202 protein-coding genes, 2 pseudogenes and 2 riboswitches (2 of these 206 cut by a window edge) are annotated in these 226,542 nt (G+C 71.6%); of the genes and pseudogenes, 94 read left to right on the top strand and 110 right to left on the bottom strand.

Annotated features, from left to right (window positions below):
* Both ACNNMR_RS11115 and ACNNMR_RS11110 read left to right on the top strand, forming a co-directional pair.
* On the top strand, positions 1-477 hold the 3' end of the coding sequence (locus ACNNMR_RS11115) for a lipopolysaccharide biosynthesis protein (RefSeq protein ID WP_419994395.1). Its footprint begins 1,275 nt before the window's first position; only the last 477 of its 1,752 coding nucleotides appear in the window; its start codon lies off the left edge, out of view; its stop codon occupies positions 475-477.
* A gap of 341 nt (positions 478-818) precedes the next feature.
* On the top strand, positions 819-2,174 hold the full coding sequence (locus ACNNMR_RS11110) for a hypothetical protein (protein ID WP_419994394.1): 1,356 nt from the start codon (positions 819-821) through the stop codon (positions 2,172-2,174).
* Here ACNNMR_RS11110 and ACNNMR_RS11105 read toward each other — a convergent pair.
* Positions 2,134-3,681, bottom strand: coding sequence for a hypothetical protein (locus tag ACNNMR_RS11105; RefSeq protein ID WP_419994393.1), 1,548 nt, complete (start codon positions 3,679-3,681; stop codon positions 2,134-2,136). The two genes, ACNNMR_RS11110 and ACNNMR_RS11105, sit on opposite strands and share 41 nt — an antisense overlap.
* A gap of 231 nt (positions 3,682-3,912) precedes the next feature.
* On the opposite strand from ACNNMR_RS11105, the gene ACNNMR_RS11100 reads away from it, so the two are divergent.
* From ACNNMR_RS11100 to ACNNMR_RS11090, 3 genes are all read left to right on the top strand, one after another.
* Positions 3,913-5,499, top strand: a complete 1,587-nt coding sequence (locus ACNNMR_RS11100; protein ID WP_419994392.1) for a zinc ribbon domain-containing protein — start codon at positions 3,913-3,915, stop codon at positions 5,497-5,499.
* A gap of 69 nt (positions 5,500-5,568) precedes the next feature.
* Positions 5,569-6,761, top strand: a protein-coding gene (locus ACNNMR_RS11095; RefSeq protein WP_419993208.1) for an IS3 family transposase whose coding sequence is annotated in 2 segments (ribosomal slippage) — positions 5,569-5,833 and positions 5,833-6,761 — 1,194 coding nt in all. Because the reading frame shifts where the segments join, the coding sequence is not laid out codon by codon here.
* A 510-nt stretch (positions 6,762-7,271) separates the two neighbouring features.
* Positions 7,272-8,429: a glycosyltransferase gene (locus tag ACNNMR_RS11090; protein WP_419994391.1), complete on the top strand. Its 1,158-nt coding sequence runs from the start codon at positions 7,272-7,274 to the stop codon at positions 8,427-8,429.
* Here ACNNMR_RS11090 and ACNNMR_RS11085 read toward each other — a convergent pair.
* From ACNNMR_RS11085 to gmd, 4 genes are read right to left on the bottom strand one after another with little or no spacing between them, the layout of a single operon-like run.
* Positions 8,417-9,253, bottom strand: coding sequence for a glycosyltransferase family 2 protein (locus ACNNMR_RS11085; protein ID WP_419994390.1), 837 nt, complete (start codon positions 9,251-9,253; stop codon positions 8,417-8,419). The genes ACNNMR_RS11090 and ACNNMR_RS11085 overlap by 13 nt on opposite strands.
* Positions 9,254-9,260: 7 nt before the next feature.
* Positions 9,261-9,683, bottom strand: a complete 423-nt coding sequence (locus ACNNMR_RS11080) for a hypothetical protein (RefSeq protein WP_419994389.1) — start codon at positions 9,681-9,683, stop codon at positions 9,261-9,263.
* Positions 9,683-11,779, bottom strand: coding sequence for a DUF7594 domain-containing protein (locus ACNNMR_RS11075; protein WP_419994388.1), 2,097 nt, complete (start codon positions 11,777-11,779; stop codon positions 9,683-9,685). The genes ACNNMR_RS11080 and ACNNMR_RS11075 overlap by 1 nt, the downstream gene beginning before the upstream one ends.
* Before the next feature lie 39 nt (positions 11,780-11,818).
* A complete protein-coding gene (gmd, locus tag ACNNMR_RS11070) occupies positions 11,819-12,832 on the bottom strand; it encodes a GDP-mannose 4,6-dehydratase (RefSeq protein WP_419994387.1) in 1,014 nt (337 codons plus the stop codon).
* Between the two features lie 51 nt (positions 12,833-12,883).
* On the opposite strand from gmd, the gene ACNNMR_RS11065 reads away from it, so the two are divergent.
* On the top strand, positions 12,884-13,825 hold the full coding sequence (locus ACNNMR_RS11065) for a GDP-L-fucose synthase family protein (RefSeq protein ID WP_420000327.1): 942 nt from the start codon (positions 12,884-12,886) through the stop codon (positions 13,823-13,825).
* Positions 13,826-13,884: 59 nt separating this feature from the next.
* Here the strand turns inward: ACNNMR_RS11065 and ACNNMR_RS11060 are convergent, their stop codons facing one another.
* The 5 genes from ACNNMR_RS11060 to ACNNMR_RS11040 all read right to left on the bottom strand — a co-directional run bounded on the left by ACNNMR_RS11060 (position 13,885) and on the right by ACNNMR_RS11040 (position 20,290).
* On the bottom strand, positions 13,885-15,366 hold the full coding sequence (locus ACNNMR_RS11060; RefSeq protein WP_419994386.1) for a sugar transferase: 1,482 nt from the start codon (positions 15,364-15,366) through the stop codon (positions 13,885-13,887).
* Positions 15,367-15,594: 228 nt separating this feature from the next.
* The gene (locus tag ACNNMR_RS11055; protein ID WP_419994385.1) at positions 15,595-16,617 is read right to left on the bottom strand and encodes a LacI family DNA-binding transcriptional regulator; all 1,023 of its coding nucleotides are present in this window, start codon (positions 16,615-16,617) and stop codon (positions 15,595-15,597) included.
* Positions 16,618-16,622: 5 nt separating this feature from the next.
* Positions 16,623-17,438, bottom strand: coding sequence for an ATP-binding cassette domain-containing protein (locus ACNNMR_RS11050; protein WP_419994384.1), 816 nt, complete (start codon positions 17,436-17,438; stop codon positions 16,623-16,625).
* Positions 17,438-18,502 carry an ABC transporter permease gene (locus ACNNMR_RS11045; protein ID WP_419994383.1) on the bottom strand — a complete coding sequence of 355 codons (1,065 nt, stop codon included), beginning with the start codon at positions 18,500-18,502 and terminating at the stop codon, positions 17,438-17,440. Before ACNNMR_RS11045 ends, ACNNMR_RS11050 begins: the two co-directional genes overlap by 1 nt.
* Before the next feature lie 768 nt (positions 18,503-19,270).
* The gene (locus tag ACNNMR_RS11040) at positions 19,271-20,290 is read right to left on the bottom strand and encodes a substrate-binding domain-containing protein (RefSeq protein WP_419994382.1); all 1,020 of its coding nucleotides are present in this window, start codon (positions 20,288-20,290) and stop codon (positions 19,271-19,273) included.
* Positions 20,291-20,434: 144 nt separating this feature from the next.
* Here ACNNMR_RS11040 and ACNNMR_RS11035 point away from each other — a divergent pair, with 144 nt between their 5' ends.
* Entirely contained in the window at positions 20,435-22,489 is a 2,055-nt protein-coding gene (locus ACNNMR_RS11035) for a glycoside hydrolase family 32 protein (RefSeq protein ID WP_419994381.1), read from the top strand.
* A 17-nt stretch (positions 22,490-22,506) separates the two neighbouring features.
* Positions 22,507-23,463 (top strand): carbohydrate kinase family protein, encoded by a 957-nt coding sequence (locus ACNNMR_RS11030; RefSeq protein WP_419994380.1) that lies wholly within the window; start codon positions 22,507-22,509, stop codon positions 23,461-23,463.
* A 28-nt stretch (positions 23,464-23,491) separates the two neighbouring features.
* Here the strand turns inward: ACNNMR_RS11030 and ACNNMR_RS11025 are convergent, their stop codons facing one another.
* From ACNNMR_RS11025 to ACNNMR_RS10995, 7 genes are all read right to left on the bottom strand, one after another.
* A complete protein-coding gene (locus ACNNMR_RS11025) occupies positions 23,492-23,857 on the bottom strand; it encodes a hypothetical protein (protein WP_419994379.1) in 366 nt (121 codons plus the stop codon).
* A 147-nt stretch (positions 23,858-24,004) separates the two neighbouring features.
* Positions 24,005-24,466: a helix-turn-helix domain-containing protein gene (locus ACNNMR_RS11020; protein ID WP_419994378.1), complete on the bottom strand. Its 462-nt coding sequence runs from the start codon at positions 24,464-24,466 to the stop codon at positions 24,005-24,007.
* A 109-nt stretch (positions 24,467-24,575) separates the two neighbouring features.
* On the bottom strand, positions 24,576-25,268 hold the full coding sequence (locus ACNNMR_RS11015) for a hypothetical protein (protein ID WP_419994377.1): 693 nt from the start codon (positions 25,266-25,268) through the stop codon (positions 24,576-24,578).
* A gap of 84 nt (positions 25,269-25,352) precedes the next feature.
* Positions 25,353-26,201: an inositol monophosphatase family protein gene (locus tag ACNNMR_RS11010; protein WP_419994376.1), complete on the bottom strand. Its 849-nt coding sequence runs from the start codon at positions 26,199-26,201 to the stop codon at positions 25,353-25,355.
* Positions 26,202-26,232: 31 nt separating this feature from the next.
* A complete protein-coding gene (locus ACNNMR_RS11005) occupies positions 26,233-27,144 on the bottom strand; it encodes a carbohydrate ABC transporter permease (RefSeq protein WP_419994375.1) in 912 nt (303 codons plus the stop codon).
* 1 nt (position 27,145) lies between these two features.
* Positions 27,146-28,078, bottom strand: a complete 933-nt coding sequence (locus tag ACNNMR_RS11000; protein ID WP_419994374.1) for a carbohydrate ABC transporter permease — start codon at positions 28,076-28,078, stop codon at positions 27,146-27,148.
* A gap of 27 nt (positions 28,079-28,105) precedes the next feature.
* Positions 28,106-29,449: an extracellular solute-binding protein gene (locus ACNNMR_RS10995; protein ID WP_419994373.1), complete on the bottom strand. Its 1,344-nt coding sequence runs from the start codon at positions 29,447-29,449 to the stop codon at positions 28,106-28,108.
* Between the two features lie 222 nt (positions 29,450-29,671).
* Between ACNNMR_RS10995 and ACNNMR_RS10990 the strand changes: the two genes are divergently transcribed.
* The gene (locus tag ACNNMR_RS10990) at positions 29,672-30,691 is read left to right on the top strand and encodes a LacI family DNA-binding transcriptional regulator (protein ID WP_419994372.1); all 1,020 of its coding nucleotides are present in this window, start codon (positions 29,672-29,674) and stop codon (positions 30,689-30,691) included.
* Between the two features lie 433 nt (positions 30,692-31,124).
* Here ACNNMR_RS10990 and ACNNMR_RS10985 read toward each other — a convergent pair whose 3' ends face one another.
* Entirely contained in the window at positions 31,125-32,111 is a 987-nt protein-coding gene (locus tag ACNNMR_RS10985; protein ID WP_419994371.1) for an aldo/keto reductase, read from the bottom strand.
* 165 nt (positions 32,112-32,276) lie between these two features.
* Between ACNNMR_RS10985 and ACNNMR_RS10980 the strand changes: the two genes are divergently transcribed.
* Positions 32,277-33,731, top strand: a complete 1,455-nt coding sequence (locus tag ACNNMR_RS10980) for an MFS transporter (RefSeq protein ID WP_419994370.1) — start codon at positions 32,277-32,279, stop codon at positions 33,729-33,731.
* Here the strand turns inward: ACNNMR_RS10980 and map are convergent.
* Complete coding sequence (map, locus tag ACNNMR_RS10975; protein WP_419994369.1) at positions 33,718-34,575, bottom strand: type I methionyl aminopeptidase; 858 nt, start codon at positions 34,573-34,575, stop codon at positions 33,718-33,720. The genes ACNNMR_RS10980 and map overlap by 14 nt on opposite strands.
* A 66-nt stretch (positions 34,576-34,641) precedes the next feature.
* Between map and ACNNMR_RS10970 the strand changes: the two genes are divergently transcribed.
* Complete coding sequence (locus ACNNMR_RS10970) at positions 34,642-34,878, top strand: hypothetical protein (protein ID WP_419994368.1); 237 nt, start codon at positions 34,642-34,644, stop codon at positions 34,876-34,878.
* A 105-nt stretch (positions 34,879-34,983) separates the two neighbouring features.
* Here the strand turns inward: ACNNMR_RS10970 and ACNNMR_RS10965 are convergent, their stop codons facing one another.
* The gene (locus ACNNMR_RS10965) at positions 34,984-35,613 is read right to left on the bottom strand and encodes a hypothetical protein (protein WP_419994367.1); all 630 of its coding nucleotides are present in this window, start codon (positions 35,611-35,613) and stop codon (positions 34,984-34,986) included.
* A 126-nt stretch (positions 35,614-35,739) separates the two neighbouring features.
* Here ACNNMR_RS10965 and npdG point away from each other — a divergent pair, with 126 nt between their 5' ends.
* Both npdG and ACNNMR_RS10955 read left to right on the top strand, forming a co-directional pair.
* Positions 35,740-36,444: an NADPH-dependent F420 reductase gene (gene npdG, locus ACNNMR_RS10960; RefSeq protein ID WP_419994366.1), complete on the top strand. Its 705-nt coding sequence runs from the start codon at positions 35,740-35,742 to the stop codon at positions 36,442-36,444.
* Positions 36,445-36,513: 69 nt separating this feature from the next.
* Complete coding sequence (locus tag ACNNMR_RS10955) at positions 36,514-36,750, top strand: hypothetical protein (RefSeq protein WP_419994365.1); 237 nt, start codon at positions 36,514-36,516, stop codon at positions 36,748-36,750.
* A gap of 9 nt (positions 36,751-36,759) precedes the next feature.
* On the opposite strand, the gene ACNNMR_RS10950 is transcribed toward ACNNMR_RS10955, so the two are convergent.
* Positions 36,760-37,560, bottom strand: coding sequence for a site-2 protease family protein (locus ACNNMR_RS10950; RefSeq protein WP_419994364.1), 801 nt, complete (start codon positions 37,558-37,560; stop codon positions 36,760-36,762).
* A 976-nt stretch (positions 37,561-38,536) separates the two neighbouring features.
* Between ACNNMR_RS10950 and ACNNMR_RS10945 the strand changes: the two genes are divergently transcribed.
* Complete coding sequence (locus ACNNMR_RS10945) at positions 38,537-42,199, top strand: AfsR/SARP family transcriptional regulator (protein ID WP_419994363.1); 3,663 nt, start codon at positions 38,537-38,539, stop codon at positions 42,197-42,199.
* Positions 42,200-42,211: 12 nt separating this feature from the next.
* Here ACNNMR_RS10945 and ACNNMR_RS10940 read toward each other — a convergent pair whose 3' ends face one another.
* The 8 genes from ACNNMR_RS10940 to panB form a co-directional block, all read right to left on the bottom strand.
* Positions 42,212-42,613 (bottom strand): hypothetical protein, encoded by a 402-nt coding sequence (locus ACNNMR_RS10940; RefSeq protein WP_419994362.1) that lies wholly within the window; start codon positions 42,611-42,613, stop codon positions 42,212-42,214.
* 207 nt (positions 42,614-42,820) lie between these two features.
* Positions 42,821-43,675 carry an ABC transporter permease gene (locus tag ACNNMR_RS10935; RefSeq protein ID WP_419994361.1) on the bottom strand — a complete coding sequence of 285 codons (855 nt, stop codon included), beginning with the start codon at positions 43,673-43,675 and terminating at the stop codon, positions 42,821-42,823.
* Positions 43,672-44,712, bottom strand: a complete 1,041-nt coding sequence (locus tag ACNNMR_RS10930; protein WP_419994360.1) for an ATP-binding cassette domain-containing protein — start codon at positions 44,710-44,712, stop codon at positions 43,672-43,674. Before ACNNMR_RS10930 ends, ACNNMR_RS10935 begins: the two co-directional genes overlap by 4 nt.
* Before the next feature lie 79 nt (positions 44,713-44,791).
* Positions 44,792-46,006: an MFS transporter gene (locus ACNNMR_RS10925; protein ID WP_419994359.1), complete on the bottom strand. Its 1,215-nt coding sequence runs from the start codon at positions 46,004-46,006 to the stop codon at positions 44,792-44,794.
* An 80-nt stretch (positions 46,007-46,086) separates the two neighbouring features.
* Positions 46,087-47,121 (bottom strand): endonuclease/exonuclease/phosphatase family protein, encoded by a 1,035-nt coding sequence (locus tag ACNNMR_RS10920; RefSeq protein ID WP_419994358.1) that lies wholly within the window; start codon positions 47,119-47,121, stop codon positions 46,087-46,089.
* Positions 47,122-47,255: 134 nt separating this feature from the next.
* Entirely contained in the window at positions 47,256-47,894 is a 639-nt protein-coding gene (locus tag ACNNMR_RS10915; RefSeq protein ID WP_419994357.1) for a TetR/AcrR family transcriptional regulator, read from the bottom strand.
* A 37-nt stretch (positions 47,895-47,931) separates the two neighbouring features.
* Complete coding sequence (locus ACNNMR_RS10910; protein WP_419994356.1) at positions 47,932-49,533, bottom strand: MFS transporter; 1,602 nt, start codon at positions 49,531-49,533, stop codon at positions 47,932-47,934.
* Between the two features lie 163 nt (positions 49,534-49,696).
* Positions 49,697-50,593 carry a 3-methyl-2-oxobutanoate hydroxymethyltransferase gene (gene panB, locus ACNNMR_RS10905; protein ID WP_419994355.1) on the bottom strand — a complete coding sequence of 299 codons (897 nt, stop codon included), beginning with the start codon at positions 50,591-50,593 and terminating at the stop codon, positions 49,697-49,699.
* Positions 50,594-50,738: 145 nt separating this feature from the next.
* On the opposite strand from panB, the gene ACNNMR_RS10900 reads away from it, so the two are divergent.
* Together ACNNMR_RS10900 and ACNNMR_RS10895 are read left to right on the top strand one after the other, a co-directional pair.
* Positions 50,739-51,005, top strand: a complete 267-nt coding sequence (locus tag ACNNMR_RS10900) for a type II toxin-antitoxin system Phd/YefM family antitoxin (RefSeq protein WP_419994354.1) — start codon at positions 50,739-50,741, stop codon at positions 51,003-51,005.
* Positions 51,005-51,427 (top strand): type II toxin-antitoxin system VapC family toxin, encoded by a 423-nt coding sequence (locus ACNNMR_RS10895; RefSeq protein WP_419994353.1) that lies wholly within the window; start codon positions 51,005-51,007, stop codon positions 51,425-51,427. Before ACNNMR_RS10900 ends, ACNNMR_RS10895 begins: the two co-directional genes overlap by 1 nt.
* A gap of 11 nt (positions 51,428-51,438) precedes the next feature.
* Here the strand turns inward: ACNNMR_RS10895 and ACNNMR_RS10890 are convergent, their stop codons facing one another.
* A complete protein-coding gene (locus ACNNMR_RS10890; protein ID WP_419994352.1) occupies positions 51,439-53,190 on the bottom strand; it encodes an NAD+ synthase in 1,752 nt (583 codons plus the stop codon).
* 162 nt (positions 53,191-53,352) lie between these two features.
* Here ACNNMR_RS10890 and ACNNMR_RS10885 point away from each other — a divergent pair, with 162 nt between their 5' ends.
* Positions 53,353-54,477: an alkaline phosphatase PhoX gene (locus tag ACNNMR_RS10885; RefSeq protein ID WP_419994351.1), complete on the top strand. Its 1,125-nt coding sequence runs from the start codon at positions 53,353-53,355 to the stop codon at positions 54,475-54,477.
* A gap of 18 nt (positions 54,478-54,495) precedes the next feature.
* Here ACNNMR_RS10885 and ACNNMR_RS10880 read toward each other — a convergent pair whose 3' ends face one another.
* The gene (locus ACNNMR_RS10880; RefSeq protein ID WP_419994350.1) at positions 54,496-56,511 is read right to left on the bottom strand and encodes a hypothetical protein; all 2,016 of its coding nucleotides are present in this window, start codon (positions 56,509-56,511) and stop codon (positions 54,496-54,498) included.
* Between the two features lie 4 nt (positions 56,512-56,515).
* Positions 56,516-59,605 carry an alpha-N-acetylglucosaminidase gene (locus ACNNMR_RS10875; RefSeq protein ID WP_419994349.1) on the bottom strand — a complete coding sequence of 1,030 codons (3,090 nt, stop codon included), beginning with the start codon at positions 59,603-59,605 and terminating at the stop codon, positions 56,516-56,518.
* 197 nt (positions 59,606-59,802) lie between these two features.
* Between ACNNMR_RS10875 and ACNNMR_RS10870 the strand changes: the two genes are divergently transcribed.
* Positions 59,803-60,210, top strand: coding sequence for an HIT family protein (locus ACNNMR_RS10870; RefSeq protein ID WP_419994348.1), 408 nt, complete (start codon positions 59,803-59,805; stop codon positions 60,208-60,210).
* Positions 60,211-60,212: 2 nt separating this feature from the next.
* Here the strand turns inward: ACNNMR_RS10870 and ACNNMR_RS10865 are convergent, their stop codons facing one another.
* Entirely contained in the window at positions 60,213-61,091 is an 879-nt protein-coding gene (locus ACNNMR_RS10865; protein ID WP_419994347.1) for an RNA polymerase sigma-70 factor, read from the bottom strand.
* A 118-nt stretch (positions 61,092-61,209) separates the two neighbouring features.
* On the opposite strand from ACNNMR_RS10865, the gene ACNNMR_RS10860 reads away from it, so the two are divergent.
* Both ACNNMR_RS10860 and ACNNMR_RS10855 read left to right on the top strand, forming a co-directional pair.
* Entirely contained in the window at positions 61,210-62,556 is a 1,347-nt protein-coding gene (locus ACNNMR_RS10860; RefSeq protein ID WP_419994346.1) for an FAD-binding oxidoreductase, read from the top strand.
* 145 nt (positions 62,557-62,701) lie between these two features.
* Positions 62,702-64,063: a glutamine synthetase family protein gene (locus ACNNMR_RS10855; RefSeq protein WP_419994345.1), complete on the top strand. Its 1,362-nt coding sequence runs from the start codon at positions 62,702-62,704 to the stop codon at positions 64,061-64,063.
* A 6-nt stretch (positions 64,064-64,069) separates the two neighbouring features.
* Here ACNNMR_RS10855 and ACNNMR_RS10850 read toward each other — a convergent pair whose 3' ends face one another.
* Complete coding sequence (locus ACNNMR_RS10850) at positions 64,070-65,512, bottom strand: hypothetical protein (RefSeq protein ID WP_419994344.1); 1,443 nt, start codon at positions 65,510-65,512, stop codon at positions 64,070-64,072.
* A 101-nt stretch (positions 65,513-65,613) separates the two neighbouring features.
* Here ACNNMR_RS10850 and ACNNMR_RS10845 point away from each other — a divergent pair, with 101 nt between their 5' ends.
* Together ACNNMR_RS10845 and ACNNMR_RS10840 are read left to right on the top strand one after the other, a co-directional pair.
* Positions 65,614-68,880, top strand: a complete 3,267-nt coding sequence (locus ACNNMR_RS10845; protein ID WP_419994343.1) for a bifunctional [glutamine synthetase] adenylyltransferase/[glutamine synthetase]-adenylyl-L-tyrosine phosphorylase — start codon at positions 65,614-65,616, stop codon at positions 68,878-68,880.
* Between the two features lie 213 nt (positions 68,881-69,093).
* Positions 69,094-69,807 (top strand): hypothetical protein, encoded by a 714-nt coding sequence (locus ACNNMR_RS10840; protein ID WP_419994342.1) that lies wholly within the window; start codon positions 69,094-69,096, stop codon positions 69,805-69,807.
* Between the two features lie 20 nt (positions 69,808-69,827).
* Here the strand turns inward: ACNNMR_RS10840 and ACNNMR_RS10835 are convergent, their stop codons facing one another.
* Positions 69,828-70,718, bottom strand: coding sequence for a phosphatase PAP2 family protein (locus ACNNMR_RS10835; protein WP_419994341.1), 891 nt, complete (start codon positions 70,716-70,718; stop codon positions 69,828-69,830).
* Between the two features lie 103 nt (positions 70,719-70,821).
* Positions 70,822-72,387 (bottom strand): glycoside hydrolase family 13 protein, encoded by a 1,566-nt coding sequence (locus ACNNMR_RS10830; RefSeq protein ID WP_419994340.1) that lies wholly within the window; start codon positions 72,385-72,387, stop codon positions 70,822-70,824.
* Between the two features lie 131 nt (positions 72,388-72,518).
* Here ACNNMR_RS10830 and ACNNMR_RS10825 point away from each other — a divergent pair, with 131 nt between their 5' ends.
* Positions 72,519-73,280 (top strand): ZIP family metal transporter, encoded by a 762-nt coding sequence (locus ACNNMR_RS10825; protein WP_419994339.1) that lies wholly within the window; start codon positions 72,519-72,521, stop codon positions 73,278-73,280.
* A gap of 23 nt (positions 73,281-73,303) precedes the next feature.
* The gene (locus tag ACNNMR_RS10820; protein WP_419994338.1) at positions 73,304-73,900 is read left to right on the top strand and encodes a class I SAM-dependent methyltransferase; all 597 of its coding nucleotides are present in this window, start codon (positions 73,304-73,306) and stop codon (positions 73,898-73,900) included.
* 21 nt (positions 73,901-73,921) lie between these two features.
* Here ACNNMR_RS10820 and ACNNMR_RS10815 read toward each other — a convergent pair whose 3' ends face one another.
* The 5 genes and pseudogenes from ACNNMR_RS10815 to ACNNMR_RS10795 all read right to left on the bottom strand — a co-directional run bounded on the left by ACNNMR_RS10815 (position 73,922) and on the right by ACNNMR_RS10795 (position 78,652).
* A complete protein-coding gene (locus ACNNMR_RS10815; protein WP_419994337.1) occupies positions 73,922-75,946 on the bottom strand; it encodes a hypothetical protein in 2,025 nt (674 codons plus the stop codon).
* A 179-nt stretch (positions 75,947-76,125) separates the two neighbouring features.
* Positions 76,126-76,776, bottom strand: coding sequence for a LuxR C-terminal-related transcriptional regulator (locus ACNNMR_RS10810; protein ID WP_419994336.1), 651 nt, complete (start codon positions 76,774-76,776; stop codon positions 76,126-76,128).
* Positions 76,728-78,017 carry a sensor histidine kinase gene (locus ACNNMR_RS10805; RefSeq protein WP_420000326.1) on the bottom strand — a complete coding sequence of 430 codons (1,290 nt, stop codon included), beginning with the start codon at positions 78,015-78,017 and terminating at the stop codon, positions 76,728-76,730. The genes ACNNMR_RS10810 and ACNNMR_RS10805 overlap by 49 nt, the downstream gene beginning before the upstream one ends.
* Positions 78,018-78,130: 113 nt before the next feature.
* Positions 78,131-78,409 (bottom strand): annotated as a pseudogene (locus tag ACNNMR_RS10800) (winged helix-turn-helix domain-containing protein); the annotation flags it as partial.
* Between the two features lie 117 nt (positions 78,410-78,526).
* Positions 78,527-78,652, bottom strand: coding sequence for a hypothetical protein (locus tag ACNNMR_RS10795; RefSeq protein WP_419994335.1), 126 nt, complete (start codon positions 78,650-78,652; stop codon positions 78,527-78,529).
* 152 nt (positions 78,653-78,804) lie between these two features.
* Between ACNNMR_RS10795 and ACNNMR_RS10790 the strand changes: the two genes are divergently transcribed.
* Positions 78,805-82,587 carry a GH92 family glycosyl hydrolase gene (locus ACNNMR_RS10790; protein WP_419994334.1) on the top strand — a complete coding sequence of 1,261 codons (3,783 nt, stop codon included), beginning with the start codon at positions 78,805-78,807 and terminating at the stop codon, positions 82,585-82,587.
* A 1-nt stretch (position 82,588) separates the two neighbouring features.
* Here the strand turns inward: ACNNMR_RS10790 and ACNNMR_RS10785 are convergent, their stop codons facing one another.
* From ACNNMR_RS10785 to ACNNMR_RS10770, 4 genes and pseudogenes are all read right to left on the bottom strand, one after another.
* Positions 82,589-84,694, bottom strand: coding sequence for a hypothetical protein (locus ACNNMR_RS10785; protein ID WP_419994333.1), 2,106 nt, complete (start codon positions 84,692-84,694; stop codon positions 82,589-82,591).
* A gap of 130 nt (positions 84,695-84,824) precedes the next feature.
* Positions 84,825-85,844, bottom strand: coding sequence for a glutamine synthetase (gene glnII / locus ACNNMR_RS10780; RefSeq protein ID WP_419994332.1), 1,020 nt, complete (start codon positions 85,842-85,844; stop codon positions 84,825-84,827).
* Between the two features lie 103 nt (positions 85,845-85,947).
* On the bottom strand, positions 85,948-87,099 hold the full coding sequence (locus ACNNMR_RS10775; protein ID WP_419994331.1) for an ARPP-2 domain-containing protein: 1,152 nt from the start codon (positions 87,097-87,099) through the stop codon (positions 85,948-85,950).
* Positions 87,092-88,514 (bottom strand): annotated as a pseudogene (locus ACNNMR_RS10770) (hypothetical protein). The gene ACNNMR_RS10775 and the pseudogene ACNNMR_RS10770 overlap by 8 nt, the downstream one beginning before the upstream one ends.
* Before the next feature lie 251 nt (positions 88,515-88,765).
* Here ACNNMR_RS10770 and ACNNMR_RS10765 point away from each other — a divergent pair.
* Positions 88,766-89,476: a CPBP family intramembrane glutamic endopeptidase gene (locus tag ACNNMR_RS10765; protein WP_419994330.1), complete on the top strand. Its 711-nt coding sequence runs from the start codon at positions 88,766-88,768 to the stop codon at positions 89,474-89,476.
* On the opposite strand, the gene ACNNMR_RS10760 is transcribed toward ACNNMR_RS10765, so the two are convergent.
* A complete protein-coding gene (locus tag ACNNMR_RS10760) occupies positions 89,442-89,822 on the bottom strand; it encodes an MmcQ/YjbR family DNA-binding protein (RefSeq protein ID WP_419994329.1) in 381 nt (126 codons plus the stop codon). The genes ACNNMR_RS10765 and ACNNMR_RS10760 overlap by 35 nt on opposite strands.
* Before the next feature lie 87 nt (positions 89,823-89,909).
* Here ACNNMR_RS10760 and ACNNMR_RS10755 point away from each other — a divergent pair, with 87 nt between their 5' ends.
* Genes ACNNMR_RS10755 through ACNNMR_RS10745 form a run of 3 tightly spaced genes read left to right on the top strand, consistent with a single transcriptional unit; the run spans position 89,910 to position 92,099 of the window.
* The gene (locus ACNNMR_RS10755) at positions 89,910-90,566 is read left to right on the top strand and encodes a YciI family protein (RefSeq protein WP_419994328.1); all 657 of its coding nucleotides are present in this window, start codon (positions 89,910-89,912) and stop codon (positions 90,564-90,566) included.
* A 13-nt stretch (positions 90,567-90,579) separates the two neighbouring features.
* Entirely contained in the window at positions 90,580-90,855 is a 276-nt protein-coding gene (locus ACNNMR_RS10750) for a YciI family protein (RefSeq protein ID WP_419994327.1), read from the top strand.
* On the top strand, positions 90,852-92,099 hold the full coding sequence (locus ACNNMR_RS10745; protein ID WP_419994326.1) for an RNA polymerase sigma factor: 1,248 nt from the start codon (positions 90,852-90,854) through the stop codon (positions 92,097-92,099). The genes ACNNMR_RS10750 and ACNNMR_RS10745 overlap by 4 nt, the downstream gene beginning before the upstream one ends.
* Before the next feature lie 6 nt (positions 92,100-92,105).
* Here the strand turns inward: ACNNMR_RS10745 and ACNNMR_RS10740 are convergent, their stop codons facing one another.
* The 4 genes from ACNNMR_RS10740 to ACNNMR_RS10725 form a co-directional block, all read right to left on the bottom strand.
* The gene (locus ACNNMR_RS10740; protein WP_419994325.1) at positions 92,106-94,361 is read right to left on the bottom strand and encodes a hypothetical protein; all 2,256 of its coding nucleotides are present in this window, start codon (positions 94,359-94,361) and stop codon (positions 92,106-92,108) included.
* Positions 94,362-94,496: 135 nt separating this feature from the next.
* Positions 94,497-95,327, bottom strand: coding sequence for a class I SAM-dependent methyltransferase (locus ACNNMR_RS10735; protein ID WP_419994324.1), 831 nt, complete (start codon positions 95,325-95,327; stop codon positions 94,497-94,499).
* A 95-nt stretch (positions 95,328-95,422) separates the two neighbouring features.
* The gene (locus tag ACNNMR_RS10730) at positions 95,423-95,743 is read right to left on the bottom strand and encodes a hypothetical protein (RefSeq protein WP_419994323.1); all 321 of its coding nucleotides are present in this window, start codon (positions 95,741-95,743) and stop codon (positions 95,423-95,425) included.
* Between the two features lie 67 nt (positions 95,744-95,810).
* On the bottom strand, positions 95,811-97,259 hold the full coding sequence (locus ACNNMR_RS10725) for an MFS transporter (protein WP_419994322.1): 1,449 nt from the start codon (positions 97,257-97,259) through the stop codon (positions 95,811-95,813).
* Positions 97,260-97,338: 79 nt separating this feature from the next.
* On the opposite strand from ACNNMR_RS10725, the gene ACNNMR_RS10720 reads away from it, so the two are divergent.
* Together ACNNMR_RS10720 and ACNNMR_RS10715 are read left to right on the top strand one after the other, a co-directional pair.
* Positions 97,339-97,878: a CGNR zinc finger domain-containing protein gene (locus ACNNMR_RS10720; protein ID WP_419994321.1), complete on the top strand. Its 540-nt coding sequence runs from the start codon at positions 97,339-97,341 to the stop codon at positions 97,876-97,878.
* A 74-nt stretch (positions 97,879-97,952) separates the two neighbouring features.
* A complete protein-coding gene (locus ACNNMR_RS10715; protein WP_419994320.1) occupies positions 97,953-99,512 on the top strand; it encodes an MFS transporter in 1,560 nt (519 codons plus the stop codon).
* A 6-nt stretch (positions 99,513-99,518) separates the two neighbouring features.
* On the opposite strand, the gene ACNNMR_RS10710 is transcribed toward ACNNMR_RS10715, so the two are convergent.
* On the bottom strand, positions 99,519-99,941 hold the full coding sequence (locus ACNNMR_RS10710) for a hypothetical protein (protein WP_419994319.1): 423 nt from the start codon (positions 99,939-99,941) through the stop codon (positions 99,519-99,521).
* Between the two features lie 94 nt (positions 99,942-100,035).
* Here ACNNMR_RS10710 and ACNNMR_RS10705 point away from each other — a divergent pair, with 94 nt between their 5' ends.
* Together ACNNMR_RS10705 and ACNNMR_RS10700 are read left to right on the top strand one after the other, a co-directional pair.
* Complete coding sequence (locus tag ACNNMR_RS10705; RefSeq protein WP_420000325.1) at positions 100,036-100,863, top strand: YndJ family protein; 828 nt, start codon at positions 100,036-100,038, stop codon at positions 100,861-100,863.
* Positions 100,860-101,381, top strand: coding sequence for a DUF1990 family protein (locus ACNNMR_RS10700; protein ID WP_419994318.1), 522 nt, complete (start codon positions 100,860-100,862; stop codon positions 101,379-101,381). Before ACNNMR_RS10705 ends, ACNNMR_RS10700 begins: the two co-directional genes overlap by 4 nt.
* Here the strand turns inward: ACNNMR_RS10700 and ACNNMR_RS10695 are convergent.
* Positions 101,327-102,550, bottom strand: a complete 1,224-nt coding sequence (locus ACNNMR_RS10695) for an MFS transporter (RefSeq protein WP_419994317.1) — start codon at positions 102,548-102,550, stop codon at positions 101,327-101,329. The genes ACNNMR_RS10700 and ACNNMR_RS10695 overlap by 55 nt on opposite strands.
* 56 nt (positions 102,551-102,606) lie before the next feature.
* Between ACNNMR_RS10695 and ACNNMR_RS10690 the strand changes: the two genes are divergently transcribed.
* The gene (locus ACNNMR_RS10690; protein ID WP_419994316.1) at positions 102,607-103,377 is read left to right on the top strand and encodes an AraC family transcriptional regulator; all 771 of its coding nucleotides are present in this window, start codon (positions 102,607-102,609) and stop codon (positions 103,375-103,377) included.
* Here ACNNMR_RS10690 and ACNNMR_RS10685 read toward each other — a convergent pair.
* Positions 103,352-103,792 (bottom strand): nuclear transport factor 2 family protein, encoded by a 441-nt coding sequence (locus ACNNMR_RS10685; protein ID WP_419994315.1) that lies wholly within the window; start codon positions 103,790-103,792, stop codon positions 103,352-103,354. The genes ACNNMR_RS10690 and ACNNMR_RS10685 overlap by 26 nt on opposite strands.
* 115 nt (positions 103,793-103,907) lie before the next feature.
* Here ACNNMR_RS10685 and ACNNMR_RS10680 point away from each other — a divergent pair, with 115 nt between their 5' ends.
* From ACNNMR_RS10680 to ACNNMR_RS10660, 5 genes are all read left to right on the top strand, one after another.
* Entirely contained in the window at positions 103,908-104,723 is an 816-nt protein-coding gene (locus tag ACNNMR_RS10680) for a HalD/BesD family halogenase (protein WP_419994314.1), read from the top strand.
* 8 nt (positions 104,724-104,731) lie between these two features.
* Entirely contained in the window at positions 104,732-105,526 is a 795-nt protein-coding gene (locus ACNNMR_RS10675) for a class I SAM-dependent methyltransferase (RefSeq protein ID WP_419994313.1), read from the top strand.
* A gap of 6 nt (positions 105,527-105,532) precedes the next feature.
* Positions 105,533-107,257 (top strand): choline/carnitine O-acyltransferase, encoded by a 1,725-nt coding sequence (locus ACNNMR_RS10670; protein WP_419994312.1) that lies wholly within the window; start codon positions 105,533-105,535, stop codon positions 107,255-107,257.
* 476 nt (positions 107,258-107,733) lie between these two features.
* Entirely contained in the window at positions 107,734-108,690 is a 957-nt protein-coding gene (locus ACNNMR_RS10665; protein WP_419994311.1) for an ABC transporter ATP-binding protein, read from the top strand.
* Entirely contained in the window at positions 108,687-109,475 is a 789-nt protein-coding gene (locus ACNNMR_RS10660) for an ABC transporter permease (RefSeq protein WP_419994310.1), read from the top strand. Before ACNNMR_RS10665 ends, ACNNMR_RS10660 begins: the two co-directional genes overlap by 4 nt.
* Here the strand turns inward: ACNNMR_RS10660 and ACNNMR_RS10655 are convergent.
* Genes ACNNMR_RS10655 through ACNNMR_RS10645 form a run of 3 tightly spaced genes read right to left on the bottom strand, consistent with a single transcriptional unit; the run spans position 109,456 to position 116,409 of the window.
* On the bottom strand, positions 109,456-112,605 hold the full coding sequence (locus ACNNMR_RS10655) for an ATP-binding protein (RefSeq protein WP_419994309.1): 3,150 nt from the start codon (positions 112,603-112,605) through the stop codon (positions 109,456-109,458). The genes ACNNMR_RS10660 and ACNNMR_RS10655 overlap by 20 nt on opposite strands.
* A 27-nt stretch (positions 112,606-112,632) precedes the next feature.
* Positions 112,633-114,222, bottom strand: a complete 1,590-nt coding sequence (locus tag ACNNMR_RS10650; protein ID WP_419994308.1) for an amino acid ABC transporter substrate-binding protein — start codon at positions 114,220-114,222, stop codon at positions 112,633-112,635.
* Positions 114,223-114,252: 30 nt separating this feature from the next.
* Positions 114,253-116,409, bottom strand: a complete 2,157-nt coding sequence (locus ACNNMR_RS10645; RefSeq protein WP_419994307.1) for a hypothetical protein — start codon at positions 116,407-116,409, stop codon at positions 114,253-114,255.
* Positions 116,410-116,552: 143 nt separating this feature from the next.
* On the opposite strand from ACNNMR_RS10645, the gene ACNNMR_RS10640 reads away from it, so the two are divergent.
* Complete coding sequence (locus ACNNMR_RS10640) at positions 116,553-117,071, top strand: hypothetical protein (RefSeq protein WP_419994306.1); 519 nt, start codon at positions 116,553-116,555, stop codon at positions 117,069-117,071.
* 4 nt (positions 117,072-117,075) lie between these two features.
* Here the strand turns inward: ACNNMR_RS10640 and ACNNMR_RS10635 are convergent, their stop codons facing one another.
* On the bottom strand, positions 117,076-117,273 hold the full coding sequence (locus ACNNMR_RS10635) for a hypothetical protein (RefSeq protein ID WP_419994305.1): 198 nt from the start codon (positions 117,271-117,273) through the stop codon (positions 117,076-117,078).
* 61 nt (positions 117,274-117,334) lie between these two features.
* Here ACNNMR_RS10635 and ACNNMR_RS10630 point away from each other — a divergent pair, with 61 nt between their 5' ends.
* The 3 genes from ACNNMR_RS10630 to ACNNMR_RS10620 are packed head-to-tail and all read left to right on the top strand — an operon-like array spanning position 117,335 to position 118,601.
* Positions 117,335-117,889, top strand: a complete 555-nt coding sequence (locus tag ACNNMR_RS10630; RefSeq protein ID WP_419994304.1) for a TetR/AcrR family transcriptional regulator — start codon at positions 117,335-117,337, stop codon at positions 117,887-117,889.
* Positions 117,886-118,281: a DMT family transporter gene (locus ACNNMR_RS10625; protein WP_419994303.1), complete on the top strand. Its 396-nt coding sequence runs from the start codon at positions 117,886-117,888 to the stop codon at positions 118,279-118,281. Before ACNNMR_RS10630 ends, ACNNMR_RS10625 begins: the two co-directional genes overlap by 4 nt.
* Positions 118,278-118,601, top strand: coding sequence for a DMT family transporter (locus tag ACNNMR_RS10620; RefSeq protein ID WP_419994302.1), 324 nt, complete (start codon positions 118,278-118,280; stop codon positions 118,599-118,601). The genes ACNNMR_RS10625 and ACNNMR_RS10620 overlap by 4 nt, the downstream gene beginning before the upstream one ends.
* Positions 118,602-118,676: 75 nt before the next feature.
* Here ACNNMR_RS10620 and ACNNMR_RS10615 read toward each other — a convergent pair whose 3' ends face one another.
* The 3 genes from ACNNMR_RS10615 to glnA form a co-directional block, all read right to left on the bottom strand.
* Positions 118,677-119,912: a S8 family serine peptidase gene (locus ACNNMR_RS10615; RefSeq protein WP_419994301.1), complete on the bottom strand. Its 1,236-nt coding sequence runs from the start codon at positions 119,910-119,912 to the stop codon at positions 118,677-118,679.
* Positions 119,909-120,610, bottom strand: a complete 702-nt coding sequence (locus tag ACNNMR_RS10610) for a hypothetical protein (RefSeq protein WP_419994300.1) — start codon at positions 120,608-120,610, stop codon at positions 119,909-119,911. Before ACNNMR_RS10610 ends, ACNNMR_RS10615 begins: the two co-directional genes overlap by 4 nt.
* Before the next feature lie 441 nt (positions 120,611-121,051).
* A complete protein-coding gene (gene glnA / locus ACNNMR_RS10605) occupies positions 121,052-122,467 on the bottom strand; it encodes a type I glutamate--ammonia ligase (protein ID WP_419994299.1) in 1,416 nt (471 codons plus the stop codon).
* 206 nt (positions 122,468-122,673) lie between these two features.
* Here glnA and ACNNMR_RS10600 point away from each other — a divergent pair, with 206 nt between their 5' ends.
* Complete coding sequence (locus ACNNMR_RS10600) at positions 122,674-123,141, top strand: RDD family protein (RefSeq protein ID WP_419994298.1); 468 nt, start codon at positions 122,674-122,676, stop codon at positions 123,139-123,141.
* A gap of 28 nt (positions 123,142-123,169) precedes the next feature.
* On the opposite strand, the gene ACNNMR_RS10595 is transcribed toward ACNNMR_RS10600, so the two are convergent.
* Entirely contained in the window at positions 123,170-124,657 is a 1,488-nt protein-coding gene (locus tag ACNNMR_RS10595; RefSeq protein WP_419994297.1) for a regulator, read from the bottom strand.
* Positions 124,658-124,857: 200 nt separating this feature from the next.
* Here ACNNMR_RS10595 and lipB point away from each other — a divergent pair, with 200 nt between their 5' ends.
* From lipB to ACNNMR_RS10575, 4 genes are all read left to right on the top strand, one after another.
* Complete coding sequence (lipB, locus tag ACNNMR_RS10590) at positions 124,858-125,640, top strand: lipoyl(octanoyl) transferase LipB (RefSeq protein WP_419994296.1); 783 nt, start codon at positions 124,858-124,860, stop codon at positions 125,638-125,640.
* Between the two features lie 64 nt (positions 125,641-125,704).
* Complete coding sequence (gene lipA, locus ACNNMR_RS10585; protein ID WP_419994295.1) at positions 125,705-126,643, top strand: lipoyl synthase; 939 nt, start codon at positions 125,705-125,707, stop codon at positions 126,641-126,643.
* Positions 126,644-126,755: 112 nt separating this feature from the next.
* Positions 126,756-126,923, top strand: coding sequence for a hypothetical protein (locus ACNNMR_RS10580; RefSeq protein ID WP_419994294.1), 168 nt, complete (start codon positions 126,756-126,758; stop codon positions 126,921-126,923).
* Positions 126,924-126,934: 11 nt separating this feature from the next.
* A complete protein-coding gene (locus ACNNMR_RS10575) occupies positions 126,935-127,630 on the top strand; it encodes a DUF4191 domain-containing protein (protein ID WP_419994293.1) in 696 nt (231 codons plus the stop codon).
* Positions 127,631-127,693: 63 nt separating this feature from the next.
* On the opposite strand, the gene ACNNMR_RS10570 is transcribed toward ACNNMR_RS10575, so the two are convergent.
* Entirely contained in the window at positions 127,694-129,007 is a 1,314-nt protein-coding gene (locus ACNNMR_RS10570) for an NAD(P)/FAD-dependent oxidoreductase (protein ID WP_419994292.1), read from the bottom strand.
* A gap of 199 nt (positions 129,008-129,206) precedes the next feature.
* A complete protein-coding gene (locus ACNNMR_RS10565; protein ID WP_419994291.1) occupies positions 129,207-130,100 on the bottom strand; it encodes a TIGR01777 family oxidoreductase in 894 nt (297 codons plus the stop codon).
* Between the two features lie 47 nt (positions 130,101-130,147).
* Here ACNNMR_RS10565 and ACNNMR_RS10560 point away from each other — a divergent pair, with 47 nt between their 5' ends.
* Positions 130,148-130,642 carry an N-acetyltransferase family protein gene (locus ACNNMR_RS10560; protein WP_419994290.1) on the top strand — a complete coding sequence of 165 codons (495 nt, stop codon included), beginning with the start codon at positions 130,148-130,150 and terminating at the stop codon, positions 130,640-130,642.
* Here the strand turns inward: ACNNMR_RS10560 and ACNNMR_RS10555 are convergent, their stop codons facing one another.
* On the bottom strand, positions 130,643-131,167 hold the full coding sequence (locus tag ACNNMR_RS10555; RefSeq protein WP_420000324.1) for a DUF4240 domain-containing protein: 525 nt from the start codon (positions 131,165-131,167) through the stop codon (positions 130,643-130,645).
* Positions 131,168-131,227: 60 nt separating this feature from the next.
* Between ACNNMR_RS10555 and ACNNMR_RS10550 the strand changes: the two genes are divergently transcribed.
* Positions 131,228-132,217: an SDR family oxidoreductase gene (locus ACNNMR_RS10550; protein ID WP_419994289.1), complete on the top strand. Its 990-nt coding sequence runs from the start codon at positions 131,228-131,230 to the stop codon at positions 132,215-132,217.
* On the opposite strand, the gene ACNNMR_RS10545 is transcribed toward ACNNMR_RS10550, so the two are convergent.
* Positions 132,199-133,176, bottom strand: a complete 978-nt coding sequence (locus ACNNMR_RS10545; protein ID WP_419994288.1) for a helix-turn-helix transcriptional regulator — start codon at positions 133,174-133,176, stop codon at positions 132,199-132,201. The genes ACNNMR_RS10550 and ACNNMR_RS10545 overlap by 19 nt on opposite strands.
* A gap of 138 nt (positions 133,177-133,314) precedes the next feature.
* On the opposite strand from ACNNMR_RS10545, the gene ACNNMR_RS10540 reads away from it, so the two are divergent.
* From ACNNMR_RS10540 to ACNNMR_RS10525, 4 genes are all read left to right on the top strand, one after another.
* Entirely contained in the window at positions 133,315-134,874 is a 1,560-nt protein-coding gene (locus ACNNMR_RS10540; protein ID WP_419994287.1) for a sodium-dependent transporter, read from the top strand.
* Positions 134,874-134,981 carry a methionine/alanine import family NSS transporter small subunit gene (locus ACNNMR_RS10535; protein WP_419994286.1) on the top strand — a complete coding sequence of 36 codons (108 nt, stop codon included), beginning with the start codon at positions 134,874-134,876 and terminating at the stop codon, positions 134,979-134,981. The genes ACNNMR_RS10540 and ACNNMR_RS10535 overlap by 1 nt, the downstream gene beginning before the upstream one ends.
* Positions 134,982-135,200: 219 nt before the next feature.
* Positions 135,201-136,499, top strand: coding sequence for a transcriptional regulator (locus ACNNMR_RS10530; protein WP_419994285.1), 1,299 nt, complete (start codon positions 135,201-135,203; stop codon positions 136,497-136,499).
* A gap of 53 nt (positions 136,500-136,552) precedes the next feature.
* Entirely contained in the window at positions 136,553-137,152 is a 600-nt protein-coding gene (locus tag ACNNMR_RS10525) for an NUDIX domain-containing protein (RefSeq protein ID WP_419994284.1), read from the top strand.
* On the opposite strand, the gene ACNNMR_RS10520 is transcribed toward ACNNMR_RS10525, so the two are convergent.
* Complete coding sequence (locus ACNNMR_RS10520) at positions 137,070-137,312, bottom strand: hypothetical protein (RefSeq protein ID WP_419994283.1); 243 nt, start codon at positions 137,310-137,312, stop codon at positions 137,070-137,072. The two genes, ACNNMR_RS10525 and ACNNMR_RS10520, sit on opposite strands and share 83 nt — an antisense overlap.
* Before the next feature lie 145 nt (positions 137,313-137,457).
* Here ACNNMR_RS10520 and ACNNMR_RS10515 point away from each other — a divergent pair, with 145 nt between their 5' ends.
* Positions 137,458-137,931, top strand: a complete 474-nt coding sequence (locus ACNNMR_RS10515; protein ID WP_419994282.1) for a helix-turn-helix domain-containing protein — start codon at positions 137,458-137,460, stop codon at positions 137,929-137,931.
* A gap of 273 nt (positions 137,932-138,204) precedes the next feature.
* On the opposite strand, the gene aceE is transcribed toward ACNNMR_RS10515, so the two are convergent.
* On the bottom strand, positions 138,205-140,883 hold the full coding sequence (gene aceE, locus ACNNMR_RS10510) for a pyruvate dehydrogenase (acetyl-transferring), homodimeric type (RefSeq protein WP_419994281.1): 2,679 nt from the start codon (positions 140,881-140,883) through the stop codon (positions 138,205-138,207).
* 190 nt (positions 140,884-141,073) lie between these two features.
* On the opposite strand from aceE, the gene ACNNMR_RS10505 reads away from it, so the two are divergent.
* Positions 141,074-141,574 (top strand): lamin tail domain-containing protein, encoded by a 501-nt coding sequence (locus tag ACNNMR_RS10505; protein ID WP_419994280.1) that lies wholly within the window; start codon positions 141,074-141,076, stop codon positions 141,572-141,574.
* A gap of 9 nt (positions 141,575-141,583) precedes the next feature.
* On the opposite strand, the gene ACNNMR_RS10500 is transcribed toward ACNNMR_RS10505, so the two are convergent.
* From ACNNMR_RS10500 to ACNNMR_RS10490, 3 genes are all read right to left on the bottom strand, one after another.
* Positions 141,584-142,216 (bottom strand): GntR family transcriptional regulator, encoded by a 633-nt coding sequence (locus tag ACNNMR_RS10500; protein WP_419994279.1) that lies wholly within the window; start codon positions 142,214-142,216, stop codon positions 141,584-141,586.
* A gap of 83 nt (positions 142,217-142,299) precedes the next feature.
* Positions 142,300-143,601 carry a copper amine oxidase gene (locus tag ACNNMR_RS10495; RefSeq protein ID WP_419994278.1) on the bottom strand — a complete coding sequence of 434 codons (1,302 nt, stop codon included), beginning with the start codon at positions 143,599-143,601 and terminating at the stop codon, positions 142,300-142,302.
* Complete coding sequence (locus ACNNMR_RS10490) at positions 143,594-144,409, bottom strand: hypothetical protein (RefSeq protein ID WP_419994277.1); 816 nt, start codon at positions 144,407-144,409, stop codon at positions 143,594-143,596. Before ACNNMR_RS10490 ends, ACNNMR_RS10495 begins: the two co-directional genes overlap by 8 nt.
* Before the next feature lie 135 nt (positions 144,410-144,544).
* Here ACNNMR_RS10490 and ACNNMR_RS10485 point away from each other — a divergent pair, with 135 nt between their 5' ends.
* Positions 144,545-148,273 carry a helix-turn-helix domain-containing protein gene (locus ACNNMR_RS10485; RefSeq protein WP_419994276.1) on the top strand — a complete coding sequence of 1,243 codons (3,729 nt, stop codon included), beginning with the start codon at positions 144,545-144,547 and terminating at the stop codon, positions 148,271-148,273.
* A gap of 65 nt (positions 148,274-148,338) precedes the next feature.
* On the opposite strand, the gene ACNNMR_RS10480 is transcribed toward ACNNMR_RS10485, so the two are convergent.
* The 8 genes from ACNNMR_RS10480 to ACNNMR_RS10445 all read right to left on the bottom strand — a co-directional run bounded on the left by ACNNMR_RS10480 (position 148,339) and on the right by ACNNMR_RS10445 (position 159,103).
* Complete coding sequence (locus tag ACNNMR_RS10480; RefSeq protein WP_419994275.1) at positions 148,339-149,637, bottom strand: copper amine oxidase; 1,299 nt, start codon at positions 149,635-149,637, stop codon at positions 148,339-148,341.
* Entirely contained in the window at positions 149,630-150,433 is an 804-nt protein-coding gene (locus tag ACNNMR_RS10475; RefSeq protein WP_419994274.1) for a hypothetical protein, read from the bottom strand. The genes ACNNMR_RS10480 and ACNNMR_RS10475 overlap by 8 nt, the downstream gene beginning before the upstream one ends.
* Before the next feature lie 169 nt (positions 150,434-150,602).
* On the bottom strand, positions 150,603-152,357 hold the full coding sequence (gene sucB / locus ACNNMR_RS10470; RefSeq protein ID WP_419994273.1) for a 2-oxoglutarate dehydrogenase, E2 component, dihydrolipoamide succinyltransferase: 1,755 nt from the start codon (positions 152,355-152,357) through the stop codon (positions 150,603-150,605).
* 49 nt (positions 152,358-152,406) lie between these two features.
* Entirely contained in the window at positions 152,407-153,795 is a 1,389-nt protein-coding gene (lpdA, locus tag ACNNMR_RS10465; protein WP_419994272.1) for a dihydrolipoyl dehydrogenase, read from the bottom strand.
* Between the two features lie 174 nt (positions 153,796-153,969).
* On the bottom strand, positions 153,970-155,523 hold the full coding sequence (locus ACNNMR_RS10460) for a leucyl aminopeptidase (protein WP_419994271.1): 1,554 nt from the start codon (positions 155,521-155,523) through the stop codon (positions 153,970-153,972).
* Between the two features lie 458 nt (positions 155,524-155,981).
* The gene (locus tag ACNNMR_RS10455) at positions 155,982-156,764 is read right to left on the bottom strand and encodes an adenosylcobinamide-GDP ribazoletransferase (protein ID WP_419994270.1); all 783 of its coding nucleotides are present in this window, start codon (positions 156,762-156,764) and stop codon (positions 155,982-155,984) included.
* A complete protein-coding gene (locus tag ACNNMR_RS10450) occupies positions 156,765-157,862 on the bottom strand; it encodes a nicotinate-nucleotide--dimethylbenzimidazole phosphoribosyltransferase (protein ID WP_419994269.1) in 1,098 nt (365 codons plus the stop codon). It abuts the gene before it with no gap.
* Between the two features lie 56 nt (positions 157,863-157,918).
* Positions 157,919-159,103, bottom strand: a complete 1,185-nt coding sequence (locus tag ACNNMR_RS10445; protein WP_419994268.1) for a bifunctional adenosylcobinamide kinase/adenosylcobinamide-phosphate guanylyltransferase — start codon at positions 159,101-159,103, stop codon at positions 157,919-157,921.
* 46 nt (positions 159,104-159,149) lie between these two features.
* On the opposite strand from ACNNMR_RS10445, the gene ACNNMR_RS10440 reads away from it, so the two are divergent.
* Positions 159,150-159,374 (top strand): hypothetical protein, encoded by a 225-nt coding sequence (locus ACNNMR_RS10440; RefSeq protein WP_420000323.1) that lies wholly within the window; start codon positions 159,150-159,152, stop codon positions 159,372-159,374.
* A gap of 82 nt (positions 159,375-159,456) precedes the next feature.
* On the opposite strand, the gene ACNNMR_RS10435 is transcribed toward ACNNMR_RS10440, so the two are convergent.
* Positions 159,457-160,050, bottom strand: a complete 594-nt coding sequence (locus ACNNMR_RS10435) for a DUF3043 domain-containing protein (RefSeq protein ID WP_419994267.1) — start codon at positions 160,048-160,050, stop codon at positions 159,457-159,459.
* A gap of 286 nt (positions 160,051-160,336) precedes the next feature.
* On the opposite strand from ACNNMR_RS10435, the gene ACNNMR_RS10430 reads away from it, so the two are divergent.
* From ACNNMR_RS10430 to ACNNMR_RS10415, 4 genes are all read left to right on the top strand, one after another.
* A complete protein-coding gene (locus ACNNMR_RS10430) occupies positions 160,337-161,134 on the top strand; it encodes a PspA/IM30 family protein (RefSeq protein WP_420000322.1) in 798 nt (265 codons plus the stop codon).
* Between the two features lie 45 nt (positions 161,135-161,179).
* A complete protein-coding gene (pspAA, locus tag ACNNMR_RS10425; protein WP_419994266.1) occupies positions 161,180-161,464 on the top strand; it encodes a PspA-associated protein PspAA in 285 nt (94 codons plus the stop codon).
* A 107-nt stretch (positions 161,465-161,571) separates the two neighbouring features.
* The gene (locus ACNNMR_RS10420) at positions 161,572-162,870 is read left to right on the top strand and encodes a sensor histidine kinase (RefSeq protein WP_419994265.1); all 1,299 of its coding nucleotides are present in this window, start codon (positions 161,572-161,574) and stop codon (positions 162,868-162,870) included.
* Positions 162,867-163,541, top strand: coding sequence for a response regulator (locus ACNNMR_RS10415; RefSeq protein WP_419994264.1), 675 nt, complete (start codon positions 162,867-162,869; stop codon positions 163,539-163,541). Before ACNNMR_RS10420 ends, ACNNMR_RS10415 begins: the two co-directional genes overlap by 4 nt.
* A gap of 92 nt (positions 163,542-163,633) precedes the next feature.
* On the opposite strand, the gene ACNNMR_RS10410 is transcribed toward ACNNMR_RS10415, so the two are convergent.
* Together ACNNMR_RS10410 and nadA are read right to left on the bottom strand one after the other, a co-directional pair.
* Complete coding sequence (locus ACNNMR_RS10410; RefSeq protein WP_419994263.1) at positions 163,634-164,482, bottom strand: GNAT family N-acetyltransferase; 849 nt, start codon at positions 164,480-164,482, stop codon at positions 163,634-163,636.
* A 21-nt stretch (positions 164,483-164,503) separates the two neighbouring features.
* Positions 164,504-165,676, bottom strand: a complete 1,173-nt coding sequence (nadA, locus tag ACNNMR_RS10405) for a quinolinate synthase NadA (protein ID WP_419994262.1) — start codon at positions 165,674-165,676, stop codon at positions 164,504-164,506.
* A 265-nt stretch (positions 165,677-165,941) separates the two neighbouring features.
* On the opposite strand from nadA, the gene ACNNMR_RS10400 reads away from it, so the two are divergent.
* Positions 165,942-166,295 (top strand): HesB/IscA family protein, encoded by a 354-nt coding sequence (locus tag ACNNMR_RS10400; RefSeq protein WP_419994261.1) that lies wholly within the window; start codon positions 165,942-165,944, stop codon positions 166,293-166,295.
* Positions 166,296-166,404: 109 nt separating this feature from the next.
* Here the strand turns inward: ACNNMR_RS10400 and ACNNMR_RS10395 are convergent, their stop codons facing one another.
* Entirely contained in the window at positions 166,405-168,018 is a 1,614-nt protein-coding gene (locus ACNNMR_RS10395) for a hypothetical protein (protein ID WP_419994260.1), read from the bottom strand.
* Between the two features lie 76 nt (positions 168,019-168,094).
* Positions 168,095-168,292 (bottom strand): hypothetical protein, encoded by a 198-nt coding sequence (locus tag ACNNMR_RS10390; RefSeq protein ID WP_419994259.1) that lies wholly within the window; start codon positions 168,290-168,292, stop codon positions 168,095-168,097.
* A 163-nt stretch (positions 168,293-168,455) separates the two neighbouring features.
* Here ACNNMR_RS10390 and ACNNMR_RS10385 point away from each other — a divergent pair, with 163 nt between their 5' ends.
* The gene (locus ACNNMR_RS10385) at positions 168,456-169,433 is read left to right on the top strand and encodes a carbohydrate kinase family protein (RefSeq protein ID WP_419994258.1); all 978 of its coding nucleotides are present in this window, start codon (positions 168,456-168,458) and stop codon (positions 169,431-169,433) included.
* A gap of 9 nt (positions 169,434-169,442) precedes the next feature.
* Here the strand turns inward: ACNNMR_RS10385 and ACNNMR_RS10380 are convergent, their stop codons facing one another.
* The gene (locus tag ACNNMR_RS10380; RefSeq protein WP_419994257.1) at positions 169,443-170,846 is read right to left on the bottom strand and encodes a cysteine desulfurase/sulfurtransferase TusA family protein; all 1,404 of its coding nucleotides are present in this window, start codon (positions 170,844-170,846) and stop codon (positions 169,443-169,445) included.
* A 503-nt stretch (positions 170,847-171,349) separates the two neighbouring features.
* On the opposite strand from ACNNMR_RS10380, the gene coxB reads away from it, so the two are divergent.
* The 4 genes from coxB to ACNNMR_RS10360 all read left to right on the top strand — a co-directional run bounded on the left by coxB (position 171,350) and on the right by ACNNMR_RS10360 (position 175,813).
* On the top strand, positions 171,350-172,306 hold the full coding sequence (coxB, locus tag ACNNMR_RS10375; protein WP_419994256.1) for a cytochrome c oxidase subunit II: 957 nt from the start codon (positions 171,350-171,352) through the stop codon (positions 172,304-172,306).
* Positions 172,303-174,042 carry a cytochrome c oxidase subunit I gene (ctaD, locus tag ACNNMR_RS10370; protein ID WP_419994255.1) on the top strand — a complete coding sequence of 580 codons (1,740 nt, stop codon included), beginning with the start codon at positions 172,303-172,305 and terminating at the stop codon, positions 174,040-174,042. Before coxB ends, ctaD begins: the two co-directional genes overlap by 4 nt.
* On the top strand, positions 174,039-174,437 hold the full coding sequence (locus ACNNMR_RS10365) for a cytochrome c oxidase subunit 4 (RefSeq protein WP_419994254.1): 399 nt from the start codon (positions 174,039-174,041) through the stop codon (positions 174,435-174,437). The genes ctaD and ACNNMR_RS10365 overlap by 4 nt, the downstream gene beginning before the upstream one ends.
* 104 nt (positions 174,438-174,541) lie before the next feature.
* Positions 174,542-175,813 carry an Ig-like domain-containing protein gene (locus ACNNMR_RS10360; protein WP_419994253.1) on the top strand — a complete coding sequence of 424 codons (1,272 nt, stop codon included), beginning with the start codon at positions 174,542-174,544 and terminating at the stop codon, positions 175,811-175,813.
* Between the two features lie 35 nt (positions 175,814-175,848).
* Here ACNNMR_RS10360 and ACNNMR_RS10355 read toward each other — a convergent pair whose 3' ends face one another.
* Positions 175,849-176,253 (bottom strand): hypothetical protein, encoded by a 405-nt coding sequence (locus ACNNMR_RS10355; protein ID WP_419994252.1) that lies wholly within the window; start codon positions 176,251-176,253, stop codon positions 175,849-175,851.
* 280 nt (positions 176,254-176,533) lie between these two features.
* Between ACNNMR_RS10355 and ACNNMR_RS10350 the strand changes: the two genes are divergently transcribed.
* From ACNNMR_RS10350 to ACNNMR_RS10325, 6 genes are all read left to right on the top strand, one after another.
* Complete coding sequence (locus ACNNMR_RS10350; RefSeq protein WP_165239738.1) at positions 176,534-177,154, top strand: cytochrome c oxidase subunit 3; 621 nt, start codon at positions 176,534-176,536, stop codon at positions 177,152-177,154.
* Between the two features lie 70 nt (positions 177,155-177,224).
* Positions 177,225-178,037: a c-type cytochrome gene (locus ACNNMR_RS10345; RefSeq protein WP_419994251.1), complete on the top strand. Its 813-nt coding sequence runs from the start codon at positions 177,225-177,227 to the stop codon at positions 178,035-178,037.
* A 35-nt stretch (positions 178,038-178,072) separates the two neighbouring features.
* Complete coding sequence (locus ACNNMR_RS10340) at positions 178,073-179,119, top strand: Rieske 2Fe-2S domain-containing protein (RefSeq protein WP_419994250.1); 1,047 nt, start codon at positions 178,073-178,075, stop codon at positions 179,117-179,119.
* Positions 179,119-180,759 (top strand): cytochrome b, encoded by a 1,641-nt coding sequence (locus ACNNMR_RS10335; RefSeq protein ID WP_419994249.1) that lies wholly within the window; start codon positions 179,119-179,121, stop codon positions 180,757-180,759. Before ACNNMR_RS10340 ends, ACNNMR_RS10335 begins: the two co-directional genes overlap by 1 nt.
* Before the next feature lie 654 nt (positions 180,760-181,413).
* Positions 181,414-182,466: an anthranilate phosphoribosyltransferase gene (gene trpD / locus ACNNMR_RS10330; protein WP_419994248.1), complete on the top strand. Its 1,053-nt coding sequence runs from the start codon at positions 181,414-181,416 to the stop codon at positions 182,464-182,466.
* 77 nt (positions 182,467-182,543) lie between these two features.
* Positions 182,544-182,661, top strand: a riboswitch (SAM riboswitch).
* 45 nt (positions 182,662-182,706) lie between these two features.
* Positions 182,707-184,062 carry an aminotransferase class V-fold PLP-dependent enzyme gene (locus tag ACNNMR_RS10325; protein WP_419994247.1) on the top strand — a complete coding sequence of 452 codons (1,356 nt, stop codon included), beginning with the start codon at positions 182,707-182,709 and terminating at the stop codon, positions 184,060-184,062.
* Positions 184,063-184,173: 111 nt separating this feature from the next.
* Here ACNNMR_RS10325 and ACNNMR_RS10320 read toward each other — a convergent pair whose 3' ends face one another.
* The 6 genes from ACNNMR_RS10320 to ACNNMR_RS10295 form a co-directional block, all read right to left on the bottom strand.
* Positions 184,174-185,334 (bottom strand): glycerate kinase, encoded by a 1,161-nt coding sequence (locus tag ACNNMR_RS10320; protein WP_419994246.1) that lies wholly within the window; start codon positions 185,332-185,334, stop codon positions 184,174-184,176.
* 10 nt (positions 185,335-185,344) lie between these two features.
* Positions 185,345-186,766, bottom strand: a complete 1,422-nt coding sequence (locus ACNNMR_RS10315; protein ID WP_419994245.1) for an SLC13 family permease — start codon at positions 186,764-186,766, stop codon at positions 185,345-185,347.
* A gap of 65 nt (positions 186,767-186,831) precedes the next feature.
* Complete coding sequence (locus ACNNMR_RS10310; RefSeq protein WP_419994244.1) at positions 186,832-187,500, bottom strand: response regulator transcription factor; 669 nt, start codon at positions 187,498-187,500, stop codon at positions 186,832-186,834.
* Positions 187,497-188,918 carry a sensor histidine kinase gene (locus ACNNMR_RS10305; protein ID WP_419994243.1) on the bottom strand — a complete coding sequence of 474 codons (1,422 nt, stop codon included), beginning with the start codon at positions 188,916-188,918 and terminating at the stop codon, positions 187,497-187,499. The genes ACNNMR_RS10310 and ACNNMR_RS10305 overlap by 4 nt, the downstream gene beginning before the upstream one ends.
* Before the next feature lie 19 nt (positions 188,919-188,937).
* Entirely contained in the window at positions 188,938-189,246 is a 309-nt protein-coding gene (locus ACNNMR_RS10300; protein WP_419994242.1) for a small secreted hydrophilic protein, read from the bottom strand.
* A gap of 58 nt (positions 189,247-189,304) precedes the next feature.
* On the bottom strand, positions 189,305-189,586 hold the full coding sequence (locus ACNNMR_RS10295; protein ID WP_419994241.1) for an Lrp/AsnC family transcriptional regulator: 282 nt from the start codon (positions 189,584-189,586) through the stop codon (positions 189,305-189,307).
* Positions 189,587-189,708: 122 nt separating this feature from the next.
* On the opposite strand from ACNNMR_RS10295, the gene ACNNMR_RS10290 reads away from it, so the two are divergent.
* The 5 genes from ACNNMR_RS10290 to ACNNMR_RS10270 all read left to right on the top strand — a co-directional run bounded on the left by ACNNMR_RS10290 (position 189,709) and on the right by ACNNMR_RS10270 (position 195,103).
* On the top strand, positions 189,709-189,975 hold the full coding sequence (locus ACNNMR_RS10290) for a hypothetical protein (RefSeq protein ID WP_419994240.1): 267 nt from the start codon (positions 189,709-189,711) through the stop codon (positions 189,973-189,975).
* Positions 189,976-190,023: 48 nt separating this feature from the next.
* Positions 190,024-191,364: an NYN domain-containing protein gene (locus ACNNMR_RS10285; protein WP_419994239.1), complete on the top strand. Its 1,341-nt coding sequence runs from the start codon at positions 190,024-190,026 to the stop codon at positions 191,362-191,364.
* A 248-nt stretch (positions 191,365-191,612) separates the two neighbouring features.
* On the top strand, positions 191,613-192,638 hold the full coding sequence (locus ACNNMR_RS10280; RefSeq protein WP_419994238.1) for an NlpC/P60 family protein: 1,026 nt from the start codon (positions 191,613-191,615) through the stop codon (positions 192,636-192,638).
* 184 nt (positions 192,639-192,822) lie between these two features.
* Entirely contained in the window at positions 192,823-193,851 is a 1,029-nt protein-coding gene (locus ACNNMR_RS10275; protein ID WP_419994237.1) for an NlpC/P60 family protein, read from the top strand.
* A gap of 40 nt (positions 193,852-193,891) precedes the next feature.
* A complete protein-coding gene (locus tag ACNNMR_RS10270) occupies positions 193,892-195,103 on the top strand; it encodes a hypothetical protein (protein ID WP_419994236.1) in 1,212 nt (403 codons plus the stop codon).
* Here the strand turns inward: ACNNMR_RS10270 and ACNNMR_RS10265 are convergent.
* Complete coding sequence (locus ACNNMR_RS10265) at positions 195,028-196,308, bottom strand: glycosyltransferase 87 family protein (RefSeq protein WP_419994235.1); 1,281 nt, start codon at positions 196,306-196,308, stop codon at positions 195,028-195,030. The genes ACNNMR_RS10270 and ACNNMR_RS10265 overlap by 76 nt on opposite strands.
* Positions 196,309-196,365: 57 nt before the next feature.
* Here ACNNMR_RS10265 and ACNNMR_RS10260 point away from each other — a divergent pair, with 57 nt between their 5' ends.
* A complete protein-coding gene (locus ACNNMR_RS10260; protein ID WP_419994234.1) occupies positions 196,366-197,508 on the top strand; it encodes a glycosyltransferase family 4 protein in 1,143 nt (380 codons plus the stop codon).
* 24 nt (positions 197,509-197,532) lie between these two features.
* On the opposite strand, the gene ACNNMR_RS10255 is transcribed toward ACNNMR_RS10260, so the two are convergent.
* The 4 genes from ACNNMR_RS10255 to ACNNMR_RS10240 all read right to left on the bottom strand — a co-directional run bounded on the left by ACNNMR_RS10255 (position 197,533) and on the right by ACNNMR_RS10240 (position 201,513).
* Positions 197,533-198,561, bottom strand: a complete 1,029-nt coding sequence (locus ACNNMR_RS10255) for a 6-phosphofructokinase (protein ID WP_419994233.1) — start codon at positions 198,559-198,561, stop codon at positions 197,533-197,535.
* 136 nt (positions 198,562-198,697) lie between these two features.
* Positions 198,698-199,342: a response regulator gene (locus tag ACNNMR_RS10250; RefSeq protein WP_420000321.1), complete on the bottom strand. Its 645-nt coding sequence runs from the start codon at positions 199,340-199,342 to the stop codon at positions 198,698-198,700.
* Positions 199,343-199,513: 171 nt separating this feature from the next.
* The gene (macS, locus tag ACNNMR_RS10245) at positions 199,514-200,752 is read right to left on the bottom strand and encodes a MacS family sensor histidine kinase (RefSeq protein ID WP_419994232.1); all 1,239 of its coding nucleotides are present in this window, start codon (positions 200,750-200,752) and stop codon (positions 199,514-199,516) included.
* Between the two features lie 23 nt (positions 200,753-200,775).
* A complete protein-coding gene (locus tag ACNNMR_RS10240; RefSeq protein WP_420000320.1) occupies positions 200,776-201,513 on the bottom strand; it encodes a lysophospholipid acyltransferase family protein in 738 nt (245 codons plus the stop codon).
* Between the two features lie 133 nt (positions 201,514-201,646).
* On the opposite strand from ACNNMR_RS10240, the gene ACNNMR_RS10235 reads away from it, so the two are divergent.
* From ACNNMR_RS10235 to ACNNMR_RS10220, 4 genes are all read left to right on the top strand, one after another.
* The gene (locus ACNNMR_RS10235) at positions 201,647-202,417 is read left to right on the top strand and encodes an alpha/beta hydrolase (protein WP_419994231.1); all 771 of its coding nucleotides are present in this window, start codon (positions 201,647-201,649) and stop codon (positions 202,415-202,417) included.
* Positions 202,414-203,004, top strand: a complete 591-nt coding sequence (locus ACNNMR_RS10230) for a hypothetical protein (protein ID WP_419994230.1) — start codon at positions 202,414-202,416, stop codon at positions 203,002-203,004. Before ACNNMR_RS10235 ends, ACNNMR_RS10230 begins: the two co-directional genes overlap by 4 nt.
* 101 nt (positions 203,005-203,105) lie before the next feature.
* On the top strand, positions 203,106-203,720 hold the full coding sequence (locus tag ACNNMR_RS10225) for an RNA polymerase sigma factor (protein ID WP_419994229.1): 615 nt from the start codon (positions 203,106-203,108) through the stop codon (positions 203,718-203,720).
* The gene (locus ACNNMR_RS10220) at positions 203,713-204,663 is read left to right on the top strand and encodes a CU044_5270 family protein (protein ID WP_419994228.1); all 951 of its coding nucleotides are present in this window, start codon (positions 203,713-203,715) and stop codon (positions 204,661-204,663) included. Before ACNNMR_RS10225 ends, ACNNMR_RS10220 begins: the two co-directional genes overlap by 8 nt.
* Before the next feature lie 18 nt (positions 204,664-204,681).
* Here the strand turns inward: ACNNMR_RS10220 and ACNNMR_RS10215 are convergent, their stop codons facing one another.
* The 6 genes from ACNNMR_RS10215 to ACNNMR_RS10190 form a co-directional block, all read right to left on the bottom strand.
* The gene (locus ACNNMR_RS10215; RefSeq protein WP_420000319.1) at positions 204,682-205,425 is read right to left on the bottom strand and encodes an endonuclease/exonuclease/phosphatase family protein; all 744 of its coding nucleotides are present in this window, start codon (positions 205,423-205,425) and stop codon (positions 204,682-204,684) included.
* Positions 205,426-205,445: 20 nt separating this feature from the next.
* Positions 205,446-206,390 carry an ROK family glucokinase gene (locus ACNNMR_RS10210; protein WP_419994227.1) on the bottom strand — a complete coding sequence of 315 codons (945 nt, stop codon included), beginning with the start codon at positions 206,388-206,390 and terminating at the stop codon, positions 205,446-205,448.
* 91 nt (positions 206,391-206,481) lie between these two features.
* Positions 206,482-206,946 carry a DUF5304 family protein gene (locus ACNNMR_RS10205; protein WP_419994226.1) on the bottom strand — a complete coding sequence of 155 codons (465 nt, stop codon included), beginning with the start codon at positions 206,944-206,946 and terminating at the stop codon, positions 206,482-206,484.
* A 125-nt stretch (positions 206,947-207,071) separates the two neighbouring features.
* Positions 207,072-208,385, bottom strand: a complete 1,314-nt coding sequence (locus ACNNMR_RS10200; RefSeq protein WP_419994225.1) for an ArsA family ATPase — start codon at positions 208,383-208,385, stop codon at positions 207,072-207,074.
* 55 nt (positions 208,386-208,440) lie between these two features.
* The gene (locus tag ACNNMR_RS10195; protein ID WP_419994224.1) at positions 208,441-208,887 is read right to left on the bottom strand and encodes an SRPBCC family protein; all 447 of its coding nucleotides are present in this window, start codon (positions 208,885-208,887) and stop codon (positions 208,441-208,443) included.
* 78 nt (positions 208,888-208,965) lie between these two features.
* Positions 208,966-209,727, bottom strand: coding sequence for a metallophosphoesterase family protein (locus ACNNMR_RS10190; protein ID WP_419994223.1), 762 nt, complete (start codon positions 209,725-209,727; stop codon positions 208,966-208,968).
* 78 nt (positions 209,728-209,805) lie between these two features.
* On the opposite strand from ACNNMR_RS10190, the gene ACNNMR_RS10185 reads away from it, so the two are divergent.
* Positions 209,806-211,614 carry an AMP-dependent synthetase/ligase gene (locus tag ACNNMR_RS10185; RefSeq protein ID WP_419994222.1) on the top strand — a complete coding sequence of 603 codons (1,809 nt, stop codon included), beginning with the start codon at positions 209,806-209,808 and terminating at the stop codon, positions 211,612-211,614.
* A gap of 176 nt (positions 211,615-211,790) precedes the next feature.
* On the opposite strand, the gene ACNNMR_RS10180 is transcribed toward ACNNMR_RS10185, so the two are convergent.
* Positions 211,791-213,683, bottom strand: a complete 1,893-nt coding sequence (locus ACNNMR_RS10180; protein WP_419994221.1) for an anthranilate synthase family protein — start codon at positions 213,681-213,683, stop codon at positions 211,791-211,793.
* Between the two features lie 257 nt (positions 213,684-213,940).
* Here ACNNMR_RS10180 and ACNNMR_RS10175 point away from each other — a divergent pair, with 257 nt between their 5' ends.
* Both ACNNMR_RS10175 and ACNNMR_RS10170 read left to right on the top strand, forming a co-directional pair.
* The gene (locus ACNNMR_RS10175; protein ID WP_419994220.1) at positions 213,941-215,290 is read left to right on the top strand and encodes a class II 3-deoxy-7-phosphoheptulonate synthase; all 1,350 of its coding nucleotides are present in this window, start codon (positions 213,941-213,943) and stop codon (positions 215,288-215,290) included.
* Positions 215,291-215,378: 88 nt separating this feature from the next.
* Entirely contained in the window at positions 215,379-215,618 is a 240-nt protein-coding gene (locus tag ACNNMR_RS10170) for a (2Fe-2S)-binding protein (protein WP_419994219.1), read from the top strand.
* Here ACNNMR_RS10170 and bfr read toward each other — a convergent pair.
* Positions 215,615-216,094, bottom strand: a complete 480-nt coding sequence (bfr, locus tag ACNNMR_RS10165; RefSeq protein WP_419994218.1) for a bacterioferritin — start codon at positions 216,092-216,094, stop codon at positions 215,615-215,617. The genes ACNNMR_RS10170 and bfr overlap by 4 nt on opposite strands.
* A 166-nt stretch (positions 216,095-216,260) precedes the next feature.
* Between bfr and ACNNMR_RS10160 the strand changes: the two genes are divergently transcribed.
* Entirely contained in the window at positions 216,261-216,887 is a 627-nt protein-coding gene (locus ACNNMR_RS10160; protein WP_419994217.1) for a sulfite oxidase-like oxidoreductase, read from the top strand.
* A gap of 18 nt (positions 216,888-216,905) precedes the next feature.
* On the opposite strand, the gene ACNNMR_RS10155 is transcribed toward ACNNMR_RS10160, so the two are convergent.
* The 6 genes from ACNNMR_RS10155 to thiO form a co-directional block, all read right to left on the bottom strand.
* The gene (locus ACNNMR_RS10155) at positions 216,906-217,772 is read right to left on the bottom strand and encodes a deoxyribonuclease IV (protein WP_419994216.1); all 867 of its coding nucleotides are present in this window, start codon (positions 217,770-217,772) and stop codon (positions 216,906-216,908) included.
* Positions 217,769-219,694, bottom strand: coding sequence for a Stk1 family PASTA domain-containing Ser/Thr kinase (gene pknB, locus ACNNMR_RS10150; protein ID WP_419994215.1), 1,926 nt, complete (start codon positions 219,692-219,694; stop codon positions 217,769-217,771). The genes ACNNMR_RS10155 and pknB overlap by 4 nt, the downstream gene beginning before the upstream one ends.
* An 88-nt stretch (positions 219,695-219,782) precedes the next feature.
* The gene (locus ACNNMR_RS10145) at positions 219,783-220,073 is read right to left on the bottom strand and encodes a hypothetical protein (protein WP_419994214.1); all 291 of its coding nucleotides are present in this window, start codon (positions 220,071-220,073) and stop codon (positions 219,783-219,785) included.
* Positions 220,074-220,131: 58 nt separating this feature from the next.
* Positions 220,132-220,938, bottom strand: coding sequence for a thiazole synthase (locus ACNNMR_RS10140; protein ID WP_419994213.1), 807 nt, complete (start codon positions 220,936-220,938; stop codon positions 220,132-220,134).
* A gap of 10 nt (positions 220,939-220,948) precedes the next feature.
* Complete coding sequence (thiS, locus tag ACNNMR_RS10135) at positions 220,949-221,155, bottom strand: sulfur carrier protein ThiS (RefSeq protein ID WP_419994212.1); 207 nt, start codon at positions 221,153-221,155, stop codon at positions 220,949-220,951.
* Positions 221,152-222,315: a glycine oxidase ThiO gene (gene thiO / locus ACNNMR_RS10130; protein WP_419994211.1), complete on the bottom strand. Its 1,164-nt coding sequence runs from the start codon at positions 222,313-222,315 to the stop codon at positions 221,152-221,154. Before thiO ends, thiS begins: the two co-directional genes overlap by 4 nt.
* Positions 222,307-222,418, bottom strand: a riboswitch (TPP riboswitch). Its footprint overlaps the gene before it by 9 nt.
* A 199-nt stretch (positions 222,419-222,617) precedes the next feature.
* Between thiO and ACNNMR_RS10125 the strand changes: the two genes are divergently transcribed.
* The 6 genes from ACNNMR_RS10125 to metF form a co-directional block, all read left to right on the top strand.
* Positions 222,618-222,809 (top strand): hypothetical protein, encoded by a 192-nt coding sequence (locus ACNNMR_RS10125; RefSeq protein ID WP_419994210.1) that lies wholly within the window; start codon positions 222,618-222,620, stop codon positions 222,807-222,809.
* 139 nt (positions 222,810-222,948) lie between these two features.
* Entirely contained in the window at positions 222,949-223,716 is a 768-nt protein-coding gene (locus tag ACNNMR_RS10120) for a helix-turn-helix domain-containing protein (protein WP_419994209.1), read from the top strand.
* Positions 223,717-223,754: 38 nt separating this feature from the next.
* Positions 223,755-224,981 carry an NAD(P)/FAD-dependent oxidoreductase gene (locus ACNNMR_RS10115; RefSeq protein ID WP_419994208.1) on the top strand — a complete coding sequence of 409 codons (1,227 nt, stop codon included), beginning with the start codon at positions 223,755-223,757 and terminating at the stop codon, positions 224,979-224,981.
* 93 nt (positions 224,982-225,074) lie between these two features.
* Positions 225,075-225,440 (top strand): Rv2175c family DNA-binding protein, encoded by a 366-nt coding sequence (locus ACNNMR_RS10110; RefSeq protein WP_419994207.1) that lies wholly within the window; start codon positions 225,075-225,077, stop codon positions 225,438-225,440.
* Between the two features lie 75 nt (positions 225,441-225,515).
* Positions 225,516-226,133 (top strand): thiamine phosphate synthase, encoded by a 618-nt coding sequence (thiE, locus tag ACNNMR_RS10105; protein WP_419994206.1) that lies wholly within the window; start codon positions 225,516-225,518, stop codon positions 226,131-226,133.
* A 59-nt stretch (positions 226,134-226,192) separates the two neighbouring features.
* Positions 226,193-226,542: the 5' portion of a methylenetetrahydrofolate reductase [NAD(P)H] gene (gene metF, locus ACNNMR_RS10100; protein ID WP_419994205.1), read on the top strand. The gene runs 568 nt beyond the window's last position; only the first 350 of its 918 coding nucleotides appear in the window; the start codon lies at positions 226,193-226,195; the stop codon falls past the right edge of the window.

Genomic DNA, 226,542 nt, shown 5'->3' with positions numbered 1-226,542 from the left:
CGCGCACTGACATCCGCCTCCGCCACCCGCCTGATATCCGAGGCGGACGCCCCGGGCTCGGTCGTGGTGGCCTTGGCCCCGGCGGTCCTGTCGTACGCGGACGCGATCGCGCTCGCGGACCGCGTGGACGGCGTCCTCGTGGTCTGCGACCCCCGCGAGGTCCACCGCGAAGACCTGGTCCGCGTCCGCGAGCTGATCAGCGGCGCGGGCGGCGCGGTGCTGGGGGCGGTGCTGCACTCCTTCGGCGACGGCGCGGAGGAGAAGGGCCGCAAGGGCCGCAGGCGTAAGCAGAGCGACCTGCCCCCGGAGCCTGGCGGCGGGACGGTTGGCGCTGACCCCGGCCCACCCGGTCCGCCCGAGGCCCGCAGCACGCGCTCGCCCGACGGCTCCCCCGCCGCAAGCGGCTTCGGCCCTCTGCCGGACGAGCCCGGCTACGGCCGCGCATCGGGCAACGGCGTGCGCTCCACCTCGCGGTGAGCGAGTCGCCTGCGGCGGGCGGAGACGCGGAAGGCCGGGGCGCCCCCGGCGTGCCCGGCGACCCCGGGGTGCCCGGCGCCCGCGGCTCCTGCGGTCCCGCCGGGCCCTATGACCAGGGTCCCACCGGATCCACGGGACCCACCGGTCCCGCCGGATCCGCCGGCTCTACGGGCTCCACCGGATCCACCGGGTCCACCGGGTCCACCGGATCCACCGGATCCACCGGGTCCACCGGGCACATCGGGTCCACCGGGCACATCGGGCCCACCGAGCACATCGGGCCCACCGGCCCAGGAGACGCCCGAAGCCCCAATCGGGGTGGTGCCGGGCGGCAGCCCGGATTGCGGGCCCGTTGGGCGGTGATGGCGTCCGTCGCCGATCAGGGGGTGGCTGCGGTCACCAACATTGCCGTGCTCGTGATGGCTGCGCGGCTGTCCAGCGTGCGGGACTTTGCGGTGTTCTCCGTTGTGTACGTGGTGTTCACGCTGCTGCTGGGCGTCGAGACCAGCTACGTGGGGCAGGCGCTCGTGCTGCGGCGCGGGGACGAGCGGGCCGCCGCCTGCCGGGGGGCGGTGGCGTTCACCGGCGCGGCGGCGGTCGGGCTGGGGGGCGGGGCGGCCGCGGTGCTGGCCCTCGTACCCGGGGAGGTCGCGGCGGGGCTGGCCGCGCTCGGCCTCGTGCTGCCCGTGGTGCTGGTGCAGGACGTGCTGCGCTACTGCTTCTCGACGCTGCAGCTCCCGCACTTCGCCCTCGCCGGCGACGCGCTGCGCCTGGCGGCGGTGCTCCCCGCACTGGCCACCCAGCCGGAGGGCAGCAGCGCCGCCCGCCTGATCGCGGTGTGGGGCCTGTCCGCGCTGCCCGCGCTCGCGCTCGCCGGAGTGCTGCTCGCCACGAGCCTGCGCCGGTACGGCCGCCGCGGCACCGGCGGCGGGGCGGCCCCGGCAACCACCACCGCCACCCCGGCAACCACCACCGCCACCCCTGCCACCGCCGGCGGCCTCGGCTGGCGTTCGTACCTCCGCCGCGACCACCTCGGCCGCCGCTTCGTCGTCGAATTCGCGGTCGGGAACGGATCCAGCCAGCTAGCCGTCATCGGACTCGGCCTCTTCGCCAGCCAGTTGGCCGTCGGAGCGCTGCGCGGTGCCACCACACTCTTCGGGCCGATGAACGTGCTCTACAACTCCGCCACCGGCTTCGGCCCGCCGCTGCTCGGCCGGGTGGAAGGAGTACGGGGCAAGGTGCGCGCCACCGCCCTGCTCGCCGGCCTGCTCGCCGGCATCGCCGCCGCCTGGGCCACCACCCTCGCGCTGCTGCCCGACCGCATCGGGCGGGAGATCCTCGGCGACACCTGGGCCACCGCCGCCGCGCTGCTGCCCGCGACCGGCACCCAGTACGCCGCCATCGCCCTCGGCACCAGCGCGCTGCTCACCCTGCGGGTGCTGCGGCCGAAGGCGACGCTGCCGATCCAGGTCGTGTTCTCGCTGGTGGCCGTCGCCGCCATGCTTGCCGGTTACGCACTCGGCGGGGTGAAGGGCGCCGCCTGGGGCCTCGCCGCCGGCTCGGCGATGAAGGCGACTGCGCTGTGGCTGCGCATCGCCGCCGTACGACGGGAGGAGTCAGCGGGCGCGGCCGCCCGCCAGGGCAACGCCCCCACCGTCACCGAAGCAGCTTCCGCTCGTCCGACCGGAACGTCGTGACCAGCATCAAGCACACCACCGCGATCGCCATCCGCCCCGTGGCCTGCAGCAGCGGCCCCCGCAGCAGGATGAACGAGTAACCCGCCACCGCCGGCACCACCGTGGCCAGCACCGACCCCGGATCCCGCGACACATGCCCAGCCGCCGCAAAGCGCCGGTCCGTGCGCGCCGCCGCGTACCCCACCGCCATCAGCCCGGCCCCCATGCCCACAGGGCCGAAGTCCAGCCACAGCTCCGCCCACAGCGGCGAAGACAGGTTGACGTTCGACATCCCCATCCACTGCCCGACCTTCACCCCGGAGTCCAGCTGCTTGCCCGGCCAGGCGGATCGCGGGACGAAGAAGAGCGCCGACGACGCGAACTGCCGCCCCAGCGTGTGCCCGCGCCCCTGCCCCTGGCCCGCCTCCACGTACGAGATGGTGTTGGCGAACATCACCGTCTGGTCGTAGTCCTTCAGCACCAGCGGCTCCAGCACCGACGACGATTCGGCCTGCGCCGCCCGCCCCTCCGCGTCGTACCGGAACTTGTCGGCGAACGGGAACAGCAGCACCGCAGCCGCCACCCCACCCGCCAGCGCAGCCCGATAGACGGCCGGACTCCGCGGGAACACCGTGAACAGCAGCGCGAAGACCACCGTCAGAAACCAGTACCGCGGATTCGACACGGGGTTGTTCACCACCATGTTGACCAGCACAAGACCGGCCCACGGCAGCACCACCCGCGGATCGCGCCGCGTCGCCCGCGACAGCACCATCCACCGGGTCAGCATCAGCAGCGCGAGCAGCGCCGGCACCGTACCGAAGCCGCGCAGGAAGGCCGAGCCGACCTGCGAGGTGCCCGCGCCGCCCCCGGTCAGCTCGTCGCTGATCGCCTGCCGGCTGTCGAAGAAGGGCCCGGGCCCGCCGAAGGACGCCACCAGCGCCGCGCTGCCGATGTAAGCGATCACCACCAGTACGTACAGCCGCGGCCGGCTCACCAGCGCCGTCCTGCGCCGCCGCCACCCCCGCACCACGGGCCGGTGCCGCGCCAGCAGCGCCCCCACGTCAAAGGCGACAAACCCCACCAGCACCAGCGCCACCGCAAGCGTGAAGTCGCCCCGCGCCCCCACCAGCGGCGTCGGCGTCTGCCCCAGCACAATCTGCGCCAGCGGCGCGACGCCCATCGCCACGTACCCGAACAGCCAGAACGTCCCCTGAATCAGCCGCCGCCGCGCCGTCAGCACCATCGCCGCCAGCCGGGCGCCCGCGTAACACGTCACCGCCAGCTGCAGCCAGAACGTCACATCCCGCACCCCGGGCTGCGCCAGCCCCGCCACCGCGGCGGGCAGCAGCCCGACCAGCCCCACGACGAGCGGTACGGACAGCGCCCGCGACAGCAGCGCCCGCGGCGCGGCATACGGCGGCAGCTCCAGCGGCGGCAGCGGCGCCGGTTTCGGGCGCGCGGCAGCAGCCGCCAGCGGCGCTCTGCGCATCTGGACGGTCTGCTCGGTCCAGTGCTCCCCCGGCATTCCCGGCACTCCCCACCCCCGGTCAAACCCTGCACCCCACAAGACACTTCGGGTGGGCCCGAGGTTGTACGCCTCTGAGCGGCGTTGGTTTCTTCACGAATCCCGAGTGGTGCGCAGTTCGTCTGGGCGGTGTTTGGTTCCGTACGGCCGGCCGTAGGTCGAGTGAGTGTCCTTTTCCTGTGGTGATCGTTGTTCTGATGACCGCACTGGGGGTGAGAGGGGGAGGCAGGAGTGGGCCGGAAGCTGCAGCTTGCCGCGGGCCAAACTTCGCGCACCGCGTGCGTTCGCGGAATGTTGCGCACGGGCGTCGATGAGAGCACCGGTGAACTTCTGTCCGCTGCCGAGCTATCGGAGCGGGTGGGCTGGTGCGTGGACCTGGTTTCGGGCATGGCCGGCGCGCTGACCGTCGAGCATGGGAATGCTGTCGCTGCGGACGTGCTGGCGTCCGGTGTGGACGCAGACGGCAGGAAGCTGCCGCCGAACGCCTGGATGGCGATGCGCCGCCTGGGCTGGAGCGTCCGGCCGCCCACGGGACTCAAGGTCAACGATCGCATTGTGCGGATGGCGCAGGAGCAGGCCGGCCGGACGTTACGGTCGGTGAAGTGGCGTGCGGATGTGGTGGCTGGTGTCCTGGCCACGTGGCCGGAGGATCCGGCCCGACGCACGGCTGGTGAGTGGGATGCGGTACGCGACACGCTGCCCGGCGGGCGCTATCTGCCGTCCAGCGTGATCAAGTCCCGCACACGTCAGGTGATCGCCTTCGCCCGCAAGCACGGGCGCCTGCCGGCCGATGTGTTCGAGCTTGAGGGTGTGCCCCGGGTCGCACGGATGCTGCTGTCGGCCTGCTACAGCCAGCAGGCCACCATCGAGCGCGCGGATGATCTCGCCGGACGGGGCCGGGCGTTGCTGCGTCTGCAGTTGCCCATACGGCCTGACCCACGCTCCTACGGGGACTGGACCTGGGTGGCCTGCTCGATCAAGTTGCCGCCGACGATCCCGGCGTCAGCGGTGCTGCACCTGCCCACCCTGTGGATCCACGCCGGCCGCGTCCGGGCCGAGCTCGCCTACTCCCACGCCGTCCCGAAGGCTGTCCGCGCTGGGCACCGAGTCGCTCTCGGCGTGGACTGGGGCCTGAACACCCTGCTCAGCGCCGGCGCAGTACGCCTCCATGACGACGGGAAGATCACTGCACTCGGGTCCGGTGCGCAGTTCCGCGCCGCTGGCGTTCTCGCCAAACAGCATCGTCTGCGACGGCTGTCCGAGCACTTGCACGCCAAGGCCGACCACTACCAGCGACTCATAGGCGCAAAGGAGAGGCATCCGCTAGCTGCCAAGCGCGTCATTCTGGCTGAGGAGATCCGGCATGTCTCCGCACGCCGCTCACACCTCAACACCGCACTCGCCCAGGCCGCGGCTCGCTGGTCGGTGGACCAGGCCATCGCCGCCGGGGCGAGCGTCATCTATGTCGAAGACCTGCGGTCGATGGAAGCCAAGGGAATGGGCCGCTCCATGAACACCCGCCTCTCCCAGCAGGTACGCGGGCGCATCGTGGAACAGCTGCGGCACCTGGCCGCCGAGGTCGGAATCGCTGTCGTCACCGTCCCGGCCCGTAACACCTCCAAGCATTGCCCCCGCTGCCTCACCCCTCTCAGGCACCGCAAAGCGCCCAATCAGCCCACCGTGCCAGGATGGAAGTGGGCCATCTGCCCCGACCCGGCATGCCAGTGGCAGGGCGATCGTGACCAGGGCGCATGGCGACGGATCGCCGCACGTGGCCTCACCAACCAGACCACAACCTTCACGGACCGTGCCGCCTGAGCTGCACCCCGTTTCGTAGCGTCCCTGAAGCCAGGTCTATGATCTTGGCGTAAGGAGACACACGAGCAAGTGCCAGCACCACGGAAGTACCCCGACGAGCTCCGCGAGCGTGCCGTCCGCGAGGTCCGCACCAGCGGACGCCCGGTCGCCCATGTCGCCAAAGACCTCGGCATCCACAAGGAAGCCCTGCGGCAGTGGGTCCGCCAGGCCGAGGCGGACAGCGGCGACCGCGATGACCGGCTTACCAGCGCCGAACGCGACGAGCTGAAACAACTCCGCAAGGACAACGCCGAGTTGAAGCGGGCCAATGAGATCCTGAAGGCCGCTTCGGTGTTTTTTGCCCAGGAGATCGACCGTCCCCGGACGAGGCCGAGCAGGTGATCGACCACCTGAAGGAACGCGGCCTCGGGGTCGATCCCGTCTGCCGGGTGCTGGACCTGTCGGTCTCGACCTATTTCGCCCGCAAGCGGCGCCCGAAATCGGCCCGCCGGCTGCGCGACGAACAGCTCATGCCCATGATCGAGGAGATCCACGCCGAGTCCGGCGGCACCTATGGGGCCCGCCGGATCACCCGCGCGCTGCGGCGCAAGGGCGTCGAAGCTGCCCGCTGCACCGTCGAGCGGCTGATGCGCGAGCTGGGCCTGGAAGGCGTCATCCGCGGCCAGCGGCGCCGCACCACGATCCCCGAGCCGACCGCGCCGCGGCCGCCGGACCTGGTCGACCGCGACTTCACCGCGGACCGGCCGGATCAGCTGTGGGTGGCGGACATGACCTACGTGCGGACCTGGTCCGGCTGGGCGTATGTCGCGTTCGTCCTCGACGTGTACTCGCGGATGATCGTCGGCTGGCAGATCGCCGGTCACATGCGGACCGAACTGCCGCTGGACGCCTTGGAAATGGCGCTGTGGCGCCGGAGGATCAAGACGGGTTCCGGTCTCATACATCACAGCGACCGCGGGTCGCAATACGTATCAATTCGATACACAGACCGGCTCACCGACATCGGCGCCTCGGCATCCGTCGGGTCCGTCGCGGACAGTTACGACAACGCCATGGCGGAGGCGCTGAACGGCACCTTCAAGGCCGAGCTGATCGAGATGCAGGGCCCCTGGCACGACGTCCACCAGGTCGAGCGGGCGATCTTTCGCTGGGTGACGTGGTACAACGAGGAACGGCTCCACTCCGCCCTCGACTACGTGCCACCCGCCGAGTACGAGGACGCCTTCTGGCGAAGTCAGGAAGCCACCCAGCAGTCCGCCTGACCAATCAAGTCCGGACGCTATGAAACTCGGGGCAGCTCACGCCGGCACCATGGCCATCCGCACAGTCGTGGACAGACTTGAAACCCGCGCGGTCGTCACGCCGGGTTCCCGCAACACCAGCCGGGACGAAGGGTCCAAGACTGGCCCCACCCGGCCTCGAACCACACGTCCGACGCCCAGGCGACGCCGGACACCCTCCCCCACCGGTCCCGAGGACAAGGCGGGCAAGCGTCCGGAGGGGCACGCTCCAACGGGCCGGACCCGGCTGCCTCGAGCAGCCCACCGGAACCAGGACGTGACGACGATCAGCACCCCTGCCGACCGGCACCAGCCGCGAGGAGCAGCACTGGGCGCGGGATTTCATCTCCATGCCCACGCCACCCCTCCACGGTGGGTAGAACCCATGCCAGGCGCTATGTCTGATATAGGATCGCTTAGCTGATTCGAGACGCTCGGGTTTGCGAAAGTACGGGCGCCGGGGGGCGTCCGTGGGGGAGGGGAAGCTCAATCGTGCGAGTCTTGCATGCCGTCACGCTGCACACGCCGGACAACGCCTTCGGCGGGCCGACGCAGGTGGCGGTCAATCTGTCCAAGGGCCTCAGGTCACGCGGCGTCGATGCCCGCATAGCCACGCTCGGCGATGGCTATGAAGGGCCGCTGCCCGGCGACATCGAGGGCGTGCCGGCCTGGCTGCACCAGGCGCGGCATGTGCTGCCGCGCTTCGAGGTCAGCGGGATTACGTCACCGGCGCTGCTCGCTCGCGCGCGGCGGCTGGTCAAGGGCGCCGACGTGGTGCACGTACACCTGATGCGAGATCTGATCACGCTGCCGTTCGCGCTGTTCGCGCAGCAGGCCGGGGTGCCCGTCGTGCTGCAGACGCACGGCATGATCGACCCGACCGAGAAGCGGGTCGCGCGGCTCGTCGACCTGCTCGGCCTCAAGCGGGCGCTGCGCCGGGCCGACGGCGTGCTCTACCTCACGGAGGTGGAGCGGGACGACATTCAGGCCGTCGTCCCCGATCACCCGCTCACCACCGCACACCGCCTCGTCAACGGCGTACCGCCGCAGGACCGCCGCCCGCAGCGCACCCAGGGCCCGCCGACCGTGGTCTTCATGGCCCGGGTCCAGGAGCGCAAACGCCCCGAGGAGTTCATCCGCGCCATCCCCATGGTGCGCAAGGAGCACCCGGACGCCCGCTTCGTCCTGGCAGGACCCGACACGGGTGCCCTCGCCGCGCCGATGATGGACCTCGCCCGTGAGCTCGGCGTCGGGGACGCGGTGAGCTATGTCGGGTCGATACCCAGGGACGCGGTCACCGACTTCCTCCGCACCGCCGACGTATACGTCCTCCCGGCCACCTACGAGCCCTTCCCGGTCTCCGTACTCGAATCGATGTCGGTCGGCGTCCCCGTCGTCGTCACCCGCTTCTGCGGCCAGGCCCCGGACATCGCCGAGTACGGCGCCGGCGTGGTCACGGACAGCGACCCCGACCGGTCCGTGGACAACACCGCGCTGGTCGCGGACGGAATCCTCGAGCTGCTGGAGCCGGCCGCCAACGAGCGGGCCTCGCAGGCGGCTTGGCAGCTGGTGCAGGACCGGTTCACGATCGACGCGGTGGTGCAGGACCTGATCGGGGTCTATGAGCGGGTGTCCGGTCAGCCGGCCTGAGGACCCTCCCGCCGCTTCAGCCCGATCTGCCACCGGTAGAACGACATGGCCAGCGCGTAATCAAGCCCGGCCCGCCCATCCAGAAAGCCCCGTTTGAGCACGTAGGCGTACGCGAACGACACCAGCGGTTTGAACGGGGCCTGGTGGAACAGCTGCCCCTGCCGGGTCTTCGCCTGCCGGATCTCCTCCCGCACCTCCGGGTGGTGCTCCAGCCACGCCTCCCAGTCCGAGTACCGGTTGTGCCGCTCGAACCATGTCCGTACCGGATCCAGATCCTCATGCTCGATCGGCTCCGAAAGCCGCACCACCCGCCCGTCCGCGACCGGCTGGTAATGCCCCTCCTGCTCCCCCATCCCGGGCGCGTCGAGATCGCCCAGCTCCGGGAAACGGCACCGCCCGCGGTGCATCAGCGCCCGCTTCACGATGGTGTAGCCGTGCTTGAGCCGCCGCCCCGCGAACCAGTACCCGAGCGGAATGTCGAAGGCCGCCACCGCGACCTCCCGCCCCGGCTGCCCGAAGATCCGGTGCAGCTCGGCGAGCAGCCCGGCGCTCGGCGTCTCGTCCCCGTCGAGGAAGAGCAGCCACGGAATGTCCGTACGGACATGGTCCAGGCACCACTGCTTCTTCTTCGGATATTTGCCGTCCCATTCATACGGGACGACCTCCGCCCCCTCGGCGGCGGCGAGCTTCCGGGTGTCGTCGGTGCTGTCCGTATCGACCACGACGACGGCTTCGACGTGGTCGATGACGGACCGCACCGTCGTCACGATGTTCGCGGCCTCGTTCTTGGTCGGGATCGCGACGACGATGGGCAGTTTCCTCATGGCTTCCTCAAAGCAGTTTCTTGTACGTGGGGCAGAGCGTGCGGATCGCGTCCTTGGCGTTGGCGATCTCGCCGGAGCCGATGGCGCTGCGGGCCGCCTTCTCGTCCACCTCGGCGACCTCGCCGATCCGGGCGCAGGCGTCCTGCCCGGCCTGGAGGATCGCGGCCGGGTCCACGCCCTTGGGCACCTTGTTCACCAGATACGCCTTCTCCTTCTTGGAGAAGGAGCCGGTGGCGGGCTTCAGCTGCGACTCGGGCACCTTCTTCGCCGAGCCGCCGCCGGACGGGGACGGCTCGGGCCCGGGCTTCGCCGCGGCCGCGGCCCGCCCGTCGGACGCGCCGCCCTTGCCCCCGTCACCGCCCGACCCGCCCGAACACCCGGCGACCAGCAGCACCCCGAGCAGCGCCGCGGCCGCGAAGCGCGCGCGCATCACGGCTTCCCGAAGGTCAGCGTCAGCTTCGGATCATTCGACGTCTCCCGCGCCCACACCCGCAGCGCATCCGAGCCGGCCGACGTCAGCGCCAGGTCGTAATCACCGCCGAGCCCGCCCGAAAGCGCAGCCGTGGACAGGTCCGCCGAGTAGTCGGTGTTCAGCCCGGTCGCCCCGCTGAGCGTCCCGAGCGTCCCCGACCCGAGCCCCGGCCGATTGGCGTACGTCACCGCCGCCTCCGTCCAGCTCCCGCTCACCGGCACCACGCTGATGTCATCCGGCGACCCGGCCGTCGAATCCGACGTCGTACGGACCGTGAGCTTCGCGTCCTTGAGCACCATCCCGCTCGGCGCATCCGGCAGCGCGAACCGCAGATAGCTCAGATACGGCGCGCTGCCGCGCACGAAAAGCTGCTGGTGGGTGCCGTAATTGTCACCCGTAGCCGAGCCGTTGACGTATGCGTCCGCACTCGCCGTCCGCTCGACCGTCGTCTCCGTCGGCGTCCCCGGCGTGGTCACCGTCACCGGATCCGACTTCGCGGAGTTGCCCGCCGGATCGCTCGCCGCGATCTGGTACGTGTACGTCGTCCCCGGCTTCGCTCCGGCATCCGTGTACGAGCCCTGCGGCCGCGCCGCATCCCAGAACTTCGACTCCAGCGTCGGCTTGTCCGCCAGCGCCGTCCCGTTCCGGTAGATCGTGTACGTCAGCTTGCTGTCGTCGCGGTCCCAGCCGGCCCGCCACTTCAGCTGCACGCCGCCCGAGACATTCGTCGCGGTCACCGAGTCGGGACCGGCCACCGGGGCGCGGGTGTCGGGCGTGTTTGCGAAGCGCACGAGCCCCTGCTGCAGCTTGTTGCCGTTGGACGCGATCCGGGTGAACTCGCCGCCGACCCACATGTAGTCCTTGCCGCCCTTCGACGACACGGCCATCGCCCGCGGCCCGATCTGCTCGGTGCCGGAGGGCCCGTCGTCGGTGTCGGGGAACCAGGACAGCAGCGGCCGGTCGGTATTGATCGACTCGCCGAGCAGGTGCTGCCGCTCGTTGAGCTCGCTGAACTGCCCCTCGGAGGCGCAGTTGTGCGCGTGCGAGGAGGAGTAGAGCACTTCCTTGTACGCGATGACGGCCTGCGTCGCGCCCAGGCAGGTGTCCCGCCAGCGCTCGGAGAAGTCGCCGAGGTTCATGGCGAGGCGGCCGTCGAAGACGCCGCCTCCGGTGCCCTCGTTGCCGGTGTAGATGCCGGTGGAGTCGACGTGCAGGTCCTTCACCGTCGACGTCCGGCGCATTTCGCCGGGCCGGTTCTGGTTGTTGTCCACCGGCTTGTACGCCTTGACGGTGGCGCCGGTGTCGGCCCGTACCACCGCGAGGGACTGCGCCGCGCCGCCGTTCAGCACGGAGAAGTCGCCGCCGAGCACCACGTGCTGCCCGTCCGGGGTCTCCTCGATGGCCCGGCCCGCGCGGTCCGTACCCGCATTGGCGCGCCAGGACTGCAGGGCGCCGGTCGAGGCGTCGAGCGCGGCGAACTTGTTGCGGGTCTGCCCGGCGACCGTGTTGAAGTCGCCCGCCAGGTAGAGCCGGCCGCTCGCCACGCTCAGGCCGTGCACCCGGGCGCTGACGGAGCCGGCGTTGAAGCCGGTCTTCACCGAGCAACTGGCGATGTCGATGGCCGCGACCCGGCTGCGCGAGACGCCGTTGACCGCGGCGAAGTCGCCGCCCGCGTACAGGGTGGCGCCGTCCGGCGAGACCGCCAGGGCCCGTACGGTCGCCGTGCCTGAGCCGATGGTGAAGTCGAGCTTGCAGCCGGTGGGCTCGCCCGTCGCCGCGTCGAGGGCGACGAAGTTGAGCGCCTTCTGCTCGTTTGATCCGGCGGGCGACCCCGGCGGCCGTACCGCGGAGAAGGTGCCGCCGGCGAAGACCGTGCCGCCGGATTCGGCGAGCGTCCACACCACGCCGTTGGTCTGCCAGGTCGGCAGGTCGTCGGCGGTCATCGCGACGGGCGGCGTGACCGCGGTGGCGCCGGGTGCGGTGAGGGCGCCGAGAGCGGCCGCCGTCATGGCGAAGGCGGCGGCCAAGGCCGCCGGCCTCTTGCGTCTGAACATGCTGGAGGGTCCCCCCTGGCTAGATGGTGCCTGCTTGCGCTATCGATCGATCCGCACGGTCGCCCCGGCCAGCTCCGCGTCGAGCGCGGCAACATCCGCGTCGACCATGATCTGGGCCAGTTCCTGCCATCCGACCAGCGGCTTGAAGCCCAGCAGCGACTCGGCCTTGGACGCGTCCCCGATGAGCGCGTCGACCTCGCTGGGCCGCTCGTACTTCGGGTCGAAGCGGACATGCTCCGACCAGTCCAGGCCGGCGTGCGTGAACGCCTCCTGGACGAAGTCCCGGACGGTGGCGGCGCGGCCGGTGGCCACCACATAGTCGTCCGGGCCGTCGCACTGCAGCATCCGCCACATCGCCTCGACGTACTCGGGGGCGTAGCCCCAGTCGCGTACGGCGTCGAGGTTGCCGAGGTAGAGGCGGTCCTGCAGCCCGGCCTTGATCCGCGCCACGGCCCGGGTGATCTTCCGGGTCACGAAGGTCTCGCCGCGGCGCGGCGACTCGTGGTTGAAGAGGATCCCGTTGACCGCGTAGAGCCCGTACGCCTCCCGGTAGTTGACCGTCGCCCAGTAGGCGAAGACCTTGGCGCAGCCGTACGGGCTGCGCGGGTGGAAGGGCGTCTTCTCGTTCTGCGGCGGCGGGGCGGCGCCGAACATCTCCGAGGACGAGGCCTGGTAGATGCGGGTGTCGACGCCGCTGGCCCGGATCGCCTCCAGCAGCCGCACCGAGCCGAGGCCGGTGACGTCGCCCGTGTAGAGGGGCGCGTCGAAGGAGACCCTGACGTGCGACTGGGCGCCGAGGTTGTAGACCTCGTCGGGCTGGATGTCGCGCAGCAGATTCACCAGCGCGACGCCGTCGCTGAGGTCGGCGTGGTGCAGGATCAGGTGGCGGCCCGGCTCCTGCGGCTCCTCGTAGATGTGGTCGATGCGGGCGCTGTTGAACGAGGACGAGCGGCGGACGAGGCCGTGCACGGTGTACCCCTTGTCGAGTAGCAGCTCGGCCAGATACGACCCGTCCTGTCCGGTCACGCCGGTGATCAGCGCGGTCTTGCTCACGGAGCTTTCCCCCCAAAAATATGGTTATGAACTAGATTTGCTGCCATGACGATGCGAACCAACGACTTGCTGCCGCCGCCCGCCTCCGTCTTCGTCGCCGGCCACCGCGGTCTGGTCGGCTCCGCGGTGACGCGCAGGCTGACGGCGGACGGCTATGACGTGCTGACCCGCACGCGCGCGGAGCTGGACCTGCGGGACGCGGCGGCCACGGCGGCGTACTTGGCGGAGGTCCGCCCGGACGCGCTGGTCCTGGCGGCGGCGAAGGTCGGCGGCATCATGGCGAACAGCACCTATCCGGTGCAGTTCCTCGAGGACAACCTGCGCATCCAGCTCAGCGTCATCGCCGGCGCGCATGCGGCAGGGGTGCGGCGGCTGCTCTTCCTCGGCTCGTCGTGCATCTATCCCAAGCTCGCCGAGCAGCCGATCCGCGAGGACTCGCTGCTCACCGGCCCGCTGGAGCCGACCAATGAGCCGTACGCGCTGGCGAAGATCGCCGGGATCGCGCAGGTGCAGTCCTATCGCCGCCAGTACGGGGCGTCCTACATCTCCGCGATGCCGACGAATCTTTACGGCCCCGGCGACAACTTCGACCTGGAGACCTCGCACGTCCTCCCGGCCCTGATCCGCCGCTTCCACGAGGCGCAGGAGGCCGGGGCCGCGGAGGTCACCCTGTGGGGCAGCGGCACCCCGCGGCGCGAGTTCCTGCACGTGGACGACCTGGCCTCGGCCTGCGCGGTGCTGCTGCGCGGCTATGACGGGGACGAGCCGGTGAACGTCGGCTGCGGGGCGGATCTGACGATCCGTGAGCTGGCGGAGACGATCGCGGAGGTCGTCGGGTACGGCGGCGAGATCGCGTGGGACATGTCCAGGCCGGACGGCACCCCGCGCAAGCTCCTGGACGTATCGCGGATGACGTCGCTCGGCTGGCAGCCCGAGATCACGCTCCGCGAGGGAATCGCCGCGGTCTATGAGGAGTGGCGCCAGAAGGGCTGACTCGAGGCCGTGGGCGCCCGTCCCGCGGGGCGGGACGGGCGGGCGCGACTGCGCGGAGCTCAATACGCCCCCCTGCCGTCCACGACAGCCCGCAGTGTCCGGGCCATCACGTCCACGTCGGCGGTCAGCGACCAGTTCTCCACGTACTGCAAGTCCAGCGCCAGCGTCTCGTCCCACGACAGGTCGGACCGGCCGCTCACCTGCCACAGCCCCGTCATCCCCGGCTTCACCGCGAGCCGCCGCACCTCGACCTCGTCGTAGCGCGCGGCCTCCTCAGGCAGCGGCGGGCGCGGGCCGACCAGCGACATCTCGCCGCGCAGCACATTGATCAGCTGCGGTAGTTCGTCGACCGAGGTGCGCCGCAGCAGCCGGCCGAGTCGCGTCACCCGGGGATCCTTGCGGATCTTGAACAGCGGCCCCTCGTGCTCGTTCACCGCCGCCAGCTCGGCCCGCAGGGCCTCCGCGTCGGCGACCATCGTGCGGAACTTCCACATCGTGAACGGCGTACGATCCCGCCCCAGCCGCTGCTGCCGGTGAAAGACCGGCCCGGGCGAGGTGGCCCGTATCGCCACCGCCAGCACTGCGAAGAGCGGCGCGAGCAGCGCAAGGCCCACGGCCGCGCCGGTCCTGTCCAGCGCGGACTTCAGGGCGACTTGGGCGCCCCGGCGCAGCGGCGGCGCGATGTGCAGCACCGCGAGCCCGCCCGCGACCGACAGCCGGATGCGCCGCGGCGCCACCTCGGCTATCCCCGGCAGCACGGCCATCGGCAGCCCCGACTCGTGAAGTGCCCAGGCCAGACTGCGCATCCGGGCCCCGGACAGCAGCGGCCCCGGCACCACGAGCACCAGCTCGGCGGCATGCTCCCCGGCCGCGCCCAGCACCGCGTCGGCATCCCACCGCGGCGCACCGGGCGGCACGGCGCCGAGCCGAGCCGCCTCCGGCGCCCCGCTCCCATTGGCGGCATCCCCGACCGGAACCACACCGACGACCACATACGCATGATCGGTACGCGACGCCAGCTGCCCGACCACGGCATCCGCCGCCCCCGGCTCCCCGACGACCAGCACCCGGCGCACCGCGAAGGCCGCCCGCCGGGAGGCATTGAGATGCAGATGCACCGCCACCCGATACCCCGCCGTCACCACCAGCGCGGGCAGCAGCGCCAGCAGCGCCGCGATCGGATCGGACTGCTCGCCGATGGCCGTACGGGCAAGCGCCAGCAGCCCCAGCAGAATCAGCCAGTCCTGCAGCGTGGCCAGCACCCACCGCGACTCACCGATCAGCCGCGAGTCGAACCGCCGCTGCGCCGCCTGCACGCCGAGCCACAGCACCGTGGCCAGTAAGGCGGCGGCAATCGGCCGCGGCCGGTCGATCACCTCGAACACCACCGCCACCGGCACGGCCACCCCGGCCACCGCGGCAGCCACCGCCCCCGGCAGATACCACCGCGGCTTGTCCCCGGCCGGACGCCCGGCACGGGGTCTACGTCTTCGTGGACTTGGATCTATGACATCGGTATCGGAAGCTCCGATACGTCGCATGGTCCCCCCAGGCACATCACGACTGCACGAGGCGCAGCCTGTCTCCCCAGTCAGTGCTGCACCGATATGCCCGGAACCATAAGCCAAGTCATGGAATTCCGCTCGTGTTTGCACATAGGAGACCCCCCGTTGTTGTCCTGTTCACAGGCATTTGACTGAGAGCGCGGTCATGCCCAGTAGATGTGACACACAAGGGTTGCGGAGGGATGTACGGAACGCCTGATTCCTCTAAACGGGCGCCAGTTCACCCGAGCCGCGCTCGATGAGCGACACCGGCAGCGTCGTCGTACGCGCCCCGGAACGATCCCCGTCGAGCCGCGCGAGCGCCACCTCGGCCGCCGCGCGACCGATCGCGGCCGGGTCCTGGGCGACGACGGTGAGCCCCGGCCGCAGCGCACCGGCCAGCGGCAGATCGTCGAAGCCGACGAGCGCGATGTCCCGGCGGCCGGCGTCGGCGAGCGCGTCGATGGCGCCCTGGGAGGCGAAGTTGTTCGCGGCGAAGAGCGCGGTCGGCGGATCCGGCAGCGCGAGCAGCCGACGCACCGCGGTATGCGCGGCGGTGGGGTCGTGGGCGTCGGCGACGAGGGCACGATCGTACGGAAGACCGGCCGCCACGAGCGCGTCACGATAGCCGCGCAGCCGCTGCTTACGGGTGTAGAGCCCGGCCGGCCGGTCGCCGATGAAGGCGATCCGCCGATGCCCGTACGCGATGAGGTGCCCGGTCCCGCGCTGAGCCCCCTCGGCATTGGCGCTGACGACGCAATCCGCGGCGAGCCCGGAGGCGGGCCGGTCGAGGAAGATCAGCGGCAGCCCGTCGGCCCGCTCCCGCCGCAGATAGCGGTGATCGCCACCGGTGGCCGGGACGACCATGAGCCCGGAGACGCGCCGGGCGAGAAAGGTGGAGACGAGCGCGTGCTCCTGCTCGACGGTCTCCCCGGAGGACCCGAGCAGGAGGGTGAGCCCGCGGGTGCGCACCGCCTCCTCGATGCCACCCGCGACCGTCCCGAAGAACGGGTTACCGATCTCCGGGACGACCAGACCGATCGTCGAGTCGCGGTTGCCGACCCGCATATTGCGCGCCATGAGATTCGGCTGGAAGCCGAGCTCGGCGACGGCCTTGAGGACCTTCTCGCGCGTCTCGGCGGACGACGGCCCGTCCTCGTTGAGCACCCGCGACACGGTCTTGGCGCTCACGCCGACCCGCGCGGCCACGTCGGCGAGCGTGGGGCGGCGGCGGGCGTCATTGGCCATGACACTCATTCTGGCACCGGATCGGCCTCCCGCGCCCCCGTCATGATCGACACCACATCGGACATCTCGTAGTCCCGTGGATCGAGCTGCGCCACGCGCCGCCCGAGCCGCTGGACATGGATACGGTCCGCGATCTCGAAGACATGCGGCATGTTGTGGCTGATCAGGACGACGGGGAGCCCACGGTCCCGGACCCGGCGGATGAGATCGAGGACCTGAGCGGACTCCTTCACGCCGAGCGCGGCGGTCGGCTCGTCCATGACCACGACATGCCGCGCCCAGGCGACGGCGCGAGCAACCGCGACGCCCTGCCGCTGCCCACCGGAGAGCGTCTCGACGGCTTGCGTGAGCGAGCGGAGCCCGATCTTGAGATCAGCCATGTGCGCGGCGGACTCCGTACGCATCCGCTTCTTGTCGAGCATCCGGAACACGGACCCGAGCGGCCCCCGCCGCCGCACCTCACGCCCGAGGAACATATTGCTGGCGATGTCGAGGGAGGCGGCGACGGCGAGGTCTTGATAGACCGTCTCGATGCCGCGACGACGGGCGTCGAGCGGCCCGTGGAAGCGGACGGGCTCGCCGTCGAGGTGGATGCTCCCCTCATCCGGCTGGAGAGCGCCGGTGAGCGCCTTGATCAGGCTGGACTTGCCGGCGCCGTTGTCGCCGATGACGGCGAGCACTTCGCCGGCGTAGAGGTCGAAGTCGGCACCGTCGAGGGCGGTGACGTGGCCGTAGCGCTTGATGAGCCCGCGGGCTTGGAGGACGGGGCTGGGGGTGTCGGTCTTCGGGGTGGTCGTTTCAGTGGTCGCTTTGGTGTTCATCAGCGCTGCCTCCGGCGGGAGATCTGGTCAACGGTGACGGCGATGATCACGAGCACCCCGGTGATCAGCGTCTGATAGATGGAGCCGACCCCCATCAGCTGCAGCCCATTGCGGAAGACACCGACGATCAGCGCCCCGAGCAGGGTGCCGAGCACGAGCCCGCGCCCACCGAAGAGGCTGGTGCCACCGAGCACGACGGCGGTGATCGAGTCGAGGTTGTCCGTCTGCCCCGCCTTGGGGTCGCCGACGCCGGTACGGGAGACGAGCAGCAGGGCCGCGATGCCGTAGATGAGCCCGGCGACGGTGAAGACGGCCAGCCGGAGGCGGGTGGTGCGAATGCCGGTGAGGCGGGCGACCTCGGGGCTGTTGCCGAGCGCGTAGACGTGCTTGCCCCAGGCGGTCTGCCCAAGGACGTACGCGAAGAAGAGGAAGAGCGCGATGGTGAGCACGGACCCGTAGGAGATGTCGGTCCGCCCCATCGGGAACGTCTCGCCGAGCCAGGTGAGGGCGGTGGGGAGGTCGGTGACGGTCTGCTCGTCGCTGTAGATGTGCGTGAGGGCGAAGGCGATGTTGAGCATCCCCAGCGTCACGATGAACGGCGGCAACTTGATGAAGGTCACCAACGCACCATTGGCAAAGCCGAAGAGCGTACAGACCCCGATGCCGGCGGCAATGGCAAGGAGCGGCGGCATCGACCCATCGGCGGCGAGCTTGGCCATGACGATGCCCCCGAAGGCCATGATCGCGCCGCAGGAGAGATCGATCCCGGCGGTGAGGATGATCAGCGTCTGCCCGAGGGCAAGGGTGCCGACGACCATCACCTGCTGGATGACGAGGGCGAGATTGCCCCCGGAGAGAAAACGATCGCTTTGGAAGGTGAAGAAGAGACCGGCGATGAGCAGCGCGACGGCGGGTCCGGCGGTGGGGGTGGCGGCGAAACGCTTTAGGGCGGCGATGGTGCCTGTGGGGTCGGTGAGGGGGGTGGGGGTTGATGGGCGGTCGCTGGCTTTGGGGGGTGTGGGGTTGGGTGGTGAGGGGTTGGGTGGGGGTGCGGTGGTGCTCATTGGCTGTGCTCCTTGGGTGGTGAAGATGATCTTGGCCGGTGGCCGGTGGCCGGTGGCCGGTGGCCGGTGGTCGGTGGGCTGGTGGCGGGCGAGTTGGCATCGGATGGTGACGGTCGCGTCGCCGTGTTCCGTTCGGGCTCGGTGCGTGAAACGGAAGGCTGGCTGCGGAAGGGAGACGGCGGGCCGGGGAGGGCGGCGGGAGGCTTGGTCTGCCGGGTGTGGGTTTGGCTTCCGGGGGGGAGGGGCGCGTATCACTGGCGGGGGCATGCGTGGCCTGGCTGCGCGCCCTTTTTCATAGGGGTGTGTCGGGGGAGGGCCGGTACCTAGGTCGGTATTCAGGGCGGGGTCGTGTCGCCCTGGCGGCGACTCGTCCCGACCTCGCGATGACTCAGCCGCGCCAGCCGACCGCCCGGCGCCCGACACACCCCTATGAAAAAGGGCGCGTGCCGAGCCTTCATGCGCCCCCAGCCGCGCGCCTGCGCCTGCGCCCACGGCCTGCCGGCACCCGCCACCAGGCACTCGACCCCTGGCACCCGGCAGGCCAAGCCGCCCGCTTACCTCCCCGGCCCGCCGTCCCCCTTCCCCAGCCAGCCTCCCGTTTCCCGCGCCGGGACCAAGGGGCGACGGCGAGGCGGCCGTCACCATCCGATGCCAGGCCATCCGTCCCCAGTCGACCGATGCCAGCCCATCCACCGCACGAAAGGACCCCTCTGGCGTCCTGCCGCCTTGGCCTCCTGGCGCCCCCTCGCCGCAGCGGTTAGCCAGTCGTCACCCCCAGCAGTTAGCCAGCCCGTACTTCGTGTCCTTGGCAGCGCTGCCCCCAGCAGGCTTATCCGTCACGAGATGGACACCCGTGTCGTGATAGCCGCTGACCTTCGCATCGTCCTCCGCATGATCAACCACAGCCTTCACCCCATCCGCCGCCATCTTCAGCGGATACTGCTGCGAAGTAGCCGCGATCTTCCCGGCCTTGACGCTCTTGACCCCCGTACACCCACCGTCCACCGACACGATCAGCGTGTCGCGCGCCCTGCCCTTCGCCTTCAGCGCGGTGTACGCGCCCAGCGCCGCCGGCTCATTGATCGTGTAGACGACATTGATGTCGGGCGCCTTCTGCAGGCAGTTCTCCATCGCGGCCTGCCCCTTGGACTGATCGCCCTGGGTGTCCTGTGAGCACACGACAGACTTGTCGCCCGCCTTGATCCCGTACCCCTTCAAGAAGCCGTCGTGCCGCAGCTTCCCGACCGCGACCCCCGGCGCGAGATCAAGCGTCGCGATCTTCACTCGCTTCCCCTTCATCCGGGCCTTCGCGTACTCCCCGATCAGCTCACCCGCCTTGAAGTTGTCCGTCGCGAACAGCGCATCCGTGCCCGACCGCGGCTCGGTAGGACTGTCCAAAGCGATGACCAGCACGCCCTTCGCACGCGCCGCCTTGATCGCAGGCACGATGGCCTTGGAGTCGTTGGGCGTGATGAGGATGCCATCTACACCGGCCGCGACCATGTTCTCGATGGCGGTGACCTGGCCTTCGTTGTCGCCGTCGAACTTCCCGGCGGCAGTGGACAGTTCCGCGCCATTGGCCTTCGCGGCCTGCTTGGCGCCCTGCGCCATCTTCACGAAGAACGGATTCGTGTCGGTCTTCGTGATCAGGCCGACCTGGACCTTGCCGCCGTCGCCGGCGCCGTCCCCACCACCCCCCGATCCCTGGGCGCCCTCGCCGCAGGCGACGAGCCCGGTGGCGAGGAGGGCAGCGGCGGAGGCGACGGCTGCGGTTCTGAGTGTCTTCATCGGTGGCTGCTCCCGTACGGGCAGAGACGATGTCATCGTTGACACATGTCAACGTTGACAGCTGATGGCCAGGATGATGGACTCCGCGGCAGCGCAACGTCAATGCCCCTTGCCGGTAACGGATCCGCAACGGAGGTACACCCCGTGAGCCGCTGGCGAAACCCCGTCCTGATATCCGCGGCGGCGCTGCTCTGCGCCGCCCTGACCGCACCGCAGACCATCGCCGCATCCCCCGACGCCCCTCGAAAGGTCCGCGCCGACGCCCCCACCAACCCCGGCTTCGAGACAGGCGACTTGACCGGCTGGACCGTCGTCTCCGGCGACGCCTTCGCCCCCGGCGCCGTAACCGACCGCGCCGAGGACGACCTGGGCCGCCCCTTCAACGCCCAAGGCACCCACCACCTTTGGGGTTACGCCGCACACGGCGACGACGCCCAGGGCGAGCTCCGCTCGTCGTCCTTCACCGCACCCACGCAGCTCAGCTTCCTGATCGCGGGCGGCTGGGACCCGGAGCGCCTGTACGTGGCGCTGGTCCGCGACTCGGACGGCCGCGAGCTGCTGAAACAGACCGGCCTCGACGACGAGGGCTACGTCCGCATCCTCTGGGACACCCGCAAGTGGCGCGGCCAGGCAGTCCACCTGAAGGTGGTCGACCGCAAGACCGGCGGCTGGGCGCACATCAACCTGGACGACGTCCGTACGAAGGCAGCCGACACCGCCGACAACGGCCTGCACTTCAACGCCCTGGGCCAAGCCCGCCAGCCGGCCCCCGGCACCGGCACGACACCCGACCGCTACGCCGCCGACCCCCTCCGCCCTCAGTTCCACTACACCCCGTACCAGGGCTGGATCAACGATCCCAATGGCGTGGTCCAATGGCGCGGCCGCCACCAGCTCTTCAGCCAGCACTACCCGGACGCCCCCAAGTGGGGCCCGATGCACTGGGCCCACGCGGACAGCGCGGACGCGGTGCGCTGGCGCGAGCGCCCGATCGCCCTTTACCCGCCGAAGGACGCCGCCCCCGGCGACAACTCCGGCATCTTCAGCGGCAGCGCGGTCGACGACAACGGCACCCTCACGGTCGCGTACACCCGCTTCACGGACACCGCCGCACACCCGGGCGCGACCCCGGAGACGGTGGAGATGGCGACGAGCACGGACGGCGTCAACTTCACGCCCGTAGCGCAAAATCCGGTGATCGCGAAGCCACCGGAGGGTTCGGGAGCGGGCTTCCGCGACCCGAAGCTCTTCAAGGACCCGACCGACGGCAAGTGGAAGATGGTCGTCGGCTCGGGGTCGGACGGAAAGGGGAAGGCGCAGCTCTACGCGTCCACCGACCTGCGGAAATGGGACCACGTAGGGGTGCTGGCAGAGGGCGACGGCACCGACGGCGCGATGTGGGAGTGCCCGGACCTCTTCCAGGTCGACGGCAAGTGGGTGCTGCTCTACTCGGTCAATGAGGGCGGCAAGTCGGTGCAGCGGTACGCGGTCGGCTCGTACGACGGAACCCGCTTCACCCCGGAGAAGCGCGGCATCCTGGACGGCGGCGGTGACGTCTACGCCGCGCAGACCTACGCCGACGACACCGGCCGCCGGCTGGCGATCGGCTGGCTGAGCGACTGGAATTCCAAGGAGCCGACGCGGGTGAACGGCTGGGCAGGCGCCCAGTCGGTGACCCGGGAGCTCTTCGTGACGGACGACGGCCGCCTCGGCCAGCGCCCGGTGAAGGAGCTGGCCGGCCTGGCGAACGGCACCCCGGTCACGGCATCGGACAAGGACGTGACGGGGGAGTGGCGGCTGGGCACGGGGCGGACGGCCCGCTTGCAGACCGCCATAGACGTACGCGCCACGACCGCCCCCACAACGACAATCCGCCTCCACACCTCCTCGGCGGAGGCGACCGAGCTGCGCTACGAAAAGTCCACCGGCACCCTCACGCTGGACACGACCCGCGCGGGATACGGCACCCGGGACACGTTCACCACGCACGCGGAGCCGGACGCGGACGGCGTGCTGTCCCTCGACATCCTCATCGACCGCTCGTCGGTGGAGGTCTTCGCGGGGGACGGGGCGGCGCTCACCGCGCGGGTGTATCCGCGCTACCGGGAGTCGGAGGGCGTGGAGTTCGCGGCGGGCGGCGCGGGTTCCGTACGGATCAAGAAGGCGACGCTGACCCCGCTCGGCTCGAGCTGGTCGTAGAAAGGCATGCGCAGGACATGAAAGACCCGATAGCCGTGCTCGGCGAATGCGTCGCCGACGCCTTCGTAACCCCCGGCGACCCGACGGATTCCGCACCCGGGTCCGGGCTCGGCCTGGACGTCCTGCCGGGCGGCGGCCCCGCGAACACCGCGGTGGCCCTCGCCCGGCTGGGCACTCCCGCCCGCTTCCTCGGCCGCCTCTCCGGCGACGTCTTCGGCACCCTCTTCCGCGACCGCCTGACCGCTGCGGGCGTCGATCTGACCTCGTCGGTACGGGCACAAGAGCCCAGCACCCTCGCGATCGCGGCCCTGGACGGCGCGGGCCGCGCGGACTACTCCTTCCACGCCGAGGGCGCGGCGGACTGGCAGTGGACGGCAGCGGAACTGAGGGCGGCGATGGCCGCCCCGCTGTCCTGCCTGCACACCGGCTCGCTGGCCCTGGTCCGGGCCCCGGGCGCGACGCCGCTGGAGAACGCACTGTCCCAGGCCGCCCCCCGGGCAACAATCTCCCTGGACCCGAACGTCCGCCCCCTCCTGGTCGACCCAGCCATCTACCGGGCCCGCCTACCCCGATGGTGCGCACTGACCGACATCCTCCGCCTGTCGGACGACGACTTGGCACACGTACTGCCGGGCGCAGGCCCGGCAGAGGCCGCCGACCGCTTCCACGCCTGGGGCGCTCCCCTGGTGGTGATCACCCTGGGCGCCTCGGGCGCCTTCGCGTCGCTCGCGGGCACCCGCCTGCACGTCCCGGCTCCCACCACGCAGGTAGTGGACACAGTCGGCGCAGGCGACGCCTTCATGGCGGGCTTCCTGCACGTCCTCCACACGACAGACGCCCTAGGTAGCCGCCTCCACACCCTCACCACCCAACAGCTGGAACCAGCCCTCCACTTCGCCGTCAGGGTCGCGGCGGCGGTCTGCGGCGTACGGGGAGCCGACCTACCGGCGGAGTCCCCGCTACATGCCGCGTAGCGCAGCCCGCCCTCCCAGCCCGACTCGCTCACCAGCAGTGGCGTCGTGCCTCCTCGGCGAAGCCGCGCGCGCCGGTGCGCTCCAGGACGGCGAGCAAGCCGCTCACCGTCCGCGGCTCCCGTTTGTATCGGTCCGCCTGGGAGCGCAGTGAGCCGACTACGGCGCCGGGCGCCAGGTCCAGGAGGTCGAGGAGAAAGGTGTCCGGGTGCTGGACGGCGAGGTCGTGGGGCGCGGCGGAGGCGGCGGGAAAATCTCGCAGGTTGAAGGTGACCAGCGCGTCCGCTTGCCCGCGAACCGCGGCCGCCAGCACATGCTTGTCCTTCTGGTCGCAGGTCATCGCGCCGGTCAGCGACCAGGAGACGCTGGACGGGCCGGCCTGCGATGCCGGCGGCAATGAGATTCCGTTCCAGCTCGCGCAGAATGCCGGCCGACCATAACGGGCGGAAGAGCGGCAGTTCAGCGAGGCTGAGCAAGGTGTCGCGGAGTGTGCTCGGGTACAGGACGCAGGTGTCGAGCAGGGCGCGTGGAACTGCCATCGCGGCTACCGGGTCGGCGGGGGCGGGGCGTTGTCCGTGGCGTCGTACATCCCTGCATCCTCGGAGACGCGCACCATCTCATCGAGGGCTACTCGCCGCTCGTGGCGCCGCTGCTCCTGATAGGTCAGGACGTCGCGGAGCAGTATCCGGCGATGCCGTCCCGGCCGGTGGTACGGGAGTTCGCCGCGCTCAAGGAGCTTGACCAGCGTGGGACGGCTGATGCTCAGCAGATCCGCCGCCTCCTGCGTGGTCAGCGCCTGATGATGCGGGGCGACGGTCACAGCCTGCCCCTGCGCCATCGCGGCCACGACGGTGCGCAACACCTCGAAGAGCTCGTGCGGGATCGCCAGCCGCTCCCCGGTCGGGGCCACCAGCTCGGCGTCGCTGACGCGTGTCATGAGTTGCATGAGGTCGTCAAGCGGCTCGTCCGGTGGCAAGACCGTGCGCTCCGCGAGTTTCGCACCCATCGTGGATCTCCTTAGACTGCCTGCCCTCAGCATAACGCAAAACGAAAGAATCGAAACAAGCGCAGTCCAGAGGGGGTAACGTCAGGCGGCACGGCGCTCTCGCGCTCGCTCATGGCTTCAGCACCCGCAGCCACTCGCCGTCGTTCGGGCGGTAGCCGTATGCGGCGTGGAGGGCGTGGATTACTGGGCCGATGTGGTGGGCGCCGTAGACGATGGCGACCTCGAGGGGGTCCATTTCGTGTGCGTCGTAGATGCGGTGCAGGGCGGTGATCAGGCGGGTGTCGCGGTCGTCGAGGATCAGGGGGTCCAGGAGGAGCGGTTCGGTGTGGTACGAGGTGTCGTCGTTCACGTCGTGGCCGGTGAAGTCTTCTATGAGGCGGGTGTGGCCGCGGAGCACCAGCCATAGGTAGATGAGCGGCAGTACGGGGAAGAGGGCCGCGAAGGCCAGGCGCATCCAGCGCGGGCGCGGTGGGCGGTCCGCCGGGAGGTCGTCCAGGTCCGGCCACACCACCTTTGCCTGCTCCGGCAGCCGTAAGTTCTGGTAGACGAAGTCCTCCCTGCGCCATTGCCTGATGCGGCGGTACGCGCGTGTCCACCACCCCGGTGCCCGCTCCTCGCCCCATCCCTCCATGACGACGATGTCGCAGGCCGCGAGCTGCCGGCTCACCTCGTCGTAGAACGCCTGCTCCCCGAGATGCACCATCGGAAAGACCCGGAATGCCAGCGGCACACTGCCCCGCCGCAGCACCCACACCGCCGAACGCACGCCCATCGGCGTGGTCTCGATCAACTGCACGGCCACCACCCCCACCCGCCGCCCACCCCAGCGCCCGGTGGATGGTGGACGCGTGGGGGGCGGGAATGGTTCTCGGGCGGGGGAGGGGTGCTAGCCGCGGATCAGTGACAGCAGCTGCGCGTGGGTCTCCGCGTCCGCGGCGGCGAGCAGTCCACGTCCGCGTCCGCCTCCGTCCTCGCTCTCGCCCTCGTCCTCGTCCCCGCCGAGCGGCTGCCCGTCGATCCCCGTAACCGTGCACCCCGCCGCCCGGCACAGCGCAATGCCCGCCGCGAAGTGCAGGTTCTCCGACAGGTCGCCGCCATCAGTGACGTACGCGGCGCGCCGGCCCGCCGCCACCCACGCGAGTGCCAGCGTCGAGGAGACGACTCGCGGGCGGAAGCGCTCGATGAAGGCGGGGTCGCCCAGCAGGTCGACGGCCCTGAAGCCGGGGGCGCTTGGGAAGGGCGGGTCGAGGTTGACGTCCACCAGGGTGGTGGATGCCGTCGGTGCCAGCGGGGTGTCCGAGCCGTCGGCCACTCGCGACCAGGCCGCCCGTTCGCCGTCCGTAGCGAAGACCTCGCCGCTGAACGGGTCCGCCACCGCGGCCGCCCCGCCCGGTAGCGCCACGTTCACGGCCACCACCATGGTCCCGGCGGCGTAGTTGAGCGTCCCGCACAGCGGATCCACCAGCCACCGCCGCGCGGAGCCACCGGGCCCGGCTCCGGACGATCCCTGCTCCCCGCCCTCCTCACCCAGCACCGAATCCCCGGGCCGCGCCGCCCGCAGCACCTCGAGAATCGCCTTCTCGGCCGCCAGATCGGCCTCCGTGGCGAAGTCCCCGCCCCCCTTGTCGATACGGGAAAGCCGCCGCCCGTACAGCGAGCGGACCACGTCCGCCCCCGCACGCGCGGCGGCTATCGCGACATCGGCATCCGGAGCATCAGCGAGTGAGTTGATCACACCGGCAGCGTACGCAACCAGGACACCGCCCCTACTTCAGCCCCGTACCAGCAATCCCCTCCACAATCCGGCGCTGGAAGAGCGAGAAGACCACCAGCAGCGGGATCGCGCCCAGCACGGCCGAAGCCATGATCTGCGGGATTGGCGCGCCGAAGGAGTCCTGGACGGAGCTGAGGCCGACCGGCAGCGTCATCATCTCCGCGTCGGTCAGCACCAGCAGCGGCCACAGGAAGTTGTTCCAGGTGTGCACGAAGACGAAGATCGTCACCGCCCCGACCGCCGGCCGCGAGACGGGCATCACGATCTGCCAGTACGTGCGCAGCCACCCGGCGCCGTCCGCCCGCGCCGCCTCGATGAGCTCCCGCGGGATGCCGTCGAAGAAGGACTTGAAGACGAACAGCGCGACCACGTGCGGCACCTGCGGCAGGACCACGCCCCAGTACGTGTTGAGCAGCCCCGCCTTCTCCAGCACCAGGAACTGCGGGATCATCAGCACCTGCGTCGGGATCATGATCCCGGCGAGCAGCACCGCCGTCACGCCGCGGCGGTAGCGGAACCGGACCTGGGAGAGCCCGAAGGCGGCCAGCGACGCGAAGATCACCGTGATCACGGTGGTCAGGGTCGTGGTGATGAAGCTGTTCGCGTACCAGTAGGGGATGTTGCCGGAGTCGAGCAGCGAGTCGTACGCGTCGAACGTGGGGTTCGAGGTGAACCATCCGGACGGGTCGGAGAGCACCTCGTCGATCGGGCGTACGGAGATCGCGAGCGAGTAGGCCAGGGGTATCAGCCACAGCAGCGCGAAGGCGACGAGCACGCCGATCGCGACCCGGTTGAACAGCCGCTCGGAGTCCACCTGGCGGCCCGTGGCCGTACCCGCCTTCTTGCCGGTCGCGGGAGCGGTGACGGGGGTGGCGCCGGTGGCGCCGTCCGTAAGCGAGGTCATCTCAACGCTCCTTCTCGGTGCGGCGGACAAGCGCGAACCAGACCAGGGAGACCAGCAGGATCACGATGAAGAGCAGCAGGGAGACCACCGAGGCATAGCCGGTGCGGCCGTCGGTGAAGCCGGTGTCGTAGATGTACTCCAGCGACGGCCGGGTGGAGAGGTCGGGGCCGCCGCCCGTCATCATGTAGATCTGGTCGAAGACCTTCAGCGAGGCGACGATCTGCAACACCACGACCAGCGTGGTGGTCCGCGCCAGCATCGGCACGATGATGTGCCGGATGCGCTGCCACGGCCCGGCCCCGTCGATGCCGGCGGCCTCGTGCACATCCCGGGGGATCTCCTGCAGCGCGGCGGAGTAGAGCACGAAGTTGAAGCCGATGGTCCACCACACGGTGACGCCGGCCAGGGACCACATCGCCCAGCTGGGATCGCCCAGCCAGGACGGCGGGGTCTCCACCCCGAACCACTTCACCACGGTCTGCGCGAAGCCCGTCTGGTCCGCGAGGATGCCCCACAGGAAGATCAGCGAGATGGAGGCGGAGGGGATCACGTACGGCGCGAAGAAGCAGAAGCGGACGAACCAGCGGCCGCGCACGAACCGGTCCGCGAGGATCGCCAGCATCAGCGCAAGCAGCACCAGCGGGACGGTGGTCAGCAGGGTGAACCACAGGGTGTGTCCCAGGGTGCGCCAGAACTCGCTGTCGCTGAGCACATCTCCGTAGTTGGTGAGGCCCACCCACTCGCCCATGCCGCTCTTCAGCAGGCTGCCGTTGAAGAAGCCGGCGATGAAGGTGTAGATCAGGGGCCCGACCAGGAAGAGCAGATAGAAGATCGCGAACGGAGCGATGAGGCCGGGCCCGGCCCAGCGGCTCCTGAGGGCTGCGCGATCGGAGGTGCGGGGGAAGGTGCTGTTCGTCCCCAGAGTGGTCGCCACGGCAAGTGCCTTTCGTCCTAGGGCCGGTCAGATCGGGGACTCGACGGAAGCGAGCTTCTCCAGGGAGCTGCGCATCTGTTCGGCGCTCGCCTTCGGTGACTTCCGGCCGTAGAGCGCGCCCTGCACGGCCTCGCCGACGCGGTTCTGCAGATTGCTGCCCGCGCCGCCGTACCAGGCGACCGGGTCGTAGACCGCGCCGTCGGACGCCTCGACGTAGTGCGACTGCGGCGTGAGCTTCTTGTACGCGGCCGAGCGCTGCGTCGGCAGCCAGGCCGGGACGTGGCCGCCCTCGGCCCAGCTCGCGGAGCTCTGCAGCAGCGAGCCGCAGAACTGCAGGCTGAGGTCGAGCCGTTGGGCGTCGTCGCTCTGCGCCTTCGGCAGCACCAGCGCGTGCGAGTCGGCGAAGCAGGCGTACGGGGCGTCGTCGAAGATCCGCGGGATCGGCTGCATGTCGAACTTCACCTTCGAGTCCTGCACGGAGATGACCTGCCACACGCCGTCGAGAAGGAAGCCCGCGCGGCCCGTGGTGAGCATGGTGATCGCGCCGGCGCCGTCCGCGCCCCTCGGGACCAGCTTCTCCTTGCCCAGCCGCTGGATGTACGCCAGGGCCTCCTCCGCGGCGTCCTGCTGGACCTGCACCTTGGCGCCGTTGTCGGCGACCAGCGGGGTGCCGCCGAGCTGGCGGTAGAAGGAGTAGAAGAAGCGGAACTGCGTGGACGGGTCCTTTGTGGACGCGATGGCGGCGCCGAAGCCCTTCGTCACCTCCTTCATCGCCTTGAGCGCGTCAATGAACTTGTCGGGCCCGTCGAGGTCGGTGAGCTTCCCGCCGTCCATCAGCCCGGCCTTCTTCGCCAGGTCGGTGCGGAAGTAGAGGACGAACGGATGCGTGTCGAGGGGGATGGCCTGCAACTTGCCGCCGTAGTGCGCCTTCTTCCACGGCTTCACGTCGAACCTGTCCGGCGTCATGCCGTGCTTGGCCAGATCCGCCAGGTCCAGCTCACTCAGCAGCCCAGCCTCCGCAAGCACCGGCACCTTCGAAAGATGCGCGATAGCGACCTGCGGCGGCCTGCCGCCGACGCCTGACAGCGACAGCTTCGTGTAGTACGGGTTGCCCCACAGGAAGGTCGTCGCCTTGACGGCATTGCGCGGATGCGCCTTCTTGTACGCGTCCACCAGCGCGACCATGCGGGCGCCGTCGCCGCCGGTGAAGGGGTTCCAGAAGTTCAGCCGCCGGGCCTCCGGCGCGCCGCCGGAGAACCCCTGCGCAATCGTGTTGCCGCAGCCGCTCAGCGCCCCCGCCGAGGCGGCGGCAGCCGCTAGTGCGGCGCCGCCGCGCAGCAGGCTGCGCCGAGGGAGTGCGTGGTCCGTCATGAGTGGATGTCCCTTCCACCGTTACAACGTTGTAATCGACGCGAGCAGGGCAGTTGCTCAAAGAGCTGGTCGACGATTTTGCAACGTTTACCGATGCGGACCCCCGGCGTCAACACCTTGTGCCGGAACATCTTTACGCCGCCCGTATGATCCACCGGACACAGGTGTACGGACCTGGGCGTACGCTGACGGCAACGGGTAAGGGAAGTAGGTGCGGAAGCCTTGGCCGGTGCCCGCCTGAAGGACGTCGCCGAAGCGGCCGGCGTATCGATCAAGACGGTGTCCAATGTCGTACGGGACTCCGCGCGTGTGGCAGAGCCGACGCGGGCGCGGGTGCTGCGCGCGATCGACGAGCTCGGCTATACGCCGAATGCCTCTGCCCGCCATCTGCGTACGGGGCGCAGCGGCATCATCGCGCTTGCGGTGCCTGAGCTGGTCGCTCCGTACTTTGCTGAGCTGGCTACTGCTGTCATCGCTGAGGCGAAGGAGCGGGGCTGTACGGTCCTGATCGAGGACACGGGCGGGGATGCCGAGGAGGAACTCCGCGTCGCCTGCGGGCTGTCGGATCCGCTTATCGATGGGGTGCTGCTGTCGCCGCTGCGGCTTGACCAGTCCCAGCTGGCTGGGCGGGATCATCGGGTGCCGCTGGTGTTGCTTGGTGAGCGGGATTATGAGGTGGCTGCGGACCACGTGCTCATTGACAATGTCGCCGCTGCTCGCGAGGCCACCGCTCACTTGCTGTCGCTCGGCCGGCGCCGGGTTGCCGCGATCGGGCGGGAGGAGGCGCCGCATCCTACGTCGGTGCAGCGTCTCGACGGGTACGTGCAGGCGCTGAGGGAGGCTGGGGTCGCGTACGACGAGCGGCTTGCGCCGCCTGTCGCTACGTATACGCGGGCGGGTGGTGCTGAGGTGATGCGGGCGCTGCTTGACCTGCCGGAGCCGCCGGATGCGGTCTTCTGCTTTACGGATCTGCTCGCGTCGGGGGCGCTGCGGGCTGTGCATGAGCGGGGGCTGGCGATTCCGCGGGATCTGGCGGTCGTCGGCTTCGATGACATCGAGGAGGCGCAGTTCGCGGTGCCGTCGCTGACGACTATCGCGCCCGACAAGCGGCAGCTGGCCCGGCTCGCGGTGGAGGCGTTGCTGGCGCGGATCGAGGGGCGGGTGCCGGGTGGGGCGGAGGCGCCGCACGCGACGATTCGGGCGGAGTACGAGTTGGTGGTGCGGGAGTCCACGCGGGTGTGAGGCATCCTGTGGCTTCGCCACGGAGTCCTCAAGCGCCGGACGGGCTTGGTTGGTGGGTGGGCCGGGCCGAGTTCCACGACACCACCGAAAAAACGTGGTGGTCCACCGCCGTCCGGTGCTGGGTTTTTTCGGCGGCGTCGTTCCACTCGGCCCTCCTCCCGGAGGGAGGGATCCAGCCGGGTAGTGGGCTGGTGGTCCTCCGACACACCCCCATCGAAAAGGGAGCTCGCCTGCCCCGCATGCGCCCCCACCCCCAAGCCGCCGCCCGGCAGCCCACCCCGCCCCGCCGCCCCCGCTCTTCCGCAGCCAGCCAACTCACCGGCACCGAACCCCACCAGGAGACGGCGACGAGACCGTCACCATCCGATGTCAACCCACCCGCCACCAGCCCGAGCCCCAGCCCGCCCCCGCCGGAGGGTGCGAGCCCCCGCGATCACCCCGCCAGCAACTTCCCCACCTGCGCGAACTCCTCCCCCGACAGGGGTCCGTACGCCATCGCCCCCGCGTTCTCCTCCGCCTGCGGGACCGTCCGGAAGCCCGGGATCGGGATCGTGTGCGGGCTCCGCGCCCAGATCCACCCCAAGGCACCCTGGGCCAGCGTGCGGCCGCCCGACGTCAGCACCTCCCGTACGGACTCGATCCGACCGGCCCACTCGGGAGTGACCCGCCCATCCGCATCGAAGTACTTCAGCCACGCCGGCGGCGTGCTGCGGATGTCACCCGTCCCCGCTTGCTGCCCGGCCCGGTATTTTCCGCCGAGCAGGCCCATCGCGAGCGGCGTGCGATTGATGCCGGCGAGGTTCTCGCGGGCGCACAGTGCCAGCATTTCCGGGGCGTCCTCGAGTACGTTCAGCTGGTGCTGTACTGCGGCGCAGTTCGGGCCCTCGGCGAAGAGTGCCGCCCGGGACGGGTCGTCGGTGGACCAGGCGTACGCGCGGATCAGGCCCTCGCGTACGAAGTCCTCGCAGGCCTCGCGCAGGATCGCCGCGGCCTCGGGGTCGGTGTCGCCGGGGTGCAGCTGGTAGAGGTCGATGTGGTCGGTGTCCAGGCGGCGCAGTGATTGCGTCAGGGCCCGGCGGGCGTAGGCGGCGCTGGTGTCGGGGCGGCCGAGCATCACCTGGCGCTCGGCGTCGAAGGTGTTCCCCCACTTGGTGGCGATCACCGCCTCATCGCGGTGGCCCGCGAGCGCCCGGGCGAGGATCTCCTCGCTGTGCCCCGTGCCGTACACATCCGCCGTGTCGAAGAAGGTCACCCCGAGGTCGAGGGCGCGGCGGACGGCGCGTACCGACTCCTCGTCGTCCACCGCCCCCCAGCCGAGTGGCCGCCCCTCCGTGTCCGTCCATTCGCCGCCGATCGCCCAGCAGCCGAAGCCGAGGGCGCTCACCTCAATCCCGCTGCGTCCGATCGTCCTTTTCTCCATGGGGACGAAGGTGCCCCTTGGAGTGCACTACAAGGCAAGCCCCGCGGACAGGACCTTTGCCCCGGCAGGTCGGGACCAATGCAGGGATCCGGGCATTCCACCCACACGAAAAGATTCACAAGGTAACAACGTCGTGATTCATCAGCCGCAAGGGGAGAGCACAGCATGGCTCCGACAGCAGAACTGGAGCGGGCGCCCGAGCGCGAGCGCTCCGCGCCCAGTCCGCAGCGCGTCGCCGCCACCGGCGAGCGCCGCGTCACCGTCACCGACGAGGGCACGGTCAAGCGCGCCGTACGGGCCACCATGCTCGGCAACGCCATGGAGTGGTTCGACTTCGGCGTCTACGCCTACCTCGCCGTCACCATCGGCAAGGTCTTCTTCCCGGCCGCCAGCGGCACCGCCCAGGTGCTGTCGTCGCTCGCCGCCTTTGCCGCGGCCTTCCTGGTCCGCCCGCTGGGCGGCATGGTCTTCGGCCCGCTGGGTGACCGGATCGGCCGCAAGAAGGTCCTCGCCCTCACGATGATCATGATGTCGGGGGCGACCCTGGCCATCGGCCTGCTGCCGACCCACGCCGCCATCGGCCTGTGGGCGCCCGTGCTGCTGGTGCTCTTCCGCATGGTGCAGGGCTTCTCCGCGGGCGGTGAGTACGGCGGCGCGGCCACCTTTATCGCCGAGTACGCGCCCGACAAGCGCCGCGGCTTCTTCGGCAGCTTCCTGGAGCTCGGCACCCTGATCGGCTACACCGCCGCGGCCGCGCTGGTCACCGGCCTGGAGATGGGCCTGAGCGACGACGCGATGGTCTCCTGGGGCTGGCGGATCCCGTTCCTGATCGCGGGCCCGATCGGCCTGGTCGGTCTCTATCTGCGGCTGAGGCTGGAGGAGACTCCCGCTTACCAGGAGCTGGCGGAGGGCGGTGGCGGCCACGACGAGCGCCCGAAGCTCACCATCCGGCAGGTGCTGGCGGGGCAGTGGCGCGCGATGGCGCTGTGCATGGCGCTGGTCGCGGCCTTCAACGTCACCGACTACGTCCTGCTGTCGTACATGCCGACCTACCTCACCGACACCCTCGGGTTCGACCCGACCACGGGCCTGCTGTCGATCGTGCTGGTGATGATCGTGCTGATGCTGCTGATCAACCGGGTCGGCGCCCTGTCCGACCGCTTCGGGCGGCGTCCGGTCCTCATGGCCGGCTCGCTCGCCTTCCTGGTGCTGTCCGTCCCGGCGCTGCTGCTGATCAAGCTCGGCAGCTGGCCGGCGGTCTTCGCCGGCCTGCTGATCCTGGGGCTGGCCCTGCTCGGTTACGTATCGACGATGTCGCCGACGCTCCCGGCCCTCTTCCCGACCGACCGCCGGTACTGCTCGCTGTCGATCTCCTTCAACGTGTCCGTATCGCTCTTCGGCGGCACCACGCCGCTGGTCGTCGCCGCGCTGGTCTCCAGCACCGGAAACGACCTGATGCCGGCGTTCTACATGATGCTCTTCGCCGCCGTCGGCCTGGTGGCCGCGCACCGCATGGAGGAGACCGCGGGCAAGCCGCTCAAGGGCTCCCCGCCCTCGGTCGCCACGGAGGAGGAAGCGGCGGCCCTGCGCGCCGCGCCCCGTATCCCTACGGCAAGGTGAGGATCTCGGTGCCCGTCTCGGTGACGACCAGGGTGTGCTCGAACTGAGCCGTCCGCTTGCGGTCCTTGGTCACGACGGTCCAGCCGTCGTCCCACATGTCGTACTCATGGGTGCCGAGCGTCAGCATCGGCTCGATCGTGAAGGTCATCCCCGGCTGGATCACGGTGGTGTGATGCGGGCTGTCGTAGTGCGGAATGATCAGGCCGCTGTGGAACGACGAGTTGATGCCGTGCCCGGTGAAGTCCCGCACCACGCCGTAGCCGAAGCGCTTGGCGTACGACTCGATGACCCGGCCGATGATGTTGACCTGGCGGCCGGGGCGGACGGCCTTGATGGCGCGGGTGAGGGACTCGCGGGTGCGCTCGACCAGCAGCTTTGACTGCTCGTCGACATCGCCGCACAGGTACGTGGCGTTGTTGTCGCCGTGTACGCCGTCGATGTACGCGGTGACGTCGAGGTTCACGATGTCGCCGTCGTTCAGGACGGTGGAGTCCGGGATGCCGTGGCAGATGACCTCGTTGACCGAGGTGCACAGCGACTTCGGGAAGCCGCGGTAGCCCAGCGTCGAGGGGTAGGCGCCGTGGTCGCACATGTACTCGTGCGCGACCCGGTCCAGCTCGTCGGTGGTGACGCCCGGCGCGATGTGCTTCGCCGCCTCCGCCATCGCCCGCGCGGCGATGCCGCCGGCGATGCGCATGCGCTCGATGGTCTCCGCGTCCTGGACCTCCGGCCCGGTGTACGGGGCGGGCGCCTTCTTGCCCACGTACTCGGGGCGGGTGATGGCGGCGGGGACGGGGCGGGCGGGGGACAGCGTCCCGGGGACGAGCAGCGACTGGCCAGACATGACAGCGAGTGTAATCGCGCCTCATCGGGCACGATGGGCGGGAAGCGACCAGGCGAGGAGCGCGCGATGGCCCTGTTCGGAAAGAAGAAGTCGGAGTCGGCCGCGGGGCAGCCGGGCGAGTGGTACTACTGCATCCGCCACGGAAAGGTGGAGGAAGGCCCCGAGTGCAAGGCCACGGACCGCCTGGGCCCGTACCCGTCGGCGGCGGAGGCCGCCAGGGCCCTGGAGACGGCCCACGACCGCAATGAGGTGTGGGACAAGGACCCGGACTGGTCGGACGACGAGGGTGAGCAGAGCCGGTAAGTCACTGTCGGGGGCAGGCGTCCCGCATGGCGGGACGGGTGGGCCCGGACGTTTCCGGCACCCGGCGACGCGACAGGCACCGCGCAGGACCGGTCCGTCACCACGTCACCACCTGGGTGGCGGAGGCGCCGAAAGTTGTTCCGCCAGCCGTGACAAGCGGTCCGTAAAGCGGCGCCGGCCCGCCGCAGGCGCCGCCGGCAGCGTCGATTCGCCCGCCGCCGCGCTCACCAGATGCTGCACCGTCTCCAGATCCACCCCACCGGGCGCATCCGCGCCCAGCGCATCGTGCGCCAGCGACCGCAGATCGCGCAGCCCCAGCTCGCAGTCGTCCATCGCCAGCACCGTAGCCCCCGCCCGCCGCGCATCCCCGATCCGCTCCAGCAGCCCACCCTCGGGCTCATCCGCGGCGACCACCAGCAGCGTCGTCCCACGCCCAGCCGCCTCGAGCCGATTCAGCCCCACCGCCAGGTGCGGCCGCGCCCCGGCCGGCGTCCGGTGTCGTACGAGCGTGGGCGACAGCTCCGGCTGCCCGGACCACGCCGCCTCGTCATCGAGATGCGCGGCCAGGTGCCACGGCTCGTATGCGGGCGTGCCCACCAGCAGCAGCCCACCCCCCGCCGCCGCAGTTCCGCCGGTCACGGCGGCCCGCAGCGTCCCCGCGAAGCGGCGCGCGGCGGGCAACCACTCGGTCCCGGCAAGGACTTCGCGCAGCAGCGCGACCCGTACGGCGTCCATGGGGCGGCATCCTGCCCCACCGGCACCAGCCCCCGCAGCCGTACCGCCGCACGTTCCCTCGCACGCGTGAGCTGACTCACCGTCGGCCAACGGTTCGGTTCGAGGCCGGCCTGGCAGGATCGGCGTATGACATCTGCAGATCCAGCCGCGAAGCCCGCCCCCAAGGACCCGTGGGAGCTGCCCGACGTCTCCGGTCTTACGGTCGGCGTCCTCGGCGGCACCGGAGACCAGGGCCGCGGGCTCGCGTACCGGCTCGCGCGGGCCGGGCAGCGCGTGATCATCGGCTCCCGCAGCACGGAGCGCGCCGAGACCGCGGCCGCCGAGCTCGGCCACGGCGTCGAGGGCGCGGAGAACGAGGAGTGCGCCCGGCGCAGCGACATCGTCATCGTCGCCGTCCCCTGGGACGGGCACGCCAAGACCCTCGAGGCGCTGCGCGACGTCCTCGCCGGCAAGCTCGTCGTCGACTGCGTCAACCCGCTCGGCTTCGACAAGAAGGGCGCGTACGCCCTGAAGCCCGAGGAAGGCAGCGCCGCCGAGCAGGCCGCCGCCCTGCTCCCCGAGTCGCGGGTCACCGCCGCCTTCCACCACCTGTCGGCCGTGCTGCTGCAGGACCCGGAGGTCGAGGAGATCGAGACCGACGTGATGTGCCTGGGCGAGGTGCGCGCGGACGTCGAGCAGGTGCAGGCGCTGGCACAGCGCATCCCCGGGATGCGCGGCGTCTTCGCGGGCCGGCTGCGCAACGCCCATCAGGTGGAGTCGCTGGTCGCGAACCTGATCTCGGTGAACCGCCGCTACAAGGCGCACGCGGGCGTGCGGCTGACCGACATCTGAGCCGTATCCGGGGTGGGGGAGAATGGGAGTCCCTGAACCCCCCTCCACCCCGGACAAGGAGCAGAACAGATGCCCGCATCCGCACCCCAGATCCTCCCGGCCGCCAAGGTCCGGCAGCTGGCGATTTTCGCTGTCGTCGTGTGCGTGCTGGCGGTGGCCGCGGCCGTGGTGTCCTTCGTGCAGGGCTACTGGCTGGGCGTGCTGTGGCTGCTGCTCGCGGGCGTCGTCTCGAACATGGCCTGGTACTACATCCGCCGCACCCGCGCCGCCCAGCGCCTGGAGCAGGCGCAGCGGCGGGCGGGCTGAGGGACCGCGTTACGGACCCACCTGCGGTGTCCCATCCCAGAAGCGGAACCAGTCCAGGCCGAGCGAGGTCCAGATCTCGTCCACCCCGAGCCCGCGCATGATCCCGTCGATGGCGTCGAAGAAGACGCGGTTCAGCTCCGGGATCCACAGCAGCGCGAAGACGGCGAGCAGTCCGAACCCCGCGTACTGATCCAGCTTCTGCCGGGTGGCAGGGGCGAGCCACGGCTCGATGACTCCGTAGCCGTCCAGCCCCGGCACCGGCAGGAAGTTCAAAATGGCCGCCGTGACCTGCAGCATCGCCAGGAACGCGAGCGCGGCGCGGAAGGCCGGCGGGGCGTCGTCCATCTTCCCCAGCCAGAACGGCGCGGTGAGCACGACGGCGAGCAGCGCGTTGGTCAGCGGCCCCATCGCCGAGATCAGGCTGTGCCGCCAGCGCCCGCGGATCCGCCCGCGCTCGATGAAGACGGCGCCGCCGGGGAGCCCGATGCCGCCCGCGATGACGAAGAGCAGCGGGAGCAGGATCGACAGCACGGCGTGGGTGTACTTGAAGGGGTTGAGGGTGAGATAGCCCTTCGCGCCGATCGAGATGTCGCCGCTGTGCAGCGCGCTGCGGGCATGCGCGTACTCATGCAGGCACAGGGAGACCACCCACCCCGCGACGACGAAGAGGAAGACCATCAGGCCCGCGGGCCCCTGGTCCTCGTAGAGCGCCCAGCCGGCGGCCACCGCGGCGGCGAGGATCGCCAGAAAGACGGGGCTGATGCGGCGGTCCTTGCGGCGCAATGCGCTGGCGCTGGCTTGGGTCGTCATCGGCTTCACGTCTCCTGCCACGGTCGGCGGGCGGGGCGGTCCCGACGGTATCGCCGGGGCGGCTCCCTGCGGGGAGAACGACACTGGCGGGGTGGGAGGTTCCGGGGCCGGGGTGACGGCGGCTCGGGGCGGCGGGGCAGCGGGCAGCGGGGCACGGGGCGGCGGGGGGTGGTAGCGGGTGGGTTGGTATCGGATGGTGACGGTCGCGTCGCCGGGCTGCGGTGGGGTTCGGTGCCGGAAACGGATGGCTGGCTGCGGAGGGGTGGGGGAGGCGGGGCGGGTTGGGTTGCCGGGTGGCGGCTTGGTGGTGGGGTGCAGGCAGGTCAGGGGCGTGTTGCATTTGTGGGGGCGCGTACGGGGGATGCGTGCGCCCTTTCATGTGGGGGTGTGTCGGGGGGCGCGGTACCAAGGCGGCGGCGGATGGGCGGACGGACCCCATCCGCCTTCCGGTAGGCCTCGCCTTCGGTAGGCCCTCGCCTTCGGTAGGCCCTCGCCCTACCGCCCGGTCGCCCCTCCCCCCGACACATCCCCATCGAAAAGGGCGCGCGCCTGCCCTGCATGCGCCCCACCAAGGCTCACGCGCCCTACCCCCAAGCCGCCGCCCGGCAGCCCACCCCGAGCCCCCGCCCCAGCCCTTCCGCAGCCAGCCGTCCGTTTCCGGCACCGAGCATCCCCGCAAGACGGCGACGCGACCGTCACCATCCGATACCAACCCACCCGCCACCAGCCCGAGTCCGTGCCCCGCCGCCCCGTGCCCGTGCCCGAGTCCATGCCCGTGTCCGTGCCCCACCCGCCCCCGAGCCCGAGTCCGTGCCCTCACCCGCACCGCACCCGCACCGCACCGCACCGCACCGCACCCGCAACAGCCCTATCACCCCGCCAGCAGCCTCCCCACCTCCGCAAACTCCTCCCCCGACAGCCCTCCGTACGGGACCGGCGGCCGCGCCGCCCATCGCGGTCGGCGACAATAGGCGCCATGCGCTATCGCATCCTCGGCCCCACCCAGGCCCTCACCCCCGACGGCGGAGTCGTCGCGCTTGGTGGGGCGCGGTTGCGGGCGTTGTTGGCGGCGTTGGCGCTGGAGGTTGGGCGGGTGCGTTCGGCTGAGGTGCTGATTGGTGAGGTGTGGGCGGTTGACGAGCCGCCCGCGGATGCGGCGGGTGCGCTGCAGGCCCTGGTCGGGCGGCTGCGGCGGGCGCTCGGCCACGACGCGGTCGACTCCCTGGAGGGCGGCTACCGGCTCGCCGCCGACCGCGACGACGTCGACCTCTACCGCTTCGCCCGGCTCGCCGACGAGGGCAGCCGCGCCCTCGCCGACGGCGACCCGGACAAGGCTGCGACCCTCTGCGACGACGCCCTGTCGCTGTGGCGCGGCCCCGCCCTCGCCGATCTCCCCGATCGCGCCGCCCCGGCCACCCGCTGGGAGGCCCGCCGCCTGGACACCCGCCGCGACCGCGCGGCAGCGGCCCTCGCCCTAGGCGAGGCGGAGACGGTCCTGCCGGACCTCCGCGCCCTGACCGCGGCCCACCCCCTCGACGAACCCCTGCACGCCCTCCACCTGCGCGCCCTCCGCGACGCAGGCCGCACGGCCGAGGCCCTGGCGGCGTACGAACAGCTCCGCACAACCCTGGCCGACACCCTGGGCGCGGACCCGGGCCCGGAGCTGCGGGCCCTGCACGCCGAACTCCTCGGTGGTGGCGGCCACTCGGCCCGTCCAGGAGGTGAACAGGTAAGCCCCGGCGGCGTGTCCCCGACCGGCTCGCGTCAGCCCCGGCCAGGCGCGGGCGCACGCGACCGGGCGCCCGGACCCGGCCGGGGCACCGGCGGAGGCCACACCGGCGGACCTGGCCACACCGCCGGACCCGGCCACACCGACGGACCCGGCCGGCCCGGCGGGCGGGAGGCTGACCCCGGCCGGGGCTCCGGCCCCGCCCCGTACGACACGAGCGGCGACCGCGCGGCCGACGCGGCCGCGTCCGCGTCCGCCCCGGCCCCGCACGACCAGACCTCGCCCCCCGCCCCGCCGCCAGGCAACCTCCGCGCCCGCCTCACCAGCTTCGTCGGCCGCGAGGCCGACATCGACTCGCTCGGCGAAGGGCTCGCCGTGCACCGCCTCGTCACGCTCACCGGCCCCGGCGGCGCGGGCAAGACGCGCCTCGCGCAGGAGGCCGCCGAAGCCGCGCAGCGGGCCCATGCCGACGAGCGGTGGGTGGACGGCGTGTGGCTTGTCGAGTTGGCGCCGATCGGGTCCGATGCCGAGGCCGGGGCCATTGCCGACGCCGTGCTCGGGGCGCTCGGCGCCCGCGAGACCGTGCTGCGCACCGCCGCCGACGCGCTCCGCACCACCGACCCGATGCGACGCCTCGCGGAGCATTGCGCGAGACGCCGCATCCTCCTCGTCCTCGACAACTGCGAACACGTCATCGGCGCCGCCGCCGAGGTCGCCGAGCAGGTGCTGATCAGCTGCGCGGGCGTTACGGTCCTGGCCACCAGCCGCGAGCCGCTTGCCGTCCCCGGCGAGGTGGTACGGCCCGTGGACCCGCTCCCGGACGCCGCCGCGCTGCGCCTGCTGGCCGAGCGCGGCGCCGCGGCCAGGCCCGGGTTCGTACCGCAGGACGACCCGGCCGCCTGCGCGGAGATCTGCCACCGCCTCGACGGCCTGCCGCTCGCCATCGAGCTGGCGGCGGCCCGCCTGCGCATGCTGACGCCGCGTCAGCTCGCGGACCGGCTGGACGACCGCTTCCGCCTGCTCACCAGCGGCAGCCGCACACTGCTCCCGCGCCAGCAGACCCTGCGCGCGGTGGTCGACTGGTCCTGGGACCTTCTGGACGAGCGCGAACGCGCCGTACTCTCCCGGCTGTCGGTCTTCCACGGCGGCTGCGATCTCGCTGCCGCGGAGGCGGTGTGCGCGGGGCCCGAGGCCTCCGTGGACGCCCCCGCCGTTGACCGCCACGACATCCTCGGTCTCCTCGGCTCCCTCGTCGACAAGTCCCTGGTCATCGCCGCCCCCACCGCCTCCGGCGAGATGCGCTACCGGCTGCTGGAGACCGTCCGCGAGTACGCGGGCGAGCGGCTGGCCGCGGTCCCGGCCGAAGCCGACGCCGCACCTGACGCCACCGCCGCCCGCCACCTCACCTACTACCGCGAACTCGCCCGCACCGCCGACCCTCAACTCCGCGGCAGCGCGCAGCGTGAGTGGCTCGACCGGCTGCAGCTGGAGCACGACAACCTCCGCGCCGCGCTGCGCCGCGCCATCGTCACCGGCGACGAGCAGGAGGCGCTGAGCCTCGTCCACTCCCTGATGTGGTTCTGGACCCTGCTCGACTTGCGCACCGAGGCCCGCACCTGGGCGCTCGCCGCCGCAGACCTCGGCCCGAACCCCTTCGTGCCCACCCCGGACGTCGCCCCGCCCGTGGACGTGGCGTGCGTCGAGGTGCCGCCGCCGTACTCGGACGAGCTGCTCCAGGAGGCCCGCCGCGGCGTCCGGCTGATCGCGCTCAGCCAGGCGGAGGGCGACATGGAGGCCCTGAACGCCCCCGACACCCAGGCCGAACTCCGCGGCGTCGTGGCCGCGTACCACCCCGACCTGCCGCAGACCTGCCGGCTGCCGGGCTTCATGTGGTTCTACGCCGGCATCCTCACCGGCGCGTTCCAGAGCATGCTGGAGATCTTCGATACGGCCGTCCGCACCTGCCGCGTGCTCGACCGCGACTGGGAACTGGCCTTCGCGCTGCAGCTGCGCGCCAAGGTCCTCAACGACCAGCCGGGCGGCCTCGATCAGTCCGCCGCGGACGCCGCCGAGAGCCTGGAGATCTTCGAGCGGCTCGGCGACGGCTGGGGCATGGCCGAGTCCCTGGCCACCCGCGGCGAGGCCCGCGAGCGGTATGGCGAACACGAGGCCGCGGCCCGCGACTACGAGCAGGCCATCGCGTACACCGAAGCCCTCGGCGCGCACGCGCAGATCCCCATGCTCGCCGCGCGCCTCGGCGGCGCGCTGATCGAGACCGGCCGGGTGGAGGACGGCGAGCGGCTGCTGCGGCAGGCGGTCACGGACGCCGAGCGCAGCGCGACGGAGGCCCGGCACTACACCCGCATGCAGCTCGCCGTCCATTGCGCCCGCATCGGCCGTACGGACGAGGCGCGGGAGCACTTCCGCCGGCTGGAGGACGGCTTCGCCACCCGCGGTCCGGAGCTGTTCACCGCGATAGTGCAGGGGTTCCTCGGCTGGGTCGACGTGGTCGACGGCCGGTGCGCCGAGGCGCTGCCGCGCATCCGCCGCGCGGTGACGGGGACGCTCGACGACCCGATGGCGCAGCTGGTCGCGCCGAACACCACGGTGACGCAGTTCGTCGTCGCCGCGTGGGCCCTCGCGGGCCTCGACCGCGCGGCGGACGGCGCCCGGCTCCTCGGCGCCTTCGACGCCCTGAGCCAGGATCCGTCGCGGATGCTCGGCGTGGAGCGCGAGAACCGCGCGCGGGCGGAGGCGGCCGTACGGGCCGGCTTCGCGGCGGGCGAGGCGGGTGAGGCGGACGACGCGGGCGAGGTGGACGACGCGGGTGAGGCGGGTGACGCGGCTTTCCGGCGGGCGTACGAGGAGGGGCGCGAGCTCACCGCGGCGCAGGCGACCGAGCTGATCTGACCTCCGTACCCCTTACTCCCGCACCGTCCGCCGCGCCCGCCGCAGGATGAACGCCGCCCCGCCCAGCGACATCGCCGCCAGCGAGGCGGCCGCCAGGGCCGGGGTGTCGTCCGAGTCGCCCTGCGGCGGCGGGGTGAAGGTGCCGAAGTCCGGGACCGTGACGTTGCCCGGGGCCTGGCCCGGGTTCTTGCCGTCGTGGGGAGCCGCGGGGCCGCTCCCGCTCGTGGGGTCCTCGGGCACGTAGCTCTCGTCGTAGGAGCCGTCGCCGGAGCCGAAGTCCTCCTCCGGCGCCGGGGGTTCGACCTGTGCGGGGCGGTCGGCGGGCACGGCGGCGGCGGTGGGGCTGACGCAGCCCCAGATCAGCAGGGGGGCGGCGAGGCCGGCGACGAGGGGCAGCCGGCGCATGCGGTCCATCGTGGGGCGCTCCTTGTTGGGCACGGAATGGCGTAGTCATACATTCCGACCGGAACGCCCTCGGGTGGCCGCGCCACCAACAGCGGCACCCATATGCAGTTAATAAGATCACCGCATTGGCCCTGTGAACGCCGGAAGGCGGCCACTCCCGGTAGCGCGGGAGGGGCCGCCTTCGACCGTTCGACGCGAACGTCTGCGAGGTTCCGCTCAGGTCTTGTCGCGGAACTTCCGGATCGCCAGCGGCGCGGTCACCGCGGTGATGGCGAACGTCCAGATCAGCGTCCACATCACCGACGTCCCCAGCGAGTGCTGGACAAGCCGGTCCGGCATATCGCCCTGGGTGAGCAGGCGGGCGGCGTCGGCGAGGTTGGACAGCGGGTTGTACTTCGTGAAGTTCTCCAGCCAGCCCGGCATGGAGCTGGTCGGCGCGAAGATGGAGCTTCCGAACTGCAGCGGCATCAGCACGATCATCGCCATTCCCTGCACCGCCTGCGGCGAGCCGAGCGACAGGCCGAGCAGAATGAAGATCCACATCAGGGCGGCGCCGAAGAGCAGGGCCAGGCCGATGGCGGCCAGCAGCTCCGGCACGGAGGTCTTCACCTCGAAGCCGAGGATGAAGCCCATGGTGAGCAGGATCGCGACGGCCACCATCATGCGGCCGATCTCCACCACGATCTTGCCGATCAGTACGGAGGACCGGGAGATGGGCATGGACCGGAAGCGGTCCATCACGCCCTTCTTGAAGTCCTCGTTCACGCCGGTGCCGACGGCCATGGCGATGTTCATGCCCATCATGGCCATGAGGCCCGGGATCAGGTAGTTCACGTAATCCTGCTGATTGCCCTTGCCGAACATCGCGCCGCCGAAGACGAACGTGAACAGCAGGGTGAAGATGATCGGCATCAGCAGGACGTCGAACATCGACTCCGGGTCCTTCTTGATCTGCAGAAGGTTCCGGCGGGCGAGGGCGCCGATGTGGCGCAGGTTGGCGCGCGGGGTGAGGCGGGCTTCCGCGGCACCGGCGGCGGTGGTCGCGGCGGGGTTCAGAGTCGCCGTGGTCATGCGGCCACCTCCTCGAGCTTCTTGTCGTCGGCCTGCTCCGGTACGGAGTCGGCCGTCTTCTGGCCGGTGATCTGCAGGAACACCTCGTCCAGGCTGGGCAGCTTGGTGTCGATGGAAGCGATCGCGAAGCCGTGGCCGGCGAGTGTGGCGACCACGCCGGTCAGCTGCTCGTCGGAGAGGATCGGCACGGACACCAGGCCGTCCTCCTCCTCGGCATGGGCGCCGGCGACGCCGTCGAGCCCGGCCACGGCGATCGCGCCGGCCATCGGGCGCAGGTCGGCGGCGTCGACCGGGCGGATCTGCAGGGTGCGGCCGCCGACCTTCGCCTTGAGCTCCTCGACCTTGCCGCCCGCGACGACCCGGCCGCGGTCGATGACGGTGAGCTCGCCGGCGAGCTGCTCGGCCTCCTCCATGTACTGGGTGGTGAGCAGCACCGTGACCCGCTCCTCGCGGACCATGCGCTGGACCTCGTCCCAGACCTCGTTACGGGTCCTGGGGTCGAGGCCGGTCGTCGGCTCGTCCAGGTAGAGCACCGCAGGGTGGCCGATCATGGACGCGGCCAGGTCCAGGCGGCGGCGCATGCCGCCGGAGTACTCCATGGCGGCCTTCTTGGCGGCCTCGGTGAGGGAGAAGCGCTCCAGCAGCTCGTCCGCGCGGCGGCGGGCGTCCTTGCGGGAGAGGTCGAGCAGCCGCCCGATCATGTACAGGTTCTCGAAGCCGGAGAGCTTCTCGTCGACCGAGGCGTACTGGCCGGTGAGGCCGATGGTGCGGCGGATCGCCCGCGGCTGCTTCACCACGTCGTACCCGGCGACGAAGGCCGTGCCGGCGTCGGGGGTGAGCAGCGTGGACAGGCACCGGACGAGCGTGGTCTTGCCGGCGCCGTTCGGGCCGAGGACGCCGAGGACGGTGCCTTCCTTCACGTCGAGGTCGACGCCGTCCAGCGCCTTGGTGTCGCCGAAGTGTTTGACGAGGCCACGCACTTCGACGGCATTCCCGCTTATGGCGGGCTTGTCGGATGAATGATTCGTTCGCGTCATGACAGCAAAGGTGCCAGCCCTCACCGACAGCTCACCGACAAGCCGCCTACACCGGCCAACATGTGACCGACATCGCAGGTCAGGGGGTGTGCGCGTGCTCCTGGGCGGACCGCTCGCCGGCGGCCACCACCCGCGATTCGGCGTGGTCGGGGCGGGCCCGGTCCAGCAGGCCCGAGGCCACCGCGATCACCAGGCCACCGCAGGCGAGCACCGCCGCCACGGTCGCCGGTGAGGTCCAGCCCCAGCCCGCCGAGACGGCCGCGCCCGCGGCCCAGGCGCCGAAGGCGTTGGAGATGTTGAAGGCACCCTGGGAGGAGGCGGCGGCCAGGGTCGGGGCGGCGCCCGCCTTCTCCATGACCAGGACCTGGAGCGGGGTGCAGGCCATGAAGCCCGCCATGCCGATGAGCACCACCGACACCAGCGCGGTCGCCTTGTGCTCGGCGGTGAAGTGGAAGAGCCCCAGCATGGCGGTGAGCCCGGCCAGTGCCCCGTACAGCGTCGGCCGCAGCGCCCGGTCGGTGAGTGGGCCGCCGACCAGCGCGCCCAGGGTCATGCCGACGCCGAAGAGCGCCAGGACGAAGGTCATCGCCGAGTCCGAGAAGCCGGTGACCTTGGTCATCATCGAGGAGAGGTACGTGTACACGGCGAAGATGCTCGCGATGCCGACGATCGTCGTGGCCATCGCCAGCAGCACCTGTGGGCGGCGCAGCGCGCGCACTTCCTGGCGGAGGCTGGGGCGGCTGTCCTCGGTGAGCCGCGGGATCAGCCGGGCCAGGGCGGCCATCGCGATCAGGCCGATCGCGGTGACGACCAGGAAGGTGGCCCGCCAGCCGAGGTGCTGCCCCAGCAGCGTGCCCAGCGGCACGCCGACGATCGTGGCCGTGGTCAGGCCAAGGAACATCGACGCCACCGCCCGCGCCCGCCGGTCGGCGGTGACGAGGCGGGTGGCGACCACCGCGCCGAGGCCGAAGAAGGCGCCGTGCGGCAGCCCGGCGAAGAAGCGGCCGGCCAGCAGCGTGCCGTAGCCGGGGGCCAGGGCGGAGGCGAGGTTGCCGAGCACGAACAGGCCCATCAGGGCCAGCAGCATCCGCTTCCGCGGCACCCGGGTGCCCAGGGCGGTGAGCAGGGGTGCGCCGACGACGACGCCGATGGCGTACGCGGACACGAGGTGGCCGGCGGTGGGTACGGAGGTGCCGAGGTCGTCGGCGACATTGGGCAGCAGGCCCATCATCACGAACTCGGTGGTACCGATACCGAAGGCGGATATCGCCAGGGCGAGCAGCGCCAGGGGCATGGGGCAGGAACCTTTTCGGACGTTAGCTGTTCTAAGTTCCTAGGCGGAACAATGAGGCCTGACGTGCGTATTCCCGATGATCACCAGGAGATTCCGGCCGCTACGGGCCGGTGGTCGCTGTCGGTCGCGGACAGCACCGACGAGCTCGTCGGCTCCACGCCCTTGACCAGGATCTGATCGATCCGCGCCATGGGGAAAGATGCCGGCCAGCTGAAGCCGAAGCCGTCCCCGGCCGCGCCCTGCGTCGAGCGCATCTGCGAGGTGATGTCGGCGAGCGCGCGGTCGTTCATGGTGCCGTTCAGGTCGCCGAGCAGCACCACCTTCTCGACCGGCTCGCGGGCGATCGCGTTGCCGAGCGCATGGGCGCTGGCGTCGCGCTGGCCCGCCGTAAAGCCCGCGTTGAATTTCACCCGCACGGACGGCAGGTGCGCCACGTAGACGGCGAGCGGCCCCTGGTCGGTGGCGACCGTGGTGCGCAGCGCCCGGGTCCAGCCCATCTTGATGTCGACGGGCTGGGTGCCCGACAGCGGCAGCTTGCTCCACAGCCCGACGGTGCCCTGCACCACGTGGTATGGGTACGCCTTCGCCAGCCCCTTCTCGTACGCGCCCCGGTCCTCCTGGGTGAGCTCCTGCAGGGCCAGCACGTCCGCGCCGGAGCCGGCCAGGTCGGCGGCGGTGCCCGCCGGGTCCGGGTTCTCGGCGTTGACGTTGTGGCTGGCGACGGTGAGGTCGCTGCCCGGGTGGGACTTGTCGCTCAGCTGGCCGCCGAAGAGGTTCAGCCAGACCATCACCGGCAGCAGCAGCGCCACCACGGCCGAGACCGAGCGCCGCCACAGCGCCCCCGCCAGGATCACCGGGATGAAGATCCCGAACCACGGCAGGAACGTCTCCACCAGGCTGCCCAGGTTCCCGATCCGGTTCGGGATCTTCGCGTGCAGCAGCATGATCAGGCCGAGCAGCAGCGCCAGCGCCGCCAGCACCAGGCCGCGCTTCCACGGGCCCGGGCGGGAGACGATGTGGATCACTCGGCTCACGCCCGCGCGCCAGGTCCCGGAGCCCGGGCCCCGGCGGCTCGCGCCGTCCTGTCCGGTTTCCGCCGTGTCCACCTGCGCCATCCGACGTCCTCGCTCACCGTTCGGTCGTGCCCGTACGAAGAGTCCAGACGACCGGCGCCCGTGTGGGGGTTCCGAGTCGGAGTATTCCGTTCCGGGTTGTTACTGAACGCCCACGGTAGCGAAACTCGGACAATTCACCGCGCGCGGGGTCGTACGCCGTCGAGCACGGCGTCGACGATCTGTGCCGGGAGGTCGTCGTCGAGGGGCGCCCATTCGTGCAGCACGGCCCGGCTGAGCATCGGCCCGGCGAACAGCTCCATCAGCAGCTCGACGTCCAGGTCGGCACGGAGCTCCCCGGCCGCCACACCCCGCTCGATCACCTGCCGCAGCAGCGCCCGGCGCGGCCCGATCACCGTCTCGTGGTACTTCTTCGCCAGCTGCGGATGCTGCTGCGCCTGCGTCATCGCCATCCGCAGCGCGGCGGAGGCGCGCTTGGTCAGCGCCCGCTGCCTGATGCTCTCCAGGCACGCGACCAGGACGTCCCTGACGGTCTCGCCCTCCGGCTCCTGCAGCGGCGGCTCCAGCGAGGCGAGCACGTCCACCAGCAGCTCGTCCCGCCCCGCCCACCGCCGGTAGATGGTGGCCTTGCCGACCCCCGCCGTCCGCGCGATCCGCTCCATGGTCAGGTCGCCGATGGCGGCGCCCTCCTCCAGCAGGTGCAGCACGCCCTCGATGATGGCCCGCTCGGCGGCCTCGCTGCGCGGCCGGCCGCGGCGGCGGGGTGCCTTGGGGTGCCGCTCGTGCCAGGCGTCGTGCCGGTCCTGGAGGGTCACGTGGGGGCCTTTCTGGTGTGGTGCCGCCGCGGTGCTATTACGAGCGTGCGGGGGCATTCTCCCGTTCTGCGGTGTCTCCTTCGCCGCCTGGTGACGTGGGTGGCTTTCCGGGCAGCCAGATGGCTGTGACGATGGCGGCGAGGAGCACGACGGCGCCACCTGCGACGGAGGTGATGTGCATAGCGTGGACGAACGCGTCGTTCGCCGGGCCCACGATGGCCTTGCCGGACGCGCCGAGCCGCTCGGCGGCGCCCCGGGTGGCCTCGATGGACTCGCCCGCGGTGTGCTGCACGCCCGGGGGCAGTTGCGTACGGGCGAGGTCGTCGCGGACGCCGTCGCGATAGACGGTCGACATCAGCGAGCCGAGGACGGCGACCCCGAGGGCGCCGCCGACCTGGCGGAAGGTGTTGTTCACGGCCGAGCCGGAGCCGGCCTTCTCGCGCGGCAGGGACTGCATGATGACGACGGTGACGGGCGGCATGACGTGCGCCATCGCCGTACCCATGAAGAAGAACAGCACCTCCAGCACCCAGATCGGGGTGTCGGCGTCCAGCATCAGGAAGCCGGCGAAGCTCGCGGCGATCACCACCAGGCTGGCGGTGCACACCGCCTTCGCGCCGAAGCGGTCCACCATCAGCCGGGCGCGCGGCGCGAAGATCATCTGGGCGACGGCGAGCGGGAGCATCAGCAGGCCGGATTCCAGGGCGCTGTAGCCGCGCAGGCTCTGGGTGTAGAAGACCATGAAGAACGTCACGCCCATCAGCCCGAAGAAGACCAGGCCGATGGTGCCGACGGCGGCGGAGAAGCGCGGGTTCTTGAAGTAGCCCATGTTCAGGGCGGGATGGTCGCTGCGGCGCTCGTACGCCACGAAGAGCGCGAGCAGCGCCGCGCCGCCGAGCATGGTCGCCCACACCTCGGTCGCGGCGAAGTCGGCGAGCTGGCCGCCCTTGATCACGCCGTACACGAGCAGCACGAGGCCGGCGATGGAGAGCACGACGCCGACCGGGTCCAGGCGGCCGGGGGCCGGGTCCCTGGAGTCGGGGACCAGGATCACCATGGCGACGAGCGCGGCGGCGATGATCGGCACATTGATCAGGAAGACCGAGCCCCACCAGAAGTGCTCCAGCAGCAGCCCGCCGGTGATCGGCCCGATCGCGATGGCGAGGCCGACGGCGCCCGCCCAGATGCCGATGGCCTTCGGCTGCTCATCGCGCTCGAAGACATTCATGATGATCGCGAGGGTGGCGGGCATGACGAAGGCACCGCCGAGGCCCATCACCGCGCGCCAGGTGATGAGTTCGCCGGAGGATGCGGAGTAGGCGCAGGCGAGGGAGGCGAGCCCGAAGACCAGCATGCCGCTGAGGAGGGACTTCTTGCGTCCGTAGCGGTCGCCGAGGAGTCCGGCGGTGAAGAGCAGCCCCGCGAAGACGAGCGTGTACGAGTTGATCGCCCACTCGAGCTCGGACTGGGAGGCGCCCAGGCCGGTGGGGGCGGGCGTGGCGATGGTCTTCATCGCGACATTGAGGATCGAGTTGTCGAGGACGACGACCAGGAGGCTGAAGATCAGGACGGTGAGGATCGCCCATCGGCGGCGATGGATCTCTTCCGGTATGCGGGGGAGGGCGTCAGCAGGGGCCATGCCTTCACGCTAGCGCGGATTTCGATACGGTCCCGTTCCGTATCGTAAAACCTCGGCAAAGGGTCGCGACGGGCCCGGAAGCGACGGAGCGCCTCACCCGGGAACTGGGTGAGGCGCTGCGCGAGTGGGTCTGACCGGCGCTGACCGGCTCTGCTTCCGGCGGTCAGTGGAAGCTGTGCTCCTCCGCCGGGTACGCGCCGCCGACCACGTCGCCCGCGAAGGCCTTCGCCGCGTCGCCGAGGGTCTGGCGCAGATTCGCGTACTGCTTCAGGAACTTCGGGGACCGGCCGCCCCAGTCCGTCATCCCCGCCATGTCCGTCCACACCAGCACCTGCGCGTCGCAGTCAGGACCGGCGCCGATCCCGACCGTCGGGATGTGCAGCGAGCGCGTGACCTCCGCCGCGAGCTCCGCCGGGACCAGCTCCAGCACCACTGCGAAGGCGCCCGCGTCCTGGACGGCCTTTGCGTCGCGGAGGAGCTGCTGGGCCGCCTCCTCGCCGCGGCCCTGCACGATGTGGCCGCCGAAGGCCTGCACCGACTGCGGGGTGTAGCCGACGTGGGCCATCACCGGGATCCCGGACTGCACCAGCAGCTCGACCTGATGCGCCGAGCGCTCGCCGCCCTCCAGTTTCACCGCGCCTACGCCGGCGTCCTTCACCAGCCGCGTCGCGTTGCGCAGCGCCTGGACCGGGCCCTCCTGGTACGAGCCGAAGGGCAGGTCGCCGACGATCAGCGCGCGCTTGGTGCCGCGGACGACGGCGGCGGACAGCATGGTGATCTCGTCCATCGTGACGGGGACGGTGGACTCGTAGCCGAGGTGGACATTGCCCATCGAATCGCCGACGAGCATCACTGGGATGCCCGCCTCGTCGAAGACCGACGCGGTCATCGAGTCGTACGCGGTCAGCATGGGCCACTTCTCGCCGCGCTCCTTCGCGCGGGCGATGTCCCTGACGGTGATCCGCCGGGACTGGGTGCCGCCGTACAGCGCCTTGCTGCCGTCGGCGGCGGGCTTGATGCCAGGGCTCTCCTGCGCGGGGGCAGGCGAAACGTGCGTCATCGCAACGCTCCTCAAATCAGTCGTCTCGAGGCGCCCTCACGGCGTCCCCGGATCTGCCTCCATGCTGACACGCACACTCCCGCGGGGGGAAGGACGGGACCTGAGTAGACTTATGTCTAGTCTGTCTAGACTGGAGGTGTCGGCGATGCGTTGGCAGGTGCAGGAAGCGAAGCAGAAGTTCAGCGAGGTGCTTCGGCATGCCAGTGCCGATGGCCCGCAGTTTGTGACCCGGCACGGCGAGGAGGTGGCCGTGGTGCTCGACATAAGGGATTACCGGCGGCTGCACGGCCAGGAGATCGACTTCAAGGAATTCCTGCTCACCGGGCCGGACTCCGATGAGCTTGCCGAAGAACTCGACGGCATCGCGGCGGCGCGGGAGCTGCCGCGGGCCGTGGAGTTCGGGGAGGCGTAGTGGCGTTCCTCCTCGATACGAACGTCTTCGCCGAGCTGCGCAAGCGACATCCCGACCACCGGGTGGTCGCCTGGGTCCGGTCCACTCCCAGCGGGGCGCTCTTTACCAGCACGCTAGTGGTCGGCGAGATCCGCAAGGGCATCGAGAAGGTGCGCCGCCGTGACGAGCAGCAAGCGGCCCGGCTCGAATCCTGGCTGGAGGACCTGCGGCGCGGCTATGCCGACAGGCTGCTGCCCGTCACGGCGGATGTGGCGGAGCGATGGGGGCGGTTCAACTCACCGGATCCGGACCCGGTGCCGGTCGTCGACGGCCTCCTCGCAGCCACGGCCGAGGTCCACGGCCTCACCCTGGTCACCCGTAACGTCAAAGACGTCGGGCGCACCGGGGTGGCCTGCCTCGATCCCTCCGCGTTCGAAGGCTGACCCTTTCGGCGTCAGCCGCCCTCGCGCCACCGGTTCGTGATCGGCAGCCGGCGGTCCTTGCCGAAGCCCTTCGGGGAGATCTTGGTGCCCGGCGGGTACTGGCGGCGCTTGTACTCCGCCGTGTCGACCATCCGCAGGACCCGGTTGACCAGGTCCTCGTCATAGCCGGCCGCCAGGATCTCCTCCCGCCCCTGGTCGCGGTCGACGTACAGCTCCAGCACCCGGTCGAGCACGTCGTAGTCCGGCAGCGAGTCCGTGTCCACCTGATCCGGGCGCAGCTCCGCGCTCGGCGGCTTGGTAATCGAGTTCGGGGGGATCGGCGGCGTCTCGCCGCGCTCCGCCGCCACCGCGTTGCGCCACTTCGCCAGGCGGAAGACCGCCGTCTTGTAGACGTCCTTGATCGGGCCGTACGCGCCGACCGAGTCGCCGTAAAGCGTTGAGTAGCCGACCGCGAGCTCGCTCTTGTTGCCCGGGGCCATCACGATCTGGCCCTCCTGGTTCGACACCGCCATCAGCATCGTGCCGCGCAGCCGCGACTGCAGGTTCTCCTCGGCGAGGCCGGTGAGGTTCAGCGAGCCCATGTACGCGTCGAACATCGGGGCGATCGGGACCGTACGCAGGTGCAGCCCCGTCCGCTGCGCCAGGTCGGCCGCGTCATCGCGCGAGTGCTGCGACGAATACCCCGACGGCATCGAGATGCCGTAGACATTCTCCGCGCCGATCGCGTCGCAGCTGATCGCGGCCACCAGCGCCGAGTCGATGCCGCCGGACAGGCCGATCAGGACCGACTTGAAGCCGTTCTTACGGACGTACGCGCGCACGCCCGTGACCAGCGCCGACCACATCTCCTCCTCGTCGGAGACGTGCGGCTCCACCACCCCGGGATACGCCACCTCGTACGGCGCCACCGGCTCCGCCGACAGCGTCACGTGATCGATCCGCAGCCCGTCGTCCGCGATCCCGGACGGCGCCGCGGCCGCGGCCGCCGGCAGGTCCAGGTCGAGCAGCACGCACTCCTCGGTGAACTGGCCCAGGCGGGCGACCGTAGCCCCGTCCGCGCCCACCACGATCGAGTCGCCGTCGAAGACCAGCTCGTCCTGGCCGCCGGTCATCGCCAGATACGCGGTCGCGCAGCCCGCCTCCTGGGCGCGCTTGCGGACCAGGTCGAGGCGGGTGTCGTCCTTGTTCAGCTCGTACGGGGAGGCGTTGATGGACAGCAGCAGGCCCGCGCCCGCCGTGCGCGCCGCCGGGACCCGGCCGCCGTCCTGCCAGAGGTCCTCGCAGATGGCGAGGGCGACGTCGACGCCGTGCACCCGCACCACCGGCATCGTGTCGCCGGGCACGAAGTAGCGGAACTCGTCGAACACGCCGTAGTTCGGGAGGTGGTGCTTGGCGAAGGTCAGGGCCACCTGGCCGCGGTGCAGCACGGCGGCGGCGTTCTGCGGGGAGCCGGCCGGCTGGCCGAAGCGGTGCCGCTCGGAGCTGCGGTCGAGGTAGCCGAGCACCACCGCCAGCTCGCCGAGGCCCTCGTCGGCGAGGCGCCGCGCCAGCGCGGTCAGCGCGGCGCGGCTGGCCTCGACGAAGGAGGAGCGCAGGGCGAGGTCCTCCACCGGATAGCCGGTGAGCATCATCTCGGGGAAGGCGGCGAGGTGCGCGCCGGACTCGGCGGCGTGCCGCGCCCAGCGGACGACGGCCTCGGAGTTCCCGGCGATGTCGCCGACGGACGAGTCGATCTGATTCAGCGCGAGGCGAAGTTGAGGCACGCCTCCGAGTGTAATCGTCTGACTGACGCAATGCCCCGCGGGCGGGGCGTGGCGCCGGTCACTAACCCTTCCTGCGGAATTTGTGTCGCGTCACGATTCCCGTGCCCTCTTGTCAGGAGCATGGTTGCGGCGACCACGCCCCCACCGACCAGGGAGACCCTGATGGAACGCCGATCCTTCCTTTGCGCCGTCGCCTTCGCCGGGACGCTGTGGCAGGGCGCCGCGACCGCGGGCAGCGCCTCCGCCGCCGCCGCGGGGGACGGCCCGTACGGCCCGCTCCAGACCCCGGACGTCAACGGCGTCGCGCTCCCCGCGGGCTTCACCGCCCGCATCGTGGCCCGCTCCATGCACTCCGTCGGCGGCATCATCTGGCACGGCGCCCCGGACGGCGGTGCCTGCTTCGCCGACGGCGACGGCTGGATCTACGTCTCCAACTCCGAGCTCCCGCTGATCGGTGGCGTCTCCGCCCTCCGCTTCGGCGCCGACGGCGCCATCACCGGCGCCCGCCGCATCCTCAGCGGCACCAACCTCAACTGCGCGGGCGGCGCCACTCCGTGGAACACCTGGCTGTCCTGCGAGGAGATCTTCCGCGGCCGCGTCTTCGAGACCGACCCGTACGGGAAGAAGAGCGCCGTCGCGCGCAAGGCGATGGGCCGCTTCAAGCATGAGGCGGCGGCCTGCGATCCGGACCGTAAGGCCGTCTATCTGACGGAGGATGAGGAGGACGGGTGCTTCTATCGCTTTACGCCGACCACGTGGGGTGATCTCGCTGCCGGTCGCCTCGACGTGTTGTGCGACGCGGGCGGGGGTGCGGTGGAGTGGCGCAAGGTGCCCAATCCTGATGCGCCGTTCACGCAGACCCGCGATCAGGTCGATGAAGCCCGGCACTTCGACGGTGGCGAGGGCTGCTACTACGCGGGCGGGGTCTGCTACTTCACCGCCAAGGGCGAGAACAGCGTCTGGGCGTACAACATCGCGGCCAACACCCTCGGCAAGGTCTACGGCGGGGGCGGGACCCTCGGCACCGTCGACAACATCACCGGGCGCGCGGGCGGCGATCTGTATGTCGCCGAGGACGGGGGCAATGAAGAGATCAACATCATCACCCCCGACGGCGTCGTGGCGCCCGTCATGCGCCTCGACGGGCACGGCGACTCCGAGATCACCGGACCCGCCTTCTCGCCGGACGGACGCCGCCTCTACTTCTCCTCGCAGCGCGGCACGAGCGGGGACAAGACCGGCAAGGACGGGGTTACGTACGAGGTCACCGGCCCCTTCAGACGCTGAAGGCGCTGCAGACGCCGATCACCCCGTGGGGGCGGCCGTGCACGGGCCGCCCCCACACACGTCCACGATCCGCCCCGTCGCCAGGAACTCCGCGATCTGCGCCCGCGCCGCCACCGAGTTGCGCGGGTGGCTGTGCGGGTCGGCGCCCTCCGTGGGCGGGGTGTTCGTCAGCGGCTGGTACGGCGCCCCGCTGTCCCAGATCACCATCCCCGACGCGCCGCGCGCCGACGGCTCCCGCAGCGGCCTGATTCCCCAGTACGGCACCTTGTCCGGGTTCCGCCCCGCCGCCACCGCCGGCGTGTGGATGCGGGCGCCGATCGTACGGGCCTGCACCTCCGCCGCGGTCGGCGAGACCTGGTGGTCGCCGAAGGCGACGTGCATCAGCACCTGGTGGCGCGGGGTGCCGGGGAGCGGGTCGCGGGTCATGTGCGCCGCGTAGCCGTTGGCCTCGCCGCGGTCCCAGAGCATCTGCATCAGCGCGAAGCCGAGCTGCTGGTCGAGTTTGTCGGGGTAGGACTTGTCGAGCAGTTCCTGAAACGGGGTGAAGTCCACGCTGCGGTTCAGCAGCGTCGAGTAGTTCATCGCGGGCACGCCCAGCACCGACTTCGTAGTGTCCTGCGACACCGCCGTGAAGATCCCGCCCATGATGCCGCCCTGGCTGTTGCCGTAATAGCCCAGCTCGGCGTCGTCGGCGAGCACGCCCCGGAAGGCGTCGGTCGTCCGCAGCCCGTCCTCATGGGTGAGCAGCCGCCCCAGCCACAGCGTGTTCAGCACGCCCTGCTGCAGCCGGTCCGCGGTGGCGGCGAAGCCGCCCAGGTCGCCCAGTTGGCCGGCGACGGTGAGGATGTCCTCGTCGGCCATGCCGATCCACTTCGTCGCGCAGAAGACGGTGTTGTGCTCGGCGGCGAGCTTCTTCAGGTGCCCGGAGCCGACCTCGGACTCGCGGCCGAGCAGCCCGTGTCCGTAGAGCGCGGGGCGGGCGGGCTTCGACAGCGCGGAGCGCGGGATCTCGCACTGGAAGGGCGCGACCTGCTTGTTCCCCGGCAGCGGTTCCGGGAGGCCGTCCGAGCCGTAGTGGAAGCGGGAGCCGGTCGGGCCGGCGGGCTTGTCGAGGTAGCTGGGGACGTTGAACAGGCCGCGCACCTCGCGGGCGATCGGGTCGTCGGCCGGGTTCTCCTTGACCTCGGTCACCAGGTGCTCGGGTGCCTTGCCGCCGAGCCCCTCGAAGGAGTCGTCGCGGATGTGCAGCATCCGCTCGGTCAGCCCGCGCTCGCTTGCGACGGTGAAGTCCCAGGCCAGGTAGAGGCCTTTCCGCCCGACCCCGGCCCGCGCCAGGTCCCGCAGCAGCGGGCGCTGCTGGGCCTGGCGGGCGTGGAGCGGGTCTCCCTTCGGGAGAGTGGGGCCGAGGATCTTGCGGTACGTGCCGCTGGCGGCGATCCGGTCGCCGTCCTTCGTACGCAGGTCGCGCAGGGCCACGACATAGCGGTGCCCCTCGCGGAGGTTCACCCCCGGGCGGATGATCAGCGCCTGCCGGTCCGGCGTGGTGGCGTTGGCGTCGAGTTCCGCCCAGTACGGGTGGCGGCGGCCCGTATCCGCGTCGAGGAGGACGATCGAGGCCCGGCGGTCGAGCGAGGCGCCGATGTCAGTGAGCGGGGCGGCGCCGGTCCGGCCCAAGTCGAGGCCGGGGACGTGGGCGAGGATCGGGGACCCGGGGGAGAAGCCGTCGCTGCGGTTCCACTCCGCCGGGTCGATGTGCTTGCCGGACGCGTTGGCGGGCAGCGCCTCCGGCGCGAAGGCCACGCGGCGGCCGGTGTCCGTGGAGCCGTCGCGTTGCGTGAACCAGTCGTTGGGGAAGGGCAGCACGCAGGCGGCGGGGTCGATGGGGTCGCATCCTTCCGCCCCCGCCCCTTCTCCCGCTCCCGCGCCGGGCGGCGGATCCGCGCTCGCAGCCCCCGGCACGGCCAGACTGAACACGAGCGCGGCTAAGGCGGCGGCTATCCGTCCTCGACCGCGGCCCTTACCTCGACCTCGCATCGCGTTACCCCACCTTCCAGCCGCTGAACTCCACCAGCCCCCGCGTCGTCTGATTCACCGCGCTCATGAACAGCCCCACATCCTGCGTCGCCGCCACATCCGTCACCGGCACCGACGGCACCTCCACCTCGCGCCACGTCGCCCCGTCATCCGTCGACAGCTCGCCCTTGAAGGACGACCCGGCCCGGGTCAGCCGCAGCGTCACCGGGGCCTTGACGCCCCTGACCCGCTTGTACGTGTCCACCGTGCCGTCGGCGTTGGTGTCGTACGACAGGACGACCCCCTGCTCCGGCGTCACCGCCAGGTTCACGAAGCCGCGCGAGGTCAGGTCGGAGAGGTCGTTGCGGACGATGATGCCGCAGCGGGCCCAGGGCGCCGTGTTCTCCTGCGCGTCCACCTTCACCGTGATCACCGACCCGTCGCGCACCACCCCGGCCCGGTAGACCGCGCCGAACTCGGCGTTGCCCTTCCACAGGTCCCGCCCGGCGCCCTCGATCGCGAAGCGGTCGTCGAGCTGCCCGAAGACGGCGGCGTTGTTGGTGATCGTCTTGAGGCCGTCTTCCAGCGGCCCTGCCAGGTAGTAGTTGCCTTTACGGGACAGCGTCACCTGCTCGCCGCCCGCCGGGCCGTGCGTGACGCTCAGCTCGTACGGCTGCTCCTGCAGCGGTTTCTTCAGCTCGGCGTCCTGGCCGGTGACCTCCCAGACCACGTCCGCGCGGCCGGCCGCCGCGACCGACTCCACGGACTGCGTCTCGCCCGGCTTCACGTCGAGGCCGGTCAGCTTCAGCAGCACCTTCCCGGTCGGCGCGAAGCCGTTCTCGTTCCGGAAGGCGGCGGTGAACTTGCCGGTCTTGCCGGGGGCGAGCGCCGGCGGATCCGTCGTCACCTTCACCGTGCCCTGGTACGGGGTGGCGGCGAGGGTGTCGCGGACCTTCCTCGCCGCGCGCAGGGGGTCGGTGGTCGGGCGGACCGGGTAGGTGGTGGTCTCCTTGGTCCAGGCCGACTCCATCGCGTACCAGTCGATCGACTTCGGGGCGCGGCCGGCGGCGAGGGCGTCCTCGTACTCGTCGAGCAGCGCCTGCCAGCGCGGGATGTACAGGTCGGCGTAGACGCCCTGCCAGTCGCGGTTGGCGTAGTCGGCGAGATTGCCGGGGGAGCCGGCCGTCTCCGGGCCCGCCCAGGTGGTGAGCAGGACGCGGGCCGTCCACTCGAAGGTCTTCGCCTCGTCGGCGCTGGTCGCGAAGCGCTTGGCGTCCTGCAGCCAGGGGCCGACGAGGAAGGACTTGTGCGCGCCCGCGATCTCCTCGCCGAGCCGCATCAGCTGCAGCCACAGGGCCTTCAGCTTCCGGAATCCGGCCAGGTCCTTGCTCTTGTACGCGGCGTTGAGCTGCGGCAGCAGCACCCGGGAGCGGTTGGCAAGGGACTGGCGGGCGAAGTCGGCGAGGTCGTGCCGGTAGGCGTCCGAGCCGCGCAGGCCCGCCGCCACGCCCAGCAGCCCGGCCAGCGCGCCGTCGAAGTCCGGCTGGTCGAAGGCGCCGTCGTAGGTCGTCGAGGCCGTCGTCAGGCTGGGGCGGCCGGTGAAGATCGAGTCGTACGGGCGGCCGTCCGCGGTGCGCAGCTCGTACGCCGTGGACCGCAGCGCGGCCGCCGCCTTGGCCGCCTCGGCGTCCTGGCCCCCGTACCGGAAGCGCGCATAGCCCGCGAACCAGCTCGGCCGGTCGATGGCCTCCGTGCGCCACGCCAGCTCGCTGAACAGCTCGAACGCGGCCGGGTCGCGCTCGGCGGCCTCCGGCATATAGGCGGTGCCGACGAGCGCGCTGCCGGACTTGTCGCGCCAGGCGGTGAAGCGGGCGGTCCAGTTGTGTGCCTTGGCGCCCAGGGTCGTACGGCCGCCGAAGTTGGGGATGGTGCCGAAGGCGTACGGGGTGCCGCCCCAGTCCTTCTCGCGGTCGGTGACCGTATCGATGTCGGACAGGCCGTCGACGATCAGCATCCGCTTCTTGTCGACGCCCTGCAGCAGCTCGGGCCGCGGATTCGCCTGCCAGCCGAGGATCACCCAGGTCGCGCCCGCGTGCGCCCGGTCGAGCGCGGTCTGCACGGCCTTCGCCGCCTCGGGTACGGGCACGTCCCCGGCCGCGCCGCCCTCGTGCAGCAGGTCCATCTTGAAGTGGCCCGCGGCGCCGAAGAGTTCGGTCTGGTGGCGGTAGAAGGAGGCGGCCACCTCGCGGAAGAGGTCGGTGCGCGGGTCGAGCCAGTCGGGGCGCTGGAGGGCGTTCCAGGTGCCCTGCGGGACGGTGACGGCGCCGTTGTTGCGCTCGCCGAAGTCGGTGGGGACGGTGCCGAAGTAGCCGGGCAGCACCGGGGACATGCCCAGCTCGCGCAGCCGCCGGATGATCTTTCTGCCGAGGTCGGTGCGCTTGGCGAGGCCCGCGGTGGAGACCGGGCCGCCGAACTCGCTCATGTTCTGCAGCAGCCACCAGGGCTGGTGCGAAGGTGCCGGGATCCACGTACGCGACTCGTCGTCGCTGTAGCCGAAGTCCTTGAGCAGCCGGTGGTAGACGGCCTCCTGGCCCGGGGTGACCAGCACTTGGTTGACGCCGTGCAGCGCCATGATGTCGAGCTGCCGCTCCCACTGGGACCAGGAGTGGTATGGGCCCGTATAGCCGTCGTGGGTGTCGTTGAGGAAGAAGCGGTTCGCCACCGTCGCCTCGCGGGTCAGCGCGCGCGGCGGGGCGGGGAGCCGCTTCGGCAGCCGCAACTGGCTGCCCGACCAGGAGATATGGGCATTGCAGACATACTTCAGATACCAGTGCACACCGGTCAGCAGCACGGCCGGGCTGGTGCCCGCCACCTCGATCGCGCCGGACTTGCCGGTCACCCGGAAGCGCTCGGCGTCCCCGGCGAGCCCGCGCAGCCGGAACTGCCGGGCGTGGTCGGGCAGCAGCCGGCGGATGGCGTCCTGTGCGGGTTCGATGGCCACGCCCTGATCCTCCGCCGCCGCAAATGCCGTGACATAAGGGGGGCCACCGAGGGCGGCACCCGCCCCGATGGCCCCAGCAGTACCCAGGAGTGCGCGTCTGCTCAGCTGGCTCATCCGCGGCACGCTAGCCACGGGAAGTGGACTAGACAATGGTCCGCGCGGCCCGTTGCTGATCCAATCCCCATTCAGCTCTCACGGAACGTTGACCTCCGCGAGGCAGATTGTGGGCATGAATACATACGTCCCTGTCTGCCCGCACTGCGGCCGCGTCCGCTGCATCTGCCCGCCCCGTAACTGATTCACTTGGCGGCGTGGACTGCCTCTTCTGTCGTATCGCCGCCGCCGAGTTGCCCGCGCACCGCGTGTACGAGGACGACGCCGCGGTGGCGTTCCTCGACGTGCGGCCGCTGTTTTACGGGCACACGCTCGTGTTGCCGCGACGGCACGTGGAGACCCTCACCGACCTGCCGGCCGACGCCGTCGGGCCGTTCTTCGCGCGGGTGCAGGCGATCGCCGGGGCGGTGGAGCGGGGGATGGGGGCGGCCGGGAGCTTTGTGGCGATGAACAACAAGATCAGCCAGTCCGTGCCGCATCTCCATGTGCACGTGGTGCCGCGCAACCGCAAGGACGGGCTGCGCGGCTTCTTCTGGCCGCGGACCAAGTACGCCGACGAGGCGGCGGCGGAGGAGACGGCGGCGCGGGTGCGCGCCGCGCTGTGAGGTCAGCGCTGCAGCGCCGTCTCCGCTTCCACTCGCGACAGCTTCTCCGGGTTGCGCACGATGTAGATCCCGGTGATGAGGCCGTCCTCGACGCGCATCGAGAGGACGGTGTCGACCTCGCCCTCGTAGCGCAGGACGAGCGCCGGACGGCCGTTGACCACGGCCAGGTGCGGGTCCCGCTCGGTGATCCGGCTGGGCCTGGGGCCGGCCAGCAGCTGGGCCACCTGCTCCGCTCCCACCAGCGGCTCCGTCAGCGCGAACACCTTCCCGCCGCCGTCGGCGAGCATGACGACATCCGGCGCGAGCCGGTCCAGCAGCCCTTGCAGATCGCCGGTCTCGACGGCCCGCTGGAAGGCGTTGAGGGCTTCCTTCGTCTCGTCCGCCGACACTGCCGCGCGCGGCCGCCGCGCCGCCACATGCGCCCGCGCCCGGTGCGCGATCTGCCGCACCGCCGCCTGGCTCTTGTCGACGGCCTCGGCGATCTCGTCGTATCCGAGGTCGAACACCTCGCGCAGCACGAACACCGCCCGCTCGGTGGGCGCGAGGGTCTCCAGCACCAGCAGCATCGCCATCGAGACGCTGTCGGCCAACTCGACGTCCTCCGCCACGTCGGGCGCGGTCAGCAGCGGCTCGGGCAGCCAGGGGCCGAAGTAGGCCTCCTTGCGGCGGCCGAGCGTGCGCAGCCGGGTCAGCGACTGGCGGGTGGTGATCCGTACCAGATAGGCGCGCTGGTCCCTGACCTCGTCCAGGTCGACGCCCGACCAGCGCAGCCAGGTCTCCTGCAGCACGTCCTCGGCGTCGGCGGCGGAGCCGAGCATCTCGTACGCGACGGTGAAGAGGAGGTTGCGGTGGCTGACGAAGGCGGCGGTGGCGGCGTCCATGGTTCGTGTCATATACGCAAGACGTCGGTGGGCCGTGTTCTGTGACAGCCGTGTTCCGGTGACGTGGGTCACAGCGGGCGGGCTGTCACAGGGGTCGGGCGGCCGGCATCTGATGGGCATGACTCTTCACAGTGAACTTGAGATTCTGCGCCGCGACTTCGGCGGCGATGTCATCGAGCCCGGGGATGCCGCGTACGACTCCGTGAGCGGTTCCGTCCTGGCCGCCGGCAGCCCCGCCTATGTGCTGCGGCCCAAGGACGCCGCGGACGTGCGGGCCGCGGTCGGCTTCGCCGCCGGTACGGGGCTGGCTCTGGCGGTGCGGGGCGGCGGGCACGCTTTTGCGGGCTTCGGCACCAATGACGGGGGTGTCGTCATCGATCTCGGCGGGCTTGCGGGCGTCGAGGTGATCGACGCCGACCGTCACCTGGTCCGCATCGGCGGCGGCGCCACCTGGGGCCACGTCGCGGCCGCGCTGGCCCCGCACGGCCTGGCGATCTCGTCGGGCGACAACAAGGGCGTGGGTGTCGCGGGGCTCACGCTGACGGGCGGCATCGGGTGGAAGGTGCGGAAGTACGGGCTGGCGCTCGACAGCCTGGTGGCCGTGGAGCTGGTCACGGCGGGCGGCGAGCTCGTACGGGCGAGTGCGGCCGAGCGCGCCGATCTCTTCTGGGCGATCCGTGGCGGCGGCGGCAACTTCGGCGTCGTGACCGCGCTCGACTTCACCGCGCATCCGACCACGGACGTCTTCCACGGCCGGCTGGCCTTCCCGGCGGCCGAGGCGGAGGCGGTGCTGCAGGGGTGGGCCGCGTATCTGCGGACCGCCCAGGCGAACATTACGTCGGTCGTAAACTTCGCCAACCCCTTCCTGGGTGGCCCCGAGGCGCCGGTCGACGTCGTCGTGACCTTCGACGGCGACGACCCGGCGGCCGCCGCCGCTGCCATCGACCCCCTGCGCCGCCTCGGCACGCTGACCGCAGACGAGGTGCAGCTCAAGCCGTACGCCGACACCCTTGAAGACGCCGCCGTGCCGCCGCCGGGCCTCCGCTTCGTCACCCGCAGCGCCTTCGTGGGCGCCGAGTCCGTATCCGAGCTGCTCAGCACCCTCGCCGAGATCGGCGCGGCGCCCGGCTCCCCGTTCCTCTCCGTCCGCAGCGTCGGCGGCGCCGTGGCCGAGGTCCCCGCCGACGCCACCGCGTACGCCCACCGGGAGGCGGAGCTGATGATCGTGACGACGACCGGCGGCCCCGAGCCGGTGGTAGCAGCCGCCCAGCCCGCGCTGAAGGCGGTCTGGGAGCGGCTGGCACCGCACGTGCGGGGCGCGTACGCGAACTTCCTCGCCGGCACGGCGGAAGAGGATGTGGCGGCGGTGTACCCGCCGGAGACGTACCGGCGGCTGGCGGAGATCAAGCGCCGCTACGACCCGGCCAACCTGTTCAGCGGCAACCACAACGTGCGCCCGCGGTGACCCTCGGAGGGCGGCCGTTTGGGTAGGTGTTCCACAATGGCCCCGGGGGCCACCGGTCCCCGAAACGCGGGTGAAACTCCGTACCGTGATACTGAAGGGCCCCGCGGCCGCCCGCTACACCGTCTGACCTGCAAGGATGTGGACCATGGAGAAGCAGCAGGAATTCGTGCTCCGTACGCTCGAGGAGCGCGACATCCGCTTCGTGCGGCTGTGGTTCACCGACGTGCTCGGCTTCCTGAAGTCCGTGGCCGTCGCCCCCGCCGAGCTGGAGCAGGCCTTCGACGAGGGCATCGGCTTCGACGGCTCGGCGATCGAGGGCTTCGCCCGGGTGCACGAGTCCGACATGATCGCGAAGCCGGACCCGGGGACCTTCCAGATACTGCCGTGGCGCGCGGAGTCCCCGGGCACGGCCCGGATGTTCTGCGACATCCTGATGCCGGACGGCTCGCCGTCCTTCGCCGACCCGCGTTACGTCCTGAAGCGGATCCTCGCGAAGACCAGCGACCTGGGCTTCACCTTCTACACCCACCCCGAGATCGAGTTCTTCCTGCTGAAGGACAAGCCGGTGGACGGCCGCCCGCCGGTCCCGGCCGACTCCTCCGGCTACTTCGACCACACCCCGCAGAACGTCGGCATGGACTTCCGCCGCCAGGCCATCACCATGCTGGAGTCGATGGGTATCTCGGTCGAGTTCTCCCACCACGAGGGCGCGCCGGGCCAGCAGGAGATCGACCTGCGGTACGCCGACGCGCTCTCGACGGCGGACAACATCATGACCTTCCGCCTCGTCATGAAGCAGGTCGCGCTGGAGCAGGGGGTGCAGGCGACCTTCATGCCGAAGCCGTTCTCCGAGCACCCCGGCTCCGGCATGCACACCCACCTGTCCCTCTTCGAGGGCGACCGGAACGCCTTCCACGAGTCGGGCTCCGAATTCCAGCTGTCGAAGGTGGGCCGCTCCTTCATCGCGGGCCTGCTGCAGCACTCCGCGGAGATCTCCGCGGTGACCAACCAGTGGGTGAACTCCTACAAGCGCATCTGGGGCGGCTCCCAGCGCACCGCGGGCCAGGGCGGCGAGGCCCCCTCGTACATCTGCTGGGGCCACAACAACCGCTCGGCGCTGGTCCGGGTGCCCCTCTACAAGCCCGGCAAGACCGGCTCCACCCGCATCGAGGTCCGCTCGCTGGACTCGGGCTGCAACCCGTACCTCGCCTACGCGGTGCTGCTCGCGGCGGGCCTAAAGGGCGTAGAGGAGGGCTACGAACTCCCGGCCGGCGCCGAGGACGACGTCTGGGCCCTCACCGACTCCGAGCGCCGCGCCATGGGCATCCAGCCGCTCCCGCAGAACCTCGGCGAGGCCATCGCCCTGATGGAGAACAGCGAACTGGTCGCCGAAACCCTCGGCGAGCACGTCTTCGACTTCTTCCTCCGCAACAAGAAGCAGGAGTGGGAGGAGTACCGCAGCGAGGTCACCGCCTTCGAGCTGCGGAAGAGCCTGCCGGTGCTGTAGGACCGGTCAGCGGGTGGGCCGCAGGTAGCTGGTGAGCAGCTTGCCGACGGTGGTTGCCTTGCGGGCGGGGCCGGCTGCGGTGGGCGTGCCGAAGCGGCCGGTCGGCAGGGTGTCCAGGCGGCGGAGGAGGCGGTGGAAGCTGTCGGTCTGCCGCAGTAGCAGGTCGATGTCGACGTAGTCGCCGGGTGCGGCGGACAGCAGGTATTGCGGTGCGGTCACCAGCGAGATGCCGGGGATCTGGTGCTGGTACAGCGGTTCGCCCTCGCCGAAATGGACCAGGGCGCCCGGCGCGGAGACCCGGGTCGGGCCGGGGCCGGTGCCGCGCCATTCGAGGTCGACCAGGGTTTTGAGCTCCCGGGTGGTCGCGTAGAGCAGTTCGGGCTCGGCGTCGCCGGTCGGCCCGTACCGGCCGGCTTTGGGATCGTCGCGGTACTGCCGCGCGCCCAGGTGCTCGATCGCCAGTCCGGCGACGGCCTTCCGGCCGCCGTCGCGGCCGGACCACTGGTCGGGGTGGTCGCGCAGCCATCGCGTCGTGGCCTGCCCGTGGTCGGTCAGCGCCGGGATCCGCAGGTGGCCGGTGACCAGGACGAACACGACCGTCCGCCGGGCCGGCTGGGCCGCCACCCGCCGCGCCAGGTCGACGAGACCGATGTGCCCGTTCTCCTCGACCGTGTTCGGGCCGTCGCTGTGGCTCACCACCAGGATCGTCTCGTCCGGTCGCTCGGTGCCCTCGACCGCGGCCCAGATCGACCGGGTCGGGGTGTCCGGGGTGAGCGTGGCATCCAGCACCAGAGTGGCCCGCTCGCCGGACCGTGCCGCGGCCACGACGGTGTCGCTGGCGTCGCCCGCCACGAACACGGCAGGGATGTCCTGATAGGGCAGGGTGAACGGGATGTACTGATCGTGCGCGTTCGCGGGGCTGATGCCCCGCCAGGCGAAGACGACGCCGCGCACGCCCGCGCGCCGGGCGCGCTTGAGGCCCGCGCCTGCCAAGGTGGCGGGGACCAGTGGTACGGCCTCCTGCCCCCACCCGTCCGCGTCGTCCCAGACTCCGACGAGGTCGCCGAACGGCAGGGGCCGGTTGCGCAGCTCCACGACGGCGATCCCGCCCTTGGCCCGCGACCAGCGCGGCAGCGGTCCGGGCAGCAGCCGGGCAGGCCCGGTCACCCCGGCGGGGCCGGTCACGCCGGAGTACGGGAACGCCGCGGACACCGGCACCTCACGACCGCCGCCCACGCTCAGCCGCAGGCCGTCGGCCGCGGGGAGATCCCAGCGGGTGAACGCGTGCGGGTCCGTGCGGACGGTCAGGCCCGCCTCGGACCATTGCCCGGCCACGTGATCGATCAGCCGCTCCTGGGCGGCCGTGCCGGTGAACCGCGGCCCCCACTCGGCCAGCAGCGCGATTTCCCGTTCCGCCATGGCGTACGCATCGTGCGCAGTGCCGTCCATGATGTCCTCCGCACTCGCCGGTGAATGCGATCAAACCACGCATCGCCACCGTGCGCAGAGCGGCAGAAGAGCCTGGCGGTGCGGTAGCTAAGCTGGGCCGCATGGCCATCCCGCAGGGAGGACGTCGGTCCACCGTCATGCGTCTCGTCCGGCACGGGTTCACCGATGCCGCTGCCGCGGACCGGCTCCTGGCTGCTCCCGCTCTTGCTGCCGCGCAGGCGGATCCCGTGCTGCTCGACGCGCTCGGCGCCACCGCCGATCCCGATCAGGCGCTGCTGGGGCTGGTGCGGCTCGCCGAGGCGCTGCCCGACGATCAGCGCGGGGTGCTGCTGGACACCGTCACCTCCGCGAAGCCCTTGCGGGACCGGCTGCTCGGGGTGCTCGGGGCGTCCGAGGCGCTTGCCGATCATCTGGCGCGGCATCCGGAGGACTGGGAGTCCCTCGTCACGTACGAGTCGGCGGATCTGCACCCGGCGACCGGGGAGTTCGAGCAGGCGCTCGCCGAGGGGATCTGGGGGCCGCGCGGCGCCGAGCTGCCCAGGCCCGACGCGCTGCGCATCGCCTATCGCCGGGCCATGCTCGGCATCGCCGCGCGCGATGTCTGCGGCACCACCGACGTCGCCGAGACCGCCGCCGAACTCGCCGACCTCGCCACCGCCACCGTGCGCGCAGCGCAGGAGATCGCCGCCGAGGAGGCCCCCGAGGACGCCGCCGCCTGCCGGCTGGCCGTCATCGGCATGGGCAAGTGCGGCGGGCGCGAGCTCAATTACGTATCCGACGTCGACGTCATCTTCGTCGCCGAGGCCCGCGGCGACACCGACGAGGGCAAGGCGCTGCAGGCCGCCACCCGGATCGCCGCGCGGCTGATGAGGATCTGCTCCGACACCACCGCCGAGGGCACCATCTGGCAGGTCGACGCCAACCTCCGCCCCGAGGGGCGGAACGGGCCGCTCGTGCGGACGCTGTCGAGCCATCTCGCGTACTACCAGCGGTGGGCCAAGACCTGGGAGTTCCAGGCGCTGCTCAAGGCCCGGGCGATGGCCGGGGACACCGAGCTCGGGCAGGCGTACGTCGACGCCGTCGAGCCGCTCGTCTGGCACGCCGCCGAGCGGGACAACTTCGTCACCGACGTGCAGCAGATGCGGCGCCGCGTCGTCGACAACATTCCCGCGGCGCAGGTCGAGCGCGAGCTGAAGCTCGGGCCCGGTGGGCTGCGGGACGTGGAGTTCGCCGTGCAGCTGCTGCAGCTCGTGCACGGTCGGGGGGACGAGAGCATCCGCAGCGGCACGACGCTCGTCGCGCTCGGGGAGCTCGCCGCGGGCGGGTACGTGGGGCGGGCGGACGCGGCCGCGCTGGACGAGGCGTATCGCTTCCTCCGCTCGATGGAACATTCCATCCAGTTGCAGAAGCTGCGCCGTACGCACCTGATGCCGGAGGGCGAGAGCGAGCTGCGGCGGCTCGGGCGGTCGCTCGGCTTCCGTGGCGACCCCGCCGCCGAGCTGCGGCGGGCCTGGCGGCGGTATGCCCGCGAGGTGCGGCGGCTGCACGAAAAGCTCTTCTACCGCCCGCTCCTCGACGCCGTCGCCCGCCTCACCCCCGGCGAGGCGCACCTCACCGCCGCCGCGGCCCGCCAGCGCCTGGAGGCCCTCGGCTACGCCGACCCTGCCGCCGCGCTGCGCCACCTGGAGGCGCTCGCCTCCGGGATGAGCCGCAAGGCGGCGATCCAGCGGACGCTGCTGCCCGTGATGCTGGGCTGGTTCGGCGACTCGGCGGACCCGGACGCGGGCCTCTTCAACTTCCGGCAGGTGTCGGACGCGCTCGGCAAGACCCCCTGGTACCTGCGGCTGCTCCGCGACGAGGGCGCGGCGGCGGAGAACCTGGCCCGGGTCCTGTCCGCCGGCCGCTTCGCCCCCGACCTGCTGCTGCGCGCTCCCGAGGCGGTGGCGCTGCTCGGCGACGAGCAGGGGCTGCGGGCGCGCTCCCGCGCGGCGCTGGAGCAGGAGGTGATGGCCGCCGTCGGCCGCCACTCCGACCCGGAGTCGGCGGTGGCGGCGGTCCGCGGGGTGCGGCGGCGCGAGCTGTTCCGGTGCGCGGCGGCGGACATCATCCAGGCGTACGGGGCGCCTGCGGCGGGCGAGGAGGACGCGGAGCCGGGGGCGAGTGGGGCGAGTGCGAGGCGCGGTGGAACGGGCCCGGCCCTCGGCGGCGCGGCGAGCGCGGCAGGCGGGGCGAGTGCGGCAAGCCGCGGCGGTACGGGTCCGTCCTCCGGCGGCGCCGCGAGTGCGGCAGGCCGCGGCGGTGGCGGTGGCGGTACGGGCCTGTCCCCCGGCAGCGAGGCGGCGCGTGGCGAGGACGACGACGGCCTCCCCGGCGCCACCGGGCTCATCGGCGGGCCCACCGCGGCAGCGGTCGACCGCACCGGCGACGCGATCAGCGACATAAACGCCGCCACCATCGGCGGCGCGCTGCGCGCCGCCGTCCGCGCCCAGTGGGGCGACGAGCTGCCCACCCGCTTCGCCGTCATCGGCATGGGGCGCTTCGGCGGCCACGAGCTCGGCTACGGCTCCGACGCCGACGTGCTCTTCGTGCACGAGCCGCGCGACGGCGTCTCCGACGAGGAGGCGGCGCGGGCCGCCTTCGCCGTCGCCAACGAGTTGCGCCGGCTGCTCCAGCTCCCCACCGCCGACCCGCCCCTGCTCATCGACGCCGACCTCCGCCCGGAGGGCAAGAGCGGCCCCCTGGTCCGCACCCTCGCGTCCTACGCCGCGTACTACCGTCGCTGGTCCCTGGTCTGGGAGAGCCAGGCGCTGCTGCGCGCCGAGCCGGTGGCGGGCGACGAAGGGCTCGGCCGGCGGTTCGTCGAGCTGATCGATCCGCTCCGGTATCCCACCGGCGGGCTCGGGCCCGATGGCGTACGCGAAATCCGGCGGCTGAAGGCGCGGATGGAGGCGGAGCGGCTGCCGCGCGGGGCGGATCCCACGCTGCACGCGAAGCTTGGGCGCGGCGGGCTGTCGGACGTGGAGTGGTCCGTTCAGCTGCTCCAGCTGCGGCACGGACACGAGGTCCCCGGCCTGCGCACGACGAGGACCCGGGCAGCGCTCGCCGCGGCTGCCGCGGCGGACCTGATCGCCCCCGAGGACGCGCAGATCCTGGACGAGGCCTGGCTGCTGGCGACCCGGGTCCGCAACGCGGTCATGCTGGTCCGCGGCCGCCCCGGCGACACCTTCCCGGCCGAGGGCCGGGAGCTGGCCGGGGTGGGGCGCTATCTCGGATACGGGCCCGGGCACGCGGGCGAGCTGCTCGAGGACTACCGGCGGACCACGCGGCGGGCGCGGGGTGTGGTGGACCGGGTCTTCTACGAGGGCTGAGCGGGTCGTCGGCGGGGGCTGAGCTCCCAGGTCAGGCGGAGGCGGCCGGCCGCTGTGGCGCCCCCCGCTCGCCTTCGCGGCGGCTGCCCGGGGCCTTGCGGCACGGAGCAACGGGCGGGTGGGCGGGTATCGCGTACGCCGATAGGGCGCAGTCCGGATCCCTGTCCGGTCTGTCCCCCTTCGGCCGCCACCCGCTGCTGATAGACCGGCCGTATGGCCAACCGCTCCAGGACCGCCGCGGCGGGCCTCGCGCTGCTCGCGCTCGGCGTCACGGCGGGTGCCCCGGCCGCCCAGGCCGCAGGTGATGACGACCCGAAGGCCAGGCCTCCGGTCACCATCGAGGTCCGCACCGCCGATCGCGCCCTGTCGGACGGCGCCACGGCCACGTACGCCATCACCGTCCGCAACCACACCGCCCAGCGGCTGCCGCACACCCGCGTCACCCAGATGATGCCGGACTCCCTCCGGCACGTCCGCTCCGAGCCCGCCGGATCCGCCGACGCCACCGGCCGCCAGGTCACCTGGAAGCTGCGGCTGCCCCCGAAGGGCGAGGCGAAGCTGACGATGACGGGTCGCGTCGGCACCCCCGGCGATGACGCCGGCTCCCAGACGCGCGTCGCCCCGCCCTCCGGCCCCGGCAAGGGCGCCGAGGGAGAGGTGGTGCAGGCGGGACACACTGTCGCGCAGCCGGAGCGCCGCGGGCCGCGGGTCTCCACGACCGTGTGCGTACGGGCGAAAGACAAGGGCGACCTGCTCACCTGCGCCACCGCCAGCTCCCCGTACACCAAGGTGTCCTGGCAGGTCAGCCGCGTGCATACGGCGGTGAGCGCCGCCATCGCGCTGCTCATCGGCGGCATCGGCGTGGTGCTGCTGCGCCGCCGCCGCGCGGGCAATGACCAGACGTCGGGGCGCGGCGACAGGCCGTAGGGCTCCCGCCCGGGCAGGCGCTAAGCCGTCGCCTTGACCAGCACCGGCTGCTGCGGAAGGTGATAGACGCTCTTCCCGTACCACGCGTACGCGACCGCGAAGCCGAAGGCCAGGCAGATCATGCCGCCGACCGCGTCCATCCAGAAGTGGTTCGCGGTGGCCATGATCACGAAGATCGTCACCATCGGATACAGCGCGCCGAGGATCCGCGCCCACGGCGCCTTCGCCAGCATCACGATGGTGATGCCGCACCACATCGACCAGCCGGTGTGCATGGACGGCATGGCGGCGTACTGGTTCGAAACGTTCGCCAGATTCCCCGAGGACGTCGAGCCCCAGGTGCCGTGCACCTGGACCGTGTCGATGAAGACGCTGTCCGTCATCAGCCGGGGCGGGGCCAGCGGGTACAGGTAGTAGCCGATCAGCGCGCCGAAGGTGGTCACCGCGAGGGTCAGGCGGATCGCGCCGTAGCGGCCGGGGTGCTTGCGGTACAGCCAGACGAAGACGCCGATGGTGATGACGTAGTGCAGGCTGGAGTAGTAGTAGTTCATCGAGACGACGAGCCAGTGCACGCCGTCCACCGCGTGATTGATCGAGTCCTCGAAGGCCAGCCCGAGCTTTGCCTGGAACGCCCAGATGTCGTCGGCGTGCGCGAGCGCCTTGTCCTCGTGCTCGGGCACCGAGTTACGGATCAGCGAGTACACGTAGTAGCTCACCGCGATCAGCAGGATCTCGAACCACACCCGCGGCGCCCGCGGCGTGCGCAGCCGCTCGAGGAGGCTCCGGCCACCGCCCGTCCGCTCTTCCCGGGACCGGGCAGCGTCAGACTGCGGAGTGACCTTGCGCTCCTCGAGCGTCCTCGCAATCTCTGCTGACCGGGGAGCAACACCCCGGGAAATCGACTGACCCATGACTGAATAGTCTGCCAGAAGCAGGGGACACCCCCGATCATCCCCCGGTCCCGTCCGAGCTCCCCGATCTCGTCCCGGAGTCGGAGTCGCGCACCCCCCGGCCCTAGGGGGACGCCACCCACACGCACGTGTCCCCCGGCAGCCGCAGCAGCCCCTCGCGCACCTCCACCGGCCCGGAGCTCAGCAGTGGCCGCACGCCCGCGGCGGCCGGGAGCTCGACCGTCCGCTCCCCGGTGTTCACGAAGCAGCCGAAGCCGTCCCCGCGCCGGAAGGCCAGCACGCCCTCCGGGGAGTCCTGCCACGCCAGCGGGCCGCGCAGGCGCGGCCGCAGCTTCAGGGCGGCGCGATAGAGCTCAAGCGTGGAGTGCGGGTCGCCCTCCTGCGCCGCCGCGGTCAGCGCGCCCCAGTCCGCGGGCTGCGGCAGCCAGGAGCCGTCCGCGCCGAATCCGTACGGCGCCCGCTCACCCGCCCACGGCAGCGGCACCCGGCAGCCGTCCCGGAGCCCGTCCTGCCCGGTGCTGCGGTGGAAGGCGGGGTCCTGGCGTACGGCGTCGGGCAGGTCGGTGACCTCGGGCAGCCCCAGCTCCTCGCCCTGATATACGTACGCGGCCCCCGGCAGCGCCAGGGACAGCAGCGCGGCGGCGCGGGCCCGGGCCAGGCTCCCGTAACGGGTCCGCGGGCGCACCACATCGTGATTCCCCAGCACCCACGTGGCCGGCGCCCCGACCGCGCCCAGCGCGTCGAGGGACTGGTCGATGGTGGTGCGCAGCTCACCCGCGTCCCACGGGCAGGCGAGAAAGTGAAAGTTGAAGGCCTGGTGCAGCTCATCGGGCCGTACGTACAGGGCCAGCCGCTCCACCGTCGGCGCCCACGCCTCCGCGACCCCCATCCGCTCACCGCCGTACGCATCGAGCAGCTTCCGCCACCCGCGGTGAATGTCGTGCACGCCGTCCTGATCGAAGAACGGCAGCACCTGCTTCCCGATCAGCTTCGCCTGCTCGCCGCGGCCGATGTCGGGCATGCCCGGCGCCTTGACCATGCCGTGCGCGACGTCGACACGGAACCCGTCCACCCCACGGTCGAGCCAGAAGCGCAGGATGTCCTCGAACTCGGCGCGTACCTCCGGGTGCTCCCAGTTCAGGTCGGGCTGCTCGGGGGCGAAGAGGTGGAGGTACCAGGCGCCGTCGGGGGTCCGGGACCAGGCGGGGCCGCCGAAGACGGATTCCCAGTCGTTCGGGGGGTGGGGGCTGGGCGGGCGGAAGTGGTAGCGGTCGCGGGCGGTGTCGCTCCCGACGAGCGCCTCCTGGAACCACGGGTGCTGGTCCGACGTGTGGTTCGGGACGATGTCCACGATCACCCGCAGCCCGAGCCGGTGCGCCTCGCGGATGAATTCCTCGGCGTCCGCGAGCACGCCGTACATCGGGTCGACGGCCCGGTAGTCGGCGACGTCGTACCCGCCGTCGGCCTGCGGGGAGGCGTAGAACGGCGTCAGCCACACCGCGTCGATCCCCAGCCCGGCGAGGTACGGCAGCCGCTGTATGGCCCCGCCCAGATCACCATTCCCGTCCCCGTCCCCGTCCGCGAAGGACCGCACGTAGATCTGGTAGATCACCGCGTCCCGCCACCAGTCACCGGCGGTGGGGGCGAAGGCGGTCTCCTGCTGCGTCATGTGCGTCCTCTCGTGCGGTGATCACCATGGTCAACGCCACGAACCGGGCTCGGGTGACGGTGACGTGACACGAGTGCTACGCCGGGTATCTTCACGTGCGCCGGAGGTCGTCTCGACGGGATTTGGTGGTATTGATGGAGGTTTTGCAGGCGGGGGGCTGGGGTCTGGTCGCCGGTCTGGCGCTGGTCCTCGGCGCCGCGGTCGGGTACTTCGCCCGGGTGCCGCGCGAGGCCGTCGCGCTCGTGATGGCCTTCGGCTCGGGCGTCCTCATCTCCGCGATGTCCTTCGAACTCATCGCGGAGGCCCACGAACAGGGCGGCCTGCTCCCGACCACCCTCGGCGCCCTGGGCGGCGCCACCGCATACACCCTCGCCAACGTCGTCCTCGCCCGGCGGGGCGCGCGCCACCGCAAGCGCTCGGGTGCGATGGCGGGCGCCCGCCAGCCGTCGGAGGAGGCTACGCCGGGCTCCGGCGCCGCGATCGCGCTGGGCGCGGCGCTGGACGGCATCCCCGAGTCGGTGGTGATCGGCGCGAGTCTGCTGGCCGGGGGCGGGGTCAGCGCGGCGACGGTGGCGGCGGTCTTCATCAGCAATGTCCCCGAGGGTCTTTCGAGCGCGGCCGGGATGCGGGCGGCGCGACGCTCGCCGGCGTACGTCTTCGGGCTCTGGGGCGGGATCGCGCTGCTGAGCGGGCTGGCGGCGCTGGTCGGGTACGCGGTGCTCGGCGACGCCTCCGGGACCGTGCTGGCGGCGATCACCGCCGTGGCGGCGGGGGCGATTCTCGCGATGATCGCCGACACGATGATCCCCGAGGCGTTCTCGGATGCCCATCTGCTGACGGGGTTGGTGACGGTGGTGGGCTTCCTGTGCGCCTTTGCGATGTCACATGCGTGACGGGGGCCCTAAGGTGCGGGTGTATGGCTTTCGTTCACAACCGGCACTATCACCGGACTCTGCTACGGCGGCTGCCGCCGCATGTCGATCGCGCGCTGGATGCGGGCTGCGGGAGGGGGGAGTTCGCCGCGAAGCTCGCCCGGCGGGCGGAGCGGGTTGATGCGCTTGACCCCGATGCGGAGATGGTGGCGGCCGCCAAGGCCCGGGCGCCGGGCAATGTTCACGTACGGCAGGCGGATCTGCTGCAGGCCGATCTTGAGCCCGGTGCGTACGACTACATCGACTCCATCGCGGTGCTGCACCACATGGATCTGGAGGCGGCCTTCAGCACGCTGCGCGATGCGCTTGCGCCGCAGGGGACGCTCGCTGTGATCGGCTGCTATCGGGAGGCCACGCCTGCGGATTACGCGGTCGCGCTTGTCGCCTCGCCCGTGAATGCCGTCGCCCGCCTCGCCCACGCCGCCGCTCGCACCGCGCCGGATGACTCGATGCCGGTGGCGCGGCCGAGCACGACGCTGGCGGAGGTGCGGGAGGTCGCCGGGCGGGTGCTGCCTGGGGCGCGGATCGGGAGAAGGCTGTTCTGGCGCTATCTCCTTACGTACCGCAAGCCCGCGGGCTAGATCCAGCTAGATCCCGGTCTTTCAGCCGCCGAGCCCCGCCAGCCGCGACCCGTCGCCCAACCGCGCCGTCAGATCCGCCTGCACCCCGCGCTCCGTACGCAACGCAAGGAAGCGCCCGCGCGCCGACCCGGACGCGCCCCCCGACGCCGTCACCGACGCGACATCGCGGCTGCCCGCCGCGAGCACATACCACTTGCCGGACCGCGACTTCCACAGCACCCCGGCCAGCGCCCGCGGCTCGCGCGCGCCGCAGGCGATCGTGTCGCGGCCCTTCGCCGCCACCGCCGCCTGCGACCGGCCCGGGGGCTGGAAGAGCGCCAGCACCTGCGTCCCCCGCCCCCGCCACGTGTCCGCGCGGGCGCACAGCCACGCCGCCGTGCCGCCCGACTCGGGGAGGGGCTGGCCGGCGAAGGTCCAGGCGTTCACCGAGCGGACGCCCTGGCCGGCCAGCGCGCCGAGGCGGCACGCGGAACGGGCCCACCGCTCGCGCGCGACCGCCGAGCCCGCGGCGCCTTCGGCGGCCTGCGTCGGATTGCCGTACGTCAGCCGCGCGGGCAGCAACTCGCCCAGGTCGGAGACCAGATGCGGCGCGGACCCGGCCCCGGCGGAGGGCCGGGTGCGGAGCTCCAGAGCCTCCCAGCGGGTGCACTGCTTCTGCCCGACGGGGCTCGGTACGGGCGGCGTGACGCCGTCCTTTGTGCGTCGTACTGGCTCGGTGGTGTTGCTGCGTTGCAGCATGTCGCGGGCCGAGACGCCGGAGACCCAAGGGGCGGTGAGATAGCGGACGTTGCCGTCGACGCGGCTCACCACGACCGCCGTGGCAGAGGCGGCGTCGGCGCCGTCCGTACGGGCGAAGTCCAGGGCCGCGCCCTGGCCGGCGGCGCCCTTCGGCTCGGCATAGCGCACCAGCCGCTGGCCGTCGTGGAAGAGCACCACCGCCGCGCCGTCGACATCTCCGGCGAACAGCAGCTGCGGCGCCCCGGCGGCCGGGCCGGCCAGGGTCCCGGGTGTGGCCGACACGCGTACGGAACCGCTGGGCCGGGCCCACACCTTCAGCGCGCGGCCGAGGAGCTTCGTGTCGCCGGTACGGGCCCCGCGGGCCGGCCACGCCGCGAAGTCGGGGCGGGCGGCGGCGCGCCAGTCGTCGCGGCCCGCGTGGGCGAGCTTGGCCGGGTCGAGGGCCTGCTGGGCGAAAGCGTTCTGCGCATACGACGGGGCCGCCGCGTCGTCCGGGTCACCCCAGCCGCCGACGCCGGGCAGCCCGAGCAGCGCGGCGCACGCCGCCAGCGCGGCGGCCGCGGCGAGGGTGGCGCGGGTGTGCTGGCGGCGGCGGACCAGGTCGGTGGGCCTCGCCTGCAGCGAGCAGGGGTCGAACTCGGGGGACCGCAGCAGCTGTTCGTCCCTGCTGCCGGCCGGCAACTCCAGCCCGTCGGCCTCCTCCAGCGCGACGCCCGGCTCCGCCACCCCCGCGGCCGCGAGGAGCCTGTGCGCATCGGCGTCGCTCAGGCCCTCGAGGCCGCGGATCACGTGGGCCGCGCGGGCGGCCGGGGTCAGGGCCGCGAGGGCCTGGTCGAGGGCGAGTTCATCGGAGCCGCCGGAGCGGGGGAAGAGGCGCAGGCCGAAGACTCGGGGGAGGAGCGGGGGCCATTGGGCGGGGCGGGGGAGGCCGAGGGGGCCGCGGGGGCCGCCCGCTGCGAGGGCGGCCTTGATGACCTGCAGCCGTACGTATGCGTACCCGGGGTCCGCGCCGGGGCCGGCCGCTCCGTCCTGCCCGCGGTCGGTGCCGCGCTGGGAGGGGAGCGCCGGGCCGTCCTCGTCGTCGCCCGCGGCCCCGCGGCCGCGGGGGAGGGAGCGCTGGACGATGGCGTGCGCCTGAAGCACGCGGCGGCCGCGCCCGCTGCCTGGCGGGAGGAGCAGGTAGGCGAGCCTGGCGAGGCGCGGGTAGTGGCCGATGAGGGCGGCTTCTGCCTGCTCCAGGTCCACGGGGGTGTGGGTGTCGTCAGGCTGGTCGGATGCGGGGAGGGTGGCTGTCGGCTGGTGGTCCACGGTACGTAGAACGAGTGAATGGTCCGATGGTCACCTTGGGTGGGTGGCTCGGAATGTGCCCGCCCACCCGCCCGTTGCTCCGTGTGACAGGGCGGGGTGGGGCGCCGAAGCGCTCACGCAAGCGCGCCCCCGGGCAGTCCGTGGCCGGAGACAGCAACGGGCGGGTGGGTGGGGCAGGTTCAGCCCTTGTCCAGGTACGCCAGTACCGCCAGCACCCGGCGGTTGTCGTCGTCCGACTGGGAGAGGCCCAGCTTGCCGAAGATGTTGGCGGTGTGTTTGGCCACCGCCCGCTCCGTGACCACCAGTTCGCCCGCGATGGCCGCGTTGGAGCGGCCCTGAGCCATCAGCTCCATCACCTCCCGCTCGCGCGGCGTCAGCTTGCCGATCGGCTGGTCCTGCGTCGAGCGGCGCGAGACCAGTTGCGAGATGACCTGCGGGTCCATCGCCGTGCCGCCGCCCGCCACCCTGCGCACCGCGTCGATGAACTGATCCGCGTCGAAGACCCGGTCCTTCAGCAGATATCCGACCCCGCCGCTGCCGTCGGCGAGCAGCTCACGCGCGTACAGCTGCTCCACATGCTGCGACAGCACCAGCACCGGCAGCCCCGGTCGCTTCGCCCGCGCCGCCAACGCGCACTGCAAGCCCTCGTCCGTCAGCGTCGGCGGCAGGCGTACGTCCACGATCGCGATGTCCGGCTGCTGTTCCTCCAGCGCCCGCGTGAGCTCCGGGCCGTTGTCGACGGCCGCCGCGATCTCGAAGTCGTACGCCTCCAGCAGCCGGATCAGTCCGTCCCGGAGGAGGAAGAGGTCTTCGGCGACGACAACGCGCACGGAATCTCCATCGTGATCATCGTGGGGCCGCCGGCGGGGCTGCTGACGGCCAGTATGCCGTCGAATGTACCGAGCCGCCGTTCGATCCCGCGCAGGCCGGACCCGGAAGCATCGGCTCCGCCGCGCCCGTTGTCGGTCACCGACGCGCGCAGCCGGCCGTCCTCGTACGACAGGTCGAGCCACCCGCGCTCGGCGCCCGAGTGCTTCGCGGCGTTCGTCAGCGCCTCGCTGATCGCGAAGTACGCGGCCGACTCCACCGGCTCCGCGAAGCGGCCCGGCAGGTCCACGTGTACGTCCACCGGCATCGGCATGCGCAGGGCGAGGGCCTCCGCCGCCGGGCCGAGGCCGCGCTCGGCGAGCACCGGCGGGTGGATGCCGCGGACCAGGTCGCGCAGCTCCGTCAGCGCTTCGGCGGAGTCGCCGCGGGCCTTGGCGACCATCTCCTTCGCCTTGGCCGGGTTCTTCTCGATCAGCGCCTCGATGGCGCCGAGGCTCATGCCCATCGCGACGAGGCGCGCCTGCGCGCCGTCGTGCAGATCGCGCTCGATGCGGCGCAGCTCCGCGGCGGAGGTCTCGACCGCGTCGTAACGGGTCTCGGTCAGCCGGTCCACGCGCTGCTGCAGCGCCACGTCGCCGGGCGCGAGCAGCCCCTTGGTGAGCCAGAAGTGCGGCAGCAGCAGGTACTTCTGGAAGTACAGCCCGAACCCGACCAGCGCGGCCGCCAGCCCCGCGGCGGCGAAGGCGGTGGCCTGATCGCTCACGGGCACGAAGCCGAACCACCACGCGCCGCCCATCGCGTCCTTGAGCACGTGCCACAGCCCGGCGGCGAGGGCGAAGCCCTCCAGCGGATAGAAGACGAGTGCCCCGGCCGCCAGTGCGGTCGCGAAGCCGAAGATCATGTCTACCGGCAGCCAGCCCAGGTCCCGCCACGTGGCGCGGTCGGTCAGCATCAGCTTGCAGCGCTCCACCTGTCCTATGACGCCGGTGCGCAGGTCGGGCGGGAAGGGCCGGTACGTGGCCGGGATCCGGACCCCGCCCCATTGCGCGGCGAGCATCCGTCGCACGTTGGCATGCGCCCTGACCAGGGAGAGCACCCAGGGCGTGGTGAAGGCGCCGACGCCGAGCACGATGAAGACGATCGAGATCACGGAGAGGATGAAGAGCGCCAGCGAGCCGCCGATCGCCATCGCCGCGAGCGCGAAGCCGCGGAGCCCGGTCAGGGCCCAGTTCCGTACGCGCATGCCCGCACTCCTCGTCTCCGTATCGCTCACGCAGCCAAGTGTGCCGGTCGGAGGCGGTCGGGGCACGGGTGTCGGGCACCGCAATGGGGGTGTACCTAGGTCTACCGGGCGCCTCAGCTCAGCGGCACGTACTTGTACCCGACCCGCCTGACCGTCACGATCGACCCCCGGTGCTGCGGGCCGAGCTTGCGGCGGAGGCGGGCGATGTGGACGTCCACGGTGCGGCCGTCGCCGACGTGGCCGTAGCCCCACACCGTGCCCACGAGCTGGTCGCGGGTGTGTACGCGGTGCGGGTGCGCGACCAGGTGTGCCAGGAGCTCGAACTCCAGATACGTGAGATCGAGCTGGTCGCCGTCGAGGTGGGCCGTCCAGGTCTCCCGGTCGATCCGCAGGGCGCCGGCGGTCGGGAGGGAAGGGGCGAAGAGGGCTTGCGAATTCGACATGGGGTCTCGGCTTTCACGCGTCGGGTCGTCACGGGTGGACTTCGAGCGCGCGGGTGGGCCCAGATGTTACGAGCGGCCCGCGCGGCGGAACGCGCGGCAACACTCCATGTCGAACTGGTTCTCCTGCCGGGACGGCCAGAACGGCTCCAGGTCGTACCGACCGGGAGCGGTGGTGTGCTGGTGGCTGGCCATGTGCACATTGAAGCAGACCGGTGACGGGATGTGGAGCTCGGCTTCACCTGCGTAGCGGTGCGCCACAGTCAACACTCTTGACACGGCTGGGCACTTGAGCGATTACTTGTCCCTTGAGGCTCGTCGTTGACAACGTTGTCTAAGGAGGGGCAATGGCGCGCACTGCACGCCGGTACAGATACGTCCTGGCGGGGGCGCTCACGCTCGCGCTGCTCGGCCAGGGGGCCGCGGTCGCGGCACCGGATCCCGACGAGGCGCCGAGCGGCGACTCGTCCTTCGCGTCCTCCTTCGAGGACGGCCAGCCGGCGCCCGACTGGAAGAACACCGCCGAGAAGTCGTCCGGCGTCGACGGCGGCTTCAGCTCCGGCTTCCCCGGTGACGTCTCCGACAAGGTCGTCGGGGTCAAGGCCAGCAGCGAGAACACCGGCGCGGGGGAGGTGGCCCGTAATCTCGTCGACGCCACCTCGGCGACCAAGTGGCTGGCGCCCGAGCCCAAGCCCTGGGTGGAATTCGAGCTTGAGGAGCCGGTCAAGGCCGTCAAATACGCCCTGACCAGCGCCAACGACCACGATGAGCGGGACCCGAAGGGCTGGATCCTCAAGGGCTCCAAGGACGGCGACAGCTGGACGACCCTCGACACCCGCGAGGACCAGAGCTTCCCCGAGCGCTTCCAGCAGAAGGTCTACGACATCGGCAGCGCGGACGCGTACGCCCACTACCGTCTCGAATTCACCGCGAACAACGGCGCCGCCGACGCCCTGCAACTCGCCGACGTGCAGCTCTCCGACGGCAGCACCGAGCCGCCCGAGCCCGGCGACATGCGCTCCACCGTCGACAGCGGCCCGGTCGGCTCGCCCACCGCGAAGGGCGGCGTCGGCTTCACCGGCACCCACGCGCTGCGCTACGCCGGCACCCACAAGCCGGACGGCCGCGCGTACTCGTACAACAAGGTCTTCGACGTCGATGTCGAGGTCGGCAAGACCAGCGAGCTCTCCTACAAGGTCTTCCCCGAGATGCAGAAGACCGACCTCAACTACCCGGCGACCAATGTCGCCGTGGACCTCGCCTTCACCGACGGCACGTACCTGAGCGAGCTGAAGGCCACCGACAGCCACGGCGGCGCGCTCACCCCGCAGGGGCAGGGCGCGGCGAAGCGGCTGTACGTGAACCAGTGGAACGCCGTCGCGGCCGACCTCGGCCGGGTGGCCGCGGGCAAGACCGTGGACCGGGTGCTGGTGGCGTACGACTCGCCGAAGGGGCCCGCGCAGTTCCGCGGCTGGGTCGACGACATCTCCATCGCGCCCGCTAAGCCGGTCGAGACCCCCGACCGCTACTCGGACTATGCGTCTACCACCCGCGGCACCATGTCCTCGGACTCCTTCTCCCGCGGCAACACGTTCCCGGCCACGGCGGTCCCGCACGGCTTCAACTTCTGGACCCCGGTGACCAACGCCCAGTCCAAGAGCTGGCTGTACGAGTACGCCCGCGGGAACAACGCCGACAACCTCCCCACCATGCAGGCCCTGGCCGCCAGCCACGAGCCCAGCCCCTGGATGGGCGACCGGCAGACCTTCCAACTGCTGCCGTCGGCGGCGAAAGGCACCCCGGACGTGAGCCGGGAAGGCCGCGCGCTGCCCTTCAAGCACGGCAAGGAGACGGCGAAGCCGCACTACTACGGCGTGACCTTCGAGAACGGCATCAAGGCCGAGATCACCCCGGCCGACCACGCCGCGATGATGCGCTTCAGCTATCCCGGGGATGACGCGAACGTCATCTTCGACAATGTCTCCAAGGACGGCGGGCTGACGCTCGACAAGGACTCCGGGACCTTCACCGGCTATTCGGACGTCAAGTCCGGGCTGTCGACCGGCGCGACGCGGATGTTCGTCTACGGCGAGTTCGACAAGGACGCGACCGAGGGCGAGAAGGTCGGCGACAGCGGCGTGGCCGGCTATATGAAGTTCGGGGACAAGCAGGTCACCCTGCGCATCGCCACCTCGCTCATCAGCGTCGACCAGGCAAAGGACAATCTGAAGCAGGAGATCCCCGAGGGGACGTCCTTCTCGCAGGTCAAGGAGCGCGCGCAGGACGCCTGGGACAAGATTCTCGGCAAGGTCGAGGTCGAGGGCGCGACGCATGACCAGCTGGTCACCCTCTACTCCAGCCTCTACCGGCTCTACCTCTACCCGAACGCCGGGCACGAGAGGGTGAACGGCAAGTACAAGTACGCCAGCCCGTTCTCCAAGGCGGAGAAGCCCGACACCCCGACCGAGACCGGCGCGAAGATCGTCGACGGGAAGGTGTATGTCAACAACGGCTTCTGGGACACGTATCGGACCACCTGGCCCGCGTATTCGCTGCTGACCCCGAAAAAGGCGGGCGAGCTGGTCGACGGCTTCGTGCAGCACTACAAGGACGGCGGCTGGACCTCCCGCTGGTCGTCCCCGGGCTACGCGGACCTGATGACCGGCACCTCCTCCGACGTGGCCTTCGCGGACGCGTACATCAAGGGCGTCGGCTTCGACGCGGAGGCGGCGTACAACGCGGCGCTGAAGAACGCGACCGCCGTGCCGCCGAGCTCCGGCGTCGGACGGAAGGGCATGGAGACCTCGCCCTTCCTGGGATACGCCTCGACCGAAACCGATCAGGGGCTGTCCTGGTCGCTGGAGGGCTACCTCAACGACTACGGCATCTCGAAGATGGCCTCGGCCCTCTACAAGAAGACCGGCAAGGAGCGCTACAAGGACGAGGCCGCCTACTTCCTCAACCGGGCCCGCGACTACGTCCAGCTCTTCGACGACAAGGCCGGCTTCTTCCAGGGCCGCGACCTGAAGGGCGGCTGGCGGGTCCCGAGCGACAAATACGACCCGCGCATCTGGGGCTACGACTACACCGAGACCAATGGGTGGGGTTACGCCTTTACGGCCCCCCAGGACTCCCGCGGCCTCGCCAACCTCTACGGCGGGCGCGACGGCCTCGGCAAGAAGATGGACCAGTACTTCTCGACACCGGAGACCGCGTCGCAGGAGTTCGCCGGCTCGTACGGTGGCGTCATCCACGAGATGACCGAGGCGCGGGACGTCCGGATGGGCATGTACGGCCACTCCAACCAGGTCGCGCACCACGCCACGTACATGTACAACGCGGCCGGTCAGCCCTGGAAGACCCAGGAGAAGGTCCGCGAGGTCATGGACCGGCTCTACACCGGCAACGAGATCGGCCAGGGCCTGCACGGCGACGAGGACAATGGCGAGCAGTCGGCCTGGTGGCTCTTCTCCGCGCTCGGCTTCTACCCCCTGGTGATGGGCAGCGGCGAATACGCCATCGGCTCCCCGCAGTTCACCAAGGCCACCGTCCACCTGGACGGCGGCAAGGACCTGGTGGTGAAGGCGCCGAAGAACAGCCGGAAGAACATCTACGTCCAGGGTCTCAAGGTCAACGGCAAGAAGTGGACCAAGACCGGCCTGCTGCACTCGGCGATCGCCAAGGGCGGCGAGCTCGTCTTCGACATGGGTCCGAAGCCGTCCCGGTGGGGCACCGGGAAGGATGCCGGACCGGTGTCGATCACCAAGGACGACAAGGTGCCTGCGCCGCGCACGGACGCGGTGAAGGGCTCCGGACCGCTCTTCGACAACACGTCGGACACGGGCGGCGAGGTGAAGACCGTCGACCTGCCGGTCGCGGGCGGCACAAAGGCGGTCCAGTACACGCTCACCTCCTCGGCGGAGCCGGGCCAGGCGCCCAAGTCGTGGGTGCTGCAGGGCTCGGCCGACGGCAAGAAGTGGCGGGACCTGGACAAGCGGTCCGGCGAGACCTTCGCCTGGGCGAAGCAGACCCGGCCCTTCAGCATCGCCGAGCCGGGGACGTATGAGCACTATCGGCTGGTGGCCGCGGACGGCGGCGGGACGCTGACGGAGGTGGAGCTGCTGAAGTAGCTCAACCCCTGCGCGGCGGCTCCGCATTGAGCCGCCGCGCAGCGGCCATCGCGTCGCCGAGCGTCACATGATTGACCGCGATGATCGTCGGCAGCCGGCCGCGCGCCTTCGCGCACACCTTGGCCCGCGCTTCGATCACCTTCGCCGTGTTCACCCGGGCCGCCTCGGCCCGGTCCGCGCCGCCCTCCCGCGTCACGAAGTGGTTCAGCAGGAAGATCTTCTTGCTGCGGTCGTCGCCGCCTCGGGCCGGTTCGCAGGTCAGCGACTCCGCGTCGGTCGCCTCGTACGGGGTCTCCACCGCGTAGCGGTAGAAGTTCCGGTACCAGGACATCGGGCCGTCCGCGAACTCGGGGAAGACCACGAGCCGCCGCCCGGAATCCGCCATCTCGCCCAGCGTCGGCCAGGCGGCGCCCGGCTCCGGCGGCCGCTGCAGATACCGCTCCAGGCCCGCCGCCCGGAACGCCTTCCGCGTCGCGTCCGCGCTGACGTCGTCCTGCACCACCAGCGTCACCACGTCCCGCGGATGCGCGTCCAGCCAGCGGCGCAGCTCGCGCAGCTGCGTCGTGAACCGGGTCGCGCCCAGCCGGCAAGGACCGTGGCACAGCCACACGCCCGTGCGCTTCGCGACCACGTCGTCGACCGCCTTGACCAGGGTCCGGCGGGTGCGGGTGGAGATCATCGCGTTGGCGGGGAGCAGCTCGCGGCCGGTCTCCCAGCGGTGCGTGTCGAGCATCAGGGCCCGTACGCCCATGTCCAGCTGGCCGGTGATGGACGGGTCCTGGTGGGCGCCGAGGAAGCCGTCCGCGACCGTCGCCATTGCGTTGTGGGTGCCGATCTGCACCACCCGGTCGTACGGGCGGTCGCACAGCTCGACGCTGCCGTTGCACGGGAGCCGGCCGGCGGCGCCGGTCAGTTCCGCGGGCGGGGCGGCGGGCAGCGCCGTCGGCAGCAGGACGAGCTGCGCGGAGGCCACCGCACCGGCTGCCGTGAGCCGCAGGCCCCAGCGCCGCGGCGAGGCCCGCCGCACCACCGCGAGCAGCACCGTCAGCGCCGCGAGCACGGCCACGCCGCGCCACCACGCCAGCGCCGCGGCCCCGTACAACTCCCGCACCACGTCTGTCAGCAGCGACCGCAGGCTCGGCGGCAGCCCGGAGGGGAGCAGCTCGCCGGGGGCCGGGCCGAGCCACCACAACTCGACGCCGACCAGCGCGCCCGCGCCCGCCGCGGCGCCGCAGATCACGGTGGCGGTGTAGCGCGCGGAGCGGCCCGCGCGGCGGGCGGTGTGCAGGGCGAGCGCGAAGGCGGCGGCGAGCAGGGCGGCCGCGGCGTACGGGGCGTACGGGGCGGTGGCCGCCGCGAACACCGGGCGGGCCGCCGTCAGCCAGGCCGGCTGCTCGCGGGGCGGCGGGGTGGCGGGGCGGTCGAGGGAGGGCGGCTTGGCGTCCTCGGCGGCGGGCTCCAGGGAGTTGAGGAGCGGGTCGAGCATGCGGTCGTAGAGGCGCTGCGCTACGGGTGGGTCCCAGGTCTCGTGGACGAAGGAGCGCAGCGGCGGGCGCAGATAGTCGGTGAGCGGGGCGCCGCTGTTCGCCTCCCACTGGCCGGGCACCTGCTGCAGCTGCCTGGCCAGGGTGGTCAGCCGGTCCGCGGTCGCGGCGTCGGTGTCGGCGCGCAGGGCGCCCAGGTGCTGGCGGGCCACCTGCTCGGCGCCGCCGGCGAGGGGGCGCAGCAGGGTCTCGCGGGAGGGGGCGGGGCCGGTGCCTGCCGCGTAGCCGACGAAGGAGTGGGCGGCGTGCTCGGTGGTCTGCTCCAGCACGGAGGGAGGGGCGAGCAGCGGGAGGTTGTCGATGACGAGGTCGGAGCGCAGCGGCACCCCGGCGGCGCCTGAGCGGAGCTGCTCGCGCACCTCGGGGTCGACGAGCACCTCGTCGTACACCCGCTGGTAGCCGTCGGCGTCGCTCACCGCGCGGGTGTAGAAGGCGGGGTCGGCGATGGTGGCGCGGCAGAAGAGCAGCCCGGTGGTGGCGAGCAGCACCGCGGCGCAGAGCGCGGCCGTGCAACGCGCGATCCATTTGCCACGGCTGCCGTCGTGCTGCCCCATGCGCCCCATGGCCACCAGCCTTGGTGACCTGCGGCGGGGCGGCGAACGGGGCTGCGCCGATCGGTGGAGCGGGACACGCGTAAGGGGCGGCTGCCGGGCAGCCGCCCCTTACGCGTGTCCTATGGGTGCTTACGCGCCGTCAGACCTGCTCGGCCTTCTCCAGCGCCGTGCAGCACGTGTCCACCATCAGCCGCGTCACGACGTACGGGTCGACGTTGGCGTTCGGGCGGCGGTCCTCGATGTAGCCCTTGCCGTCCTGCTCGACCTGCCACGGGATGCGGACCGAGGCGCCGCGGTTGGAGACGCCGTAGGAGTACTTGTCCCACGGGGCGGTCTCGTGCGCGCCGGTCAGCCGGGACTCGACGCCCGCGCCGTAGTTCTTGACGTGCTCGATCGGCTTGTCGCCCTCGCCGAGGGACTCGGCGGCGGTGATGATCGCCTCGTAGCTCTCGCGCATCTTCTTGGTGGAGAAGTTGGTGTGCGCGCCCGCGCCGTTCCAGTCGCCCTTGGCGGGCTTCGGGTCGAGGGTGGCGGAGATGCCGAAGTCCTCGGCGGTGCGGTAGAGCAGCCAGCGGGCCAGCCACAGGTGGTCGGAGACCTCCAGCGGCGACAGCGGGCCGACCTGGAACTCCCACTGGCCCGGCATGACCTCGGCATTGATGCCGGAGAGGCCGAGCCCGGCCTTCAGGCAGTTGTCCAGGTGCGCCTCGACGACATCCCGCCCGTAGATCTCGTCGGAGCCGACGCCGCAGTAGTAGCCGCCCTGCGGCGCCGGGAAGCCGCCCTCCGGGAAGCCCAGCGGCCGCGAGCCCTGGAAGAAGGTGTACTCCTGCTCGATGCCGAACAGCGACTCCTGCGCCGCGAAGCGCTCCGCGACCTCGCGCAGCTCGGCGCGGGTGTTCGACTCGTGCGGGGTCATGTCGGTGTTGAAGACCTCGCACAGCACGAGGATGTCGTCGCCGCCGCGGATCGGGTCCGGGCAGGAGAAGACCGGCTTCAGCACCCGGTCCGAGTCATGGCCCTCGGCCTGATTGGTGGAGGAGCCGTCGAAGCCCCAGATCGGCAGCTCGGCCCCGTCGGCGAGGATCTTCGTCTTCGAGCGGAGCTTGGCGGTGGGCAGGGTGCCGTCGATCCAGATGTATTCGGCCTTGTACGTCACGGCGCCGTCCTTTGCGGGTCAGGAGGTCTCACTACGGCGCACTCTGGCAACCCGCGATTTCTCATCGATTGCTCGACTGTGAACCCCGTGTAACGCAGCCTGCTCACCTGTCACGTACGAGCAGAGAACCGAAACCCAGGCGGTGGACGCGGCTGCTGAGCTCCTCCGGCGTGGCGCCGAGGGCTGCCGCGGTGGCGTCGATGCGCCAGTCGTGGGCGGCCAGGGAGGTGAGGAGGTGGCCGCGGCGGACCTGGTTCTCCGAGAGGCGGAAGGTTTTCAGGTACGCGATGCGGCCGTCGGTGTCGGTGATTGTTTCGCCGATGTGCTGTTCTGTCTGGCGTTCGAATGGGGGCAGGAAGCGCTGCAGCCGGAAGCGGCCCATCCGTCGCACCTGCTCGAAGCTGTAGCCGGTGCCGGTGCCGGTGCCGCCGCCGAGCAGGCCCGCCGCCATCATGCCGTCGTGGAAGTCCGCCCACTCCGACTGCTGCCGCTCGGCCGCGGCGCGCAGCTGTGCGAGCGAGTCGATGGCGCCCTCGTCGATACGGGCCGTGAAGTCGCGGACCGGGCCGACGAAGTGCGCGTAGTGGTAGATCAGCTCGCCGAACATGTCCTGGACGAGGGTGGGGTGCAGGAGCCGGTAGTCGTCCGGGTGCGGGACGGCAAAGGCCGCGGCCAGGGCGTCGGCGGCGTACACGAGGACGCCGCACTGGCCCGGGTGGATCTCGAAGATGCGGAGGGCGTCCTCCAGGTCCGGGATCTGGTCGCCGGCATAGGTGCGCTCGGCGCGCGGGGACAGGCCGCGGGCGACGGCCCGGCGGGACCACTCCTCCCACAGGATCGTGGGGCCGCCGAAGTGCAGCGCCAGGTAGCCCTCCATGGCCAGGTGGAGGGGGAGGAAGCGGACGCGGGTCTTCGTCGCACGCCTGGCCATGCGGCGGTGGAAGTGCAGCCGCATGGCTTCGGGCGGGCCGACCCGGTCGGCGAGCTGGGTGCCGTACGCGGCGGCCGGGGTGCCGTCTGTGGTCCAGTCCGCGATCAGGCCGTGCGGGATGTAGCCGGTGTAGACGGTGCCGTCGCCGACGTCCACGACGCCGGGCCCGCCGTAGATCACCGGGTACAGGCGCAGGTCGTCGATCGGCTGGGCGCGGAGGAGCGGCATGAGGCGGATGGCGCCCCAGACCTGGGCGGGGCCGGTGGTGAGGCCCGAGCGGGCGAGGTCGAGGTGGTGGGCGAGGTCGCGGTCGTGGTCAGTCATCGGCGAGGTAGCTCCGTACCCGGGTGTCGAGGTGGGCCCGCAGCTCCGCTACGTCAGTGCGGCCCGCCGCGAAGCGGGCGAGCTCCACCAGCGCCGGGAGGTCCTCCGCGTTCCGGATGCCCGCGGTCGGGACGGTCGGGGCGAGGCGGCGGACGTCGAAGCCGGTGGCGTCGTAGACCGGGTTGAGGTGGATGACGTCCGTGCGGCCGTCCCGGTCGAGGCGGTCGCGCCAGACGCGCAGCACCTCGGCGGCGAGACCCGGCGGGGCGTTGTCCCAGCCGTCGGAGACGATCAGCAGGCGGGTGGGGGAGCGGTCCAGGGCGTCCAGGATGCGGGTGCCGAGCGGGGTCGGGCCGTACGGGCGGGCGAGGAGGGCGTCCGTGCGGCCGGAGGTCCAGAGTGAGACGTGGCCGCCGGTGAGCGCTTCCAGGAGGAAGTGGGTGGCGACCGCCACCGCGAGGGGGCGGCGGCGCTTCTCGGTGGAGCCGGATGCGGAGAAGCTGTCGTCGAGTACGGCCACCGTGTGCGGCCAGGTCCCGGCCGTGTCGCCTGCCGTCCGGCGGGCCGCGGAGCGCAGGGCGTCGGTGAGCTCGGCGCGGCGGCTCACCCTGTCGTCGAGAGGGAGGGCGAGGACGTACGAGGCGAGCCGGGTCAGCGGCATGGCGCCGAGGTCCGCGGCGATGACGGCCTTGGCCTTGTGCGTACGGGCCGATTCCTGCAGCCGCAGCCGCTCAAGACGGGTCAGGCGCGGCTCGATGCGCTCCAGGAAGGTGCGGCGCGGGATGCCGTGCTTGGCGGCGAAGCCCTCGGCGGTGGTGAAGGGGAGCTCGTAGAGCGCGCCCTGCTCGTAGCGGGCGCGGCGGTAGGCGTCCAGGAGGGGGGGCGTAGCGGACGCGCTTTGTCGGTGCGAAGAGGAAGTCGCCGAGTTCGGCGGATCCGGGCAGGTGCGCGTGCCGGGCCGCGGTCTTCAGGCCCGTGCGGTACTTCACCGCGTCGAAGGCCTGGTCGGGGCGGGTGGAGAGCCAGTCGCGGATGATGGCGCGGGTGCGGCGGTTGTTGATGCCGGCGGCGCGGATGTCGGCGAAGAGGCGGTAGACGCGGGGCGGCGGCAGCTGGGTGAGGCGGCGGGCGATGAGGCGCCCTTCGGTGCGGCGCTGCTCCGGGCCGGCCTCTCCAGCAGTGCGGAGGAGGCGGAGGATGATGCGGGCGGCGTTGTGGTCGTTGATGTCGAGGCTGAGGGTGGCGGCGTACAGATCGCGGTAGTTGCCGTGCACGTAGGCGTGCAGGAAGTCGAGCGAGAGGTGCTGCTCGGCGGCGTCGGAGCGGAACTCGCGCTGGCCGGTGGCGGTGATCGCGGCATTGACGAAGAGCAGCACGTCCTCGGCGGCGATGAGTCCCGCGCGGGTGCCCTGCATGGTCGTGCCGTCCCTTTCCCCGGGGTGTTGCCTGGTTGCTTGCGCCGGCCGGGGAATGAGAGCACGAACTGCGAATCATCGCTTCACAGGCGGGTTCCGGAAGTCGCACTGGAGTCCCGCGGCCGGCGCTGCCAGCGTAGCGCCGGCGTATCTTCGGGGGCGCTTGGTTTTAGCTGGTGGGCCGGGCCGGCGGGTGTCCGGTTCGCTCGGCTACGCGATGCGTGAGACTTTTGCGGGGGAGGTGGCGGCGGATGGCTGACGTGCGGGCTGTCGCGGGTGCCGGCTGCGTGCTGGCTGCCGCCGGGGTCGTACGGGACCGGGTGCGCGGGGTCGCCGGGGTGCCGGTGTCGCTGGCCGCGACCGGGGCGCTGATCGTGATCGCGCGGCGGGCCGGGTGCACGCCCGGTGAGCTCGGGCTCGGGACCGTAGGGAAGGGGCTGCGTTACGGGGCTGCCGCGGCCGGCGTGGTCGGTGCCGGGTATGCGGCGGGTGCCCTGCTGCCTGCCACCCGGCCGCTCTTCGATGACGACCGGGCCGCCGGGACCGGGGCCGGGCTTGCCCGGCAGGCTTTGGTCGAGGTGCCGTTCGGGACCGTGCTGCTGGAGGAGGCCGGCTTCCGGGCCGTGCTGCCCGCGCTCCTGCGGCCCGCGTGTGGGGAGGTCGGGGCGGATGTCGTGGCAGCCGGGCTCTTCGGGCTGTGGCACATCCTGCCGTCGCGGGATCTGGTCGAGGCCAATCCGGCGCTGGCGGGCGCCGCCTCCGGGGGCGCGGCGCCCTCGCCCGCCCGCGCCGCCGTCTCCGCCGTGGTCACCACCGCGGCCGCCGGTGTCGTCTTCGCCGCCCTGCGCCGTCGCAGCGGCAGCGTCATCGCGCCCGCGCTGCTGCACGCCGCCACCAACTCGCTCGGCTATGCCGCCGCCTGGGCCGTCAGGCGTCGCGCTCGCCCTGCCAGTCGAGCTTGAGGCGCTGGGCGCGGGGGAGCTTCGCCACGATCAGGTCGTACGAGTCCTCGATCATCTCCCGGACCAGCCGGTCCGGGACCGAGCCGTCCAGGGTGACCGTGTTCCAGTGCCGCTTGTTCAGGTGCCAGCCGCCGACGATCGACTCCGGGTGCGCGGCCCGCAGCCGCAGCGCCAGCTCCGGGTCGCACTTCAGGCTGACGGTCAGGGGCCGGTCGTCGAGCGTCGTCAGGGCGAAGATCTTGCCTCCGACCTTGAACGTGGACACCTCTGGATGGCGGGAAAACGGGTTCTCCTCGGCGGCGCCATTGAAGTCGAGGCAGGCTTTGCGGAGCGCTTCCGGAGTCATACGGAAAATTATGGCGGCAGGTGTCGATCGGCGTCCCGGCCGTTCGTCGGTGGGGTGAAAGAGCCACTGCGAGCAGGAGGAAATGACATGAGGTACATGCTGCTGATCTGCGGAAACAACGCCCCCGACGCACCGGCGGAAGGCACCGGCACCGCGGGGACGCTGCCGATCGAGGAGTGGGTCGAGAAGTACACGGTGGAGCACGGCGAGGGCCACGGCACCCGCCTGCACGGCGACCGCCTGCGGCCGCCCGGCGACGCGGTCACCGTGCGCGTACGCGGGGGCGAGGTGCTGCGCACCGACGGGCCCTTCGCGGAGACCAAGGAGTACGTCGCCGGGTACGACCTCTTCGAGTGCGACACCCTTGAGCAGGCCCTGACGGCGGCCGCCGAGCATCCCATGGCGGCGGGCGGAGCCGTCGAGGTGCGCGCCTTCTGGGACCCGGCGCCGGGGGAGCCCGAGATCCGGCGCATCCTCGCCGAGCTGGCGGCGGCCGGTGCGGACGGCGATGTGGAGCGGGCGGCGGCCTGCTATGCGCCGGATGCGGTGGTGTACGGGGGCGGTGCGGCCGCGGACCGGGTGAAGGTCTTCGGCGCCGGGGAGCCTCGGGAGCTGCACGTCCAGGCCGACGAGCGCTCCGGCTTCAGCCACGCGGTGGTCGGGCCGTATCGCGTCACCACCGGCTATCGCTCCTTCGGCGAGCAGTGGCGGATCGTCCACCAGCACATTTCGGATGCGTCCTGAGGGAGCGCCGGCCATGAAGTACGTGCTGTTCCTCTGCCCCCCGGCCGGCGGTGAGGACCTCGTCGTCACGGCCGGGACCCGGCTGCGGCCGCCGGAGGATGCCACCACCGTGCGCGTGCAGGGGCATGAGGTGCTGCTCAGCGACGGGCCCTTCATCGAGGCCAAGGAGTACGTGGCCGGGATCGACATCATCGAGGTCGAGAACCTCGACGAGGCCATCTCGCTCGCCTCCCGGCACCCCGCGGCGCTCGGCGGCGGCACCGTCGAGGTCCGCCCCGTGTGGGAGTGAGCTTGTCCCAGGACGTCGAGGCGGCGGTGGCCGCCGCCTTCAAGGAGGAGTGGGGCCAGGTCGTCGCCACCCTGATCAGGGTGACCGGCGACTGGGACCTCGCCGAGGAGTGTGCGCAGGATGCCTTCGCGCAGGCGCTGGACCGCTGGCGCCGCGACGGCGTCCCGCGCCGCCCCGGCGCCTGGCTGACCACGACGGCGCGGAATCGCGCGCTGGACGTGCTGCGGCGGGAGGCGGTGGGGGAGCGGAAGCTGCGGGAGGCGGCGGTGCTGGCGCGTGGCGAGGGGCCGTACGACCAGGACGACAGCGGGGTCGGCGATGACCGGCTGCGGCTGATCTTCACCTGCTGTCATCCGGCGCTGCCGATCGAGGCGCGGGTGGCGCTGACGCTGCGGACGCTCGCCGGGCTGACGACGGCGGAGATCGCGCGGGCGTTTCTCGTACCCGAGACGACCATGGCGCAGCGGCTGGTGCGGGCGAAGCAGCGGATACGGAACGCGGGCATCCCGTATCGGGTGCCGCCCGCGCATCTGCTGCCCGAGCGGACGACCGGGGTGCTCGGCGTCATCTATGTGCTGTTCAACGAGGGGTACACCGCGTCGGCCGGCGCCGATCTGATCCGGCGGGGGCTGAGCGACGAGGCGATCCGGCTCGCGCGGGTGCTGGCGCGGCTGATGCCGGATGAGCCCGAGGCGGTGGGGCTGCTGGCGCTGTTGCTGCTGCACGATGCGCGGCGGGGGACGCGGGTGGATGGGGACGGGGAGCTGGTCACGCTGGAGGAGCAGGACCGGGCGCGGTGGGAGCGGGCGGAGATCGCGGAGGGGGAGGGGCTGCTCGAGGGCGCGCTGCGGCGGGGGCGCCCCGGGCCGTATCAGATCCAGGCCGCCATCGCCGCCTGCCACATGACGGCGGCTACGGCCGAGGACACCGACTGGGCGCAGATCGCGGCGCTGTACGGGGAGTTGGAGCGGCGGGTGCCGTCGGCGGTGGTGCGGCTGAACCGGGCGGTCGCGGTGGGGATGGCGGAGGGGGCGGCGGCGGGGCTTGCGCTGGTGGCGGAGCTGGAGGAGTCGGGGGAGCTGGCGGCCTATCACCTGCTGCCGGCGACGCGGGCCGATCTGCTGCGCAGGCAGGGGCGGTTGGCGGAGGCGGCCGTTTCGTACGAGGCGGCGCTGGTGCTCGTGGAGAACGAGGCGGAGCGGAGTTTTCTGCGGCGGCGGCTGCGGGAGTGCCGATCCGCGTAGGGCATCTCAGTTGTTGAGCTTGCGTACGCGGTCGTCGTTCAGCTCGTCCACCGCGCCGCTCACGTCGCCGATCGTCGCGTAGTCCACCGCCACCAGGTTCACCGGGCGGCCGCGCTCCGCCTCGCACGCGCGGGCTCGCCGCAGCACCCGCTCCTTTGCGTTGATCTCGCCCGCGTCGAGGCGGCTGCCGCCGCCGTTGGTGATGAAGTGGTTGAGGAGGAAGAGGCGTTTGCCGGTGCCGCCGCGGTTGGGGGTGCAGGTCATGTCCTCCGGCTTGCGGAAGGCGAAGGGGGTCTCCATGCCGTAGCGGTAGTAGTTGCGGTACCAGCGGGCCGGGCCGTCGGCCTGCTCCGCGAAGACGACGAGGCGCTTGCCCTGCTCCGTCATCTCGCCGAGCGTCGGCCACGGGGCGTCCGGGTCGGCGTCGGGGGTGTACGCGAGCTCGTCCAGGCCCGCGTCGCGCATGGCGGCGGCCGTCTCCTCGCCGCTGATGCCGTCCTGGATGACGAGGGTGAGGACCTCGGACGGGTTGTTGTCCATCCAGTGGCGGATCTCGCGCAGCTCGGGGACGAGCGGGATCGCGCCACCGCGGCAGACCGCGTGGCAGAGCCAGGTGCCCTTGCGGGGCGGGTCGACGGTGTTGATGACGCTGCGGATCTGCTTGCGCATCGACGGGGTGAAGTCGGATTCGGCGAGGCGCGAGGTGACCTGCTTCGGCGTCTCCCAGCGGTGGGTGTCGATGAGCAGGGCGCGGACGCCGTCGTTGAGCTGGCCGGTGATGGAGGGGTCCTGGAGCGGGCTGATGAACTTGTCCTCGGATGTGGACATCGAGTTGTGCGAGGCGACCTGGGCGACCTGGTCGTACGGGACGTCGCACAGGTCGGCGCGGCCGTTGCAGCGGTGCTCGGACTCGCCGCCGAAGGCGTTCGGGACGAGGACGGCGCCGGCGAGGGCGGCGGCGGTGACGCCGATGGCGCCCCAGCGGTAGCGCGGAGGGAGGGCGGGTTCCGCTTTGGCCTCGGCGGTGCCGGCGGTGCCGGCCGTGTCGGCCGCCTTCGTACGGGCCGTGCGCCGCTGCCACGCCCAGCCGCCCGCGGCCAGCAGCGCGCCGGCGACCAGCGGGAACGCCGCCGTGGTGAGCGCGGTGTCGAACAGCCGCGTCATGGCGGTGTGCTGGAGGTCGGTGAGCAGGCGGTCCGCGGAGTCCGGCCAGCCGCGGGGGGCGGCCATCGCCGTATCGCCGGAGAGCAGCTTGGCGGCCAGGATCAGCGCGAAGGCGAGGGCGCCGCCGCCGGCCAGCGCCAGGCCGAGGCGCTTGAGACGGCGGCCGGGGGCGGGCGGGCCCGCGAACCACAGCGCCGCGAGGGCGGCGCCGCCGAGCAGCGCGGCGATGGTCTGCACCCAGCCGAGGCCCAGCTTGGTGAACGCGCGCGCCTGCCGCACCGGGGCGAGGCCGTCGCGGCCGTCCTCGCCGCCGCGGTCGAGGTCGGCGGTGAGGTTCCAGGTGGAGCCGTCGGCGGAGTCGCGGAGCTGGGCGGCGGCGGTCTTGCGGTCCTTGGCGAACGACACCGGGCCGACCTCGGCGAGCGCGGTGGCCAGGTCGCCGCTGGCGAGGGCGGTTTCGACGCGGGGGCGCAAGGGCTTGCGCTCGGCCGGCGGGACGGCGCTGAGGAGCGCGTCGGCGGCGGCGTCCGCCTGGGCCTCGGTGAGGTCGAGGGTGGGGAGGCCGTCGGGGCGTTTGCCGTCGGCGATGCGGTCGACGGCGGCGTCGAGCTCCTGCTGGAAGGCGCGGTAGTCGGGGGCGGGCTTTTGCTGCAGGCCCGCGACGGTGTCGGCGAAGTAGATGTGGCCGAGGTCGCCGAGGTTGTCGAGGACGGGTTTGAGGTCGACGGTGAGCTTCAGCTCGTCGGTGTCGCCGCGGAGGTAGCCGACGGCCTGGCCGATGACGTCGTTGGCCATGGCGCGGGTGGTGGAGGGCGGGAGGACGGTCTTGAGGTTGGCCGTGACTACTGCCTGCGGCACGGGGAGGCGGCCGAGGAGGCTGCGGGTGACGTCGGAGGCTTCGGGGTCGACGAGGACCTGGTCGTAGAGGCGGTCGTACGTGTCTTCGGTGTCGAGGACGTCGCGGTAGTAGGCGGCGTTGGCGACGGTCGAGCGGGCGGTGCCTGCGAGGACCAGGACGACGGTGGCGAGGACGGCGACGAGGGCGGCGGTCCATCGTAGGGCGGTCGTGGTCCACGCGGGTTTGGTCCAGGCACTCACGCCTCCAGGTAAACATGCGCTGGGCCTGCGCACCTATCTGTTGCGCCCTGGGCGCGGGCTGTTTCCTGCGCTGCGCGCGGAAGTCCTCAAACGCCGGACGGGCTTGATGGCGCGGGGGCCGGGTGCGGGGTGTGGTTAGCGGTGGGCGGTGACGACCCAGGCTGGGGCGCGGAGGAGGACGCCGTTCGGGGTTTCGTACGGGGTGAGGGCTGTTCGTAGGGCGGCTGCGGCCTTGGACCTGTCCTCCTGGCTTGCGTCCTTCAGTAGTGCTGCGAAGGATGGGCTGGTCAGGCGGAAGGCGGCGGCGTCCTCGGCGTTGGTGCCGGAGACGGCGGACTCGTCGACCGGCTCCAGGGCGATGTCCGTGAAGCCCGCGCCGCTCAGGAGCGTCCTGACGCGGTCGGGGTCCGCGAGGGAGTGCGGGCCGGGGGCGCCGGGCTCTTCCGGCTCGTCCGGGGCCGTGTAGGGGGCGATGGCGTCGCGGGGGACCTGGTAGTACTCGCTGCCGGAGGGGTCGCGCCAGCAGGCGAAGGCCAGCCGGCCGCCGGGGGCCAGCGCGCGGTGCACTCGCGTGAAGGCGGTGTCCGGGTCGTCGAAGAACATCACCCCGAAGCGGCTGATGGCGATGTCGTACGCGCCCTCGCCGAGGTCGTCCTGCTGCACGTCGGCCTGCCGGAAGGTGACATTGCGCTGCCCGTCGGCGCGGCCGCGCGCCGTCGCGAGCATGGGCCCCGAGATGTCGACGCCGGTGACCTGGCCGGACTCGCCGACCGTGGCCGCCGCCACCAGGCTCGTCTGCCCGCAGCCGCAGCCGAGGTCCAGCACCCGCTCGCCCGGCCGCAGCGCGGCGCCGGCCATCAGCCGCGGTGTGTAGCGCTGCAGCAGCGTGTCATAGCGGTCGGCTTCGTCCGCCCAGCGCTGCCCGCCCTCACCGTTCCACGCTTCGGTCGCCTTCTCGTTGGCCACGAGCTCCCCTCCCAGGTGCCTCCGCGCCGCCCGCGGTGCCGGGCGGGCACAGCGAACCGTACCCGCCCGGGCCCGGCGATCACAGGACCGCGGTGTCAGCCGAGCTCTACCCCGGCGCGGGGGAGCAGGCCGCGGATCATGTGGCAGGTGATGTTGGACGGCGGGTGCACGCCGATCCGCTCTGCCGTGCGGCGGCAGACGGAGTTGGTGGCCTGCTGTGGTGTGTACACGCCCGTGTCGAGCAGGGCTATGGCTATCCGCATCGCTTTGAGCTTGCGGTTGTGCGATACATACCACTCCCGGGGGCGGCCGGCGGGGAGCGGCTTCTTGCGTAGGGGCGCGAAGGGCTGGGTGCTCTGGGTGGACTGGCTGGACCTGATGCTGAACAGGGGCGTCGGGGCGTGGGCCACGGTCATGGGCTGCCTCCTCGGCGTCGCGAGCTGTATCTCAATGGTACCGCTCGGCACTGACAAACGGCCCTGGTCAAGCGGGAGTTCGGGATGTTTGTTCGAGTTGGGGCGGGGGTGTGCTCGGGTGGGTTGGGGAGGTGGTGGCGGAGCGGGTCAGGAGGAGGGCTGCGGCGGTTGGTTGCAGGGCGGCGATGGCGAGCAGCAGGGCGTACGGGGGGAGAGGGCCGGCCGCGATGCCCACGAGGGCGGCGCCGAGGGCGCCTGCGGTCACCTTCAGGCCGGCGCCGACGGTGAAGACTTGCGCGTGCGCGCCGGGCGGGGCGTGGTCGGCGCGGATGCGGAGGGTGGCGGTGAGGAGGGGGCCGTCGCAGGCTCCGGCGAGGGCGAAGAGGGCCAGGCAGGCGGCGTACGGGGCGGTGAGCGCGGCCGCGGCGAGGGCGGCGCCGGTGCCGAGGAGGCTGTAGGCGGCGAGGCGGGCCGCGGTGACCCGCGGGGTCCAACGGGTGAGCGCCGCCGAGCCGGTGAGGGCGCCGACCGCGAAGCAGGTGAGGAGGGTGCCGCCGCCGCCCGGGTAGTCGCGGTCCGCGCCGAGGAGCACGGTGGCGAGGGCCAGGCCGCCGATGCCCAGGTAGGCGAGGGAGGTTGCGAGGGTGGCGGTGCGGAGGGGTGGGGTGCGCGCGATCGCGGTGATGCCGGTGCGCATCTCATGGGCGATGGCCCGGGCTCGGGGGGCGCGAGAGTGCTGCTCGGCGCCGGTCGCGTCGGCGGGTGCGGTGCCGTCCGGGCCCACCCGTCCCGCCGTGCGGGACGCCTGCCCCCGGACGGCGGGTGGGTGTTCCGGGGCGGTGGGCGGGTGTTCCGGGGTGGCGCGTGAGTGCCGGCCGGAGCGGGTCGCGTCGGCGGCTGCGGTGCCGTCCGGGCCCACCCGTCCCGCTGTGCGGGACGCGTGCCCCCGGACGGCGGCCGGTGGGTGCTCCGCGTTGAGTCGCGGCAGGCTGGTGGCCAGGGCTGATGCCAGCAGGGCCGACGTGGCCAGCAGGAGTGTCGCCCAGCTCGCGCCCAGCGTCGTGGCCGCCACCGTCACCGCCGCCGGGGCGATCAGGCCCGCGACGTTGTACGTCGCCGCGTCCAGCGCGTACGCCCGCTCTCGCCTGCCGCCCGGCGGCAGTCCGCTCAGCAGGCTCGACAGGCCGCCGGTCACCGCCGGGCCGCAGGCGCCGCCGAGCGCCGCGGCGGAGACCACCAGCGGCGTCGGCGCCGCGCCCAGCCCCGCCGTCACCACGGCTATCGCGCCGGCGAAGCCGAGCAGCGCCGGGGCGTAGAACCAGCCCGGCCGCCGGGCCCGCGCGGCCAGCGCACCCGCGAGCGGCGCCGCGACCACGTGCGGCACCATCCACGCCGCGAGCACCGCCGCGCCCGCACCCGCGCCGCCCGTACGCGCGAGGGAGAGCAGCGCCACCGCCACCGGCATCCCGTCGTCGGCCAGCCGCGCGCACACTGCGGTGGCGAGGTAGCGCTTCATCGCTGCATCCCGGGGGCTCCTGGCTCCTCAATGGCGTAACGGTTTATTAAAACAACACGTTACCGGCTACCCTCGCCCCATGACCACCGACGGCTTCCGCCCCGCCCAGCGGATCCTCGATCTCGCGAACGCCGTCCGCGCCAACCCCGCGCTCGACCGCACCGCCCTCGCCGCCGTCCTCGCCGCACACGGCGAGACCCCGGCCGATCTCGCGGATTTCGACGACGCCGCCGCGCAGGCATTGCGCGCCGCCATCCGCCGCCTCACCGACGACGTCCTCGCCGCACCCGACCCCGACCACGCCGCCCACGCTCTCAACGCCGTCTTCGACGAATCCGGCGCCCGCCCCCGCCTCACCCGCCACGGCGGCGACCACCCCTGGCACCTGCACACCGACCGCGGCGACGACGCCGGCTGGGCGGACTGGCTGCTCGCCTCCAGCGCGCTCGCGCTCGCGCAGATCTTCACCGAGCACGGCCGCCCGGCCTGGGGCGAGTGCGCGGCCCCGGACTGCACCCGCCTCTTCCTCGGTACGGGCCCGGGCGCCCCGCGCCGCTACTGCTCGCCCAGGTGCGCATCCCGCACCCGCGTCGCGGCCCACCGCCGCCGGCACGGCTGACGCGTCCGCGGCACCGCCGCAGCCGGCGGTCGGCCAGGCCCGTTCTGTCATGGCTGGGTAGACTTTCGTGGCATATGACCGCACAACCGGCAGCCTCTGCTCCCGCACCCCACCCCGACCCCGCCGTGCACGCCAGGCGCTGGGTCATCCTGGCGATCCTCTCAGGCAGCCTGCTGCTGATCGGGATGGACACCACGATCCTCAATGTGGCGTTCCCCTCCCTGGTCGAGGACCTCCAGCCCGGCTCGGTCGAGCAGCTGTGGATCATCGACGCGTACGCCCTCGCCATCTCCGGACTCCTCGTCACCGCGGGCGCGTTCGGCGATCGCTGGGGCCGCAAGCGGCTGCTCCTCGCCGGCTTCGCGCTCTTCGCCCTCGCCTCGCTCGCCGCCGTCTTCGCCACCGCCGCCTGGCAGGTCATCGCCGCCCGCGCGCTGCTCGGCGTCGGCGGCGCGGCGATCATGCCCTCGACCCTGTCGATCCTGCGCGACACCTTCGTGGACGCCAGGGAGCGGGCGTTCGCGTACGCCGTGTGGACCGCCGTCATCGGCGGCGGGCTGGCGCTCGGACCGGTGGTCGGCGGGCTGCTGGTGGAGCACTTCGGCTGGCAGTCGGCGTTCCTGCTCAACATCCCGGTGGCCATCGTCGTGATCGGCCTCGGCCTGTGGCTGCTGCCCGAGTCCCGCTCGCCCCGTACCGGCAAGTGGGACTGGCCCGGCGTCGGCCAGTCCATCGTCGGCATGGTCGCGCTCGCCGGCGGCATCAAGCAGCTGGGCAAGTCCGGCCTCGACTCGGCGCTGCCATGGGTGCTGCTGGCGGTGGCCGCGGTGGCCCTGACGGTCTTCGTACGCCGCCAGCTCCGGCTCGCCAACCCCCTGCTGGAGGTCCGCCTCTTCAGCAATCCCGCCTTCGCGGTGTCGGCCGGCGCGATCTTCCTCGGGATGGTCGGCCTCGGCGCGGTGATGTTCCTGCTGACGCAGTGGTTCCAGTACGCCAAGGGCTACTCGCCGCTGCAGGCCGGGGTGCGGCTGCTGCCCGCGCCGATCGCGCTGATCGTCACCTCGGTGGTGACACCGCGGCTGATGCAGCGCTTCCAGGTGCGGAAGGTGATGGCGGTCGGGCTGCTTGTGATGGCGATCGGGCTGGCCGTCCCGTACGCCGTGCAGCGGTCGCCGCTCTTCGGCGACACCGACCTGAACTACCCGACCATGGCGACCTCGCTCGCGCTCCTCGGCCTCGGCGCGGGGGTGGCGACTACGGTCGCGTCCGTGACGCTGATGTCCGTAACGCCGAAGGACCACGTCGGCGGGGCCGCGGCCATCGACGAGACCTGCTACGAGCTGGGTGCCGCGATGGGGGTGGCGATTCTCGGGTCGGTGACGGCGGCGCTGTACCGGAGCCGGCTCCCGGACGGGCTGCCGGGCCATGCGCGGGACTCCGTCGGCGAGGCGGCGCACGCGGCGAAGGAGATGGGCGGGCCGGCCGGGCACGAGCTGCTGGCGGCGGCGGGGCACGCGTTCACGCGGGGGATGACGCCGGCGTTCGTGGCGGCGGCGGTGCTGTGCGTGGCGGCGGCCTGGCTGACGTGGGCGCGGATTCCGGCGGATGTGCGGCCTACGGACAACGCGCACTGATCGCCGTCAGGTGTAGGGCAGCAGCTCGTACGACGGGTCGTCGGTCGGGGCGATCGCCGTCCCCCGCCGCGCGTACGCGTCGGTGAACTCGACCGGCCGCGTGAACCGCAGCGCCGCATAGTCGCCGCCGTCGCCGCCAATGGCGTAACCGGTGCGGACCAGCCCCTCCGAATGGCTCGTCTCATCCACCGACGCGAAGCCCTCCGGTGCCGCCCACGTCCCCGACGCATGCCACTGCTCATGCAGCTCAAGCCGCCCCGCCTCGGGACAGAACCACCGGAAGCGCGCCACATGCAGCCCCCCGGACGCGCTCGACCACACGCTCCAGCCGCGACCATCGGGGAGAAACCCCAGGTCGCTGGTCTCTATCGCACCGGTGTCGTACGGAAGGCTGCTCCAGTGGCCGATGAGGGCAGGGTCGAGTGTCACCCCAAGAGCCTCCCCAGGGATGGGGGTGGAGTAGTCTCAGGACAGGAATTGAACATGTTCAAGTTCGACTCCGAGGGTCCGAGGGGGATGCGTGATGTGGGTGCTGGTCCATCTCATCGTGGCGCTGGGCATGCTCGTCGTGGTGCCCGCCGGGCTGCGCCTGATCGGCGACCCGGCGCTCGACCGGGCGCGCGGACTGTGGCCGTACGCCGCCGCCTTCGGCGCCGCATCGCTCTGGCTCCCGCGCGGCGCCCCCGCCACCGCACTGGCCGCCGTATACGGCCTGGCCACCCTCGCCCTCGCCCTGCACGCCCCGCGCCGCCTGCTCGCCCGCCGCGAGCTCACGCCCGCCGAAGTCGCGGTCCTGACCGCCCTGGTGACCCCGGCCGTCGCGGGCACGGCGCTGGTCGCGGAGCGCGCGGGCCACGAGCTCTTCGGCTTCTCGACCGCGATCCTCGCCCTCACCGTGCCGCACTTCCACTTCGCGGGCTTCGCGGCGGCGCTGGTGGCCGGGCTGTGCTGCCGTACGACGTCCGCGCCTGGTGCGGTCGCGCGGCTGGCCGGGCTGAGCGTGCCGCTGGGCACGCTGCTGGTGCTCGCCGGCTACTTCGTCAACGACTGGGCCGAGCTGGCGGGCGCGCTGGTGCTGACCGCCGGGATGTTCGCGGTGGCGCTGCTGACCTGGCGGGACGTACGGCCCCGGGCGGGCGCCGGCACCCGTACGCTGCTCGCGGTCTCCGCCCTCGTCCTGCCCGCCACGATGCTGCTCGCGCTCACCTGGGCGCTCGGCGAGGCAACCGGCCTCCCGCACCCGGGACTCGGCTGGATGGCCGCAACCCACGGGCTCGGCAACGCGCTCGGCTTCGCCCTCTGTTCGCTACTCGCCTGGCACCGACTGACCAAGGAGGCACCCCTGCCATGACCGCCACCGAGACCACCCTCACCTACGCCGAGGTCGGCGCCACGCGCACACTCCCGCTGCCCGCGGGCTACAACCACCTGCGGGTACGCGCCCGCATCGGGGACGGCGAGGCGGTCTACGCGACCGCCGTCGACGCCGTACTGAGCTGGCGGATGCACCGCGCCTCCGGCGCCCGGGTGACGGCCGAAGGACCGGCCGCGACCGGCGAGCGGGCGACCGTGTCGCTCGGGATCGGTCCGCTGGCCTTCACGGCGCCGTGCGAGGTGGTGTGGGCCGAGCAGGGGGAGGCGCGAGGCGGCTTCGGGTACGGGACGCTGCGCGGGCATCCGGAGAGGGGGGAGGAGGCGTTCGTGGTGGAGCGGGAGGCGGATGGCGCGGTGTACTTCACCGTCACCGCCTTCAGCCGTCCGGCGGTCTGGTACGCGAGGCTGGGCGGGCCTGTCGTCCCCGTGCTGCAGCGGCTTTACGCCCGCCGCTTGGCGCGTACGCTGCGGCGGCTGGCGGCGGCCGAGGGCTGAGCCGGCTCGGCCGGGTCGCGTACCGGCTCCGGCAGCCGCAGCGTGAGCAGCAGGGCCGCCACCGGGAAGGCGAAGAGCGTGGCGAGGGCGGCCGAGAGGCCGGCGTGGTCGGCGAGTTGGCCGAGTGCCGGGCTCGCCACGCCGCCGACGCTCACCGCGAGGCCGAGGGTGACGCCGGCGGCGGTGCCGGTGTGCCCCGGCACGTACTCCTGGGCGAGGGTGACCTGCACGCTGAACGGCAGGTAGAGGCCGAGGCCGAGGAGGACGGCGGCGGCGGAGGCGGCCGCGGGGCCCGGCGCGAGGAGCAGCGCGGCGAGGCCGGGGAGGGCGAGCGCGTAACCCACCCGGACCGCGGTGACCCGCCCCCGCCGGTCGGCGAGCCGCCCGCCCAGGACGGTGCCGAGGGCGCCGGCGGCGAGAAAGAGGGTGAGCGCGGCGGTGCCCTGCGCGCGGCTGCCGTCCAGGTGGCGGGTGACGTAGAGGGAGAGGAAGGACGCGACGCCGAAGAAGCAGATGGAACGGCAGACGACGACTGCGGAGAGGCGGCGGAAGGCGGGCCAGTTCTGGAGGGCGGGGGAGACAGGGCGCGGTGCCGGGACCGAAGGTGCCTTTCGCGGCTCCGCCGCCCGCCCTCGAACCGCCACCAGCGCCACCCCGGTCACCACCGCGGGTATCGCCAGCAGCGGCGTCGCCCCCAGCCCCCACACGGCCAGCACCGGCGTGACCAGCAACGGCCCCGCCGCATAGCCCAGATTCCCGCCCACCACGAACCAGCTCATCGACCCCGCCGACCCCCCGGCCGCCGCCCGCGCGGCCCGTGCCGCCTCCGGGTGGTACGCGGCCACGCCCAGCCCCGACAGCGCGATCGCCAGCCAGGTGAGCGCGTACGTGGCGGAAAGCCCCGCAAGGCCGACCCCGACACCGGCCGTGACCACACCCGCGGGCACCAGCCACCCCAGCCCCCGCCGGTCGGTGAGCACGCCGAAGGCGGGCTGCACGACGGACGACAGGAAGGTCGCGGCGAGGGTGATCCCGGTGGCCGCCGCGTACGTGTAGTGCCGCTCGGCGACAAGGAAAGGGATGAGGGCCGGGACCGCCCCCTGATAGACGTCATCGACGGCATGCGTGACGGACAGGGCGGCGAGGCGGGCGCGCGGTGAGGCTCTCATAGAGAGCGATCATTGCCCGCGCGACCCCTGGCCTGCTTTCCGTAAACTGCCAGACTATGTCGGAGATCCGCCACACCCCCGTGGCCACCACCGCGAGCCGCGAACTGCCCGGCGGCACCGGCACCGGCCCGCACCACCACGACGAGCACCAGATCGTCTACGCCAGCAGCGGCGTTCTCAGCGTCTCCACCGACGCCGGCGTCTGGGTCACCCCGGCCAGCCGCGCCATCTGGATCCCGGCAGGCGCCGTCCACGAGCCGCGCGCCTACGGCCGTACGATCCTGACCACGGTCGGCATGGGCGACGCGAACCCGCTGGGCCTCCACCACCCGACGGTCCTCGCCGTGAGCCCCCTGCTGCGCGAGCTGCTCATCGCATACGCGGAAGGCGGGACCCCGGCCGACACCCCACAGCGCCGCCGCCTCCGCACCGTCCTGCTCGACCAGATCCGCGCAGCCCCCGCCACCCAGCCGCTGCACATCCCCGCGCCGCACGACCCCCGACTCGCGGCAGCCGCCGCACTCCTGGCAGCCGACCCGGCGTACTCGATCGCCGAACTGGCGACCCGCTGCGGCGCCGCCACCCGCACTCTCTCGCGCCTCTGCCGCGACGAACTCGGCATGACCTTCCCCCAGTGGCGCACTCAGGTCCGCCTGCACCTAGCCCTGCGCCTCCTGGCCGAGGGCGAGTCGGTGACGGCGGTGGCGATGCGCTGCGGCTGGTCGACGCCGAGCGCGTTCGTCGACGTCTTCCGCCGGGTGATGGGCTACACCCCCGGCAGCAGAAGCAGCAGCCGCCGCCTCACGCCGACCGCCACGTCTCCGTGATCACCACCTCCCGCAGCGCCCACGCGTCCCCCGACCGCACCGCGGTAAAGGCGTAGTGCCCGCCCGCGACGAAGTCGGGCGCGGTGGCGCCATTCCGCTTGCTCACCATCGGGTTGACGTAGTCGGCCCGCACCGTGGCCAGCTCCGCCGGCTCGCCCTTCAGGCGCGTGACGCGATTGACGATCAGATGCTGGCGTACGGGAAAGAGGCCCATCACCTCGGACAGCCAGGTGGCCGCCTCGGTGGCGGGTCCCGCGATGCCTCCGGCACCGGTGTAGTCGGCGCGCCCGCCGGGCGCGAACAGACGCTGGTAGGCCTCCCAGTCGCCGGAGTCCACCGCAACCGCATAGGCGGAGACGAGGTCATCGACGGCGAGGCGGTCCAGCAGGGCGGCGAGTTCCATGCGTTGGGTCACGAGGGCAGTCTCATGGATAAGTGGGGAGAGTCACAGACAGCCGCACGACCCCTGTGGCAACTTCAAGTGCGCTACGCGTCAGTAGAGTTACCGTCCGCACCCGGAGAAGGGTCGAATGAGCACCTCAGACGTCATGACGCTCCACCTCCCCGACGACACCGTCGTCCAACGCGCCCGGCACGAGCTCCGCACCGACGGCTGCACCGTCCTGAAGGACTTCGTACCGCCGTCGCACCAAGAGGCACTGCGCGCCGAGTGCGCGGCGATGGCACCCGATGCGTACTTCGCCGCCGAGACGGTGAACGTCTACAACACCGACGTAAAAGAGGCCGCCGCCCTCCCGCCCGACCACCCGGGCCGCCTCACCTTCGACCGCGGCAACGCCTTCGTCGCCCGCGACCGCATCCCCGCCGGCTCACTCATCGCGACGCTCTACGCCGACCCGGCCTTCCAGTCCTTCATAGCCGCCTGCTTCGAGCTCCCGCAGCTCCACCAACTGGCCGACCCGCTCTCCGGCCTGGTCCTCAACGTCGTCGAACCGGGCATGGAACACCCCTGGCACTTCGACACCAACGAATACACCGTCAGCCTCCTCACCCAGCAGCCCGAAGCGGGCGGCGACTTCGAGTACTGCCCGGGCATCAGATCGGCCGAAGCCGAGAACTTCCCCGCGGTCGCCGAGGTCCTGGCCGGCGGCGGCACCCCCCGCCACCTCGCCCTCCGCCCCGGCGACCTGCAGCTCTTCAAGGGCCGCTACTCCCTCCACCGCGTCAGCCCGATCAAGGGCCCCACCGCCCGCCACTCCGCGATCTTCGCCTACAGCGAGCGCCCCGGCGTGATCGGCCGCCCCGCCCGCACCCGCCAGCTCTTCGGCCGCGCCCTGCCCGAGCACCACGCCGCCGCGGTCCGTACCGACGGCCTGCTGGACTGAGGAGAGACGTGTCCGCGAAGGCCTCGTTCGACCACATCTACACACAGCCCGACCCGCGCACTTACTTCCGCGTCTTACGCACCCTCGACTACTGCATCCCCCAGCTCGCCAAGCCCTACTTTGCCAAGCTGATCCAGGAGCGCTCCCGCGGCGGCACCCCGGTCCGCGTCCTCGACATCGGCTGCTCGTACGGCATCAACGCCGCCCTGCTCAAGTGCGACAGCACCATGGACGAGCTCTACGACCGCTACGCGGACGCGCGGGACGCGGATGTCCTGACCTTGGACCGCGAGTTCGTGCGTCGCCGCACCGCGCCGGCCGGCCGGGTCCGCTTCACCGGCCTGGACGCCTCAGCGGAGGCCCTCGCGTATGCGACGCAGGCCGGCTTCCTGGACGCCACGGTGCACGCGGACCTGGAGCGGCAGGCCCCGACCGCTTTGCAGAGCGGGCGGCTTGCCGGGACCGATTTGGTCATTTCGACCGGCTGCGTCGGGTACGTAACGGAGCGCACGCTGATGCGGGTCATCGAAGCGCAGGGCGGCGGCCGGCTGCCGTGGATGGCGCATTTCGTCCTCCGCATGTTTCCTTTCGCTCCGATCGCGGGGGTCCTGTCGCGCCTCGGGTATCACACAACCCAGGTTGAAGGAGTCTTCAAACAGCGGCGGTTCGCCTCCGCTGAGGAGCAGACTCAAGTCCTGCAGTCGATGTCCACCGCCGGCGTGGACGCACACGGCCTGGAGGCAGAAGGCTGGCTCCACGCCCAGCTCTACGTCTCCCGCCCTCACAACGAACCAGGAGCATAAGTAAAAGTGACTACCTTCGCCGCCGCCGAAGACCACCTGCCACGGGTCCCGCTACCCACGCTGCAGGAAAGCTGCGACCGCTTCCTGGAGTGGTGCGCGCCGCTGCTCACGCCCGCGGAGTTGGCTGCCACCGAGGCCGAGGTGGCGGCCTTTGCGGCGGGGCCCGGGCCGTTGCTGCACAAGGCGCTTGCGGCGTACGACGCCGCGCCTGGGGTGCACAGCTGGCTCGATACCTTTTGGCCGTACCGGTATCTGGGGCGGCGGGACCGGATTGCGTTGAACGCGAATTTCTTCTTCCTCTTTCAGGACACGGGGGAGGAGCAGATTGCGCGGGCCGCGGGGCTGATTGCCGGGGCGCTGGCGTATAAGGCGCGGGTGGATGACGGGTCGCTGGAGCCGGTGGTGCTGCGTGGGCAGCCGCAGACGATGGTGCAGAACCGGTATCTGTTCGGTACGACGCGGATTCCGGGGCTTGAGCGGGACAGCGTGCGGGTGGCGCCCGGCCGGCACATTGTGGTTTTCCATGGCGGCGAGATGTTCCGGATGGAGGTCCTCGCGGAGGACGGCACACCGTACGATCTCGCTTCGCTCGCGGCTGGGCTGAGGGTGGTTCGTGCGGGGCGGGGTGGGGAGTCCGTCGGGTCGCTGACCTCCATGGCGCGGGCGGAGTGGGCTGCGGTCCGGGAGGAGTTGCTCGGTCACAGCGCGGCGGCGGTGGAGGACGTGGAGACCGCGTTGTTCTGCGTCTGCCTGGAGGACTTCGCGCCTGCCGGCGTCCAGGAGGCCTGCGATGAGTTGCTTTACGGCGACCGGGGGAATCGGTGGTTCGACAAGGCGGTGTCGTTTGTGATCTTCGCGGATGGCCGCGCCGGTATCAATATCGAGCACTGCGAGCTGGACGGCACGACGATCCTCGCCTTCACCGACGCGCTGCTGTCGGCGGAGCCGCCTTCCCCGCCTTCCGGCGGGGTTTCCCGGGAGGTGGCGGTGGCGCCGGTTTCGTTTCAGGTGGACGAGGGGCTGCGCGCGAAGGTGCGGGCGGCGGCTGCCGACTTCGCCGCGTACGGGGCGGCCACCGCGACCCGGACGGTGGCCTTCGCGGACTTCGGCGCGGAGGACGCCAAGGCGTTGGGGATGTCGCCGGACGCCTTCGTCCAGCTTGCGTATCAGCTGGCGCATCGGCGGGCTAAGGGGCTTGTGGGGGCGACGTACGAGTCGATTGCGACTCGGCAGTTCCGGCATGGGCGTACCGAGGCGATGCGGGTGGTTACGCCGGAGATGGTCGCCTTCGTGGACGCGATGATGGACGCGGGGGCGGCTGCTGGGGTGCGACGGGAGGCGGCGCGAGCCGCGGCTGCGGCGCACGTGCGGCGGGCCAAGGAGTGCCAGGCCGGCGACGCGCCGGAGCAGCACCTGTGGGAGCTGGAGATGATCCAGCGGCGCCGGGGCCCGGAACTCGGGGTGGACGAGCAGCCCTCGCTCTTCCGCTCGCCTGGGTGGACGGTCATGCGCGATGACTACTTGAGCACGAGCTCTGCTCCGTCGGAGCGGATTCAGTACTTCGGGTTCGGGTCGACGAGCTCGCGGTGCATCGGGGTGGCGTACGTGCTCCTGCCGGAGCGGTTCCACGTGTACCTGTCCACGCCGCAAGCGGTGGCCGGGGGGATGACGGCCTTTGCTGAGTGTCTGCGTGATGCGGTGGGGGAGCTTCGGGAGCTCTTGGTCGCGTAGCGCTTTCGCGCCTTGCGGCGCGGCATCCGAGCTTCGCTCGGAATCCTCAAGCGCCGGATGGGCTTGGGGTGGGTGGGCCGGGCCGAGTTCCGCGACACTACCGAAGAAAACCTCTGTGGTCGGCCTGGGTGGGTTCCGGGGTTTTCTTCGGCAGCGTCGCTCCACTCGGCCCTCCTCCCGGAGGGGGAGTTCGGCCTAGGCCTTGCCCTGGCTTCGCCTGGGTTGATCTCTCCCTACGGGAGGAGGGCCGAGTGGAACGACGCCGCCGAAAAAACCCAGCACCGGGCGGTGGTGGACCACCACGTTTTTTCGGTGGTGTCGTGGAACTCGGACCGGCCCACCCACGATCAAGCCGGTCCGGCGCTTGAGGACTCCGTGGCGAAGCCACAGGATGCCCGCGCCGCAGGCGCGAAGCGCGGAGCTGCTGAAACCGTGTTGAAACCGCGCTGAAGGCGCCGCCGCCCAAGCTCTGGGGCATGACGACAACGACACGTACCGAGCAAGCCATCGCAGCCACCGGCCTGCGCAAGGCCTACGGGGACAAGATCGTCCTCGACGGCATCGACATCCACGTGCCGAGCGGCACGATCTTCTCCCTCCTCGGGCCGAATGGCGCCGGCAAGACCACCGCCGTGAAGATCCTCTCGACCCTCATCGGCGCCGACGGCGGTGAGGTCCGGGTCGGCGGTCACAACCTCGCCACCGACCCCCAGGCCGTGCGCGCCGCCATCGGCGTCACCGGCCAGTTCTCCGCCGTCGACGGCCTGATCACCGCCGAGGAGAACATGCTCCTCATGGCCGACCTGCACCACCTGTCCAAGGTGGAGCGCAAGCGCACCGCCGCCGAGCTGCTGGAGCGCTTCGACCTCGCCGACGTGGCGGAGAAGCCCGCGTCCACCTTCTCCGGCGGCATGAAGCGGCGCCTCGACATTGCCATGACCCTGGTCGGCAACCCCGGCATCATCTTCCTCGACGAGCCCACTACAGGGCTCGACCCGCGGGCCCGTCACAACATGTGGGGCATCATCCGCGAGCTGGTCTCGGATGGCACGACGGTCTTCCTCACCACGCAGTACCTGGAGGAGGCCGACGAGCTCGCCGACCGTATCGCCGTACTCAACGACGGGAAGATCGCCGCCGAGGGCACGGCGGACGAGCTGAAGCGGCTGATCCCCGGCGGGCATGTACGACTGCGGTTCCAGGACCCCGCCGCGTATCAGAGCGCCGCATACGCCCTCCGCGAGGCCACCCGCGACGACGAGTCGCTCACGCTGCAGATCCCCAGTGACGGCAGCCAGCGCGAGCTGCGCTCGATCCTCGACTGGCTCGACTCCGCCGGCGTCCAGGCGGACGAACTCACCGTGCACACGCCTGATCTGGACGACGTGTTCTTCGCGCTGACCACCACCAAGACCAAGGAGACCGTCCGATGAGTGCCCTCACCCTCGCCGTCCGCGACTCGTCCACGATGCTGCGCCGCAACCTGCTGCACGCCCGGCGCTATCCGTCGCTGACGCTGAATCTGCTGCTCACGCCGATCATGCTGCTGCTGCTCTTCGTCTACATCTTCGGTGACGCGTTCAGCGCAGGCCTCGGCGGCGGAGCCGACCGCTCCGACTACATCGCGTACGTCATCCCGGGCATCCTGATCATGACGATCGGCTCCACGGTCGTCGGCACCGCGGTCTCGGTCGCCAACGACATGACCGAGGGCATCATCGCCCGCTTCCGCACCATGGCGATCCACCGCGGCTCGATCCTGATCGGCCACGTCCTCGGCAGCCTGCTGCAGTCCATCATCAGCGTCGTCCTCGTCGGCGCCGTCGGCGTCGCCATCGGCTTCCGCGCCACCGACGCCTCCGCGCTGGAGTGGCTGGCCGCCTTCGGACTGCTGGCGGTGTTTGCCCTCTCCCTCACCTGGATCGCCGTCGGGATGGGACTGGTCAGCCCGAACGCCGAGGCCGCCGCGAACAGCGCGCAGCCGCTGGTGCTGCTGCCGCTGATCTCCTCCGCCTTCGTCCCGGCCGAGTCCATGCCCGGCTGGTTCCAGCCGATCGCCGAGTACCAGCCGTTCACCCCGGCCATCGAAACGCTCCGCGGCCTGCTGCTGGGCAGCGAGATCGGCAACAACGGCTGGATCGCCATCGGCTGGTGCGTGGGCCTCACCGCACTGGGCTACCTCTGGTCCGCGAAGACCTTCAACGGCGAGCCGAAGTAACCGGGATGAGTGCGCGGGCAGCCTCCCGCAGCTCCTCCCGCCCCAGGGCGGCGTACTCCGACACCGCGTCGGCGTACGCCGCCCCGTCGGCGTTCTCCGCCGCCTCCCGCGCCCGCGCCGCCGACATCGTCGGCTGGAACTGCCGCAGCGCCCGCAGCCGCTCGGCCAGCGCGAGCATCCGTACGGCCGTCGGGTCACCCGTCGCGATCCCGGCCATTGCGAGCGCGTGCAGCATCGTCCCGTACACGTGCAGCTCGCCCGGCCCCCCGGACTCCGCCGCGAGCATGTCCCGCAGCCGCTCCGCCAACTGCGCCCGCAGGCCGGTCACCAGCTCCGACCGCCCGGCATACGCATGCGCCGTCACCGCCGCGGAATGCACCTCCACCAGCCAGCGCACGAAGAGCGGATCCCCGGCGTACTGTGCCGCCACCGACGTGCCCACCTCCGCCGCGGAGCGCCACAGCTTCAGCCCCACCTCGGTCGTGCCGCGGGCGAGGGCGATCTCGGCCCGGGCGCCGAGCTCGGGGGAGAGCTCCTCGGGGCCCTCCGTGGCACCGGCCTCCTGGATCTGCCGCACCCACTCCTCGGCCTCCTCGATCTCGCCGCGCTGCAGGCAGGCGAGGGCCAGGGCATGGCGCATGCCCAGCATCTCGCGGTGGTTGCCCTGCGCGAGCAGGATCTCGAGGCCGTCCTTGAGGTGCCTGTACGCCTCGTCGCCGCGCTCCTGCTGCAGGCACAGCTCGCCGAGCCGGCCATGACCCACGATCGTGAGGATCGGGCTGCGCAGCGGGCGCAGCGCGGTGACCATCCGCCGCGCCGACTCCAGCGCCCGGTCCTGGTCACCGGCGCCCTCCCAGAGGTACGAGGCGACGCTCTCGGCGACGCCCGCCAGCAGCGGTTCGCTGCTGCGGCACAGCTCCTGGAGCTCCTCGTAGTCCGGCGGGCGCATGTCGGGTACGGCCTTCAGCACCGCGGCCAGCGCGCGCACCAGCGTGTCGGAGCGGGCCTCCGGGAGCCGCCGCAGCGTGACCAGCTGGCGGATGGCGCGCGGGCCCTTGCCGATGAAGATGCTCGCCGTGCACATCACCGCCGCGGTGCGGGCGACGTCCTCGTCCGCGGGCTCCGGCCGGTAGTGCGACAGCGGCGGGCCGGACTCGGCGGTGAGGGTCAGCAGGCGCTCGTAGCTGCTGTCCGTGGACCACAGGGACGCCAGCACGGCGGTGGTCGCGGCGAGCGTGGGGTGGTCGTCGTGGGCGAGGGCGTGGCGGTAGGCCGGCACGAGGTTGTCCTGCTCGGCCCTGAGGACCTCCCAGGCCTGCTTCAGGTCCGCGCCGAAGACGGTGTCGTGGTGGGCGCGGCAGAAGTCCCGCGCCCACCCCAGGAAGCGTTCGGTGACCGCGTCCTCCTCGCCCGCGTCCGCGCGCCGCGCGGCGCAGAACTCCCGTACCGACTCCAGCATCTGGAAGCGCACCCCGCCCGCCGGGGTGTCGGCGGCGCGGAGCAGCGACTGGTCGGTGAGCTGCTCGATGAGGAGGAGGGCGTCGGCGTCGCTGTCGCCGAGGACGTGCTCGGCCGCCTCGGCGGTGAAGCCGCCGGGGAAGGCGGACAGCGTCCGAAGTGCCGCCCGGGCGTCCTCCTCCAGGAGGTTCCAGCTCCAGTCCACGACGGCGTGCAGGGTGCGGTGCCGCTCCGGTGCGTCGCGGGAGCCGCCGCGGAGCAGCGCGAAGCGGTCGCCTAGGCGGCGGGCGATCTCCGGTACGGAGAGCACCCGTACGCGGGCCGCCGCCAGCTCCACGGCGAGCGGCAGGCCGTCGAGGTGCCGGCACAGCGCCCGTACAGGCTCGTCCGGGAGCTCCACGCCGGGGCGGGCCGAGCGGGCCCGCTGGCCGAAGAGGTCGATCATCGTCTCCAGGCCGAGTTCCGGCAGTCCGTATACGGACTCCGAGCTGAGGTCGAGGGGGGCGCGGCTGGTGGTCAGGACGTGCAGGTCCTTGGAGGCGGAGACCAGGGACTGGACGAGGGCGGCGACGCCGGAGACGACCTGTTCGCAGTTGTCCAGCACCAGGAGGGCCGGTCCGGTGCCGAGCACGCCGAGGATGGCTGAGGTGGCGTCGGCGGACGCGGCGCCCGCGAGGCTGGGTCCTTCGCCCGCGCCGAGCGCGGAGGCGACCTCGGCGGCCACGTCGGTGTCGTCGGTGACGCCGGCGAGGGGCACGAAGTACACCACCCGCTGCTGTGCGGTGCGGCTCACCGCATGCGCGAGCCGGGTCTTGCCGAGGCCGCCGGGCCCGGCGACGGTGACGACGCGGGCGGTCTCCAGCAGCCCGGTCACGGCGGCGACATCCGCGTCCCGCCCGAGCAGCGGATTCGGCTCGTGCGGCACCCCGTGCCGTACGGTCGGCGCATCGCCGCTCAGCAGCTCCTGCTGTACGGACTTCAGCGCGGCCCCGGGATCGGTCCCGAGATCGTCGCGCAGCTCGCGCCGGTACGCCTCGTAGCGGGCCAGCGCCGCGGAAGGCCCCGCGGAGGCCGCCATTCCGCGCAGCACCTCGGCGAGCACCTCTTCATCGCGCGAGTGCTCCGCGAACACCTCGGCGAGCGGCTCGGCCGCCTCGGAGTGCCGCCCAAGACGCGCGAGGGCAAGCGCCCGATGCCGTACGAGCGTCCGCCGCACCGGCGCCCGCTCGGCCCGCAACGCCGCCACCGGATCATGGAATTCATCATCCCCGGCGTCCTCACCGACGCCCTCCCACAACGCGAGCCCCGCCTCGGCAGCCGCGAGCGAAGCCGCATGATCGCCGGCCCGCGCCCGCTCGGCGGCAGCAGCGCCATGCAACAACAGCGCGGAACTGTCGACCTGCTCCTCCCGCAACGCCAGCCGATACCCAGTGGGCGTGCTCTCAATAACCTCAGCCCCGAGCTGCCCCCGCGCCCGCGACACCAGCACCTGTATCGCCTTACCGGGCCGCTCAGGCTGCTCATCGGGCCACAGCCCGTCGACCAGCCGCCCAGTCCCGGCCCCCGTCTTCAAGTCCTCCGCCAGCAGGGCCAGCAGCCCACGCAGCCGAGGCGCGGTTATCTCCTGGTCGCGGAACGCGACACGCGGCAACAAGGTCAGGTCGATGGTCACGCATGCAGACTAGCCAGAATGTTCGCCTCAGGAGCTGCTCGGGATCACGCAGTCCTTCGGCTGCTCCTTGCCCGTAGGCCAGCCCAGGCCTACGTACCTCAGGCTGCCCATGCCCTCCGTGCCCGGATCCAGTTCCACTATGGCGGCTGGTTTGTCGTACGGGTTGCCGCTGCTGGTCAGGCAGATGAGGCCGCTGGCGCCCTGGACTCGTCGCTGGGAGTTCAGGAAGGGCCACTGGGCGCCTACGTCTCTGAGGCCGGGGACGTCCTCGGGGCCGCCCTGCTGGGTCTGGTGGAGGGCCTGGCCGATGGTGACCAGGCCGTCGTAGACGAGGATGGTGCGGGAGTCCTCCAGGTTCGGTACGGAGCCGAGGCTGATGTTCTTGTCGCGTACGGCGTCTCTCTCGGCCTTGAGTTCCTCCAGCGCGACGCGGGGCTCCTCCAGGAACTGCGGCTTGTCCTTGTTCTCGGGCTTGTCCAGCTCCTTCTTCCACGCATCCGGGTGTGCCGGTGCCGCGTACTGGACCTTCACCTTCGGCTTGCCGCCCGTGCCGCGGAGGCCCTTCCAGTCGGCCAACGACATGTTCTGGCGCAGCGAGGCGGCGTCGGAGCCGCTGATGATGGTGTAGCGGCGCTTCTCGCACTGCATGGCGGCGAGTTTGAGGGCGAAGATGCGCAGGTGCAGGGTGCGGCCCGCGAAGTAGACCGTATCGGCGCTGGAGCCGCAGATGTTGTGGGCGATCGAGGCGAACTGGTTGCCGGTCGTGCCCGGTTCGTCGATGGAGGGGGACTCGAAGGGGATGGCCGCCTGACCTGCCGGGCCCTCCTCCTTGATGCTGCGGAAGGCGTCCGCGAGCGACCGGACGTAGCTGTCCTCGCGGGAGTCGTAGACCAGGACCGTCTTCGCGTTACGGCGGCCCCGGTCGCCGTTGAAGTTGGCCAGCGCCTGGGCCGCGTCGCCGTTGGTGGGGATGATCCGGGCGAGGCCGGGGAACTTGAGCTTGGCCGCGCCGTCGGCCTTGTCCTTGTTGGCGATCCTGTCGCCGCTGATGCGGGAGGCGAGTATCGGCACGCGGTGCTTGGTGAGGCGCTTGACCGCGGCCTCCGTCGTGTCGAGGCTCAGGTTGAAGCCGGTCACGGCGCGGAGTTTGCGGTCCTTCGAGTCGGACCAGTCCAGGAGGGTGTCGACGACCTGCTTCTGGTGGGCGTAGTCGCGGCCGGGGTTGGCGAGGGCCAGCTGGATCTTCGGGGGCTCGCCCTCGCCCTTGTTGGCCTTGCGCTGGCCCAGGTACGCGCCCTGGAGGTCGCTGCGGATCTGGCGGCGCACGGCGGGCCGGTCGGACTGCAGGGGCAGCATCATGGCGACGGTGACGTGCGGCTGCTTCTCGACCCGCTTGTTCTCGGCGGCGATGGCCTTGGCCACGTCGGTGATCTCGGCGGTCTCGAAGTCATAGCCGTCGGCGCTGACACCGATGCACTCGCCGCCGACCTTCTCGATGTCGTCGGTGCACTTGTCGGGCTCCTGCATGGCGTCGTAGATCTCCATGCCGCCCCAGATCGCGGCGCCGACCGCCGCGGCGGTGAGGGCCGCGATGAGCAACTGCAACCACCTGGGCATCCCCGTATCCTCCTCCGGAATCCGGACCGTCTACTTCATGCAGGAACAGTGCAGCAGCGGCTGTCCGGCCGCCGCCAAGCCTGCCCAGTTGGCCGTCGCGGCGCCGATGTGCCCCGCGCCGTTGAACGTCTTGGTACCGAGCACCGTCAGCAGCGTGGTCAGGGTGTTGTCGAGCGTCATCGCGATCGGCCGGGTGCGTTCCTGGCACAGCCACACCGTGTGCAGCAGCCGGTCGATGATCTGCTGCAGCTCCGTGCCGGGGATCTGCACCTGGCCGAGGGCGCGCTGGAGGCGGGCGTCCGCTCCCGGGGGGTACGGCGCCTGGGTGGCCTCGAGCAGCTCAGCGCACCACTCCTGAGGACGGCCGGGCAGCGTGACCACCAGTTCGCGGACCACGTCCTCCGCGCCGCTGGACACCAGGTGGTGGTTCATCCAGTGCGCCGTGACCGACCCGAAGGCCCGGCCGGGCGGCGGAGTTTCGTCCTGCGCCGGGGGCGCCGCGTAGTGGTCCCGCAGCAGCTGATGGCCGGCGTTCCACGCGGCGCCGTCGGGGCGCAGCCCGTACAGCCGGTGCAGCAGCAGCTGGCGCAGCCCGAAGTCGCCGATGAAGTGCCGCTCGCAGCGCGGCCAGCCGGCGTCGACGAGCAGTTTCGACACCTGATGCGCCGCCAGCTTGTGCGTGTGGCCCTCCTGGTGGTGGCGCAGCAGGACATCAGCGCATTCCGTGTCGTGGGCGATGGAGAGATGGGTGAGCAGATCGAGCCACTGGGGGTGGAACTCGGGTGGCAACTCGGTGGGCAGCTGGTCCTCGATCAGCTCCTGCAGCAGCACCTCAGCCACCGGCCGTGCGGGCGCGGTGTCGTCGCGCAGCGGGGCGTTCAGCAGGTCGCGGTGGTTGGCGTCCTCCGGCATCTCGAAGGAGGAGGCGGCGGCGGCGAGCCGGAGCACCGTGTGCGGCCGGCCGACGCTCAGGCTCGTCACGGCGGAGTCGATGAGCAGGGCATGGGCGCCACCCGCCGGCGGCGTGCCCGTCTGCCAGCGGGAGATCTCGTGGCTGATCTGGGTGCTGGTCAAGTACGGCATCTGCAGCAGCAGCACCCCGTCGGCGAGCTTCGCCCGGCTGACGCCCTCGGCCGCGCGGTCCGTTGGCCGGGTCCAGGTGAGCGGGATGTCGTCGGCAGGGCGGAACGCCGCCGGCGCCCTCGTCTCCTCCAGCGGCAGCCCGCGGTGCAGGAAGGCGCCGCCGTCCGCGCGGCGCGCCGTACCGACGACGACAACGCGGTCGCGCTGCCCGTCCCGGCGATCGGCGAGCACGGCACGCAACAGCGCCTGTCCGAGCGGCGAATCGGCATGATCGAGGAGCAGCGCGGGCCGGCCGACCAAACTCAGCCAGCCGGCCATGGTCGCGTACTCGGCCTCCAGGTCCTCGCGCAGCGCGCGGAAGAGGAAGGCCTCCGCCGGTTTCCTGGCTTCCCCGCCGGCGTGGAAGTCGCGCGCGAGGTTCTTCAGCCCGAACGCGGGTACGCCGCCCGCGCCGGGATAGGCGCCGTAGACCCGCTGCAGTTCCTTGCGGCCGCCCGGTGCCGACTGGGCGAGGATCCCGTCCACGAGGGCGTTGACGAAGACGGCCGGGTACGGGCCGAGGGCGTTTGCGGCCGCCGTCGCCAGCAGGCCCTTCAGGGTGCCGCGGATGACGCCGCTCCAGAAGCCGCCCCGCCCCATGCCGAACCTGCCCCGCCGCTGGGCCAGCTCCTCGTACCGCTCGACTTCCGCCGCGACCGCCGCGGCGCCTGCCTGCTGCACGCCGGGCGCGAGCACCGCCAGGCCCGCGAAGAGCCGCGGGAAGGTGAACGAGCCGCCCGTGCCGTGCCAGGCACTCAGCCGCTCCGCGGCGTCGAACAGGACCTCGGTGGCCGCCGAGCGGGCGCCGGGCTCCTGCCGGGCGTGGGCCGCATACGTCGGCTGGCGGCAGTCCACGTAGATGACCGGCACCTTCTTCGCGAACCGGTCCCGCACCTCGTGCAGCAGCCGCTCCTTGCCCATACCCGGGCCGCCGGTGAGGAGCACCACGGGCAGGTCGGGCCCGTACAGCGGATCCTGGCGGGCACCGGAGGAGGAACGCCCAAACAGGCGGGCGAAGAAGCCCTCCTTGCTCAGCAGACTCTCCGATCCCACGACCTCAGGCACAGACGCTCCCATGGACTGCCCACACGCCCGGTCGGGCGCACCAGTGACCGATGTGGCAGAGAACGTTAACGGATCAGCGGGGATACGTCTGTGGAACGGTGGCCGGCCAGGGGACTTGGCGCATTCATGTGTACGTTGGCCCGATGGGTTTGCTGCGACTGCTGAGCCGACGGTACGTAACGCACCCGCCGCCGGACGTCGAGCCGCGCAATGTGGTGGAGGTGCGGGCCGCGCTGCTTGCGCTCAACGGGCCCGACGTGCCCTGGGTGGTGCGCGACGGCGCCGCCGAGGGTGTCCATTTCGTGGCCGAATGGCGGCTCGCGGAGCCAGTGGGGCGCAACTTCTTCGTGCGCCACCAGCTGACCCGCACGCTCACCATCCGGATGCGCCTGGTGCCGCAGGCCAACGAGGTCGAGGCCATCGAAGAGCACCGGGAAGTCAGCCGGGTCGGCAATCCACCGAGACTGGCGGTGGGCAGCAAGTGGGGCCGCGGACCGGCGCGGACGGTATCCAGACAATGGGTCATTGAGCGCGGGTCCGACGGCCGCCGTCGGCTGCGGCAGTCGTTCAGTTACGACAGCAATGACATGAAGGGCCCGGTGCAGCAGACAGTCCTGGATGCCGGCTGGTCGTGGCGCAGCCTGCTGTCAAAGAACTTCTGAGCGGTCAGGTCCGCCGCAGGCTCCATACCCGGACCGTGCCGTCGTCGCTACCGCCGCTGGCCAGGAGCACGGAGACGATGTTGGGGTGGTCGCGTAAGCGAGCCGCATTACGGGCCTCCCGCCCGGCCCGCGCGAGCAGCTCCGCGCGCTCCCGCTCCGGCACCGAGGCGTTCAGCACCACCTGCTTCACTGCCACATCCACGCCGAGGGCGGGGATGGTGCGCCTCCGGCGAGCTTTACCTTCCGGATGGTAAAGTAGCCGCATGGCAGGCAACGCGAAGCACCGAATCCTGGAAGGCGCCCTTGATCTGCTCCGGGTCGAGGGCGGCGGCAACATCACCCTGGACGCCGCGGCGAAGCAGGTCGGGGTGACCAAACCCGGGCTGATGTATCACTTCCCGACCAAAGAAGCCCTGATGATCGCGGTCGTCGATCACGTCGCCGCGCGGTGGGAGACGCTGCTGGGGGAGCGGCTCGGGCAGCCCGTCGAGACGGCGACGCCGCAGGAGCGGATCCGCAGTTACGTCCAGGTCGCTCTGACCGAGCACTTCGACCGCGCCGACTACGCGATCTGCTGCGACGCGCTGTACCGCGACGCCCTCACCGAGGCCTGGACCCGGCGGCTGGGCCCCTGGCTGGACCTGCCGGCGGACCTGCCGGCGCCGGTCCACGGGCGGCTGACCGCGGCGCGGCTGCTGGCCGACGGCTACTGGACGGCGGCGGCGACCGGGGTCTTTCCCGTACCGGAGCGGGACCGGGATCTGCTGCTGGCGGTCGCGGATGAACTCCTCGCGGATGAGGGTGAGGGCGCGTCATGAGGAAGTGGCTGCTGCTCACCGCGGCGATTCTGATGGAGGTCATCGCCACGCTGTCGCTGCGCGCGGCGCTGGACGGTCCGGCTTGGTACGGGGTGGTCGTCGTCGGTTACGTGGGCGCGTTCACCGCGTTGTCGATGGTGCTGCGGGCCGGGATGGGGCTGGGGGTGGCGTACGGGATCTGGGCTGCCGGGGGTGTTGCGCTGACCGCGGTGCTGGCGAAGTTCATCTTCGGTGATGCGCTGACGGGGCTGATGGGGGTGGGCATTGGCCTGGTGATCGCCGGGGTGATGTGCGTGGAGATGGGCTCCCAGGCGGCGCAGGCGCGGGAGGCGCGCGAGGCGCGCGGTGCCGGCGCCGGATCCCGTACGGACGGGGAAGGGGCGAAGGCATGAACTGGGTCTTCTTGGTCGGCGCGATCCTCTCCGAGGCCGCCGCCTCGCTGTCGCTGCGGATGGCCTCGCGGGGCGGCAGCAGAAAGTGGTTCGCAGCCGTCGTCACCGGCTTCCTGGCCGCCTTCGCCTTCCTCAGCCTGGCCCTCGACGGCGGCATGGCACTAGGCGTCGCCTACGGCATCTGGGCCGCCACCGGCGTCGCCCTGGCCGCCATCTCCTCCCGCATCCTCTTCAACGAGCCCCTCACGAAGGTCATGGGCCTGGGCATAGCGCTGATCGCGGCGGGTGTGCTGCTCATCGAGCTGGGCGCCGCGCACTGACGGGCGAGCCTGCCGCTGCTGGCGTCGCCGCCATGACTCGAACGTGAGTCAAGGCGGCGACGCCGGCAGCGGCCGTCAGTACGCCGTCGGATACGCCGGCGCGACCGCGGCCTTGCGGGCCTTGCGCCCCCGGATCGCCAGCAGGATCCCGCCGACGATCGCCAGCAGGCCCGGCACGCCGAATAGCGCCGCCATCGTCAGGTACTCGCTGTCGATGCTGGCCTTGACGCGCGGAGCCGTGCCGTCGTCGCCCGGGCCGAAGTGCCGGCCCGCGCCGATCTTGCCCACCGGCATCGACCCGATGCCCTTGACCTTCGCCGCGGTCCGCAGCGCCGCCGCGGCGTTGATCTGGCCGTAGCCGGTGAGCGGCGAATAGGTGCCGGGGTGCGAGGCCGACTTCTGCAGCACCTGGACCACCTGGGCCGGCGACAGCTTCGGGTACTTCGCCTGCACCAGCGCCGCCGTGCCCGCGGTCAGCGCGGCGGCGGGCGAGGTGCCGTCGCCGGCCTTACGGCCCTTGCCGCGGTTGCTGGCGCCGTAGATGTCCACGCCGGGCGCCGAGACGTCCACGTAGTTGTGGACGGACGAGAAGGAGGCCCGCGAGCCGCCGGGCTGGGTGGCCGCCACCGTCAGCACCCCCGGATACCCGGCCGGATAGCCGATGTTGTTCTCGTCGTCACCGTTGCCGGTCTCGTCGATCTTGCTCAGATCGCCGCTGTTCCCGGCGGACGCGACCACGGTGACACCCTTGGACAGCGCGTACTGGATCGCATTGGCCTCGCCCCCGTCGTAGCGTGCCGTCCAGCTGGCGTCGCCGAGCGACATCGAGATGACGTCGGCGTCGTGCTTCACCGCGTACAGAATCGCGTCCCGGAGCGCGTCCATGGGGCCGTCGTTGTTCCCCGGGCCTTCCTGGATGGCCTCGTTCCAGGTCTTGTAGTCGGGGTCCTCGCGGTCGCGGATGGCCCGCAGCCCGAGGACCTTCGCGTTCGGCGCGACGTCGAGCACGCTCGACGCCATGGACGTGCCGTGCCCGCCGTACCAGGACTCGTTCTGGTCGTCCTCCTTGAGGAAGTCCGGGCCGTTCTTGGCGCGGCCCGCGAGCACCGGCTGGTCGGTGACGATGCCGGTGTCGATGACGGCCACCGTCATGCCGTCGCCCTTGCTCACGGTGTGCGCCGCGGAAAGGGACATCGCCTGCCGCTCCCAGCCGGGCGAGGCCGCGACGGCGGTGCCCGGGGCGGTGGCGACCAGGGCGGCCGCGAGGCCGCCGGCCAGCACGGCGAGGCAGGTCTTGTTCGGGCGCCTCACGATGTCTTCTCGCCTTCCATGGTCCTCGGGAACGTACGGCTGAAGATGCCCGCGAGCTCTTCGGCCATCTTCGGGAAAAGCCGCACCTCGCCCGGCCCCTGATCCGCCCAGACGCCGGGCAGGTAGCCGTACTTGCGCTTGAGGTCCGTATGCCCGGCGGTGACGGCCACGGCATACGGGGCGTTCTCATCGACCGTGGTGACCGCGCTGACGGCGCCGCCGTAGGCGCGCCACTGCGCGGCCGGGGTGTTGGGGACGGCGATCGGCCTGACGGGGGGCTTCACCAGGTCGGTGGTCCGGCGCGCGTTGACGGCCTCGTCGAACTTGGCGGCCAGCGGCTGGGAGGCCTTGTACGAGCCGATGACGACGAGCGCCACCGTGGCGGCGTACTTGCCGGTGTCGTCGGTGTACGTGGCCGCCAGGACCTGCTTGCAGCCGGCCGAGGCGGCCTGCTTCTTGAACGGCTCGTTCAGGTTCCCGTCGCAGGAGAAGCCCTTGCGGAGGATGCCCTGCCGGGTCCAGCCGGTGTTCTCCTGCATGATCGAGGTGTCCTTGAGATGCGCGGGGAAGATCTCGTCGGACTTCAGGTTGTGCCAGGCCTTGGCGGCGAACTCCGGGTTGGTCTCGGTGCGCTGCGCGTTGTTGACCGCAGCCGCGACCACCGCCAGCCCGCCGAGCAGCGGGAACGCGCCCAGCACGATCAGGACGACGCCCCATATTCGCGCCTTCCGCCCGGGGCTACGGCCACCGCCGGGAGGCGGCGGCGGGGGGAAGCCGCCGCCCTGCTGCGGCAGGTGGCCAGGCGGGGGCGGCGCCTGCTGGTATCCCGCGCCGGGTTGCGGCGGCGGCGGAAAATATCCGCCCTGCTGGGGCGGGGCCCCGGCGGCGGGCGAGTACTGCGGGGGTCCCGGCTGCCATGGAGGCGGGGCGGAAGCGGACGACACGTACTGATTCCCCTCGTTGGTATCACTCCGGTTCGCGCACCCCGTAGCGGTCGGGAGAGCGCGGTAAACCGTTGACTGCGCGATGCATGTTATTGGAGTGGCCAGAGTGCACAACAGCGAGGGCCGCCGCCCCGAATCCGGGACAGCGGCCCTCGCTGTGCAATCCGACGTCAGGCCGGATAACCGGCCCGCGCTTTAAATGTCGAAGTACAGCTCGAACTCGTGCGGGTGCGGCCGCAGCTGCAGCGGGGCGATTTCGTTCTCCCGCTTGTAGTCGACCCACGTCTCGATCAGGTCGGAGGTGAAGACGCCGCCGGCCTGCAGGTACTCGTTGTCCTGCTCCAGCGCGTCCAGCACCGCCGGGAGCGAGGTCGGGACCTGGGCGACGCCCGCGTGCTCCTCCGGGGCCAGCTCGTAGAGGTCCTTGTCGATCGGCTCGGCCGGCTCGATCTTGTTCTTGATGCCGTCGAGGCCCGCCATCATCAGCGCCGAGAAGGCGAGGTACGGGTTCGAGGACGGGTCAGGTGCGCGGAACTCGACGCGCTTGGCCTTCGGGTTCGAGCCGGTGATCGGGATGCGCATCGCGGCGGAGCGGTTGCGCTGCGAGTACACCAGGTTGACCGGCGCCTCGAAGCCCGGCACCAGGCGGTGGTACGAGTTCACCGTCGGGTTGGTGAAGGCCAGCAGCGACGGGGCGTGCTTCAGGATGCCGCCGATGTAGTAGCGGGCCATGTCGGAGAGGCCCGCGTAGCCCTGCTCGTCGTAGAAGAGCGGCTCGCCGCCCGACCACAGCGACTGGTGGACGTGCATGCCCGAGCCGTTGTCGCCGAAGATCGGCTTCGGCATGAAGGTGGCGGTCTTGCCGTTGCGCCAGGCGACGTTCTTCACGATGTACTTGAAGAGCATCAGGTCGTCGGCCGCGGCGAGCAGCGTGTTGAACTTGTAGTTGATCTCCGCCTGGCCCGCGGTGCCCACCTCGTGGTGCTGGCGCTCGACCTCGAGGCCGTTCTTGATCAGCTCAAGCGAGATCTCGGCGCGCAGGTCGGCGAAGTGGTCGACCGGGGGAGCCGGGAAGTAGCCGCCCTTGTAGCGGACCTTGTAGCCGCGGTTGCCGCCGTCCTCCAGGGCGCCGGTGTTCCAGGCGCCGGCCTCGGAGTCGATCTCGTAGAACGAGCGGTTGGCGGTGGTCTCGAAGCGGGCGCTGTCGAAGACGTAGAACTCGGCCTCCGGGCCGAAGAAGGCGGTGTCGGCGATGCCGGAGGAGGCGAGGTAGGCCTCGGCCTTCTTGGCCACGTTCCGCGGGTCACGGCTGTACTGCTCGCCGGTGATCGGGTCGTGGATGAAGAAGTTGATGTTGAGCGTCTTGTCCTTGCGGAACGGGTCCACCCGGGCCGTCGACAGATCCGCGACCAGCCCCATGTCGGACTCGTGGATCGCCTGGAAGCCGCGGATCGACGAGCCGTCGAACATCAGCTGCTCGGTCGGGTCGAAAGTCTCGACCGGCACCGTGAAGTGCTGCATGATGCCCGGCAGGTCGCAGAAGCGGACGTCGACGAACTTCACGTCGTTGTCGGCGATGAACTTCCGAGCCTCGTCGGCGTTCTGGAACATCAAACTCCTCCTAGTCCCGCCACGCGCGTCGTAGGTGGCGGGGCGCTCAGTGGCAGCCAGTGCGGTGGCATGCTCGGCCGACCCTAGGCACCGGGCATTTCTCGAGCGTGACCCATTTGTTTCGGCGATGTTAACCGGATCTCGAATGCCCGCCCCCTCCCGGCCGGAACGGCGGAGTGTCGCAGTACCGTGGTGGTGTGGGCGAAATGGATGGACGACAGGCAGTCGGGTCATGGCTCTCCGGGCCGCGCGCAGCGGCCGAGAGCATGGGCGTGGACTTCGGATACCGGGGCGAGCAGCTCGGCCTGCCCAAGGAGGGCCGCGGATCGATCGCATCGGTCGGCCGCCGCATCGGCGCGCTCGTCATCGACTGGCTGATGTGCCTGCTGATCGCATACGGCCTGTTCGCCCGCGGCGAAAGCACCCAGACGGGCAATTGGGCGCTGGGGATCTTCTTCGTGCTGACGCTGCTGACCGTCGGCACCGTCGGGCTGACGCCCGGCAAGGCGGTCATGCGGATCCGGGTCGAGTCGATCGACGGCGGCCGGGTCTCCGTCGTACGGGTGCTGGCCCGCACGGTGCTGCTGTGCCTGGTCATCCCGGCCGTGGTGTGGGACCGCGACACGCGTGGCCTGCACGATCGCGTGGCGCGGTCCGTCGTCGTACGGCTCTGACGAAAGCCCGGAGACCCCGGAAACCCGACTACGCCATCGCCGCCACCCGCTCCCGATACCCCCGCACCGGCGCCGCGTCCCGATAGGGCTCCAGCCGCCGCTCGAAGTCCTTCACGTACTCCCGCGCCCGCGCCGACCGCATCTCGGACGCCTGCTGCGCCGCCTCCGCGCCCAGCACACACGCCTGCTCCAGCTCCCCGAGCCCCAGCCGCGCCGACGCCAGCACCACCCGGCAGAACAGCCGGCTGCGCGCATACCCCTGCCCGCGCAGCTGCAGCGACCGCTCCGCATGCTGCGCCGCCGCCCGGTACTGCTGCAGATCCCGGTGGCAGTGCCCGAACTCGTCCGCCAGCTGCGCCTCGTCGAAGAACCGCGCCCAGTGCGGCACCTCGTCCCCCGGCCGCGACGTCTCCAGCGCCCGCTCGGACCGCGCCAGCGACGACGTGCAGGCGCGCACCTCACCGAGCACGCCGTGCCCGCGCGCCTCCGCCGCATGCAGCAGCGCCTGCACCACGGCGGGCACATTGCTGCCCGCCCCCTGCTGCGCCACTCGCGCCAGCTGCACCGCCTCGCGGCCGTGCCCGAGATAGACCGCCTGCCGCGACATGGTGACCAGGACGTACGCCCCGTACCCCCGGTCCCCGGCCGCCTGCGCCAGCCGCAGCGCCTGCACGAAATACCGCTGTGCGAGGCCGTGCGCCCCGATGTCGTACGAGGTCCACCCGGCCAGCCGGGTCAGATCCGCCGCCGCCGCGAACAGCCGCCGCCCGGTCACCTCGGAATACGTGCCGCGCAGCATCGGCTCGACCTCGTGCTCCAGATACCGCACCAGCGCCTGCCGGGCGTGCCCGCCGCCGTACGCATGGTCGAGGGCGCGGAAGAGCTCCGCGACCGAGCGCAGCGCGGCGATGTCGCCCTGCGTGACGCGCTGCCCGGGCACCCGGTCCACGGATTCGCCGCCCGTACGGGGCTGGGCGCCGGCTCGCGGGCCGCGGGCCTGGGTCGGGACCCGTACGGGCTTCACGGCGGCGGTCTTCGTCGCGCCGTCGATGGCCGGGTCGCCTCGGGCCACCCGGTCGTCGGGGCGGCCGATGAGCCAGTCGCGGCTCGGCACGACAAGGCCCGCAGGGGTGAAGGCGATCTTGCGGAGCTCGGCCTGGCTGCCGGTGTCCTTGCGCCAGAGGCCGCTGACGATGTCCACCGCCTCGGTCGGGGAGGCCGCGAATTCAAGGCCCGCATAGACGGGCGCGCACGCGTCGAGCCCCAGGTCCTGGGCGGAAAGCCGGCGGCCGAGCCGGCGGGTGAACACCTCGGCGATCAGCGCCGGGGTGGTGCCGCGTGGCTGCTGCCCGCGCAGCCAGCGGGTGACCGAGGTCTTGTCGTATCTGAGATCGAGGCCGTGCTCGATGCCGAGCTGGTCGACTCTTCGGGCGAGCCCGGCATTGGAGAACCCGGCTTCCGCGATGAGCGCGGCTAGCTGGCGGTTCGGGGTGCGCTGTGCGGGTCGGTCGGTCACCTGGAGGGTCTCCTGCCTGCGCCTGGGAGGACGCGACGGAATGTAGCGACCTGACCAGCCCAGATAGCCGCCTTCGTCCGGCATTCATCCGATCGTGTGAGGAGCGGGCCCCAGGCTGCCGCCGGACCTCGCTGGGTAGGTCTCGGGCGGGCGGTCGTACAGTTGCAGGGGACGCGACACTGAGTTAACTGGGAGAAGACGTGAGCGAGCTGCGCTTCGTTCATCTGGGGTTCGGCGATGACGCGGTCGAGTACCAGGCGGCCTGGCAGGAGCAGCGTCAGGTGCACTCGTCCCGGTTCGCGGACGAGATCCCGGACACGTGCCTGCTGCTGGAGCATCCGCCGGTCTATACGGCGGGGCGGCGCACCGCGGACAACGAGCGGCCGCTCGACGGCACCCCGGTCGTGGACGTCGACCGCGGCGGCAAGATCACCTGGCACGGCCCCGGGCAGCTCGTCGGCTACCCGATCCTGAAGCTCCCCCGCCCGGTCGATGTGGTCGCCCACGTCCGCCGCCTCGAGGACGCCCTGATCCTCACGGCCGCGGACTTCGGCGTCGAGACCACCCGGGTCGAGGGCCGCAGCGGCGTGTGGGTGCTGGGCGACGCGGTCGAGCAGAAGCTCGGCGGCCTGTCGCTCGACTTCGACCCACGCCTCAAGCAGGACGACGACGAGTACGACCCGCGCCTCGCCGGCCCCGAGTACGCCCCGTCCAACGCCGGCCAGCGGCACGAGGACCGCAAGCTCGCCGCGATCGGCATCCGGGTCGCCAAGGGCGTGACCATGCACGGCTTCTCGTTCAACTGCAATCCGGACAACACCTGGTTCGACCGCATCGTCCCCTGCGGCATCCGCGACGCGGGCGTGACGTCGCTGTCGAACGAGCTGGGAAGAGATGTGCCGGTCGCCGAGGTTCTCCCTGTCGTGGAGAAGCACCTGCGCGAGGTTCTCGAGAACGCGAACCCACTGCCCCGGGCCGTCTGACCCACAGAACTGAAGGCGTACGCTGGTGAGCGGCGCAGAATCGAAAGTATTGAGGAGCCCGGACGTGTCCGCTGTCGCACCCGACGGTCGTAAGATGCTCCGCCTGGAGGTCAGGAACAGCCAGACCCCCATTGAGCGAAAGCCCGAGTGGATCAAGACCCGGGCGAAAATGGGTCCCGAGTACAACGCCCTGCAGAAGCTCGTGAAGAGCGAAGGGCTGCATACGGTCTGCCAGGAGGCAGGCTGTCCCAACATCTTCGAGTGCTGGGAAGACCGCGAGGCCACCTTCCTGATCGGCGGCGAGCAGTGCACCCGGCGCTGCGACTTCTGCCAGATCGACACCGGCAAGCCGGCCGAGCTCGACCGCGACGAGCCGCGGCGGGTCGCCGAGTCCGTCCAGCAGATGGAGCTGCGGTACGCCACCATCACCGGCGTCGCCCGCGACGACCTGGAGGACGGCGGCGCCTGGCTGTACGCGGAGACGGTCCGGCAGATCCACGCGGCGATGCCGGGCACCGGCGTCGAGCTGCTGATCCCCGACTTCAACGCGGTCCCAGAGCAGCTGGCCGAGGTCTTCTCGTCCCGCCCAGAGGTGCTCGCGCACAACGTCGAGACCGTCCCGCGGATCTTCAAGCGCATCCGCCCGGCCTTCCGCTACGAGCGTTCGCTGGAGGTCATCACCCGCGCCCGCGAGGCCGGCCTGGTGACCAAGTCGAACCTCATCCTCGGCATGGGCGAGGAGCGCGAGGAGGTCAGCCAGGCGCTGCAGGACCTGTACGACGCGGGCTGCGAGCTGATCACCATCACCCAGTACCTGCGGCCGACCCCGCGCCACCACCCGGTGGAGCGCTGGGTGAAGCCGCACGAGTTCGTGGAGCTGCAGCAGGAGGCCGAGGAGATCGGCTTCTCCGGCGTGATGTCCGGGCCGCTGGTCCGGTCCTCGTACCGCGCCGGGCGGCTGTACAAGCAGGCCATGGAGCGCCGCGGCGCCGCGGCCGCCTAGCGGCCTTGGGCCGGGCTTTCACCGCGTTTGACCGGCTGGTCACGCGCTGGTAACACCAGTGGGTGAGCATGGAGCCCGGCCCACTCATCATTTTCTGACAGGGGGGTACGTCATGCAGACACTGCGCACGATCGAGCAGGTGCTGCTGCGCGGTGGCCAGCGGACCGCGCGGCGCAATGCCTGGAATGCGGTACTAGAAGACCGGCGGCGGGCCAAAGACCGCCGGGAGACCGAGGTCGTAATGAGGGCCACCGCGACCGGGAGCGCTCAGCCCACGTAAACTTTCGTCTTATGGCGAGCACGGCACCCCCAGAGAACACCGGGCGACTGAAGCAGATCGCTCTCACCTACAAGATGACCAAGCGGGCTGATCCCAAGGTCGGCCTGGTGGTCGCGGCCGTGGGCATCGTCATTCTCGGTGCCCTCCTCGGCATCGGTTTTGCCATTGGGCACCCGATCTACCTGGGCATTCTTGGTCTGCTGCTGGCGCTGCTCGGCATGGCGATCGTCTTCGGGCGCCGGGCCGAGCGGGCCGCCTTCGGGCAGATGGAGGGCCAGCCGGGCGCCGCCGCGGCCGTGCTGGACAACCTCAAGCGCGGCTGGACGGTCACCCCGGCCGTGGCCATGAACCGCAACCAGGACGTCGTCCACCGCGCGGTCGGCAAGGCCGGCATCGTCCTGGTCGCCGAGGGCAACCCGAACCGGGTGAAGGGCCTGCTGGCATCCGAGAAGAAGAAGATGTCGCGGATCGTGGCGGACGTCCCCGTCCACGATGTCGTCGTCGGCAATGACGAGGGCCAGGTCCCGCTGAAGAAGCTCCGCACCACGATGGTGAAGCTTCCGCGCTCGCTGTCGGGGCCGCAGGTGACCACGGTGAATGACCGGCTCAAGGCGCTTGGCGACCTGATGTCGAACATGCCGATCCCGAAGGGCCCCATGCCGAAGAACGCTCGTATGCCGAAGGGCGGCGGCGGCAAGGCGCGCTGACGCCTGGTTTTTATTACGAGGTGAACGGGTCCTGGTGCACCGCACCGGGGCCCGTCGTCGTACTCAAGCCGCCTTGTCGACCGCGGGCAGCGGCGCCGGACGGCAGCCGAGGTCCGACAGGACCGCTGTCGCCGCGCGCCGGGCCGAGTGCAGGGCGCCCTGCGGGGTGCTCGTGTCGCGGTGGTCGCCGCAGACGTACAGGCCGCAGACCAGGCGGACGGGCCGGTGCAGGTCGTGCGGCGCGGGCATGGCCGGTACGGCCCGCGGGTCGTGGTGGGCGGCCAGGAGGTCCCAGTCCTCCGCCTGGGTGCCGTAGAGGCGGCCCAGCTGGCTGCGGGCGGCCTTGTCGAGGACGCCGGTCGGCTCGTACGCGGCCGGGCCCAGCACTGTCGAGGTGATCAGGGCCTTGCCCGCCGGGCTACGGGACGGGTCCGTCTCGCTCACCACCGCCGTGTGCGCCACCGGGCCCTCGGAGCCCTGCGCCGCCAGCACCAGCGCCGGCTCCCGCGGCGGGGCCTCGGGGGCGGTGTGGTGCAGCACCGTCACCGGGTGGAAGGCGGGCAGCCGCAGCCCGGGCAGCAGGTCGGCGGCGGCGCTCGCGTCCGTGGCGACCAGCACCGAGCGGCAGCGCAGCACCTCGCCTGCCGCGGTCCGTACGGCCGTCGTGTCCACCGAGACCGCGCGCATGCCCGTACGGACGACGCCGCGGGGGAGCGCGGCCGCGAGGCGGTCGGGGACCGTGGCGGCGCCGCCCGCCGGGAGGCAGACGTGGCCGCGGGCGAACGAGCGCAGGGCGAGGTCCGCGACGCGGCTGGAGGTGGTGAGGCCCGGGTCGCTGAGGAGGGCCGAGAGGAGCGGGCGGAGCAGGCTCGCGGTGCGGGAGGCCGTCGCCGGGCGTTCCGGGCGGGACAGCAGGCGGTGCGGCGGGGCCGCGGCCAGCCGGGAGAGCGCGGCGGTGAGGCGGGCCTCCTCCAGCGCGCCGGAGAGCGGGCCGCCGGTGAGCGGGCCGCGGACCGCGGTCGCGAGGGCGCGTGCGGTGGTGAGTGCGCCCCCTGTGCTCCGGTGGCGGCCGATGCGCGGGCCGTCGGCGATCACCACGCCGGCCGTGAACGGGCGCAGCGGGAGGTCCTGCAGGCCCGGGGTGCGGTGGAGTTCGGGGTACGAGCCGTTGAACAGGTGGGGAGTGCGGTCGAGGCGGAAGCCGTCGATGGTGTCGGTGGCCATGCGGCCGCCGGGGCGCTCCGCGGCCTCCAGGACGATGACGGAGAGTCCCGCGCGGGTCAGGTGCTGTGCTGCAGCGAGTCCGGCCAGTCCCGCCCCGACGATCACCACGTCCGTGGTGTCGTGCGGCCGTGTGCGGGGTGCGAAGCTCAGCACGGTGCCCTCCCGGGGGGTGCGGGGTTGTGCGGTGCCTTGTGCCAGGGCGCCTGTTTCATGCCCGGTGAGGTGGGGGGCTACCCGGCAGGGGGAAACCTAGGCGGGAATTGGGCCTTCCGGTCAGCGCGCACATGCTGAGCACGGGGGCATGGCGGGCGCGCACCCCCGCCCCGCGCCCTCGTTTCGTACCCGGGTGCGGTCAGCCGCGCAGCGCCGCCTTGATCGCGTCGTCGATCTCAGGGAAGGCGAAGGAGAAGCCCGAGTCCAGGAGGCGGCGGGGGATGACGCGCTGGCTGCCGAGGACGTCTTCGGAGAAGTCGCCCAGGGCGAGGCGGAGGGCCGGGGTGGGGACCGTGAAGAGGGTCGGGCGGTGGAGGACCCTGCCCATGGCCTTGGTGGCTTCCCTGTTGGTGACCGGCTCCGGGGCGGTCAGGTTGACCGGGCCCGTCAGCCAGTCCGTGTCGATCAGGTGGCGGAGGGCGGCGATGTGGTCGTGGAGGGCGATGAAGGACCAGTACTGGACGCCCTTGCCGAGGCGGCCGCCGAGGCCTGCCTTGAAGATGGGGAAGAGGCGGCCCCAGGCGCCGCCGTGGCGGGACACCACCAGGCCGGTGCGGGCCAGGAGGGTGCGTACGCCTGCTTCGGCTGCTGGTTCCGCCGCCGCCTCCCACTCCTGGCACACGTCCGCCAGGAAGCCCTCACCGGGCGGCGTCGACTCGTCCACCCGCTTGTCGCCCGTGTCGCCGTAGTAGCCGACCGCGCTGCCGGAGACGAAGACCTTCGGCGGCACGTCGAGCGAGGCGATCGCCTCCGCGATCGCCGCCGTGCCCAGGACCCGGCTGTCCCGGATCTCCCGCTTGTACGCGTCGGTCCACCGGTGGTCCCCGACCCCGGCACCCGCCATGTGCACCACGGCGTCACACCCCGCGAGCCCTGCTGTGTCCACGTACTGCCGCTTGGGGTCCCACCGCACCTCCCCCTCCGCGGCGGGCTCCCGCCGGACGAGCTTGACCACCTCGTGGCCGTCCGCGAGCAGGGAGGAGACGAGTGCGGTGCCGACGAGGCCGGTCGAGCCGGTGACTGCGATACGCATGGGAATATCCTGCCTGTCCCGCAGGCACTTCGTGGCACAGTGGGCTGATGCCGTCCCTTGTCATACGCCCCGCCACCTTCGCCGACGGGGCCGAGCTGCTCGACCTTGACCTGCGCTGCTGGTCCACGCTGCACTCCGTGCAGGACCGCCCGCAGCCGCCGTACGAGCCGTTCTTCGCCACCCGCAGCCGGACCGGTGACTTCCTGGTAGCCGAGCTCGACGGCAGGCTCGCCGGGTACATCAAGGTCGTCCCGCCCACCCCGCTCGCGGCATCCGTCCATGTGCGGCAGATCCAGGGCCTGATCGTGGACGAGTGGGCGCGCGGCCAGGGCGTCGGCAGGGCGCTGCTGGACGGCGCCGCGGACCTCGCCCGCGGCCAGGGCGCCCGGCGGCTGACGCTGCGGGTGCTCGGGCACAATGCGCCCGCCAGGCGGCTGTACGAGGCCGCGGGGTTCGCGGTGGAGGGCGTGCTCCCCGAGGAGTTCCTGCTCGGCGGTAGTTACGTGGACGACGTACTCATGGGCCGCAGCCTCAAGGAGTGACTACTCCTCCCTGAACTGCTCCCACAGCTTCGGGAAACGTTCCGCCAGCGCGACGTCGTCTTCAAAGTCCAGCGCCTCGCCCTCCGGCTCCCGCGGGGGCGGCGGCAGCTCCAGCTCGGGCCGTTCGAGCCCGGTGAGCTGCTCGTACGCCTCGTCCGCGGCGAAGCCCAGGCCCTCCGCGTCGCCGTCCGCCTCCGGGTCGAAGTCGTCCAGCAGATCCGCGAGGTCGTCCGGGTCGCCGTGCAGCGCGCCCTCGAACACCGCCCGCCCCTGGCCGATCAGCCAGCAGCGGAAATTGTCGAACGCGTCGTCGCTCGCCCCGTCCAGCAGCACCCAGGCCGCGCCCCACACATCCCAGCGGTACGAGCGGTTCATCCGGGACTCGAAGTGCCGGGCGAAGTCGAGCACGGAGTCGGGGTCGAGCGTCACCAGCCGGTCGACCAGCAGGTCCGCGTGGTCATCAGGATCGCCGTCCGATGCCGCGCGGGAGCGGTCGATCAGCTCCCAGAACTCCGACTCTTCCATCACGAGGTCAAGGATGGGCCCACGAGGCCCTTCGCGCACGCGGACTCGCGGGATCCGCAAATGCCCCGGGAATGGCGACAGAGGTTGTCGGGATTCGCTGCCAATGTGTGGTCCATGAGCGAAGACAAGGCACTCACGGGCAAGGTCGCGCTGGTCGCCGGGGCGACGCGGGGCGCGGGACGGGCGCTGGCGGTGGCGCTGGGCGAGCAGGGCGCGACGGTCTACGCGACCGGGCGGACCACGCGGACGCAGGTCAGCGAGGTCGGGCGGACGACGGAGACGATCGAGGAGACGGCGGAACTGGTGACCGCGGCGGGCGGCGAGGGCATCGCCGTACCGACGGATCACCTGGAGCAGGAACAGGTGAAGGCGCTCATCGAGCGGATCGACAAGGAGCAGGGGCGGCTCGACGTCCTGGTGAACGACCTGTGGGGCGGGGAGCACCTGATCCAGTTCGAACAGAAGATGTGGGAGATCGAGCTGGAGCGCGGGCTGCGGATCCTGGAGCTCGGCGTGAAGAGCCACATCATCACCAGCTATTACGCGATGCCGCTGCTGATGCGGACCGGCAATGCGCTGCTGGTGGAGATCACGGACGGCACCGCCGAGGGGAACGAGGCGTACCGGGGCATGTTCTTCTACGACCTCGCGAAGAACGCGCCGATCCGGATGGCGTTCAACCTGAGTCATGAGATCAAGGAGTCGGGCGGCACGGCGGTGTCGGTGACGCCGGGGTTCATCCGGTCCGAGCAGATGCTGGAGACCTTCAAGACCACGGAGGAGACCTGGCGCGACTCGGTGGGGAAGACGGCGCCGGCGGAGTTCGCCCTGTCGGAGTCGCCGTATCTCGTGGCCCGCGGGGTCGCGGAGCTGGCGGCGGATCCGGAGCGGGCGCGCTGGAACGGGCAGTCGCTCTACAGCGGGCAGCTGGCGAAGGAGTACGGCTACACGGACACGGACGGCACGCTGCCGGACAGCTGGCCGTTCTTCACGAAGCTGATGCGGGGTGAGGACGCCGGGGACCCGGAGTCCTACCGCTCGCGCCCGTAGACAGCCGCCCAGCGGGCCGCCGCCTCCGTGAACCGCTCGCGGAGCGGCGGCGGCCCGAGCACCTCGGCTTCCGGGCCCAGCGCCAGAAGCTGCGTGTACGCGACGTCCAGGGACTCCACCCGCAGGTTCACCGTGATCCGGCCGCCGGGGTCCGGGCGGCTTGCCGCCAGGGCCTCCTCCGCTGCCGCGCGGTCGGTTACGTACCGGAGGCGGCCCGCGCCCGTCGCGGTCAGGCGGAGTGTCACCTCGGCGTGCAGGATCGAGCGGGCGAAGGCGGCGGATCTTTCCGCCCAGAAGGCCGGGAGGTCAAAGTCCTCGTCCCGGTCGAAGCGTTCGGCGGCGGGCTCGACCGACTCGAAGCGGTCGACGCGGTAGACCCGGGAGTCGCCGTCCACCCGCGCCACCACGTACCAGACGCCCGCCTTCAGCACGAGCCCGTACGGCTCCAGCTCCCGGGCCACCGGCTCCGCCTCCTGGCGCCGCCGGTACGTCACGGCGAGCCGCCGGTCGTCCCACACCGCCTCCGCCACCGGCGGCAGCAGCTCGGGCGTCTCCGGCTCCTGCCACCAACCCGGCGCGTCCAGGTGGAAGCGCTGCGCCGCGGCCGCGGGGGCGTCGCTCAACTCCGGCTGCAGCGCCGCCGACACCTTCAGCCGGGCCGCCGAGGCGACGTCGGCCAGGCCCATCTCGCGCAGTGCGCCGGGGACGCCGGAGAGGAAGAGGGCCTCCGCCTCGTCCCGGCCGAGGCCGGTGAGCCGGGTGCGGTAGCCGCCGACGAGGCGGTAGCCGCCGATGCGGCCGCGGTCGGCGTAGACCGGGATGCCGGCCTCGCTGAGCGCCTGCACGTCCCGCTGCACGGTCCGCTCGGTGACCTCCAGCCGCTCGGCGAGCTCGGCGGCGGTCATGGAGCCGCGGGACTGCAGCAGCAGGACCAGGTGGATCAGGCGGGCGGCACGCATGGGGCCATCATGCCGGGATGGGCTCGGCATGGAAGCATGCAGGTGGGTGCAGGGGTACTGGTACGCGTCGCCAGGCGGTCCGGAGCCGCTGCGCTGCTAACGTCCAGTCAGTTCCGCACGTAAGACAAAAGGTTCACTATGTCGTCCATCGAGTCGCGCGAGCGGTGGGGCAGCCGGACCGGGTTCCTGTTCGCCGCCATTGGCTCAGCGGTAGGACTCGGCAACATCTGGCGCTTCCCCGCTGTCGCATACGACAACGGCGGGGGCGCCTTCCTGCTGCCCTATCTGCTCGCCCTGCTGACGGCGGGTCTGCCGCTGCTGATCATGGAATACACGGTCGGCCGGCGCTACCGCTCCTCGCCTCCCGGCGCATTCCGCCAACTGGCCCGCCCCGCCGAGTTCATCGGCTGGTGGCAGGTCGCCATCTGCTTCGTCATCGCCGCGTACTACGCGGTGATCCTGGCCTGGGCGGTGCGCTACATCGGCTTCTCGTTCACCGAGAAGTGGGGCAAGGACCCCGAGGGCTTCTTCTTCGGGGACTTCCTGCAGGCGTCCGACAAGGCGGGCGACTTCAGCCACTACGTCTCGGGCGTGACCTGGCCGCTCATCGCCATCTGGCTGGTCACGATCGCCATCCTCGTGCTCGGCGTGCGCCGCGGCATCGAGGTGGCGAACAGGATCTTCATTCCGCTGCTGCTGGTCTTCTTCCTCGTCCTCGTCGTGCGCGCCGTGACGCTGAGCGGTGCCGGCAAGGGCCTGGACGCGCTGTTCAAGCCCGACTGGTCGGCCCTGACCGAGGGCAGCGTATGGGTGGCCGCGTACGGCCAGATCTTCTTCTCGCTGTCCATCGGCTTCGGCATCATGATCACGTACGCCTCCTACCTCGGCCGCAAGTCGGACCTGACCGGCTCGGCGCTGGTGGCGGGCTTCGCGAACAGCTCCTTCGAGATCCTGGCGGGCATCGGCGTCTTCGCCACCCTGGGCTTCATGGCCTCGCAGAGCGGCACCGACGTCAGCGAGGTGGCGTCGTCCGGGATCGGGCTGGCCTTCGTGGCATTCCCGCAGATCATCTCGAGCATGCCGCTGGGCGGCCTGTTCGGCGTGATGTTCTTCGGCTCGCTGGCGATCGCGGGGCTCACCTCGCTGGTGTCGATCGTGCAGGTCCAGGTGGCGGCCGTGGAGGACCGCACCGGGCTGTCCCGGCTGACGTCGGTGCTGCTGGTCGGCGGCCTGCTGACGGTGGTGTCCGTGCTGGCGTTCGCCTCGGACGGCGGCATCCATCTCCTGGACGCCGTGGACCACTTCATCAACCAGTACGGCATCGTGCTGTGCGGGCTGGTCTCCGTGGTCGTGGTCGCCCTGCTGCTGCGCAAGCTGCCGCTGCTCCGGGACGACGCCAACAACACGTCCGCGGTGCGGGTGGGCAAGCTGTGGCTGATCTGCCTCGGCGCGGTCACCCCGCTGGTGCTGGTCTGGATGATGGTCGACAGCCTCCGGACGGAGCTGGAAGAGAACTACGCCGGCATGCCGTCCTCTTTCCTCGCCTGGGCCGGCTGGGGCGTCGCGGGCGCGGTGCTGGTGTTCGGCGTGCTCGCCGCGCTGGTGCCGTGGAAACACCACGGCGACATCGGCGGCCGGGCGCCGGACGCGGAGCCGGTCGAGGACGAGTTGGGCCAGGACCTGGGAGGCAGGATCTGATGTCGGGCAGCGCCATCGTGATGCTGATCGTGGCGATCGTGATCGTCTGGGGCGGCCTGGTCGGCGCCCTGCTGAAGCTGCGCAGCCACCCCGACCCGTTGGAGTGACGGGTTCTCCAGCCCGGCGCCGGGACGCGGCAAGCGGCCAGCGCACCAAGTCTTTCCCGGCGCCGGGCTGGAGGGGGGAAGGTGCGTTACGAGTGAAGCGCGTACTCCGGATCGAGGGGAGGGTGTGAACCGGGGCAACCAGTGTGCGCATTCATCACGCTCCGTAAGCGGATCAGGGGTACGGTGGATTCTCGTCGGGACATCCACGGGACTTCGCGTATGGAACCGAACCTGCTGTTCGCGGCGGTGCTGGAGGAGGCGGGATTCAGCCACGCCGGGCTGGCTGCACGCGTCAATGAAGCGGGACGCAGCCGCGATATCACCCTGCGTTACGACCATGCCTCGGTGCTGCGCTGGCTGCGCGGGCAGCGCCCGCAGGACCCCGTGCCCGAGGTGCTCTGCGAGGTCTTCGGCCGGCGGCTGCGGCGCACCGTACGGGCCGCGGACATCGGCCTCGCCGGCCCGCGCCCGCGCGCGGACGATGCCGCGCCGGGGCGGATGGCGGCGCTGTGGCAGGCGGACGGCCGCGGCTCGGAGCGGCTGCTGACGCTGCAGCCGGAGTGGGGTCCGGGGGCGCTGCTGCCCGTATGGCAGTGGCGGCGGGCGGATGCCCTTGCGCTGGGGGAGGAGGGCGATCCGCGGCTGCCGGGGGCCGCCCGGGAGCACTACGAGCGGATGTACCGGCAGGTCGGCGGGGTGGCGACGCGGCTGCGGGTGGTGTCGTATCTGTCGGCCGAGGTCGGGCCGCTGCTGCGCACCGGACAGGACGGCGCCGACGGGCGGCTGTTGAGCCGCTCGGCCGGCTCCCTCGCCGCGCTGGCCGGGGTGTGCGCGTACGACTCGGACCTGCACGGCCTCGCCCAGCGCTACTTCACCCAGGCGTTACGGCTCTCCGCCCGCGCGGGCGACCGGCCGCTGGGCGCGTACGCCATCGGCCTCATGGCGCAGCAGGCGCTCACGCTGCGGCACTACAGCCAGGCGCTGGCCTGCACCGACGCCGCCCTCGACGGCGATCCGCGGTGGCTCAGCCCGGCGCTGGCCACCGATGTGTACGCGATGCGCGCCAAGGCGTACGCCGCTCAGGGCGACGCCGCGTCGGCGCGGGCGGCGGCGCGGGCCGCGCAGGCGATGGCCGCGCTGATCGGATCGCGGGCCGAGCCCGCCGAGACCGACTATGTGGAGCGCGGGCGGGTGGAGGCGCTGCTGGCGGAGACGTTTCTCGGCCTCGGCGAGCTGTGGCAGGCCCGGCTGCACGCCGAGCGGGCGGCCGCCGCCGACGGGCACACCCGCGGCCGGGTGCACCGGCTCGCGGTGCTGGCGCGGGTGCGGCTGCGGCAGGGCGAGCCGGAGGAGGCGGCGCGGCTGGTGGCGCCCATGCTGGCCGCGGGGACCGGCATGGAGTCGACGCGGCTGCGGGACCGGTACCGGCTGCTGCGGCGGGAGCTGGGGGGATATGACGCCGCCATATCCCGATCCGCCGTGGAGCGGATAGACGAGGCCCTCCGCATTCCCCTCTGACGGGTTTTGGTGCTGACAATGGCTTGAACAAGTCGGTGGCACCCGGGGGCGGTATGCGATGGACTCAGCACAGCGAAGTAACGGTCTACGAGAACCCGTATCTGCGGGTGAACCTGGCCGATGTCGAACTGCCGGACGGGCGCCGGCTCGACCACTATCTGGTCCGGCTGCCGGCCGTGGCCATGGCCACCGTCGTCAACGAGCGCGATGAGGCACTGCTGCTCTGGCGGCACCGCTTCATCACCCAGAGCTGGGGCTATCAGCTGCCCTCCGGGATGGTCGACGCCGGCGAGGACATCGCCGCCGCCGCGGCCCGGGAGCTGGAGGAGGAGACCGGCTGGCGGCCGCTGGGCCTCAAGCATCTGATGACGCTGGAGGCCGCCAACGGCATCACCGACGCGCGGCACCACATCTTCTGGAGCGACCGGGCCGCGTACACCGGGGAGCCGCGCGACGCCTTCGAGTCGGACCGGCGGGCGTGGGTGCCGCTGGCCGACGTGCCCGAGCTGCTGCGCTCCGGCAAGCTGCGCGCGGCCGCCACGGTGGCGGCACTGCTGCGGCTGCGGCAGCTCAGTCAGGCCGGCCGCCATGCCGGTCGAGGTGCTCGTCGAACCGTCCGGAGAGTACCGACAGATCGCCTGAGAGGCGCGTGAGCTCCTCGCGTACGGTCTGCTCGCCCTCGTCGGGGGAGAGTTCTATGAGGGAGTCGGCGAGGCGTACCAGCTGCCGATTGGCCCGCCAGAGCCAGCGCAGCAGCACTCCGGCCGCGGCGACCGCTCCGCACAGGGTGCCCAGGGTCAGCAGGACCTGCATGGATCCACTTCCGTTCCGTAGCTGGGCGCTGGCCGGTCCCTGCCTGAGGAGCTCACAAGTCTAGCTTCCTCACGGGTAGTTGTCGGCCGTTCAGCTCAAAAAGTGAGCCTGTCGCGGTGCTTCGGATTGCGGCATGATGGCGACCATGGGGCAGGATTGGGGCCGGCTCGGCAAGGCGCTCGCGGGGGCGCGCGCCGCCGCCGGGTGGACGCAGGCGGAGCTGGCGGAGCGGATCGGCGTGACCCGTACCGCGGTCCAGTCCGTCGAGCGGGGTGTGAAACGCGCCAAGGTCACCGGCACGATGCGCAGTTACGCCCACGTCGTCGGCTGGTCCGAGACCTCGATCGAACAGGTGCTCGCAGGCGGAGAACCGGTCCACGGCGGCGCCGAAGCCGCAGGTGAACTCCCGCTGCGCATCGTCGAGGCGCTGCGCGCCGAAGGGCCGCTGCTGGACGCCGCGGTGCTCAACCTCCCCGACAACGAAGACCCGCAGGGCCGCATTGTCGTGGTCGTGAAGGGCCGCCCCGATATCACCCCTGACCAGCTCAAACAGGCCCTCAGCGCCTGGGAGCGCACGCATGACGCGCTGCGCGATGTGACCCGGGGCGACAACGGCTGAAAAGAGCCGGGAAGGCTCGTACCGGAAGCCTGCATTTATGCTTGCATGTACCTGACGAGCAAGCGGCCAGCGCTCGGAAGACCGACCGGGAGGACCCGATGCCGGTCCGGGTGCTGCTTGTATCCGACGCTCCAGAGGCCGTCGCCGCCTGGATAAGACAGCGCGACGGGAACATCACGGTGTATCTGGCAGCCACGCACTTCGACGAAACGAGCAAGCGGCGGCTGGAGGAGCTCTTCGACTCCCCGCAGCCGCCGCCGATTACCGCTGCCGTCAGGCGAGGCCGTACTTCTCCGCCGCCTTCTTGACCGTCTCCTGCTTCACCTCGCCGCGCCGCGCCAGCTGCGCGAGCGCCGCGACGACCACCGACTGCGGGTCCACGCCGAAGTGCCGGCGGGCCGCGTCGCGGGTGTCGGAGAGGCCGAAGCCGTCGGTGCCGAGGGACGTCCAGTCCTGCTCGACCCACTGGCTGATCTGGTCGGGAACCTGCCGCATCCAGTCGGATACGGCGAGGACCGGGCCCGGTGCGCCCTCCAGGGCACGGGTGACGTACGGGACCCGATCCTCTCCACGAAGCTGCGCCGCGTCGCAGGACAGGGCTTCCCGGCGCAGTTCCGACCAGGACGGGGTGGACCACACGTCGGCGGACACACCCCACTCATTGGCGAGGAGCTGCTGGGCTTCGAGGATCCAGTGGATGGCGGTGCCGGAGGCGAGCAGCTGGATGCGCGGGGCGTCCGGGGCGCTGTGCTCCGACTCCTTGAAGCGGTAGAGGCCCTTGACGATGGCCTCTTCCGATACGCCTTCGGGCAGCGCGGGCTGCACCTTGGGCTCGTTGTAGACGGTCAGGTAGTAGAAGATGTCCTCGGCGTTCTCGCCGTACATCCGCCGCAGGCCGTCCTTGACGATGGCGCCGACCTCGAAGGCGAAGGCGGGGTCGTACGCCAGCGCCGCCGGGTTCGTCGAGGCGATCAGCGGCGAGTGGCCGTCCGCGTGCTGCAGGCCTTCACCCGTCATCGTCGTACGGCCCGCGGTGGCGCCGATGAGGAAGCCGCGGCCGAGCTGGTCGGCGAAGGCCCACATCTGGTCGGCGGTCCGCTGCCAGCCGAACATCGAGTAGAAGATGTAGAACGGGATCATCGGCTCGCCGTGGGTGGCGTACGCCGTGCCGGCCGCGGTGAAGTCGGCCATCGAACCGGCCTCGGTGATCCCCTCGTTGAGGATCTGACCGTCCTTGGCCTCCTTGTAGTAAAGGAGCTGGTCGCGGTCGACCGGGTCGTAGGTCTGGCCCATCGGCGAGTACATGCCGGCGGTCGGGAAGAGCGACTCCATGCCGAAGGTGCGCGCCTCGTCCGGGACGATCGGCACCCAGCGCTTGCCGGTCTCCTTGTCCCGCATGAGGTCCTTGACCAGGCGCACAAAGGCCATGGTCGTGGCGATCTCCTGGGTGCCGGAGCCCTTGCGGAGGGCCTCGAAGGGCTTCTCCTGCTGGTCCGGCAGCACCACCGGGTGCACCCGGCGGGTCGGGGCCGGGCCGCCGAGCTCGGCGCGCCGCTCGTGCAGATAGCGGACCTCGGGGGAGTCCTGGCCCGGGTGCCAGTACGGGACGAGGTCGTCGTCGAGCGCCTTGTCCGGGATGGGGAGCTCCAGCAGGTCCCGCATGGCGCGGAACTCCTTGCCGGTGAGCTTCTTCATCTGGTGGTTGGCGTTACGGGACTCGAAGCCCGGGCCGAGGGTCCAGCCCTTGACGGTCTGGGCCAGGATCACCGTCGGCGCGCCCTTGTGCTCCAGGGCCGCGCGGTAGGCCGCGTAGACCTTGCGCGGCTCGTGTCCGGCGCGGGAGGTGTGGAAGCACTCGGCGATCTTGTCGTCGCTGATCAGCTTCGCGAGCTCCTGCAGCGCCGGCTCGGCGCCGAAGAAGTGCTCGCGGATGTACGGGACGTCGCGGGTCGCGTACGTCTGGAACTGGGCGTCCGGGACCTCGCGCAGGCGCCGTACCAGCGCGCCGGTGGCGTCGAGCTGGAGCAGCTCGTCCCAGGCGGAGCCCCAGAGCGACTTGACGACATTCCAGCCGGCGGCGCGGAACTGGGCCTCCAGCTCCTGCACGATCTTGAAGTTCGGGCGGACCGGGCCGTCGAGGCGCTGCAGGTTGGCGTTGATGACGAAGGTGAGGTTGTCGAGCTGCTCGCGGCCCGCGAGGGCGAGGGCGGCGGTCGACTCGGGCTCGTCCATCTCGCCGTCGCCGAGGAAGGCCCAGACGTGGCTGCCCGAGACGTCCTTGATGCCGCGGTTGGTCAGGTAGCGGTTGAAGCGCGCCTGGTAGATCGCGGAGAGCGGGCCGAGGCCCATGGAGACGGTCGGGAACTCCCACAGCGTCGGCAGCCGGCGCGGGTGCGGGTAGCTCGGAAGGCCGTCGCCGCCGGCCTCCTGGCGGAAGCGGTCGAGCTGGTCGGCGGAGAGCCGGCCGTCGAGGAAGGCGCGGGCGTAGATGCCGGGGGAGGCGTGGCCCTGGATGTAGAGCTGGTCGCCGGAGCCGTCCCCCTCCTTGCCGTGGAAGAAGTGGTTGAACCCGGTCTCGTAGAGCCAGGCCGCCGAGGCGAAGGTGGCGATGTGCCCGCCGAGGCCGTAGCGCGACCCGCGGGTCACCATGGCGGCGGCGTTCCAGCGGTTCCAGGCGGTGATCCGCGACTCCAGCGCCGGGTCGCCGGGGAGGGCGGGCTCGGCTCCGGTCGGGATCGAGTTGACGTAATCCGTCTCCAGCAGGGCGGGCAGCTCCAGGCCGGGGTCGGCCTGGGCGTGCTGCAGGGTGCGGCGCAGCAGGTACTTCGCGCGCTGCGGGCCGGCCGCCTTGTTGACGGCGTCGAGGGACTCACGCCATTCGGCGGTCTCCTGGGGGTCGCGGTCCGGCAGCTGGTCGAGCTCGCTCGGACGCTTCTGTACGGCATCGGTCATGCGATCGACTCTAAGTCTGATCGATGATCGATCAAAGACCAGGTGACAAATTGGCATCCAGTGCCCGTGTACATGGCACGGAGTGTCTGAGAAATGTCCGGGAATGGGGCCGGTCGGGCCCTGGGCAGGGCTGGGGTCCTTTTCTAGGATCCTGTCGCTCTTATCGCTCTATCCCGAAGGATGTCCGACGTTGCGTAAGCCTGCCCTCATAGCCGCCGCCGGCGCTGCCACCCTGGCCGCCGGCCTGCTGCCCTTCCTGGTCACCTCGTCCGCCGACGGCGCCGAGCCCCGCTCGGCGCTGAAGACCCGCGGCGTCCAGTACGACGCGCCCGGCCGGGACGACAACCGCTGCGTCGGTGGCAACACGAAGAACGAGTATCTGACGATCAAGAACTACTCGCCGACGCTGACCGTGAACCTCAAGAACTACCTGGTCAAGGACGCGGCCGGGAACCAGTTCCGGTTCACCGCGACCCACCACCTGCAGCCCGGCGACTATGTGAAGCTGCGCGGCGGCAACGGCACGGACTCCGACGGGGGCAACGTCGTGTACCGCGACAACTGCAACTTCATCTGGAACAACGGCGGCGACACGATCTACCTCTACAAGCCGTCGGGGCCGATCTCCGACAGGCACTCGTACCGGAGCAGCGACGACGGCAACCGCGACGGCTACATCCGCTTCCACTGAGCCGAAGGCTCACCTGCGCGGGGCGCACCCCAGCACGTGGGTCTTCACCAGCGCGGCGATCTCCGGATCGCCGCGCCGGAAGGCGTCCACGACATCCTGGTGCTCCTCCGCGTACGACTCGTGATGGGTGCCGAGCCACCGGATCGACAGCGACGTGAAGACCTCGATGCCCAGGCCTTCCCAGGTGTGCAGCAGCACACTGTTCCCCGCCGCCCGCACCAGCTCGCGGTGGAAGGCCACCGTGTGCCGCACCTGCGCCTCGCTGTCACCCGCCGCGTCCGCCTCCCGCAGCGCGGCGACGTGCGGCTCCAGGGCGGATACGTCCTGCGCGAGCCGCGCCGCCGCCAGCTCCGCCGCGATCTGCTCGAGCCCGGCACGTACCGGATAGATCTCCTCGAGATCGGCGGCGGTGAGATCGCGGACGCGAACGCCCTTGTTCGGCGACGACTCGATCAGCCGCAGCGACTCCAGCTCGCGCAGCGCCTCCCTGACCGGGGTCTGGCTGACCTCCAGCTCGGTCGCGATCCGCCGCTCCACGATCCGCTCGCCCGGCTTCCAGCGCCCGCTGATGATCCCCTCGACGATGTGCTCGCGGATCTGCTCGCGCAGGGAGGAAGGGTGGAGGGCGGGGCTGGTCGTCATGGGCTCATTATTGCGGCTGCGCGCGCAGATGCGCTGTGGCGGGCAGCACCGTAACGCCGGTGCCACCCGCCACGGCCGAGCGTTCAGTGCTCGTGCGGCTCCCCGTTGTAGTCGGGCGTCCGCAGCCGGTCCGGGGTCAGCGGGCTCATCGCCGTCACATCGCGCGGGGCGATCTGGAAGCCCTGCCAGTGCGCCGGCATCGGCGTCTGGTCCTCGTCCCGCGGGATGTGGTGGAAGCCGACGTTGACCCAGGCGACCGGCCGGGTCAGCCGCTCGCCGTTGACGAACTTCGGCACCGTGTCGGCGCACCGGCCGCCGAACTCCCGGTTCTGGTTCGGGTACTTCTCGCACTTCTTGTCCTGCGTGAAGTACACGTCCTTGCCGGTGAAGGCGCGCCCCGTATAGCGGGCCGGGTTGTGGTGCACGATCTCCCACGACCGCGGATGCCCGTCCGCGTTCTTGCCCGCCTTGCTCACGACCCGCCACCAGCGGTACGACGACGAGTTGCCGGATGTCTCGGTGCCGACCGTCTTGTGGCTGGTGCTCATCTTCGGCGGGTCGCCGCCCGCGTTCTTGGTGCCGAACTGCTCGATCCGCTGCCCGTACGAGCCGTCCGGCTGGAACTGCAGCCGCCAGAAGATGTTGTGCTGGTGGCTCGTCGCCTTGTCCCTGCTGCCCTTGCCGAGCGGCATGCCGGTCTTGTCCGAGGCGTCGTAGTCGGTGGGCGAGAGATTGCCGGTCGCGCCGGCCTTGGGCGTGATGGTGCCGTCGTCGGAGAAGTTCCACTGCACGACGTACTGGTAGTAGCCCGCCGAGTAAATCGCGTACACCGCCAGGTCCGTGCCCTGCCCCGAGTCGTCGTGCGCCGGGTTCTCGTACACATCCCCGCTGTCCCCGTGATAGGCGAAGCCGCGCGACTGCGTGGTCACGCACAGGGCGCTGACGGTCCCCACCTCGGGGTCGGCCGACTTGATCTTACGGATCGTGCCGCCCGGGCAGTCCGCCGGCTTCAGCTTCTCCGGGTAGCTGCCGAGGCTCTCCTCGGTGACGTCGTTGTACTCATTCTTGCCGTTGTCGTAGGGCACATGGATCTGCGCCATCCGGCCGCTGGCCAGCACCTTGATGGGCTTCGGCTCGCCCTTCGGCTGGTACGTGACGTCCTCCAGGACGAGCCCGGCGTACTCGTTGTTGTGCCAGCACATCTTCCAAGTGGTGCCGCCGGGCAGCTTCTTCTCGATCGTCGAGGACGCCGAGCAGTCCTGTGCGGGCGGCGGCGCCTGCGGGGCCGCGTTCGCCGCGCCCTGGGCGGCGGCCACCGGCAGCAGCGGCAGCAGCAGTACGGCCGCGGCCGCGCCGAAGCGAAGGTTTCTCTTGCGGTCAGGCACGGTGCACCTTCCGGTCGCTGAGGTCGATGACGTACTGCCGGGTCTCGATCCACGGGCCGCCCTTGACCCGCGTGAACAGCCGCACACAGCGGTGCTCACCGCACTCCCGCAGCTCCGCGGGCGCGCCCGGGCCCGCCTTGTACGTCCCGCCCCTGACCTCCAGCTGGCCGACCTCGGTGAGCGCCTTGCCGGTGGCCGCGCGGTAGTCCTGGCTCAGCCCGTCCCCGAGCGCCTGGTCGCCGATCAGCAGCTTCGCTGCCTCCTTGGACTCGCGCGGGCTGGGCGGCGGCTGTGCGCCGCGGGCGACCTCGGTGTCGGTCACCTTCCGCGTGGCCAGGTCGACGGTCTTCACCACCAGGCTGTTGTCCGTGTAGTCGTAGAACGTCACCTCGGCCGTGCGGTCGTCGGTGTCCTCGGCGAGCGCGGACGTGAGGAGCTGCGGGTCGCCCGCATGCCCGGTGACGTCCTTGCTCTCGGTGCGCAGCGGCCGGTCGCCGCTGAGCGCGGCCCGCACGGCTGTCTCCCGCTCCGCGTCGGTGAGCGGGTCGCGCCCGGTGCCCCGGTCCTGGGCCGGGGCGGGCGCCACGTACCGGCCGGGCGCGTTGCCCGGCGCCTCCGCCACCGGCCCCGGCATGCCACCGGCCGACGACCCGGTCCCCCGTGCCGGGCCGTCGCCGGTGGCGCTCATGGGCCAGGTGATGGCCGTGACGACGGCGACACCTGCGGCGGCGACGCCCACCTGCACCGCGAGCTTGCGCAGGTTGCGGCGGGCCGTCGACGAATCCCCCGATTCCTCCATGTCCCCCATCTGCTCCCCCTCGTGCCGATCTCACTGGTCTTGTTCAAGGACGAGTTGATCGGCTGCGAGGTTGTTCGGCACCCCCGTTTCACCAGGCCGAACAATCCCACTAGCCTGAGCCGCAGGGGGAACGGGGGAGTTGTTTTGGGGCGCAGGGAACGGCCGGTCGACCCGGCCGCGGGTCCGGTGCAGCGGTTCGCGTACGAGCTGCGGAAGCTGCGCGACGAGGCGGGGCTGACCTACCGGCAGCTCGCCGCCAAGTGCGAGTTCTCGGTCACGACGCTGTCGCAGGCCGCCGCGGGCGAGAAGCTGCCGTCGCTGCCGGTGGTGCTGGCGTACGCCCGCGCCTGCGGCGGCGATCCGGCCGACTGGGAGCGCCGGTGGCGGGAGGCGGACGCGGACGAGGCGGCCGAGCCGCCGTCGGAGGACGCCGGGGCCGAGCCCCCGTACCGCGGCCTGGCCCGCTTCGAACCGGCCGACCAGGAGGCCTATTTCGGCCGCGAGCAGCTCACCGAGGATGTGGTGGAGCTGGTCCGCGGCCACCGCTTCGCGGCCGTCTTCGGCCCGTCGGGCAGCGGCAAGTCCTCGCTGCTGCGGGCCGGCCTGGTGCCGGCGGTGCGGGCGGAGGGCGCTGCGGCGGTGGTACGGATCCTGACGCCGGGCGAGCATCCGGAGCGGCATGCGGAGGCGCTGGTACCGGCGGCCGGTGACGGGGATACGTACGTCCTGGTCGACCAGTTCGAGGAGGTCTTCACGCTCTGCCAGGACGTGGCCGAGCGGGCCCGCTTTCTCGACCTGCTGCTGGCGGCGCGCGAGCCGGACAGCCGCCTGCGCGTCGTGATCGCCGTGCGGGCCGACTTCTACGGGCGGTGCGCGGAACACCGCGAGCTCGCCGAGGCGTTGCGCGCGGCACAGCTGCTGGTCGGGCCGATGAGCCCGGCCGAGCTGCGGGCGGCGATCGTCAAGCCCGCGGCGGCCGCGAGGCTGATCGTCGAACGGGAGCTGACCGCCCGGCTGCTGTCCGAACTCGACGGCGAGCCCGGCGGCCTGCCGCTGATGTCGCACGTACTGCTGGAGACCTGGCGGCGGCGCCGCGGCCGGGCGCTGACGCTGCAGTCGTACGAGGCGGCCGGCGGCCTGCGCGGGGCGGTGGCGGCCACCGCGGAGCGGGCGTACGGCGAACTGACCGGCGCTCAGGCGGAGGTGGCGCGGCGGATCCTGCTGCGGCTGATCGCTCCGGGCGAGGGCGCGCAGGACACCCGGCGGCCGGTGGACCGGGGCGAGCTGGAGGTCGGCGAGCCGGCGGATGTGCGGCACGTACTCGAACTCCTCGCCCGCGCCCGCCTGCTGACCCTGTCCGAGGACACCGTCGACCTCGCCCACGAGGCCCTGATCGGCGGCTGGCCGCGGCTGGCCGGCTGGATCGAGGAGGACCGCGAGCGGATGCGCGAGCTGCGCCGGCTGACGGAGGCGGCGCAGGTCTGGGAGGAGCTGGACCGGGACGTGGGGGCGCTGTACCGGGGGAGCCGGCTGGGGGCGGCGGAGGAGCGGTTCGGCGGCGCGGAGCACGCGGCCGAACTCACGGCGCGCGAGGCCGCGTTCCTGGACGCCAGCCTGGCGGCGCGGGGGCGGGAGCTGCGCCGCGGGCGCTCGCTCGCCGCCGTGCTGGGCACGCTCGTGGTGCTCGCCCTGATCGCGGGGGTGATCGCCTGGCAGCAGAACCGCGAGGGCGACCGCCAGCACCTGGAGGCCGAGGCCCGCCGCATCGCCGATGTCGCCGACAGCCTGCGCCACTCCGACCCGGTGGACGCGCTGCGGCTGAGCGTGGCGGCGTGGAAGCTGGCCGAGACCCGCGAGACCAGGGCCGCCCTGCTGGGGGCGTACGCGCAGCGGCAGGAGGCCGCCTTCACGGTGCCGAACGGTAAGGACCCCGGGGCGCAGCACTTCCTCAGCGGCGACGGCCGCACCGTGGTCAGCGCGGGCCAGGACCGGGTGACCCGGTGGGACGCGGTCAAGGGCCGCCGGCTGGGCACGTACAAAGGGCTCGGGGAGCCGGGCTCCGACGCGATGGTGTCGATGGCCGCGGACGGCCGCACCATGGCGCACACCAAGGACGAGCCCGGCATCGAAGTGCGCCGGCTGGGCGGCGACGGTGCGCCCGGGAAGACGACGACGCTGAAGTCCGATGCCATCGACGCCGCGCTCAGCCTCAGCGGGCGGCTCGCCGTCGTCACCGAGGACATGGACAGCCCGGCCGAGCTGAAGGTGGTTCCCACGTCCGGCGGGAAGCCGCTGCTCACCCGCAAGGTGGGCGGAGAGCAGACCACCTTCGACGCGATCAGCCCCGACGACCGGCAGCTGGCCCTGTGCCTCGACGGCGGACCACTGGAGCTCTGGGACCTGCGCAAGGAGCGGAAGCTGCCGCTGCGCGGCGACCTCGGGGAGTGGGCGGCCGAGGTAGCGAAGACGAAGAAGGGGTGCGATGTGGACTCGGTGTGGCTGGACTTCACCCCGGACGGCCGCACCCTGACCGTGCAGGCGGGCAATGAGCTGCGCGCCTACGACGTCCGCAGCGGCCGCGGCCGGCTGCTGGTCAAGCGCGGCGGGCTGAAGGACACGTACCTGTCGGTGAGCGCCGACGGCTCGATGGCCGCGGGCGTCGTCAAGGACGACATCCTGGTGTGGAAGGCCGGCGACCCCGAGACGCCGGTGCTCAGGTATCCGCTGATGAACGAAGACGTGTCGGACCTCCGTCTGGACATGAAGGCCGGCGTGCTGCGCTACCTCGGCGGGACATCCGGCGGCGTGGTGCGCACCCTGTCGCTCCGCGGGCTGCTGTCCAGGAAGTGGCCGCAGACCTCCTGGGACGAGGCGGAGTTCAGCGCCGACGGCCGCCACTGGGCCGGGCAGCGGCAGCGGTCCGACGGCCGGGTGGAGCTCGCCGCCTTCGACAGCCGCACCGGGCGCCGGGCACCAGGACCGCCGAAGCAGAAGTGCGGCTCCGACTGCTGGGTGCGGATGGCGCTGGACGCGGACGGCCGCACGCTCGGGTACACGACGCAATCGATGCAGGGCGGGCCGGAGGCGGCGGACACGGTCCGGTTGTGGGACCTGCGCCGGGGGAAGCCGGCCGGCAGCCGCAAGGTGGGGCACGGCTGGGGCAGCGAGGTGCGCAGCATGGCCTTCGCCCCGGACGGCAAGTCGCTGCAGCTGGCCTACGTTCCCGAGGGCGAGTACGTGGAGGTCTGGGACGCCCGGCTGCACGACCGCAAGGGGAAGTTCCGCGACGTCGGCGGCGATGTGCTGGCCGGGCACCCGAAGGGCCGGGTGCTGCTCACCGACCAGGGCGAGATCGTCGACCTGCCCTCGGGCAAGGTGCGCTACCGGACGCTGACGCTCGGCACGCCCATGGCCCTCGCCTTCGACCCGGCGGGCCGGCTCCTCGCGGCCGGCGACGACTCGGGCCGGGTCACGCTCTGGAACGGCACGGCCCGGCACCGCCTCGGCACCCTTCCCGGTACGTACGACAGTGCCGCCGGCGGCTCCACGGAACCGGTGTCGGGGCTGGCCTTCTCGCCCGACGGCTCGATGCTCGCGGTGGCGGGCGAGAACGGCACGCTCCAGCTGTGGGACACCGAATCCCGCCAGCCCCTGGGCGGCCCGCTGCCGACCCCCGGCGACAGCGTGCTGGCGGTGTCCTTCGCCCCGGACGGCTCCCGGGTACGGGCGGTGGGCAACGCCACCGGGCTGCGGTCGTACCCGGTGAGCGCGGAGTCCGTGCGCCGGACGGTGTGCGAGCGGGTCGGCAGCGGCCTCTCGCGGGCGGACTGGGAGACGTATCTGCCGTCGGTCGGCTATCGCAGGACCTGCTGAACCCGGCACGTGGGGCGGGCCCGCAGCCCGCCCCACGTGTGTCCGCTGTCCGCGCGCCGCTCAGCTCACCAGTCCGGCTTGCCGTTGTACTTCGGCTTGAGCAGCCGGTCCGGGGTGAGCGGGCTCATCGCCGTCACGTCCCGGGGGACGATCTGGAAGCCCTGCCAGTGCGCCGGCATCGGCGTCTGGTCCTCGTCGCGGGCGATGTGGTGGTAGCCGACGTTGACCCAGAGGATCGGGTGCTTCAGCTTCTCGCCGTTGACGAATTTCGTCACGTTGCCCGCGCAGCCGCGGCCGCCGAACTCCCGGTTGTCGTTCGGATACTTCTCGCACTTCCTGAACTCGGTGAAGTACACGTCCTTTCTGGTGAAGGCGCGTGCGGTGTACCGGGCCGGGTTGTTGTGGACGATCTCCCAGGAGCGCGGATGGCCGTCCGCGTTCTTCCCCGCTGTGCTGACCACCCGCCACCAGCGGTACTGGCTGGAGTTGCCCGACGCCTCCTGCTGGAGGGTCTTGTGGGTGGTCGACAGCCGCGGCACTCCCGTCCGCGGGTCGGTGCCGTCCCGCTTGGTGCCGAACTCCTCGATCTTCGACGTGGGCGAGCCGTCCGGCTGGAAGTCCAGCCGCCAGAAGATGTTGTGCTGATGGCTGGTGGCGCGGTCACTGGCGTCCTTGCCCAGCGGCATGCCGTGCTCGTCCGAGGCGTCGAAGTCGCTGGGGGAGAGGTTGCCGGTGGCCCCGGCCTTCGGGGTGATGGTGCCGTCGTCGGAGAAGTTCCACTGCTGGATGTAGTGGTAGTAACCGGCCGAGTAGACCGCGTACACCGCAAGGTCGCTGCCCTGCGCCGAGTCGACACGGTCGTGGTGTTCGCCGACATCGCCGCTGTTGCCGTGGTACGCGAAGCCGCGGGCCTGCGTCGTCACGCACAGCGCGGGGACGTTGCCCTCGCCCGGCACCCGGATCGGGCGGATGGTGCCGCCCGGGCAGTCCTTCGGCCGCAGCTTCTGCGGGCTGGAGCCGAGGGCGATGTCGGTGACGTCGTTGTACTCCACGATCCCGTCGTCGTACGGCACATGCACCTGCCCGAGGCGCCCGCTGGCCAGCACCTTGATGGGCTTGGACTCGCTCTTCGGCTTGTACGTCACATCTTCGAGCACGAGGCCCGCGGTGCGGCTGTTGTGCCAGCACATCTGCCAGCTGGTGCCGCCCGGCAAGGTCTGGCTGATGGCGGCGGCGGAGCCGCAGCGGGTGGCGGCGGACGGCGCGGCGGGGGCCTGCGGAGCCGCGCCGTGCGCCATGGTGGCGGGGAGCAGCGGCGCGAGCAGCGCGACCGCCCCGATGATCACTCGGAAACGCTTAGTCATGGTGCACCGTCCGGTCGCTGAGGTCGATGACGTACGGACGGGTGTCGATCCACGGGCCGTCCGCGACCCGGGTGAAGAGCGTCACGCAGCGATGCTCCCCGCACTGCTTCAGCGCCGCGGGGGCGCCTGGGCGCGGGCGGTACACCAGGCCCTGCACCTTCAGCTGACCAGCTTCGGTCAACGCCTTGCCGGTGGCTGTGCGGTAGTCCTGGCGCAGGCCGTCGCCCAGCGGGTCGGCGATCAGCAGCTTGGCCGCCTCGGCGGCCTCCGGCGGGCTGGGCGGCGGCTGGGCGCCGCGCGCGGTTTCGGAGTCGGTCACCTTCCCGGAGGTGAGGTTGACGGTCTTCACGGCGAGGCTGTTGTCGCCGTAGTCGTAGAACATGACCTCGGCGATCCGGTCCTCGGTGGCTCCGACGTCCTCGGCGAGCTCCGCGCTGATCAGCTGCGGGTCGCCGGTGCGCCCGGCGACATCCTTGCTCTGGGTGCGCAGCGGCCGGTCGCCGCTGAGTGCCGCCGTCACGGCCGCCTGCTCCTCGTCGGCGGTGAGCGGGTCGCGGCCGGTGCCGGTGGCGCCGGGGGCCGCGGGTGCCACGTAGCGGCCCGGCGCTTCGCGGCCGGGGTGCTGGTGTGCGCCGGCCGCGGGCTCGGCTCCGGCCCCCTGCGCGGGGTCTTCACCCGTAGCGCTGAGCGGCCATGTGATGGCGGCGGCGACGGCAACTCCCGCTAAGGCGATGCCGGCCGGCGTGGCGAAGCGGCGCAGATTGCGGCGCCGCGATGGTCCCCCCATGTCTGTCATGCGTCCCCTTGCGGCTCAAGTGGCGGTTGGGCACCACCAGTTGCCTATGTGACGCTTTGGCTGAGGGCAAGGTTGCGCGGAACCTGACAATCAACTTCCCGGCGCAACGACGGCGCCCCGCCCGGGAAGTCCCGGGCGGGGCGCCGTCGTGCAGCTGTGCTGCTGAGCCTTACAGGCCGAGCTCGGTCTCGAACTCCGCGGCCTCGAGGATCTGCTTGATCGTCGTCAGGTACCGGGCCGCGTCGGCGCCGTCCACCAGACGGTGGTCGTACGACAGGGTCAGGTAGACCATGTCGCGGACCGCGATCGTGTCGCCCAGCTCCGGGTCGGAGATGACGACCGGGCGCTTCACCGTGGCGCCCAGGCCCAGGATGGCGACCTGGTTCGGCGGCACGATGATCGTGTCGAAGAGCGCGCCGCGCGAGCCGGTGTTGGAGATGGTGAAGGTCGCACCGGAGAGGTCGTCCGGGCTGATCTTGTTGGAGCGCACGGCGCCCGCCAGCTCGGCCGTCCGCTTGGCGATGCCGGCGAGGTTGAGGTCGCCCGCGCCCTTGATGACCGGGGTCATCAGGCCCTTCTCCGAGTCGACGGCGATGCCCACGTTCTCCTTGTCGAAGTACGTGATCGTGCCGTCTTCCTCGTTAATCCGGGCATTGATGACCGCGTGGGCCTTCAGCGCCTGGACCGCCGCCTTCACGAAGAACGGCATCGGGGAGAGCTTGACGCCCTCGCGCTGCGCGAAGGAGTCCTTCGCGCGGCCCCGCATCTTCATCATCTTCGTGACGTCGACCTCGACCATGGACGACAGCTGCGCCTGGCCGTGCAGGGCCTTCATCATGTTGTCGCCGATGACCTTGCGGATGCGCGGCATCTTGACCGTCTGACCGCGCAGGGCGTCGGCCTCCAGGGCCGGCGCCTTCTTCGCGGCGGCGGCGGCCGGAGCGGCAGCGGCCGGGGCGGACTTCGCGGCCTCGGCGGCGGCGATGACGTCCTGCTTGCGGATGCGGCCGCCGACGCCGGAGCCCTTGACGGAGCCCAGGTCGACGCCGTGCTCGGCGGCGAGCTTGCGCACCAGCGGGGTGACGTAGGCGCCGTCGGCCGCGGGGGCCGGAGCCGCGGGGGCCGCGGGCGCGGCCGGAGCGGCGGGGGCCGGAGCCGGGGCGGGCGCCGGAGCCGCGGGGGCGGCCGGGGCAGCGGGCGCAGCCGGGGCCGCGGGAGCGGCCGGAGCGGCAGGCGCGGCCGGGGCAGCGGCCGGAGCCGGTGCCGCCGGGGCCGGGGCGGCCGCCGGAGCGGCACCCGCGGCGCCGATGACGGCGAGCTTCGCGCCGACCTCGGCCGTCTCGTCCTCGCCGACCAGGATCTCCAGCAGCGTGCCGGCGGCAGGCGACGGGATCTCGGTGTCGACCTTGTCGGTGGAGATCTCCAGCAGCGGCTCGTCGACCGCGACCTCCTCGCCGACCGCCTTCAGCCAGCGGGTCACGGTGCCCTCGGTGACGGACTCGCCCAGCTCGGGCAGCGTCACGTCGGTGCCCGAGGCGCCACCGGCGGGCGCGGCCGGAGCCGCGTCAGCGGGCGCGGCCGGGGCGGCCGGAGCCTCCTGAGCCGGGGCAGCGGGGGCGGCAGGCGCGGCGGCCGGAGCCGGCGCGGCCTCAGCCGCCGGGGCGGGGGCGGCAGCGGGCGCGCCGCTGCCGTCGTCGATGACGGCCAGCTCGGCGCCGACCTCCACCGTCTCGTCCTCGGCGACCTTGATGGAGGCCAGGACGCCGGATGCGGGAGCCGGGATCTCGGTGTCGACCTTGTCGGTCGAGACCTCGAGCAGCGGCTCGTCGGCCTCGACGCGCTCACCCTCGGCCTTGAGCCAGCGGGTGACGGTGCCTTCGGACACGCTCTCGCCGAGCGCCGGCAGTGTTACGGAAACCGCCATGGTTTCGGTTGCTCCTTAACGGATCGTGCGGACTTCTGCGTGCCCTGGATTAGTCGTGCGAGTGAAGCGGCTTGCCGGCGAGAGCCAGGTGGGCCTCTCCAAGCGCCTCATTCTGCGTCGGGTGAGCATGGATGAGCTGCGCGACCTCGGCCGGCAGCGCTTCCCAGTTATAGATCAGCTGGGCCTCGCCGACCTGCTCGCCCATCCGGTCACCCACCATGTGTACGCCGACGACGGGGCCGTCCTTGACCTGCACGAGCTTGATCTCGCCCGTCGTCTTGAGGATCTTGGACTTTCCGTTGCCGCCGAGGTTGTACTTCAGAGCGACAACCTTGTCGGCGCCGTGGACCTCCTTGGCCTTCGCCTCGGTGATCCCGACGGACGCGACCTCCGGGTGGCAGTACGTCACCCGGGGCACCCCGTCGTAGTCGATCGGCACGACGTCGAGTCCGGCCAGCCGCTCCGCCACCAGGATGCCCTCTGCGAACCCGACGTGCGCGAGCTGCAGCACGGGGGTGAGGTCGCCTACGGCGGAGATGGTCGGGATGTTCGTGCGCTTGTACTCGTCGGTGAGGACGTAGCCGCGGTCCATGGCCACGCCCACCTCCTCGTAACCCATGCCCTGGGACACCGGGCCGCGGCCGACGGCGACGAGCAGCACCTCGGCCTCGAAGGTCTTGCCGTCCGCGAGCGTGACCTTCACACCGTCGGCGGTGTTCTCGGCCTTCTCGAAGAAGGTGCCCAGGTTGAACTTGATGCCGCGCTTGCGGAAGGCCCGCTCCAGCAGCTTCGAGCTGTTCTCGTCCTCGACGGGGACGAGGTGCTTGAGCGCCTCGATGATCGTCACATCCGCGCCGAAGGACTTCCACGCGGAGGCGAACTCGACGCCGATGACGCCGCCGCCCAGCACGATCGCGGACTTCGGCACCCGGTCCAGGACCAGCGCGTGCTCGGAGGTGATGATGCGCTCGCCGTCGGGCACCAGCCCCGGCAGCGACTTCGGCTGCGAGCCGGTGGCCAGCAGAATGTGCCGCCCCTCGTACCGCTGCCCGTTCACATCCACCGAGGTCGGAGAGGACAGCCGCCCCTCCCCGCTCACAAAGGTGATCTTCCGCGAGGCGACCAGTCCCTGCAGGCCCTTGTACAGCCCGGTGACGACCTCGTCCTTGTACTTGTGGACCCCCGGCATATCGACCCCATCCAGGGTCGCCTTCACGCCGAACTGCTCGCTCTCGCGAGCCTGGTCCGCGATCTCGCCGGCGTGCAGCAGGGCCTTGGTAGGGATGCAGCCGCGGTGCAGGCAGGTGCCGCCCAGCTTGTCCTTCTCGATCAGGGCGACGTCAAGACCGAGCTGAGCTCCGCGCAGGGCAGCGGCATACCCGCCGCTACCGCCTCCGAGAACAACCAGGTCGAAAACGGTGCTGGCGTCGTTCGCCACGTCACGTCCTCCATGCGTGTGCGCTGCGCGCGATCGGGGTTCCGACCGGCGCGGCGGCTCTTTTTCATCAGCCGCTGATTAAGCGGGGCCCTGTCCTGCCGAAGCCATCTTCGCACTTGTCGGCGAGTAACGCGGACAGGGGGCGTCTGTCGGACGCCCCCTGAGGTGTACGCGTCAGGCCTCGCCCAGCTCACCCGCCGCCGCCTGCTCGGCGATGCCGACCAGCGTCCGTACGGCCGACCCCGTGCCGCCCTTCGGCGTATAGCCGAACGGCGCGCTCGTGTTGAAGGCCGGACCGGCGATGTCCAGGTGCGCCCAGGTGATGCCCTCACCCACGAATTCCTGCAGAAAGAGCCCGGCGACCAGCCCGCCGCCCATCCGCTCGCCCATGTTCGCGATGTCGGCGACCGGCGACTCCATGCCCTTCTTCAGCTCGGCGGGCATCGGCATCGGCCAGGACTGCTCGCCGGCCTCCTCCGCGATCTGGTGGATCTGAGTACGGAAGACGTCGTCGTTCGCCATGATCCCGAAGGTGCGGTTGCCGAGGGCCAGCACCATCGCGCCGGTGAGGGTGGCGACATCGACGATCGCGTCCGGGTTCTCCTCGGAGGCCCGGGTGAGCGCGTCGCCCAGTACGAGGCGGCCCTCGGCATCGGTGTTGAGCACCTCGACGGTCTTGCCGCTGTACATGGTCAGCACGTCGCCGGGCCGGGTCGCGGACCCCGACGGCATGTTCTCGGCGAGCGCGAGCCAGCCGGTCACATTGGTCTCGATGCCCAGCTGAGCGGCGGCGGAGACGGCGGCGAGCACGGCGGCGGCACCGCTCATGTCGCACTTCATCGTCTCGTTGTGCCCGGCCGGCTTCAGCGAGATGCCGCCGGAGTCGTACGTGATCCCCTTGCCGACAAAGGCGACGGTGGTGTCGGCGCCGGAGCTGGTGTAGCTGAGCTTCACCAGCCGCGGCGGCGCCTCCGACCCCTGCCCGACCCCGAGGATGCCCCCGTAACCGCCCTTGGCAAGCGCCTTCTCGTCCAGCACCTCGACCTTGAAGCCGTGCTCCTTGCCGGCGGCCTGCGCCTTTGCGGCGAAGGCGGCGGGGTCGAGGTCATTGGAGGGGATGTTGATGAGGTCGCGGGCCCGGTTCACCTCGGCGCCGAGGACGACGGCGCGCTGGGCGGCGGCCTTGTGCTCCTTGTCGCGCGGCTTCGCGCCCAGCACGGCGGCCTCGGCGAGCGGCTCCTTGGCGCCGTTCTTCTTGCTCTTGGCGTCCTTGACGCCCTTGCCGTTCGCCGCGTTGCCCGCGCCGCGGTAGGCGGTGAAGGCGTACGCGCCGAGCAGCACACCCTCCGCGATGGCGCCGGTGTCGTCGGCGTCCTCGATAGGCAGCGCGAAGGCCGCCTTCTTGGTGCCGGACAGCGCCCGGGCGGCGGCGCCGGCGGCGCGACGCAGGGCTTCGGCGTCGTAACGCTCACCCTTGCCGGGCTCGGCGCCGAGCCCGGTGGCGACGACGACGGTCGCCTTCACACCGTCGGGCGCCGGAATCTTGGTGACCTCCCCTTCGGCGCCACTGGCACCGAGGGCCTCCAGGACGGGGCCGAGTTTCTTGGCGACCGCGTCGATGCCGCTGCTGGCGACGGTGGGTCCTTTGGGGCCCTTCGCCACGCCTACGACGAGGGCGTCCGCGCGGATGGTGGTGGCGGCGGAGGTGGAGAGGGTGAGAGCAGTCACGGCGATCGGGTGTCCATTTCCGTCTCGAGCGGGAGCGATTCGATGCATCGTACGGTGCGCGCTTCGCGCTTGCTTCGCGGGCATCCTGTGGCTTCGCCACGGATGTCCTCAAGCGCCGGACGGGCTTATAGGTGGGTGGGCCGGTCCGAGTTCCGCGACACAACCGAAAAAGCCCGCTTCGCTAAGACTTTTTCGGCTGCGTCGCTCCACTCGGCCCTCCTCCCGGAGGGAGAGTTCAACCCAGGCGGGCCCAGGGCGACGCCCGACTCGATCCATCCCTCCGGGAGGAGGGCCGAGTGGAACGACGCCGCCGAAAAAACCCAGCACCGGACGGCGGTGGACCACCACGTTTTTTCGGTGGTGTCGTGGAACTCGGCCCGGCCCACCCACCAACAAGCCCATCCGGCGCTTGAGGATTCCGAGCGAAGCTCGGATGCCGCGCCGCAGGCGCGAACCGGTCAGCCCAGCGACAGCACGATCAGCACGGTCACCGCAGCCGTCTCAGCGAGCGCGCCGAAGACATCACCCGTGACACCACCCAAGCGGCGCACACAGTGCCGTAGCAAGAGCTCCGCCGCGGTCAGCGCAAGCACAAAGGCCGACGCCGTACGGACCGCCTCTGCCCCGCCCGCCAGCGCGAAGGCCCCGCCCGCCAGGGCCACCGCCGACGCACCCGCCACCGCCAGCACGGCCCGCCGCGGCACGGCCCCCGCCACGGCGGCCCCCAACCCCTCCGGCCGCGCGGCGGCCACGCCGCCACGCGCCGCGAAGGCCATCGCACAGCGACCCGCGACCAAGGCCGCGACGACCCCCACCGCCCCAGCCGCCCAACTCGCCGCATAAAGCTCCGCCACCGCGGCGACCTGCGCCAGCAGCACGAAGACCAGCGTCAGCACACCGAACGGCCCGATATCCGACTTCCGCATGACATCGAGCGCCCCGGCCGCAGGCCGCCCGCTGCCGAGGCCGTCCGCCGTATCGGCCAGGCCGTCCAGGTGCAGCCCGCGCGTCAGTGCCGCCGGTACGGCGACCGTGGCCACCGCCGCGAGCAGCGCCCCGGCGCCGAGCGCCAGCAGCACCCCGCCGAGCCCGGCCGCACAAAGCCCCAGCACCAGCCCAACCACAGGCGCGCACAACATCCCGTCCCGAGCCGCATCCCGGTCCCACCGGGACACCCGCACCGGCACCGCCGTCAGCGTCCCGAACGCGAACCGCAGCCCGTCGGATATCCGTGAAGGCATCTACGTGATGTCGTCGACGTCAGTCTCGGGTTCTGCCGGCTTGCCGGCCCCCTCGGGCGCCGCCGGCAGCTCCGCCCACAGCTGGGCAGCGGCCTGCACCAGCGGCAGCGTCAGCAGCGCGCCGACGCCCTCGCCCGCCGTGACTTGCTGGTCCAGGACCGCGTCGAGGGCGATGCGGTCGAGCGCCTTCTCCTGTGCCGGCTCGCCGCTCACCGAGCCCGCCAGCCACCAGTCCGGGGCGCGGAAGGCCACCCGCTGGCCGACCAGCGCCGCCGCCGACGCCACCACGCCGTCGAGGATCACCGGCGTCCGCCGGACCGCGCACTGCAGCAGGAAGCCCGTCATCGCCGTCAGGTCGGCGCCGCCCACGGCGCCCAGCAGCTCCAGTTGCTCACCGAGCACCTTCCGGGCCCGCCGCAACGCATCGCGAATCGCCGCACACTTGCGCATCCACGCCAGGTCGTCGATGCCGCTGCCGCCCCGCCCGGTCACCACCGAGGCATCGGTGCCGCAGAGCGCAGCGACGATCACGCCCGCCGGGGTCGTACCGCCGACGCTGATGTCGCCGAGCACGATCAGATCCGTGCCGGAGTCGGCCTCTTCATCGGCGATCGCCATCCCGGCCAGGAAGGCCGCCTCGGCCTCCTCGGCGGTCAGCGCGTCCTCGATGTCGATACGACCGCACCCACGCCGCACCTTGTGCTTGGCGACATCGTCAGGCAGCTCCGCCGCATCGCAGTCCAGGCCCATGTCGACCACTCGCAGCCCGGCCCCGAAGCGCCGCGCCAGCACCGCGGCGGCGCTCTCGCCGGCCAGCGCGGACTTGGTCAGCCGCAGCGCGTCGCCCGCGGGGCGCGCCGAGACGCCCTCCGAGGCGATGCCGTGGTCGCCCGCGAAGAGCACCACCTTCGCCTGCGTGATCGGCTTCGCGGGCGCGGCGCCCTGCGCCGCGGCCAGCCACTCGCCGAGCTCGTCGAGCCGGCCCAGGCTGTCGGGGCGCGGCTCGCGGTCCGCCCGCCAGTCCTGCGCGTCGCGGCGGGCGCCGGAGTCGGGGCGCTCGATGAGTGAGGTGAAGTCGTCGAGATTGAGGCCGCTCATTCGGCGCACATTAGCCGAAGGGAGCGGGGGAGGGAGCCGCCGGGGCGGGCGCCCCGTCAGCCGCGCAGCTGCAGCACCTGCCCGGCCACCACCAGCAGCACCTGCTCGCACTCGGCCCCGACCGCCGCGTTCAGCCGCCCGAGCTCGTCCCGGAACAGCCGCCCCGAGACCGTGTCCGGGACGATCCCGGAGCCCACCTCATTGCTGACCGCGACCACGGTGCGGCTGGTCTCCCGGACCGCGGCCGCGAGTTCACCGACCCGCTCCCGTACGGCATCGACCTCGCCCTTCTCCCAGGCGTCCGTCTCGTCCATCACGGCCGTCAGCCACAGCGCCAGGCAGTCGATCAGCAGCGGCGGCCCGTCCGCGGCCAGCAGCGGCACCAGGTCGGTGGTCTCCGTCGTACGCCAGCTGCCGGGGCGCCGCTCCCGGTGCGTGGCCACCCGCGCCGCCCACTCGGCGTCGTCGTCCCGCTGCCCGGAGGTCGCCGCGTACTCCACCCCGGCGAAGGCCGCGAGCCGCCGCTCGGCCTCGACCGACTTTCCCGACCTGGCCCCGCCGAGTACGAGGGTCCGGCGCGGCACCGAAGGCGCGGCGTCGGCCTCGCCGACGGTGTGGCAGTCCCCGTCCGGTACGGCCCGGGCCCCGGCCGCGGCGAGGCGGCGGTGCAGCTCGCGGCCGGGCGGCACGTCGTGCCCGATGTGCACGCCGATCACGTCGGTCGCGGGGCCCACCGCGCGCCGCTCGCGCAGCCGCGCGAGGGCGTCGGGCCGGCCGAGCACGTCCAGGAGGACCAGGTCGTACGGGCCGGTGTCCTCGGCCAGGCCTGCGGGGGCGGCGCCCGGCGGCAGGTAGAGCAGCCGCTCGCCCTGCGGGCCGGTGATGGCGTAGCCCGTACCGGGGGAGTCGAGGGCGACGGCGCGGAAGCGGTGGCCGCTGATCAGCGTGGCGTCCTGGCCGTCGGGCACCCGGCTGGCCGGTGGCAGCCCGGGCGGCAGCTCCACCGCGGGGCCGTCGTGCGGGTGCGAGAGGAGCACCTGCAGCACGCCGCCGAGGGTGTGTCCGGCGCGGGCGGCGGCGAAGGCGGCGCCGGGGGTGAGGTCGAGGAGCAGCACCCCGTCGACGAGGACGGCGGTGGCGGCGCGGGCCTCGGCGCCGGTCGCGGCGGCGCAGGAGGCGCAGGGGCAGCCGGGTTCGGGCAGGCCGGCGGGTGCGCCGGTTCCCAGCAGAGTGATTTCCACACCACGTAGTCTGCCTGCAGCGATGGTGCGACTTCAGGAGGCGGACATGGCGGCGTGGACCTGGCGGTTCGAAAAGACGGACGGCAGCGAGACCGCTCCCGCGGTGGAGCCCGAGGAATTCACGACCCAGGGCGACGCGGAGTCCTGGCTCGGGGAGGTGTGGAAGGACCTCCTCGACGGTGGCGTCGATCAGGTGACGCTCTTCGAGGACGGCGGGAAGATTTACGGCCCGATGAGCCTGCACGATGCGATGACGCCGGAGGCTGAGTAGCCGTTATCGAGATGGGTCCGCCCACCCGCGCTGCGGGTGGGCGGACCCATCTCGAGTTGCCGGTGAACCCGTAGCCCGTGGGCTACGGCCGCTCGCCTCGCCTGACCTGCGGCTTCGGCAGGCGCATCCGGCGCATCTGGAGCGTGCGCATTAGCGCGTACGCCGTGACCCCCCGATGAGACTCATCGGGGAAGCGCTCCTTGATCTGCTTCTTGAACCGGATCGCCAGGATGATCGAGTCGATCACGATCAGCACGATCACGACCATCCACAGCATCAGCGACAGCGCCTGCGCCTGCCCGCCGAGGAAGCTGAGGATCAGAATCAGAATCGCGGCCGGCAGGAAGAACTCCGCCATCGACCACCGCGCATCCACGTAGTCGCGGGCAAAGCGGCGCACCGGCCCCTTGTCCCGCGCGGGCAGATAGCGCTCGTCGCCACCGGCCAGCGCCTCCTGGCGCTTGGCCATGTCGGCGCGGCGGGCTTCGCGGGTGCGCTTCGCGGCCTCCTTGCGCGTCGTGGGCGCGGTGACCGTGCGGCGCTGCGACTGCGCCTGGCTGCGCTTGGGCGTGGGGCGGCCCTTGGGCGCCTCCGGGTCGCGAGGCTGCTTGGCCTCGGTCACCGGGGCGGCGGGCTTGTCATCCTTGGAGGAGCGGCTTCCGAACACAGAAACCAAGGATACGGGGTGTACAGGTGTCGCCCCTCACCGCAGCGGGAACGATCCGGCAACGGCCGACGTGTAAGACGTAGGAAAGGCCGCGTACCGGGTCACCCCCTACACCCGCCTACACCCTGGGCGGGAGCCCGGGGGCGCGGGTTCGTCCTGCAGGAGGAGCGCATCGGCGCTCAAGCAGTGCGGTAATGGAAGAGGGCCCCGTACTGTGGGGTCTTAAGAGTTTTGTTGCTGGAGCCCGAAGTCCGTCAGGAGAAGGGGGCGCGCGAGGCCCATGAGCGGTGGAGTCATGAAGCGGATGGGGATGATCTTCCGCGCGAAGGCCAATAAGGCCCTGGACCGGGCCGAGGATCCGCGCGAGACCCTCGATTACTCGTACCAGAAGCAGCTTGAGCTGCTCCAGAAGGTGCGCCGCGGGGTCGCCGATGTGGCGACGTCCCGTAAGCGCCTCGAGCTGCAGCTCGGCCAGCTGCAGAGCAATGGCGCCAAGCTGGAGGACCAGGGCAAGAAGGCCCTCGCCCTCGGCCGGGAGGACCTGGCCCGCGAGGCGCTGTCCCGCAAGGCGGCGCTGCAGCAGCAGGTCGCCGACCTCGAGACACAGCACCAGACGCTGCAGAGCGAGGAGGAGAAGCTCACCCTCGCGGCCCAGCGGCTGCAGGCCAAGGTGGACGCCTTCCGTACGAAGAAGGAGACCATCAAGGCCACCTACACGGCCGCGCAGGCGCAGACCCGGATCGGGGAGGCCTTCTCGGGCATCTCCGAGGAGATGGGCGACGTCGGCATGGCGATCCAGCGCGCCGAGGACAAGACGGCGCAGCTCCAGGCGCGCTCCGGCGCGATCGACGAGCTGCTCGCCTCGGGTGCCCTGGACGACCCGACCGGCACCACGAAGGACGACCTGACGGCCGAGCTGGACCGGCTCTCGGGCGGCGCCGACGTGGAGCTGGAGCTGCAGCGCATGAAGGCCGAGCTGGCCGGCGGCAGCAGCCCCCAGCAGGGCCAGATCGAGTCGGGTGGCAATGGCGTGAGCCAGCCCTCCGACCACCAGCAGACGCAGGCCGACGGCCCGAATTTCGACAAGCAGTAAGGCCCCTTCACCGGGCGCCACTCCACTCGCACACGGAGGGACGACATGATCGTACGGATCATGGGGGAGGGGCAGGTGAAGCTGGCCGACAGCCACTTCACCGAGCTGAACAAGCTGGACGACGAGCTGCTCAAGGAGATGGAGACGGGCGACGGTCCCGGCTTCCGGCGCACTCTGGCCGAGCTCCTGGAGGCGGTGCGCCGTCTCGGCAGCCCGCTGCCCGACGACTCCCTGGAGCCGTCGGAGCTCATCCTCCCCGCCGAGGACGCGACCCTCGACGAGGTCCGCGCCCTGCTCCGTGACGAAGGCGGGGGCCTCATCCCGGGCTGAAGCGGATCACACTCCAGCAACCGAGCGCCCCGGCCCGCCACGCGCGGGGCGGGGCGCTCGTGGCTCAAGTGCCCGCGCGCCCCTCGCGCCCCCTACGGTTGACTGACGTGCCGCATACCCTCACCGCGATCCGCCGCTGGTTCAGCGCCCGCCCGGTGGCCCTCGACGGGCTGCTCGCGGCCGTCGTGCTCGCCCTGATCATCATCGGCGCCCTGCACCCCTCGAGCGGCCCGAACGCGATGCCCCCCGCGGACCTCGGCGTCACCGAGGTCGCCCTGGCCGTGGCCGCGAGCGCCGCCCTGGTCGCCCGCCGCATCGCCCCCGGCGTGGTCCTCGCCGTCACCGCCGCCCTCACCCTCGCGCACATCATCGCCGCGGGCGGCGACCCCCGGGTGCCGATCGCGCTCTCCGCCGCCGTGGCGCTCTACACGGTCGCCTCCCGCACCGACCGCCACACCACCTGGCGGGTCGCGCTGGTCACGGTCGGCGTGCTCACCGGCGCCATGATGCTCTTCGGCGACCGCCCCTGGTACGCCGACGAAAACCTCGGCGTCTTCGCCTGGACCGGCATGGCCGCCGCCATCGGCGACGCCGTCCGCAGCCGGCGCGCGGTGGTCGACGCGATCCGCGACCGCGCGGAACGGGCCGAGCAGACCCGCGAGTCGGAGGCCCTGCGCCGCGTCGCGGAGGAGCGGATGCGCATCGCGCGCGAGCTGCACGACGTGGTCGCGCACCACATCGCCCTGGTGAACGTCCAGGCAGGCGTCGCCTCCCATGTGATGGACGCCCGCCCGGACCAGGCCAAGGAGGCCCTCGCCCACGTCCGCGAGGCCAGCCGGGCGGCGCTGGAGGAGCTGCGGGCGACGGTGGGGTTGCTGCGCCAGTCCGGCGACCCGGCGGCGCCGAAGGAGCCCGCGCCCGGGCTCGGGGTGCTGGACCAGCTGGTGGACGGTTTCGTACGGGCCGGGCTGCCGGTGTCGGTCGAGGTGCTGGCGCCGGGGCGGCTGCTGTCGGCGGATGACGGGGATCAGGAGGCGCGGGCGGCGGAGGTCGGGGCCGGGCTGCCGACGGCGATCGATCTGACGGCCTATCGGGTGGTGCAGGAGGCGCTGACCAATGTCCAGAAGCATGCGGGGGCGGGGGTGCGGGCCGTGGTGCGGGTGACGCGGCGGGCGGGGGAGCTGGAGCTCGTGGTGGCGGACGACGGGCGGGGTGCGGCCGGCGGCGAACTCGCGGGCGGGCATGGACTGATGGGCATGCGGGAGCGGGCTGCGGCGCTCGGGGGCAGCTGCGAGGCGGGGGCCAGGGAGGACGGCCGGCCGGGGTTCCGGGTGCGGGTGGCGCTGCCACTGGAGGGCGCCGAGAGCGAGCCGGTGGTGCGGGCGGCGGGGGAGGCCGCGCGGTGATCCGGGTGGTGCTGGCGGATGATCATGCGCTGCTGCGGAGTGCGTTCCGGGTGCTGGTGGAGTCCGAGGCGGACATGGAGGTGGTGGGGGAGGCCTCGGACGGGGCGGAGGCGGTGCGGCTCGTACGGGATGAGCGGGCGGATGTCGTGCTGATGGATATCCGGATGCCCGGGACGGACGGCATTTCGGCGACCGAGCAGATCACGAAGGACGCGGAGCTCGACCACGTACGGGTGGTCATTCTGACGACCTTCGAGGCCGACGAGTACGTGGTGCAGTCGCTGCGGGCGGGCGCGTCCGGCTTCCTCGGCAAGGGCGCCGAGCCCGGCGAGCTGCTGAACGCGATCCGCGTGGCCGCGGGCGGAGAGGCGCTCCTGTCACCGGCGGCGACAAAGGGCCTGATCGGCCGCTTCCTGGCCCAGAGCACGAGCCCGCCTGCGGCGGGGGCCGGCGACGCGGACCAGCTGGCCTCGCTGACCAGCCGCGAGCGGGAGGTCCTGATGCTCGTGGCCGGCGGCCTGTCGAACGACGAGATCGCCGACCGCCTGGCCGTCAGCCCGCTGACGGTGAAGACGCACGTGAACCGGGCCATGGCCAAGCTGGGCGCGCGGGATCGGGCGCAGCTGGTCGTGATCGCGTACGAAAGCGGCCTGGTCCGCCCCGGCACGTAACTCCGTGGGCAGGCGTCCCGCACGGCGGGACGGGTGGGCACGGGACGGGCCGCAGCCCGCCGACGCAACCGGCACCGCCCCAGACCGAGGCGCTACAGATACGCCCGCGAGGGCACATACGGCTCCGGCGGCCGCATGCCCCGCAGTGCCACGAAGCCGTCCGCCTCCAGGTCCAGGCGGGCCGCCAGGCCTACGTCGAGGGCCCACTGCTGTTCGGCCGTCAGGCCGCCCACGTGGGCGCGGGCGCCTTGACCCAAGGACAGGAGCGACGCGGTCAGGAGGCGGGTCGCGATGCGGCGGGAGGTGGCGGCTAGGAGCTCGATCGTGCCGTCCTCGCCGACGTACACGTATCCGCTGCCGGCCAGGTCATCGCAGACCAGGCAGGCGAAGTGGCGCACGAGCTCGTCGTGATCGGGGCCATGCGCGCCACCGCGGCGGAGGCGGTCGACCGAGTCCATCAGGTCGCGCTGCTTGGGCCCGGCCTCGGCCACCGCGCCGTCGGGCGCATCGAGGCCGGACACGTCCACCTCACCCGCCAGGCTCATCGCCGGGTGCAGGGCGAACCCCGCCGCTCGGTACGCCCGCGCCGCGCGCGGATCCGCGGAGGCACAGATGATGCCGCGCAGACACCCCTTCCCGTACGCCAGCGCGCGCGCCAATAAGGCCCGCCCCGCGCCCTTCCCCTGCGCCTCCGGCGCCACCGCCAGCAGCGAAAGCCCCCACGTGCCCTCCCGCCGCGAGGACAGCACCGTGCCCAGCGGCCGGCCGTCATCCGCGTGCGCCAGCCAGCAGCCGCCCGGGTCCGTACGGGCCAGGTGGCGGGTGCGGGCGGTGTGGCGGATGGATCTCTCCGGCGGCCAGGGGCCGCCAAGAGCCGAGGCCGCCACGGTGCGTACGGCCTCGGCGTCGTCCTTCGAATCCCGGACGGGGCGCACGATCACGCCTCCATCCTTGTCCTCCGGCTACGGCAGCGCCAGCATCCGCTCCAGGGCGAGCTTCGCGAAGTCCTCGGTCTCGCGGTCGACGCTGATCTGATTGATCAGCTTGCCGTCGGCGAGGGACTCCAGGGCCCAGACCAGGTGGGGCAGGTCGATGCGGTTCATCGTCGAGCAGAAGCAGACCGTCTTGTCGAGGAAGACGATCTCCTTGTCCTGGTGCTGCTTCGCCAGCCGCCGGACCAGGTTGAGCTCGGTGCCGATGGCCCACTTGGAGCCGGCCGGGGCGGCGTCGAGTGCCTTGATGATGTACTCGGTCGAGCCGACGTAGTCGGCCTGCTCGACGACCTCGTGCTTGCACTCGGGGTGGACGAGGACATTGACGCCCGGGATGCGCTCGCGCACGTCGTTGACCGAGTCGAGGCTGAAGCGGCCGTGTACGGAGCAGTGGCCGCGCCACAGGATCATCTTCGCGTCCCGCAGCTGCTCGGCGGTCAGCCCGCCGTTCGGCCGGTGCGGGTTGTAGACGACGCAGTCGTCGAGGGACATTCCCATGTCGCGTACGGCGGTGTTCCGCCCGAGGTGCTGGTCGGGAAGGAAGAGCACCTTCTCGCCCTGCTCGAAGGCCCACTCCAGGGCCCGCTTCGCATTGGAGGAGGTGCAAATCGTGCCGCCGTGCTTGCCGGTGAAGGCCTTGATGTCGGCGGAGGAGTTCATGTACGAGACCGGGACCGTGGTCCCGGCTATCCCGGCCTCGGTCAGCACGTCCCAGCACTCGGCGACCTGCTCGGCCGTCGCCATGTCGGCCATGGAGCAGCCGGCGGCCAGGTCGGGGAGCACGACCTGCTGCGCGTCATTGGTCAGGATGTCCGCCGACTCGGCCATGAAGTGCACACCGCAGAAGACGATGTACTCGGCCTCCGGCCGGGCCGCGGCCTGCTGAGCGAGCTTGAAGGAGTCGCCCGTAACATCCGCGAACTGGATGACCTCGTCACGCTGATAGTGGTGTCCGAGCACGAAAACCTTGTCCCCGAGCCTGGCCTTTGCCGCACGCGCGCGCTCCACGAGGTCCGGGTCGGACGGCGCGGGCAGGTCGCCGGGGCAGTCCACGCCGCGCTCGCTCTTCGGGTCGGCTTCGCGGCCGAGCAGGAGCAGAGCGAGGGGCGTCGGCGTTACGTCGAGGTCCTGGGCGGTGGTCACAGCACGCACCCTTTCTGTTCGGGCAGAGTCAATTCTCGTCAACTTGACGCTATCTATCATAACCCCTTCATGTCAGATTGACGATGCCGAACGTGTCAGTGTGACGCGATCCGCCTTCGGCGGCGGAGGGCGGCTGCGCCCGGACCGTCCACTCGATGGTGGTGTGCGAGCATGGAAGGAATAAGCGGGCACGGCCCGGAATAAAACAGAGTCCGCCCCCGCTGAAGCCAGCGGCAAGCAGTCCGTATACCCGGGAGATATGCGAATGAGCGTTCAGGACGAGACCACCACCACCGACGGCATCCTCCTGTCGGACGCCGCCGCGGCGAAGGTCAAGAGCCTGCTCGAGCAGGAAGGCCGCGACGACCTCGCGCTGCGCGTCGCCGTTCAGCCCGGAGGCTGCTCCGGCCTGCGCTACCAGCTGTTCTTCGACGAGCGTTCCCTCGACGGCGACGTCGTCAAGGACTTCGGCGGCGTCAAGGTCGTCACCGACCGGATGAGCGCCCCGTACCTCGGCGGCGCCTCGATCGACTTCGTCGACACCATCGAGAAGCAGGGCTTCACGATCGACAACCCGAACGCCACCGGCTCCTGCGCCTGCGGCGACTCCTTCAACTGAGCTGAGCACGCCGGGCCGCGCGGCCCGGCACAGCCCGAAGCGCAACGAAGGCGGCGGACCCCCCACTGGTCCGCCGCCTTCTTGTTGGGCGGCCTCGCGGCCCAGGTCCCTACTTCCGGGCCACGGCCTCCCCGTCGGACGCGTCCATGACCTTCCGCCCGTCGAGGTCCTTCTTCAGCGCCACCTTCTCCTCGAAGAGCCGCGCCACCTTCACGCAGATCGCCCCGGGCTTCTTGTCCACACCGGTGACCCGCACCTTCACGCTGTCCGCGCCCTCGTCGGCCGTCGCGGAGTAGTTGCTGCACACCCCGCCCCAGAAGCGGACGGTCAGGGTGGTGCCGGACACGGTGTAAGAGTCGATCTCCATGGTCGTACGGCCCTTACCGGGCGTCCCGGGCTCCTGGGTCGGCTTCGGCTTCGGCTCGGGCCGACTCGACTCCGGCGTCGGCGTGCCCGGCTCAGGATTCGCCGGCGGCTCCGCCGCCGAGGGCGGTTCCACCTGCCGGTACTTGATGAATTCGGGCTTCACCGCCGGGAAGGCGAGCTTCGAGGTGTCCGCCTCGCGCCCGGTCGGCGAGGTCAGCGTGTAGATCCAGGAGGGCACCAGGGCCTGCTCACCCGCCACCGACTGCGCCGAGAGACCGAACACCGCCCCGCGCACGGTCGGCGCCTTGATCCCCGCAGGTGGCTGCGGGCATTCCTGCGCGATCTCGCCGCGCGACCCACCGCCCGACCGCTTGCCCGCCGCATCCGGCACCGCCGACGCGCACGCCGGCGCCGACCGCAGCTTCTCCTCCGGGCTCCCCTGCGCGATGCCGCCGCGCACCTTGTTGAGCTCCTTCAGCGTGGCCGCCGCCGACTGCACGGGATACGTGTGCCCCTTCTCAAGCGCCGACAGCCGCCCATTCGCGCTGGCCGGCTTGCCGTCCGCGCCCACCATCACCGACGTCTCCCAGCCCCACGTGGGCAGCCCGGCCACCCGCGGCTGCGCCGCGACCCTGCGCAGCGCCCCGTAGCCGGTGGATTCCGCGTCCACCTTCGCGTCCTTCTGCCCGACGGCCGCCAGCACCGGCGCCACGGCCTTACGCGCCGCCTCCGGCGACACCGGATCACCACCGGCATCCGCGGGCCCGGAACTCCCGCCCGAGGACGTGGTCGTGGCATCCAGACACACGGCGACCGGCCTGGGCGTGTCCCCCGAGCTGCTGGAGCTGTCCGGCTTCACCGGCCGCGGCAGCTCGCACGGCACATCACCGCCCGCCCGGTACCGGTCGTACGACCACAGCCCCGGCGCCGCCACACTCACCCGCAGCAGCGGCCCCTGCCCGTCCCGCGCGGTCCCCACCAGCCAGCTCTCGCCCTGCTGCCGCGGCTTCCCCGGCACATCGAGCGCCGCGGCCAGCCGGGCCACCGCACCCCGCGACACGGTCCCCTCAGCCGTACGGACCGCCGCCTCGTCAGGCCCGCCCGGCAGCTTGCCGGTGGCCTTGATGGCGTCGGCGGCACTCGCGGACCCCGGCCCCGCCCCGTAACCATCGAGCTCGAGCGGCGGCGGATCGCCGTCCTTGCCCGACCCCGCCGGGCTGTCACCCGCGGCGGACCCCGACGACCCCGCCGTGCCCGCCACATACGCGACGCCCCCGCCGGTCAGCAGCACCGCCGCGGCCACTGCGGCCGCCGCGAAGGGCGAGAACCGCCCCTGTGTACCCGGCTGATCGCTCACGTCCTGCTCCCAAGGGCTCGGTGGATGGATCTGCCGATGGGACGGAGAAGCGGGCCAAGCGGTTCCGGGCTACGGGCTAGTCGCCGTACTCCGACATCCCGTTCAGCAGCGCCGCCGACCGCGCCGGGACGCTGATCCGGGCCCGGGGCACGGGCACCGGAACCGGCGACGCCCCCAGCCCCGCCGCATCATGCGGCCAGTGTGGCGTCATCCGCGCGCAGTCGACGCGCAATTCGGCGAGCCCGCCGTCGATCTCAAACTCGTACTCGTGCATGCCCTCGACGCTACGCACGAAAGAACCCCGGCAATAGCCCTACCACCTGGTAGTTCGCCGCTCCCAGGGGTCCTGGCCGCCCGCGTACCACAGCGCCGGTTAACCCGGACCCGGTAGCGTGTCGCACGCCCACACGCCCGCTTCCTTCCCAGGAGCTTTCGCCGTGCGTATCGCAGTCACCGGCTCCATCGCGACCGACCACCTGATGACCTTCCCCGGCCGCTTCGCCGACCAGCTGGTGGCCGACCAGCTGCACACGGTCTCCCTCTCCTTCCTGGTCGACGGCCTCGACATCCGCCGCGGCGGCGTCGGCCCGAACATCTGCTTCGGCATGGGCCAGCTCGGCACCGAGCCGATCCTCGTCGGGGCGGCGGGGGCCGACTTCGGCGAGTACCGCGCCTGGCTGGACCGGCACGGCGTCGACACCGGCTCCGTACACATCTCGGAGACCGCCCACACGGCCCGCTTCGTCGTCACCACCGACGCCGACCACAACCAGATCGGCTCCTTCTACCCGGGCGCGATGAGCGAGGCCCGGCAGATCGAACTGAAGGCGGTCGCCGACCGCGTCGGCGGCCTCGACCTGGTCGTCATCGGCGCCGACGACCCGGAGGCGATGCTCCGGCACACGGAGGAGTGCCGGACCCGCGGCATCCCCTTCGCCGCGGACTTCTCGCAGCAGATCGCGCGCATGGAGGGCGACGACATCCGCATCCTCACCGAGGGTGCGCACTACCTCTTCTCCAATGAGTACGAGAAGGGCCTCATCGAGTCCAAGACCGGCTGGAGCGACGCCGAGATCCTGGACAAGGTCGACTACCGCGTCACCACGCTCGGCGCCCGCGGCGTCCGCATCGAGCGGGCCGGCGAGCCGGTGGTCGAGGTCGGCTGCCCCGAGGAGGAGGCGAAGGTCGACCCGACCGGCGTGGGCGACGCCTTCCGCGCGGGCTTCCTCTCCGGGCTCAGCTGGGGCGTCGGGCATGAGCGGGCCGCGCAGGTCGGGTGCATGCTGGCGACGCTGGTGATCGAGACGCTGGGCACCCAGGAGTACGAGCTGCGCCGTGGGCACTTCATGGAGCGCTTCACCAAGCGGTACGGCGAGGACGCCGCGTCCGAGGTGCAGCAGTACCTCGGCGCCTGATCCGCCTCATCAGCCGCGGCGCCGCACCTGATAGGCGGTGCCGCGGCCGTCGGGCCCCGGCTGCTCGCCCACGTACTCCTGCTCGCGCATCTCGCACCAGGCCGGAATGTCGAGGCGGGCCGCCTCGTCGTCCGACAGGACGGTCACGACCGAACCGACGGGCACATCGCCGATCACCTTCGCCAGCTCGATGACCGGGATCGGGCACTTCTTCCCGAGCGTGTCGAGCACGAGCTCATCGGCCTGCGACGTGCCCCCGGGTGCCTCGGCCCGCCGGGTCTCGCCCCCGGCCCCGAGCTGCGCCCGTACCCGCCCGACCACGTCCGGCAGCACCCGCAGGAACCGCTCAACCTCGGTGTCCTCCACCCCTCGCGGCAGCGACACCCGCACATTCCCCTCCGACAGCACGCCCATCGCGCGCAGCACATGACTCGGCGTCAGCGTGCTGGAGGTGCACGACGATCCGGACGACACCGAGAACCCCTCGCGGTCGAGCTCGTGCAGCAGCGTCTCTCCGTCGACATAGAGACAGGAGAAGGTGACCAGGTGCGGCAGCCGCCGCTCGCCGTCGCCGACCACCTCCACGTCCGGCACCAGCTCGGGCACCCGCTCCCGGATCGCCCGCACCAGCCCGCGCAGCCGCTCGTCCTCGGCCTTGGCCTCTTCCCGTACGGCCCTGAGCGCGGCGACCGCCGCCACGATGGCCGGGATGTTCTCGAAGCCCGGGCTGCGTCCGGCCTCCCGCTCGTCCGCGGGGTGCACCGGCGCGAACCTGGTGCCCTTGCGTACCGCGAGCAGCCCGACGCCGGCCGGGCCGCCCCACTTGTGCGCGCTGCCGGTGAGCAGCGACCACGGCCCGGCCACCGGCCCCCACGCCAACGACTGCGCGGCGTCGACCAGCAGCGGCACGCCCGCGGCGCGGCAGGCGTCGGCGACTTCGGTGGTGGGCTGGACGGTGCCGACCTCATGGTTGGCGGACTGGAGGCAGGCGAGGGCGGTTTCGGGGGTGAGCGCGGCGGCGTAACTCTCCTCGGACACCCGCCCGGTGCGGTCGACCGGCACCTCGGTGACGGTGCCGCCCGCGGCGGCGTGCGCCTCGGCGGCGTGCAGCACCGCGGAATGCTCGACCGCGGACACGACGAGCTGCCGCCCCACGCGCCGGCGTCCGGCCAGGGCCCCGGCGATGCCGGTGTGCAGCGCATGCGTACCGGACGGCGTGAAGGACAGCTCGTCGGGCCGGCACCCCACCGCCTCCGCGCCGGCCTCCCGAGCGGCGTCCAGCAGCATCCGCGCCCGTCGCCCCTCCCGGTACAACCGGCCGGGATCGGCCCACCCCTCGTCGAGCGCGGCAAGCAGGGCTTGTCGCCCAACCGGGTGAAGCGGCGCGCCAGAAGCAACGTCAAAGTTCGACACGCCTACACCCTCCCACCCACCCGCCGGTCCGTGCGGCAGGCCCCAACGCAGCGGTCGGCCGGGAGGGAATGCCGGCGGCCGCCGACACCCGCCAAACGCTCCAGACCCACCCACCCGCCCGTTGCTCCGTGCCGCAGGTACCAGTGCGGCGCGCCCCGGCAGCGGGCACGCGGCGGCCAGAAGTGCCCCGCGGCGCCCCGCCCGGCCCCCGCGGCAGCAACTCCGCCGCACGGAGCATCGGGCGGGTGGGCGGGCACGACACCTCACCACCCCCACAACCGCACCCGGCGGCGCTCGCCCAGCCCCCATCCGAGCCACCCGGACCACCCCAACGGCGGCGCAGCCACACGCGCCACGCCGCACGAACCCACCCTCCCCGAGCGACCCCAAATAGCGTCCAGTAAGGTTTGGCCCGCGTAAACATCCAAAACCCTGCCCGTACGCACAACCCCTCGGCTCCCCGCCAGGGAAAGGCGCGGGCGAGACTCTCGGGAAGGCGCTACGTGAGTCCCAACGGCTCCGACCGCTCGCCGCGGCGCTGGATGCGGCGGAGGCTGCCGCAGGCGCTGGCAGCGGGCCTGGTCCTGGTAACCGCGTCCGGTTGCACATATAAGGACTTTCCCCGCCTCGGCATGCCGAGCCCTGTCACTGAGGAGGCGCCGCGGATCCTCAGTCTGTGGCAGGGCTCCTGGGCCGCCGCCCTCGCCGTCGGCGTGCTGGTGTGGGGGCTCATCATCTGGGCGGTCATCTTCCACCGCCGCTCGCGCACCAAGGTAGAGGTGCCCGCGCAGACCCGGTACAACATGCCCATCGAGGCGCTGTACACGGTCGTGCCGCTCATCATCGTCGCGGTGTTCTTCTACTTCACCGCGCGTGACGAGGCGAAGCTGCTGGAGACCGCAGACAAGCCGGACCGCGTGATCAACGTCGTCGGCTACCAGTGGAGCTGGGGCTTCAACTACCTCGAGCAGGACGGCAGCGACCACGAGGCCAAGGACCTGCCGAAGGACATCAACTCGATCCCGGACAAGTGGCTCAAGGGGATCAGCGACAAGGGCGGCGTCTACGACTACGGCACCCCGGCGTCGCAGAACGCGGACACCGGCAACCCGGGTCCGACGCTCTACCTGCCGAAGGGTGAGCGGGTCCGCTTCATCCTCACTTCCCGGGACGTCATCCACTCCTTCTGGGTGGTTCCGTTCCTGATGAAGCAGGACGTCATCCCGGGCCACACCAACGTGTTCGAGGTGACGCCGAACAAGGAAGGCACCTTCCTCGGCAAGTGCGCCGAGCTCTGCGGTGTCGACCACGCCCGGATGCTCTTCAACGTGAAGGTCGTCTCCCCGTCCGAGTACGAGGAGCACCTGAAGAAGCTGGCCGACAAGGGCCAGGAAGGCTACATCCCGGCGGGCATCCCCCAGACCGACGCCGCGAGGAATGCGGAGACCCACAAGAAATGAGCATCCTCAACGAACCCCAGGGTGCTGCCGAGGCGACGGGTGAGGCACACGCGAGCGAGACTCCCGGCCGCCGCAAGTCGCGGGGCGCCGTGGTGGTCAGCTGGCTGACGACCACCGACCACAAGACGATCGGCAGCCTGTACCTCATCACGTCGTTCGTGTTCTTCATCATCGGCGGCGTCATGGCGCTGCTGATGCGCGCCGAGCTCGCCCGGCCGGGTCTGCAGATCCTGTCGAACGAGCAGTTCAACCAGGCGTTCACGATGCACGGCACGATCATGCTGCTGATGTTCGCGACGCCGCTGTTCGCCGGCTTCGCGAACTGGATCATGCCGCTGCAGATCGGCGCGCCGGACGTGGCCTTCCCGCGGCTGAACATGCTCGCGTACTGGCTCTACCTCTTCGGCTCGATGATCGCGGTCGGCGGCTTCCTCACCCCGCAGGGTGCGGCGAGCTTCGGCTGGTTCGCGTACACGCCGCTGTCCGACGTGGTCCGCTCGCCGAGCATGGGCGCGGACATGTGGATCATGGGTCTGGCGCTGTCCGGCTTCGGTACGATCCTCGGCTCGGTCAACTTCATCACCACCATCATCTGCATGCGCGCGCCCGGCATGACGATGTTCCGGATGCCGATCTTCACCTGGAACGTGCTGCTCACCGGCGTCCTGGTGCTGCTGGCCTTCCCGGTCCTGGCGGCCGCGCTGTTCGCCCTGGAGGCGGACCGTAAATTCGGGGCCCATATCTTCGATCCATCGAACGGGGGCGCGCTGCTCTGGCAGCACCTGTTCTGGTTCTTCGGGCATCCAGAGGTGTACATCATCGCGCTGCCGTTCTTCGGCATCGTCTCGGAGATCATCCCGGTCTTCAGCCGCAAGCCGATGTTCGGCTACACCACGCTGGTCGCCGCGACCATCTCCATCGCGGGCCTGTCCGTGACGGTGTGGGCGCACCACATGTATGTGACCGGCGGCGTGCTATTGCCGTTCTTCGCCTTCATGACGCTGCTGATCGCGGTGCCAACGGGCATCAAGTTCTTCAACTGGATCGGCACCATGTGGAAGGGGTCGCTATCCTTCGAGACCCCGATGCTGTGGACGGTCGGCTTCCTGGTGACCTTCCTGTTCGGCGGTCTTACGGGCGTGATCCTGGCGTCCCCGCCGCTGGACTTCCATGTCTCGGACTCGTACTTCGTGGTGGCGCACTTCCACTACGTGGTCTTCGGCACGGTCGTCTTCGCGATGTTCGCCGGCTTCCACTTCTGGTGGCCGAAGTTCACCGGCAAGATGCTCGACGAGAAGCTCGGGAAGATCACCTTCTGGCTGCTCTTCTGCGGCTTCCACGGCACCTTCCTGGTCCAGCACTGGCTGGGCGCCGAGGGCATGCCGCGCCGGTACTCCGACTATCTGGCGGCCGACGGCTTCACCGCGCTGAACACCTTCTCCACCATCGCCTCGTTCGTGCTCGGTCTGTCGATGCTGCCGTTCTTCTACAACGTCTGGAAGACTGCGAAGTACGGGAAGAAGATCGAGGTCGACGACCCGTGGGGCTACGGCCGCTCGCTCGAATGGGCCACGGCCTGCCCGCCGCCCCGGCACAACTTCCTCACCCTGCCGCGGATCCGTTCCGAATCCCCGGCGTTCGATCTGCACCACCCCGACATCGCCGCGCTCGACCAGCTGGAACACTCCGGCTCGGGCAATGAGGCGCTCGTCGGCGGGAAGGAGACCGGCAAGTGAAGATCCAGGGCCACATGTTCAGCTGGCTCGCGGCCTTCATCCTCGCCGCGGCCATCGTGTACGGGGTCTGGTCGAAGGAGCCGGCGGGCACCGCCGCCCTCTTCATGGCCTTCGGCCTGACGGCGATGATCGGGTACTACCTGATCTTCACCGCCCGGCGGGTGGACACCGGGGCGCAGGACAACAAGGAAGCGGATGTCGCGGACGACGCCGGCGAGCTGGGTTTCTTCTCCCCGCACAGCTGGCAGCCGCTGTTCATCGGCGCGGGCGCGGCGACCGCCTTCCTGGGCATCGCGATCGGCTGGTGGCTGTTCTTCTTCGCCCTCCCGGTGATCCTGTTCGGCATCTTCGGGTGGGTCTTCGAGTACTACCGCGGAGCCGATCAGAACCAGTAATTCCGTACCGCTGAGGGAAGCCCTGCCACCGTCCGGGTGGCGGGGCTTCCCCTTTTGGATCACGCGGCGCGCCGGAATAGTCATATTTTCATAGCGTGTGCTTCATGAGTCACACTCCGCGCCGGCGAACGGTCATCAGCTGCACCCTCATGTTGCTCCCGCTCACCGCGAGCCTGACCGCTTGCGGTAGCGATGCCCATCCGCTGGCCGGCAAGCCGTACGACGCCGCCAAGCAGATCACCCTCGGCGGTGCCCTGAAGGGCGTGAAGGCCGGGGAGAAGGCCGATCCGGCCAAGCCCCTGCTGGTACGCGCCACCGACGACGGCAGTCGCATCACCGATGTGACGGCCGTGGACGCGCAGGGGCGTTTCGTACGCGGCCGGCTGAGCGACGACGGCGCCAGGTGGCGCTCCACGGTCCCGCTGGCCGCCCAGGCCTCTTACACCGTGCACGTGGCCACCGAGGACACGGCCGGCTCCCCGGGCCGCCGGACGCTCGACTTCCGCACCGGCCAGTACAAGGGCAAGGGGAAGCGGCTGAAGGTCGAGTTCGGCCCGGACAGCGGCAAATACGGCGTCGGCCAGCCCGTGACCGCCAAGCTCAGCGCCAAGGTGGAGAACCCCGCCGAGCGGGCCGCCATCGAGCGCGGCCTCAAGGTGGACTCGCAGCCGCGGGTGAGCGGCGCCTGGTACTGGGTCAGCGACGAGGAGCTGCACTGGCGGCCGAAGGACTACTGGCCCGCCAAGACCAAGGTGACTGCCCGCTCCTCGCTGAAGGGCATCAAGATCCGTGACGGCCTTTACGGCGCGGCGTCGAAGCCGGTGAAGCTGAACATCGGCGAGCGCGTCGTGGCCATCACCGACGCCAGCAGCCACAGCATGACGGTCTACAAGAACGGCAAGGTCATCAACGAGATGCCGGTGACCACCGGCAAGCCGGGCTTCGAGACGCGCAACGGCAAGAAGGTCGTCCTGGAGCAGCAGCAGTACGTGCGCATGACCGGCGCCTCCATCGGCGTCGCCGGCACCTCCGAGGACTACAACATGGACGTCTACTGGGCGACCCGCGTGACCTGGAGCGGCGAGTACGTGCACTCCGCCCCCTGGTCGGTCGGCTCCCAGGGCTCGGCGAACGTCAGCCACGGCTGCACGGGCATGTCGCCGTCGAATGCCGAGTGGTTCTACGACACCGTCCGCCAGGGCGACATCGTCGAGGTCGTGGGCAGCTACGGCGAGACGATGGAGCCCTTCGGCAACGGCTTCGGCGACTGGAACATGTCCTGGAAGAACTGGCGCAAGGGCAGCGAACTCACCAAGAACGTCCGCGGGAAGAACGAGGTCGAGACGGGCCCGGCGCGCCTGCGGCCGACCGCGTAACGCGCCTGCGGCCGGCCACGTAAAGGACCCAGGTGCTACGCCGCCGGCAAGGCGAGCCGCTTGCGCAGCAGCGCCGCGAGCGACTCCGCCAGCGCCACCGGGTCGACCGGCAGCGCGGTGGCCGCGTCCGCCCGGGACCAGGTCGCCAGCCAGGCGTCCTGCGGGCGGGCGATCAGCACCAGCACGGGCGGGCAGTTGAAGATCTCGTCCTTGATCTGCCGGCACACGCCCATGCCGCCGGAAGGCGCCGCCTCACCGTCCAGCACGCAGGCGTCGATGCCGCCGCGCTCCAGCTCTTCCAGTACGGCCGGGAGCGTGGCGCACTCGACGTACTCCACGGACGGCAGATCGGCCGCGGGACGGCGCCCGGCGGCGAGCCGGACCTGCTCGCGGGTGGATGCGTCGTCGCTGTAGACGAGCACCGTGGCGGTCTGCTGCATCGTTCCTCCGTACTGCGCTGCTCCGTTGCTGCCGTTACGTGCTGCGGATGCTACTCCGCGGAGGCGCCCGGCGTGGAGTCTTGCGCACACAGAAGATCGACGATCAGGTGCGGCCCAACACGCCGCCGGACACCGCCCCGACCAGCCGCGCAGGGCCGTACGGAGGACCCGCTTCCCTCATCTGGGGGACCGCCGCCCGGGCCTGCGAACCACCCCCTGCGAGGGGTTGACACACCGAACGGCACCCCCCGGGGTGAGGCGCGGATAAGCGACCGACATAATGTCGGACGTGGCGACAGCAACAGCAGTAGAAACCGGGCACGCGCACCCGTCGGTCAACCGGCCGAACCTCACCAGCGTCGGAACCATCATCTGGCTGAGTTCCGAGCTGATGTTCTTCGCGGCCCTCTTCGCGATGTACTTCACCCTGCGATCGGTGATGGGCACCGAGTACTGGAAGGCCTCGGCCGAGGCGCTGAACTTCCCGTTCTCGCTCACCAACACCATCATCCTGGTGCTCTCCTCCCTGACCTGCCAGCTCGGCGTCTTCGCCGCCGAGCGCGGGGACGTGAAGAAGCTCCGGATGTGGTTCATCATCACCTTCATCATGGGTGCGATCTTCATCGGTGGTCAGGTCACCGAGTACGTGGAGCTGGTGGTGCACGAGGGCCTGTCCCTCTCCTCCGGCCCGTACGGCTCGGCCTTCTACATGACCACCGGGTTCCACGGCATGCACGTGACGGGCGGGCTCATCGCCTTCCTGCTCGTGCTCGGCCGTACCTACGCGGCCAAGAGGTTCACGCACCAGCAGGCGACCGCAGCCATCGTCGTGTCCTATTACTGGCACTTCGTCGATGTCGTCTGGATCGGCCTTTTTGCCACGATCTACATGATCAAGTAGTTACGGGGCCGCAGCCGGCTCACCCATCGCAGACACATCGACGCAGAAGATCCTGACACCGGGGTAATCCGTGAAAAAGCTCTCCGTACGACGGCGCCACCCGCTGGCAGCGCTAGTCGTCCTACTCATCGCGCTGGCGGCCACCGGGGGGCTGTACGCCACGTTCGCGCCCGCCGACAAGGCCAAGGCCGAGGAAAGCAGCGCCCAGTCCCTCGCCATTGAGGAGGGCAAGAAGCTCTACCAGGTCGGCTGCTCCAGCTGCCACGGCACCGGTGGTCAGGGCTCCTCCGACGGTCCGAGCCTGGTCGGCGTCGGCGCCGCGGCCGTCGACTTCCAGGTCGGCACCGGCCGGATGCCGCTGCAGCAGCCCGGCGCCCAGGCGCCGAAGAAGCCGGCCACGTACAGCCAGACGGAGATCGACCAGCTCGCCGCGTACGTCGCCTCCCTCGGCCCGGGCCCGGCCCAGCCGAACAAGAACGACTACGACCCGGCCGGCGGCGACGCAGCCCGCGGCGGCGACCTGTTCCGTACGAACTGCGCGCAGTGCCACAATTTCGTGGGTAAGGGCGGCGCCCTCACTCACGGCAAGTTCGCTCCGGATCTCGGTGGCGTGTCCCCGAAGCACATGTACGAGGCCATGGAGACCGGCCCGCAGAACATGCCGGTGTTTCCCGAGTCGCTGCTGAAGCAGAAGGACAAGCAGGACATCATCGCGTGGCTGGACACGGTCAACAGTGACAAGTCGGAAGAGCCGGGCGGCTTCGGCCTCGGCGGTCTCGGCCCTGTCAGCGAGGGTCTGTTCGCCTGGGTCATCGGCCTGGTGGCTCTCATCGCCGTCGCCTGCTGGGTCGCCGCGCACACCGCAAAGGCCAGGAAGTCATGAGTAGCCAGGCTGGATCAGAGAACGAGAAGACGGGGATGTCTTCAGAACACCTCCCAAGTGAGGCCGAGCACGGCCCGGCCGGCCAGGTGGCGGTAGCCGACCACGAGGATCCCTTCAAGGACCCCGGGCTGCCGGAGCACCAGCCGCGCAAGCAGGACATCGACGTCCGGGCCGCGAAGCGGTCCGAGCGCACGGTGGCGCTGCTGTTCACCGTCTCGATGCTCGCCACGGTCGGCTTCATCGCCAGCTTCGTGGCGTTCCCGGTCGACAAGATCACGTACGTCTGGCCGCTGGGGCACGTCAGCATCCTGCACCTGATGCTGGGCCTGACCCTCGGCATTGCGCTCTTCTGCATCGGCGCCGGCGCGGTCCACTGGGCCCGTACGCTGATGTCGGACGTCGAGATGGTCGACGAGCGGCATGACATCGAGGCCGACACCGAGACCCGCGCCAAGGTCTTCGCCGACTTCAAGGCGGGCGCCGAGGAGTCCGGCTTCGGCCGCCGCAAGCTGCTCCGCAACACCCTCTTCGGCGCGCTGACGCTGCTGCCGCTGTCCGGCGTCGTGCTGCTGCGCGACCTCGGCCCGCTGCCCGAGGACAAGCTGTTCCACACGCTGTGGGCCAAGGGCAAGCGGCTGATCAACGAGAACACCGAGGAGCCGCTGCGGCCCGAGGACATCACCCTCGGCTCGCTCGCCTTCGCCATGCCCGAGGGCCTGAAGAAGGACGACCACGACTTCAACGTCGAGATCGCCAAGGCCGCCCTGATGCTGGTCCGGATCCACCCGGACGACATCAAGGACAAGCAGTCCCTGGAATGGGGCCACGACGGCATCCTGGCGTACTCCAAGATCTGCACCCACGTGGGTTGCCCGGTCAGCCTGTACGAGCAGCAGACGCACCACGTGCTCTGCCCGTGCCACCAGTCGACCTTCGACCTGTCCGACGGTGCCAAGGTGATCTTCGGCCCGGCAGGCCACCCGCTGCCGCAGCTGCGGATCAAGGTGAACGACGACGGCTACCTCGAGGCGCTCGGCGACTTCGACGAGCCGGTGGGCCCGAGCTTCTGGGAGCGCGGCTGATGGCTACTGCAACTGACACCTCCACCAGTAACCGCCGCCCAGCGTCCAAGGGCGAGAAGGTCGCCGACTGGGCGGACGGCCGGCTGGGCATCTACGGCCTTGCCAAGGCCAACATGCGGAAGATCTTCCCGGACCACTGGTCCTTCATGCTGGGCGAGATCTGCCTCTACTCCTTCATCATCATCATCCTGACCGGCGTCTACCTGACGCTGTTCTTCAAGCCGTCCATGGCCCACATCGTCTACGACGGCTCGTACGGCCCGATGAACGGCATCCACATGACGGAGGCGTACGCCTCCACGCTGGACATCAGCTTCGACGTCCGCGGCGGCCTGCTGGTCCGGCAGATCCACCACTGGGCGGCGCTGATCTTCGTCGCGGCGATGGCCACGCACATGATGCGCGTGTTCTTCACCGGCGCGTTCCGCAAGCCGCGCGAGGTCAACTGGCTGTTCGGCTTCCTGCTGCTGGTCCTCGGCTGCGTCGCCGGCTTCACCGGCTACTCGCTGCCGGACGACCTGCTGTCGGGTACGGGCGTCCGGTTCATGGAGGGCGCGATCCTGGCGGTGCCGCTGGTCGGCACGTACCTGGCGATGTTCCTGTACGGGGGAGAGTTCCCCGGCACGGATGTCATCCCGCGGTTCTTCTCGATCCATGTGCTGCTGGTGCCGGGGATCATGCTGGGGCTGCTGGTGGCCCACCTGATCCTGGTCTTCTACCACAAGCACACGCAGTTCGCGGGGCCCGGCCGTACGAACAAGAACGTGGTCGGCATGCCGCTGCTGCCGATCTACATGGCGAAGGCGGGCGGGTTCTTCTTCCTCGTCTTCGGCGTGATCTCGATCATCGCGGGTGCGGTGACGCTCAACCCGATCTGGGTGCTGGGGCCGTACCGGCCCGACCAGGTCTCTACGGGCGCTCAGCCGGACTGGTACATGGGCTGGACTGAAGGCCTGATCCGTGCGATGCCGGGCCTGGAGTGGGTCATCCCAACGGGGCACACGATCAACTTCGGTGTCTTTGTGCCGCTGGTGGTGGTGAGCTTCATCCCGATCTCGATCGCGCTGTACCCGTTCTTCGAGTCCTGGCTGACCGGGGACAAGCGCGAGCACCACATCGCGGACCGGCCGCGCAATGCGCCTACGCGCACTGCCTTCGGTGTGGCCTGGCTGAGCTGGGTGTTCGTGTGCATGATCGCGGGTGGTAACGACATCTGGGCGACGCACCTCCATTTGTCGATCAACGCGATCACGTGGTTCGTGCGTATCGGCTTCTTCGTGGTGCCGCCGATCGTCTTCTGGATCACCCGGCGGATCTGTCTCGGCCTGCAGCGGCGCGACCGCGAAAAGGTGCTGCACGGGCGGGAGTCCGGCATCATCAAGCGGCTCCCGCACGGCGAGTTCATCGAGGTCCACGAGCCGCTCGCGCAGGAGGAGCTGCACCGCCTCACCTCGCACGACCAGTACCGCCCGATCGAGGCGGGCCCGAAGGTCGACGAGAACGGTGTCGTCCGCAAGCAGGGCGTCGTGGAGCGAGTCCGCACGAAGCTCTCGAAGAACTACTTCGGCGACGAGGGCCAGATCCCGAAGCCCACGGCGGAGGAGTTCCGCGAAGTGACCTCCGGTCACGGGCACCACTAGGCGCTGCGCGACTGGCTGCCACGCGGCCCCGCTCCTGCCTCCGGGCGGGGCGGGGCCGCTTGCCGTTGTGGGGGCGGCCGTCGCCGGCTGCGGCTGCGCTGTGGGTGGTGTTGTGCCCACCCGCCCGCCCGTTGCTGTCGCGGGCGGGGGTGGTGCGTGGCGCTCCGCTAGGTCGGGTCGGCGGCTCCTGCGATGGCGTTGGCACGTACGCTCCGCCCCCCAAGCATCGGCAGTAGCCCGCCCGGCAGCCCAGCGGCCCGCCCGCCCCTGCGGCCGTAACCAGGCGGCCCGCCCGTGCGCCAGCCCCGCCCGTGCGCCCGCCCGCCCCGACCACCCGCCCCACCCCCGCGTCGTCCGCCCTCCCGCAGCCCGGCAGACCAACCCGCCCCGCCCCCACCCCCCTTCCGCAGCCAGCCTCCCGTTTCCGGCGCCGCACCAAGAGCGCGACGGCGACGCAGCCGTCACCATCCGATGCCAAGCCGCCCATACAACCGGCCCCGCGACAGCAGCGGGCGGGTGGGTGGGTACAGCCGAAGGATGTCCGCAGTACGGGCACACGGCACCCAACCCCCCGAACCGCCGATAGGGTGCAGGGGTCAAGGCCGGGAGCGGAGGCGCGCCCGGCCGCGTAGGCCATCGCACAGGAGGGGACCCATGACCGCTGCCGCAGCCGCCGGAGGCACCCGCTCCTGGCCCGACGTGTTGAGCTCGTTGCTCGCCAAGCAGGATCTGTCCGCGGAGGACACCGCCTGGGCGATGGACCGCATCATGCAGGGCGAGGCCAGCAACGCCCAGATCGGCGCTTTCGTCGTCGCGCTCCGCGCGAAGGGCGAGACCGTCCAGGAGGTCGCCGGCCTCGTACGGACCATGTACGAGCACGCCAACACCATCCACGTGCCCGGCCCCACCGTCGACATCGTCGGCACCGGCGGCGACCGCGCGAAGACCGTCAACATCTCCACCATGTCCGCCATCGTCGTCGCCGGCACCGGCGCCAAGGTCGTCAAGCACGGCAATCGCGCCGCGTCCTCCGCCTCCGGCGCCTCCGACGTCCTCGAAAAGCTCGGCGTCAACCTCGAGCTCACCCCCGCTCGCGTCGCCGAAGTCGCCGCCGAAGCCGGGATCACCTTCTGCTTCGCGGTGAAGTTCCACCCTGCGCTGCGCCACGTCGCGCAGGCGCGCAAGGAACTCGGCATCCCGACGACCTTCAACGTCCTCGGTCCGCTCACCAACCCCGCCCAGGTCCGCGCCCAAGCCGTCGGCGTCGCCGACGCCCGCATGGCGCCGATCGTCGCCGGCGTCCTCGCGGAGCGCGGAAACTCCGCGCTTGTCTTCCGCGGCGACGACGGCCTCGATGAGCTGACCACGACCGCGACGTCGACGGTCTGGGTCGTACGCGACGGGCAGGTGTCGCAGCGGGGCTTCGATCCGCGGGACCTCGGCATCGAACTGGTGCCGGTGGAGGCGCTGCGGGGCGCCGATGCCTCGTACAACGCCGATGTCGCGCGGCGGCTGCTCGCCGGGGAGCCTGGGCCCGTACGGGACGCGGTGCTGCTGAATTCCGCTGCCGCGCTGGTCGCCCTCGAGCCTGGTGACGCCACGCTCGAAGAGCAGCTCGCCGCGGGCATCGCGCGGGCCGCCGAAGCCATTGACTCCGGTGCGGCCCAGCGCACGCTGGAGCGGTGGGTCGCCGCCAGCAACTCCTGACGCCTGCGCAGGACGGTTGTCCGCACTGCGGACAACCGTCTTGCGCTCTGCTGATCACATGGCATACTCCTGAACCAGGTCACGAGTGACAGCGATCAAGGCCCCGGCCCGCTGTCCGGCAACCCTCCGTCCGTGGCGGGGTGCCCCGGGTGATGACCAGGCCGCAGGCAGCAGGGTCTGCGGCAAGCGCGGATCCCTCTCACAGCAGCCAGGGATCCCTGGTCCAGGGAGAGCTCTGCCATGTCTGCACCCACTGTCGCCACCGCTTGTCTGCCCGTCCTCGGCCGCGATGTGCGCGTCCCGCTCGTCACGGGTGGGGAGGTCGAGTACGCCGCTCTCGACTACGCCGCCAGTGCGCCTGCGCTGCAGCGGGTGTGGGATGACGTGGCCGCGTACGCGCCGTACTACGGGAGTGTGCACCGGGGGGCCGGGTATCTGTCTCAGCTGTCGACGGATCTGTTCGAGAACAGCCGGGCTACGGTGGCGGAGTTCCTCGGGTGCCGGGCTGACGACCAGGTCGTTTTTACGCGGGCGACTACGGACTCGCTGAACTTGCTGGCGTCGGTGCTGCCCGCTGGGACCGAGGTCTACGTCTTCGAGACCGAGCACCACGCGGCGCTGCTGCCCTGGCAGCAGCGCAGCGACGTGACCGTCCGCTATCTCAGCGCCCCGCGATCGCCGCAGGCGGCGGTGACCGTGCTGTCGGAGGCGCTCGCCGCGCGGACGGGCGACGGGCCCGCGCTGCTGTGTGTCACCGGGGCCTCGAATGTCACCGGTGAGCTGTGGCCGGTGCGTGAGCTTGCGGCGGTGGCGCATCGGTACGGGGCGCGGATCGTGCTTGACGCGGCGCAGCTGGCGCCGCATCACCCGGTGGATGTCGCTGAGCTGGACGTCGACTGGGTGGCCTTCTCCGGCCACAAGCTGTACGCGCCCTTCGGTGCGGGTGTGCTCGCCGGCCGTACCGACTGGCTGCAGGCCGCCGAGCCGTACCTCGCGGGTGGTGGCGCGAGCCGTAAGGTCGCGCGGCGGGCGGACGGTGGCGTTGACGTCGAGTGGCACACGACCGCTGCCCGGCACGAGGCCGGATCCCCGAATGTGATCGGCGCGTACGCCATCGCCTCGGCCTGCAAGGCGCTGACCGAGGCAGGCTTTGATCAGCTGGTCGCGCGGGAGCGGGAGCTGATCGCGCGGGTTCGGGACGGGCTGGCGGAGATCCCGGAGGTGCGAGTGCTGTCGCTGTTCGGCGACGACTCCGAGCGAGTCGGCGTGCTGTCTTTCGTTGTTGACGGCTGGAACAGCTCGCACTTCGCGGCGGCGCTGTCGGCTGAGTACGGGATCGGCGTGCGGGACGGGCTCTTCTGCGCGCACCCGCTGCTGCGGGAGCTGCTTGGCGCGGATGACTCCGAGCAGGGGGAGTGCGGGGCGCCGGAGGCGGAGCCGGGGGAGCGGTCGCTGAATGCGATTCGGGTGAGCTTCGGTGCGGGGACGCCGGATGAGCATGTGGAGCGGTTCGTTGCGGCGGTGCGGACGCTCGTGCGGGATGGCGCGGCTTGGTCGTACCGGACTGAAGAGGGGCGCTGCGTGCCGGTCTCCTGAGTTGGGTGGGTGGGCCGGGCTGAGTTCCGCGACACTACCGAAGAAAACCGCTGTGGTCGGCCTGGGTAGGTTCCGGGGTTTTCTTCGGCAGCGTCGCTCCACTCAGCCCTCCTAGGCGGCCAGGCGGGCTCCCAGGCGGAGGAGTTCCAGGGCTCGCTCCGTGGCGTCGGTCAGGTTTTCGCGGCCGGAGGCCAGGGCTTCTTGTAGCGTTACCGGGCCCGGGAGGATGCCGGCGTATGCGTCGACGCCCATGGCGCGTACCTCGCGGGCGCCTGCGCCGATCGTGCCGGCCAGTGCCAGCACTGGGCGGCCTGCGGCCTTTGCGCGGCGGGCTACCTCTGCGGGGACCTTGCCGCGGGGGGTCTGGTGGTCGAGGGCGCCCTCTGCTGTGATCACCAGGTCTGCCGCCGCCAGGCGGGCGTCCAGGTCGAGGTGGTCGAGCAGGACCTCGAAGCGGGGGCGGAGTTGGGCGCCGAGCGCCGCCAGGCCCGCCCCCAGGCCGCCGGAGGCGCCTGTGCCCAGGCCCGTGCGGAGGTCGGAGGCGACGGCGAAGTCGCGGGTCAGGATGGTCGCCCAGCGTTCCAGGGCCGTGTCCAGCTCCTCCACCTGGGCGGGGGATGCGCCCTTCTGCGGGCCGAAGACGCGTGCCACGCCGCGCGGACCGCAGAGGACGTTGTACGGGTTGCAGGCCACCTGGAGGTCCGTGCCGAAGAGGCGCGGGTCGAGGCCTGAGGTGTCGATGCGGGACAGGCGTGCCAGGTGGCGGCCGCCGCGGGGGAGTTCGCGGCCGTCCGCGTCCAGGAGTCGTGCGCCCAGGGCTTGGAGGGCGCCTGCGCCGCCGTCCGACGTGCCCGAGTCGCCGCAGCCGATCAGGATCCGGGGGACGCCGGCGTCCAGGGCGGCGCGGATCAGCTGGCCTACGCCGTACGTCGTCGTCGCGCCCGGGTCGCGGCGGTCGCGGGGGACGAGGGAGAGGCCGGCGATCGCGGCCATCTCCACCACCGCTGTGCCGATCTCGCCCGAGCCGAGGAGGGCGAAGTGGGTGTCCACCGGGGTGCCGACCGGGCCCGTCGCCCGGTGCTGCAGCAGGGCGCCGCCGGTCGCGGTCGCCAGCGCTGCCGCCGTACCCTCGCCGCCGTCCACCAGTGGGATCAGGTCCGTCTCCGCGTCGGGGACCACGCGGCGGACGCCCTCGGCGATGGCCTCCGCGGCGTGTTCGGCGGAGAGGGACTCCTTGAAGCCTGAGGGGGCGATGGCGTAACGGGTCATCATGTGGAGCTCCTTATCGCGTGGTCGGCACGCCGAGCAGCGGCCAGACGTAGAGGGCGAAGGCGAGGATCAGGGCCGCGGTGAGGGGGGCCAGGAGGGCGGCTACGCGCAGCAGGTCGCGGGGGGTGTAGCCGGGGACGTCGGGGAGGTCCGCGAAGAGGGCTACTGGTTTTGCGGAGGCGGGGAGGGTCTGGCAGAAGCCGGCTGCCGCGGTGGAGGCCAGTGCCGCGGCTACCGGGTTCACGCCCGCGGTGAGGGCGGCGGCTACGACCAGGGGGACCAGGACGCTGGAGCGGGCCGAGCGGGACTGGAGGATGAGGTGCGCGGCGGTTGATACGGCTACTACGACGGCCAGGAACAGCCACGGTGGCGCCGTCCCGCCTCCTGGTAGGCCGCCTACCAGCCATTTCGCGGCGCCGGACTCGGAGAGGGCTACACCCATGGCCATCGTGGCGGCCATGAAGAGGAGCATTGACCAAGGGACCGTTTTGAGGGCGTCCTTCAGGCGTACGGTGCCGAGGGCTGGTGACGACGCCACCACCGCGCCGATCAGGGCTACTACCGCCGGTGGGACCAGGTGCAGGGGCTCGCTGCACCAGAGTGCTACCACTACCGCCAGGAGGACGGCCGTGCGCTGTTCCGCGGTGGTGAGCTTGCCGGTGACCGGGGTTTCGCTGTGCTGCTGGATGTCGGCCGCGGTGATGGCGATCGGGCCCGTACGGTCCGCGCGGCGGGTGGTCGACCAGAGGACCACCTCGGCTGCGAGGTGGGAGGAGACCACCGCCAGTGGCAGGCCCAGGAGGAGCCACTGCACGAAGTCGATGCGGTCGCCCGTCGTGTCCCAGAGGACCGAGACCGTGATCAGGTGGGCGCCGGCGCCGATCAGGGTGGCTACGGCGGACAGGAGGATGACCGTCGGGAAGAGGAGGGCCAGGGCCACCACCAGGCGGCGGCGGTCTGCCAGGACCTTTGCCAGGGCCAGGAAGACGGGGAGGGCCAGCGCCGCGCGGCCGGAGGTCGCCGGGACCGCGAAGGCCGTCACCACCAGGGCGGCGGTGGTGAGGTGGAAGAGCTGGCGTACGGAGCGGGCGCCGGTGACCAGGAAGGCTGCCGCGCGGCCTGCCAGGCCGGTGCGGGTTACGGCGGCGGCGAGGATGAAGGCGCAGATCAGCAGCCAGACGGTTTCGTCGCCGAGGGTGCCGAAGAGGACCTCGCTGTCCAGTACGCCCGTCGCCACCAGCGCGAGGCCCGCGCCCAGGGCGATGTATGTGTCGTCGATCGGGGTGCCGATCCACGCGCAGGTGGCGAGGGTGAAGATGATCAGCGTGAGGCGGCCGTCGGCGCCCAGGCCGGTGGCTTGGCCGGGGACCAGCAGCAGGGCGCAGAGGCTGAGGGCCACGCAGGCGGTTGCCAGTTGGCGTATGGAGAAGGTCACGGCAATGAGGCTGGTCGGCCGCCGTGAGGCCTCAATGAGGCCTTGATTAAGGAGATTTCACCGAACTAGACCTGGGGCAGCCGATAGCCCATGCCGCGTACCGTCTCCACCCAGTGCGCGCCGAGCTTCTTGCGCAGGGCGCGGACGTACACGTCGACGATGTTCGAGCCGGGGTCGAAGTCGTACCCCCAGACGTGGGACAGGATTTGCTCGCGGGAGAGCACCTGGCCCGGGTGGCGGAGGAAGAGTTCCAGGAGGACGAATTCGCGGGCCGTCAGGTCCATGGTCCGCCCGTCGTCCGCGCGGGCCCGGCGGGTCCGCAGGTCGAGCGACAGCTCGCCGCTGCGCAGCACCGTCACCTCCGGTGCGCCGGCGGCGGTGCGGAGGCGGAGGCGGACGCGGGCCAGGAGCTCTTCGAAGCGGAAGGGCTTGGTCATGTAGTCGTCGGCGCCGCCCTCCAGGCCCGCCACCGTGTCCCGTACCGAGTCGCGGGCCGTCAGGACGATGACCGGGACCGTGGCGCGGGCCTCGCGGAGGCGGCGCAGCACCGTGAAGCCGTCCTGGCCCGGCAGGCCGATGTCCAGGAGGACCAGGTCGAAGCCGCCGGTCATGGCGTAGTCGTAGGCGGTGTCGCCGTCGGCGGCGACCGTGGTGGTGAAGCCGTTGGCGCGGAGGCCCTTTTCGACGAAGGCGGCGATGCGCTCCTCGTCCTCGGCTACGAGTATCCGGTTCACGGGCGGTCCTCGGGTAGTACGAGCGTGAAGGTGGCGCCGCCGCCCTCGGTGGGGGTGAGGTCCACATGGCCGTGGTGGGCCTCCGCGATGGCCTTGACGATGGCGAGGCCCAGGCCCGCGCCGCCGCCGCGGGCGCCTCTGCGGGCGGTGCCGCGGCGGAAGCGGTCGAAGATGACGGCGGCGTCCTGCGGCTGGACGCCGGGGCCGTGGTCGGCCACGTAGAGCTCGATGGCGTCGGGGCGGAGGCGGGAGCCGATCTCGATGCGCTGGGTGGGTGCCGTGTGCTGGACGGCGTTCTGGGCCAGTTGGACCATGGCCTGGGTGATGCGCTGGGGGTCGATGCGTACCTCGGCGTCGGCCACCTCGGCGAGTTTCCAGTCGCGGTCGCCCAGCGTGCGGACCTTGACGAAGACGTCTGCGGTGAGCTCGGCCAGCTGGACCGGCTCGGGTGTCGTGAAGTCGGGGCGTTCTGCCTTGGCGAGGAGGAGCAGGTCCTCGACTATTCGGCTCATCCGGTCCAGCTCGTCGGTGACCAGGCGGACGGTCTCCTCGCGTTCCGCCGGGTCGTCGCCCATCAGTTCCAGGTGGCCGCGGACGATGGTGATGGGGGTACGGAGCTCGTGGCCGGCGTCGTCGACGAAGTTGCGCTGGGCGGCGAAGGCGGATTCCAGGCGGTCGAGCATGGCGTTGAAGGTGGCGGCGAGGGCGGCGATGTCGTCGCGGTCGTGGCGGCCGCGGAAGGGGATACGGCGGGTCAGGTCCTGCTCGGTGAGCTCGGCCGCGGTCGTACGGACCAGGCGTACCGGCTTCAGGATGCGGCCCGCGATCAGCCAGCCGACGCCCGCCGTGAAGATGAGGGAGATGCCGGAGATGGCGGTGAGCAGCCAGAACACCTCGTTCACCTCCTCGCGCTCGCGCTCTGGATAGAAGGCGACGACGAAGGCGGCGCGCGGTTCGGCCTCGATCGTCACCTTTGACCACCGCAACTCGCCCGCCGAACCCCGGTCCAGGGTGCCGGAGGGCTTGGCGGAGGTGAAGATCTTGTGCTGCGCCTCTCGGTCGTCCTTGAGCGGCTTGGGGACGCTGATCTCGCGGGGCTGGGTGAGGTCGCGCGGGTCGTTGCTGCGGGGGCGCTCGATGAGGCCCAGCAGCTCCTCGTCCGGGTCCGCGTACTGGCGCTCCAGGAAGACCTTCAGGAGCCGCTCCGGATGGTGGAAGCGCTCGCCCGTCTCGGGGTCCCGGCCGCGTTCGAAGAAGTGCTGGAACTCCCCGGTCTCCTGGGACAGCATCTGGCTGATGTGCTGATCGACATCGCGCATCAGCACCCCGCGGGTGGTGGCGGCGACGACGGCGGGGGCGGCGGTCAGGACCAGCAGGAGCCACAGGAGGATCCGGACCCGGGCGGATATGCGGGGCATCGGCTATCGGAGATCCAGGTCAGCCGTCGTCATTGTCGTCGTCACCGTCGTCGTCGTTCGAGGCGGAGGGCGAGGAGCCGGAGGGTGAGGGGGAGTCGTCGTCATCGTCGTCGCTCACCGGGGGCGGCGAGACGACCTCGTCGCTCGGGGTGGGGCCGTTCGAGCGGCGCTCTTCGGACCCGGAGGGCGACGGCGAGTCGCTCTCCATCTCGACCTTCGCCGGCTTGGCGTCGTCGGGGCTGTCGGTCAGGGCGTAGCTGGTCGCGGCGACCCCGAGGGGTATCGCCACGATGGCCGCGAGGGCGGCCATGCGCTGAGAGAAGGCCATGTCCGCAAGGGTGGACACGGTGGCCGTACGTCCGGATGAAGTGAAGATGAAGGAGTCTTCACGAATCCAGGCCGATGGCGAAGGCCGCCTCCAGGTCGTGCTGTGAGTAGGTGCGGAAGGCGATGTGGGTCTCGGTGGACTCGACGCCCGGGATCTTGCTGATGCTGCCGGGGATGACGTCCGCCAGATCGTCGTGCTGGGCCACCCGTACCAGCGCGATCAGATCGTGTGCGCCGGTCACGGAATAGACCTCGCTGACGCTCTCCAGGGCCGCGATCGACTCGGCGATCTCGGGGATCTGGTCCACGCTGGTCTTGATGAGCACGATCGCGGTGATCATGAATTGGCTCTCCCTCTACGCGCCCGGGGTGCGGCGCTCACTCTATCTGCCCGCCGGAGGGCTTGCTCCAGGCCGTAGGGTTGCATAGACAGGCCCTCTACCCTCACGGAGCGGACGTAACGATGCCGGTACCCCTGCCCACTGACCAGACGCGGTGGCGCTGCACGCTCTGCGGCAATCTGACCCGCTTCGACGTCACCCGCTCCTCCAAAGTGGTCGAGTACGTGCACCTCGACCTGGCCGGTGAGCCGAAGGTCGAGGAGCGCGAGGTGCTGAGTGAGAGCATCGAGTCCGTGCGCTGCCGCTGGTGCAATGCGGTCGACCAGATCGAGCTCGTGGACCGTCCGGGCGCCGATGACGGCGCTGAATCCCCAGCGGCGCAGGCGTAAGGGCCGGAGGCGGCCAGGAGGATGTGACGGGCTGTGGAGTCGAGAGACGTGGCCGGGGGGCCCTCGCCGGAGGGTGTCCCGGACGGGCTCGACCGCCCGCTGCCCGAAGGGGTGCGCCGCAAGGTGGTGGCGCTCACCGGTGAGTGTTTCGGTGGACTGACGGTTGCCGAACTTCCGCCGCAATTGCGGCAGTATGCCCGTTTTACACCTACCCGGCGGGCGAAGTTCGCCGGGAATGCGATGGCCGCGGCGCTGGAGAGCGATCCGGTGTTCCGTCAGCGGATCGCGGCGCGGCTGCGCGAGCTGCAGCCGGAGCTGGCCGGGGCCGTCGCCGATGGCAATCCGCCCGCGGCCGCCGATCCCGTCGACGTGGGCGCGCTGGCGTACGTGCTGCGCCCCGAGGGCTGGGTCAAGCTGATCACCGCCGCGGGGGAAGAGGAGCAGCGGTCCAAGGCCAACCTCGTCGGTGAGGAGACCCAGGCCGAGCTGGACCGGCTGCGCGAGGAGCTCGCCGAGGCGCGGGCCGCGGGGCGGCAGGAGACCGAGCGGGTGCGCGGCGAGCTGGAGGCGGCCCGTAAGGACGGAGAATCGCTCCATCGCAAGCTGCGCAGCGCCCTCAGCGACGTCAAGCGCGGCGAGGCCGCGGTGCGCAAGCTGCAGGCGGAACTGCTCGACGCCCGCTCCGAGTCGGGCCAGCAGCTCGCCGCCGCGGAGAGCGAGGCGCGGCGCCTGAAGGCGCGGCTCGCGGAGGCGGAGGCCGCCGTCGAGTCGGGCCGACGGGCCGCCCGCGAGGGCCGCAGTGTGGAGGACATGCGGCTGCGGCTGCTGCTCGACACGGTGCTGGACGCCGCCCAGGGCCTGCGGCGGGAGCTGGCGCTGCCGCCCGCCGAGACCCGGCCCGCGGATACGGTCGGCGCGGTCGAGCCGGGGCGGATGTCCCCGAAGGACGTGGCGGCGCGGGCTTTGTCCGATACGGACCCGGCGCTGCTGGACCAACTGCTGGCGCTGCCGCAGGCGCACCTGGTGGTGGACGGCTACAACGTCACCAAGACCGGCTATCCCACGATGCCGCTGGACAAGCAGCGGCTGCGGCTGCTGGGCGGCATGGCCGTGCTGGCGGCGCAGACCGGCGCGGAGATGACCTGCGTCTTCGACGGGGCGGAGCTGGCGGCGCCGGTGCTCCTGGCGCCGCCGCGGGGTGTGCGCGTGCTCTTCAGCAAGCCGGGGGAGACGGCTGATGAGTTGATCCGTCGCCTGGTACGGGCGGAGCCGCCCGGTCGCCCGGTGGTGGTCGTGTCGTCCGACCGCGAGGTGGCCGACGGCGTCGCGAAGGCCGGGGCCCGGCCGGTGGCATCGACGCTGCTGCTGAAGCGACTTGCTCGCACCTGACATATCGGACAGCCCCAACTCCGGGGCGTCAGCGGCTCATCACTACGCGTGTGAAGTGAGTAAAGAAACGCGCCTGAAGCCAAGATTTTGTGGCGATAGTTTGCTCCGATCACGGAGGGGTTACTAAGGTCTGGGCTCGAACCTTCGTACTGTCGATCACTCAAAAGGAGTGACGGCGAAGGTCCCGCCAGGACCGCGGCACTGACCAAGCCAAGGTACGGCGGCAGAGGAAGAAGGAGCTCGCCTTCGTGGCGTCCCACCGTCGACCGAAGCAGCCGAAGCCGGCCCGCGCACGGGTGTCCGTCATCACCGTGACCGCCGCGGCGGCCGTGACCCTGGCGTCGCAGAGCGCGCACGCCGAGCCCTCGAAGAGCGAAGTCAAGAAGAAGGTCGACAAGCTCTACGAAGAGGCCGAGGCGGCGACCGAGAAGTACAACGGCGCCAAGGAAAAGCAGGAGAAGCTCACCAAGAGCGTCAGCGACCTGCAGGACGAGGTCGCCCGCGGCCAGGAGGACCTCAACGGGCTCCGCGACGGCCTCGGTTCGCTCGCCACCGCCCAGTACCGCGGCGGCGGCATCGACCCCTCCGTGCAGCTCTTCCTCTCCTCGGACCCGGACACGTACCTCGACAAGGCGTCCTCGCTCGACCAGTTGAGCGGCAAGCAGGCCGAGGCGCTGAAGAAGATCGCCTCGAAGCAGCGCACGCTCACCCAGCAGCGCACCGAGGCCTCCCAGAAGCTCAAGGACCTCGAGAAGACCCGCACCGAGCTCGGCAAGAAGAAGAAGGCCGTCCAGAGCAAGCTCTCCGCGGCGCAGAAGGTCCTCAACAGCCTCAACGCCAAGGAGCGCGCCGCCCTCCAGCAGGAGGAGGCCCGCGCCGACCGCTCCAGCCAGCGCGCCGACCTCGGCAACGAGGCCGCCGGCTCCAACCGCGGCGCCGCCGGTCTCGCCGCCGCCAAGACGAAGATCGGCTCACCGTACGTGTACGGCGCCACCGGGCCCGGCTCCTTCGACTGCTCCGGCCTCACCCAGTGGGCGTTCAACCAGGCCGGCGTCTCCCTCCCGCGGATCTCCCAGGACCAGGCGAACGTCGGCACCCGGATATCCTCGGTCGGCGCCCTCAAGCCCGGTGACCTGGTCTTCTTCTACAGCGACCTGCACCACGTCGGCATCTACGCCGGCAACGGCCAGGTTCTCCACGCGCCGAAGCCCGGCGCCTCCGTCCGCTACGAGGCGGTCGGGAACATGCCGTTCATGTGGGGCGCCCGGGTCTGACCCGGCCGTAGCTACCCCCCGACAGGGCCCGTCAACACACCGACACGCCCTCCGTTCGGGGGAATTCCGGGGCGCGCGGCTGTCCCGCTGCGCGCCCGGTGACCTGCGCTGGCGCGGGGTCGTCACCCTCCGTACGCACAGCGGTCCTTGGTCGCCGCGTAATCGCGCGGCTACTGTCTGCCGCGTGTCTTCCCATCGACGACCGACCCAGCCAGGACGGGTGCGCACGGTGCGCGTCACCGTCCTGACCGCCGCCGCGGCCACCGCGGCGGCCGCGCTCTCCGGCCCGCAGGCCGGTGCCGCGCCCAAGGACGACCGCAGCGAGGCTCAGACCCGCGTGCAGGATCTGTACGCGGCCGCGGAGCGGGCCACCGAGCGGTACAACGGCGCCCGCGAGCGCACCGAGAAGCTGCGCGAGAAGGCCGAGCAGCTGCAGGACCGCGCCGCCCGCGGGCAGGAGCGGGTCAACAGCATGCGGACCGCCCTCGGCTCGATGGCCGGGGCGCAGTACCGCGCCGGCGGCATCGACCCGAGCGTCAGCCTGCTCCTGTCCCGCGACCCCGACGCGTACCTCAGCAAGGCCGCCACCATCGAGCGGATCAGCGCGCTGCAGTCCGGGCGGCTGGAGAAGCTCGGGCGCGCCCTCGCGGGCCTGGAGCGGCAGCGCGTCTCCGCCACCGACACGCTCGAAAAGCTCGAGCGCAGCCAGCGGGCGCTCAAGGAGAGCCGCCGGCTGGTCAAGGGCAAACTCGCCGCCGCCCAGCGGCTGCTGGCCGCCATGCCGCGCGCGTCGCGGGACGCGGACCGCGGCTCCGGCGGGCCCGGCGGCGCGGTTTCGGCCGCCTTCAAGAGCCTCGCCCCCGGCTCGGGCCGGGCCGCGATGGCCGTGAGCGCGGTGCGCCGCGCGGTCGGCACGCCGTACGTCTGGGGCCACGCGGGCCCCGGCGGCTTCGACTGCTCGGGGCTCACCCAGTGGGCGTACAAGGAAGCGGGCGTCGCCATCCCGCGCACCTCGCAGGCCCAGCGCACCGCGGGCCGGCAGGTGCCGCTCGGCGCGGCCCGCCCCGGCGATCTGGTGGTCTACCGCGACGACGCCAGCCATGTCGGCATGTACGTCGGCGACGGCCAGGTCGTGCACTCCCCGTACCCCGGCGCGCGGGTCCGCTACGACCCCGTGGGGATGATGCCGATCGCCTCCGTCACGCGCCCCTGAGCGCCGGGGCACGACCTGGCGGGCTCGTTACGATCGAGCGGTGGCAGGGGTGAGGTGGGGCGCGGAGCTGAGCAGGCGCCGCGCAGCGGCAGCGATGGCCGCGGTGCTGGCCGCGGCGACGACTGCCACGCTCGCGGGCTGCGGGGGATCTGGATCGCGTGAGCGGTCCATCGCGGTGCAGCGGATGCTCGACAAGCGCGGCGCGGCGCTCGTGCAGCGCGACGAGGATGCCTTCCTCGCCACCGCCGCGCCGGCCGACCGGCAGGCGCAGCGGCGGGTGTTCGGCAATCTCGCGGATGTGCCGCTGGCCGCCTTCACGTACCGCCTGAAGTCGCGCCTGCCGGACACCACCCCGGCCCGCGCCACCCTGGAGGTCGGCTACCGGCTTCGGGGCCACGACACCGCCGCCGTCACCATCACCGAGCGGGTGCGGCTCAGCGAGCGCGACGGCCGGTGGTACGTGGCCGGCGCCGCGGGCGCGCCCGAGCAGCTGTGGGACCAGGGCCGGGTGCGGGTGGTGCGCGGCGAGCACAGCATCGTCCTCGGCGTGGGCCACGACGCCGCCAGGCTCCGCTCGATCGCGTACACCGCGGACCGCGCCGTGCCCGCCGCGAGCCGCGCCTGGAGCGGCTCGTGGGCGCGGCGGGTGGTGGTGCTGGCGCCCGCGTCGCTGGACGCGATGGCACGGATGCTGGGGGCCCCGCCCGACGAGTACCGCGGCATGGCGGCCGTGACCACCGGCGAGGCGGGCGGCGGCCACCGGGCGCCCGCGGACCGGGTGGTGGTCAACCCCGAGGCGTACGACCTGCTCGGCAAGGTCGGCCGGCGCATTGTGCTGACGCACGAGATCACCCACGTCGCCACCAGGTCGGCCACCTCCTCCGCCACCCCGCTGTGGCTGTCCGAGGGCTTCGCGGACTGGGCCGGCTACCGCGCCGCGGGCCGCTCGCCGCGGCAGGGCGCGCCGGAGCTGGCGCGGGCGGTCGCCGCGGGCCGGGTGCCTTCCGCGCTGCCGCGCGACAAGGACTTCCGCTTCGGCAGCGACCCGGAGGCGCTGGCGCGGGCGTACGAGGAGGCGTGGCTGGCGTGCGTCCTCATCGCGGACCGGTGGGGGCAGGAGAAGCTGGAGGCGGTGTACCGGGGGGTCGGGAAGGGCGGCGGGGTGAGCGCGGTGCTTCAGAAGGAACTGGGCGTCGACTTGGCGGAGTTCACCGCGTCCTGGCGGTCGTTCCTGGTCGCCCAGCTCGGCTGACGGCGTTGGGAGCCTTCGGAAGCCGCCTCTTTCAGGCTTACGGTGCTGCGCCACAGCCGCCGGCAGGCGATGACCGTCGCCACGACCAGCAGCCCATTCCGCGCGGTCATCAGAGCGATGCCGAAGCCCGTGGAGCCGACCACGTCGCCGAAGTACAGCGGGAACTCGACCAGCGTCAGCGCGGTCGCCGCCAGCACCAGTCCGGCGGGCAGCATCTGGTGGGCGGCGTTCAGCGTCAGCGCCACCGCGGCCAGGCCGACCAGCCAGATCATGTACTGCGGGCTGATCACCCGGCTCGTGGTGGTGAAGAGCAGCAGCGCCGCGAAGGCCGCGTCCGTGAGCGTCGTCGGGGTGAACTCGCGGGCCCGCACCCGCCACAGCACCAGCCACAGCATCGCGGCGATGCTCAGGGCGAGGGCGATATTGCTGACCGTCTCCACGCCCGGGCCGAGGAACTCCATCGAGCCGTAGTTGAAGGCCACCCGCCCCTCCCAGCCGTGGTGCCGGGCGATGTGGAAGACCAGCGCGCCGAGCGACTCGACCTCGGTGCCGCGGTCCTTCTGCGCGGTCAGGAAGCCGAACCCGCCGGGCATCGCCAGGGCGAAGGCCGCGGCGACGGCGCCCGCGGTGACGACGGCCGTCGTCCAGGCGCGGCGGGTGTCGCGCCCGCGCGCCGTGCCGAGCAGCAGCAGCGCCGGCCAGACCTTCACCATCGCGCCGACGGCGGCCAGCGCCCCGCCCGCGCGGGGGTGCTTGACCAGCAGAAAGAGGGCGCCGACGGCGAGCGCGGTGACCATCAGGTCGTAACGGGCATACGCGGTCGGCCCGAGCAGCGCCACGCCCGCGATCCACACCCAGGCGCCGGCGAGGCTGCGCCCCGGCCGGGTCCCGGCCCGTAGGAACACCGCGAACGCGATCGCGTCCGCGACGCACGCGAGCACGAAGAAGGCGTGCGCGTACTCCAGGAACGGCAGCAGTGCGGGGGAGAGGATGGCCAGCGCGGCGGCCGGCGGATACTGCCACGAGACGTCGTCGACCGGGAAGGAACCGGTCCGCAGCACGCCGTACCAGCCCTGGTAGATGACGTGGACGTCGCTGGTGACGTCGAGGTCCGAGACGCTGATCACCCTGAAGACGAGCAGCAGCAGTACGGCGCGGGTCGCCGCCCACGCCGCGACAGGGCCCGCGATCCTCCCCGTGGTCATGGCATCGACCCTATGCCAGCCGGTGCGGGAGCGTCTGCAACGGTAACGTCGGCCCCGATGGACAAGACCCTGATCGTTACGAACGATTTCCCGCCCAGGCCGGGCGGCATCCAGGCCTTCCTGCACAGCATGGCGCTGCGCCTCGACCCGGAGCAGGTCGTGGTCTACGCGTCCACCTGGAAGCGGGACGCGGAGGGCCGGGAGGCGACGCGCGCGTTTGACGCGGAGCAGCCGTACCGGGTGGTCCGCGACCGTACGACGATGCTGCTGCCGACCCCGCGGGTGACCCGGCGGGCGGCCGGGCTGCTGCGCGAGCACGGCTGCACGTCGGTGTGGTTCGGGGCGGCGGCGCCGCTGGGGCTGATGGCCCCGGCGCTGCGGAAGGCCGGCGCCCGGCGGCTGGTGGCCACCACGCACGGCCACGAGGCGGGCTGGGCGCAGCTCCCCGCGGCGCGGCAGCTGCTGCGGCGGATCGGGGAGTCGACGGACACGATCACGTATCTCGGCGAGTACACGCGCTCGCGGATCGCGCGGGCGCTGACGCCGGAGGCGGCCGGGCGGATGGTGCAACTGCCGCCGGGCGTGGACGAGAAGGTCTTCCACCCGGGCTCGGGCGGCGATGAGGTACGGGCCAGGATCGGGCTCACGGACCGCCCGGTGGTCGTATGCGTATCGCGGCTGGTCCCGCGCAAGGGCCAGGACACGCTGATCAAGGCGATGCCGCGGATCCTGACGGCGGTGCCGGACGCGGTGCTGCTGATCGTCGGCGGCGGCCCGTACGAGGACGAGCTGCGGAAGCTCGCGGGGGAGACGGGTGTGGCCGACGCGGTCCGCTTCACCGGCTCCGTGCCCTGGGCGGAGCTCCCGGCCCACTACGGCGCGGGCGACGTCTTCGCGATGCCGTGCCGGACGCGGCGCGGGGGACTGGACGTCGAGGGCCTCGGGATCGTGTACCTGGAGGCGTCCGCCACCGGACTGCCGGTGGTCGGCGGCGACTCCGGCGGCGCCCCCGACGCGGTCCTGGAGGGCGAGACGGGCTGGGTGGTCCGCGGCGGCTCGGCGGCGGAGACCGCGGACCGGGTCACGGCGCTGCTCCAGGACCCGGACCTGCGGCGGCGGATGGGCAAGCGCGGCCGCGAGTGGGTGGAGGAGAAGTGGCGCTGGGATCTGCTTGCGGAGCGGCTCAAATCGCTGCTCTGAGCCGCTCCGCGCAGTGCTCTCAGCTCAGCCGAAGAAGACGCCGGCTTCCTTGTACTCCTCCGGGCTCACCGTCTTCAGCTTCTCGGTGGCCTCGGTCAGCGGCACCCGGACGATGTCCGTCCCGCGCAGGGCGACCATCTTGCCCCAGTCGCCGTCCTTGACCGCCTCGATGGCGTGCAGGCCGAAGCGGGTGGCGAGCCAGCGGTCGAAGGCGCTCGGGGTGCCGCCGCGCTGGATGTGGCCGAGGACGGTGGTACGGGCCTCCTTGCCCGTACGCGCCTCGATCTGCTTTGCCAGCCACTCGCCGACGCCGGAGAGCTTGACGTGCCCGAAGGAGTCCTTGGACTCGTCCTTGAGGATCATCTCGCCGTCCTTGGGCATGGCGCCCTCGGCGACGACGACGATCGGGGCGTACCGGACCTTGAAGCGGGACTCCACCCACTTGCAGACCTCGTCGAGGTCGAAGCGCTGCTCCGGGATGAGGATGACGTTCGCGCCGCCGGCCAGGCCGGAGTGCAGGGCGATCCAGCCCGCGTGCCGGCCCATCACCTCGACGACGAGGACGCGCATGTGCGACTCGGCGGTGGTGTGCAGCCGGTCGATCGCCTCGGTGGCGATGTTGACGGCGGTGTCGAAGCCGAAGGTGTAGTCGGTGGCCGAAAGGTCGTTGTCGATCGTCTTCGGCACGCCGACGCAGGCGATCCCGTACTCGTCGGCGAGCCGGGCCGCGACGCCGAGCGTGTCCTCGCCGCCGATGGCGATGAGCGCGTCGACCTCTTCCTTGGCGAGGTTCTCCTTGATCCGGCGGATGCCGCCGTCGACCTTCAGCGGATTCGTACGCGACGAGCCGAGGATGGTGCCGCCGCGCGGCAGCGTGCCGCGCACGGCCGGGATGTCGAGCGGCACGGTGTCGCCCTCCAGCGGACCGCGCCAGCCGTCCCGGAAGCCGACGAAGTCGTAGCTGTACTCCTGCACGCCCTTGCGGACGGCGGCGCGGATGACCGCGTTGAGCCCGGGGCAGTCACCGCCACCGGTCAGTACTCCTACCCGCATCACGGAATCCCTTCTGACGGTCAGGCAGACAGGGCCACGCTAACGGTGATCCACGTCACAAGGGATGGTGCGAACACGCTAATCCGGGGATTGCGGCGGGAGTTGGTGATCCGGCTTCACCCCAAAGAGGGACCGATCACTCTTCGTCGAGGCCGCGCTCTATGGCGTAACGGACCAACTCGACGCGGTTGTGCAGCTGGAGCTTGCCGAGGGTGTTCTGGACGTGGTTCTGCACGGTGCGGTGCGAGATGACGAGGCGCTCGGCGATCTGCTTGTACGAGAGGCCCTTGGCCACGAGGCGGAGGACCTCGGTCTCGCGCTCGGTGAGCTGCGGGACGGCGGGGTCGTCGGCGGTGGCGGGCGGCGGGTCGGTGGCGAGCCTGCGGTACTCGCCGAGGACCAGGCCGGCCAGGCCCGGGGTGAAGACGGGGTCGCCGGCGGCGGTGCGGGCGACGGCGTCGACGAGCTCGTCGGTGGAGGCGGACTTCACCAGATAGCCGGTGGCGCCGGACTTCACCGCCTCCAGGACATCGGCGTGCTCGCCGCTGGCGGAGAGGACGAGGACGCGGAGGGCGGGGAGGTCGGCGACGACGGCCTTGCAGACCTCGACGCCGGGGAGACCGGGCAGGTTGAGGTCCAGGACGAGCACGTCGGGGGCGGCGGCCTTGGCCCGGCGCACCGCCTGCGGCCCGTCGCCCGCGGTGGCGACGACCTCGTATCCGGCGGCCTCCAGGTCGCGGGCGACGGCGTCGCGCCACATGGGGTGGTCGTCGACCACCATGACCTTGACGCGGGCGTCGTGTTCGGTTGCCACCGAGAGTCCCCCTTCAGCTGTGCGCTCTGCCGCTCCGCGGCGATTATGCCTGGGCGCGTGCCGCTGGCGGAATGCTGCCCCGGGTCGCACTGGTGTGCGCGGCGGCTTGCGGCCCGCGCCCGGCGTTGCGCAGGAGCGTCAGCGTGGCACCCGGAGTTCTACTTCCGTGCCCTGCCCCGGCGGGGACACCAGCTCCGCCGTGCCGCCCAGGTCCGCCAGGCGGCCGCGAATCGACTGCGCGACGCCCAGCCGGCCCTCCGCCTCCGCCGCCGCCAGCCGCCCCTCCGGGATCCCGGGGCCGTCGTCCCGTACGGTCACCAGGACCGCGTCCGGGGCGTCCTCCACCAGGATCCAGGCGCGGGCGTCGGCGCCCGCGTGCCGGTCCACGTTGTCCAGCGCCGCGCCCACCGCCGCCGCCAGCTCCAGCGCGGCGTGCCGCGGCAGCAGCACAGGGGCGCCCGGGTCCGAGACGGTGACCCGCGCGGATGCGTACGGGGAGACCAGCGTCCGCAGGTCAGCGTCGGCGGTCTCCGTATCGGCGGCGATGGTCTCCGTACCGACGGACAGGGCCCCCGCATCCGCCCCGCCTGCGTCCCCCCGCGCCCCCGCGCGGACCGCGCGACTCATCCGCCGCGACCGCGCCCGCCGCGCCGCCGGCACGACGTCGGGCTCCGGCCCGCTCGTGACCAGCGCCCGCAGCGCGATCTCCTGCTCGCCCGCCAGCTGCCCCAGCTCAGCGGCCTCGCCGCCGAGTGCGGTGCCGCGGCGCTGCACCATGCTGAGCACCTGGAGCACGCTGTCGTGGATGTCGCGCGCCAGCCGCTCCCGCTCCCGCGTCGCCGCCTCGATCTGCAGCGCCCTGGCGAGGGTGCGCTCACTCGCGCGGGCGACCTCCACGATGTAGCCGATGGCGGAGGCGGCGACGAGCAGCAGGACGATGTTGTGGATGTTCTCCTGGGCGAGGCCCTTGCGCTGCACGATCGTGGCGATGGAGATCCCGGCCGCCGCCGACGCCCCCCACCGCCAGCCGCCCTTGATCGCGAAGCCGAGCACCGCGCCCGCAGTCCAGATCGACGGCAGCGTGGACGCCCCGTCGCCTATCCGCTGGTCCGTCTCCACCGCGATCGTCAGCACGATCCCCGCCAGCGCCATCCCGACGTCCATGGCGAGGAAGCGATACGTGCAGGCCTGGGCGGAGGACACCTTGCGGAAGGTGGCGAGGGTCCAGACGGCCAGCGCCGCCATGTACACCCAGCCGAGCTCGGGCCGCTCCACATTGTCGTAGCGCGTCGAATAGCCCACCACGGCGTACGCGAGCGTCAGCACCCGGAACCACGTGAGCGCCTGCCACAGCGGCTGCTCCACCGACATCCGCATACTCAAGCCCCCCTAGCGACCGCTCACGCGACGTCTTTGCGCTCCTCGGCGGCCTTGGCCGCCTCCGCGGCCTCCGCCTTGCGCTTCTTCTCCGCCTCCGCGATCTGCCGCTTGGCGGCGGTGGCGTAGATGTCCACGTACTCCTGGCCGGACAGCTTCATGATCTCGTACATGACCTCGTCGGTCACCGAGCGCAGCACGAAGCGGTCGCCCTCCATGCCCTCATAGCGGCTGAAGTCCAGCGGCTTCCCGATGCGGATGCCGGGGCTCATCAGCTTGGGCCGCACCTGGCCCGGGGGCTGGATCTTCTCCGTATCGATCATGGCCACCGGGATCACGGGCGCCCCGGTCGCCAGCGCGATACGGGCCAGGCCGCCCGGCTTGCCCCGGTACAGCCGCCCGTCGGGCGAGCGCGTCCCCTCCGGGTAGATGCCGAAGAGCTCGCCGCGCTCCAGCACCTCGATGCCGCTCTTGATCGCGGCCTCACCGGCCCCCCGCCCGCCGGAGCGGTCCACGGGGAGCTGCCCCACGCCCTTGAAGAAGGCGGCCGTCAGCTTGCCCTTCACGCCCGGCGAGGTGAAGTACTCCGCCTTGGCGACAAAGGTGATCTTCCGGTGCAGCACCGCGGGCAGGAAGAAGGAGTCGGAGAAGGAGAGATGGTTGCTCGCCAGGATGGCGGGACCGTCCGCCGGGACGTTCTCCAGTCCCTCCACCCAGGGGCGGAAAGCGAGCTTGAGCCCGTTTCCGAGGGTGAGCTTCATCGTGCTGTAGAACAACCGCCGACCTCCTGTGCTGAACGACTAGACCTTAACCCGGGCGGCCGGAAGCGGGCTCCGCAGCGGTACTGTGAAGTACCACCCGAAAGCGAGTGAGACGAGCGAACGGAGACTCCTGGTGCCGGTGCTTCCCGGAGCCGAGCCGTTCCGCCACACAGGCGACCCGGTCGGCGTTCTGATGTGTCATGGCTTCACCGGCAGCCCCGCCTCGCTGCGCCCCTGGGCGCGGCATCTGGCCGATCAGGGGCTGACCGTCTCGCTGCCGCTGCTGCCCGGGCACGGCACCCGCTGGCAGGACATGCAGCTCACCAGCTGGCAGGACTGGTACGCCACCGTCGACCACGAGCTGCGCGCCCTGCGCGACCGCTGCGAGCAGGTCTTCGTCGCCGGCCTGTCCATGGGCGGCGCGCTGGCGCTGCGGCTGGCCGCCAAGCACGGGGACGCGGTCAGCGGCGTCATGGTCGTCAACCCCGCCAACAAGGTGCACGGCCTCGCCGCCAAGGCCCTCCCGGTCGCCCGCTACCTCGTCCGTACGACCCCGGGGATCGTGAACGACACGGTCAAGGAGGGCACCGACGAGGTCGGCTATGACCGGGTGCCGCTGCACGCCGCGCACTCGCTGCGCCGCTTCTGCCAGGTCGTCGACCGCGAGCTGCCGCAGGTCACGCAGCCACTGCTGCTGCTCCACAGCCGTACGGACCATGTGGTGCCGCCGGTGGACTCGGCCCGGGTGCTCAGCAGAGTGTCGTCGGTGGACGTCACCGAGGTGCTGCTGGAGCGCAGCTATCACGTGGCCACACTCGACCATGACGCCGAGCGCATCTTCGACGACTCGTACGCATTTATCAGCAGGCTGGCGCCGGACCGGAAAGGGACAGCGGCGACGTGACGGAGCGAAACCCGGACCGGGAGGAGAGCCGCGACCCGCTCGATGAGGAGGCGATCTGGGCGGAGATCGTGGCGTCGTACGACCAGGACACGGCGGACGCGCCGGACATCGAGTCGAGGAAGATCGAGAACCTCGACCTGGACAAGGGCATCGACCCGGACAAGGCCACCGGCCTGGACAAGGACGCCGCGGACGACGACCCGCTCGACAAGGGCCTCGGCAAGAGCGTGCTGCGCCCCGCGGACGGGAGCAACAGCTTCACGGTCTACGCGGCCGGCACCGGACCGCGCGACTGGGAGGCCCCCGAGGCGTCCGACGACGACCTCGGCGAGCACGACGAGGGCCACTTCGTACCCCCTGACCCGCCGCTGCCGAAGGCCGACACCACGGCGAAGTTCGCCTGGCTCGCGGTGCTCGGCGGCCCGCTGCTGCTGGTGCTGATGACGATCCTGCAGCAGGAATTCACCTGGTGGGCAGGCCTGCTCGGCATCGGCGGCTTCCTGGGCGGCTTCGCGACGCTGGTGATGCGGATGCGGCCCGGCGGGGACGAGGACGATGACCTGCCGGGCGGCGGGGCGGTCGTCTAGACGGGGGCCGAAGTCCGAGGGAACTCATTTCGCGCGACGGGCGAAGAGGAGATGAAAGCCCAAGCGTTCGAAGCGTTCTCTTGGACGAGAGGAGCCCCGAATTGACCGTCGAACCAGGCGTCCGCCCGGAGGCGGACCACGACGCCTCGGTGATCGCGCGGTCCCGGGATGAGCCCGAGGCGTTCGCCGCGCTCTTCGACCGGCACGCGGCCGCGGTGCACCGCTACCTCGCCCGCCGGCTCGGCGGCGAGGCGGCGGACGACCTCATGGCGGAGACCTTCACCACCGCCTTCCAGCAGCGGCACCGATTCGACCCGCACAGGGGGCAGGTCGACGCGCGGCCGTGGCTGTTCGGCATCGCCACCAACCTGGCGGCCCGGCACCGGCGGGCCGAGGCCCGCCGGTTCAAGGCCCTGGCCAAGGTGCCCGCACCCGCCGACCACGACGAGCCGCTGGCCGACCGGGCCACGGCGCGGGTGAGCGCACATGCCGTACGGCGGGAGCTGGCGGCGGCGCTGGCCGCGCTGCCGGCCCGGCACCGGGACGTGCTGCTGCTGGTCGCCTGGGGCGACCTCGGCTACGAAGAGGCGGCCCAGGCCCTGGGGATACCGGTCGGCACGGTGAGGTCCCGGCTGCACCGGGCTCGCAGCAAACTGCGCGAAGCGTTGGGCGGATCCGATCCGACGACCCTGCGAGAGGTATCCGGCCATGAATGACGAACTCGAACTCCTGCGGGACTGGGACGCGGACGCGCCCCCGCTCACCGAACCGGCCCGCGCCCGGGCCCGGCACCAGCTGCTCAACGCGGCCCACACGGAGGGCCGCCACCCGGCCGCCGCCCCGAGCCGCCGCCGCGCCCTGCGCTACGCGACCGCCGCGGTGGCCGCTCTGGCGGTCACGGGCACGGCGGTGGTGTTCGCCACGGACGAGGGCGACGGCGGCACCGGCCGTACGGGCACGACCACCCCGCGGATGACCCAGGCGGCCATGGTGCTGAACGGGGCCGCCGACTGGGAGCGCAAGCACGGGAAGAAGACCGTGGTGCCGCGCGACGACCAGTACATCTACACCATGACGGTCATCAAGCAGACCGAGGTGAAGACCGGGAAGACCAAGACCTACCACAACGAGATCTGGGCCTCGGTGGACGGCTCCAAGCGCACCTGGACCGAGGACCTCGGGAACGCGTACTGGGACGACGCCGGCGACAAGTGGCCGCCGACCGACTGGGAGGGGCTGAAGAAGCTCCCGACCGATCCCGAGAAGCTCGCCGCGGCCATCGTCTCGCTCGGCAAGTCCGACAAGCCGATTCGCGATTTTGACATGTTCGAAAGGTTCCAGGCGTACTTCCTCCTCGGCGAGCTCCTGAAGTCGCCGATGCTGCCCGAGGGCCTGCGCCCCGCGGCGTACGAGGCGATTGCGCTGGTGCCGGGCCTCAAGACGATCCCCGGGGTGAAGGACGCGCGCGGGCGCACGGGCGTGGGGGTCGAGTACACGGGACCGCACGGACAGAAGGGGAAGTACCTCATCTTCGATCCGCGGACGCACGAATACCTGGGCTTCAGGCAGCCGGGCGAGACGCGCTCCGGCAAGCGCATCGTCCTGCTGTCGTACGAGGACAAGTGGGGGTTCGTCGACCGCGTGAAGCAGCGGCCGTAAGGCGGCTGTCCCGAGCGGCTATCCCGGCGGCGGGATCCTGAGGGCGGCCAGCACCGGCAGATGGTCGGTGGCCGCCCTCAGGTCCGCCTGCGGCAGGCCCGGCGGGACGCCGCAGCCGAGGATCTCGATGCCGTCCGTCGCGAAGACCGCGTCGATGCGGCGGTCCGCCCCCGTGGCCGGGAAGGTGTGCTCGCCGCCCCACGGCGCCGCCACCCGCCCGTCGCGCAGCTCGCCCGCGAGGCGGCGGAAGGCGCGGCCCTTCGGACGGTCGTTGAGGTCGCCGGCGACCACGGCATACGGGGTCCCGAGCCCCCGCACCCGCTCCAGCACCCCGCCGGCCTGCTCGTATCGCTCCGCCGCCGCCAGGCTCAGATGGCAGCTGACCACCCCCACCCGCACCGCCCCGAAGCGCAGCACCGCGGTCGCGAGCCCCCGCCGGTGCAGCCCGGGCGCCCGCGGGAAGAGCACATCCTCCGTACGCTCCACCAGCGGCCGCAGCGACGACATGATCATGGGTCCGGTGGCCGTCGCCCCGCCGGTCACGTACACCAGACCCGTCGCCATCCCGAGCCGGTTCGCGTACTTCCGCCAGCGGAAGAACCGCGGCGCCTCCTGCACGCACAGCACATCGGGCGCGCACGCGCGGATCACCCGGGCGAGCGCGTCCACGTCGTCGCGCATCGAGCGGATGTTGTACGACAGGACGCGGATGACCGCCGCCCCGTCCGCTTCGGTACGTGCGGCGGGCAGGTCGGCGGTCATCTCCGTCATACGGCTGAAAACTACCCCTGCCGCGCCAGGTCCGCCGCGCCGACAAGCCCGGCCCGGCCGCCGAGCTGCGCGGCGAGCACCTGCGCGTGCGGGCGCCACTGGCTGCCGACCAGCCAGCGGCGGAAGGACTTGCGGATCGGCTCCAGGACGAGGTCGCCCTCGTCGGAGACGCCGCCGCCGACGATGAAGGCGGACGGGTCGAAGAGCGAGGCCAGGTCGGCGAGTCCGGCGCCCGCCCAGCGGGCGAGCTCGCGGAAGGAGTCGATGGCGACCGGGTCCTCGTGCCGCGCGGCCCGGCTGACATGGCGCCCCTGGATGCCCTCGGGGGTGCCGTCGCCGAGCGACAGCAGATACTCGGCGGCGTCCGGCGTGGCGGCGGCGCGCTGGCGTGCGTACCGCACGAGGGCGCTGCCCGACGCGTACTGCTCCCAGCAGCCCTGCGAGCCGCAGCCGCACAGCAGGCCGTCGGGGACGACGCGGATGTGCCCGAACTCGGCGGCCACGCCGAAGCGGCCGCGGTGCAGCTTGCCGCCGATGATGATGCCGCCGCCCAGGCCCGTACCGAGCGTGATGCAGACGACGTCGTCGTGCCCGGCCCCCGCGCCGAACTTGTACTCGCCCCAGGCGGCCGCGTTGGCGTCGTTCTCGACGACGACCGGGAGGCCGACGCGCTGCTCGACCTTGTCCTTGAGCGCCTCGTGCCGCCAGTTGATGTTCGGGGCGAAGAGGACGGTGGCGCGCTTGTCGTCGACGTAACCGGCGGCGCCGATGCCGACCGCCTCCGCGTCGGGGTGGTCCTTCGTCACGTCCTGGACGGCAGTGGCGATCGCCTCGATGACGCCCTCGGGGGTCGACGGGGTCGGCACCTTGCTGGTGTTGAGGATCGCGCCTTCTTCGTCGACCACGCCGGCCGCGATCTTGGTGCCGCCGATGTCGACGCCGATGGTGAGTCCCATGTGTCCCTCGGTTATTCGGTTCGAGCCCCGCTGCAAGGGACCACGTTACCGGAGGGATTCGGCGGGACCGCTCGACGCCGCCTGGACCGGGTCAGTCCTCGTCGTCCGGGGACTTGTCCTCGCTGAGGTCGATCCGCTCGATGTCGGCCGCCTGCTCCTTGGTCCAGCGCGCCTCGTCGTTCGACACCGCGGAGCGGTACGCGGCCGCCAGCTCGGCGCCCGCCGCCGCGAGGTGGTCGAAGAGCTCCGGATTGCGGTCGATCACCGGCTCGATGGCCGACTTGGCCTGCTCGATGAACTGCCGCGCCGCACCCTTCGCCGCCAGCCCGGCGGCGCCCGCCGCCATGCCGCCGAAGGGGCCGCCCAGGCCCGTGACCTTGTCCGCGAACGAATCGATGAGCCGCTTGAACTCCTCGGCCGCGCTGCCCGGCGGCGTGCCGTACGCCGCCCGCCGGCGCGCCTGCTCTGCGGCGAGGTCCTCCGCGCAGGCCGACGCCCAGGCGTCGGGGTCGGGGTCCGACGACGGAGTGCTGGGGCGTTCGATGGCATCACTCATGCCATCGAAGGTACCTCGGATGGCCCACGTCCTGGGACCTGCTGCGGCAGTTGTCAGCCGGAAAGTCGGCTGAAAAGTCGGCCGGAATGCCCTCCGGACGGCCGTCCGGGGAGCCGCCCGGAAAGTCAGCCGCGCTCGGGCCACAGCCCGGCGTCGGGCCGGAACCGCACCCGCAGCTCACCGTCGTACAACCCGGCGCGCTCGATCGTGCACCGGCGCAGCGCGGACGCGAGCGGCAGCACGCGCCGGTAGGGCCCGGCGGAGACGATCAGCTCGTCTCCACGGCGCACGAGGGACAGCTCGTCCCGCTCCGCACCCGGGAGCGGCAGCCGCCAGACGAAGACGCCTTCGGCGGCGAGGAGATTGTCGACGGCAGGGACGGTCGCCGCGGGCGGCGCGGACCGCGGCGACGGCTCGGCGCCGCCCGCGCCCGGCTCACCCAGCGCCGCCGGCTCGCCCAGCGCGGCCGCCAGCTCCGCCAGATCGGCAGCCTGCGCGGCATCCCGCCCGAGGTGCGGCAGCTCCGTTACGGGCACGGCTTCCCGCAGCTGCTTGAGCGCGTCCTGCTGCGTCCCGGACAGCCCGCCCAGCCAAGGGTCGGCGGACTCCGTCGGCAGCACCCGGTTCGCGACCACCCCGTCCAGCGCGATCCCGTGCAGCGCCAGCCCGGCGAGCGCCTGCGGCAGCTCCCGTACGGCCCGCGCACCCGGCTCGACCACCAGCCGCACGCTCAGCCCGGGATCGGCCACCGCCGCCTCGAGCCGCGCGAGCTTCGCATCCCACTTGGCGGCGGCCTCGTACAGGCGCTCCGCAGGCGCAGGCACCCCGGCCAACTGCGCAAGAAACGGCCGCAGCGCCCGGGCAGCCTGCCGCTCAGGCGGCAACAGCCGCCGCAAATACCGCCGCAACTCCTCGGGCAGCGCAAGCAGCCGCAGCGCTTCCGGCAGCAGCGGGAGGTCGATGACGACCAGGTCGTACGGTGAGCCGCCGGCGTCAGGAGGGCCGGGGTGGAACGACGCCGCCGAAAAACCCCAGACCTCGGCGGCGGCCGCCCCCCGCGGTTTTTCGGTGGTGTCGTGGAACCCCGGCCCGGCCCCGGCGCCCAGCCCCGCGATCGCGCTGAGCAGCGCCATCGCCTCCGCCCCCGGCAGCTCCGTGATCTCCTCCGCCTCCAGCGGCGTGGCGCCGAGGTAGTCCAGCACGGACTCCCCGCGCTCCTGCAGCCGGGCCAGGCTCGTACGAAAATGCTCCGCGGCGCCGATCCGCGCCACCCGCAGGCCATCGGCCACCGCCACCGGCGCGCCGAACGGCGCCCTGCCCACCGGGCCGGGCCCCGGCGCGTCCTCGGCCCCCAGCGCGCGCAGCGCACCCGCGTCAGCCGTCAGCAGCAGCACCCAGCCACCGTCCCGCGCCGCGCGCAGCGCACTGGCAGCCGCCACGGTGGAGCGCCCGGCGCCACCAGCGCCGGTTACGAGAAGCGTGCGCACCGCGGCCCTAGGCCGCCTGGCTCTCGACGCGCTTCTTCAGGCCCGCCAGCGCGCGGTCGATGATGACCTTCTCGGCCTTGCGCTTGATCATCCCGAGCATCGGGATCTTCACGTCCACCGTCAGCTGGTACGTGACCGACGTCTTCGCGCCGCCGTCCACCGGGGCCAGCTGGTACGAGCCCGCCAGCGACCGCAGCATCTGGGACTTCACCAGCGTCCAGCTGACCTCGTTCGGCCCGCTCCACGTATACGCCAGCGTGTGGTCGTCCTTGATCGCCCCGGCGTCCAGCACCAGCCGCACCTGCTCGGCCCTGCCCTGGTCATCGGTGGCCAGTACCTCGGCCTCCTTGACCTCCCCGGTCCACTCCGGGTAGCGGGCGAAGTCCGCGATCACCGCCATCACATCAGCGGGCGGGGCATCGATCGTGGTGCTCGACTGGGTGTGTTCTGCCATCGCCTGGGCTCCTCCCGAACCTGGGGGTCCGGGGGCATCCCCCGGGAAAGTGCAGTAGCGGTGAACATTACCGGCGGCTCACCATTCCAGCGCCCAGGGGGTGCCGCGCGACGCGAAGTGACCCACGTTGACGCACTCGGTCTGCCCAATGCGCATCCGCTGAGCGAGCGGCTGGTGGACGTGGCCGAAGAGCGCGTACCGCGGGCGCACCGTGTGAATCGCCTCCAGCAGCGCCTCGCTGCCGCGCTCGAAGCGCCGGGCGACGACGTCGTAGCAGAGCTCGGGGACCTCCGGCGGGATGTGCGAGCACAGCACGTCGACCTCGCCGAGCGCGGCGACCTTGGCGGCGTACGTGTCGTCGTCGATCTCGAAGGGCGTGTTCATCGGCGTCCGCAGCCCGCCGCCGACGAAGCCGAAGACCAGCCCGCCGATCTCCACCCGCTCGCCGTCGAGGACGGTGGTGCCCTCGCCCGCGTACTCCGGCCACAGCCGCGGAATGTCGACATTCCCGTACGTGGCGTAGGTCGGGGTGGGGAAGGCGCCGAAGAGCTCCGCGTACTGGCGGCGCACCGCCGACTCTATGGCCGCGTCCCGGTCGAGCCCGGCCCACAGCCGGCGCCCGAAGTCCCGCGCCTCCTCGAAGCGGCGCGCGGTGCGCAGCTCCACGATCCGGGACGCGTTCTCCTTGCCGAACAGGTCAGGGAAGATGCCACGCGAGTGATCCGAGTAATCCAGGAAAAGGATGAGGTCGCCGAGGCAGACCAGCGCATCCGCCCCCTCCCCGGCCTTCGCCAGATCTCCGGCATTTCCGTGCACATCACTCACCACATGGACCCGCATGCGGGCCACTCTAAGACGAGAGCCAAGAGATAGGGTTTCCGAGCATCGAGGCAACGAGCAGCGCCCGAGGAGCACGTCTTGCGTGAGTACAGCCTTCCCGCCCTGTACGAGGTACCGGCGGACGGCAATCTGACGGATCTGATCCGGCGCAACGCCGCGCTGCACGCCGACGTCGCCGTCATAGCCCGCAAGGAGCCTGCAGGCGGGAAGGATGCCGGCTGGCGGGATGTGACGGCCGCGGAGTTTCTCGCCGAGGTGGAGGCGGCCGCGAAAGGGCTGATCGCCGCGGGGGTGCGGCCCGGGGACCGGGTCGGGCTCATGTCCCGTACGCGCTACGAGTGGACGCTGCTGGACTTCGCGATCTGGAGCGCGGGCGGGGTCACCGTCCCGGTGTACGAGACGTCGTCCGCCGAGCAGATCCAGTGGATCCTCGGCGACTCGGGCGCGGTGGCGGTGGTCGTGGAGACCGATACGCACGAGGCGCTGGTGAAGTCCGTACGGGACCGGCTGCCGCAGCTGCAGCACGTCTGGCAGCTCGACGGGGGCGCCGTGGCGGAGCTGGACGCGCTCGGCGCCGAGGTCTCCGACGACGCGCTGCAGGAGGCGACCTCGGCCGCGGACGCCGACGACCCGGCCACGATCGTCTACACCTCGGGCACCACGGGCCGCCCGAAGGGCTGCGTGCTCACCCACCGCAGCTTCTTCGCCGAGTGCGGCAACGCGGTGGAGCGGCTGCGGCCCCTCTTCCGCACCGGCGAGTCCTCGATCGTGCTCTTCCTGCCGCTGGCGCATGTCTTCGGCCGCCTGGTGGAGGTCGCCACGGCGCTGGCGCCGATCAAGCTCGTGCACGTACCGGACGTGAAGAACCTGACCGACGAGCTGGCGGAACTCAAGCCGACCATGCTGCTCGGCGTGCCGCGGGTCTTCGAGAAGGTCTACAACTCCGCGCGGGCCAAGGCGCAGGCGGACGGCCGCGGCAAGGTCTTCGACCGCGCCGCCAACACCGCCATCGCCTACAGCCGCGCCCTCGACACGGACGCCGGCCCGGCGCTCGGCCTGCGGCTGCGCCACAAGCTCTTCGACAAGCTCGTCTACGGCAAGCTGCGCGCCGTCCTCGGCGGCCGCGCCACCCACGCCATCTCGGGCGGCGCGCCGCTCGGCGAGCGGCTCGGGCACTTCTACCGCGGCATCGGCTTCACGGTCCTGGAGGGTTACGGCCTGACGGAGTCCTGCGCGGCCACCGCGGTCAACCCGCTGGAGCGGCCGAAGATCGGCACGGTCGGGCAGCCGCTGCCGGGCGCGACGATCCGGGTCGCGGACGACGGCGAGGTGCTGCTGTACGGGGAGCACCTGTTCGCCGGTTACTGGAACAACGAGGAGGCGACGGCGGAGGCGGTCACCCACGGCTGGTTCCACACCGGGGACCTCGGCAGCCTCGACACGGACGGGTATCTGACGATCACCGGCCGGAAGAAGGAGATCATCGTGACGGCGGGCGGCAAGAACGTCGCCCCGGCCGTGATCGAGGACCGGATCCGGGCGCATCCGCTGATCGCGGAGGTGATGGTGGTCGGCGACGCCAAACCGTTCGTGGCCGCGCTGGTCACACTCGACGAGGAGTTCCTGGCCCGCTGGGCGTCGGACCACGGCAAGCCTTCCGGCTCGACGCCGGAGTCGCTGCGCGACGACCCGGAGCTGCTGGCCGCCGTGCAGCGGGCGGTGGACGACGGCAACGCGATGGTGTCGCGGGCGGAGTCGGTCCGTAAATTCCGCATCCTCGGCGGCCAGTTCACGGAGGAGTCGGGCCACCTGACGCCCTCGCTGAAGCTGAAGCGCTCGCTGGTCGCGAAGGACTTCGCGGTCGAGATCGAGGCGCTGTACGGCTGACCTTCGGGGCTGTACCCACCCACCCGCCCGTTGCTGTCTCGCGCCTCCGGGGGCGGGAGGCGTCCCACTCCTCCGGGGGCAGGCGTCCCTTCTCCGGGGGCAGGCGTCCCGCTGGGCGGGACGGGTGGGCCCGGGACGTTTCCGCAGCCGCCCACCCAGCCCGCACCGAGACCAGGTCAGGCGACCAGCACCCCCGCCAGCAGCTCCCGCACCAGCACCGCCCCATTGAGCGTCAGCACCGACTCCGGATGGAACTGCACCCCGGCAAAGCCGGGCCCGCGCAGCGCGTGTACCTCGCCCGACTCCGGCGCGCGGCTGAGCTCCACCCGGTGCGCCGCCAGCTCCGTGGCGACCGCGTCGTCCGCCTGCGCGATGTACGTGCTGTAGAAGCCCACCGTCTCCGGGCGCCCGAAAAAGTCGATCACCTCCTGCGCACCCTGGTACGGGACCTCCTTCCGGACCAGCGGCAGCCCCAGCTCAGCCGCCAGCAGCTCGTGCCCCAGGCACACCCCCAGCAGCCCGTCCCGATGCTCGCGCACCAGATCGGCCGTCAGCCGCCGCAGAAAGCGCATCTTCGGGTCCGAGGTATCGCGCGGGTCCCCGGGCCCGGGGCCGAGCACCACAGGCCCGCGGTGGTCGAGCGCCAGCTCGCGCAGTCCCGGCTCGTCGTAGCGGACCACGCTCACCGCACTGCCGTCCGCGCGCAGCACATGCGCGAGCATCGCGGTGAAGGTGTCCTCCCCGTCGACCACCAGGATCTCGGGACCAGCAGCCTCCCGCACCGACTGCATCCGCAGCCAGAACGGCGCCAGGTCCCGCCGCCGCGCGTCCAGCGCCGCCCGTACCTCCGGATCATCGGCGAAGCCCGCCCGCTCCCGGCCACCACCCGCGGCAGCCTCACGTACGCCGAGCGCCGTCAGCACCCCCGCCGCCTTCGCATGCGTCTCCGCGACCTCACCCGCGGGCGACGAGCCGCGCACCAGCGTCGCCCCGACCCCCACCCGCAGCCGCCCGTCCGCCGCGATGTCGGCGGTCCGCAGCAGGATGGGGGAGTCGAGTGTCTGCGCGCCGCCCGTGTCGCGGCCGAAGAGCGCCAGCGCGCCCGAGTAGTAGCCGCGGCCGGTCGGCTCGTAGCGCTCGATCACGCGGCAGGCGTTCTGGACCGGCGACCCCGTCACCGTTGCCGCGAACATCGTCTCCTTCAGCACCTCGCGTACGTCCATGGAGGACCGGCCGCGCAGCTCGTACTCGGTGTGGGCCAGGTGCGCCATCTCCTTCAGCCGCGGGCCGACGACGACGCCGCCCATGTCGCCGACGGTGCACATCATCTTCAGCTCCTCGTCGACGACCATCGACAGCTCCTCCACCTCCTTGCGGTCCTGGAGGAAGCCGAGCAGCCCGTCACGCGACGGCCCTTCAGACGGGTAGCGGTACGTGCCCGAGATCGGGTTCATCACGACCGTGCCGCCGCTCATCCGCACGTGCACCTCGGGGCTGGCGCCGACCAGGGTGCGGACGCCGGGCTGGTGGACGACGAAGGTCCAGTACGCGCCCGTCTCGCCGGTCAGCAGGCGGCGGAAGAGGGCGAGGGCGTCGGCGGCGGAGAAGCCGTGGATGGTGCCCTCGAAGGTGCGGCGGATGACGAAGTTCGCGCCCTCGCCGGTGCCGATCTCGTCGGTGAGGACGCGGCGGACGATGTCTTCGTACGCCGGGTCGGGCACGTCGAAGGCGCCGTCCGCGACCTGGACGGCGTGGTCCGGCAGGGCGTCGAGGACCGCGGCGCGGGAGATCTCGTACGACTCCCGCGGCCGCAGCACCGCCAGCGGCGTGCCGTCGTCGCGGGCGTCGAAGCCGCGCTCGCGGATCTGCCGGTACGGGACCAGGGCGAGGGCATCGGCGACGGCCTGGCCGCCGGAGGGTGGGCCCGTCGGCAGGTCGATATCGGTCAGCGAGGCCACTTCCGTGACCGGCCCGGTCAGGATCTCCACCACGTCGTCATCGCGGCCGGGCGTACGGCGGTGGAGTAGGGCGAAGGGTGGGCTGGCGGGGTCGAGCAGACGGTCGATCATGGTGTTCCTTCCTCAGGATGGGAGGAACAGCCCCGCAAAAACGCCGAAGGCCGCCCCTCGGGCGGCCTTCGCGATCTGTGAGTCAGGTCTCAGGATGCACGCGATGGATGGCCGCCGGATGAGCGGGCCACCACCAGTTGCGGCAGGTCGATGCGTGCATGCCGGACACTGTAGCCGCTGGGCCGCCGACCGGCGGGTACGTCTCATCTTTCGGGCAGGCGGGCTGAGGGCCCAGCGCAGCCCGTAACCTTTACCGGGTGACGACACACGCCAATCCCGATGCCCTGACGAACACCTGGCAGGACCTGCCCGCGGCCCAGCAGCCCGAGTGGCCGGACGCCGGCGCCCTGCGTGACGTGGTCGGTGAGCTCGAGTCCTATCCGCCGCTGGTGTTCGCCGGCGAGTGCGACCAGCTGCGCGACCGGCTGGCCGCGGTGGCTCGGGGCGAGGCGTTTCTGCTGCAGGGCGGCGACTGCGCCGAGGCCTTCGACGGCGTCTCCGCGGAGCACATCCGCAACAAGCTGAAGACCATCCTGCAGATGTCCGCCGTCCTCACCTACGCCGGTTCGGTGCCGGTGGTGAAGGTCGGGCGGATCGCCGGGCAGTACTCCAAGCCGCGCTCGAAGCCGACCGAGACCCGCGACGGCGTCACCCTGCCCGTATACCGCGGCGACTCGGTGAACGGCTTCGACTTCACGCCGGAGTCCCGGAACCCGGACCCGGAGCGGCTGAAGCGGATGTACCACGCCTCCGCCGCCACCCTGAACCTGGTGCGCGCCTTCACCACCGGCGGCTACGCCGACCTGCGCCAGGTGCACGCCTGGAACCAGGACTTCGTGAAGTCGTCCCCCTCCGGGCAGCGGTACGAGCAGCTGGCCCGCGAGATCGACCGCGCGATGAACTTCATGAACGCCTGCGGGGTGGACCCGGAGGAGTTCAAGACCGTCGAGTTCTTCTCGTCCCACGAGGGCCTGATCCTCGACTACGAGTCGGCGATGACCAGGACCGATTCGCGTACGGGCCAGCTGTACGACGTCTCCGGCCACATGATCTGGATCGGCGAGCGCACCCGGCAGCTGGACCACGCGCACATCGAGTTCGCGTCCCGTATCAGCAACCCGATCGGCGTGAAGCTGGGCCCGACCACCACGCCCGAGGACGCGCTCACCCTCATCGACCGGCTCGACCCGGAGCGCATCCCGGGCCGGCTGACCTTCATCACCCGGATGGGCGCGGGCAAGATCCGCGACCGGCTGCCCACCCTCATCGAGAAGGTGACGGCCTCCGGCGCCCAGGTGGCGTGGATCTCCGACCCGATGCACGGCAACACCTTCGAGGCCGCCTCAGGACACAAGACGCGCCGCTTCGACGACGTGCTCGACGAGGTCAAGGGCTTCTTCGAGGTGCACAAGCAGCTGGGCACCCACCCGGGCGGCATCCACGTGGAGCTGACCGGCGACGATGTCACGGAGTGCGTGGGCGGCGGCGACGAGATCTTCGTGGACGACCTGCACCAGCGCTACGAGACGGCGTGCGACCCGCGGCTGAACCGGTCGCAGTCGCTTGACCTGGCATTCCTGGTCGCGGAGATGTACCGGGACCAGTGACCGGAGTCACTGCTGACCCGGACTTTTGAGAAACCCCCGGGGCGGGTAAGGTAAGACTTACCTAATCGTCCTCCCCGGGGGTTTCCGCATGTACGTCTGCTCCTGCTTCGGTGTCACCGAAGCCCAGGTGCGCGCGCACGCGGAGGCGGGCCACTGCACACCCCGCCAGATCGCCTCCCAGTCCAAGGCAGGCACCGACTGCGGCAACTGCGTCCGCAGCATCCAGGCCCTCCTGGGCCGGGGCGCCTGCCCGCGCCGGGAGCTGCTGGAGACCCGGGCCCCGGAGGCGCTGGAGCCCGAGGCCGAGGTCGCCGCCGAGGCGGCTTAACTGTCCGGCTGCTCGATGAGCTGCGCGATGTAGAGCGGCTCGCCCAGCTTCTCGATGAGCTCCAGCTGCGTGTCCAGATAGTCGATGTGGTGCTCCTCGTCCTCGAGGATCGACTCGAAGATGTTCGCCGACGTGACGTCGCCCTTTCCACGCATCACGTCGATACCGCGCCGCAGCCGGTCGATGGCCTCGACCTCGACCTGCCGGTCGGCCTGGAACATCTCGCTCACCGTCTGGCCCACCCGGACGTGGAAGAGCCGCTGGTAATTCGGCAGCCCGTCGAGGAAGAGGATCCGGTCGGTCAGGATCTCCGCGTGCTTCATCTCGTCGAAGGACTCGGAGCGGGTGTACTTCGCGAGCTTCGTCCAGCCGAAGTTCTCCTGCATCTTCGCGTGCAGGAAGTACTGGTTGATCGCGGTCAGCTCGGCGGTGAGCTGTTCATTCAGGAATTCCAGGACCTCGGGGTCGCCCTGCATTGCGGGGGCTCCTCTCAGGGGGGTGCGGCAGGCTGTTCGGGCCGCATCCTTGCACCGGCCCGCGAGACCGTCCAGTAAGTCTTGGCTTAGTACGGCTTGCGGCAACTTGCACTAATCGGGCACCCCGGTGGCATGACCACCTGCAATGGTCTGTCACCATGGAGTCATGGGCCAGCCGGACACCGCAGGTAAAGGGGACACGGAGACGCTTCCCCCGGGTCAGCGGCTGCAGCGCGGCTGGCCGGTCACACACTACGGCCCGGTGCCCCGATTCAAGCCGGACCGCTGGGAGTTCCGGGTCTTCGGCGCCACCGCGGACGCCGATAAGCACTGCTGGAACCACGACGAATTCGCCGCCCTCCCGTACGACACGGTGGTCGCCGATCTGCACTGCGTCACGAAGTTCTCCATGCTCGGGGCCGAATGGGGCGGCGTCCTCGCCCGTACGGTCCTGGAGGCGGCCCCGCCGGCCGACGACGTCACGCACGTGATGGTGTGGGCGGAGTACGGCTTCAGCTCGAATCTCCGTATCGCCGACTTCGCCGCGGACCAGGTCATCTTCGCCACCCACAAGGACGGCGAACTCCTCACCGCGGAACACGGCTTCCCGGCCCGCCTGGTGGTGCCCCACCTCTACGCCTGGAAGGGCCCGAAGTGGGTCCGCGGCGTGGAATACATGACCGCCGACCGCCGCGGCTTCTGGGAGGAGCGCGGCTATCACAACATCGGCGACCCGTGGCAGGAGCAGCGTTACTCGTACCAGGAGGAGCCGGGGGACGGGCCGGAGCTCTAGGGCCGGTCTAAGAGCCCATCAGGGCCGGAGGGACTGCAGCAGCGCCACGTCCCCGGCGTGCCCCTCCGTGCCGCCGGGGGTCTCGATGGTCACCGGGACGCCGGCCATCGCGGGGTGGGCGAGCAGCTCGCCGAAGGCGGCGGCGCCGATCGCGCCCTTGCCGATGTTCTCGTGCCGGTCCAGCCGCGAGCCCGCCCCCGCCTTGGAGTCATTCGCGTGGACGAGCTGCAGCCGCCCCTCGCCCGCGACCTCCACCAGCTCGTCCAGCAGCGCCTTGGCCCCGCCGGCCGAGGCGAAGTCATGCCCGGCGGCGAAGGCGTGGCACGTATCCAGGCAGACCCCGACCCGCGGATGGCGGTCGAGGACGTCGAGATACGGCCCGAGATCCTCGACGAGCGAGCACAGCGAGAATCCCTGCCCCGCGGTCGGCTCCAGCAGCAGCTCAGGACCGTCGTCCGGCAGCTCGTCCAGCACCGGCAGCACCAGCTCCCGCACCTGTGCGAGGGCCGTCTCCCGGCTGCGCCCGCCGGTCGCGGAGCCCGTATGGACTACGACCCCGAGCGCGCCGATCTCCCGGCCCCGCCGCAGCGAGTGCCGCAGCGACGCCACCGACTTCGCCGCCGTATCCGCGCTGTGCGACCCGAGATTGATCAGGTACGGGGCATGGACGTACGCCGGAATCGACTCCGCCTCGCACCGCGCGCGGAAGAGCTCGTCCTGCGCCGGATCCCCGGGAGGCGTCGCCCACCCCCGCGGATTCGCGACGAAGACCTGCACCATCTCGGCGCCGATCTCGCGCGCATAGCCGAGCCCCTTGGCGGCCAGCCCGCCGGCGACGGGAACGTGGCTGCCCACGGGGTTACGCAGGGAAGTACTCGCAGTCATCGCGTCCAGATCGTGATCTCGCTGCCCCGCGGCGCCTCGTCATCGGGGTCGACCCGCCACACCGTGTCGCCGAAGAAGACACCGTTGACGTTGACCTTGAAGCCGGCGTCCTCGAGCTGCTGCTTGGCCTCGTCCTCGCCCAGGCCCTCGACGTCGGGGACGTCGACCAGGTCCTGGCCCTTGGAGATGGTCAGGGTGACCGTCTCGCCCTCGACGCTCTGCGCCTCCCCGGCGGGCGTCTGCTTGGCGACTGTGCCGTCGTCCTCGTCGGAGAAGACCCGGCCGGGCTTGACGACGACCTTGAAGCCGGCCTCTTCCAGCTCCTCGCGGGCGTCGCCCTCGTCGTCGCCGATCACGTCCGGCACCTCGATGGGCTGGCCCTTGCTGACGATCAGCGGGATGGCCGTACCGGAGCGGCGCATCTCGCCGGAGGGGACGCCGGTGGAGATGACGACGCCCTTGCGGTACTGGTCGTGCGGCTCCCGGGTGATCGAGCCCGGCTGCAGCCCGCGCTCCTGGAGCAGCCGCTTGGCTTCCTTCAGCTCCTTGCCCTCCAGGTCGGGCACCGCGACGTTCTCGGGGCCCTTGGAGATGGTGAGCGTTACGGTGCCGCCCTGGCGGATGCGCTGCCCGACCCCGGGGTCGGTGGAGATGACGCGGCCGCGCTCGACGGTGCTGCTGAAGGCCTGCTTCGTGTCCGACTCCAGGTCCCGGGCCTGCAGCTCCTTCTCGGCCTTGGCCTCGGTCATCTTCAGGACCGCCGGGACCTTGGTGAACTGGCCCGAGTTGATGTACCAGACGCCCGTGCCGACGCCGAGCAGCAGCAGGGCCGCGACCAGGGCGATCAGGGAGCGGCGGGGGCCGCGGCGCGGGGGCGGCGGCTGCGGTGGCGGGTTGCCGGGCTCGTTCACCGGGGGCGGCGGGGGCACCTGCATGACGCTGGTGCGGTTCAGCTCCGCCTGCTGGGCCTGCGCGACCGCCTGGCTGGGCAGCACGCTGGTGCGGTCGCCGGTGTCGTCGTGGCCGTCCTCCGCGACGGTGATGGCCTGCGGGGGTACGGCGTCGAGCTGGGCGTTGCTGAGCGCGGAGCGGGCGGAGCGGGCCTTCGACAGCAGCTCCACGGCGTCCGCGGGGCGGCGCTCGGGGTCGCGGGCGGCCGCGGCCAGCACCAGGCCGTCGAGCTCGGCGGCCAGGTCGGGGACCAGCTCGGACGGCAGCCCGACCTCCTCGTGGAGGTGCTGGTAGAGAACCTGGGCGGGGGATTCGCCGGCGTGCGGCTTGGAGCCGGTGAGCATCTCGTAGAGGAGTACGCCGCAGGCGTAGACGTCGACGCGGGGTGTGGCGACGCCGTGCTCTATCTGCTCGGGGGCGAGGTAGGAGACCGTGCCGAGGACCGAGCCCGTGGACGAGGTGGTGTGCGTGTTCACGGCCCTGACCAGGCCGAAGTCGGCGACCTTGACGCGGCCGTCGTCGCCGATCAGGACGTTCTCCGGCTTCATGTCGCGGTGCACGAGGCCGGCCCGGTGGGCGGCGCCGAGGGCGGCGAGCACCGGTTCGAGGATGTCGAGGGCGGCGCGCGGCTGCAGGGCGCCGCGCTCGCGCAGCACGTCGCGGAGGGTGCAGCCGGCGACGTATTCCATCGCCAGATAGACGTACGTGCCGTCGGTGCCCTGGTCGTAGACCCCCACCACATTCGGGTGGGCGAGGGCGGCGACGGACTTGGCCTCGCGGATGAAGCGGTCGACGAAGGAGCCGTCGGCGGCGAGCGCCGGGTGCATCACCTTCAGCGCCAGCACGCGGTCGAGGCGGGTGTCGACAGCCCGGTAGACCGTGGCCATGCCGCCGACGGCGATGCGCGCGTCGACGCGATAGCGGCCGTCCAGCGTGCGGCCGACCAGCGGGTCCTGCAGGGTCGTATCCACGGGTCGGATTCTACGTCCCATACGACCGGTGCCCGCCCGGTCGGTGCAGGTAGGTGCGGTTCTGCAGCGGAACGGTGACGCCCGCGGGTCAGTCCAGCGACCGGGCGACCCCGGCGATCTCGGCGAGCGCCGCCTCCCAGTCCCGCGGGCTGCGCTCAGTCTCCCGCAGCACGACGCGGGTCCCTCCGGGCCCGATCTGCAACGTAAACCCGACCAGCCCGTCCCCGGTCCGAAAGGCGAAGGTCCGCATCGGCTCCTCGACCTCGACGGCAATCTCCCCGTCCCCGTACCAGCGCTCCCGGTACGCGGGCTCGGTGAGCGCGGCCCACACGTTCTGTACGGGAGTGGTCACGAAGGTCTCGTGCTGGGTGGCGGTCACATCGCCACGCTAGGGCGCGGCGCCGGCACCCGCCACGCGAGCCGCCCTCAGCCCATGCTCACCGGGCGTCCTGGAAAGCCGGGCGCTCCGGGTCCAGGCGGGCGGTGCCGGTGGTCGGGGACGAGGCTTCGGCGTAGTGGCGGCGGGGGATGCGGCCCGCGCGGTGGGCCAGGCGGCCGGCGTCTACGGCGTGGCGCATGGCTTCGGCCATCAGGACCGGTTCCTTGGCGCGCGTCACCGCTGAGGCGAGCATGACCGCCGCGCAGCCGAGTTCCATGGCCAGGGCGGCGTCGGAGGCCGTGCCCGCGCCTGCGTCCAGGATCACCGGGACCTCGGCCCGTTCCGTGATGAGCTGGAAGTTGTGCGGGTTGCGGATGCCGAGGCCCGACCCGATGGGGGAGCCGAGGGGCATGATCGCGGCGCAGCCGGCGTCCTGGAGCTTCTGGGCGAGGACGGGGTCGTCGTTCGTGTACGGGAGGACCGTGAAGCCGTCGTCGACCAGCGTCTCCGCCGCGTCCACCAGCTCGATCGGGTCGGGGAGCAGGGTGTGCTCGTCCGCGATCACCTCCAGCTTCACCCAGTCCGTGCCCAGCGCCTCCCGGGCCAGGCGCGCCGTGAGGACCGCCTCGCCCGCGGTGTAGCAACCGGCCGTGTTCGGCAGGACGCGGATGCCGTGCTTGTCGAGTACGGACAGGACCGAGCCCTGCACTCCGGGGTCGAGGCGGCGCATCGCGACGGTGGTCAGCTCCGTACCGGACGCGACCAGGGCGCGCTCCAGGATGTCGAGGCTGGGGGCACCGCCCGTACCCATGATGAGCCGGGAGGAGAAGGCCGTGCCGGCGATGGTGAGAAGGTCGTCTGCCATGGCTTGCGGATCAGCCTCCCTGGACTGCGGTGAGGACCTCGACGCGATCGCCGTCGGCGAGGGGGGTGGCGGGCCACTGCCCGCGGGGGACCACGGCCTCGTTGACCGCCGCGGCGACGCCCTTCGGGGCCTTGGTGAGGGTGGTGACGAGGTCTTCGAGGGTGGTGTCCGCGGCGAGCTCGCGGGGCTCGCCGTTGACGGAGATGCGGGTCGTCATGCGTGCGTCAGCTCCTTGGCGAAGCGCTGGGCGGAGAAGGGCCGGGCTTCGGGCGGCAGCTCGCCCTCTTCGAGGGCGTGCGCCATGACATCGGCGGTGACCGGCGTGAGCAGCACGCCATTGCGGCCGTGGCCGGTGGCGTGGTGCAGGCCCGGGAGGGCGGTGGGGCCGAGGAGGGGGCCGTTGTCCGGCGATACGGGGCGGAGCCCGGCGCTGGTCTCGGTCAGCGGCAGCTCGGTCAGCCCGGGGACGAGGGCGTGCGCGTCGCGCAGCAGCTCGTAGACGCCGCCCGCGGTGACGGTGGTGTCGTAGCCGAGCTCCTCGCTCGTGGCGCCGATGACGAGCTCGCCGTCGGCGCGCGGCACCAGGTAGATGTGCGAGCCGCGGACGACGGCGCGGACGGTGCGGGAGAGGAAGGGCCCGTAGTCCGATGCCGGCATCCGCAGGCGCAGGACCTGGCCCTTCACGGGCCGGACCGCGGGCCGGACCGCGTCCGGGAGGCCGGGGAGCTGCCCGCTGTGGCTGCCGGCGGCGAGGACGGTCCGGTCGGCGGTGAGGCGGGTCCCGTCGTCGAGTACGGCGCCCGTGGCGCGGTCCCGCTCGACGACGAGCCGGGCGGCCTGCCGCCGGTGGAAGCGCACCCCGGCGCGCTCGCAGGCGACCAGCAGCGCGCCGACCAGCCGCCGCGGGTCGACCTGGTGATCGCCGTCGACCCGCAGCCCGCCCCGTACGCCCGGCGCCAGCATGGGTTCCAGGCGGCGGCACTCGCGGCCTTGCAGCCAGGCGGATTCGAGGCCCAGCTGCCGCTGGAAGTCGTGCAGTTCGCGCAGGTGCGCGCGGTCGTCGGCGTCGAGGGCGACGGCGAGGGTGCCGCAGGGCCGGTAGCCGAGCTCGTGCCCGGTGGCGTCGTGGAGCTCACCCGCGAACGCCTCGTAGCGGCGCGCGGATTCGAGATTGAGGGCGAGCAGCTCCTGCTCCCCGTAATGCAGCTCGGTGACGGCCGCGAGCATCCCGGCGGCGACATTGGCCGCCCCGTGCCGGGCCGGATCAGGGTCGACCACGGCGGCGGTAAGACCTCGCTGCGCGGCCCGCCACGCCGTGGCCAGACCGATGACACCCCCGCCGACCACGAGGACATCAGCTTGCGTATGCACGGGCATTCAGCCCCTCCCTTCGCCGGCATGACCCGGATCAGGTTCGTACGGTCGGGGGCCGACAGCCCCCCTCTCAGCCCGGTGCGTCCGGGCTCCCGCGATGGCGCTTTTCCAGCGCCAGGCTAACGCATAGCAAAAGTGGGAGATCCTTTGACGGCTTTGGCATATGCCACCCGACGGGGCTGGGCAAAAATGCCGCGGCCGTGACCGTGAGGCTACGTTGAGCGAGCGCGGGCCCCATGCAGGAGGCCCGTATGGGCTTATCCCGCTTCAACCTTAGGCGGCAGCGCACGCGGCAGCGCCGCCGCGTGTCCCTGGTCAAGCCGGCCGTTTACCGGTCAACTCCGCGCTTCGCGGGCTTTATCGCGCTGCACAGGACACCGGTTGTGCTGATCAACGCGATTCCGGCCGAGCGCCTCCGGGCGCGCGTGCTGCTCGCGCTGCTGGGCGCTGCCTGCGCCTTCGCTCCGCTGGCGGTGCGCGCGGCCGGCGTCGGCTGACCCGCGGCCCGGCCTCGCGGAGCGCTCGCGGGGCCGGGCCTTTCGTCGCAGCGCAACAGACAGGATTGGCCGTTTCGTTCCGGCCCGCGGCAGAACGGAATTCGTTTCGTCGCGGCCGGCGGACGAGGGGAAGTGCCGTATGACCTATCCAGGGCCTGTCGGGCTCACCTGCCGCCACTGCCAGGAGTTCCTGCCGCCGCCGGCGGCCCGCGGCCGCCCCGCCCAGTACTGCAGCGTCCGCTGCCGCCAGGCCGCCCACCGGCGCCGCTCCCGGGGCCCGGCGGCGGCCCCGGAGCGGACGGGGCCGAGCGTCACCGAGATGATCCACGACATCGAGGACGGGCTGCGGGAGCTGCGCGTCCTGCACCAGCGTGAGGCGGCCACCGCCCGCCCGCTGCTCCTGGCGACCCGGCTGAAGGAGCAGCTCGAAGCGCTCACCGCCGGTCTGGTGGACGAGGCCAGGGGCAACAACGTGCCGTGGAAGACCATCGCCCGGGTGCTCGACCTAGCCCCGGACAGCGCCCGCCGCCGCTACCCGCCCGGCTCCGCCGACGAGCAGCTGCGCCGCGCCCGGGGCGCCCGCCGCCCGTTCATCCCGGCCCCCGACGGCCGCTGGCCGAGCCCGGCCCCGCGCGCCACCGGCAACCCGAGCCGCCAGTCGCCCGCCCACCGGCTGGCCGCCGAGCTGTCGATGCTGCAGCGGGACTCCGGCGCGTCGCTGCGCTGGATGGGGCGCCGGGTGCGGGTGTCGCCGGGCTATCTGTCGCGGGTGATGACCGGCGACCGCTTCCCGCGCTGGGAGGTGGTGGAGCGCTGGGCCGGTGAGTGCGGCGGCGATCAGGAGGCCATGCGCGAGCTGTGGCAGCTGGCCAAGGACCACCGCGACTGGGAGCGACTGAGCCGCTGACCCGGACCCCGGCCATCGCCCACCGCTAAGGTGATCGCGTGAGCCATCGAACACAAGCGCAGCGCTGCGTCATCGTCGGTGCGGGGATGGCCGGCGTGCAGACGGCTGTCGCGCTGCGGGAGGAGGGCTGGCAGGGGCCGGTCACGATCATCGGTGCCGAGCCTCATCAGCCGTACGACAGGCCGCCGCTGTCCAAGGCCGTGTTGCTGGGGAAGGCGGAGGACTCGGCGCTGGACGTCGACTTCGCCTCCCTCGGGGTCGAGCTGCGGCTCGGCGTCCACGTCTCCGGGCTCGACGGCGCGGCGAAGGAGCTGCGGACCGAGGGCGGGCCGGTGCCGTACGACACCCTGGTCATCGCCACCGGGGCGGAGCCCAGCAGGCTGGCGGGTGTCGAGGGGGTGCCGGGGGTGCATCTCCTGCGCACCCTCGATGACGCCGAGCGGCTGCGGCCCGTGCTCGCCGCGAAGCACGACATCGTCGTGGTCGGGGCCGGGTGGATCGGCGCCGAATTCGCCACCGCGGCGCGCGAGGCCGGATGTGCCGTCACCGTCGTCGAGGCCGCCGACCGGCCGCTGGCGGGGGCGCTGCCCGCCGAGGTCGCCGCGCCGATGGCGCGCTGGTACGCCGACAGCGGGGCCGCGCTGATCACCGGCGCACGGGTGGAGAGAGTCGAGCCCGGCACCGTCCGCCTCGACGACGGGCGGCGGATCGCCGCCGACGCCGTCGTCGTCGGCATCGGGGCCAGGCCCGCCACCGGCTGGCTCGCCGACTCCGGGGTCGAGCTCGGCGCCGACGGGTCGGTCCTCGCCGACGACCGGCTGCGGGCGTCCGTGCCCGAGGTGTACGCCGTCGGCGACTGCGCCTCCTTCCCCTCCGCCCGGTACGGGGAGCGGCTGCTCATCCACCACTGGGACAACGCCCTCCAGGGGCCGCGCACCGTGGCCGCCAATGTCATCGCGGACTGCTGCGCGGATCCGACGGGCGTCGCGTACGACCCGGTGCCGTATTTCTGGTCCGAGCAGTTCGGGCGATTTGTCCAATACGCAGGTCATCACGCCGCCGCCGACGAGCTGGTCTGGCGCGGCGACCCGCAGGCCGCCGCCTGGTCCGTGTGCTGGCTCCGGGCCGGCGCCCTCGTCGCGCTGCTGGCCGTGGGGCGGCCGCGGGACCTGGCGCAGGGCCGGCGGCTGATCGACAAGGGCGCCCGACTCGATCCGGCCAAGGCCGCGGACCCGGGGACACCGCTGAAGTCGGCACTGGCCTGAGCGCTGCCAGGACGGCTGCCCGACCGCTGCCAGGACCGCTCCAATGGCTGCGCCCCATTCCGGACGTCGGTCCGGGATGGCAGGCTTGTCCATGTGACCGAGATTGACGCAAAAATCGATGCTCTCGTGCCTACCTGGCTCACCCTCCCCGACATCGCCGAGAAGCTCGACGTCGAAGTGACCCGGGTCCGGCAGCTGGTCAAGGAGGGCCAGCTCATCGCCGTCCGGCGCGGTGAGAACCGCGCGCTGATGGTGCCGGCCGAGTTCATCGGCGAAGAGAAGATCATCAAGGGGCTCGTCGGCACGCTGACGCTCCTGCGGGACGACGGCTTCACGGACGAAGAGGCCCTGGAGTGGCTCTTCACCGAGGACCCGACCCTGCCCGGCACCCCGGTGCAGGCCCTGCGGGAGAACCGCGGCACGGAGGTGAAGCGCAGGGCTCAGGCGCTGGCTGTGTAGGGTCACGGCTGGTTGATTGACAGGGGCGTACGGGTCCGTGGGGCCCGTACGCCCGCACCGGGGAGGGGTTCGTTCGTGGACGCGCGGCTTTATCTGTGTACCGATGCCAGGAAGGCGCAGGGGGATCTGCCGGACTTCCTCGACGCGGTGCTGGCCGCGGGCGTGGAGGCCGTACAGCTGCGGGACAAGACGCTGGAAGCGCGCGAGGAGCTGGAGCTCCTCGAGGTCTTCGCGGACGCCTGCCGGCGACACGGGCGGCTGCTGTCCGTAAACGATCGCGCCGATGTGGCACATGCCATCGGCGCCGACGTGCTGCACCTCGGGCAGGGCGACCTGCCCGTACCGCACGCTCGGGCGATCCTGGGTGACCAGGTCGTCATCGGGCGGTCCACGCACGACGAGGCGCAGGTCTCGGCGGCGGCCGTCGAGCCGGGGGTGGACTACTTCTGCGTCGGGCCCTGCTGGCCCACACCCACCAAGCCGGGGCGGCATGCGCCCGGCCTCGACCTCGTCCGGTACGCGGCCGCGCTCGGCACCGACCGGCCGTGGTTCGCCATCGGCGGGATCGACCTGGGGAATCTCGACCAGGTGCTGGACGCCGGGGCGCGGCGAGTCGTGGTCGTACGGGCCATCACGGACGCCGACGACCCGGGCGCCGCGGCCGCCGAATTCGCCAAGCGGCTGTCTCAATAATCGGGCATATCGCCTCGGCCTGTTGGGGCTGGAGGTGACCGGCGGTTAACCTGCCCCGTATGGCCCACGGCATCGCTTCCACCAGGACCGATCGAGCGCGCACCGTTCGTGAGCTGCTCGCCTCCGGAGAGCAGTCGTATTCCTTCGAGTTCTTCGCACCCAAGACACCCAAGGGCGAGCGGACGCTCTGGAACGCCATCCGGCGCATCGAGGCGGTCAGCCCGACCTTCGTCTCGGTGACGTACGGGGCCGGGGGCTCCTCCCGGGACGGCACGGTCCGGGCGACCGAGCGCATCGCCACCGACACGACGATCACGCCGGTCGCGCACCTCACCGCGGTCAATCACTCCGTGGCCGAGCTGCGGAATGTCATCGGGCAGTACGCCGACGCCGGGATCCGGAACATGTT

Source organism: Streptomyces boninensis (genome assembly GCF_048572725.1).
GTDB lineage: Bacteria > Actinomycetota > Actinomycetes > Streptomycetales > Streptomycetaceae > Streptomyces > Streptomyces boninensis.
This window is presented reverse-complemented; position numbering and strand designations above follow the sequence as displayed.

What these genes read in the sequence shown, in the direction of transcription:
- ACNNMR_RS10320 (WP_419994246.1), bottom strand. Translation starts at nt 185,334, where the DNA reads ATGATGACCCGTTACGCCATCGCCCCCTCAGGCTTCAAGGAGTCCCTC.
- ACNNMR_RS10660 (WP_419994310.1), top strand. Translation starts at nt 108,687, where the DNA reads ATGAGTGCCCTCACCCTCGCCGTCCGCGACTCGTCCACGATGCTGCGC.
- ACNNMR_RS10305 (WP_419994243.1), bottom strand. Translation starts at nt 188,918, where the DNA reads ATGCCCCGCATATCCGCCCGGGTCCGGATCCTCCTGTGGCTCCTGCTG.
- ACNNMR_RS10190 (WP_419994223.1), bottom strand. Translation starts at nt 209,727, where the DNA reads ATGCGGGTCCATGTGGTGAGTGATGTGCACGGAAATGCCGGAGATCTG.
- ACNNMR_RS10850 (WP_419994344.1), bottom strand. Translation starts at nt 65,512, where the DNA reads ATGGACGGCACTGCGCACGATGCGTACGCCATGGCGGAACGGGAAATC.
- thiO (WP_419994211.1), bottom strand. Translation starts at nt 222,315, where the DNA reads ATGCCCGTGCATACGCAAGCTGATGTCCTCGTGGTCGGCGGGGGTGTC.
- ACNNMR_RS10300 (WP_419994242.1), bottom strand. Translation starts at nt 189,246, where the DNA reads ATGGCCTTCTCTCAGCGCATGGCCGCCCTCGCGGCCATCGTGGCGATA.
- ACNNMR_RS10560 (WP_419994290.1), top strand. Translation starts at nt 130,148, where the DNA reads ATGCCGTCCCTTGTCATACGCCCCGCCACCTTCGCCGACGGGGCCGAG.
- ACNNMR_RS10355 (WP_419994252.1), bottom strand. Translation starts at nt 176,253, where the DNA reads ATGCAGCAGACCGCCACGGTGCTCGTCTACAGCGACGACGCATCCACC.
- ACNNMR_RS10820 (WP_419994338.1), top strand. Translation starts at nt 73,304, where the DNA reads ATGGCTTTCGTTCACAACCGGCACTATCACCGGACTCTGCTACGGCGG.
- ACNNMR_RS10730 (WP_419994323.1), bottom strand. Translation starts at nt 95,743, where the DNA reads ATGACCGTGGCCCACGCCCCGACGCCCCTGTTCAGCATCAGGTCCAGC.
- ACNNMR_RS11105 (WP_419994393.1), bottom strand. Translation starts at nt 3,681, where the DNA reads ATGCCGGGGGAGCACTGGACCGAGCAGACCGTCCAGATGCGCAGAGCG.
- map (WP_419994369.1), bottom strand. Translation starts at nt 34,575, where the DNA reads ATGTCTGGCCAGTCGCTGCTCGTCCCCGGGACGCTGTCCCCCGCCCGC.
- ACNNMR_RS10155 (WP_419994216.1), bottom strand. Translation starts at nt 217,772, where the DNA reads ATGACTGCGAGTACTTCCCTGCGTAACCCCGTGGGCAGCCACGTTCCC.
- ACNNMR_RS11050 (WP_419994384.1), bottom strand. Translation starts at nt 17,438, where the DNA reads ATGAACACCAAAGCGACCACTGAAACGACCACCCCGAAGACCGACACC.
- ACNNMR_RS10400 (WP_419994261.1), top strand. Translation starts at nt 165,942, where the DNA reads ATGAGCGTTCAGGACGAGACCACCACCACCGACGGCATCCTCCTGTCG.
- ACNNMR_RS10140 (WP_419994213.1), bottom strand. Translation starts at nt 220,938, where the DNA reads ATGGCAGACGACCTTCTCACCATCGCCGGCACGGCCTTCTCCTCCCGG.
- ACNNMR_RS10925 (WP_419994359.1), bottom strand. Translation starts at nt 46,006, where the DNA reads ATGCCCCTGGCGCTGCTCGCCCTGGCGATATCCGCCTTCGGTATCGGT.
- ACNNMR_RS10970 (WP_419994368.1), top strand. Translation starts at nt 34,642, where the DNA reads ATGGCCCTGTTCGGAAAGAAGAAGTCGGAGTCGGCCGCGGGGCAGCCG.
- ACNNMR_RS10790 (WP_419994334.1), top strand. Translation starts at nt 78,805, where the DNA reads ATGGCGCGCACTGCACGCCGGTACAGATACGTCCTGGCGGGGGCGCTC.
- glnA (WP_419994299.1), bottom strand. Translation starts at nt 122,467, where the DNA reads ATGTTCCAGAACGCCGACGAGGCTCGGAAGTTCATCGCCGACAACGAC.
- ACNNMR_RS10620 (WP_419994302.1), top strand. Translation starts at nt 118,278, where the DNA reads ATGAACTGGGTCTTCTTGGTCGGCGCGATCCTCTCCGAGGCCGCCGCC.
- ACNNMR_RS10625 (WP_419994303.1), top strand. Translation starts at nt 117,886, where the DNA reads ATGAGGAAGTGGCTGCTGCTCACCGCGGCGATTCTGATGGAGGTCATC.
- ACNNMR_RS10760 (WP_419994329.1), bottom strand. Translation starts at nt 89,822, where the DNA reads ATGACTCCGGAAGCGCTCCGCAAAGCCTGCCTCGACTTCAATGGCGCC.
- ACNNMR_RS10325 (WP_419994247.1), top strand. Translation starts at nt 182,707, where the DNA reads ATGTCTGCACCCACTGTCGCCACCGCTTGTCTGCCCGTCCTCGGCCGC.
- ACNNMR_RS10430 (WP_420000322.1), top strand. Translation starts at nt 160,337, where the DNA reads ATGAAGCGGATGGGGATGATCTTCCGCGCGAAGGCCAATAAGGCCCTG.
- ACNNMR_RS10480 (WP_419994275.1), bottom strand. Translation starts at nt 149,637, where the DNA reads ATGACTAAGCGTTTCCGAGTGATCATCGGGGCGGTCGCGCTGCTCGCG.
- ACNNMR_RS10455 (WP_419994270.1), bottom strand. Translation starts at nt 156,764, where the DNA reads ATGCCTTCACGGATATCCGACGGGCTGCGGTTCGCGTTCGGGACGCTG.
- ACNNMR_RS10840 (WP_419994342.1), top strand. Translation starts at nt 69,094, where the DNA reads ATGGCCAACCGCTCCAGGACCGCCGCGGCGGGCCTCGCGCTGCTCGCG.
- ACNNMR_RS10565 (WP_419994291.1), bottom strand. Translation starts at nt 130,100, where the DNA reads ATGCGTATCGCAGTCACCGGCTCGACCGGCCTCGTCGGCACCGCACTC.
- ACNNMR_RS10700 (WP_419994318.1), top strand. Translation starts at nt 100,860, where the DNA reads ATGACCGCCACCGAGACCACCCTCACCTACGCCGAGGTCGGCGCCACG.
- ACNNMR_RS10545 (WP_419994288.1), bottom strand. Translation starts at nt 133,176, where the DNA reads ATGCGTGCCGCCCGCCTGATCCACCTGGTCCTGCTGCTGCAGTCCCGC.
- ACNNMR_RS10500 (WP_419994279.1), bottom strand. Translation starts at nt 142,216, where the DNA reads ATGACGACCAGCCCCGCCCTCCACCCTTCCTCCCTGCGCGAGCAGATC.
- ACNNMR_RS10665 (WP_419994311.1), top strand. Translation starts at nt 107,734, where the DNA reads ATGACGACAACGACACGTACCGAGCAAGCCATCGCAGCCACCGGCCTG.
- ACNNMR_RS10880 (WP_419994350.1), bottom strand. Translation starts at nt 56,511, where the DNA reads ATGCGAGGTCGAGGTAAGGGCCGCGGTCGAGGACGGATAGCCGCCGCC.
- ACNNMR_RS10955 (WP_419994365.1), top strand. Translation starts at nt 36,514, where the DNA reads ATGCCCGCATCCGCACCCCAGATCCTCCCGGCCGCCAAGGTCCGGCAG.
- ACNNMR_RS10875 (WP_419994349.1), bottom strand. Translation starts at nt 59,605, where the DNA reads ATGAGCCAGCTGAGCAGACGCGCACTCCTGGGTACTGCTGGGGCCATC.
- thiS (WP_419994212.1), bottom strand. Translation starts at nt 221,155, where the DNA reads ATGACGACCCGCATCTCCGTCAACGGCGAGCCCCGCGAGCTCGCCGCG.
- ACNNMR_RS10335 (WP_419994249.1), top strand. Translation starts at nt 179,119, where the DNA reads ATGGCTACTGCAACTGACACCTCCACCAGTAACCGCCGCCCAGCGTCC.
- ACNNMR_RS10690 (WP_419994316.1), top strand. Translation starts at nt 102,607, where the DNA reads ATGTCGGAGATCCGCCACACCCCCGTGGCCACCACCGCGAGCCGCGAA.
- ACNNMR_RS10750 (WP_419994327.1), top strand. Translation starts at nt 90,580, where the DNA reads ATGAAGTACGTGCTGTTCCTCTGCCCCCCGGCCGGCGGTGAGGACCTC.
- ACNNMR_RS10900 (WP_419994354.1), top strand. Translation starts at nt 50,739, where the DNA reads ATGCGTTGGCAGGTGCAGGAAGCGAAGCAGAAGTTCAGCGAGGTGCTT.
- ACNNMR_RS10640 (WP_419994306.1), top strand. Translation starts at nt 116,553, where the DNA reads ATGGGTTTGCTGCGACTGCTGAGCCGACGGTACGTAACGCACCCGCCG.
- ACNNMR_RS10390 (WP_419994259.1), bottom strand. Translation starts at nt 168,292, where the DNA reads ATGCACGAGTACGAGTTTGAGATCGACGGCGGGCTCGCCGAATTGCGC.
- ACNNMR_RS11065 (WP_420000327.1), top strand. Translation starts at nt 12,884, where the DNA reads ATGCGAACCAACGACTTGCTGCCGCCGCCCGCCTCCGTCTTCGTCGCC.
- ACNNMR_RS11005 (WP_419994375.1), bottom strand. Translation starts at nt 27,144, where the DNA reads ATGACCTCGCTTACGGACGGCGCCACCGGCGCCACCCCCGTCACCGCT.
- ACNNMR_RS10630 (WP_419994304.1), top strand. Translation starts at nt 117,335, where the DNA reads ATGGCAGGCAACGCGAAGCACCGAATCCTGGAAGGCGCCCTTGATCTG.
- ACNNMR_RS10860 (WP_419994346.1), top strand. Translation starts at nt 61,210, where the DNA reads ATGACTCTTCACAGTGAACTTGAGATTCTGCGCCGCGACTTCGGCGGC.
- ACNNMR_RS10805 (WP_420000326.1), bottom strand. Translation starts at nt 78,017, where the DNA reads ATGCGCGTACGGAACTGGGCCCTGACCGGGCTCCGCGGCTTCGCGCTC.
- ACNNMR_RS10855 (WP_419994345.1), top strand. Translation starts at nt 62,702, where the DNA reads ATGGAGAAGCAGCAGGAATTCGTGCTCCGTACGCTCGAGGAGCGCGAC.
- ACNNMR_RS10515 (WP_419994282.1), top strand. Translation starts at nt 137,458, where the DNA reads ATGGGGCAGGATTGGGGCCGGCTCGGCAAGGCGCTCGCGGGGGCGCGC.
- ACNNMR_RS10250 (WP_420000321.1), bottom strand. Translation starts at nt 199,342, where the DNA reads ATGGTGGTCGACGACCACCCCATGTGGCGCGACGCCGTCGCCCGCGAC.
- ACNNMR_RS10450 (WP_419994269.1), bottom strand. Translation starts at nt 157,862, where the DNA reads ATGAGCGGCCTCAATCTCGACGACTTCACCTCACTCATCGAGCGCCCC.
- ACNNMR_RS11040 (WP_419994382.1), bottom strand. Translation starts at nt 20,290, where the DNA reads ATGAAGACACTCAGAACCGCAGCCGTCGCCTCCGCCGCTGCCCTCCTC.
- ACNNMR_RS10945 (WP_419994363.1), top strand. Translation starts at nt 38,537, where the DNA reads ATGCGCTATCGCATCCTCGGCCCCACCCAGGCCCTCACCCCCGACGGC.
- ACNNMR_RS11055 (WP_419994385.1), bottom strand. Translation starts at nt 16,617, where the DNA reads ATGGCCAATGACGCCCGCCGCCGCCCCACGCTCGCCGACGTGGCCGCG.
- ACNNMR_RS10720 (WP_419994321.1), top strand. Translation starts at nt 97,339, where the DNA reads ATGACCACCGACGGCTTCCGCCCCGCCCAGCGGATCCTCGATCTCGCG.
- ACNNMR_RS10910 (WP_419994356.1), bottom strand. Translation starts at nt 49,533, where the DNA reads ATGGCCCCTGCTGACGCCCTCCCCCGCATACCGGAAGAGATCCATCGC.
- ACNNMR_RS10540 (WP_419994287.1), top strand. Translation starts at nt 133,315, where the DNA reads ATGTCGTCCATCGAGTCGCGCGAGCGGTGGGGCAGCCGGACCGGGTTC.
- ACNNMR_RS10680 (WP_419994314.1), top strand. Translation starts at nt 103,908, where the DNA reads ATGAGCACCTCAGACGTCATGACGCTCCACCTCCCCGACGACACCGTC.
- ACNNMR_RS10980 (WP_419994370.1), top strand. Translation starts at nt 32,277, where the DNA reads ATGGCTCCGACAGCAGAACTGGAGCGGGCGCCCGAGCGCGAGCGCTCC.
- ACNNMR_RS10490 (WP_419994277.1), bottom strand. Translation starts at nt 144,409, where the DNA reads ATGGGGGACATGGAGGAATCGGGGGATTCGTCGACGGCCCGCCGCAAC.
- ACNNMR_RS10575 (WP_419994293.1), top strand. Translation starts at nt 126,935, where the DNA reads ATGGCGAGCACGGCACCCCCAGAGAACACCGGGCGACTGAAGCAGATC.
- pspAA (WP_419994266.1), top strand. Translation starts at nt 161,180, where the DNA reads ATGATCGTACGGATCATGGGGGAGGGGCAGGTGAAGCTGGCCGACAGC.
- ACNNMR_RS11030 (WP_419994380.1), top strand. Translation starts at nt 22,507, where the DNA reads ATGAAAGACCCGATAGCCGTGCTCGGCGAATGCGTCGCCGACGCCTTC.
- ACNNMR_RS10705 (WP_420000325.1), top strand. Translation starts at nt 100,036, where the DNA reads ATGTGGGTGCTGGTCCATCTCATCGTGGCGCTGGGCATGCTCGTCGTG.
- ctaD (WP_419994255.1), top strand. Translation starts at nt 172,303, where the DNA reads ATGAGCATCCTCAACGAACCCCAGGGTGCTGCCGAGGCGACGGGTGAG.
- ACNNMR_RS11045 (WP_419994383.1), bottom strand. Translation starts at nt 18,502, where the DNA reads ATGAGCACCACCGCACCCCCACCCAACCCCTCACCACCCAACCCCACA.
- ACNNMR_RS10535 (WP_419994286.1), top strand. Translation starts at nt 134,874, where the DNA reads ATGTCGGGCAGCGCCATCGTGATGCTGATCGTGGCGATCGTGATCGTC.
- ACNNMR_RS10195 (WP_419994224.1), bottom strand. Translation starts at nt 208,887, where the DNA reads ATGGCAGAACACACCCAGTCGAGCACCACGATCGATGCCCCGCCCGCT.
- ACNNMR_RS10520 (WP_419994283.1), bottom strand. Translation starts at nt 137,312, where the DNA reads ATGCAGGTCCTGCTGACCCTGGGCACCCTGTGCGGAGCGGTCGCCGCG.
- ACNNMR_RS10555 (WP_420000324.1), bottom strand. Translation starts at nt 131,167, where the DNA reads ATGGAAGAGTCGGAGTTCTGGGAGCTGATCGACCGCTCCCGCGCGGCA.
- ACNNMR_RS10995 (WP_419994373.1), bottom strand. Translation starts at nt 29,449, where the DNA reads ATGACGGACCACGCACTCCCTCGGCGCAGCCTGCTGCGCGGCGGCGCC.
- ACNNMR_RS10765 (WP_419994330.1), top strand. Translation starts at nt 88,766, where the DNA reads ATGGCTGACGTGCGGGCTGTCGCGGGTGCCGGCTGCGTGCTGGCTGCC.
- ACNNMR_RS10695 (WP_419994317.1), bottom strand. Translation starts at nt 102,550, where the DNA reads ATGAGAGCCTCACCGCGCGCCCGCCTCGCCGCCCTGTCCGTCACGCAT.
- ACNNMR_RS11060 (WP_419994386.1), bottom strand. Translation starts at nt 15,366, where the DNA reads ATGCGACGTATCGGAGCTTCCGATACCGATGTCATAGATCCAAGTCCA.
- ACNNMR_RS10865 (WP_419994347.1), bottom strand. Translation starts at nt 61,091, where the DNA reads ATGGACGCCGCCACCGCCGCCTTCGTCAGCCACCGCAACCTCCTCTTC.
- ACNNMR_RS10170 (WP_419994219.1), top strand. Translation starts at nt 215,379, where the DNA reads ATGTACGTCTGCTCCTGCTTCGGTGTCACCGAAGCCCAGGTGCGCGCG.
- macS (WP_419994232.1), bottom strand. Translation starts at nt 200,752, where the DNA reads ATGCGGATGTCGGTGGAGCAGCCGCTGTGGCAGGCGCTCACGTGGTTC.
- ACNNMR_RS10290 (WP_419994240.1), top strand. Translation starts at nt 189,709, where the DNA reads ATGCCGGTACCCCTGCCCACTGACCAGACGCGGTGGCGCTGCACGCTC.
- ACNNMR_RS11020 (WP_419994378.1), bottom strand. Translation starts at nt 24,466, where the DNA reads ATGGGTGCGAAACTCGCGGAGCGCACGGTCTTGCCACCGGACGAGCCG.
- ACNNMR_RS10600 (WP_419994298.1), top strand. Translation starts at nt 122,674, where the DNA reads ATGGATGGACGACAGGCAGTCGGGTCATGGCTCTCCGGGCCGCGCGCA.
- ACNNMR_RS10215 (WP_420000319.1), bottom strand. Translation starts at nt 205,425, where the DNA reads ATGACCGCCGACCTGCCCGCCGCACGTACCGAAGCGGACGGGGCGGCG.
- ACNNMR_RS10940 (WP_419994362.1), bottom strand. Translation starts at nt 42,613, where the DNA reads ATGGACCGCATGCGCCGGCTGCCCCTCGTCGCCGGCCTCGCCGCCCCC.
- ACNNMR_RS10775 (WP_419994331.1), bottom strand. Translation starts at nt 87,099, where the DNA reads ATGACTGACCACGACCGCGACCTCGCCCACCACCTCGACCTCGCCCGC.
- ACNNMR_RS10475 (WP_419994274.1), bottom strand. Translation starts at nt 150,433, where the DNA reads ATGACAGACATGGGGGGACCATCGCGGCGCCGCAATCTGCGCCGCTTC.
- ACNNMR_RS11075 (WP_419994388.1), bottom strand. Translation starts at nt 11,779, where the DNA reads ATGTTCAGACGCAAGAGGCCGGCGGCCTTGGCCGCCGCCTTCGCCATG.
- ACNNMR_RS10360 (WP_419994253.1), top strand. Translation starts at nt 174,542, where the DNA reads ATGAGTCACACTCCGCGCCGGCGAACGGTCATCAGCTGCACCCTCATG.
- ACNNMR_RS10930 (WP_419994360.1), bottom strand. Translation starts at nt 44,712, where the DNA reads ATGACGCGAACGAATCATTCATCCGACAAGCCCGCCATAAGCGGGAAT.
- ACNNMR_RS10885 (WP_419994351.1), top strand. Translation starts at nt 53,353, where the DNA reads ATGGAACGCCGATCCTTCCTTTGCGCCGTCGCCTTCGCCGGGACGCTG.
- ACNNMR_RS11080 (WP_419994389.1), bottom strand. Translation starts at nt 9,683, where the DNA reads ATGCGCGCGCGCTTCGCGGCCGCGGCGCTGCTCGGGGTGCTGCTGGTC.
- ACNNMR_RS10715 (WP_419994320.1), top strand. Translation starts at nt 97,953, where the DNA reads ATGACCGCACAACCGGCAGCCTCTGCTCCCGCACCCCACCCCGACCCC.
- sucB (WP_419994273.1), bottom strand. Translation starts at nt 152,357, where the DNA reads ATGGCGGTTTCCGTAACACTGCCGGCGCTCGGCGAGAGCGTGTCCGAA.
- ACNNMR_RS10785 (WP_419994333.1), bottom strand. Translation starts at nt 84,694, where the DNA reads ATGGGGCGCATGGGGCAGCACGACGGCAGCCGTGGCAAATGGATCGCG.
- ACNNMR_RS10795 (WP_419994335.1), bottom strand. Translation starts at nt 78,652, where the DNA reads ATGGCCAGCCACCAGCACACCACCGCTCCCGGTCGGTACGACCTGGAG.
- ACNNMR_RS10965 (WP_419994367.1), bottom strand. Translation starts at nt 35,613, where the DNA reads ATGGACGCCGTACGGGTCGCGCTGCTGCGCGAAGTCCTTGCCGGGACC.
- bfr (WP_419994218.1), bottom strand. Translation starts at nt 216,094, where the DNA reads ATGCAGGGCGACCCCGAGGTCCTGGAATTCCTGAATGAACAGCTCACC.
- trpD (WP_419994248.1), top strand. Translation starts at nt 181,414, where the DNA reads ATGACCGCTGCCGCAGCCGCCGGAGGCACCCGCTCCTGGCCCGACGTG.
- ACNNMR_RS10835 (WP_419994341.1), bottom strand. Translation starts at nt 70,718, where the DNA reads ATGGGTCAGTCGATTTCCCGGGGTGTTGCTCCCCGGTCAGCAGAGATT.
- ACNNMR_RS10530 (WP_419994285.1), top strand. Translation starts at nt 135,201, where the DNA reads ATGGAACCGAACCTGCTGTTCGCGGCGGTGCTGGAGGAGGCGGGATTC.
- ACNNMR_RS10725 (WP_419994322.1), bottom strand. Translation starts at nt 97,259, where the DNA reads ATGAAGCGCTACCTCGCCACCGCAGTGTGCGCGCGGCTGGCCGACGAC.
- ACNNMR_RS10295 (WP_419994241.1), bottom strand. Translation starts at nt 189,586, where the DNA reads ATGATCACCGCGATCGTGCTCATCAAGACCAGCGTGGACCAGATCCCC.
- ACNNMR_RS10550 (WP_419994289.1), top strand. Translation starts at nt 131,228, where the DNA reads ATGCCCCGGGAATGGCGACAGAGGTTGTCGGGATTCGCTGCCAATGTG.
- ACNNMR_RS10755 (WP_419994328.1), top strand. Translation starts at nt 89,910, where the DNA reads ATGAGGTACATGCTGCTGATCTGCGGAAACAACGCCCCCGACGCACCG.
- npdG (WP_419994366.1), top strand. Translation starts at nt 35,740, where the DNA reads ATGACATCTGCAGATCCAGCCGCGAAGCCCGCCCCCAAGGACCCGTGG.
- ACNNMR_RS11085 (WP_419994390.1), bottom strand. Translation starts at nt 9,253, where the DNA reads ATGAGGAAACTGCCCATCGTCGTCGCGATCCCGACCAAGAACGAGGCC.
- ACNNMR_RS10650 (WP_419994308.1), bottom strand. Translation starts at nt 114,222, where the DNA reads ATGCCCAGGTGGTTGCAGTTGCTCATCGCGGCCCTCACCGCCGCGGCG.
- ACNNMR_RS10920 (WP_419994358.1), bottom strand. Translation starts at nt 47,121, where the DNA reads ATGGCGCAGGTGGACACGGCGGAAACCGGACAGGACGGCGCGAGCCGC.
- ACNNMR_RS10265 (WP_419994235.1), bottom strand. Translation starts at nt 196,308, where the DNA reads ATGACCACGGGGAGGATCGCGGGCCCTGTCGCGGCGTGGGCGGCGACC.
- ACNNMR_RS10935 (WP_419994361.1), bottom strand. Translation starts at nt 43,675, where the DNA reads ATGACCACGGCGACTCTGAACCCCGCCGCGACCACCGCCGCCGGTGCC.
- ACNNMR_RS10580 (WP_419994294.1), top strand. Translation starts at nt 126,756, where the DNA reads ATGCAGACACTGCGCACGATCGAGCAGGTGCTGCTGCGCGGTGGCCAG.
- ACNNMR_RS10985 (WP_419994371.1), bottom strand. Translation starts at nt 32,111, where the DNA reads ATGGAGAAAAGGACGATCGGACGCAGCGGGATTGAGGTGAGCGCCCTC.
- panB (WP_419994355.1), bottom strand. Translation starts at nt 50,593, where the DNA reads ATGACGCACGTTTCGCCTGCCCCCGCGCAGGAGAGCCCTGGCATCAAG.
- ACNNMR_RS10525 (WP_419994284.1), top strand. Translation starts at nt 136,553, where the DNA reads ATGCGATGGACTCAGCACAGCGAAGTAACGGTCTACGAGAACCCGTAT.
- ACNNMR_RS10205 (WP_419994226.1), bottom strand. Translation starts at nt 206,946, where the DNA reads ATGAGTGATGCCATCGAACGCCCCAGCACTCCGTCGTCGGACCCCGAC.
- ACNNMR_RS10440 (WP_420000323.1), top strand. Translation starts at nt 159,150, where the DNA reads ATGGCGGCGTGGACCTGGCGGTTCGAAAAGACGGACGGCAGCGAGACC.
- ACNNMR_RS10220 (WP_419994228.1), top strand. Translation starts at nt 203,713, where the DNA reads ATGAATGACGAACTCGAACTCCTGCGGGACTGGGACGCGGACGCGCCC.
- ACNNMR_RS10240 (WP_420000320.1), bottom strand. Translation starts at nt 201,513, where the DNA reads ATGAAGCTCACCCTCGGAAACGGGCTCAAGCTCGCTTTCCGCCCCTGG.
- aceE (WP_419994281.1), bottom strand. Translation starts at nt 140,883, where the DNA reads ATGACCGATGCCGTACAGAAGCGTCCGAGCGAGCTCGACCAGCTGCCG.
- ACNNMR_RS10830 (WP_419994340.1), bottom strand. Translation starts at nt 72,387, where the DNA reads ATGACGCAGCAGGAGACCGCCTTCGCCCCCACCGCCGGTGACTGGTGG.
- ACNNMR_RS10160 (WP_419994217.1), top strand. Translation starts at nt 216,261, where the DNA reads ATGGGCCAGCCGGACACCGCAGGTAAAGGGGACACGGAGACGCTTCCC.
- ACNNMR_RS10120 (WP_419994209.1), top strand. Translation starts at nt 222,949, where the DNA reads ATGACCTATCCAGGGCCTGTCGGGCTCACCTGCCGCCACTGCCAGGAG.
- ACNNMR_RS10845 (WP_419994343.1), top strand. Translation starts at nt 65,614, where the DNA reads ATGGCCATCCCGCAGGGAGGACGTCGGTCCACCGTCATGCGTCTCGTC.
- ACNNMR_RS10950 (WP_419994364.1), bottom strand. Translation starts at nt 37,560, where the DNA reads ATGACGACCCAAGCCAGCGCCAGCGCATTGCGCCGCAAGGACCGCCGC.
- ACNNMR_RS10180 (WP_419994221.1), bottom strand. Translation starts at nt 213,683, where the DNA reads ATGATCGACCGTCTGCTCGACCCCGCCAGCCCACCCTTCGCCCTACTC.
- ACNNMR_RS10350 (WP_165239738.1), top strand. Translation starts at nt 176,534, where the DNA reads ATGTCGGACGTGGCGACAGCAACAGCAGTAGAAACCGGGCACGCGCAC.
- ACNNMR_RS10255 (WP_419994233.1), bottom strand. Translation starts at nt 198,561, where the DNA reads ATGCGGGTAGGAGTACTGACCGGTGGCGGTGACTGCCCCGGGCTCAAC.
- ACNNMR_RS10210 (WP_419994227.1), bottom strand. Translation starts at nt 206,390, where the DNA reads ATGGGACTCACCATCGGCGTCGACATCGGCGGCACCAAGATCGCGGCC.
- ACNNMR_RS10260 (WP_419994234.1), top strand. Translation starts at nt 196,366, where the DNA reads ATGGACAAGACCCTGATCGTTACGAACGATTTCCCGCCCAGGCCGGGC.
- ACNNMR_RS10340 (WP_419994250.1), top strand. Translation starts at nt 178,073, where the DNA reads ATGTCTTCAGAACACCTCCCAAGTGAGGCCGAGCACGGCCCGGCCGGC.